The sequence below is a fragment of the Pseudoalteromonas sp. CF6-2 genome (assembly GCF_021729425.1).
Taxonomy (GTDB): domain Bacteria; phylum Pseudomonadota; class Gammaproteobacteria; order Enterobacterales; family Alteromonadaceae; genus Pseudoalteromonas; species Pseudoalteromonas arabiensis.
In genome coordinates this window covers 1,109,215-1,339,900 of record NZ_CP091442.1, presented here as the reverse complement: position 1 = coordinate 1,339,900, position 230,686 = coordinate 1,109,215, and the positions used below count along the sequence as shown (strand labels likewise).

General features: G+C 40.9%; 211 protein-coding genes, 1 tRNA gene and 1 other RNA gene (2 of these 213 running past the window's edge). 106 read left to right on the top strand and 107 right to left on the bottom strand.

The genetic code is table 11. From position 1 onward, the window contains the following. From L3Q70_RS06155 to L3Q70_RS06145, 3 genes are all read right to left on the bottom strand, one after another. Positions 1-356 carry the 5' portion of an FKBP-type peptidyl-prolyl cis-trans isomerase gene (locus L3Q70_RS06155; RefSeq protein WP_237115086.1) on the bottom strand. Its footprint begins 121 nt before the window's first position, so 356 of the gene's 477 nt are visible here — the first part of the coding sequence; the start codon lies at positions 354-356; the stop codon falls past the left edge of the window. Further along, positions 353-2,755, bottom strand: a complete 2,403-nt coding sequence (locus L3Q70_RS06150; protein ID WP_062570653.1) for an ATP-binding protein — start codon at positions 2,753-2,755, stop codon at positions 353-355. The genes L3Q70_RS06155 and L3Q70_RS06150 overlap by 4 nt, the downstream gene beginning before the upstream one ends. 69 nt (positions 2,756-2,824) lie before the next feature. Continuing rightward, the gene (locus tag L3Q70_RS06145) at positions 2,825-3,283 is read right to left on the bottom strand and encodes a zinc ribbon-containing protein (RefSeq protein WP_062570652.1); all 459 of its coding nucleotides are present in this window, start codon (positions 3,281-3,283) and stop codon (positions 2,825-2,827) included. Between the two features lie 176 nt (positions 3,284-3,459). On the opposite strand from L3Q70_RS06145, the gene leuS reads away from it, so the two are divergent. The 13 genes from leuS to lipA all read left to right on the top strand — a co-directional run bounded on the left by leuS (position 3,460) and on the right by lipA (position 16,171). Beyond that, a complete protein-coding gene (gene leuS, locus L3Q70_RS06140) occupies positions 3,460-6,048 on the top strand; it encodes a leucine--tRNA ligase (protein ID WP_237115085.1) in 2,589 nt (862 codons plus the stop codon). 1 nt (position 6,049) lies between these two features. Then, positions 6,050-6,541, top strand: a complete 492-nt coding sequence (gene lptE / locus L3Q70_RS06135; protein WP_237115084.1) for an LPS assembly lipoprotein LptE — start codon at positions 6,050-6,052, stop codon at positions 6,539-6,541. After that, complete coding sequence (gene holA / locus L3Q70_RS06130; RefSeq protein ID WP_237115083.1) at positions 6,541-7,581, top strand: DNA polymerase III subunit delta; 1,041 nt, start codon at positions 6,541-6,543, stop codon at positions 7,579-7,581. Before lptE ends, holA begins: the two co-directional genes overlap by 1 nt. Before the next feature lie 12 nt (positions 7,582-7,593). Continuing rightward, positions 7,594-8,229 (top strand): nicotinate-nucleotide adenylyltransferase, encoded by a 636-nt coding sequence (gene nadD, locus L3Q70_RS06125; protein ID WP_237115082.1) that lies wholly within the window; start codon positions 7,594-7,596, stop codon positions 8,227-8,229. Positions 8,230-8,285: 56 nt separating this feature from the next. Beyond that, positions 8,286-8,603, top strand: coding sequence for a ribosome silencing factor (gene rsfS / locus L3Q70_RS06120; RefSeq protein ID WP_062570647.1), 318 nt, complete (start codon positions 8,286-8,288; stop codon positions 8,601-8,603). 27 nt (positions 8,604-8,630) lie between these two features. Continuing rightward, positions 8,631-9,101, top strand: coding sequence for a 23S rRNA (pseudouridine(1915)-N(3))-methyltransferase RlmH (gene rlmH / locus L3Q70_RS06115; RefSeq protein WP_062570646.1), 471 nt, complete (start codon positions 8,631-8,633; stop codon positions 9,099-9,101). Positions 9,102-9,109: 8 nt separating this feature from the next. Further along, positions 9,110-10,990: a penicillin-binding protein 2 gene (gene mrdA, locus L3Q70_RS06110; protein ID WP_062570645.1), complete on the top strand. Its 1,881-nt coding sequence runs from the start codon at positions 9,110-9,112 to the stop codon at positions 10,988-10,990. Further along, positions 10,987-12,093: a rod shape-determining protein RodA gene (gene rodA, locus L3Q70_RS06105; protein ID WP_062570644.1), complete on the top strand. Its 1,107-nt coding sequence runs from the start codon at positions 10,987-10,989 to the stop codon at positions 12,091-12,093. Before mrdA ends, rodA begins: the two co-directional genes overlap by 4 nt. After that, positions 12,093-12,860, top strand: coding sequence for a septal ring lytic transglycosylase RlpA family protein (locus L3Q70_RS06100; protein WP_237115081.1), 768 nt, complete (start codon positions 12,093-12,095; stop codon positions 12,858-12,860). The genes rodA and L3Q70_RS06100 overlap by 1 nt, the downstream gene beginning before the upstream one ends. 54 nt (positions 12,861-12,914) lie before the next feature. Beyond that, complete coding sequence (locus tag L3Q70_RS06095; RefSeq protein WP_062570808.1) at positions 12,915-14,075, top strand: serine hydrolase; 1,161 nt, start codon at positions 12,915-12,917, stop codon at positions 14,073-14,075. Positions 14,076-14,257: 182 nt separating this feature from the next. Continuing rightward, entirely contained in the window at positions 14,258-14,536 is a 279-nt protein-coding gene (gene ybeD / locus L3Q70_RS06090; RefSeq protein WP_062570642.1) for a DUF493 family protein YbeD, read from the top strand. Between the two features lie 19 nt (positions 14,537-14,555). Then, positions 14,556-15,209, top strand: a complete 654-nt coding sequence (lipB, locus tag L3Q70_RS06085; RefSeq protein ID WP_083515365.1) for a lipoyl(octanoyl) transferase LipB — start codon at positions 14,556-14,558, stop codon at positions 15,207-15,209. After that, the gene (gene lipA / locus L3Q70_RS06080) at positions 15,206-16,171 is read left to right on the top strand and encodes a lipoyl synthase (RefSeq protein WP_193988618.1); all 966 of its coding nucleotides are present in this window, start codon (positions 15,206-15,208) and stop codon (positions 16,169-16,171) included. Before lipB ends, lipA begins: the two co-directional genes overlap by 4 nt. A gap of 36 nt (positions 16,172-16,207) precedes the next feature. On the opposite strand, the gene L3Q70_RS06075 is transcribed toward lipA, so the two are convergent. Next, positions 16,208-16,714, bottom strand: coding sequence for a YdcF family protein (locus L3Q70_RS06075; protein ID WP_062570640.1), 507 nt, complete (start codon positions 16,712-16,714; stop codon positions 16,208-16,210). Positions 16,715-16,723: 9 nt separating this feature from the next. Then, positions 16,724-17,317 (bottom strand): TetR/AcrR family transcriptional regulator, encoded by a 594-nt coding sequence (locus L3Q70_RS06070; protein ID WP_237115080.1) that lies wholly within the window; start codon positions 17,315-17,317, stop codon positions 16,724-16,726. Between the two features lie 398 nt (positions 17,318-17,715). On the opposite strand from L3Q70_RS06070, the gene L3Q70_RS06065 reads away from it, so the two are divergent. Beyond that, a complete protein-coding gene (locus L3Q70_RS06065; RefSeq protein WP_237115244.1) occupies positions 17,716-19,338 on the top strand; it encodes a M28 family metallopeptidase in 1,623 nt (540 codons plus the stop codon). A gap of 89 nt (positions 19,339-19,427) precedes the next feature. On the opposite strand, the gene L3Q70_RS06060 is transcribed toward L3Q70_RS06065, so the two are convergent. The 6 genes from L3Q70_RS06060 to fabB form a co-directional block, all read right to left on the bottom strand. Next, positions 19,428-19,850: a hypothetical protein gene (locus tag L3Q70_RS06060; RefSeq protein ID WP_237115079.1), complete on the bottom strand. Its 423-nt coding sequence runs from the start codon at positions 19,848-19,850 to the stop codon at positions 19,428-19,430. A gap of 129 nt (positions 19,851-19,979) precedes the next feature. Next, a complete protein-coding gene (locus L3Q70_RS06055; protein WP_237115078.1) occupies positions 19,980-20,945 on the bottom strand; it encodes an alpha/beta hydrolase in 966 nt (321 codons plus the stop codon). 344 nt (positions 20,946-21,289) lie between these two features. Further along, a complete protein-coding gene (locus tag L3Q70_RS06050) occupies positions 21,290-25,558 on the bottom strand; it encodes a FimV/HubP family polar landmark protein (RefSeq protein ID WP_237115077.1) in 4,269 nt (1,422 codons plus the stop codon). A 322-nt stretch (positions 25,559-25,880) separates the two neighbouring features. Beyond that, positions 25,881-26,897 carry an aspartate-semialdehyde dehydrogenase gene (locus L3Q70_RS06045; protein ID WP_062570635.1) on the bottom strand — a complete coding sequence of 339 codons (1,017 nt, stop codon included), beginning with the start codon at positions 26,895-26,897 and terminating at the stop codon, positions 25,881-25,883. Positions 26,898-26,928: 31 nt separating this feature from the next. Then, positions 26,929-28,050 carry a 4-phosphoerythronate dehydrogenase gene (locus L3Q70_RS06040; protein WP_237115076.1) on the bottom strand — a complete coding sequence of 374 codons (1,122 nt, stop codon included), beginning with the start codon at positions 28,048-28,050 and terminating at the stop codon, positions 26,929-26,931. 161 nt (positions 28,051-28,211) lie between these two features. Further along, a complete protein-coding gene (gene fabB, locus L3Q70_RS06035) occupies positions 28,212-29,426 on the bottom strand; it encodes a beta-ketoacyl-ACP synthase I (protein WP_062570633.1) in 1,215 nt (404 codons plus the stop codon). Positions 29,427-29,606: 180 nt separating this feature from the next. Between fabB and mnmC the strand changes: the two genes are divergently transcribed. Beyond that, positions 29,607-31,613, top strand: coding sequence for a bifunctional tRNA (5-methylaminomethyl-2-thiouridine)(34)-methyltransferase MnmD/FAD-dependent 5-carboxymethylaminomethyl-2-thiouridine(34) oxidoreductase MnmC (gene mnmC, locus L3Q70_RS06030; RefSeq protein ID WP_237115075.1), 2,007 nt, complete (start codon positions 29,607-29,609; stop codon positions 31,611-31,613). 27 nt (positions 31,614-31,640) lie between these two features. Here the strand turns inward: mnmC and L3Q70_RS06025 are convergent, their stop codons facing one another. Next, positions 31,641-33,098 (bottom strand): OmpA family protein, encoded by a 1,458-nt coding sequence (locus L3Q70_RS06025; protein ID WP_237115074.1) that lies wholly within the window; start codon positions 33,096-33,098, stop codon positions 31,641-31,643. 156 nt (positions 33,099-33,254) lie between these two features. Between L3Q70_RS06025 and L3Q70_RS06020 the strand changes: the two genes are divergently transcribed. Beyond that, entirely contained in the window at positions 33,255-33,893 is a 639-nt protein-coding gene (locus L3Q70_RS06020) for an SDR family oxidoreductase (protein ID WP_237115073.1), read from the top strand. On the opposite strand, the gene L3Q70_RS06015 is transcribed toward L3Q70_RS06020, so the two are convergent. After that, complete coding sequence (locus L3Q70_RS06015) at positions 33,886-34,659, bottom strand: sulfite exporter TauE/SafE family protein (RefSeq protein WP_228074444.1); 774 nt, start codon at positions 34,657-34,659, stop codon at positions 33,886-33,888. The genes L3Q70_RS06020 and L3Q70_RS06015 overlap by 8 nt on opposite strands. A 199-nt stretch (positions 34,660-34,858) precedes the next feature. Here L3Q70_RS06015 and L3Q70_RS06010 point away from each other — a divergent pair, with 199 nt between their 5' ends. Next, a complete protein-coding gene (locus tag L3Q70_RS06010; protein ID WP_237115072.1) occupies positions 34,859-35,566 on the top strand; it encodes an enoyl-CoA hydratase/isomerase family protein in 708 nt (235 codons plus the stop codon). A gap of 209 nt (positions 35,567-35,775) precedes the next feature. On the opposite strand, the gene L3Q70_RS06005 is transcribed toward L3Q70_RS06010, so the two are convergent. The 3 genes from L3Q70_RS06005 to L3Q70_RS05995 form a co-directional block, all read right to left on the bottom strand. Then, on the bottom strand, positions 35,776-36,345 hold the full coding sequence (locus L3Q70_RS06005) for a hypothetical protein (protein ID WP_237115071.1): 570 nt from the start codon (positions 36,343-36,345) through the stop codon (positions 35,776-35,778). Between the two features lie 5 nt (positions 36,346-36,350). After that, positions 36,351-37,010, bottom strand: coding sequence for an AHH domain-containing protein (locus L3Q70_RS06000; RefSeq protein ID WP_237115070.1), 660 nt, complete (start codon positions 37,008-37,010; stop codon positions 36,351-36,353). Positions 37,011-37,464: 454 nt separating this feature from the next. Continuing rightward, positions 37,465-38,169 (bottom strand): hypothetical protein, encoded by a 705-nt coding sequence (locus L3Q70_RS05995; RefSeq protein WP_237115069.1) that lies wholly within the window; start codon positions 38,167-38,169, stop codon positions 37,465-37,467. A gap of 468 nt (positions 38,170-38,637) precedes the next feature. Here L3Q70_RS05995 and L3Q70_RS05990 point away from each other — a divergent pair, with 468 nt between their 5' ends. Together L3Q70_RS05990 and L3Q70_RS05985 are read left to right on the top strand one after the other, a co-directional pair. Further along, entirely contained in the window at positions 38,638-39,546 is a 909-nt protein-coding gene (locus tag L3Q70_RS05990; RefSeq protein WP_237115068.1) for a DUF2971 domain-containing protein, read from the top strand. Positions 39,547-39,583: 37 nt separating this feature from the next. Beyond that, on the top strand, positions 39,584-39,793 hold the full coding sequence (locus tag L3Q70_RS05985; RefSeq protein ID WP_237115067.1) for a hypothetical protein: 210 nt from the start codon (positions 39,584-39,586) through the stop codon (positions 39,791-39,793). Here L3Q70_RS05985 and L3Q70_RS05980 read toward each other — a convergent pair whose 3' ends face one another. Both L3Q70_RS05980 and L3Q70_RS05975 read right to left on the bottom strand, forming a co-directional pair. Continuing rightward, positions 39,794-40,783, bottom strand: a complete 990-nt coding sequence (locus tag L3Q70_RS05980; RefSeq protein ID WP_237115066.1) for a tyrosine-type recombinase/integrase — start codon at positions 40,781-40,783, stop codon at positions 39,794-39,796. A gap of 73 nt (positions 40,784-40,856) precedes the next feature. Beyond that, complete coding sequence (locus L3Q70_RS05975; protein ID WP_237115065.1) at positions 40,857-41,219, bottom strand: hypothetical protein; 363 nt, start codon at positions 41,217-41,219, stop codon at positions 40,857-40,859. Between the two features lie 279 nt (positions 41,220-41,498). Between L3Q70_RS05975 and L3Q70_RS05970 the strand changes: the two genes are divergently transcribed. From L3Q70_RS05970 to L3Q70_RS05935, 8 genes are all read left to right on the top strand, one after another. Next, the gene (locus tag L3Q70_RS05970; protein ID WP_237115064.1) at positions 41,499-41,753 is read left to right on the top strand and encodes a DNA-binding protein; all 255 of its coding nucleotides are present in this window, start codon (positions 41,499-41,501) and stop codon (positions 41,751-41,753) included. A gap of 2 nt (positions 41,754-41,755) precedes the next feature. After that, a complete protein-coding gene (locus L3Q70_RS05965) occupies positions 41,756-43,753 on the top strand; it encodes a replication endonuclease (RefSeq protein ID WP_237115063.1) in 1,998 nt (665 codons plus the stop codon). A 39-nt stretch (positions 43,754-43,792) separates the two neighbouring features. Then, a complete protein-coding gene (locus tag L3Q70_RS05960) occupies positions 43,793-44,119 on the top strand; it encodes a hypothetical protein (RefSeq protein WP_237115062.1) in 327 nt (108 codons plus the stop codon). 265 nt (positions 44,120-44,384) lie between these two features. After that, entirely contained in the window at positions 44,385-44,609 is a 225-nt protein-coding gene (locus L3Q70_RS05955; protein ID WP_237115061.1) for a hypothetical protein, read from the top strand. Between the two features lie 225 nt (positions 44,610-44,834). Then, positions 44,835-45,041: a hypothetical protein gene (locus L3Q70_RS05950; protein ID WP_237115060.1), complete on the top strand. Its 207-nt coding sequence runs from the start codon at positions 44,835-44,837 to the stop codon at positions 45,039-45,041. Positions 45,042-45,077: 36 nt separating this feature from the next. Then, complete coding sequence (locus tag L3Q70_RS05945) at positions 45,078-46,421, top strand: hypothetical protein (RefSeq protein ID WP_237115059.1); 1,344 nt, start codon at positions 45,078-45,080, stop codon at positions 46,419-46,421. Then, entirely contained in the window at positions 46,421-46,822 is a 402-nt protein-coding gene (locus L3Q70_RS05940) for a DUF2523 family protein (protein ID WP_237115058.1), read from the top strand. Before L3Q70_RS05945 ends, L3Q70_RS05940 begins: the two co-directional genes overlap by 1 nt. Continuing rightward, a complete protein-coding gene (locus tag L3Q70_RS05935; protein ID WP_237115057.1) occupies positions 46,822-48,123 on the top strand; it encodes a zonular occludens toxin domain-containing protein in 1,302 nt (433 codons plus the stop codon). The genes L3Q70_RS05940 and L3Q70_RS05935 overlap by 1 nt, the downstream gene beginning before the upstream one ends. Positions 48,124-48,603: 480 nt before the next feature. Here L3Q70_RS05935 and ssrA read toward each other — a convergent pair. Next, positions 48,604-48,961: a transfer-messenger RNA gene (gene ssrA, locus L3Q70_RS05930) on the bottom strand. 277 nt (positions 48,962-49,238) lie between these two features. Here ssrA and L3Q70_RS05925 point away from each other — a divergent pair. Beyond that, the gene (locus tag L3Q70_RS05925; protein WP_062570588.1) at positions 49,239-50,864 is read left to right on the top strand and encodes a FapA family protein; all 1,626 of its coding nucleotides are present in this window, start codon (positions 49,239-49,241) and stop codon (positions 50,862-50,864) included. Here L3Q70_RS05925 and rnt read toward each other — a convergent pair. Further along, complete coding sequence (gene rnt, locus L3Q70_RS05920; protein WP_237115056.1) at positions 50,848-51,519, bottom strand: ribonuclease T; 672 nt, start codon at positions 51,517-51,519, stop codon at positions 50,848-50,850. The genes L3Q70_RS05925 and rnt overlap by 17 nt on opposite strands. Positions 51,520-51,735: 216 nt before the next feature. Here rnt and L3Q70_RS05915 point away from each other — a divergent pair, with 216 nt between their 5' ends. Then, positions 51,736-52,614, top strand: coding sequence for an OmpA family protein (locus L3Q70_RS05915; protein WP_237115243.1), 879 nt, complete (start codon positions 51,736-51,738; stop codon positions 52,612-52,614). A gap of 25 nt (positions 52,615-52,639) precedes the next feature. Here the strand turns inward: L3Q70_RS05915 and L3Q70_RS05910 are convergent, their stop codons facing one another. Further along, on the bottom strand, positions 52,640-53,545 hold the full coding sequence (locus L3Q70_RS05910; protein ID WP_237115055.1) for a DMT family transporter: 906 nt from the start codon (positions 53,543-53,545) through the stop codon (positions 52,640-52,642). Positions 53,546-53,944: 399 nt separating this feature from the next. Here L3Q70_RS05910 and L3Q70_RS05905 point away from each other — a divergent pair, with 399 nt between their 5' ends. Further along, positions 53,945-55,147 (top strand): aromatic amino acid transport family protein, encoded by a 1,203-nt coding sequence (locus L3Q70_RS05905; protein WP_237115054.1) that lies wholly within the window; start codon positions 53,945-53,947, stop codon positions 55,145-55,147. Between the two features lie 70 nt (positions 55,148-55,217). Here L3Q70_RS05905 and ggt read toward each other — a convergent pair whose 3' ends face one another. Both ggt and L3Q70_RS05895 read right to left on the bottom strand, forming a co-directional pair. Beyond that, positions 55,218-56,876 (bottom strand): gamma-glutamyltransferase, encoded by a 1,659-nt coding sequence (ggt, locus tag L3Q70_RS05900; RefSeq protein WP_237115053.1) that lies wholly within the window; start codon positions 56,874-56,876, stop codon positions 55,218-55,220. Positions 56,877-56,930: 54 nt separating this feature from the next. Continuing rightward, the gene (locus L3Q70_RS05895; protein ID WP_237115052.1) at positions 56,931-57,494 is read right to left on the bottom strand and encodes a GNAT family N-acetyltransferase; all 564 of its coding nucleotides are present in this window, start codon (positions 57,492-57,494) and stop codon (positions 56,931-56,933) included. Positions 57,495-57,544: 50 nt separating this feature from the next. On the opposite strand from L3Q70_RS05895, the gene L3Q70_RS05890 reads away from it, so the two are divergent. After that, positions 57,545-57,913, top strand: a complete 369-nt coding sequence (locus L3Q70_RS05890) for a hypothetical protein (RefSeq protein ID WP_062570582.1) — start codon at positions 57,545-57,547, stop codon at positions 57,911-57,913. 46 nt (positions 57,914-57,959) lie between these two features. Here the strand turns inward: L3Q70_RS05890 and L3Q70_RS05885 are convergent, their stop codons facing one another. Further along, on the bottom strand, positions 57,960-60,182 hold the full coding sequence (locus L3Q70_RS05885) for a TonB-dependent receptor (RefSeq protein WP_237115051.1): 2,223 nt from the start codon (positions 60,180-60,182) through the stop codon (positions 57,960-57,962). A gap of 509 nt (positions 60,183-60,691) precedes the next feature. Here L3Q70_RS05885 and L3Q70_RS05880 point away from each other — a divergent pair. Continuing rightward, entirely contained in the window at positions 60,692-61,282 is a 591-nt protein-coding gene (locus L3Q70_RS05880) for a LuxR C-terminal-related transcriptional regulator (RefSeq protein WP_083515360.1), read from the top strand. Here L3Q70_RS05880 and L3Q70_RS05875 read toward each other — a convergent pair. The 14 genes from L3Q70_RS05875 to rlmE form a co-directional block, all read right to left on the bottom strand. Then, complete coding sequence (locus L3Q70_RS05875; RefSeq protein WP_237115050.1) at positions 61,263-62,111, bottom strand: hypothetical protein; 849 nt, start codon at positions 62,109-62,111, stop codon at positions 61,263-61,265. The two genes, L3Q70_RS05880 and L3Q70_RS05875, sit on opposite strands and share 20 nt — an antisense overlap. Beyond that, complete coding sequence (locus tag L3Q70_RS05870; RefSeq protein WP_193988595.1) at positions 62,101-64,500, bottom strand: fimbria/pilus outer membrane usher protein; 2,400 nt, start codon at positions 64,498-64,500, stop codon at positions 62,101-62,103. The genes L3Q70_RS05875 and L3Q70_RS05870 overlap by 11 nt, the downstream gene beginning before the upstream one ends. 1 nt (position 64,501) lies before the next feature. After that, entirely contained in the window at positions 64,502-65,200 is a 699-nt protein-coding gene (locus tag L3Q70_RS05865; protein WP_062570577.1) for a hypothetical protein, read from the bottom strand. Next, positions 65,200-65,898, bottom strand: a complete 699-nt coding sequence (locus L3Q70_RS05860; RefSeq protein WP_062570803.1) for a fimbria/pilus periplasmic chaperone — start codon at positions 65,896-65,898, stop codon at positions 65,200-65,202. Before L3Q70_RS05860 ends, L3Q70_RS05865 begins: the two co-directional genes overlap by 1 nt. Before the next feature lie 50 nt (positions 65,899-65,948). After that, entirely contained in the window at positions 65,949-66,425 is a 477-nt protein-coding gene (locus tag L3Q70_RS05855) for a hypothetical protein (RefSeq protein ID WP_062570576.1), read from the bottom strand. Between the two features lie 46 nt (positions 66,426-66,471). After that, positions 66,472-66,945 carry a hypothetical protein gene (locus L3Q70_RS05850; protein ID WP_237115049.1) on the bottom strand — a complete coding sequence of 158 codons (474 nt, stop codon included), beginning with the start codon at positions 66,943-66,945 and terminating at the stop codon, positions 66,472-66,474. A 328-nt stretch (positions 66,946-67,273) separates the two neighbouring features. Further along, the gene (locus L3Q70_RS05845) at positions 67,274-67,789 is read right to left on the bottom strand and encodes a hypothetical protein (RefSeq protein ID WP_062570575.1); all 516 of its coding nucleotides are present in this window, start codon (positions 67,787-67,789) and stop codon (positions 67,274-67,276) included. A 595-nt stretch (positions 67,790-68,384) separates the two neighbouring features. Further along, a tRNA-Leu gene (locus L3Q70_RS05840) sits at positions 68,385-68,469 on the bottom strand. A gap of 76 nt (positions 68,470-68,545) precedes the next feature. Further along, positions 68,546-68,893, bottom strand: coding sequence for a preprotein translocase subunit SecG (gene secG, locus L3Q70_RS05835; protein ID WP_062570574.1), 348 nt, complete (start codon positions 68,891-68,893; stop codon positions 68,546-68,548). A 1-nt stretch (position 68,894) separates the two neighbouring features. Continuing rightward, complete coding sequence (tpiA, locus tag L3Q70_RS05830; RefSeq protein ID WP_237115048.1) at positions 68,895-69,644, bottom strand: triose-phosphate isomerase; 750 nt, start codon at positions 69,642-69,644, stop codon at positions 68,895-68,897. A gap of 69 nt (positions 69,645-69,713) precedes the next feature. Next, a complete protein-coding gene (gene glmM, locus L3Q70_RS05825) occupies positions 69,714-71,069 on the bottom strand; it encodes a phosphoglucosamine mutase (RefSeq protein WP_062570572.1) in 1,356 nt (451 codons plus the stop codon). Further along, positions 71,062-71,910 carry a dihydropteroate synthase gene (gene folP, locus L3Q70_RS05820; protein WP_193988592.1) on the bottom strand — a complete coding sequence of 283 codons (849 nt, stop codon included), beginning with the start codon at positions 71,908-71,910 and terminating at the stop codon, positions 71,062-71,064. The genes glmM and folP overlap by 8 nt, the downstream gene beginning before the upstream one ends. 156 nt (positions 71,911-72,066) lie before the next feature. Then, positions 72,067-74,016 carry an ATP-dependent zinc metalloprotease FtsH gene (gene ftsH / locus L3Q70_RS05815; RefSeq protein WP_193988591.1) on the bottom strand — a complete coding sequence of 650 codons (1,950 nt, stop codon included), beginning with the start codon at positions 74,014-74,016 and terminating at the stop codon, positions 72,067-72,069. Positions 74,017-74,073: 57 nt separating this feature from the next. Further along, positions 74,074-74,703 (bottom strand): 23S rRNA (uridine(2552)-2'-O)-methyltransferase RlmE, encoded by a 630-nt coding sequence (gene rlmE / locus L3Q70_RS05810; protein ID WP_062570569.1) that lies wholly within the window; start codon positions 74,701-74,703, stop codon positions 74,074-74,076. A gap of 89 nt (positions 74,704-74,792) precedes the next feature. Between rlmE and yhbY the strand changes: the two genes are divergently transcribed. Next, on the top strand, positions 74,793-75,089 hold the full coding sequence (gene yhbY / locus L3Q70_RS05805; protein ID WP_062570568.1) for a ribosome assembly RNA-binding protein YhbY: 297 nt from the start codon (positions 74,793-74,795) through the stop codon (positions 75,087-75,089). 67 nt (positions 75,090-75,156) lie between these two features. Here yhbY and L3Q70_RS05800 read toward each other — a convergent pair whose 3' ends face one another. Continuing rightward, a complete protein-coding gene (locus L3Q70_RS05800; RefSeq protein WP_062570567.1) occupies positions 75,157-76,314 on the bottom strand; it encodes a serine hydrolase domain-containing protein in 1,158 nt (385 codons plus the stop codon). 115 nt (positions 76,315-76,429) lie between these two features. Between L3Q70_RS05800 and L3Q70_RS05795 the strand changes: the two genes are divergently transcribed. From L3Q70_RS05795 to L3Q70_RS05770, 6 genes are all read left to right on the top strand, one after another. Next, positions 76,430-77,236: a hypothetical protein gene (locus L3Q70_RS05795; protein ID WP_062570566.1), complete on the top strand. Its 807-nt coding sequence runs from the start codon at positions 76,430-76,432 to the stop codon at positions 77,234-77,236. 177 nt (positions 77,237-77,413) lie between these two features. Next, on the top strand, positions 77,414-78,253 hold the full coding sequence (locus L3Q70_RS05790; RefSeq protein WP_237115047.1) for a MipA/OmpV family protein: 840 nt from the start codon (positions 77,414-77,416) through the stop codon (positions 78,251-78,253). Beyond that, complete coding sequence (locus tag L3Q70_RS05785) at positions 78,243-78,626, top strand: DUF3019 domain-containing protein (RefSeq protein WP_193988588.1); 384 nt, start codon at positions 78,243-78,245, stop codon at positions 78,624-78,626. Before L3Q70_RS05790 ends, L3Q70_RS05785 begins: the two co-directional genes overlap by 11 nt. A gap of 16 nt (positions 78,627-78,642) precedes the next feature. Further along, entirely contained in the window at positions 78,643-79,350 is a 708-nt protein-coding gene (locus tag L3Q70_RS05780; protein ID WP_193988587.1) for a response regulator transcription factor, read from the top strand. A 12-nt stretch (positions 79,351-79,362) separates the two neighbouring features. Beyond that, complete coding sequence (locus tag L3Q70_RS05775; RefSeq protein ID WP_193988586.1) at positions 79,363-80,652, top strand: ATP-binding protein; 1,290 nt, start codon at positions 79,363-79,365, stop codon at positions 80,650-80,652. A gap of 173 nt (positions 80,653-80,825) precedes the next feature. Next, positions 80,826-82,178 (top strand): sodium-dependent transporter, encoded by a 1,353-nt coding sequence (locus tag L3Q70_RS05770; RefSeq protein ID WP_062570561.1) that lies wholly within the window; start codon positions 80,826-80,828, stop codon positions 82,176-82,178. Positions 82,179-82,209: 31 nt separating this feature from the next. Here L3Q70_RS05770 and L3Q70_RS05765 read toward each other — a convergent pair whose 3' ends face one another. After that, the gene (locus L3Q70_RS05765; protein WP_062570560.1) at positions 82,210-82,647 is read right to left on the bottom strand and encodes a GNAT family N-acetyltransferase; all 438 of its coding nucleotides are present in this window, start codon (positions 82,645-82,647) and stop codon (positions 82,210-82,212) included. A 68-nt stretch (positions 82,648-82,715) separates the two neighbouring features. Further along, the gene (locus L3Q70_RS05760) at positions 82,716-83,459 is read right to left on the bottom strand and encodes a sporulation protein (protein ID WP_062570559.1); all 744 of its coding nucleotides are present in this window, start codon (positions 83,457-83,459) and stop codon (positions 82,716-82,718) included. Positions 83,460-83,681: 222 nt separating this feature from the next. On the opposite strand from L3Q70_RS05760, the gene L3Q70_RS05755 reads away from it, so the two are divergent. The 3 genes from L3Q70_RS05755 to L3Q70_RS05745 all read left to right on the top strand — a co-directional run bounded on the left by L3Q70_RS05755 (position 83,682) and on the right by L3Q70_RS05745 (position 86,182). Then, positions 83,682-85,253: a cation:proton antiporter family protein gene (locus tag L3Q70_RS05755; RefSeq protein ID WP_237115046.1), complete on the top strand. Its 1,572-nt coding sequence runs from the start codon at positions 83,682-83,684 to the stop codon at positions 85,251-85,253. 285 nt (positions 85,254-85,538) lie between these two features. Next, positions 85,539-85,820, top strand: coding sequence for a hypothetical protein (locus tag L3Q70_RS05750; RefSeq protein ID WP_062570557.1), 282 nt, complete (start codon positions 85,539-85,541; stop codon positions 85,818-85,820). A 146-nt stretch (positions 85,821-85,966) separates the two neighbouring features. Next, positions 85,967-86,182 carry a DUF3820 family protein gene (locus L3Q70_RS05745; protein WP_062570556.1) on the top strand — a complete coding sequence of 72 codons (216 nt, stop codon included), beginning with the start codon at positions 85,967-85,969 and terminating at the stop codon, positions 86,180-86,182. Between the two features lie 203 nt (positions 86,183-86,385). On the opposite strand, the gene L3Q70_RS05740 is transcribed toward L3Q70_RS05745, so the two are convergent. From L3Q70_RS05740 to ilvY, 7 genes are all read right to left on the bottom strand, one after another. Continuing rightward, a complete protein-coding gene (locus tag L3Q70_RS05740; RefSeq protein ID WP_237115045.1) occupies positions 86,386-87,633 on the bottom strand; it encodes an ATP-binding protein in 1,248 nt (415 codons plus the stop codon). 6 nt (positions 87,634-87,639) lie between these two features. Continuing rightward, positions 87,640-88,332 carry a response regulator gene (locus L3Q70_RS05735; RefSeq protein ID WP_237115044.1) on the bottom strand — a complete coding sequence of 231 codons (693 nt, stop codon included), beginning with the start codon at positions 88,330-88,332 and terminating at the stop codon, positions 87,640-87,642. Between the two features lie 14 nt (positions 88,333-88,346). Then, complete coding sequence (locus L3Q70_RS05730; RefSeq protein WP_062570553.1) at positions 88,347-88,733, bottom strand: DUF3019 domain-containing protein; 387 nt, start codon at positions 88,731-88,733, stop codon at positions 88,347-88,349. A gap of 1 nt (position 88,734) precedes the next feature. Next, complete coding sequence (locus tag L3Q70_RS05725) at positions 88,735-89,616, bottom strand: MipA/OmpV family protein (RefSeq protein ID WP_228074438.1); 882 nt, start codon at positions 89,614-89,616, stop codon at positions 88,735-88,737. Between the two features lie 114 nt (positions 89,617-89,730). Further along, complete coding sequence (locus tag L3Q70_RS05720; protein ID WP_062570551.1) at positions 89,731-90,780, bottom strand: GGDEF domain-containing protein; 1,050 nt, start codon at positions 90,778-90,780, stop codon at positions 89,731-89,733. Between the two features lie 329 nt (positions 90,781-91,109). After that, positions 91,110-92,546, bottom strand: coding sequence for a chitinase (locus tag L3Q70_RS05715; protein ID WP_157066237.1), 1,437 nt, complete (start codon positions 92,544-92,546; stop codon positions 91,110-91,112). Between the two features lie 143 nt (positions 92,547-92,689). Then, complete coding sequence (gene ilvY / locus L3Q70_RS05710; RefSeq protein ID WP_062570550.1) at positions 92,690-93,586, bottom strand: HTH-type transcriptional activator IlvY; 897 nt, start codon at positions 93,584-93,586, stop codon at positions 92,690-92,692. 147 nt (positions 93,587-93,733) lie between these two features. Between ilvY and ilvC the strand changes: the two genes are divergently transcribed. The 4 genes from ilvC to L3Q70_RS05690 all read left to right on the top strand — a co-directional run bounded on the left by ilvC (position 93,734) and on the right by L3Q70_RS05690 (position 99,390). Beyond that, on the top strand, positions 93,734-95,206 hold the full coding sequence (ilvC, locus tag L3Q70_RS05705; RefSeq protein WP_062570549.1) for a ketol-acid reductoisomerase: 1,473 nt from the start codon (positions 93,734-93,736) through the stop codon (positions 95,204-95,206). Between the two features lie 138 nt (positions 95,207-95,344). Beyond that, a complete protein-coding gene (locus L3Q70_RS05700; protein ID WP_237115043.1) occupies positions 95,345-97,258 on the top strand; it encodes a methyl-accepting chemotaxis protein in 1,914 nt (637 codons plus the stop codon). Between the two features lie 85 nt (positions 97,259-97,343). Then, complete coding sequence (locus L3Q70_RS05695) at positions 97,344-98,525, top strand: tetratricopeptide repeat protein (protein WP_062570547.1); 1,182 nt, start codon at positions 97,344-97,346, stop codon at positions 98,523-98,525. After that, entirely contained in the window at positions 98,470-99,390 is a 921-nt protein-coding gene (locus tag L3Q70_RS05690) for a M20/M25/M40 family metallo-hydrolase (RefSeq protein WP_062570546.1), read from the top strand. Before L3Q70_RS05695 ends, L3Q70_RS05690 begins: the two co-directional genes overlap by 56 nt. On the opposite strand, the gene L3Q70_RS05685 is transcribed toward L3Q70_RS05690, so the two are convergent. Beyond that, positions 99,372-99,638, bottom strand: a complete 267-nt coding sequence (locus tag L3Q70_RS05685) for a GIY-YIG nuclease family protein (protein ID WP_157066250.1) — start codon at positions 99,636-99,638, stop codon at positions 99,372-99,374. The genes L3Q70_RS05690 and L3Q70_RS05685 overlap by 19 nt on opposite strands. A 166-nt stretch (positions 99,639-99,804) precedes the next feature. On the opposite strand from L3Q70_RS05685, the gene bamE reads away from it, so the two are divergent. Then, a complete protein-coding gene (gene bamE, locus L3Q70_RS05680; RefSeq protein WP_062570544.1) occupies positions 99,805-100,167 on the top strand; it encodes an outer membrane protein assembly factor BamE in 363 nt (120 codons plus the stop codon). Positions 100,168-100,205: 38 nt separating this feature from the next. Here the strand turns inward: bamE and L3Q70_RS05675 are convergent, their stop codons facing one another. Further along, positions 100,206-100,523, bottom strand: coding sequence for an RnfH family protein (locus tag L3Q70_RS05675; protein WP_062570543.1), 318 nt, complete (start codon positions 100,521-100,523; stop codon positions 100,206-100,208). Beyond that, the gene (locus L3Q70_RS05670; RefSeq protein WP_062570542.1) at positions 100,520-100,960 is read right to left on the bottom strand and encodes a type II toxin-antitoxin system RatA family toxin; all 441 of its coding nucleotides are present in this window, start codon (positions 100,958-100,960) and stop codon (positions 100,520-100,522) included. Before L3Q70_RS05670 ends, L3Q70_RS05675 begins: the two co-directional genes overlap by 4 nt. Positions 100,961-101,093: 133 nt before the next feature. Between L3Q70_RS05670 and smpB the strand changes: the two genes are divergently transcribed. Both smpB and L3Q70_RS05660 read left to right on the top strand, forming a co-directional pair. Continuing rightward, on the top strand, positions 101,094-101,573 hold the full coding sequence (gene smpB / locus L3Q70_RS05665) for an SsrA-binding protein SmpB (RefSeq protein ID WP_062570541.1): 480 nt from the start codon (positions 101,094-101,096) through the stop codon (positions 101,571-101,573). Between the two features lie 214 nt (positions 101,574-101,787). Then, positions 101,788-104,367 carry a TonB-dependent receptor gene (locus L3Q70_RS05660; protein WP_237115242.1) on the top strand — a complete coding sequence of 860 codons (2,580 nt, stop codon included), beginning with the start codon at positions 101,788-101,790 and terminating at the stop codon, positions 104,365-104,367. A 69-nt stretch (positions 104,368-104,436) separates the two neighbouring features. On the opposite strand, the gene L3Q70_RS05655 is transcribed toward L3Q70_RS05660, so the two are convergent. The 8 genes from L3Q70_RS05655 to ffh all read right to left on the bottom strand — a co-directional run bounded on the left by L3Q70_RS05655 (position 104,437) and on the right by ffh (position 111,353). Next, positions 104,437-105,042, bottom strand: coding sequence for a peroxiredoxin C (locus L3Q70_RS05655; protein ID WP_054551729.1), 606 nt, complete (start codon positions 105,040-105,042; stop codon positions 104,437-104,439). A 333-nt stretch (positions 105,043-105,375) separates the two neighbouring features. Further along, positions 105,376-106,089: a fatty acid metabolism transcriptional regulator FadR gene (gene fadR, locus L3Q70_RS05650; protein WP_062570539.1), complete on the bottom strand. Its 714-nt coding sequence runs from the start codon at positions 106,087-106,089 to the stop codon at positions 105,376-105,378. Between the two features lie 280 nt (positions 106,090-106,369). Beyond that, positions 106,370-107,503: a bifunctional chorismate mutase/prephenate dehydrogenase gene (gene tyrA, locus L3Q70_RS05645; RefSeq protein WP_062570538.1), complete on the bottom strand. Its 1,134-nt coding sequence runs from the start codon at positions 107,501-107,503 to the stop codon at positions 106,370-106,372. Positions 107,504-107,774: 271 nt separating this feature from the next. Further along, a complete protein-coding gene (rplS, locus tag L3Q70_RS05640) occupies positions 107,775-108,134 on the bottom strand; it encodes a 50S ribosomal protein L19 (RefSeq protein WP_004587324.1) in 360 nt (119 codons plus the stop codon). 33 nt (positions 108,135-108,167) lie between these two features. Further along, positions 108,168-108,935 carry a tRNA (guanosine(37)-N1)-methyltransferase TrmD gene (trmD, locus tag L3Q70_RS05635; protein ID WP_062570537.1) on the bottom strand — a complete coding sequence of 256 codons (768 nt, stop codon included), beginning with the start codon at positions 108,933-108,935 and terminating at the stop codon, positions 108,168-108,170. Continuing rightward, positions 108,935-109,468, bottom strand: coding sequence for a ribosome maturation factor RimM (gene rimM, locus L3Q70_RS05630; protein ID WP_062570536.1), 534 nt, complete (start codon positions 109,466-109,468; stop codon positions 108,935-108,937). The genes trmD and rimM overlap by 1 nt, the downstream gene beginning before the upstream one ends. 17 nt (positions 109,469-109,485) lie before the next feature. After that, positions 109,486-109,734, bottom strand: coding sequence for a 30S ribosomal protein S16 (gene rpsP, locus L3Q70_RS05625; RefSeq protein WP_036967110.1), 249 nt, complete (start codon positions 109,732-109,734; stop codon positions 109,486-109,488). 242 nt (positions 109,735-109,976) lie between these two features. After that, positions 109,977-111,353 carry a signal recognition particle protein gene (ffh, locus tag L3Q70_RS05620; RefSeq protein ID WP_062570535.1) on the bottom strand — a complete coding sequence of 459 codons (1,377 nt, stop codon included), beginning with the start codon at positions 111,351-111,353 and terminating at the stop codon, positions 109,977-109,979. Positions 111,354-111,589: 236 nt separating this feature from the next. Here ffh and ccsA point away from each other — a divergent pair, with 236 nt between their 5' ends. The 3 genes from ccsA (at position 111,590) to L3Q70_RS05605 (ending at position 114,705) form a co-directional block, all read left to right on the top strand. Continuing rightward, positions 111,590-112,393 (top strand): cytochrome c biogenesis protein CcsA, encoded by an 804-nt coding sequence (gene ccsA / locus L3Q70_RS05615; RefSeq protein ID WP_062570534.1) that lies wholly within the window; start codon positions 111,590-111,592, stop codon positions 112,391-112,393. Positions 112,394-112,454: 61 nt separating this feature from the next. Then, on the top strand, positions 112,455-113,726 hold the full coding sequence (locus tag L3Q70_RS05610) for a CNNM domain-containing protein (RefSeq protein WP_083515358.1): 1,272 nt from the start codon (positions 112,455-112,457) through the stop codon (positions 113,724-113,726). A gap of 139 nt (positions 113,727-113,865) precedes the next feature. Further along, positions 113,866-114,705: a mechanosensitive ion channel domain-containing protein gene (locus L3Q70_RS05605; RefSeq protein ID WP_237115042.1), complete on the top strand. Its 840-nt coding sequence runs from the start codon at positions 113,866-113,868 to the stop codon at positions 114,703-114,705. 49 nt (positions 114,706-114,754) lie between these two features. Here L3Q70_RS05605 and L3Q70_RS05600 read toward each other — a convergent pair whose 3' ends face one another. Together L3Q70_RS05600 and gshA are read right to left on the bottom strand one after the other, a co-directional pair. After that, a complete protein-coding gene (locus L3Q70_RS05600; protein WP_237115041.1) occupies positions 114,755-115,363 on the bottom strand; it encodes a transglycosylase SLT domain-containing protein in 609 nt (202 codons plus the stop codon). A 135-nt stretch (positions 115,364-115,498) separates the two neighbouring features. Further along, the gene (gene gshA / locus L3Q70_RS05595; RefSeq protein WP_237115040.1) at positions 115,499-117,076 is read right to left on the bottom strand and encodes a glutamate--cysteine ligase; all 1,578 of its coding nucleotides are present in this window, start codon (positions 117,074-117,076) and stop codon (positions 115,499-115,501) included. 420 nt (positions 117,077-117,496) lie between these two features. On the opposite strand from gshA, the gene L3Q70_RS05590 reads away from it, so the two are divergent. Beyond that, a complete protein-coding gene (locus L3Q70_RS05590) occupies positions 117,497-119,044 on the top strand; it encodes a PAS domain-containing methyl-accepting chemotaxis protein (RefSeq protein ID WP_237115039.1) in 1,548 nt (515 codons plus the stop codon). Positions 119,045-119,104: 60 nt separating this feature from the next. Here L3Q70_RS05590 and clpB read toward each other — a convergent pair whose 3' ends face one another. The 3 genes from clpB to rluD all read right to left on the bottom strand — a co-directional run bounded on the left by clpB (position 119,105) and on the right by rluD (position 123,485). Beyond that, positions 119,105-121,681 (bottom strand): ATP-dependent chaperone ClpB, encoded by a 2,577-nt coding sequence (clpB, locus tag L3Q70_RS05585; protein ID WP_130151258.1) that lies wholly within the window; start codon positions 121,679-121,681, stop codon positions 119,105-119,107. Positions 121,682-121,779: 98 nt separating this feature from the next. Next, positions 121,780-122,502 (bottom strand): peptidoglycan editing factor PgeF, encoded by a 723-nt coding sequence (gene pgeF / locus L3Q70_RS05580; protein WP_062570527.1) that lies wholly within the window; start codon positions 122,500-122,502, stop codon positions 121,780-121,782. Between the two features lie 5 nt (positions 122,503-122,507). Further along, complete coding sequence (rluD, locus tag L3Q70_RS05575) at positions 122,508-123,485, bottom strand: 23S rRNA pseudouridine(1911/1915/1917) synthase RluD (RefSeq protein WP_062570526.1); 978 nt, start codon at positions 123,483-123,485, stop codon at positions 122,508-122,510. Positions 123,486-123,609: 124 nt separating this feature from the next. Between rluD and L3Q70_RS05570 the strand changes: the two genes are divergently transcribed. Beyond that, positions 123,610-124,374: an outer membrane protein assembly factor BamD gene (locus tag L3Q70_RS05570; RefSeq protein ID WP_062570525.1), complete on the top strand. Its 765-nt coding sequence runs from the start codon at positions 123,610-123,612 to the stop codon at positions 124,372-124,374. Between the two features lie 55 nt (positions 124,375-124,429). On the opposite strand, the gene glnB is transcribed toward L3Q70_RS05570, so the two are convergent. After that, positions 124,430-124,768 carry a nitrogen regulatory protein P-II gene (gene glnB / locus L3Q70_RS05565; protein WP_062570524.1) on the bottom strand — a complete coding sequence of 113 codons (339 nt, stop codon included), beginning with the start codon at positions 124,766-124,768 and terminating at the stop codon, positions 124,430-124,432. A 139-nt stretch (positions 124,769-124,907) separates the two neighbouring features. On the opposite strand from glnB, the gene L3Q70_RS05560 reads away from it, so the two are divergent. Continuing rightward, positions 124,908-125,456 (top strand): GspH/FimT family pseudopilin, encoded by a 549-nt coding sequence (locus L3Q70_RS05560; protein WP_062570523.1) that lies wholly within the window; start codon positions 124,908-124,910, stop codon positions 125,454-125,456. A 71-nt stretch (positions 125,457-125,527) separates the two neighbouring features. Then, a complete protein-coding gene (locus L3Q70_RS05555) occupies positions 125,528-126,061 on the top strand; it encodes a GspH/FimT family pseudopilin (protein WP_062570522.1) in 534 nt (177 codons plus the stop codon). Positions 126,062-126,068: 7 nt separating this feature from the next. Here L3Q70_RS05555 and L3Q70_RS05550 read toward each other — a convergent pair whose 3' ends face one another. From L3Q70_RS05550 to murJ, 13 genes are all read right to left on the bottom strand, one after another. Next, the gene (locus L3Q70_RS05550; protein ID WP_062570521.1) at positions 126,069-126,491 is read right to left on the bottom strand and encodes a type IV pilin protein; all 423 of its coding nucleotides are present in this window, start codon (positions 126,489-126,491) and stop codon (positions 126,069-126,071) included. Further along, entirely contained in the window at positions 126,475-129,660 is a 3,186-nt protein-coding gene (locus tag L3Q70_RS05545; RefSeq protein WP_237115241.1) for a PilC/PilY family type IV pilus protein, read from the bottom strand. The genes L3Q70_RS05550 and L3Q70_RS05545 overlap by 17 nt, the downstream gene beginning before the upstream one ends. Positions 129,661-129,673: 13 nt before the next feature. Next, on the bottom strand, positions 129,674-130,156 hold the full coding sequence (locus L3Q70_RS05540) for a pilus assembly protein PilX (protein ID WP_237115038.1): 483 nt from the start codon (positions 130,154-130,156) through the stop codon (positions 129,674-129,676). Next, the gene (locus L3Q70_RS05535) at positions 130,144-131,133 is read right to left on the bottom strand and encodes a PilW family protein (RefSeq protein WP_237115037.1); all 990 of its coding nucleotides are present in this window, start codon (positions 131,131-131,133) and stop codon (positions 130,144-130,146) included. Before L3Q70_RS05535 ends, L3Q70_RS05540 begins: the two co-directional genes overlap by 13 nt. Before the next feature lies 1 nt (position 131,134). Further along, on the bottom strand, positions 131,135-131,683 hold the full coding sequence (gene pilV, locus L3Q70_RS05530) for a type IV pilus modification protein PilV (protein ID WP_062570517.1): 549 nt from the start codon (positions 131,681-131,683) through the stop codon (positions 131,135-131,137). Between the two features lie 113 nt (positions 131,684-131,796). Continuing rightward, positions 131,797-132,504, bottom strand: coding sequence for a LytTR family DNA-binding domain-containing protein (locus L3Q70_RS05525; protein WP_267135596.1), 708 nt, complete (start codon positions 132,502-132,504; stop codon positions 131,797-131,799). Then, positions 132,501-133,529 (bottom strand): histidine kinase, encoded by a 1,029-nt coding sequence (locus L3Q70_RS05520; RefSeq protein WP_237115036.1) that lies wholly within the window; start codon positions 133,527-133,529, stop codon positions 132,501-132,503. Before L3Q70_RS05520 ends, L3Q70_RS05525 begins: the two co-directional genes overlap by 4 nt. A gap of 38 nt (positions 133,530-133,567) precedes the next feature. Further along, positions 133,568-134,497, bottom strand: coding sequence for a 4-hydroxy-3-methylbut-2-enyl diphosphate reductase (ispH, locus tag L3Q70_RS05515; protein WP_062570515.1), 930 nt, complete (start codon positions 134,495-134,497; stop codon positions 133,568-133,570). After that, positions 134,497-134,937 carry an FKBP-type peptidyl-prolyl cis-trans isomerase gene (gene fkpB, locus L3Q70_RS05510; protein WP_062570514.1) on the bottom strand — a complete coding sequence of 147 codons (441 nt, stop codon included), beginning with the start codon at positions 134,935-134,937 and terminating at the stop codon, positions 134,497-134,499. Before fkpB ends, ispH begins: the two co-directional genes overlap by 1 nt. Further along, entirely contained in the window at positions 134,934-135,434 is a 501-nt protein-coding gene (lspA, locus tag L3Q70_RS05505; RefSeq protein ID WP_062570513.1) for a signal peptidase II, read from the bottom strand. The genes fkpB and lspA overlap by 4 nt, the downstream gene beginning before the upstream one ends. Positions 135,435-135,443: 9 nt before the next feature. Further along, positions 135,444-138,269, bottom strand: a complete 2,826-nt coding sequence (gene ileS, locus L3Q70_RS05500) for an isoleucine--tRNA ligase (RefSeq protein ID WP_237115035.1) — start codon at positions 138,267-138,269, stop codon at positions 135,444-135,446. Positions 138,270-138,294: 25 nt separating this feature from the next. Further along, the gene (ribF, locus tag L3Q70_RS05495; RefSeq protein ID WP_062570511.1) at positions 138,295-139,221 is read right to left on the bottom strand and encodes a bifunctional riboflavin kinase/FAD synthetase; all 927 of its coding nucleotides are present in this window, start codon (positions 139,219-139,221) and stop codon (positions 138,295-138,297) included. A 72-nt stretch (positions 139,222-139,293) separates the two neighbouring features. Further along, positions 139,294-140,874 (bottom strand): murein biosynthesis integral membrane protein MurJ, encoded by a 1,581-nt coding sequence (gene murJ, locus L3Q70_RS05490; RefSeq protein WP_267145286.1) that lies wholly within the window; start codon positions 140,872-140,874, stop codon positions 139,294-139,296. Positions 140,875-141,116: 242 nt separating this feature from the next. Between murJ and rpsT the strand changes: the two genes are divergently transcribed. Further along, positions 141,117-141,377 carry a 30S ribosomal protein S20 gene (gene rpsT, locus L3Q70_RS05485; RefSeq protein ID WP_036967030.1) on the top strand — a complete coding sequence of 87 codons (261 nt, stop codon included), beginning with the start codon at positions 141,117-141,119 and terminating at the stop codon, positions 141,375-141,377. An 84-nt stretch (positions 141,378-141,461) separates the two neighbouring features. On the opposite strand, the gene L3Q70_RS05480 is transcribed toward rpsT, so the two are convergent. Then, positions 141,462-141,845, bottom strand: coding sequence for a response regulator (locus L3Q70_RS05480; RefSeq protein ID WP_062570510.1), 384 nt, complete (start codon positions 141,843-141,845; stop codon positions 141,462-141,464). Between the two features lie 166 nt (positions 141,846-142,011). Here L3Q70_RS05480 and L3Q70_RS05475 point away from each other — a divergent pair, with 166 nt between their 5' ends. The 3 genes from L3Q70_RS05475 to smrA all read left to right on the top strand — a co-directional run bounded on the left by L3Q70_RS05475 (position 142,012) and on the right by smrA (position 143,795). After that, positions 142,012-142,455 carry a hypothetical protein gene (locus tag L3Q70_RS05475; protein ID WP_062570509.1) on the top strand — a complete coding sequence of 148 codons (444 nt, stop codon included), beginning with the start codon at positions 142,012-142,014 and terminating at the stop codon, positions 142,453-142,455. 101 nt (positions 142,456-142,556) lie between these two features. After that, on the top strand, positions 142,557-142,802 hold the full coding sequence (locus L3Q70_RS05470; protein WP_062570799.1) for a hypothetical protein: 246 nt from the start codon (positions 142,557-142,559) through the stop codon (positions 142,800-142,802). A gap of 411 nt (positions 142,803-143,213) precedes the next feature. Further along, positions 143,214-143,795 carry a DNA endonuclease SmrA gene (gene smrA, locus L3Q70_RS05465; protein ID WP_130151240.1) on the top strand — a complete coding sequence of 194 codons (582 nt, stop codon included), beginning with the start codon at positions 143,214-143,216 and terminating at the stop codon, positions 143,793-143,795. A 39-nt stretch (positions 143,796-143,834) separates the two neighbouring features. On the opposite strand, the gene L3Q70_RS20325 is transcribed toward smrA, so the two are convergent. Continuing rightward, entirely contained in the window at positions 143,835-143,969 is a 135-nt protein-coding gene (locus L3Q70_RS20325; protein ID WP_265589664.1) for a hypothetical protein, read from the bottom strand. A gap of 92 nt (positions 143,970-144,061) precedes the next feature. Next, positions 144,062-144,982, bottom strand: coding sequence for a glyoxylate/hydroxypyruvate reductase A (locus tag L3Q70_RS05460; protein WP_237115034.1), 921 nt, complete (start codon positions 144,980-144,982; stop codon positions 144,062-144,064). Positions 144,983-145,106: 124 nt separating this feature from the next. Between L3Q70_RS05460 and L3Q70_RS05455 the strand changes: the two genes are divergently transcribed. After that, positions 145,107-146,822: a lysophospholipid acyltransferase family protein gene (locus L3Q70_RS05455; protein ID WP_193988572.1), complete on the top strand. Its 1,716-nt coding sequence runs from the start codon at positions 145,107-145,109 to the stop codon at positions 146,820-146,822. 75 nt (positions 146,823-146,897) lie between these two features. Here L3Q70_RS05455 and dapE read toward each other — a convergent pair whose 3' ends face one another. Then, positions 146,898-148,064, bottom strand: coding sequence for a succinyl-diaminopimelate desuccinylase (gene dapE, locus L3Q70_RS05450; protein WP_237115033.1), 1,167 nt, complete (start codon positions 148,062-148,064; stop codon positions 146,898-146,900). Between the two features lie 70 nt (positions 148,065-148,134). Then, the gene (locus L3Q70_RS05445; RefSeq protein WP_237115032.1) at positions 148,135-149,553 is read right to left on the bottom strand and encodes an MATE family efflux transporter; all 1,419 of its coding nucleotides are present in this window, start codon (positions 149,551-149,553) and stop codon (positions 148,135-148,137) included. A 232-nt stretch (positions 149,554-149,785) separates the two neighbouring features. Between L3Q70_RS05445 and L3Q70_RS05440 the strand changes: the two genes are divergently transcribed. After that, the gene (locus L3Q70_RS05440) at positions 149,786-150,439 is read left to right on the top strand and encodes an OmpW family outer membrane protein (protein WP_062570503.1); all 654 of its coding nucleotides are present in this window, start codon (positions 149,786-149,788) and stop codon (positions 150,437-150,439) included. Between the two features lie 55 nt (positions 150,440-150,494). Here L3Q70_RS05440 and L3Q70_RS05435 read toward each other — a convergent pair whose 3' ends face one another. Then, a complete protein-coding gene (locus L3Q70_RS05435; RefSeq protein WP_062570502.1) occupies positions 150,495-151,025 on the bottom strand; it encodes an acyl-CoA thioesterase in 531 nt (176 codons plus the stop codon). Between the two features lie 109 nt (positions 151,026-151,134). Here L3Q70_RS05435 and L3Q70_RS05430 point away from each other — a divergent pair, with 109 nt between their 5' ends. Then, the gene (locus tag L3Q70_RS05430; RefSeq protein ID WP_237115031.1) at positions 151,135-151,623 is read left to right on the top strand and encodes a hypothetical protein; all 489 of its coding nucleotides are present in this window, start codon (positions 151,135-151,137) and stop codon (positions 151,621-151,623) included. An 80-nt stretch (positions 151,624-151,703) separates the two neighbouring features. Here L3Q70_RS05430 and tyrR read toward each other — a convergent pair whose 3' ends face one another. From tyrR to bcsE, 3 genes are all read right to left on the bottom strand, one after another. Beyond that, positions 151,704-153,260, bottom strand: a complete 1,557-nt coding sequence (tyrR, locus tag L3Q70_RS05425; protein WP_062570500.1) for a transcriptional regulator TyrR — start codon at positions 153,258-153,260, stop codon at positions 151,704-151,706. A gap of 103 nt (positions 153,261-153,363) precedes the next feature. Next, complete coding sequence (gene bcsG / locus L3Q70_RS05420) at positions 153,364-154,947, bottom strand: cellulose biosynthesis protein BcsG (protein ID WP_062570499.1); 1,584 nt, start codon at positions 154,945-154,947, stop codon at positions 153,364-153,366. Between the two features lie 169 nt (positions 154,948-155,116). Further along, positions 155,117-156,742 (bottom strand): cellulose biosynthesis protein BcsE, encoded by a 1,626-nt coding sequence (bcsE, locus tag L3Q70_RS05415; protein WP_237115030.1) that lies wholly within the window; start codon positions 156,740-156,742, stop codon positions 155,117-155,119. 121 nt (positions 156,743-156,863) lie between these two features. Between bcsE and bcsR the strand changes: the two genes are divergently transcribed. The 12 genes from bcsR to L3Q70_RS05355 all read left to right on the top strand — a co-directional run bounded on the left by bcsR (position 156,864) and on the right by L3Q70_RS05355 (position 176,720). Beyond that, positions 156,864-157,079 carry a BcsR/BcsP family cellulose biosynthesis protein gene (gene bcsR / locus L3Q70_RS05410; RefSeq protein WP_130151233.1) on the top strand — a complete coding sequence of 72 codons (216 nt, stop codon included), beginning with the start codon at positions 156,864-156,866 and terminating at the stop codon, positions 157,077-157,079. A gap of 3 nt (positions 157,080-157,082) precedes the next feature. Beyond that, the gene (gene bcsQ, locus L3Q70_RS05405; protein ID WP_237115029.1) at positions 157,083-157,802 is read left to right on the top strand and encodes a cellulose biosynthesis protein BcsQ; all 720 of its coding nucleotides are present in this window, start codon (positions 157,083-157,085) and stop codon (positions 157,800-157,802) included. Then, positions 157,795-160,458 (top strand): UDP-forming cellulose synthase catalytic subunit, encoded by a 2,664-nt coding sequence (bcsA, locus tag L3Q70_RS05400; RefSeq protein ID WP_237115028.1) that lies wholly within the window; start codon positions 157,795-157,797, stop codon positions 160,456-160,458. The genes bcsQ and bcsA overlap by 8 nt, the downstream gene beginning before the upstream one ends. Further along, on the top strand, positions 160,455-162,704 hold the full coding sequence (gene bcsB, locus L3Q70_RS05395; RefSeq protein WP_237115027.1) for a cellulose biosynthesis cyclic di-GMP-binding regulatory protein BcsB: 2,250 nt from the start codon (positions 160,455-160,457) through the stop codon (positions 162,702-162,704). Before bcsA ends, bcsB begins: the two co-directional genes overlap by 4 nt. After that, positions 162,704-163,819, top strand: coding sequence for a cellulose synthase complex periplasmic endoglucanase BcsZ (gene bcsZ, locus L3Q70_RS05390; RefSeq protein WP_237115026.1), 1,116 nt, complete (start codon positions 162,704-162,706; stop codon positions 163,817-163,819). Before bcsB ends, bcsZ begins: the two co-directional genes overlap by 1 nt. Continuing rightward, complete coding sequence (locus tag L3Q70_RS05385; protein WP_237115025.1) at positions 163,810-167,622, top strand: cellulose synthase subunit BcsC-related outer membrane protein; 3,813 nt, start codon at positions 163,810-163,812, stop codon at positions 167,620-167,622. Before bcsZ ends, L3Q70_RS05385 begins: the two co-directional genes overlap by 10 nt. Positions 167,623-167,864: 242 nt before the next feature. Beyond that, a complete protein-coding gene (locus tag L3Q70_RS05380) occupies positions 167,865-169,295 on the top strand; it encodes a peptide MFS transporter (protein ID WP_062570492.1) in 1,431 nt (476 codons plus the stop codon). A 115-nt stretch (positions 169,296-169,410) separates the two neighbouring features. Continuing rightward, positions 169,411-172,122 carry a metallophosphoesterase gene (locus L3Q70_RS05375; protein WP_193988560.1) on the top strand — a complete coding sequence of 904 codons (2,712 nt, stop codon included), beginning with the start codon at positions 169,411-169,413 and terminating at the stop codon, positions 172,120-172,122. Positions 172,123-172,449: 327 nt separating this feature from the next. Next, complete coding sequence (gene hppD / locus L3Q70_RS05370; RefSeq protein ID WP_055021474.1) at positions 172,450-173,496, top strand: 4-hydroxyphenylpyruvate dioxygenase; 1,047 nt, start codon at positions 172,450-172,452, stop codon at positions 173,494-173,496. 155 nt (positions 173,497-173,651) lie between these two features. Next, complete coding sequence (fahA, locus tag L3Q70_RS05365) at positions 173,652-174,965, top strand: fumarylacetoacetase (RefSeq protein WP_237115024.1); 1,314 nt, start codon at positions 173,652-173,654, stop codon at positions 174,963-174,965. A 131-nt stretch (positions 174,966-175,096) separates the two neighbouring features. Continuing rightward, a complete protein-coding gene (locus tag L3Q70_RS05360) occupies positions 175,097-176,242 on the top strand; it encodes a M23 family metallopeptidase (RefSeq protein ID WP_062570797.1) in 1,146 nt (381 codons plus the stop codon). Continuing rightward, a complete protein-coding gene (locus tag L3Q70_RS05355) occupies positions 176,232-176,720 on the top strand; it encodes a polymer-forming cytoskeletal protein (RefSeq protein WP_062570489.1) in 489 nt (162 codons plus the stop codon). Before L3Q70_RS05360 ends, L3Q70_RS05355 begins: the two co-directional genes overlap by 11 nt. On the opposite strand, the gene L3Q70_RS05350 is transcribed toward L3Q70_RS05355, so the two are convergent. Then, entirely contained in the window at positions 176,717-177,193 is a 477-nt protein-coding gene (locus tag L3Q70_RS05350; RefSeq protein WP_062570488.1) for a hotdog fold domain-containing protein, read from the bottom strand. The two genes, L3Q70_RS05355 and L3Q70_RS05350, sit on opposite strands and share 4 nt — an antisense overlap. Before the next feature lie 188 nt (positions 177,194-177,381). Here L3Q70_RS05350 and L3Q70_RS05345 point away from each other — a divergent pair, with 188 nt between their 5' ends. The 4 genes from L3Q70_RS05345 to L3Q70_RS05330 all read left to right on the top strand — a co-directional run bounded on the left by L3Q70_RS05345 (position 177,382) and on the right by L3Q70_RS05330 (position 181,792). Then, positions 177,382-178,551 (top strand): multidrug effflux MFS transporter, encoded by a 1,170-nt coding sequence (locus L3Q70_RS05345; protein ID WP_062570487.1) that lies wholly within the window; start codon positions 177,382-177,384, stop codon positions 178,549-178,551. A 200-nt stretch (positions 178,552-178,751) separates the two neighbouring features. Further along, positions 178,752-180,590, top strand: coding sequence for a S8 family serine peptidase (locus L3Q70_RS05340; protein WP_193988557.1), 1,839 nt, complete (start codon positions 178,752-178,754; stop codon positions 180,588-180,590). Positions 180,591-180,686: 96 nt separating this feature from the next. After that, on the top strand, positions 180,687-181,319 hold the full coding sequence (locus L3Q70_RS05335) for a LysE family translocator (RefSeq protein ID WP_062570796.1): 633 nt from the start codon (positions 180,687-180,689) through the stop codon (positions 181,317-181,319). A gap of 8 nt (positions 181,320-181,327) precedes the next feature. After that, entirely contained in the window at positions 181,328-181,792 is a 465-nt protein-coding gene (locus L3Q70_RS05330; protein ID WP_237115023.1) for a methylglyoxal synthase, read from the top strand. A gap of 19 nt (positions 181,793-181,811) precedes the next feature. Here the strand turns inward: L3Q70_RS05330 and yegD are convergent, their stop codons facing one another. The 6 genes from yegD to L3Q70_RS05300 form a co-directional block, all read right to left on the bottom strand. Then, a complete protein-coding gene (yegD, locus tag L3Q70_RS05325) occupies positions 181,812-183,179 on the bottom strand; it encodes a molecular chaperone (protein ID WP_237115022.1) in 1,368 nt (455 codons plus the stop codon). 71 nt (positions 183,180-183,250) lie between these two features. Next, a complete protein-coding gene (locus tag L3Q70_RS05320; protein WP_228074435.1) occupies positions 183,251-184,093 on the bottom strand; it encodes a DNA ligase in 843 nt (280 codons plus the stop codon). 32 nt (positions 184,094-184,125) lie between these two features. Further along, positions 184,126-184,782, bottom strand: coding sequence for an HAD family phosphatase (locus tag L3Q70_RS05315; protein ID WP_062570482.1), 657 nt, complete (start codon positions 184,780-184,782; stop codon positions 184,126-184,128). A gap of 62 nt (positions 184,783-184,844) precedes the next feature. After that, complete coding sequence (locus tag L3Q70_RS05310; RefSeq protein ID WP_062570481.1) at positions 184,845-185,144, bottom strand: hypothetical protein; 300 nt, start codon at positions 185,142-185,144, stop codon at positions 184,845-184,847. 110 nt (positions 185,145-185,254) lie between these two features. After that, the gene (locus tag L3Q70_RS05305) at positions 185,255-187,549 is read right to left on the bottom strand and encodes a TonB-dependent receptor (RefSeq protein ID WP_237115021.1); all 2,295 of its coding nucleotides are present in this window, start codon (positions 187,547-187,549) and stop codon (positions 185,255-185,257) included. A 365-nt stretch (positions 187,550-187,914) separates the two neighbouring features. Then, on the bottom strand, positions 187,915-189,510 hold the full coding sequence (locus L3Q70_RS05300) for a mechanosensitive ion channel domain-containing protein (RefSeq protein WP_237115020.1): 1,596 nt from the start codon (positions 189,508-189,510) through the stop codon (positions 187,915-187,917). Positions 189,511-189,766: 256 nt separating this feature from the next. Here L3Q70_RS05300 and L3Q70_RS05295 point away from each other — a divergent pair, with 256 nt between their 5' ends. Beyond that, the gene (locus L3Q70_RS05295; RefSeq protein WP_062570479.1) at positions 189,767-190,315 is read left to right on the top strand and encodes an HdeD family acid-resistance protein; all 549 of its coding nucleotides are present in this window, start codon (positions 189,767-189,769) and stop codon (positions 190,313-190,315) included. A gap of 23 nt (positions 190,316-190,338) precedes the next feature. Here L3Q70_RS05295 and L3Q70_RS05290 read toward each other — a convergent pair whose 3' ends face one another. Further along, complete coding sequence (locus tag L3Q70_RS05290; protein ID WP_062570478.1) at positions 190,339-191,211, bottom strand: mechanosensitive ion channel domain-containing protein; 873 nt, start codon at positions 191,209-191,211, stop codon at positions 190,339-190,341. Positions 191,212-191,392: 181 nt separating this feature from the next. Here L3Q70_RS05290 and L3Q70_RS05285 point away from each other — a divergent pair, with 181 nt between their 5' ends. From L3Q70_RS05285 to L3Q70_RS05265, 5 genes are all read left to right on the top strand, one after another. Beyond that, the gene (locus L3Q70_RS05285; protein ID WP_062570477.1) at positions 191,393-191,602 is read left to right on the top strand and encodes a hypothetical protein; all 210 of its coding nucleotides are present in this window, start codon (positions 191,393-191,395) and stop codon (positions 191,600-191,602) included. Positions 191,603-191,866: 264 nt separating this feature from the next. Then, positions 191,867-194,005 carry a M3 family metallopeptidase gene (locus L3Q70_RS05280; RefSeq protein WP_237115019.1) on the top strand — a complete coding sequence of 713 codons (2,139 nt, stop codon included), beginning with the start codon at positions 191,867-191,869 and terminating at the stop codon, positions 194,003-194,005. A gap of 88 nt (positions 194,006-194,093) precedes the next feature. After that, positions 194,094-194,939 carry a carboxylate/amino acid/amine transporter gene (locus tag L3Q70_RS05275; protein WP_062570475.1) on the top strand — a complete coding sequence of 282 codons (846 nt, stop codon included), beginning with the start codon at positions 194,094-194,096 and terminating at the stop codon, positions 194,937-194,939. 78 nt (positions 194,940-195,017) lie between these two features. After that, positions 195,018-196,343, top strand: a complete 1,326-nt coding sequence (locus L3Q70_RS05270) for a glycerophosphodiester phosphodiesterase family protein (RefSeq protein ID WP_237115018.1) — start codon at positions 195,018-195,020, stop codon at positions 196,341-196,343. A 71-nt stretch (positions 196,344-196,414) separates the two neighbouring features. Further along, on the top strand, positions 196,415-197,152 hold the full coding sequence (locus L3Q70_RS05265; RefSeq protein ID WP_237115017.1) for a dienelactone hydrolase family protein: 738 nt from the start codon (positions 196,415-196,417) through the stop codon (positions 197,150-197,152). Here L3Q70_RS05265 and L3Q70_RS05260 read toward each other — a convergent pair. Continuing rightward, positions 197,149-198,060: a LysR family transcriptional regulator gene (locus L3Q70_RS05260; protein WP_062570473.1), complete on the bottom strand. Its 912-nt coding sequence runs from the start codon at positions 198,058-198,060 to the stop codon at positions 197,149-197,151. The genes L3Q70_RS05265 and L3Q70_RS05260 overlap by 4 nt on opposite strands. A gap of 134 nt (positions 198,061-198,194) precedes the next feature. On the opposite strand from L3Q70_RS05260, the gene L3Q70_RS05255 reads away from it, so the two are divergent. The 3 genes from L3Q70_RS05255 to L3Q70_RS05245 all read left to right on the top strand — a co-directional run bounded on the left by L3Q70_RS05255 (position 198,195) and on the right by L3Q70_RS05245 (position 199,906). Next, a complete protein-coding gene (locus L3Q70_RS05255; protein WP_193988546.1) occupies positions 198,195-198,881 on the top strand; it encodes a type 1 glutamine amidotransferase domain-containing protein in 687 nt (228 codons plus the stop codon). 105 nt (positions 198,882-198,986) lie between these two features. Then, entirely contained in the window at positions 198,987-199,574 is a 588-nt protein-coding gene (locus L3Q70_RS05250) for a rhomboid family intramembrane serine protease (RefSeq protein ID WP_062570471.1), read from the top strand. A gap of 53 nt (positions 199,575-199,627) precedes the next feature. After that, a complete protein-coding gene (locus L3Q70_RS05245) occupies positions 199,628-199,906 on the top strand; it encodes a 2OG-Fe(II) oxygenase (RefSeq protein ID WP_237115016.1) in 279 nt (92 codons plus the stop codon). On the opposite strand, the gene L3Q70_RS05240 is transcribed toward L3Q70_RS05245, so the two are convergent. Beyond that, positions 199,903-200,919, bottom strand: coding sequence for an endonuclease/exonuclease/phosphatase family protein (locus L3Q70_RS05240; protein WP_237115015.1), 1,017 nt, complete (start codon positions 200,917-200,919; stop codon positions 199,903-199,905). The two genes, L3Q70_RS05245 and L3Q70_RS05240, sit on opposite strands and share 4 nt — an antisense overlap. A gap of 8 nt (positions 200,920-200,927) precedes the next feature. Further along, positions 200,928-201,302 (bottom strand): STAS/SEC14 domain-containing protein, encoded by a 375-nt coding sequence (locus L3Q70_RS05235; protein ID WP_237115014.1) that lies wholly within the window; start codon positions 201,300-201,302, stop codon positions 200,928-200,930. A gap of 113 nt (positions 201,303-201,415) precedes the next feature. Here L3Q70_RS05235 and yghU point away from each other — a divergent pair, with 113 nt between their 5' ends. From yghU to L3Q70_RS05195, 8 genes are all read left to right on the top strand, one after another. After that, a complete protein-coding gene (gene yghU, locus L3Q70_RS05230) occupies positions 201,416-202,255 on the top strand; it encodes a glutathione-dependent disulfide-bond oxidoreductase (protein ID WP_062570467.1) in 840 nt (279 codons plus the stop codon). Between the two features lie 57 nt (positions 202,256-202,312). Beyond that, entirely contained in the window at positions 202,313-203,611 is a 1,299-nt protein-coding gene (locus L3Q70_RS05225) for an MFS transporter (RefSeq protein ID WP_237115013.1), read from the top strand. A gap of 57 nt (positions 203,612-203,668) precedes the next feature. Beyond that, the gene (locus tag L3Q70_RS05220; RefSeq protein WP_237115012.1) at positions 203,669-204,055 is read left to right on the top strand and encodes a hypothetical protein; all 387 of its coding nucleotides are present in this window, start codon (positions 203,669-203,671) and stop codon (positions 204,053-204,055) included. A 179-nt stretch (positions 204,056-204,234) separates the two neighbouring features. Continuing rightward, positions 204,235-204,837 carry an NAD(P)H-dependent oxidoreductase gene (locus tag L3Q70_RS05215; protein ID WP_346657788.1) on the top strand — a complete coding sequence of 201 codons (603 nt, stop codon included), beginning with the start codon at positions 204,235-204,237 and terminating at the stop codon, positions 204,835-204,837. Positions 204,838-204,961: 124 nt separating this feature from the next. Next, positions 204,962-206,458, top strand: a complete 1,497-nt coding sequence (locus L3Q70_RS05210) for a deoxyribodipyrimidine photo-lyase (RefSeq protein WP_237115011.1) — start codon at positions 204,962-204,964, stop codon at positions 206,456-206,458. Continuing rightward, complete coding sequence (locus L3Q70_RS05205) at positions 206,448-206,600, top strand: DUF2256 domain-containing protein (RefSeq protein WP_083515355.1); 153 nt, start codon at positions 206,448-206,450, stop codon at positions 206,598-206,600. Before L3Q70_RS05210 ends, L3Q70_RS05205 begins: the two co-directional genes overlap by 11 nt. Before the next feature lie 89 nt (positions 206,601-206,689). Then, the gene (locus L3Q70_RS05200) at positions 206,690-207,118 is read left to right on the top strand and encodes an OsmC family protein (RefSeq protein ID WP_062570462.1); all 429 of its coding nucleotides are present in this window, start codon (positions 206,690-206,692) and stop codon (positions 207,116-207,118) included. Positions 207,119-207,346: 228 nt separating this feature from the next. After that, a complete protein-coding gene (locus tag L3Q70_RS05195; RefSeq protein ID WP_062570461.1) occupies positions 207,347-208,138 on the top strand; it encodes a putative porin in 792 nt (263 codons plus the stop codon). A gap of 61 nt (positions 208,139-208,199) precedes the next feature. On the opposite strand, the gene L3Q70_RS05190 is transcribed toward L3Q70_RS05195, so the two are convergent. After that, positions 208,200-209,690 carry a dipeptidase gene (locus tag L3Q70_RS05190; RefSeq protein ID WP_237115010.1) on the bottom strand — a complete coding sequence of 497 codons (1,491 nt, stop codon included), beginning with the start codon at positions 209,688-209,690 and terminating at the stop codon, positions 208,200-208,202. 157 nt (positions 209,691-209,847) lie between these two features. Here L3Q70_RS05190 and L3Q70_RS05185 point away from each other — a divergent pair, with 157 nt between their 5' ends. Both L3Q70_RS05185 and L3Q70_RS05180 read left to right on the top strand, forming a co-directional pair. Then, the gene (locus L3Q70_RS05185; RefSeq protein ID WP_083515370.1) at positions 209,848-209,994 is read left to right on the top strand and encodes a DUF2986 domain-containing protein; all 147 of its coding nucleotides are present in this window, start codon (positions 209,848-209,850) and stop codon (positions 209,992-209,994) included. Between the two features lie 236 nt (positions 209,995-210,230). Beyond that, positions 210,231-211,088 carry an AraC family transcriptional regulator gene (locus L3Q70_RS05180; protein WP_062570458.1) on the top strand — a complete coding sequence of 286 codons (858 nt, stop codon included), beginning with the start codon at positions 210,231-210,233 and terminating at the stop codon, positions 211,086-211,088. 89 nt (positions 211,089-211,177) lie between these two features. Here L3Q70_RS05180 and L3Q70_RS05175 read toward each other — a convergent pair whose 3' ends face one another. Both L3Q70_RS05175 and L3Q70_RS05170 read right to left on the bottom strand, forming a co-directional pair. Continuing rightward, a complete protein-coding gene (locus L3Q70_RS05175; RefSeq protein ID WP_237115009.1) occupies positions 211,178-213,301 on the bottom strand; it encodes a TonB-dependent receptor in 2,124 nt (707 codons plus the stop codon). 105 nt (positions 213,302-213,406) lie between these two features. Then, positions 213,407-214,258 carry a universal stress protein gene (locus L3Q70_RS05170; protein ID WP_062570456.1) on the bottom strand — a complete coding sequence of 284 codons (852 nt, stop codon included), beginning with the start codon at positions 214,256-214,258 and terminating at the stop codon, positions 213,407-213,409. A 243-nt stretch (positions 214,259-214,501) separates the two neighbouring features. Here L3Q70_RS05170 and L3Q70_RS05165 point away from each other — a divergent pair, with 243 nt between their 5' ends. Next, positions 214,502-215,692 carry an MFS transporter gene (locus L3Q70_RS05165; protein WP_193988534.1) on the top strand — a complete coding sequence of 397 codons (1,191 nt, stop codon included), beginning with the start codon at positions 214,502-214,504 and terminating at the stop codon, positions 215,690-215,692. Between the two features lie 100 nt (positions 215,693-215,792). On the opposite strand, the gene L3Q70_RS05160 is transcribed toward L3Q70_RS05165, so the two are convergent. Both L3Q70_RS05160 and L3Q70_RS05155 read right to left on the bottom strand, forming a co-directional pair. Next, positions 215,793-215,984: a helix-turn-helix transcriptional regulator gene (locus L3Q70_RS05160; protein ID WP_062570454.1), complete on the bottom strand. Its 192-nt coding sequence runs from the start codon at positions 215,982-215,984 to the stop codon at positions 215,793-215,795. Further along, complete coding sequence (locus tag L3Q70_RS05155; RefSeq protein WP_237115008.1) at positions 215,981-216,409, bottom strand: hypothetical protein; 429 nt, start codon at positions 216,407-216,409, stop codon at positions 215,981-215,983. The genes L3Q70_RS05160 and L3Q70_RS05155 overlap by 4 nt, the downstream gene beginning before the upstream one ends. Before the next feature lie 225 nt (positions 216,410-216,634). Between L3Q70_RS05155 and L3Q70_RS05150 the strand changes: the two genes are divergently transcribed. The 7 genes from L3Q70_RS05150 to L3Q70_RS05120 all read left to right on the top strand — a co-directional run bounded on the left by L3Q70_RS05150 (position 216,635) and on the right by L3Q70_RS05120 (position 227,098). Beyond that, a complete protein-coding gene (locus L3Q70_RS05150) occupies positions 216,635-219,889 on the top strand; it encodes a transcriptional regulator (protein ID WP_193988532.1) in 3,255 nt (1,084 codons plus the stop codon). 22 nt (positions 219,890-219,911) lie between these two features. Continuing rightward, entirely contained in the window at positions 219,912-220,289 is a 378-nt protein-coding gene (locus L3Q70_RS05145; protein WP_193988531.1) for a DP-EP family protein, read from the top strand. 171 nt (positions 220,290-220,460) lie between these two features. Beyond that, positions 220,461-222,194, top strand: a complete 1,734-nt coding sequence (locus tag L3Q70_RS05140) for a S8 family serine peptidase (RefSeq protein WP_237115007.1) — start codon at positions 220,461-220,463, stop codon at positions 222,192-222,194. 10 nt (positions 222,195-222,204) lie between these two features. Then, the gene (locus L3Q70_RS05135; RefSeq protein ID WP_237115006.1) at positions 222,205-222,633 is read left to right on the top strand and encodes a hypothetical protein; all 429 of its coding nucleotides are present in this window, start codon (positions 222,205-222,207) and stop codon (positions 222,631-222,633) included. 154 nt (positions 222,634-222,787) lie between these two features. After that, entirely contained in the window at positions 222,788-223,774 is a 987-nt protein-coding gene (locus L3Q70_RS05130; RefSeq protein WP_237115005.1) for a sensor domain-containing diguanylate cyclase, read from the top strand. A 136-nt stretch (positions 223,775-223,910) separates the two neighbouring features. Further along, positions 223,911-226,430 carry a TonB-dependent receptor gene (locus tag L3Q70_RS05125; protein WP_237115004.1) on the top strand — a complete coding sequence of 840 codons (2,520 nt, stop codon included), beginning with the start codon at positions 223,911-223,913 and terminating at the stop codon, positions 226,428-226,430. Between the two features lie 119 nt (positions 226,431-226,549). Further along, a complete protein-coding gene (locus tag L3Q70_RS05120) occupies positions 226,550-227,098 on the top strand; it encodes a hypothetical protein (protein ID WP_237115003.1) in 549 nt (182 codons plus the stop codon). Here the strand turns inward: L3Q70_RS05120 and L3Q70_RS05115 are convergent. The 4 genes from L3Q70_RS05115 to L3Q70_RS05100 all read right to left on the bottom strand — a co-directional run. After that, entirely contained in the window at positions 227,095-228,000 is a 906-nt protein-coding gene (locus tag L3Q70_RS05115; protein WP_237115002.1) for a tetratricopeptide repeat protein, read from the bottom strand. The genes L3Q70_RS05120 and L3Q70_RS05115 overlap by 4 nt on opposite strands. Positions 228,001-228,134: 134 nt before the next feature. Continuing rightward, positions 228,135-229,487 (bottom strand): magnesium transporter, encoded by a 1,353-nt coding sequence (locus L3Q70_RS05110; RefSeq protein ID WP_237115001.1) that lies wholly within the window; start codon positions 229,485-229,487, stop codon positions 228,135-228,137. A gap of 85 nt (positions 229,488-229,572) precedes the next feature. After that, on the bottom strand, positions 229,573-230,571 hold the full coding sequence (locus L3Q70_RS05105) for an AraC family transcriptional regulator ligand-binding domain-containing protein (protein ID WP_237115000.1): 999 nt from the start codon (positions 230,569-230,571) through the stop codon (positions 229,573-229,575). After that, a protein-coding gene (locus tag L3Q70_RS05100; RefSeq protein ID WP_062570445.1) for a GGDEF domain-containing protein crosses the window boundary here: on the bottom strand, positions 230,555-230,686 show its 3' end. 786 nt of this gene lie beyond the right edge of the window; only the last 132 of its 918 coding nucleotides appear in the window; the start codon falls outside the window, past its right edge; the stop codon is at positions 230,555-230,557. The genes L3Q70_RS05105 and L3Q70_RS05100 overlap by 17 nt, the downstream gene beginning before the upstream one ends.

Below are 230,686 nucleotides of genomic sequence, written 5' to 3'. Positions count from 1 at the left end.
TCGCTCATTAACTGTAACCCCTCAGTCCAACCGGCAATCACTTGGTTTAAACCAAAGCTAATTGGCGAGTTACGTACTACTGAACTATCAAATACGCTGCCATCCATAAGCGTGCCATGGTAATGCACTTTAACTTTGCTAGTCGCATTGGGTTTTTCGTCATTCCCTGCACTTTGCTCTATTTTGTATTGCAAACCTGAAGCTGTTTCGTGTACATCATCAGCTTGACTATTGGTTGCTAAAAAATCAGCAGCGAGTTTTTCATTTTCAAGGGCTTGCAGCTTAGCCTTTTTGCTATTTTTAAAAATTAAGAAACAAAAAATACCAATAATCAGTAAAAGTATTAAATTAATCATTCTGCGTCCTTCTCATCATCATTATCGCCATTAACGATATCTGCAATATTTGCCAGTCTTGCAAGTGCTAATGCATTGATAGAGCCATCAGGATAGCCTTGCTCGGTCATTTCGCCAGCTTCTTTTTCCATTAATAGACTCAACGCTTGATCTACTGTTTCAACGGCATAAATATTAAAACGACCTTTTTCGACAGCGTCGAGCACTTCATTATCAAGCACTAAATTCACTTGGTTTGATTTAGGGATGATCACCCCTTGCTCGCCAGTTAAGCCTCGCATTTTACATAACTTAAAGAAGCCCTCTATTTTCTCGTTTACACCACCAATTGATTGCACGTCCCCGTGTTGGTTGATAGAGCCAGTTAATGCAATTGATTGGCTAATAGGTAGATTCGTTATTGCTGATATAAGCGCACACAACTCCGCCAGTGACGCGCTATCACCGTCGATATAGCCATAACTTTGTTCGATTGCGATATTAGCACTGAGCGTCAAACTAAATTGCTGAGCGTATTTATTACCTAAGTAACCGGTTAATAGCATCACCCCTTTGGAGTGAATTGCTTTACCCAGTTCTGCTTCGCGTTCAACGTCAATCACGCCATCAGCACCTGCATAAACAGTGGCTGTAATGCGTGCTGGTGTACCAAATGAAGTATCACCAATGTGCAGCACAGTTAAACCATTCACTTTACCCACAGCATGACCTTCAGTGGCAATTAAAATTTGCCCCTCTTTGATGTCACTTAGCATGGTCTCAGAGATTTGCCCTGTGCGGTATTGCTTGCCAACAATCGCCTCATCAATATGATGAGCATCTATTACAGTTTGGCCATCCTGCTTTGCATAGAAGCTTGCTTCTGCCACTAATTCTAGTACATCAGCAAAACGCGCAGAGAGCTTGTTATGATGCTCTGCTTGGCGGTAGCTAAACTTAAGCAAACGCGCCATAGCGGCTTCGTTTGTCGTGCAATGTAATGTTTGCTGACAGTATTCAGTCACCTTGGTAATGAACTGATATTGCAGTTTATCGCTACTTGGCAAGTAATAATCAAAGTCAGCCAGTACACGAAACAGCTCAGCAAACTCTTCGTCATACTCACCAATGGTGTAATAAAGGTCTCGTGAGCCTAAAAGCACTATTTTTACATCAAGAGGAATAAGCTGCGGGCGTAACGTAAAGCTACTTCCTACTGAGCTGTCTTGATAGGGTAAGTCGTTTTTGATTTGATGCGTTTTTAAAGACAGTTTAAGTCCATCCCATACTTGTGGGTTAGCCATGACTTTCTCGGCATCCATAATCAAATAGCCACCATTCGCACGGTGCAGTGCTCCTGGTTGGATTGAACGGTAACTGGTGATAAGCGAACCTTGTGAGGTTGCATATTCAATTTTGCCGAAAATATTGCCAAAGGTTGGATTCGGTTCATACACCACAGGGGCAGCATCACCTTCTTTGTACTCCACCAGAATGTTTGGCGCAAAGAAGTCAGTTAGCATGCCTTTACGGTCAAAGTCTTCTTTGTTTTCATCGTTGTCATCATCGTCAAGCCACTCAAGTACAGCATCGATGATTTCTTCGCGAATGTCTTTTAAGTAACGCAGAACACCAATATGTGTAGCATATTTATGTTCAAGTGCTTTAATCAAGGGTTTAGTAGCAAGCTCTGCGGTTGATTTTTTTAAGTTACGTAATTTTTCTGAGGATTCACGTTTCCAGCGTGGTAGCTCAATTAGCGCTTCTATTAACGCATCTTCAAGCTTTTCAATGACCTCATAAAACTCGTCTCGAAGTGGTTCATCAAGGGATGAAAATTCTGTATCACTGAGCTGTTTGCCATTAACTAAAGGCGCAAAACCAACAACGCCGTTTTCTTCAATCAACGCCACACTTTGCTCAAGGGCTGCAATTTCCACGGCAGTGATTGCGGCATCGTAAGTATCGGTAAATTCACGGTCGATTGATTTCTTCTTGCGCTGATAACCTGGATTGTCAAATGCAGCAGGAAAAGTATCAAGTACTTCATCAATAAATGAATCTATATCATCAGCTAATTGCTTGCTCTGCCCTGCTTGCATAAACATTGCTATTGGTTCGCGATGATCATCATAATTATTAACATACAGCCACTCATTAGGCGTTGGGCGCTCTTTAGAATGAGTTGTTAATTTGTCTTTAACGAGAGTAAAGCGGCCAAGTGCGGCTTCCCCCATCACATACACGTTGTAACCAGGTAACTCCATACCTAATGAGAAATCAAGCGCACTTTGAGCTCGTTGTTGACCAATAAACGTGAGTGTTTCTGGATAAGGGTTTTTCATGCAAGTGGCTACATGATTGTCGGCAATTTCAGGTGCCAATGCGCTAACAGGTAGAGGGATCAGTTTTTTTGTCATTCTAACTTCTTATTTCCCAGCGTTAGCTGGGCATTATAGGTAACGCCCAGCCCAAGCCTGCGTCACTGATTAAGGTTGTAATGCCTTACGGCTAAAGTAAATACCACCACACTCAATACATGGGGTAATTTGCGTAGCATGGTAAACATCGTAACTATGCTGGCAATTTTTACATACTAATGTGCCCATGGCTATCCATTCTCCCTGCTGATAGACGCCATTGTGTTTAAAATCTTGATTTAGTGCATGCCATTCAAGTTGTGTTTTGTCTTCGATATGCGATAACTCGTACCAAAGGGACTCTTTTAATTCCATCCAAGCTAAAGAATCATAGTGTTGATCATTTTCTTTGATGTGATCGATATCGCGCTTTAGATAGTCACGATATTGATGAAGCTTTTCTTGTCCTAAGTCTTTGAGTGCTTGCTCTGATTCAACAAACTTATCCATCGCATCTTTTAGCTCGTTGTCTTTAACATCCTTCAGCCATTCGCTTAAGTCTTTAAGCCATGATTTATAATCTGCCATCGTTTACTCCTTCAAAAATGATGAAAAATCAGTACTTACTATAGTCAAGTATAGGTTAACCTGCCCTGAAAGTGAGAATTTCATAAAAGCCCTTATTTGCCGCTGTGATTAGCGTGTATTTTGAGTTATCCTTATCGACAATTTTTTATTAATCTGCAAGAAGTCTGGAATCGTAGATGCAAGAGCAATATAACCCGCAAGACATAGAGTCAAAAGTACAAGCCTACTGGGAAGAAAACCAAGTATTCAAAGTCACTGAAGATGAGAGCAAAGAAAAGTATTACTGCCTATCTATGTTCCCATACCCAAGCGGCCGACTCCACATGGGTCACGTTCGTAACTACACCATTGGTGACGTAGTATCTCGCTTCCAACGCTTGCAAGGTAAAAACGTAATGCAACCTATGGGTTGGGATGCGTTTGGCCTACCCGCTGAAAATGCAGCAATCAAAAACAACACCGCACCTGCAAAGTGGACGTATGAAAACATCGATTACATGCGTGACCAATTAAAGCAATTGGGCTTTGGTTATGATTGGGATCGTGAAATCGCTACATGCCACCCAGAATACTACAAGTGGGAACAATGGTTCTTCACTAAGCTTTACGAAAAAGGCTTAGTATACAAAAAGATGTCAACAGTAAACTGGGATCCAGTTGACCAAACAGTACTTGCGAACGAACAAGTAATTGATGGTCGAGGTTGGCGTTCTGGTGCCATTGTTGAGCAAAAAGAAATTCCACAATGGTTCATCAAAATCACTGATTATGCACAAGAGCTATTAGACGATTTAGACAAACTTGATCACTGGCCTGAGCAAGTTAAAACCATGCAGCGTAACTGGATTGGTCGTTCTGAAGGTTTAGAAATCGAATTCAAGCGTGCTGATAACGACGATACATTCAGTGTTTATACAACGCGCCCTGATACCTTTATGGGTGTGACATATGTTGCTGTTGCAGCCGGTCACCCAATTGCACAAGAAGCTGCTAAGAACAGTGACGCTGTAGCAATGTTTGTTGATGAGTGTAAAAACACGAAAATCGCTGAAGCAGACATGGCTACCATGGACAAAAAAGGCATTGCAACGGGCTTTTATGCGATTCACCCATTAACGGGTAAGCAAGTACCTATTTGGGTTGCTAACTTTGTATTAATGGATTACGGCTCAGGCGCTGTAATGGCTGTTCCTGCACACGACCAACGTGACTTTGAATTCGCATCAGCGTATGGCCTTGAGATCAACCAAGTTATCGCACCAGCAGCTGGCTCTGAAGAAACAGTTGATTTAGACAACCAAGCATTTACTGAAAAAGGCGTGTTAGTTAACTCTGGTGAGTTTGATGGTCTTGAGTTTGAAGCGGCGTTTAATGCCGTTGCAGATAAACTAGAAGCGCTAGGTGTAGGTGAGCGTAAAGTTAACTTCCGTCTACGTGACTGGGGTGTTAGCCGTCAACGTTACTGGGGTTCTCCAATCCCAATGCTTAGCGACGAAAATGGTGATGAGCTTGCTGCAACTGAAGACATGCTACCAGTTCGCTTACCTGAAGACGTGGTAATGAATGGTGTGACTTCACCAATCAAAGCTGACCCTGAGTGGGCAAAAACAACTGTAAATGGCGCGCCTGCATTCCACGAAACAGATACCTTCGATACCTTTATGGAATCATCATGGTACTACGCGCGTTACTGTAGCCCACGTTTTGACGAAGGCATGATTGAGCCTGGTGCTGCAAATTACTGGTTACCAGTAAACCAATACATCGGAGGTATTGAGCATGCGATCTTGCACTTACTTTACTCACGTTTCTTCCACAAGTTATTACGTGACTTTGGCTTAGTAAACTCAGATGAGCCATTTGAGCGCTTACTATGTCAAGGCATGGTATTAGCTGATACGTTCTATCGTAAAGATGAGAAAGGCGGTGATATCTGGATTTCACCAACAGACGTACAAACTGAAACAGACGACAAAGGTCGTGTTGTTAAAGCGTGGCACAAAGAAGATGGCGAGCCGGTATTCTCTGCAGGCATGAGCAAAATGTCGAAATCGAAAAATAACGGTATCGACCCGCAACAAGTTATTGCCCAGTACGGTGCAGATACAGTGCGTTTATTCATGATGTTCACTGCGCCACCAGAGCAAACCCTAGAATGGTCTGACTCAGGTGTTGAAGGTGCAATGCGTTTCTTAAAACGTATTTGGAAATACGCCGTTGATGTAGAAACGGTGGGCTATCAAGCACTTGATAAATCTGCATTAAATAGCGACCAAAAAGTACTTCGTCGTGAACTACATAAAGCCATTGCGAAAGTCACTGATGACGTTGAACGTCGTCAAACATTCAACACAGCTATCGCCGCAATCATGGAAATCTCGAACAAGTTGCTTAAAGCACCACTTGCTGATAAGCAAGATGTGGCAATTGCTAACGAAGCGCTTGAGGCATTGCTTATCATGCTTGCGCCTATCACGCCGCATATGTGTCACCAATTATGGCAAGACCTTGGCAAAGAAGGCGACATTTTAGACGCGGCATGGCCTACCGTTGATGAATCTGCACTTGTTGAAGATGAGAAACTCATCATTGTACAAGTGAACGGCAAACTACGTGCTAAGTTAACAGTGCCTGCCGATGCAACCAAAGAGCAAGTTGAAGCCCTAGCATTTGCTGAAGAGAACGTAACTAAGTTCACAGATGGCGTAACAGTTCGTAAGGTTATTTACGTACCTGGTAAGCTGCTTAACGTGGTTGCCAACTAAGATGGCAACGCTTCACGCACTTAAAAACAGACTAGCCCTTGTGCTAGTCTGTGTATTACTAACAAGTTGCGGCTTTCATTTAAAGAAAGCCTCAAACTTACCTGACGATTTAAACGTCATTTCACTGGTGGGTGATGATGAGAAATCGGCCTTATTCGAGCTAGTCGAAAAAGAGTTGATTGCTAGTAAGGTTGAACTTCAGCATGGCGATCGACTATTGCCGGAGCTAACAATTCATAGAGATCGCTTAGAGCGTCAGATCTTATCGTTATTCGACAATGGTCAAGTTGCAGAATATGAATTAGCCTACAGTGTTAGTTACACACTTAAACGACCTGGTCAGCCAGCTATTAACCAAAACTTCGAGCTGTATCGTAATTACCAAGACGACCCTGATAATGCGCTTGCAAAGGCCAAAGAGCTTGACTTGTTATTAAGCGAAATTCGTAAGCAAGCAAGTCGTCGAATTGTACGAGAGTTGTCACAACTGTAATGCGTTGCTATGCAAACCAGCTACCTAGCCAGTTAAAAAAAGGCCTTGCGCCTTTTTACATGGTGTTTGGTGAAGAGCCCTATCAAATTACACAGTGCGTCATGCAAATTCGTCAAGCAGCTAAACAGCAAGGCTTTGATGAAGTTATTAAATTTACACTAATGCCAGGCTTTGATTGGCAAGAAATCATTGCCCAATATCAAAGTATGTCGTTATTTAGTGCGCGTACTTTAATCGAGTTTGACTTAAACGAGCAAAAACCTGGTACGCAAGGTAGCCAAATATTTAAACAGCTCGTAGAGCTTGTCAATCCAGACACTATTTTAGTGTTAAAAGGTGCTAAAGCCAGTCAAGACATTCAACGTAGCGCGTGGTTTAAAGCACTTGATAAACAAGGTGTATTTGTACCTTGCTACCCACTAACAGGGAATCACTTGAGTCGCTGGCTTGATGACCAATGCGACAGTTTAAACCTAAATCTGCACAACAATGCAAAACAAAGCTTAATTGATGCCACTGAAGGTAACCTGCTTGCTTGTCATCAAGAACTTGAAAAACTATCGCTACTGTATGGTAGTGATTTAGTTGATCAACAAGCGGTGATGCAAGGACTACTTAATCAATCTAAGTTTGATATTTTCGATTTAAGCAATGCTCTTTTACAAGGTCAGTCTGAACAAGTCGTTAAAATTATGAGTAAACTTGCTGATGACAACACGGAAGCCATGAGTATCTTTTGGGCTATTAATAAAGAAGCAGGAAGTTTGTTGGCAATGCAACACGGGCGCTTAAATGGTGCCAATATGGCTGATTTATACAAACAGTTTAATATTTGGAAAAACCAACAAGCAACGACTCAACAAGCCCTAAACCGCCTTAATATTAAAGCCCTTGAACAAATCACTAAACACCTAGCGCAGTTTGATGCCGCTTATAAGCAAGGGAATCTAGTTGCACCTTATCAAGCATTAACACATATATGTTTAGTGTTTTGTCAGCCTGTCGAAATGGCACTACCTTGCCATCCAGCATTCGACTAAGCGTGGTGATTGATGATTGCTATTTTTGGTGGCACATTTGACCCAATCCATTTAGGTCATATTAATATGGCTGAGCAATGTGTTCAGCAATGCAGCTTAGACACGCTTTATTTTATGCCCTGCGCAATACCTGCTCACAAAGCTAAGCCAGGTATAAGCGATGAGCACCGCATTAATATGCTCAAACTCGCGATTGAAAACAATCCACATTTTGCCATTGATTACCGAGAACTTAATCGAGAAGGTGCGTCCTATTCACTGTTGAGCTTGCAAGAGCTGCGTGCAGAAAACCCCTCTACACCGATTATGTTTTTAATTGGCATGGATTCATTCAATAACTTAGATAAATGGTTTAAATGGCAAGAAATTGTCAAGCTATGTCATATTGTGGTGTATCAACGCCCAGGGCAATCCTGCCAAGTAATGGGTGAACTGGCTGATTATAAAACACATGCTGAAACGGGTGACCTTCACCAACTAGCGCATAATCCTGCTGGTAAGCTGTTCTTTTTAAATGGCTTACAAGTTGATGCCGCATCCAGTAAAATCAGAAAAAAAATACTTTTAGATGATGACATCACGGAACTTTTACCACACAGCGTCGGTCAATATATCGCGCTGCATCATCTTTACCAAACAGATGAATAAATAGCGGTTGCGTGATAAAATAACAAATTACGATAATTTAATTTTGAGAAAACACTTTGGATTCTAAACAACTACTCGCCTTTGCCCTTGATAAAATCGACGATATGAAAGCTCGTGATGTGGTACAACTCGATGTTCGTGGTAAATCTGATATTACTGACTATATGTTAGTGTGCTCTGGTAACTCTAAGCGTCACGTACAATCAATTGCCGATCACGTTGCCAAAGAGGCGCGTCACGCGGGTGAAGAGCCGCTTGGTTATGAAGGCCAAAACGAAGGCGAATGGGTACTTGTTGACCTAGGTGATGTTGTTGTACACGTAATGCAAGATCAAACACGTGACTTCTATGATCTAGAGAAACTTTGGGGTTAACCCTTAGCAAGAACATAGGTACGCATTTTGAAGATACAATTGATTGCTGTTGGCACAAAAATGCCAGCATGGGTTGAAACCGGATTTACAGAGTATCAACGCCGTTTTCCGCGTGATATGCCACTTGAACTTGTTGAGATACCAGCAGGAAAGCGTGGTAAAAATGCGGATATCAAACGTATTTTACAACTCGAAGGTGAAAAAACCTTGGCGGCTATTCCAAAGGGTAACCGTATTGTTACTTTGGAAGTAACCGGTAAACCAATGGATACGCATCAACTCGCTAAGAGTATGGAGAAGTGGCAACTTGATGGACGTGATGTTAGCTTGTTAATTGGCGGCCCTGAAGGCTTAGCACCTGAATGTATCGCAGCCTCTGAACAAAAGTGGTCACTATCAAACCTAACACTACCGCACCCTTTAGTGCGTATTATTGTTGCCGAAAGCCTTTACCGTGGCTGGAGCTTGAATAACAACCACCCTTATCATCGCGAGTAGTAAAACCAATGCGAAAACACAGACCCACGATTCGAGACCACTCGGCTGAAGCAAACTTATTTGCTCGCCGAGCATTTGTGGGTTTTGTGTTTGTTACCCTGCTAATTGGTGTCTTATTATCAAATTTATATAACATACAGGTCATTGATCACCAAGATTACCAAACTCGTTCGAACGATAATCGTATTAAAGTCATTCCGATTGCGCCCAACCGTGGCCTTATCTATGACCGAAATGGAGTATTACTGGCAGAAAACAAACCAGTTTACAATCTTGAGGTGATCCCTGAAGATGTCGACGACCTCGATAAAGCGCTCACAGCTGTTCAACAGATTATCGATATCAGTGAACAACAAAAAGCTGACTTTTTAGATGATATAAAGCATAACCGTCGCTTTAAAAGCCAAGTACTCAAATCACGATTAAATGAAACCGAAGTAGCAAAGTTTTCGGTAAATCAGCATAAATTCCCGGGGTTTAGTATTGAAGCTCGCCTAGCTCGCTACTACCCATATGGTGACACATTAACTCATGCCCTAGGTTATGTTGCTAAGCTTAATAAAAAAGAGCTTACAAAACTCGAAGCGGAGGATCAGGCGACTAACTACCGTGCCACCCATGATATCGGTAAGCTGGGTATCGAAAAGTATTATGAAGAACTTCTGCATGGCATGGTTGGCTCACAACGTGTTGAAGTAAATAACCGTGGTCGAGTAATTCGTACTTTAAGCCTTACCCCTCCAGAGCCTGGCCATGATTTAGTGCTTACCCTCGATATAGGTTTACAACAAATTGCCCAGCATGCCTTAAAAGATATGCGTGGTGCGGTTGTTGTGCTTGATGCCAAAGATGGCGGAGTATTGGCGCTATACTCAAATCCAAGCTACGACCCTAACTTGTTTGTTCATGGTATCAGTAGTAAAGATTACAAAGAATTACTAAACCCTGATCGACCACTTATAAATCGTACAACACAAGGCCGATATGCCCCTGCATCAACAGTGAAGCCGCACATGGCTATTTTAGCATTGGAAGAAGGGCTGGTTACCGAGCAAACACAAATTTGGGATCCCGGCTTTTTTCAAATACCTAATGTTGAGCACAAATGGCGTGACTGGAGGCGTTGGGGCCATGGTCATGTCGATGTTTACAAAGCCATTGAAGAGTCATGTGATACCTACTTTTACGATGTAGCTTATCGACTAGGCATCACTAAAATCAGTGACTTTATGACTCAGTTTGGCTTTGGCGAGCTCTCTGGTATTGATATTCATGAAGAAACAACGGCAATTATGCCATCCAAAGAATGGAAAGAAGCCCGTTTCAGAGAATCGTGGTGGCGAGGCGATACAATCTCAGTGGGTATCGGACAAGGATATTGGACCGCCACTCCGATGCAAATAGCCAATGCAACTAACATTTTGGTGAACCGTGGTTTGGACCACCCTCCTCACCTTGTGCAAGTAGCCAAAAAAGAAAACGAAGTAACGCAAATCAATAATGAAGAAAAGCCTCCCGTAGTACTTAAAAATCCACATCACTGGCAAATTGCACTTGATGCGATGCACAACACGGTGCATAAAGTCACAGGGACAGCCCATAAAGCATTTAAAGGGGCGACCTATGACCCTGCTGGTAAAACGGGAACTGCACAAGTTGTTAGTATTGCACAAGGTGAACGTTATGATGCTAAATCATTAAAAGAGCGACAACGCGACAACGCGATTTATATTGGCTTTGCACCTTATAATGACCCGCAGATTGTTGTTTCTGTGGTCGTAGAAAATACTGGTGGTGGTAGTACAGTTGGTGCACCAATCGCCCGTCAATTAATGGATTACTACTTCTCAGCTAACCCTATTCAAACAGCTCAAAGTGATGCGCCATGATCCCATTAAATAAAAAGCGCTCTATTTGGCAGCGCCTTCACCTCGATTTACCACTGCTCATTGCCCTAATGGCTATGATGGTAGCGAGTCTTGCTATTGTGTACAGCGCCAGTGGCCAAGATTCAGCAATGATGGTTCGCCATGCAACTCGCATGTTTGGCGCTGTGCTAGGTATGTTTATTCTTGCTCAATTTTCACCTAACACATTAAAAAGCATGGTTATACCCCTTTACTGTGTGGGGCTTTTAATGCTGGTTGGTGTTTTGCTATTCGGCGTTAGCTCAAAAGGAGCTCAACGTTGGCTTGATTTGGGCGTAACTCGATTTCAACCGTCTGAATTAATGAAAATAGCCGTTCCTATGATGGTTGCATGGTATATCGGGCGTAACCACTTACCACCGAGAGTCATCCACCTGATTATTGGCTTTGCAATCGTGATGGTACCAACCGTCTTAATAAAAGAGCAACCTGACTTAGGTACCTCGATTTTAATCGCCAGTTCTGGCATCTTTGTGTTGTTTTTGTCTGGTTTAAGTTGGCGCTTGATTGGTTTTTTTAGTGCAACCATCGCGCTCGCAGCATGGCCATTTTGGCATTATGGAATGCACGACTACCAACGCCAGCGGGTACTCACATTTTTAGATCCTGAGAGCGACCCTCTTGGTTCTGGCTACCACATAATTCAGTCAAAAATAGCCATTGGTTCTGGTGGTATAGAAGGAAAAGGTTGGTTGCAAGGTACACAATCACAACTCGAATTTTTACCAGAAAGGCACACTGACTTTATTTTTTCAGTACTCAGTGAAGAGTTTGGTCTTTTTGGCGTGTGCTTACTGCTTTGCATGTACCTATTTATCATAGGTCGCGGACTCTATATTGCTGTTAATGCTCAAGATGCATTTGGTAAACTTCTAGCTGGAGCCCTCACGTTAACCTTTTTTGTTTATGTATTTGTAAATATTGGCATGGTATCGGGCTTACTTCCTGTTGTGGGTGTTCCCTTACCATTAATTAGTTACGGTGGCACATCGATGGTAACCCTGATGGCCGGATTTGGCATTATTATGTCCATCGCTACCGATAAAAGGATGCTTTTAAAATAATGATAAACCGAGTAAATCTTCTATTTATTGTTTTAATGTGTGTGTTACTTACAGCATGTAGCTCCTCTTCACAACGAGGCAGGTATGCAATGGAACATGATGCTGCTCCGCTGCGTAAACCTACAGAGCTTGAAATGCAAGATGCCGTCGTCACACCAGTTGTAAAAAGTGCAAGTGCGGGTCGTCCTTATGAAGTGCTTGGTAAACGCTACACACCGATGCTTGATGAAACCGGTTATTCTGAGGAAGGCATTGCCTCTTGGTACGGTCGAAAATTTCATAATTATCACACCTCTAACGGCGAAATATACGATATGTTTGCTATGTCTGCCGCTCATAAAACACTGCCTTTACCCAGTTTTGCCCGTGTGACTAATCTAGATAATGGTAAATCTGTCATCGTTCGAGTAAATGACCGCGGCCCTTTTCATGATGACAGGCTAATTGACCTGTCTTATGCAGCCGCTTACAAGCTAGGCTATTACACAAAAGGTACAGCGCGTGTTAAGGTTGAAGCAATTACACTTGCCGATTCTGCCCCACGTTTAAGTTACATACAGGTTGCTGCAGGCAGTACACTTGCTAACGTCGAAGCTCTCGCGTTTCAATTGCGTCAGCAATACCATGTACCAACAAATATTGTTGAAAAAGACGGAATTTATCGTTTGCGACTCGGTCCAATCAAAGATGCTGCTGAAGCACAAACTGTCTTGAACAAATTAAAACAAAACCAATTTCAGAACGCGTTCTTGCTTTACAGTGAGTAAGACCTTTAGAATAGGTTAACGCGACATGTTTAACTTTAACCATTAATGAGTATGATGAAATCTATAAAATATAAAATCTTAAGTGGCGTTTGTGGCCTTGTTTGCACTGCTAGCGTTTTCTCTGCAACAGCCCAAATCATCCCTGCCCCACCTCAAGTTAATGCGAAAGGTTACTTCTTGGTTGATTTCACCACCGGTAAAGTGATCGCAGAAGGCGAAGCCGATACCAAATTGGCGCCTGCAAGTTTAACCAAAATGATGACCAGTTATGTAATTGGTACTGAAATTAAAGCAGGTAACATATCACCTACCGATATGGTTACAGTGAGTGAAAAAGCGTGGGCAAAGAACTTCCCTGAATCATCAAAAATGTTTATCGAAGTAGGTAAACAGATCAGTGTTGATGACCTTAACCATGGCATCATCATTCAATCTGGTAACGATGCCTGTGTGGCAATGGCCGAGCATATTGCTGGCAGTGAAAGTGCATTTGCTGATTTAATGAATGCTCATGCTGAAAAATTAGGTATGACTAATAGCCACTTTATCAACAGCCACGGTTTAGATACAACTGAGCATTTCACAACTCCACGCGATATGGCGACACTGGGCGCTGCACTTATTCGTGACGTGCCTGATGAATACGAAGTGTATGCTAAAAAATCATTCACTTATAATGGCATTAAACAATATAACCGTAACTCATTGTTATGGGATGAGAGCATGAATGTTGATGGCATCAAAACAGGCCACACATCAGAAGCGGGTTATAGTTTAGTCAGCTCTGCGACTAAAGACGATATGCGCTTAATTGCAGTAATTATGGGCGCAGAAAGTGAGCGCGCACGTAAAGTTGAAAGTAAAAAACTACTTAACTACGGCTTTCGCTTTTTCGAAACAATTACACCGTACAAAGCTGGCGATAGCTTCGCTGAGCAACGTATTTGGATGGGTAACAAAGAAAATGTATCTTTGGGCATTTTAGAAGATACACCGATTACGATCCCTCGTGGTCAACGTAAAAATTTAAAAGCAAACTTTGAGCTTGATAAAACCTTAGAAGCACCGCTTGAAAAAGGGACAAAAGTAGGTACTTTATTTTTACAGCTTGAAGGTGAAGAAATCGCGCAATATCCACTAGTTACACTAGAGGAAGTAGCAGAAGGTAGCTTCTTTAGCAAAATTTATGATTACCTACGTTTACAAATAATGTAATAACGAATAAAAGATTATAAACGCCTTGCATCGCAAGGCGTTTTTTTTTGCCTGAAAAATGATAGAATGCGCCCCATATCAGTCGCGCTGGGTCGAGTGCGTCATAACCTAGTTTGCTTAACGCCAAGAAATGGCCGAGAAAATCTCTATTAAGCACACTCACTGTTTGAGGAGTCACCGTCGTGGTTCAACCTGTTAAAAATACTAAGTTTGATGAGTATTTAGACTTCCCTTGCCCATTTACATTTAAAATCATGGGCTTAGCAAATGTAAACTTGACAGATCAAGTCTTAGAAAAGCTGCAACCTATTGCACCGGGTGATTACGCACCTAAAGTAAAGCCAAGCAGCAAAGGTAATTACGAATCAGTAACGCTTGTTGCAACGGTCACAAGCAAAGAGCACATTGAAGAAATCTATAACGTGATCAGCAACATCGATGACGTACGTCATATGCTATAGGCTGATTACGGAGTAAGTCGTGAGCGAAAGAGAATTAATCGTTCGTCAGTTAGGTCGTCAGCGTTACATGCCTATTTGGCAAAAAATGCAATCTTTTACTGATACTCGTGATGAACATACCGCGGATGAAATCTGGTTAGTAGAACACGAACCAGTATTTACACAAGGCCAAGCTGGTAAAGCAGAACACTTGCTAAACACGGGTGATATTGAAGTTATTCAAGTGGATCGTGGTGGCCAAGTTACCTATCACGGACCAGGCCAACAAATGATGTACGTGCTGTTTAATTTACGTCGTTTAAATATTGGTGTGCGTGAACTCGTCACTTGGTTAGAAGAGTGTATTATAGATACGCTTAAAGATTATGATATTGATGCTTACGCCAAAGCCGATGCACCGGGTGTCTACGTAAACGATAGTAAAGTAGCCTCACTTGGTCTTCGTGTCCGTCGCGGCTGCTCTTTTCACGGTTTAGCACTGAATGTAAACATGGATTTAGCGCCTTTTTTACGGATCAATCCATGCGGCTATGCAGGTATGAACATGGTGCAAACAACTGACCTAAATGGCCCACAAAACCTCGAGCAAGCAGGTGCAGGGCTTGTAAAACACATGATTAAAAAGCTTAATGCTACTGTGGTTAAGCACACTGAAGGGTTTGAAAACGAATGAATAAACCAGTCAAAATGGAACCAGGCGTAAAACTGCGTGATGCAGAGAAAATGGCACTGATCCCAGTTAAAGTTTTACCAACTGAAAAAAACGAGATGTTGCGTAAGCCAGAATGGCTAAAAATTCGCTTACCAAAATCAACCGAACGTATTGATGGCATTAAACAAGCTATGCGTAAGCATGGTTTACACTCAGTATGTGAAGAAGCATCGTGCCCTAACCTATCTGAATGTTTCAACCACGGTACTGCGACCTTTATGATTCTAGGTGCAATTTGTACACGTCGCTGTCCATTCTGTGATGTTGCCCACGGCCGTCCATTAAAGCCAGATGCTGCAGAGCCAGAGAAACTGGCACTGACTATCAAAGATATGAAGCTAAGCTACGTTGTAATCACATCAGTTGATCGTGATGATTTACGCGATGGTGGTGCACAACACTTTGCTGATTGTATCCGCGAGATTCGCAAGCATAACCCTGCGATCACAATTGAAATCCTTGTGCCTGATTTCCGTGGCCGTATGGACCGTGCGCTTGATATCTTAATTGAAACACCCCCTGATGTATTTAATCATAACCTAGAGACTGCACCGCGTTTATACAAGCTTGCTCGTCCAGGGGCTGACTATAAATGGTCACTAGAGCTATTACGCCGTTTTAAAGAAGCACACCCTAATGTGAAAACGAAATCTGGCTTGATGGTAGGTTTAGGTGAAGAAATTAGCGAAATTGAAGAAGTGCTACGCGACCTTCGCGAAAATAACGTTGATATGCTAACTGTAGGTCAATACCTACAACCATCTAAACACCACCTAGCAGTAAAGCGTTACGTGCCGCCAGCAGAGTTTGATGCCTTAAAAGACTATGCAGATGAGATTGGCTTTACGCATGCTGCCTGCGGCCCGTTTGTTCGCTCAAGCTATCATGCTGACCAACAAGCAGCTGGTAAAGAAGTAAAATAATACGCCAATATATAAAACTAAAAAAGCCGCGATATTTTATAATTCGCGGTTTTTTAGTTGCTTAATATTCTCTTCTTCTCTGAGCATTGCAGACTGCTCATGAGCGTATAGTTTAACAAGTTCAGCTTCAGAGATGGGCGTTATAGCCGACACAGTCTGCAAAATCATAGAAGGAAACACGTGCTTAAAAACATACCCAACACGCTCAATGTGAAACTCTGAACTGACTAAAATTAACTTTTGAATGCCCGCTGCTTCTAAAATAGGTTTTGCAAGTGTCGCATCTTCTAACGTAAACCGGCTGGGTGCATTATCTAAAAAAACTTTTTCAGCAACCCCTAAGCTCATTAAATATCGCTGCGTTAAATAACCATGTGGGTGAGCACTGAGATTAAAACTACCGTACCCCCCAGTACATAAAATATAGCTATCTGGGTTATTTAAATACACCTCGAATGCTTTATCACAACGACTTTTTGCAATTACCGATAAGCTGCCATCCGCGTCATTAGGTGCACCGAGTACGACAATCCCTGTTTTCATTTGCAGTCCTTAAACTTGGTATCGGGCTAAAAACATTTTAACCGTTTGCCTAATGATCTCTGTGTTAGCTTTACTGTCTTGTTGCTCAAACCCATAAAGTAACGGATAAAAAATTAATGACTTTAATTGGTAGACAAACTGTTTAGCTGCAAACTCTGCATCTTCAACTTGTAGTTTTTGAGCAAGCGTGGCTTGTTCTAAAAACGTCACTAAATCTTGCATACACCCCATACTATTGTTAGCAAGTGATTTGGCCAAGTTAGGTTGCTGTAACATCTGCATAAAGGCAACTTTTGCTACTTTTAAAAACGCCTTAGAAGTTAATAAAGCAACTTCTTGTTCGGCTATTTGTGTAAGCTGCTCATTGACGGGTTTATCGCTATTAAAGAGCACAGCATTGTCTTTACGTACTTTTTCAAACATAAAGACTAAAATAGCCTGAAACAACACATCCTTATTCTCAAAGTGGTTGTAAACCGTTCGCTTCGAAACCCCAGCTACACTCGCTACCTGATCCATACTGGTATGCTCAAACCCTTGTTGAAAAAAAAGAGTTTCTGCAGCATTTAAAATATCTAATCGCTTTCTTTGTGATAATTTCATCGACCCCTCCGATTACCTAGCCAGTGTAACGCAAAAACAAAAATTGCACTATATGGTTTACTTTTGATGTAAACCATGAAAACGACACTAAACAGTGTAACTTTAGTGGCAATATAAAATTTCTAACATAGCTAGCAATCGCCACTCAGCACAATTAACAGGCGGCAAGTTTCACAATAGCGCTCAAGTTGAGACCTCGCTTTCAGAAAACACAAGGTATCTTAAAACGATTCATTTCTGGAAAGAAGATTGATGCAGAGCCCAATAGTAGTAAAATTGAAAGGATGAAAAGTGCATGACTACCCCTTTATCCTGAATAATTAGTTATTGAAAGCGTCTTTGTGGACAGCCTCACTCCCTGCTAATATAGTGAGGATATGTTCAATAAACCAGACAAAATGATGATAACCCACTTAAAATACGCAAGCCTAGCCTTTGCAATTGGTTTAGCGGGCTGCTCAGAGCCTGCATCAAATACCAGTGAAAGCGTAATAAACAATGAAACTGTGAGCATTGATAATGTACGTTCACATATTAAAACACTTGCTTCTGATGAATTTTTAGGTCGTGGACCACTCACTGAAGGCGAAACACTAACAATTAACTACCTAGCAAATGAATACAAAAAGCTTGGCCTTACAGGTAGCTACAAAGGCGAGTTTTTGCAACCTGTTACTATGGCCAAACTCACGCCTGATCAAAACATGACATTGAAAGTGGGTGATTTAAGCTTTAATGCGGGTAGTGATTTTACCGCCCGTACGCAGCAAATTAACCCTGAGATAAACATCGATGGTTCTGATGTTGTGTTTGTTGGCTACGGTATTAAAGCGCCAGAATACAACTGGAATGACTTTGCTGATATTGATGTCAAAGGCAAAACAATCATAGTACTTGTTAATGATCCAGGTTTTGCTACTCAAGATGAGACACTATTCACTGGTAATGCGATGACCTATTATGGTCGTTGGACTTACAAATACGAAGAAGGCGCGCGTCAAGGTGCAAAAGCTGTTTTCATCGTCCACGAAACAGCCCCTGCTGCTTACCCTTGGGGCGTTGTAGAAAGCTCTAACACGGGCAGTAAATATACCTTAATCGACCAAGATAAAAATGCCTCAGACGTTCCTGTTATGGGTTGGATTGATGAACAAGCTGCCAATGAAATATTCGCGCAAGCAGGTTTTGATTATCAAACTGAAAAAGCCAACGCATTAAAAGCAGACTTTCGACCCGTTGATTTAAAAGCTAAGGCCGAACTGACGCTTAAAAGTGATATTTCACAAGCAAAATCTCATAATGTGGTTGCTACACTTACTGGTAGTGAAACCCCTGAAGAGTACATTGTTATTGGTGCACATTGGGATCATTTTGGTACCAAGCAAACTGATGATGGTCTGAAGATTTACAATGGTGCTGTTGATAATGCATCTGGGAGCGCAGCGACAATTGAAATTGCTCGCATTCTTAGTGAAATGCACAAGAAAAAGCCATTTAAACGCTCTATTATCTTCGCCAACTTCACCGCAGAAGAAACTGGTTTAATTGGCTCTGAGCAGTTTGCTACCGGTGAGATTGTGCCTACAAAACACATGGTGGCACTACTAAACATTGATGGCATGAATGTGCTTGATGGCGTTGATTACATTTTACAATACGGCAAAGGCATGTCTGAAATGGAAGACTACCTAGCTGATGCAGCCAAAGCACAAGGCCGCCACGTCAAAATGGACCCAAGACCACAAAACGGTCTGTTTTTCCGCTCAGACCACTTCTCTTTAGCTAAACAAGGTGTGCCTAGCTTGTTGTTTATGAGCCTAGGTGATACCGATCCAGACTACATTGCTCATAAATACCATAAAGAAGCAGATGACTATTCGCCACAATGGTCAATGGGTGGCGTTGAGCAAGATATTGAACTCATTGTTGATATTGCTGTCAAGCTTGCCAATAACGGTGATTGGCCAAAGTGGAAAGCTGATTCTGACTTCAAAGCTCGCCGTTTAGAAGATAGGAAATAATTAAGCATTCGCTGAATGACGCTAACTCGAACAATCAGACTCGATGAATGAAATTGAATTTGATTGTTCGAATTTTTTGTCTTATTCATTTAATTTTTCACCTGCAGGGGGCGCTTAAAATCTTCTATCGATAAATAACCGATTTCCTTATGGGTATTTAGCCTCTCTTCGCTCATCTCATTGGGAAATACCAACGATGGATCCTTACTAATATCCGAAGTAAAAAACATTTTGTAATAATAAAGCTTGCCCTTTTTATATTCCTTTATCACAGTGAAATGGCTTTTTTCCAGCTCTGTTCCAATTGAAGTTGCCGCAGCAATTATAGAGAACGCACCTTGAGCATCCGTATCAATAATATCAACCTCTAAAATAGAAAAATTTGAGCCTCTTTCTATTTCTTCAATCGTCATCTTAAACCCCTTTTGATCGTAGGCTTTATAGTAGAGCTCGTCTACTTTCGCGCTTAGGTTCATCGACAAAAATAATACGAGAGTTATTAGATATTTCATTACATCTTCCTTAATACAACTTCCTTTATTCAGGGCGTCTCCGCCTCTAGCTAAACTCTGAAGCGGCGCTTAACACCTGCCGGAATTGGTTTGTTAAATATCACTCAGCAAACGATATGCTAAAAATGCTTAACTATGCTTTTTTATAAACTCGAGCACGGCATTATTAAATAATTCAGATTGTTCCCACTGAACAGCATGCCCAGCCTCTGGGACGATAAGCGTTTCACTATGAGGAACTTCTCGAGCAGCTGCTCGCATCATAGAAGGTGGTTGATATAAATCAGCTCCCCCTGTAATAAAAAAGGTAGGCACATTAGCGTTTCTAATTTTTTCCCATGTGATTTTACTCTTAGCTTCTTGCCCATGCCAAACTCCATCTCCTCTCGATTTTTTGGCCATTTCAACCCATTCTCTAACGCCATCAGGATGTGCCCAGCGGTAAGAAGCTCCTAACTCTTTAAATTCGGGCGGCAAGTCAGAAAAAGCTTTAGGCAGAATAAAGTCTAACCGTTCATCTATATTTTTATCCCATAAGCCGAATAAGCTGCAAACGATTGTCATACTGAGTAGTTTTTCAGGGTAAGAAACAACATAATCCGAAACGGCGAAGCCTCCTGCGGCCAAACCCAGAATATGAAATTTCTCTATGCTTAAAAACTCAACTAATGCATTAAGATCATCAGCATAATTGCCTGTATCATCTTTTGAGCCAGCGGGTGAGCCAAAATAACCTCTCCTAGAGTAGGCAACTGTTCTAAAGCCAGCTTTTGCAAAAACAGGTTGTTGATAAGGCCAAGTTAATGCACTCCCCCTACCAGGGTGTGAGAGAATAATAACAGGACCCTCGCCCCCTGTGTCCCAATAATAAAGTCCAGCTCCTCCTGAAAGAGGTAAGACACCTTCGGTTGCAGGAACCTGTTTTGGTATAGGTAAATATTTAGGCTCTATTTTACTTGCATTAACAGGTGTGCCATTTGTTTGCGCCTGAGCATTTCCAACAACAGTACCAGCGACTGCAATGGTTGCCATTGCGGTCGCTTTTTTTAGTAAGTCTCTTCGACTGTTACTGATTTTTCCTACTTGTTTTTTCATTCTGCTTCCCTGAACACACATTAAATCACAGTAATTATTAATGCTTGCCTGTCAGTATGTGTCATTAAATAAATACCAAGCTTATGCCATAACACTAAGCCAAATTTCCAATTACTTAAGGCCGAAAAATAGCACTAACTTTTTAATTTTAACAAGTTAGCAGCATTATTTATGAATGACAATTAGATTCTGTACTGTAAGAAGCAAGTGATGAACTAGGCAAAAGTCAATTTTTTCAGCATATGAAGCACGATGAGTTTGGATATAAAAAGACCCCCAGTAATTGGATTATCCAACGAGTGGGGGTCACTTCAAATAGCTCGTTTTTCTAGTCAAAAATGACTTTACCCGTTAAGCTTCGCCTTTAGCGACTGTGCCTCTGCTTGCACTTCATCTGGGCCGTTGTTGATGACATCTTCAATAGCCTGTAAAGCTGAATCAAAATCGTCAATTTCAATATATGCTCTTGCTAAATCAAGCTTGGCAGAATAACCACCGCTCTCTGCATCAACGTCTGTTGGGTTATCACCTGCTAGTAAATCATTAAAGTCACTTAAGCCGACATCCATATCCACATCGTCATAAGGCTCGTAATCAAGCGCTTCATCATCACTTTGCTCTAGCAGTGAATCAATATCCACAAACTCATCACTGACCGAAGTCTCTGTTGAAGTGCTCTCAGATTCTGTAGCTTCTAGCTCATCATTATTTAAGTCGTCAATTTGTAGGTCTTCATTTAGAAGCGCATTAAAATCAACATCAAATTCACTGGCATCGGCAACATGGCTATCATCAGGTTCGGCAAGTTCATTCAATAACGCATCAAAGTCTGTTTGCGTAAGGTCAGCCATGAAATCATCATCGATATCATCATCTGAAATATCACTAAAGTCATCCGTTGAAGCTGGCTCTTTATCAGCTAATGTCTGCTCCTGTTCGTGCTCAGTACCTAAATCAAGTAGGTTATCATCTTCTTGTGTGTTCTCGTCATCAGAGTCAAGTAAGTCATCTTCTGTAAACTCATTGTCGATGAGAATCTCATCGTCAAAGTCATCGTCTAGCTGATCGACACTCGCCGTGGCAAGAGAGTCTGCTAAGTCTTGCTCTGCTTGACTCGGGGTTAACTCTGTTTCATTGGTTGTTTCGTCGACAATCTCGTCTGCTTCTAATTCATCAAATTCAAGCTCTGGATACTCTTCCAACTCTTGGCTTGGGGTAACCATATCTTGTGACAATGGCTCATCGTCAGCGTCTAAATCAACGTCATCGACAGGCTCTTCTTCAGCGAGCGGATCATCGCCAAGATCGATTTCTACTTCTTCAAAATCTTCATTTGGTTCATCTATTGACCAGTCAGGTGCAGCGACATACTCTTCCTCTTCACCAATTTCGCTAAGAAGCTCATCCACACTCTTTAATGATGGATCATCATATTCATCTAAGCTGTCGTCATCATCTAGCAAGTCATCACTGTTTTCACTAAAGTCAGTATTGATAGCTTCATCAATATCAACTTCGTCAATGTCTGCATCATCGTTTAACTCCGATGCAAGCTCCTCTACGCGGGCATCATCAATTGCTTGTTCTGCATCAGCAAGATCTTCGAGAGAATCAGTGAGATTTTCATCATGCTCAGATAAGGGCTCTGAATCAGAGAGTTCTGAAATTTGTGCTTGCGTATCTTGCTTTAATTCATTTGCCTCTTGTATTAGCTCATCAATATCATCAAGCGCTAATTCGTCATCACCATTGAGTGAATCATCTAATTCATCCTCATCGGTAAGCGAGTCAATATCATCGACATCGAGTACATCATCAAGCTCGTCTTCATCAACAAGTGCATCTGCATCTGGCTCAACGTGTGCTGGCTCATCCGCTTGCTCTTCAGCTTCATCGGTAAGTGAGTCAATATCTTTAACATCGAGTGCATCATCAATGTCGTCTTCATCAACAAATGTATCCGCATCTGGCTCATCTGCTTGCTCTTCTGCGGCTTCATCGGTGAGTGAGTCAATATCATCGACATCAAGTGCGTCATCAATCTCGTCTTCATCAACAAGTGCATCAGCATCTAGCTCATCCGCTTGCTCTTGTGCGGCTTCATCGATAAGTGAGTCAATGTCATCGACATCAAGTGCATCATCAATCTCATTTTCATCAACAAGTGCATCCGCGTCTGGCTCAACGTATGCAGGCTCATCGCTTTGTTCTTCTGCGGCTTCATCGATAAGTGAGTCAATATCATCGACATCGAGTGCATCATCAATCTCGTCTTCATCAACAAGTGCATCCGCATCTAGCTCAACGTGTGCTGGCTCATCCGCTTGCTCTTGTGCGGTTTCATCGATGAGTGAGTCAATATCATCGACATCGAGTGCATCATCAATCTCGTCTTCATCAACAAGTGCATCCGCATCTGGCTCTACCTGTGTTGGCTCATCGTTTTGATCTTCTGCGGCTTCGTTAATGAGTGAGTCAATATCATCTAAATCAATGTCATCTTCATCAACGAGTGAATCAGCGTCTGGTTCAACTGGAGCTTGTTCATCGTTTTGCTCTTCTGAGGCTTCGTCGATAAGTGAGTCAATATCATCTAAATCAAAGCCTTCCTCAATATCATCTTCATCAACGAGTGCATCCGCGTCTGGTTCAACTGGAGCTTGTTTATCGTTTTGCTCTTCTGCAGCTTCGTCGATAAGAGAGTCGATATCATCTAGGTCAAAGTCGTCCTCTATTTCATCTTCATCAACGAGTGCAGCAGCGTCTGGCTCAACTGGAGCTTGTTCATCGTTTTGATCTTGTGCGGCTTCGTCGATAAGTGAGTCAATGTCATCTAGGTCAAAGTCGTCCTCTATTTCATCTTCATCAACGAGTGCATCAGCGTCTGGTTCAACTGGAGCTTGTTCATCGTTTTGCTCTTCTGCGGCTTCGTCGATAAGTGAGTCAATATCATCTAGGTCAAAGGCATCCTCTGCTTCATCTACATCAACAAGATCACCTTCTTCAACAGGTGCTGGTTCAGAGTCGTCTGTTTGTGCTTCATCGATTAAACTATCTATATCGAAATCGTCTTCATCGATCAGTTCCGCATCAGGCTCAGTTGAAGGTTCGTCGAGTAGATCATCAATATCATCGTTATCAATACTTGCTTGTGTATCATCTGCTGCGTCTTGTTGCTCATCAATCAAGCTATCGATATCAAAGTCTTCTTCGGCAAGTTCTTCACTTAAGGCGGCCATTTCATCATTTGAAGAGCTTGATTCAAGCGAATCATCAAGGCTGTCATCGTTTTCAAATAAATTATCAATATCATCGGCGCTTAAAATATCACCAGAAGTGTCTGCACCTGATGCTTCGCTATCGAGATCAATTTCATCGCCTAAGCCGTCATCATCAGATTGGTCAAAGTCTTGCTGTAAGAATGAATCAAGTTCATCATCTTCAATCGCTTGTTCTGGCGTATCATCATTAAAGACAATATCGTCACTCAAGAGTCCTTCAAGCTCGTCTTGATTTAAAACATTGTCATCGTCTTCATCAAAGGCATCATCTATGCTGTCATCAAAAATAATGTCATCATCAGGCAGCATATCTTGCTCTAAATCGTCATCATCTAGACGAACACTGAGATCATCGCTATCTTGCTCAGGCTCAGGTACAAGCGGATCAGAGTCAATTATAGGATCTAGCTCTTCTTCGGAAGAGAAGCTTGGGCTCTGCGGCAAAAACTCATCGTCATCTGTCGACTCTGGTTCACTGCGGTTGCGTTTTTTCAAAAACATAATCACGCCGCCAATAACCAGTAATGCAGGAATAAACATTAATGCGCCCAGAACAAATGGGTTGCTCAAAAGAGACGAAAAGTTAATCCCACTGTCCTGTTCAATCTTTTTTGCTCTTTGCTGCTCAATTATTTCGTTTTGCTTATCAATCAGCTCTTTAAGTTGCTTTTGAATTTCGCTATCTTGGCCAAGCTGATTACGAACAGTTTCAAGCTCTTTAGAAATACCCGTAAGTTGGTTTTTTAACTTATTGTTCTCTTCTAAAATCTCTTCAACATTTTCTACAGAGGACTTAAATTGCTTTTGCAACTCAACCAGTTGTGTACCCTGCTCAGCTTTAATGGTGTTAATTTCTTGCTTTAACTCTTGTTTAGCTTCATCAACATCAACTTTACGGGCTTGCGTTACTTTCTTTTGAGATTCATTAATTTGTGCTGTCGTTAACGTGCCATTTTTCTTTCTCTCCCATAATTCATCGTCTTGCTCAGAACGTGCTTTTGCAAGCGTTGCGTTAACAGCTCGCATTTCCGCAATTGTAGGGATTTTAAGATAGGCGCCATCACGCATGTGATTAAGGTTTTGATCAAGAAACGATGATGGATTTTTCTCATACAGAGCCTGCATGACTTGATAGATACTCACTGAGTTATCAGGGCGAACTTTAGCCGCAATACGCCATAAAGTATCGGTCGGCTTAATTGGACCAATTGAGCGCCCCTGCGCACCATAATCGACACCTTTGGGGCCTTTAAGAGTGGTGCCTTCATTAGAGTAAGTTGGTGTTATCACCAATGCAGACGCTAATAAAAAGAGTGTAGCTAAACCGCGCATGCTGATCCTTTCGTGTTTTAAATGTTAACGCAGCAACTGTCGTTGCTTAAACATTGAGTAATTCTTGCAGAATTGAATTCTTAATTATGTTTTCTTGCAAACTCTATTCCAGCTGCAAACTATAAACCAGTTGGGCTACAATATCTATTGCAACACATTGATAGTAAATAGCTTAAATAATCGCGGCTGAGATATATTTTTATTGTTATGGTTAAGTTTATACGCTTTTACGGCGTATGCGGCAATAATTTGGCAGTGAATTCACAAAAAAAGCGGCAACTCGCCGCTTTCTCCGTTTTTAATTCAGCCTAAATCATCAGATTTAAAGATAGTTTGCAATTAGCTCTTCTGCAATTTGCACACTATTTGTGGCTGCGCCTTTACGAGTGTTATCACTCACAACCCACATATTTAGTCCGTGCGGATGAGAAATATCTGCACGCAGACGACCTACGTAAACAGTATCGTTGCCGCTTGCATCAGAGACCGCTGTTGGGTAATCGGCTAAATCATCAATAAGCTCAACCCCCTCGGCATCATGTAGTAACTGTTTTACATGTTCTAAATCAACCGGCATACGCGTTTCAATGTTAATTGCTTCACTGTGGCCAAAAAATACTGGCACACGCACACACGTAGGGTTAACAACAACACTGCTATCACCAAGGATTTTCTGTGTTTCGTTTACCATTTTCATTTCTTCACGCGTGTAGCCATTGTCTTCAAAACTATCGATTTGAGGAATAACGTTAAACGCAATCTGTTTAGGAAAAACAGCATTATCCATAGGGCGTGCATTCATTAAGTTTGCTGTTTGTTTTGCCAGCTCATCAACCGCTTCTTTACCTGCACCTGACACGGCTTGGTAGGTAGACACATTGATACGATCAATACCGTAGGCATCATAAATTGGTTTCAATGCCACTAGCATTTGAATGGTCGAGCAATTTGGGTTGGCAATAATATTACGGTTTCTAAAATCAGCTAAGCTTGATGCATTCACTTCAGGAATAACAAGGGGTACATCAAAATCGTTTCTAAAGTGCGATGTGTTATCGATAACAACACACCCTGCTTCTGCAGCTATTGGTGCATACTTTTCAGAGACACTGCCACCAGCTGAGAATAAACCAATGTGTGCTTGGCTAAAGTCAAACCCCTCTACATCAAGTACTTCAATCGCTTCACCGCGAAATTGAATTTCTTCACCTGCGCTACGGCTGCTTGCAAGTAAAAATAATTGGTCAACTGGGAACTTACGATCTTCTAACGTATCGATAATTTGGCGACCTACTAAACCTGTGGCACCTAAAACTGCAACATTAAATTTTTGCGACATGTGTTTTCCTCATGAGAATAAAGCAGATGCTCTATTCATTAATTCTAAATCCCAGTGCAGCTAATGTAGCTTCACACGCACTGTTTGCGGCCACCGACAAAGTATTAAACTCACGTCGTGGCGGATAATTTTTACGTAAACTATCAAAGCCCTCACTACTAAGCTTGCTGCGCAAGATACCATCATCACGACGCACATCATAAATTAAATGCACCAGTCGGCCGATATCATCCAAGCAAAATGTTTCGCCTAGTGTGACGGCATGGCAAATAGGTTCTGGTAGAAAATCTTCTAACGATTTAAGTGCAGCAACCCCTTCTAGTTCACAGACTTTTTGGTAAAGCATTTGCGTACCGCGCGCTTTTCCTTCCTGTGTATGCCCTGCAATGTGTACGCTGGCAAAGCGCACGTGATCAAGCAGAGGGGTCAATATAGTGGGTTCGTTTTCCCATACATCAAGTACACAGTCTAATTTTGCACCTTGTTCAAACACGTCAAGTAACGCTTGATTATCAATCACATCGCCACGGCTTGCATTAATAATGGTCATACCTGGCTTAAGTGCGCTCAGGCGTGCTTTATCTAGCATATGCAATGTTTTATGTGGGCCGTGTTTCACTAAAGGAACATGAAAACTAACAATATCGGCATTAGCTAATAGAGTGTCTAAATCAGTATGGTTGGGGAGTTCACCTGCTTCGTGCTTTGGCGGATCACATAATAGAAGTGTCATTCCTAACTGACTTAGCTTATCGCGTAAACAACTACCAATGCTGCCAACACCTACAATTCCAAGAGTTTTACCTTGCAAAGAGCTGGCATTTTCTTGGCTTAAAGCATATAGGCTACTAATTACGTACTCTGCAACCGCCACGGCATTACAACCAGGTGCACTGCTAAAGGCAATATTTCGCTCAGCAAGTAATTCAGTATCAATATGATCAACACCTATGGTTGCTGTACCCACAAATTTTAATTTATCTGCTTGAGTTAATAAGGCTTTATCTACGTTTGTAACAGAACGCGTTAAAAGTATATCAACCCCTTTAAGTTGCTCAGGCTTTAGGTTACGGCCATCAAATCGCTCAACATCACCAAAATCAGCAAAGTACTGCTCAACCAATGGCATATTTTGATCTGCAAGAATTTTCATCTGTGTGTCCGAGAAGCAGAAAAGTGGCGCTATTGTAACTAAATAATCAGCTTTCGGATAGTTAACAGCTCTGAGGATTTTGCCGTTATCTATAAAAAACTGACGTGCTTAAAAACAAAAAAGCCGAGCAAAAGCTCGGCTGTCATTCAAACAAGATAAAATTAACCTTTGTATTTGCTCATAACAAGCGTGGCGTTCGTTCCACCAAAACCAAAACTGTTAGACATAACAGTATTTAATTCTACATCTTGACGCTCTGTCACGATGTTTAAGCCTTGTGCTTGTTCATCTAACTCATCAATATTAATTGAAGGTGCTACAAAGTTATTTTCAAGCATAAGTAGTGAGAAAATCGCTTCATGAACACCGGCCGCACCTAATGCGTGACCAGTCATTGCTTTGGTTGCACTGATCATTGGAGAGTTACCACCAAATACTTCTTGGATTGCGCCTAACTCTTTTACATCACCTACAGGTGTTGAAGTACCGTGTGTATTTAAATAATCAATACCGCCTTCGATACCTTGCATCGCTTGCTTCATACAACGTACAGCACCTTCACCTGATGGTGCTACCATGTCGTAACCATCAGACGTTGCACCATAACCTGTGATCTCTGCATAGATGTGCGCACCACGAGCAAGCGCATGTTCAAGTTCTTCAACAACAACGATACCGCCACCGCCAGAGATAACAAAGCCATCACGGTTTGCATCGTACGTACGCGATGCTTTTTCTGGTGTTTCGTTGTATTTCGTTGACAATGCACCCATTGCATCGAATTCCATTGCCAGTGTCCAGTGCAGTTCTTCACCGCCACCTGCAAAAATAACGTCTTGCTTACCTAGTTGAATTTGCTCAACCGCATGACCAATACAGTGTGCAGATGTCGCACATGCAGAGCTAATTGAATAGTTAACACCTTTAATTTTAAATGGTGTTGCCAGACACGCCGAGGTGGTGCTCGCCATTGTACGTGGAACCATGTACGGGCCTACACGTTTTACACCTTTTTCACGTAGGATGTCTGCCGCTTCTACTTGCCATTTAGATGAACCACCACCTGAACCCACCAATAAACCTGTGCGCTCGTTCGAAACTTGCTCTTCGTTAAGGCCAGCATCTGCAATTGCTTGTGCCATTGAGATATAGGCATATGCAGCCGCATCGCCCATAAAACGCATTGCTTTACGATCAACAAATTCTTTAACATCAATATCGATTTTGCCAGATACGTTACTACGTAGGTTGTAATCAGCAAATTCTTGGTTGAACGCAATACCACTGCGACCCTGTTTTAATGATTCTAATACTTCTTCTTTGTTGTTACCGATGCTTGATACAACACCGATGCCCGTAATAACGGCTCTTCTCATGGGTAATTACCTTAGCTATATACTAAATTATGTTCTATTTTACGCTGAAATTACTCTCGAAGTGGTCAGCTTTCTAGCGTACACATGTACTCTGAATGTGTAGCTTATAAATAACGCCAGACTATTTCAAAGAAAACACGTAAAATAATGAAAAAAAATTCGTTGTTATTTAGTTAAGTCATGATCAAAAACGCAAATATTCATTTTAATCACCTTGGTACACCCGTCGCCGATGAATTTGGCGATGTTTATTTCTCCAATGACGATGGCTTAGCTGAATCGCATTATGTGTTTTATCAACAAAACAATATCTCGCAACGATTACAAAATCATGACCGCAACCACTTTGTGATTGCCGAAACGGGCTTTGGTACAGGGCTTAACTTTTTAAACACATGGCAGCATGCAGAGCAAGAAGTTCAAAATCAACACGACCTTAATCTAAATAACTCCGTTAAACGCTTACATTTTATCTCGTTTGAAAAATATCCAATTAAACGTGATGATCTTGCTGATGCACTCAAGGCATGGCCTACACTAGCCCTTTATAGTGAACAACTTATTGCAAACTACCCTATCAATTTAGCGGGATGTCACAGGCTCGAGTTTGCTAATGGCCGTGTTGTACTTGATCTCTACTTTGGCGATGTACAAGACAGCATTGATGCTATGAGCTATACAAGTGAAGGCATCATTGATGCTTGGTACCTCGATGGCTTTGCCCCCAGTAAAAACCCCGATATGTGGCAACAGAGCCTATTTAATAAAATGCGCACTATTTCGCGCAGCAAAGCCACCCTTGCCACCTTCACCGCAGCAGGATTTGTAAGACGAGGTTTAATAGAGGCTGGCTTTACTATAGGCAAAGCGAAGGGCTATGGTAAAAAACGTGAAATGCTCATTGGCGAATTAGCAAAGCCAAATGGGCAACAATCTGCTCCTGCTTATTTTTCTCACCAGACGAGCAAGTTAAACAATGTGGCTGTGATTGGCGGCGGTATAGCCAGTAGCAGCGTACTATATTCACTGGCTAAAAGAGGGATTAGTACCTCATTATTTTGCCAAGATGAAGCACTTGCCATGGGCGCTTCACATAATGTTCAGGGCGCTGTTTACCCGCACCTACAAGCCAAGAACTCACCGCATAGCGAAATGTTTGCCCATAGCTTTTTATATGCTATGCGCCTTTATCAGCAATTACTTGATGCTGGCTTTGACTACCCTCACCAATGGTGTGGTGTGTTACAACATGCAGTAAAACAAGGCCTTGCCGATAAGCATCAAAACCTTGCCAATAAAGAGCTCTGGCCAATTGAACTAATGCGTAATGTTAGCGCCTGCGAAGGTGATGAAATTGCTGGTGTTGACACAGGCTATTCAGGTGTATTTTTTGAAAAAGGCGGCTGGGTCAACCCACCTGCACTGGTAACAGCACTATTTAATGCGGCCAACTCACTAAGCACGATTAACAGTCATTTTAATTGCCATATTAAACAGCTCGAAAAAACCGCCGCAGGTTGGCTTTTACATACACAAGAGCAAACATTTGGCCCATTTAGCGATGTGATTAATTGTGCTGGTGAGCACAGCGACCAATTTAGCCAAACTCAAGCATTACCCGTTGTAGGCGTTCGAGGGCAAGTTTCCCATGTTCAAGCTAGTACGTCATCAAAGCACTTAAAGACCGTGCTCTGTCACAAAGGTTATTTTACACCTGAGTATCAAGGCCATCACTGCATGGGAGCGACATTTGAAAAAAACTCGAAAAGCCGCGAAGTAAAACAGCAAGACAACCAAACAAACCGCGAGCAATTACTTAGCTTTTACCCAAACAGCGAGTTTGCCAACTCCTTAGGTGAGATAACCGCAGCAAAAGCCGCGGTAAGATGTACCTTTATCGATCATCTGCCCATGGCTGGTGAATGGGCAGAGCAAAGTGACTATACCAGCGCATTTGCTAATTTAAGGCTAGGTAAACGCTATCAATACCTAACCTTAGAAAAACCTCAGCAAGGGCTGCATATACTCACAGGATTTGGGGCGAGAGGACTCTGTAGCGCTCCTTTATGTGCCGAGCATTTAATTGCCTGCTTGAATGATGAACCAAGACCATTTAGCGAGCGAGTGAGCCAAGCGATTCACCCTGCTCGCTTTATAGTGCGTGATCTTATTCGCAATAAAATTTAACAAGGGGCTTACAAGCCCCTGCCATGTTTAATTCGTTAATCGTTCAACAAGCTCTACTCGCCTATTAATCTGACGACCTAAGTCGTTTTTGTTCGTTGCGGCAGGTGCATAGGGCCCTACACCGTAGCCTGTTAAACGCGATTCTTTAATACCGTATTGAGCCACAAGTGCTTTAACAACGGCTTTGGCACGTTTGGATGACAGCCTTAAGTTATACTCAGGGCTGCCTTTATCATCGGTGTGACCAACCACGTACAGGTTTAAACGTTTATTTTTATTTAAAACATCAGCAATCACTTTTAATGATTCCGCTGACTCAGGCTTGATATCTGCTTTGTCGTAATCAAAGAAAATACCATAAATAGCCGCTTTCCCTTTTTGCTCTAGTTGTTTTAATACCTGATCGGGGTTGGTTTTAACTAGACCCTCTTGTAATGGCTCTGTTCGAATGACAACAAGTTGAACACGCGTGTTACCTTGGTAGTTACCAACAAAAAAACCGACATACGTTGTTTGGTTCTCTACTGTACTTTTCATTAGCTGATAACGGGGCTGACGGTGATAGTTGTACACCTGTTTTATTGCTATATGATCGCCGAGCGCTTGTATTGCTTTTCTGTCCTTGCCACAGGTTTGGTGCTCACAACTAAACACCGTTTCAAACCCTTCTTTTATCAATGCAGATACATAATTGTGGTAAATTTTAAGTGTTGATACTTGCCTAATTACATAGGTAATGCGGGTAATATCCCCTGTCACTTTTTCAACAGGTAATTGTTTAGTGTTTGTATCGAATGCACCAACTGGCAACGAAAACTCTTCATAGTCAATCTGTTCATATGATTCGATATAACTACCAGGGTAACGGCTTAATAATGGGTGGTCTTTAGAGCCTCTTTCATCATCTTTTGCTGCTTTAGCTACGTTGTTATTTTGCTGTTTTGCAAAGCCAGCTGCATCCGCTTTAATTAACCCTGTTTCAATCTCTTTTACTGCCACGGAAGAAACCATAACACGGGTTTTATTCTGATATTGACCAGTAAAAACCGTCACTGCAAAGTCAGGGGCTTCACCTTTCGTTGCATAAATATAATAAGGTTTACGGTGGTAATTATACGGGTTGAAATAGCTCACTGTGTCAGCAAAATCGCTGCTTGTACCACATGATTCAAGTTCACATGAGTAAGCTATTTTAAAGCCATCTGCTATGAGCGCTGCTTTATAGTTTTCAATCACTTTAAGGGTAGCCACATTCTTAATTTCATATAAATTATGACTAACATCACCAATATGCTCAGTATAACTAAAGCGATTTGCTGTTTTTTGGGTCATATCAAATTGGCTCACCAATTTAGTTTGCTCGCCTGCTAAATTAATTGAGCTTTCAAGTTCACTGTTTGGGTAAGGTGAAATAAGGGGCTTTGCCGAGATTGAATAGCTAAAAATGGCCGTTAGTAATACTAAGGCTTTTGAAAATGTTTTCACTTAGAGTCCTTTTTAAAATATCCATGTACCTAGTTTAGACTATGCCAAAATTCACTTTTTAATTCAAAGTTTGATTTACCCCCTTTAAAAATAAATAGATACCCCAAGGTCTTTAGTTAACGACGAAAATTACCCAATAGATAGAAGGAGTTTGAAATGAAAACCTTAATCATAGGTGCAAGTGGGCAAATCGGTAAAATGACCACTCAAAAAATGCTGAGCGAAGGCAATGATGTGGTGGCACTGGTTCGTGATAAAAACAAGCTAGCCGGTATTGAGCACAATAATTTAACCATTGTTGAACAAGACCTTGAAAACGACTTTAGTCGTGCTTTTGAGGGAATAGAGCAAGTGATTTTTAGTGCGGGTTCAGGTGGCGCAACGGGTGCAGACAAAACACTACTCATTGATTTATGGGCCGCAGTTAAAGCTATAAATTATGCAGTAGATGCCAAAGTGAACCATTTTATTATGGTGAGCTCAATTGGCGCAGATGCACCAGACAACATCGAAAGCAGCATTAAGCCCTATTTAGTAGCTAAGCATATGGCTGATCAACACCTCATACAAAGTGGGCTAAATCACACCATTATAAGACCAGGTACGTTACTGGATGATAAGGCCACAGGAGTGTTCACAACAACCCGACCAGCGACACGTCAAGATGCTGTTATCAATCGCGAAGACGTTGCCGACGCGTTAGTCTATATTGCGACGAAAGAGTCTAAAAACTCACAGGTTTTTGAGCTATTTAATGGCGATAAACCATTAAACGAATTACCTGCTTTTAATTAAGTGCGTAGCTTATTCCTTGCCAAGCAAGTTGCAGGGAAAGCACAGTTAACACTAAACGAAAAATCTTTTTAAATTTGTCGGATGAAATGCGGTGCAATAATTTTAGGCCAAGCCATGTGCCTATTGCACCGCTTAAAATCATTAATATCACCAAAGGTAGCCATTGCCAAAATGCAAAGCCCACTGCACCGTATAAAATCGCTTTTAGCGTGTGCTGAACCGTCATACAGCTTGAAAAAGTGGCTGTAAACTTAAGCTTGTCGTAATTATTCACGTATAAGCAGCTACCAACCAATGGGCCACTTGCCCCCACGAACATCGAAGTAAAGCTTGTCCAAAGCCCTGCAAACACTCGCCATAGTTTTGATGTTTCTCTCAGTTTTGGGGTTACGCCCCAAAGTAAATACAACACAAACACAGCCACAACAATCTTCATTAGCTCTAGCGGGATCGATGTCACAATAGACGATGCCACTAATGCGCCCAGTACACCGCCTAATGAAAAGTATATAAACATCGCCGCATCAATATGCTTAAAGGTAAACAAAAAGCGATTGGCGTTAGAACCAAGCTGCACTAACCCATGTACAGGGATCACCACCCCCATAGGTAGCATTGACGCCATAATCACTAGCAACATTAACCCACCACCCGCACCAAACGCAGCGGAGATCATCGATGTAAAGCCGGCTACAACAATCAATACAATTGTGCTGATCGGACTTAATAACTCACCACCTAATAATTCCCAACTCATTAATTCCATTACGTCGCTTTATCATGTTATTTGATTCAAAACTAACATGCTCGGCAAAGTTAAACGACTGTTTAAACACCTCTTTAGACTAAAAGGTAATCAGTTTAAAAGCATGCAACTGGTCGGACTAGAGGTTTATTTTCATCTGCTGATGGTATATAACTAAGCACACTCAAAGATAAAATAGAAAGCATCCTGCATGGAATTAATGAACGTCAAAACACAAGGCTCTGTAGCCATACTCACCATGGCCGCAGGTGAAAATCGTCACAACCCTGCTTTTGCAAAGGCATTTTTAAACTGCTTAAATGACATTGAAGCCAACCCTGCACACAAAGCACTGGTTATTACTTCAAATGATGAAAAATCATGGAGCCTAGGCATAGACACAGACTGGCTAATGCCCGCTTTAAAAGCGCAAAAGCTAGACGAAGTGAGTGATTTTATGCATGCAATGGACGCAGTATTTAAGCGTTTATTACTATTTCCGATGCCAGTAATTGCCGCCATCAATGGGCATGCGTTTGGCAACGGCGCTATTTTAGCCTGCGCGTGTGATTTTAGATTTATGCAAAGCAACCGTGGTTTTTTCTGCTTTCCAGAAGTAGATTTATCAATTCCGTTTTTACCAGGCATGCTAGCCTTTATTAAAAAAGCCATTCCACACTATCGCTTTAACGAAATGATGCTCACAGGCCGCCGAGTAACCGCCGACGAACTTGCAAAAGATCATATAATCGAACAAGCCTGCGCAGACAGCGACAGCTTATTTAATACCGCCCTTGAATTTGCCAGCCAATTCGATAAAAAACGCGCTATTTTTGCCGAGCACAAAAAGCGCCTACACAAACAAATAATCGACACCATTGATATTGAAAATAAACCCATCATCGATGCTGTGCAGTTAGTTGTGTGATGCTTATAAGAGAGCCTCTAAACTATCAAGTTTAGAGGTTTTTATGTTCGAAAGGCTAAAATAGGGTCTAAATGAGACACCTAAAAGCCAGCTGTTACGCCTTAATTGTTATGCTATGAAAGAGTTTGTCAGTGTTAGTGGTGCTGGATTATAAGTTGCCAATTATAACTATTATAATCCAAGTAGAACTCGTAGAATGACAGAGAAATTTAGCTAAGTTCATTAAATTCAACACCACTGAAACTTTTTAGTTCAATTAATTGCTTAAATTCTTCACCGCAAAACAAACCTATTCCATCTAATAATTTAGATTTAAATATCAATTTATTTTCTATGTCTGCATTAATAAATGCAAATTTTTTAAAACCACTCCTCAAGCCTTTAGAGTAATCCTCAATACATTTGTCAGGATCTTCTTTCCCAAAAACACGGAGGTTAAAAAGCATCATTTCCAAGCCATTTACTTCTATCTTAAGGAACTCACCATACTCATTTAAAAATTGGTGTAAGTAATCATAAGCTTCCTTTGATAGTATTAAGAATCCACCTTGGATATATATATCAACTTTTTCATAATCACCAGACAATGGCTTTATAGACATTACATCTGGCCAGATATTAAAAATACTGTCATTGTTAGCATGTAAATCAAAAATTTTAATCATAAACTCAGCTTCGGCAATGTCTGTATAGCCTTTTAATGATTGATACATTGAGTAAGGGTCAAAATCTAATATATCACCTTGGTCATTCTTACTATTAATTCTGTATACTTTCATGACTGTTATCCTAGCGTAGGGAAGTTACCGTCTTTTATTAGAATTTTGGCAATTCTTAATTCATTTATAAATTGGGTTCTATCATCTCTGAGCTCTTTACGCCCTAGGTTATCACCGAGCCAAGTTTCATATTTTTTAGTATGTATAGTCTTATGAGAAGGAGAATCTGGCGTAGCCCAATCATACTCTTTGCGACTAGGGTTGCTAAAAAGCCAAACTCCATTTTTAGCGTCGTTAATCCCAATACCATTGAAATGTAAGTTTAACCTTGCCCTCATCACTGCTGCCTGATCCCAACGACCTTTACAACATATTATGTGATGTGCTTCATGGCTGGCTGAAGGCTTCATTTCTCCTGCAGCTCTCAAATTATTTTGAAGAACTGCTGTAGGACGATATTTCTCCTCCATTTTCTCTTCAATACTTGTACTTTCATTCTTAGCTCTGTAAGAGGCTAATATTGCCCTCGCTTCTGCAGGTCTTAATATTTTTTCCCTTTCTTTTTTTAAATGAGCTATATCATTCGCCATAGCTTTCTTTGTATCCACACAATTTGGATTATTTTTTAGTAATGTCTGATAATGCTTCCTAGCTAGTAGTTCAAAATTGTAAAGCTGTAATTCTTGAGCGGAGGGATTCTGGGGGCGAGTTGGCATTGCATACATAAAACATTCCTTGTAATGTAAATATTCATATTGATTCTTATAATCCCACTTTTTATTTTTTTGTGCAAATCACAAGCGTGTTTGTTTAAAATTTCTTCAAAATCCGAGACATCAAATTATCTATACATAAAGGTGTTCAATCTACGAGTAATTCACTCAGACAATCGAAAAAATGTTAGGTTTTCCGAGTTCAATCACTAGGATAACTTAATCTTAAGGTTATTATCACGTTCTGTGCGCGAAGCTAGATAAATACAATATTTTTTAAAGACTAATTTTTAGACTTGTAAAGCTCTTATAAAATCAACTTTCTACAAGTATTTAAGAATCGAGAACCATCTGATTGTAAGGTTTTACAGGGTTATTTAAGGAAGAAGTAGTAATTAATGAATAGAAAGCTAGCTACTTAACTAATCCACTATAAGAATAAATAAAGTAGCTTTAAAATTATGAGCTACTGACTATTAAAGTTTTTGATAACTTCATATTTTATCTTTGTATTGGTGTACTCAAGGATTTTCAATTCCGCTCCTTTGTAAGCGATGATATTAGATTCAGACATGTCGTATTCGACGTTATTGCTAAAAGCGGGTCTAGCTAGGCTGTTGCTGAACTCTCGATAAGCAATGTTGATTTTGCTTCCAGACTTTCCATTATAAATTAGTGATCTTTGGAATGAATTAATACTGGTTATTGTATAACTATCATGCATAGTATACTTGGCTTCTTTGTAACAATTGTAACCTGCCGAATAACCTCCACCAGTAATTTGGAAGGGACATAGGTAACCACTACCCTTTTGTTTCTTGATCGTTATTCCGTTTGTAGCTAAACCACCTTTATCTGTAAATACTGAACTGTTACTATCAATGTACCAATCATACTCATCACTTTCTGCTGATTTAACATATAGATTTGAAGTACCATTATGAGGGCGATATGCACTACTTTGTAGTTCAATAGCTTCAGCTACACGTTTCTCCCCTTGGGTAAGCAAAATTTCTCCTACACTAACTTCGGTAACTGTTCCAAGTTGAGGTATACTAAAATCAGCAACAGTAAGTGATTGCTCCCTATAGTTTTTTGCGGCTGGCACAGAAACACAAGCCCCCAAGCTTGAAACCATCAAAGTTAAAAATAAACTATTTCTTATATACACGCCTATTTCCCTATATTAAAATTATTAATTTAAAGTGGCACACAAGTTTTCTATTATCAAGTTTAATACTCAAGGCGAGGAATTAACCCCTATAAAGCTGTTGACTTTTAGCCACCCCTAAGACCTTTGGCAAGATAGGATAAACGCCATATTACATCTTATTTAATATCGCGCTCACATTTTTGAATCTGTAAAAATGACAACCGCTTCTATTACTGTGAGAACAAAAAAGCCAGCTAAAGCTCAATGCTCTAACTGGCTGTTTTGTATCACTTTAAAGTGGTGGAGCTGGGGGGATTTGAACCCCGTCCGAAAAGCCTCGATTGTTACTTGCAACCAATAAAAACAATGAGTTACTTTATAATCAAAGTGTTAAATACTTATGTGGTCTACTTATATCTTGTATTATCTATCGCACTTGGGCAATATGTGGACATAAGGAACAGCTTAAGAAAAGGATTTACTTTAATGTCAAAACTGTACAAGTACATTGCCTCAGGTGATTTGAATAAGGTTTTCTCAGATATCACCAAATGTGGTTTCAAATGCTCATATCCAAAAGACTATAATGACCCTTTTGAGTTATTTCTAACAATAGACTATCGAAGTTCCCCTGAGAGATTAGCGTTTTATCAAGAATTAATAAATAAGGTACCTCAAAAACCTACTACTTGCTTTTCTCGGTCTCCAATAGTACCTCCTATGTGGGCTCATTATGGTGAAACATCATCTGGGTTCGTTATAGAAATTGATGAAGAAAGACTCAAAGAATCAAATGATCGCATTAACCTCAATGACGTTGATTATAGAAATGAGCCAAACCCTAAGCTTAACTTGTCATTTGATTTTGCTTACGGCCGAAGAAAACCAAGAGATATATACTTTTTTTTGCAGTCAATAATGCACTCCGCATATTTTACAAAAGCTACACTTTGGTCTTATGAAAGCGAAAGAAGATTAGTATTAGAAGATGAAGAAGTTGATGATAATTTAATTTTCACTTTTCCCTCAAGTTGCGTTACAGCTATTATTTCTGGTCCAATGGCCAAGGATAATTTAGTTGAATATGCAAAAATGTTATGTATAGATTTAGGTTGTAATTTTTATTCAGCATCCATAGGTAAAACCAATCCTACTTTTCACTTTTTCAACCCACAAGGTTTAACTTATAAGTTTGATGGTTCATCGATAAATTTATCGCCAAATAACTGCAATAATTGCAAAGAACCTATAGAGTCTGATAAAGAAAATTTATGTTCTTGGTGCGCTATCACTGATGAACATAGGTATGAAGCTTCTATAAACCCATTTAGAATGATGCATGATGTGGGTATTTTAGATGGATATTTAGATGGTGTAGGAAAAATACGAAAATAGGAAATCACTTACTAACAATTTGTAAATAAGGACTATTATGACTCAAGAATATAAAAATAAAATAGGTATACCTGAGACACATACCCTGAAGCTAATATCAACTGATAGAAAAGTAAAAAAAGGTGTGGATACTGATATATATGTCTATGATGAATTAGATCAGAATGGAGAAAAAGTAAACTCTTACACAATAAGTGATTCCACATCTATGTATCCTCCATTCAATAGAACTATAAGGTGGGAATAGTTAAACTCTAGGTCCAAACTTGATAGCATCTTCTAAATGACTTGGTGCAAAGTGCGCGTAAACCATGGTTTGCTCAATCTTTGCATGACCAAGTATCTGCTGTAGTACCAAAATATTACCTCCGTTCATCATAAAATGACTTGCGAAAGTATGCCTTAAAACATGGCTACACTGCCCTTTGGGTAAATTAATATCGGTTTTATTTACCGCCCTTTCAAAAGCTTTCCGACAATCAGCAAACAGTGGCCCTGACTTTTTAGGGATCTCATTAAACAGCTTTTCACTAATTGGCACAGTTCGGTTCTTTTTACCCTTGGTATTAATAAAGGTGATGCGGTAGCTATCGCCTGATTTTATAACCTGAGAACCTTTTAAATTACACGCTTCACTTATCCTACAACCTGTAGCTAAACAGATTTTAGACACGATTAAAATATGAGAATTAGTAGAGCGTTTTAATTCATTTAGCAAAGTAATTATTTCGTCTTCCATCAAAAATGAAAGTTCGGTTTGCTGTAATTTGAACGGTTTAATTTCAGCTAAAGGATTTGGATATTTTAACTCCCCTACTTCAATTAACTTATTAAACATACTCTTAATTAATACAAGGTCGTTGTTCGCAGTTTTCGGGCTTATTGGCGTTTCACCCGACATACGTTCACCACGCCATTTAACAAAATCTTTAGCCTGTAAGTTCATAGCAATTGGATTTTTCAGCGCTTCACAAATCATTTCTAATTTAGCTAAAGCCCGCTGCGGTGAAGCATAAGTTTGACCATGCACTTTGTACCAAAGCTGGACTAAATCAGATAAGTGACGGCTATCAATTTTTTCTTGTTTCCAAGGCTTATCCTCAGCCTCAGCAATAGTATAATTTACAAATCGTTGCGCCTCGCCGCGAGTAGGAAAAACCTTTCTAATTCTACGGCCAACAGCACCCCACGGACGAATATCAATTTTGTAACCACCATCAACTTTTTTGATTGTCATTTAATTTCTCAGGTATAAACATGCGTTTAATATGCAATTTCTTACGCAAGCTTAAACTATTACATACCTAAAACTAAACTGATTTCTCAATTCCCTTCATCACAATAACTGCTGTGCTTGTTAATTTATCTTTATTCAAATTAGGTAATATTCCAAGCTCAACACTCTCAGACAACCCCTCTACTATTTGTTCAAGTATGATTTTTTTATCAAAAACAGGAGCCTCAACTCCATACAAAATAAAGTCCATAGAAGCGCCTTTTTCATTACATGCTTGAACACATTGAGGGTATGGAATGGACTCTTTTTGAATCATCTGTGTAGCCCAATTTCTTTGTTTACCAAAGTAAATAGAAACATCACTCAATGTTTTAAACCCATAAATAAGCTTAATAGTTTCAACAACTTCCTTTGTACTTTTCAGTTCTTTTTTCATCAAAATTCACTTTTTCATTTTAGAAATCATATAAACATAAAAGGCATTACACGTACTTAAATGAAAGCCGTATAGAAAATCTGATTGTTTAATAAAGTATATCTCAAATAGGATATAAATTACATATCTTAGTATATCCCAAACAAGACATACGTTATTTATTGCAATATATTCTGCTTGAGATATATATAATATATCCCAAATAGGACATATTGTATATTTTATATATCCGTGTATTATATTTCATGTCTTCGAGAGCAAAGGATAGAGATATTAATCATGAATGAGAAACTTATTTTATCAATTCCAGCACCTATCCTGACATACCAAGAGTATGCACGATTACAAGGAATAACAGTAAAAGACGTTGTTAATGCCGTATTTGCAGGAAGATTGCCAACTTATACACCTCCATGCTCGCCAAGTGAAAACCCTGCAAGAGTAAAAAAGTATATCAACATGATTGCGCTTTATGCCGAAGCAGCCAAAGCCGCAAATATTGATATGGCCTTAACTTCAGATAAGCAGGTTTAGAAATGACTATCTTATCAGCTCAGCAATATTCAGAAATTTTCCCTCTAAATGCTGCAATAGGTTTAACTGCTAGCTTACGCTTTTCGAGCACTGAAAAAGATAGATTTGAACATATTTCAAAACCATTGAAAGAGCGTTTTTTTGATTTTGAATCATGGCGTAATCGTATTTTTGAGCGTCATTCAAACCTTGCACACATGATGACTACTGGATATTTTCTTGCTAAGAAATTTAATAATCTAGCAGAAGCAAAAAAGCGTTTAAAAGCAGCTGATAGAGTTCTAACGATTGGTAAATCTAAATATGGTCATATTAATTTATCTTGCTCTGATGATGAATTAATAGAAATTGCTGAGCAAAAAGCGCGTTACTGTGAACTAAAAATTATCAAACACGGTTATCAATTATCTATTTATCAATTACTTTCTGAATACTTAACCTCTTTTAATATACAGCCTACTGAATTAATTTCGCCCTATTGCACTAATTTATCCGCAGACTCACTTAAAGGTGCTTTAAATAGATTTGCTGACCCAATATTTTGGCGCCGCAAATTACGAAAGATTCAGGCATTCACAATTGAACAATTAGCTCGCGACTTACGACTTGTACATAAGAAAGCAAGTGCCTATGTCTCACAACACACTATCCAGAATCGTAGAGAAAGAAAGCGTAATTCAGCTGAAATAATGTCAAATTTATTTGTTGTACCAGATGGTGCTAACCCTTTTGATGAATTTGATACATTACAATCAATTATTGAACGTTCACATACATCAGGTAAACAACAAGCGGCCGAGCTTATGGTTCGTATCCGAGGCTTTGAAGAACTAGCTGATATGCACGGTCATCGTGGTGAGTTTTACACATTATCAGCACCTAGTCGCTATCACGCAGTCCATCACACTGGTATACCCAACAATAAATATAACGGCTCAACACCACAACAGGCTCAAGAGTACTTTAACGGTATTTGGAAACGTGCCCGCGCCTTATTCTCAAAACAAAATTTACGCCCTTATGGATTCCGTGTAGTTGAACCACATCATGACGGTTGTCCACACTGGCACATGCTTTTATTCATGGAAAAAGGGGATGCAATACAAGTTCGCGCAATTTTGAGAAAACTATGCACGGAAGATACCCCGACAGAATTTAGAACCAGTAAAACTCGCTTTAAGCCTATTAGAATTATCAAAAGTAAAGGTTCTGCCGCTGGTTACATAGCTAAATACATAACTAAAGCTGTGACTGGTGACAGTATTGATAAAGTGATTTGCCCTCAAGGTGGTGAAATGAAAATACTCCCAGCAGATGCCGCAGAACGAGCATCTACTTGGGCTAGCACTTTCGACATTAGACGTTTTCAGCAGATTGGTGGCCCCTCTGTCACCCTTTGGCGTGAACTTAGACGATTAGGCCAAGGTGATACTGGCAAATGTGAGGTTGCAAACGCAATGAATACAACTCTAGATACAGTTTCAAAGTATGCACTTGAAAAGGTTCGTCACGCTGCTGACTCATCAGATTGGAAAGCCTTTTGTTTAGCGATGGGTGGCGTACAGGTTAAGCGTAAAGAACAAACACTACGCATTCATTACCAAATTCCCGACATCGTTGACCGTATTACAGGTGAAATAAGCCGCTCAGAATCTAAATCTCCTTATTTTGCTACGAAATACGGAGACCAACCAGCTAATCGAATTTTAGGTGTTGCTTGGGATTCTATTGTTGTAATCACTCGCCGTGGTACAACTCAAATACTGACCGAAACTGACCTTAAAGCACAACGCAAAATCATGTGCGGTGTATCAGAACAAATACAAGGTTGGCACGATGACGGCCGCTTATTTTCACCTAGTGAAGAGGATATGCAGTTCCTAGAGTCTTGTGCAATCGAAGACTACCAAAACATGTGCTTATTCATGGACTACGAAGCTTTGGCTTCTAATGTTTCAAGCGACGAAGTCGCGCCCTTGGACTTGGACTTGTGTCATTAAGTGTAACTATTAATAAAATTAAACCCAAATGGAGAAATTATGAATATTGAAGGCGCTATTACAGACCTAGTAAAAGTTAACCGTACAGACGATAAAGGCGCTCCCCTGCCTACGACTGGTGAGTTTAAGCTACATACAAAAAACCCCGCTCAAATTTTATCTGTAAAGGTATCTGCTGATCAATTTAAAGATGGCACTTACGAATTACTTGGTAAATTTCAATCAGATCCTAACGGCTGGGGTTTGAAGCCTGTGATATTGAATATTGAGTATTACGAGGGAGCTAATGTTGCGCGTCAGATGGATTGGAAAGGTTTCCGTCTACATAGCTTACCAACTGAATCTAAACAGACTGTAAAGCAATAATGACTCAATGCGTAATCGTTAACGCCAAAAACACCCTTGAGGCTGCAACTGGTAGTGATTGCGATTTTGTTCTTGTTACACAAGCTGAGTTTTTAGAGCTCCAGCAACACGGATTAGTAAACGTTCTGAATGAATTGTTTGCTTTTGACTTGGCCACCTTTGGCCTAATAAACACAGCGGCTTTAGTCGCTTTTATAACTGCTCATTGTATCGGTCGTGTAGTCCGAGTAATGGGCAAAACTTAACTCCTATAAGGAATATCAACATGAAAAAATTTAAAAATATCTTAGCTACAAAACGTGCTAAAGCAGGACTTTTAGTTACCTCAGCTCTTGGTTCAGCATCTGCTTTTGCAGTTGATCACACTGCCGCGATTGATGCCGCTGTTGCCGATGGAACAACTAACTACACGGCAATTATTACAGGTGTAATTACCGTTGCAGCCGTTGGCTTTGCTATTGGCATGATTATTCGCCAGTTCAACCGTTAATAATGGTTACTTCAATTGGCCTTGCTTGCTTCCTTGTTTGGTGCTTTGTAGAGGGCTTTTCAAGCGGCGTAAGAGCTAGTTAACAATGGCGGGTAAAACCGCCATATCCTAACGTCATTTCACACTGTTTTGACTAACAATTAAATACCAACTTATTTGCAGCATGGTTGCTTTTATATGAATTGTATCTGCTTTTATGTTTGTTAAAAAATACATGGATTATATATGACTGATTCAAATGAAGATTTCATTCAAAAAGAGCTTGAAGATTACGCTATACGTCATAAGAAACGATTGATTCTCCGTGAAAATTCGCAATCTCATGAGCAATTTAATAAACCTTATATGGGTTTCATTATTTACTTTATGGTTTTGATATCACTTAGTATTTTTTCTTTTGTTTTTTATGACATTTTTACTAATGGAATTTAGCTTTATTAACGTCATTTCACACTGTTGGTAATATTAATGAAACTATTAATTAAAATACTAGCGCTTAATTGCGCTTTTTTTTGCTTCAAATCTTACTCAGCTGATAAAATTCCAGCAATTAATGAAGGTATATATACCTATGAGTGTGATTATGAAGATAGCACTTTCAGGGTAACTGAAAATAATTTTTCAGAATGTGAAGCTGTAATAAAGAATGGGATCTTAGTCTATGGTTATTTTCCATCAGTGCGCGAAGGTTTTTCGCAATATCAGCCAACCTCAGCACCAACCTGTAGTTACAGAGATTTACTTAATGATGGTAGTAATTATTTTGTTACTTGCTCAGGTTCTTTTGAGTCAGCCCCTCTAGACCCCGAATCCACCGAAAGCCCAAAACGATGGACTAGTGAAGTTATAGGTAAGCTATCTGATAGGCAGCAAGACTCAGAATCTTTTTTATGCCCTGACCCAAACTACCCTAACGGCCCTACTGAATACAACCATGAAATGTGGTGTTATGAACTAGAGCAAGAATTAGATCCTGATTGCCCAGCCCCTACAGATTCAGACCCTTTTGTATTTGGTACAGGCTCTGGACAAACTAGCATATGTTTTCCTGTTTCAGATGGTCGTCAATGTGAGATTAAAACCGATGTTAATGGAGGTTATTATGTTCCTGTTTCTTTTGGCTCTATTGAACCAGTTCCGTGCACACCAGACCCTGAACCAGAACCAGACCCTGAACCAACAGAACCTCCAGATACAAGGCCTCCGCCAGAAGATACCGACCCAACTGTAAGCCCCGATACAATGGGTGCTTTAAACAAAGTAAATAAAAACTTAGATTCTATAAACAAAAATATGATTAGTGGATATGAATCAAATGATGAACGCCTAGATCGTTTAGCTAAAGAGACTCAAAACTCAAATGAACTACTTTCATCAATTAAAAAAAACACATTAGAAGATAATGACACTTTAACTGATATCAAAACAGGTCAAGCCAACACCAACAACTTACTTGAAAAAATAGAAAAAAATACTGCACCTGAGAGCTTTAGTTTTTCAGCTAATCGCAAGCAAGGCGGCTTAAACGATATTTTTACTAATGAAGATATACAGCAAATAAAAACTGAGATTGAAGAAAAACAGACTGAATTTAATGAATATATTGAAACCATAAAATCAGAGTCTTCTAGTCTTTTTACGTTAGATACTTCTATTGCTGGCGGTTACCAAGAGCACAAAATAGTTGTTAAAGGTGTAGAAATCGAAACGGGTATTTCTCGTTTTTCTGACTTCTTTAAACTTATTTCAGGTGCAATTTTACTTGTTGCAACACTAACCGCTCTTTATATATTGCTAGGGAAAAATGGCTAATGAAAAACCTTATTTTATTAATTTTCTTTTTATTACCTCTATTTACTTTTGCTGATACCTACGAGAGTGCAGCTGGTGCAGCAAAATCATTTGGTGATTACATTACTGATTTTTGGGATTTCTTTGATAATGATGTACCAAGTTTTTTTGATAGGGCATTAGCTTTTATCGTTGAAAAAGTAACGTTAATTAGAATAACCATGGAAATACAAACAATGAAATTAGCATGGACTACAGCTAAGGCCATCATGGAAAATTTTCAAATCGCATCAAAACTAGCAAGCGCTATAAGTGTTTTGCCTCAAGATGTAAAAGGCGCTTTAGTAGATTTAAGGATTTTAGACGGTGTAAATATTGTTCTTCAAGCATATGTAGCTAGATACGTATTAAGGTTTTTATAATGGCTTCCTCAATTTTTCATGGTGCACCAGGTTCTTTTAAATCTGCTAGCGCTACTTGGTTTGAAGTTCTTCCAGCTTTAAGAAAAGGCCGCTTAGTTGTTACGAATATAGAGGGTATTTTACCGCTCGATGAAATTGAAACTGAGTTACAAGAAACCTTTCCTGAAACTGCCCAACTTTGGCGTTTATCGTCACAAAATGAAGAAGGTCAGCACCTTTGGCGTAATTGGTATCATTGGATGCCTACGGGTGCACTTGTTTTAATCGATGAAGTGCAAGACGTTTACCCAACTGAATCAACCTTTAAACCAGAATCTTGTAACTATAAACACATTGATAATTACAAAAATTTGATACCCGAGCATTGGTATTCATATCATTATGAGCAGCTAGAAAGCTTTAAACCTGAAAGTTTAACTAGTGGCGACACAGACGATTTAGGGAAGGAGTTATTCAATGAACATGGCCACATTATTTACCCCAAAACACTCAAAGAATGTTACATGCGACACCGCAAATACAACTGGGACATTATCGTCTGTACTCCCGACATTACCAGCGTCCACAAATACATTCGGAACGTCAGCCAGTATGCCTATGCGCACAAATATTTTGACGGACTCGCAAAACTCCCTTACTACTACAGACGGCCAAGAATCTTTGAGCACAACCCAAAACTTGACGGTAAAACACCAACCAAAGGAACAATCCTCACTTGGAAAAAAATCCCAGTCGAAGTGCACAAATGCTACAAGTCGACCGCTACCGGCGGTATTACAAAAGGACAAGGTAAGAATTTCTTATTCAGTCCTATTTTTGCCTTTCCAGTTACTATTGTCTTTTTGTGCCTATTGTATTGGGTATGGTATTTTTCCAGTGCTGAAACAAGTGTGGAAACTAACCAAGTCACCACTAATCAAAGCTTTGAAAGTGTTAAAAAAGATACTGGTTCTAATAGTCGTAATGTTAATAATCAGATTCCTCTTAGTGAGCCTGTTTTTGTAAATTTACCGTACGGTGCAACTGATATTTTTGTTACTGGTATACAAGAAGTGAAGCGGCCAGACCGAACACATCGAGAATATATTTTTGAATTTATAACTGAAAAATATGGTGTATTTAGTATCGACTCATACGAGCTAGCTAGTATGGGTTTTAGTATTCAGTATTTTAGTTCGTGTAATGTTCTTATCAAAAATAGTGCTATTGCTTATCGTGCACTATGCAGCCCAAACCCTTATGAACAACCAAAGCAAGAAAATGAAGATTTAGAAACACCTTCTTTATTTTCATCTCTATAAACAGATGAAATTATGCCGCCAAGCGAAGCCTGAGCGTAGCGGCATAATTTTATCTGTTTTATATTACTAATCATTACCTAATGCTCAACTAACAAGAATAACCGAAGTTTACTTTTTGATTGCAAAACCTTTTCCTAGTTACCAGCCGGCTATTTAGAAATGATTGCATAAATGGCCTTTTGTCCAGGATTAATACCCTAGTTTAGATTGCAATTTATGCGTTTACGCATGTAGGCCACAGGCAAAAATCAAATTGAGCACCGTACTTTATTGGCCGCAGCCGCGAAGCGTTCTATTACCAATCATAAGCACAAAACCCGAGCGCAGCGCGCTCCCTTCTGATAAGCCTTTCTTTTGGGGAAATACAATTTAAATCTGTTTAATATTATCGATGTGGGCACTAAGTGGACAAGTGCAATAGAAATAAAAAAGCCAGTTAAAGCATAATGCTCTAACTGGCTGTTTTGTATCACTTTAAAGTGGTGGAGCTGGGGGGATTTGAACCCCCGTCCGAAAAGCCTCGACCTTTGGTACTACATGCTTAGTATCGTCTTTTAGTTAACCTTTACAGCTCGGACGAACACGATCTGCAGAGGCGAGGCCGCTTAGTTTTAGCGCTTCAACCCCGGCCAGGGTTTCCATCGCGATCTTGTGTAGGGTGACACTTCAGAACCGGGCCCACAAGAATGCGCCGGAGAAGTGCTAGCGGGCTATTATGCCGCTAGAGCGTAGTTATCGTCGTTTGCGATTACTTTAGATTGCGGCTTTTTTACGAGGCCAACCGCACCTCGACATGCACCTCGGGCGTCTTGAATTCCGTCGAATCCTAATCAGCCCCTGAATTTGATATCTCATTCAGAGTGTAGGTGCAGTATAACTGAGTAATCTGTTTATACTCAAGGCATTAATCAGGATATTTTTGCTAGGTAGCTTTGAATGATGAAAAATCCAACAGGAAAAGTCAGTTTTTATACAAAATTTCACATTTGACGCATACAAGTTCTTAACATAATACTAAAGTTGTGCTCAAATAGGCCTGTTGTTACCTCATATAAAAAAATAATTCCGTAGCAACGAACAATAATAATAACAGGCCTTTTTTCAGGACTCCCCAAATGTCGATGTTTACGTTCGATGAGCAAAGTGGATATGTCTCTTTGCTTGAGCACCCGCGTGATGCTGGTTTTCCGGTGACCAGTTCGCAGCTTTTAGAGCTGTTCGAACAATCTTCTTATGCTGAGTTTGAGCTAATAGACGCAAATATAGGCAAATTATTCACACCAAGTAGCCAACATAACACTCAATCACTTGTCATTGCCAAAGCGGTAGACGCGTCAATATCAATTAGTGTTGATGAAAAGAATATGGTTGCAGAAGCCAGTTTAACAACGGCTAAAGGTGGAAAAATAATCAGCATGGACGATGCCCAAGCCGCTTTGGCCGATGCAGGTGTAGAAAAGGGGGTAAGCCTACGTGCTCTTGATACCTTTTTAGGGCAGCAATTTAAGCAACCTGCAGGTGCACATTACAGTGCAATTGTTGCCCATGGTCGTATGCCTAAAGATGGCAACGATGCAAAATTCGTTCGGCTATGCCCTACCGCACAAGATAGAGTATTGAGCCCACAAGCTAAGTCTGGTGGAAAGGTCGATATGCGTGATTTAGGCGCCATTATTACAGTAAACCCTGGTACGCCGCTTATGCAGCGTATCCCAGCGACCGCTGGTGAGAATGGTTTCACTGTTTGTGGTGATGTGTTACCAGCCTCTGCGGGTAAAGACTTCCCGCTTGAGCCCTTTGAAGGCACCCGTATTGACCCTATCAACAGTAATATGTTGATTGCTGACTCTAAAGGTGTGCCTGTTGCGCTTCCTCGTGGTATGCGCGTCGATGATGTTTTATGTTTTCATCATGTTGATGTTAGCACAGGTCACGTTGATTTTGATGGCAGCGTCATCATAAGTGGTGACGTTAAAGATGGTATGCGTGTTAAAGCGACGGGCGATATCACCGTATTGGGCTTTGTGGAGTCAGCCACCATTGAGAGTAAAAGCGAAATCACTATTATGTTAGGGGCAATAGGTCGCAAGCGCGAAAATAACGAAGCCTTTACGTGCAATATTGAGGCTACACGCACAATTTCAATTGGTTACGCGCAATACTGTCATATAAAAAGTTCTCAAGATCTGTTTATCGAACGTCAAGCATTGCATTGCGATTTAAGTGCTCGCAGGCTTATTCGTGTTGGTAAGGCAAATAACCCCCGCGGTAAAATTATTGGTGGTAACATTTTAGATGCTATGCGTATTGAAACAGGTGAACTGGGCGCGCCCTCGGGTACAAAAACCCGTGTTTTCATCGCTCAGTATTGGCATGACTTAAAGCAAAAACAGCAACAAATCAGTGATTTTGAAAAGTTATTGGCAACTAAGGCTAGTGCCCTTCAACAAGCTCGTAAAAAAGCCAACAAAATACCTGATGCCGCTCAACGCGAACACTACATCAATAAAATAACGGCAAGTGAGCAACAAATTAAAATAAAAACGGCCAATACAAAGAAAAAGAAACAATTGGTAAAGCTTAAAATTGCTCGCTTACTGGCCACAAGTCGTTTAAAGGTCAATGAGCTTATGCACCCAGGTGTCGAGTTAAAAATAGCCCAGGAGAGTAAACAGTTTTCACGTATTTACCCACCTAGTTTGATGCGCTATTTAGAAGGTAAAATTACTCAGACGTTTTAGTCTCTTGTTCGGCCGTATCGGCTTGTTCTGATAACGGCCAACCACCTAGTTGTTGCCAGCGGTTGACGATTAAACAAAATAACTCTGCGGTACGCTCTGTATCGTAAAGAGCTGAGTGAGCTTGTTTATTGTCAAACTCAATACCCGCTGCACGGCATGCTTTCGCTAACACAGTTTGACCCAGTGCTAACCCCGCCAATGAGGTCGTATCAAAGCTCACAAATGGATGAAATGGGGTGCGCTTAATTTTACATCGCTCAGTAGCAGCATTTAAAAAGCCATGGTCAAATGCCGCATTATGCGCAACAACAACTGAACGCTGGCAACCCGCGGCCTTCTGCGCCTTACGAACAGCTTTACAAATTTCTTTTATTGCTTCTTCTTCAGGCACAGCACCACGTAATGCAGAAAATGGCTCAATACCATTAAATTCGATAGCAGCTTGTTCAATGTTTGCTCCTTCAAAAGGCGCAACATGAAAGTGTAAGGTATGGTCAATACTTAATACGCCATCGTCATCCATCTTTAAAATCGAAGCGGCGATTTCTAATAGCGCATCGGTGTCTTTATTAAAACCTGCCGTTTCAACATCGATAACAACGGGAAAAAAGCCACGAAAGCGTTTTGCGAAAAGAGTTTGTTCAGTATTTTCCATAGTCTTCTTGGTTTGCCTGTGTAAGCTGGTTATTATGTCAAAAACCAAGGGGGCTCTGCTAGAGCAAATATGATGAAATAGCAGATTCTCACCGCGTTTTTAGGCACAGTACTTGCTTTATACTTACCGATTCCCCTCATTAAGTCAGCTTTTGGGGTGTTAAAGCAACAAAATGCCAAATAGTTGGCATTGATGATCAGTTGGAGAATACCTGTGATGAAGCCTTCATTACTTTCTTTAAATTTAGGCCTTTTAACCTTGCTCGCCAGTGTGCATGCTACTGGTGCTATGCGTGAGTATGCAGCAACTGCCGATACCTCAAACTGGCAAATGGTTAAAACGTCGCGCCTTGAATGCCAACTAAATCATGAAGTTCCCTATTATGGCGAAGCCATTTTCAGTACAGCTGCCAGTAAAAATAAAGATGTAAATTTTAATCTTGATATGGTGGTACGCCCAGATAATTACAGTATTGCAGGTTTAAAAGCAGTTCCGCCTCGTTGGCGAGCAGGATTGCCTGCCCGCGATATTGCAAATATGAAGCTGTTGCGTAAATTTGATGGCGAGCTGGGAAATAAAACAGCATGGGAAATGCTAACAGAGCTTGAAAAAGGCTACCAACCTACCTTTTACTACCAAGATTGGCAAAATACTGCCGACAAAATTGCCGTTGGCCTATCAAGTGTTAACTTTAAGCAAGCTTATTGGGCGTTTTTACAATGCCGCGATTCTATGTTGCCATACAGCTTTGAAGATATTTCGTTCACGGTTATGAACTACGAACCAAATACCAGTAAGCTAACTAAAGCCTCACAAAAACGATTAGAGAAAATTGCCGAGTACCTAAAACACGATACCGGCATTGCTTCTATTTCAATTTCATCATACACAGACAGTTATGGCGGTCGTTGGAACAACCTTGAGCTGTCTAAAAAGCGTGCCAAAGCGATTAAAGAGTACATTGTTGCTTTGGGTATCGATGAAAGCAAAGTCGATACCGAAGGCTATGGCGAAAAACGTCATGTTGCCAGTAATGACAACATTTTAGACCGTAATAAAAACCGTCGTTTAGTTATTCAAATCGCAAAAATGTGATAGCCGTTATTCGGCTATCACTCTCCTAACCCAAGTCTACTGGCTTTGCACGCTTAATGCGTTTTAGCCACTTATCTCCAAATTGAAAACAAGCAAGGCTCAACATAATAATGGTTGCACCGACAATAAGTGCGTGATCTATTGTTTCATTATTAAGTATTCCACCAATGGCAATTGCAAAGCTAGGCGTTATAAGGGTGGTTAGTGCCACCGTACTAGCGTTTAACTTTTGCAATACATGAAAATAAGCTAATGCGCCAATGAGCGACCCAAAGACACCCAAATAAATAATTGAATACAACGATTTTGCGCTCCACATATGGCTATTAAACTGCCCATCAACAACTAACCATGTAATAAAAAACAAAGGGGTTACAAAAACTAAAGCACCAAACGTTGTCGCCATCGGATGAATCGCTATTTTAACCCGCTTGATCATTACACCACTCAAGCTAAAAAAGCATACCGCCATGAAAACATATAACAGACCACTTAACTGCTCTACGCCACCCTGAATATGACGCTGACTGACTAAAAACAGCCCTATTAATGCACACCCTAAGGAGGCGAGTTTTATGCCACTGAATTTAGGTTCGTTAAGGATTTTTTGGGCTAGTAGCCCAGATAAAATAGGCGCTAAACCAAACATCAAAGAAATTAACCCAGATGGAACAGTTTTAGCTGCCATGTAGCTAAGTAGCATACCGCCAAAAATACCGATACTCGAATAGCCATACAAAAATAACGCACGACGGTGCCAAGGCACACGAATATTAGCCACGGCAACCACGAAAGCTGCCAACACCAACCCCACCAGCATACGTAATAGTACCGCTAAGGTAGGAGCAACGGTTTCACTACTCCAAACAATACCCAATGGAGTTGTAGACCAAATAACCACCATGAAAAAATAAGAGGCTCTTACTGGCACACGCTTATTCCTTTAAGAGGCGAAAAAAGCGGAAGAAAATTAGAGAGAATAACCAACCGCTTTGAACGCGGTTAGTAATATTTACTTTATTAACCGCAGAGCATAACTGACCACACGACTGACATTAGCAGGTGCATATTAGAGTTATTTGGTCGGTTATTTAGCTGCATTATAATAATTAAAAGTAAATTGAAGAACATTAAGAATCCGACTAAATAATGGTTTTGTCAATACGTGTTGATAAACTTTATCGAATAAAATTCAGCCACTAACTCACACTAGGTTTGCACTTGTAAATCATAAGTTACATTTAATTTCTTTGATTTATAACAAAACTATTTAAGTTTTATGAAACAAGTTATATCTTGCTTGCCTCTCACGAAGTTTAAGGGGCAAGAAGTGCTTAAAAATAAAACAATCGGCAGCATGTTAATTGTTGCTGGCACCACCATAGGTGCAGGGATGCTGGCATTGCCCATCGCCTCCGCAGGGCTTGGTTTTACAACAGCGTTATCACTCATACTCATTACATGGGCTTTAATGACCTACACCGCACTACTTATGCTTGAGTTGCATCAGTATGCCGACAGAGACGCCACACTCAATACACTCGCAAAGTCTTGGCTGGGCAAGCGAGGACAGTGGGTGGCTAATTTTTCAGTGATGTTCTTATTTTATGCGTTATGTGCCGCGTATATCGCAGGCGGCGGTGCGCAACTACAAGAGAAACTCAACAATGGTCTATCAATGTCTTTAGCACCACAAATTGGCTCGGTCGTATTAGCGATTGTGATTGGCACGGTTGTCACGCTTGGCACCAGTAAGGTCGATAAGCTTAATCGCGTGCTTTTTACCATCAAAGTATGTGTGTTAGCGAGCTTATTTTATATGCTTACCCCTTATGTTCATGGTCAACATTTACTCGAAATGCCGCTTGAGCAAGGACTGATTCTATCGGCCATTCCTGTGGTGTTTACCTCATTCGGTTTTCATGGCTCTATTCCGTCCATTGTGAAATACGTAGGCTTAGATATTAAAACACTGCGTAAAGTAATGATTGCGGGTGCTGCTCTGCCTCTTGTTATTTATATTTTCTGGCAACTTTTAAGCCAAGGAATGATGAGTCAAAGCGATTTATTGCAAAGTCAGGGATTGCCTGGGTTTGTAAGTAGTGTTGCAAGCATCGCACACAGCCCTCATGTAGCAACGGCTGTTAACATTTTTGCAGACTTAGCACTGGCGACCTCTTTTCTTGGGGTAAGCTTAGGTCTATTTGATTTTTTTGCAGACACCTTCAAAAAAGGTGACGGCAGTAAAGATAGAATTAAAACCGCATTAATTACCTTTTTACCGCCTTTGGGGTTTGCCTTATTTTATCCTCAAGGTTTTATTATGGCGCTAGGCTATGCCGCCATTGCATTAGTGATCTTAGCCGTATTTTTACCTGTTGCTATGGTTTACAAACAACGTTGCAGTCACTCTAATACGGGTTATCAAGTTAAGGGCGGAAATATAGGTTTAGTGTTAGCTGCATTATTTGGTGTATTGATTATCAGTGCTCAAGGCGCACAAATGGCGGGACTTATTCCAGCTATTGGTTAAGCAAGTCAAGCTCAAGTAAAAAAGCACCCGAGGGTGCTTTTTTACTGTTTGCTGCAAACCATGAAACAAGCTAAAACACCATGGCTTTACCGCGACCAGATGCTTCAGAGGCAGCATCTAGCTTACCTTCTTTGTTAATAATGACATGCATATCACCAAAACGGCGTTCATTGAGTGTATAGCCCATTTTCTCAAGCGCTTTTACTACACTTGGCTCAAAACCGCTATGATGCCTAATGACATTTTTTGGCCATAATTGATGATGGAATCGCGGGCTATTTACGACTTGCTCTGCGGGCATATTAAACTCAACAGCATTTAAAATAGACTCGTAAACTGAACTAATAATAGTTGTACCACCAGGTGAGCCTGTGACCATTTTAACTTTGTTATCTTTTAATAGCATGGTTGGTGTCATTGAGCTTAGCATACGTTTATGAGGCTGGATCTCGTTTGCTTCTCCGCCTAGAGCACCAAACACATTCATCACCCCAGGTTTGGCGCTAAAGTCGTCCATTTCGTCATTCAAAATAAACCCGGCCCCTGAGACAACAACACCGCTACCAAAACTTAAATTTATTGTCGTAGTATTCGCAACCGCATTTCCCCACTTGTCCATAATAGAAAAATGCGTGGTTTGCTCACTTTCATGAAGCCCTGGTTTGATATTCTCGGTCGTGGAAATTGCATCAGGGCGAATGGTACTTGCACGTTTTGCAAGGTAACTATCGGCTAATAAAGCTGTTTTTGGTACATCATAAAAGTCTGGATCACCTAAGTACTCTGCGCGGTCAGCAAACACACGTTTACCTACCTCAGAAAGTATGTGTACATAAGTGGTTGAGTTATGTACAAGCGGCTCTTTAGGTTTAGCAAGATCATACATTTTCAACCATTGCAAAATAGCAATACCACCAGAACTTGGTGGCGGCGACGTTAATACTTCAAAGTCACGCCATTTGCCTTTTATAGGTGTGCGAGACTTTGCTTGATACGCTTTTAAATCTTGCTCGGTAATGATCCCGCCATGTTGCTTCATAAAGCTTGCAATGATTTTAGCTGTTTCTCCCTCATAAAAGCCGGCTTTACCTTGATCACGAATGCGCTTTAAGGTTGCCGCTAATTCTGGTTGTTTAAAAAGCTTATCGGCTTTTACATCGGCAAAATAATCAGCAAAATTAACCTTAACCGATTTTTTCGCCATGCGTGCAATATAGCGCTCGATACTCCCTGCCAGCTTTGGATGAACAATAAACCCGCCTTCAGCGAGCTTTAGTGCAGGCTCAACTAAAGCCTTCCATTCTAGCGTGCCATGCTTCTGGTGTGCTAACCACATACCCGCCACACTACCGGGAACGCCACTTGCGTGAATACCATACACAGACATGTTATCAATCACATTACCTTTTTCATCAAGATACATATCACGATGAGCCCCAGCAGGGGCTGTTTCACGGTAGTCGATAAAGTCCCCTTTGCCCTCTTTTTGGATCAGCATAAAACCGCCCCCACCGATATTTCCAGCCTCTGGTAGAGTAACAGCTAGTACAAACTGAGCAGCAATGGCGGCATCTACGGCATTTCCCCCTTGCTCTAAAATGGCGCGTGCAGTATCGCTGCTGTAGCTGTCAGGCATGGCAACCGCTGCTTGCTTGGCAAACAATGATGTGTGAAAAAACAACACGGTAGCTACACATAACCCAGCCGCATACTTAGTTAAATTTGGCATGACACTTCCTTTTTGATTTTATTTTAAGCATTTATACATGCCTGAGCATGCAAATCAATGAGTTGCGTTCAAAGGCGTTAATTGCTCTTTTGAGCATGAATAAAGCACCGCGGGTAACTCGCCGTGTTCATCACTATGCTGATATTCTTTTACAAAACTAAGGCCCAATTTTTTCATTACGTTTATTGAACCTAGGTTATCCTTTAATGCTGTTGCAGACAGGGATTTGACCTCTTTAAACTGGCTTACTGAGTGTGCAACAGCAAGTGCTGCTTCTGATGCGTAACCTTTACCCCAGCTTATTTGTTTAAATCGCCAACCAATCTCTAGATCACTATAGTCAGGCTGTTCAAAAAAGCCCATAGGTCTCACTAGCACCCACCCTATAAACGTATTACTTTGAGTGATATTCACTTGCCACAACCCCCATCCTTTTTGTTCATTACGATAGGCATTCAAACGCGGAATAAATACGTCTTTGATCGATTGCAGCGAGGAGGTCTTGCCTCGTGTTAAGTACTTCATAACATCAGGGTCGTTATCAAGCTCATAAAGTAGCTGGGCATCATTTTCATCCATTAACCTAAAACTCAGACGCTTTGTTCTAGCTATGTTCATTTTTAATTGCTTATACTTATTTGAATGTTCATGAACCATTAGAGGAAAATATGAATAAATTAGCAAGCTTAGTTTTATTAGGTTGTGTAGCCTTGACAGGTTGCGAAGATGCCAACGAAGCTAAAAAGGACGCTGCCGAAGCTAAAGAAGAAGTAAAACAAGCACTAAACGATGCGTGGGATGAAGTAAAAGATACCACCAATGAGTTTAATGATGAATCTTTACAAGAGCTTCTGGAAGAAAGTAAAAAGATGGGCTTAAACATGTATGATGACGGTAAAGAAATTGCCATCGATGCATGGATTGAGAGCAAAGAAGCTGCTGGCGAGCTGTCAGAAAAAACTAAGCAAAAAGCAAGAGAACTTGCTGAAGAGCTTAGAGAAGCACGTGAAAAACGTGAACAAGAAAGTAATAATTAATAGAAAAGGGTAAGCAACTGCTTACCCTTTTACTTTACTGGTTAGACTATAGTTCAAAGTCTTTTTTGAATTTAAGACCAAACTCACTACGGTCATTGCTACGCATCACACCGACAAAGCCCGATTGCTGCAATCGACCTACATCATAAACTTCATTCAATACGTTTTCGCCATACAAGGTTACTTCAAAGTCACCGTATGGGTTTAAGTAAGAAATATTGAAACCTACAAGTTCACGTGACTCAATGTGTTCGCTTTGATTAAACACAGATTGACCCTGCATATCGCTGCGATATGAGTAATTCGCGTTAATAGCCAATGTACCGCCATTGCTTAAATCCATGAAGTAAGAAGGCGCAAGCATCACGGTCCATCGAGGAGTCAAAGCTGGAGAGTCACCTTTACCGATCCCCATTACGCCATCATCCACTTCTGTGATCTCTGAATCAAGATAACCAATGGCACTGCGCAGAGTAAAATCATCAGTGATGGCTATGGTTGTTTCTAGTTCAATACCCTGTGCTTTAGACTCACCGGCATTTTCAACAATCGTGACAAATCCGCCACCGGCTGTTGGATCTGAAAATGGTAGCGCTAAATCTGTGTAATCAGTTACAAATACAGCTAGCATCATTGAGATATTTTCGTGTACTTGTCCTTTTAAACCCACTTCATAATTAATTGCTTTGGTTTCATCAAATGATACAAATTGATCTGGGCCGCCAAATGGGCGAGGAGGAAAACCGCCTGTTTGATAGCCTTTTTGAATTTGACCATACAAGTTCATGTCATTTGACAGCTGATACGAGGCGTTGATATCCCATGTTACAGCATCAAAATCTGCGCTCACGAACTTACGTGATGGGAATGAAGGGAAAAGTGCATCAGCCTCTTTTTTATCTTTTGAATAACGAAGACCCCCCCCTATTGTCAGCTCATTAGTCAGATCATAGCTTGCATTGATGTACGCTGCATACGAGTTTGTTTCTTGGTTAATATCAAAAAAGCCATAGTCGCCAAATGATGGGGTAACACCGTCATTCAATAGCCCGTTGGGCGTGTTAAATGGGCTAAATACAAATGGACCAGAGCTGGTGAAGCCGTCTTCATTAAAGAAATATAACCCTGAAACGAAGTCCATATTGTCGAAGCTACCATTCAACTGGATTTCAAATGAATACTGATCTGCACCCCCCTCTTCAGGGAACTCTGATAAGTTGAGCGCGACTGCGTCATCATCAAGACCCCCTTCGTACTCTGATGTACGATAACTTGTAATAAACTTAGCAGTATAGGTATTGTTGATATCCCAGTCAGCAATCAGTGACGTACCCCAACCAGAATAAGCGGTTGACTCGATACCTGCTACAGTCGTTGCCAAATCATCCGGATCGCTTGGTAGCATGTCTGCTGTCAATAACGGGAAATCGCCGTTAAATGGATTGCTTGCATCCAGCGGGCTTGTAAGCTCAATAGTGTAAGGTGATTGGCCTGACTCGTTATCAACGCCATCTAAAGAGAAAGTTAACGATAAGTCATTGCTAGCCTGCCACTTAAGTGCCATACGGCCACTTAACTCTTGCTCTTCCCCGATCTCTTTTTCTGGATTGGCAAGATTAATAGCTTCACCAACACCATCACGCTGTTTATATGACACACTTGCCGACATACTAAGTGTATCAGTTAAGCTGTTGTTGAAATAAACATCACCTGCCAAACGACCACGGCTACCTACTTTAGCTGTTGTTGTAATGATACCTTCATCACCTGGTTGCTTAGTAATAATGTTTACCGCGCCACCAAGCGTGTTGCGCCCATATAACGTACCTTGTGGGCCACGTAACACTTCAACACGATCAACATTAGGTAGTGACAGGTTTGAGCCCATTTGACGACCTAAATAAACACCGTCGAGGTAAACACCGACACCAGGATCTGTGGTGATCACATGATCTTGCAAACCTATGCCACGGATAAATACAGAAGCATGTGCTGCATTACCGACACCATAACGCGTAATATTCAAATTTGGCACATACTTACCAATGTCTTCCAAATTACTCATATTCGCTTTATCAATAAGGTTTTCACCTATTGACGTAACCGCTGTGGGTGATTCAAAAATACTTTCGGTACGCTTACGCGCTGTTACTTCTATTTTTTCGAAAGCATCTTGTTTAGCGGTGGTTTTTTCTTGTTCAGCTAATGCTGATGTAGATAAGGCGGCGAATATCGCGACACTTATTTGTGAGAGATGACGTAATTTCATTTAAACTCCAAAGGATACCGTGTGTGTTTTTTGCCTGTGAATTTTAGGCATAAAAAAAGATGCTTAGCGTTAAGCATCTTTCCCTTGGAGGGATATTATATGTCAGTTTTGTGAAAACATGTATAATTTTTTTAAAATTAATGAAAAAGTGTATAAAAAAACCTCTTTTTGTTTCATGTTCAGATGAAGCAACTAAACATAACGCATTAGAAAACTAAACTAAAATAAACGCTTATATGAATAGATTTAATGAATAGTGTAGAGAAAAAATATCACCAACATTAATAATAGAGTAATTGCTTAACAGTTCAAGGTTTTAAGGCAGTCTTTGAAGAAATAAAGGAATATTTTACCTCTCGATTTAGAAAAAAATTTATATTTTTATTACTAAAAATGTCTAAAACAGCTAAACACCAGTACTTTTTAACTATCGCAATGTCTCAATCTAATAGTTGAAAACCATTCATTAAAACTATATTTTTACGGTAATTAATAATACTGGTGTGGATATGGATAATCTCGTTAATAGAAAAAACAACAAGTCTTACTCTGTGTGTTCTCTATCTTATTGTGTTGCTGATGAAAGTGAAACATTACTTATAAATTTTGACTCCCTCAATATACTTACAACACAAGAAATGATAGCTCAATTTATGAACGCACGTGGTTACACTAATCTAGTGATTTTTAATATTCCTTACGATGCTGATGTAACCTCCCTCAAAGAGTGGCCAAAATTAAAAGGTTTATTTTATCAAGGTACTGAGGAACATATTTTCAAACAAGGCCTAGAAGCGATTGGAAAAGGGGATTTATGGTTTCCACGAACAGTGTCTGACACGTGGATGAGGGAATTACTTGCATCTGAAGAAAAAACGACTTTGCAATCTAATAACCTCACTTTTAAAGAGATTAAAGTTCTTAATTTACTTTGGGGTGGTGCAAGCTCCCCACAAATTGCAGATTCGTTGTTCATCAGTGAAGCAACTGTGCGTGTTCATTTACATAAAATCTACCAAAAGATAAATGTTAAAAATAAGCAAAAAGCCCTGCAATGGTGCGAAAAGAACTTAAGTAAATTTAGTAGTTCAGCGGACTAATTTGGAACCTAACTGTATCGGAATAATGACCTGCAGCTTGATTTTGAAATTGGGCCAACTTTATTTTTAGAGGTAATAAAAAAACAGTTTGATCCGAAAACGAAAATGTTTTTACTGAGCGCTGTTTAAGATCGATATTTCTTCCATTCATTATCAAGGAATAGTCAATAGCAAAGCGACTTTGGTAGAGAGTGTGTATTAACTTCCCTTTATTCTCGGAATCAACTTTTATAGCGACATCTGCGTTTGTAACCACTTTCAGTGTGGGTAACATCGTGTATTCTTTATTCGCAACTAACTCTCCAAGATTAACAACGTTATGTGAACTACTGAAACCTAACAATGATAAGGACACATTGGCAGGTATGTTCACGTCAACGTTGAGTTCGTAATCATCCAACACCTCATTATTTTCATTCATTAATTGTAATGTTAGCCGATCACGATACTGACCTGCTTTGACGGGTGTACCAGCCGCTATAGTAAGCGCAAAGCTAGCTTGACCGTCTTCAACGGCTAATCTGCTTACTTGACCACTCAATAGCGAACTTGAAGAGGCAATATGATAAGGAATATGTTGATGTTGCCCGATAAATTGGAAGTTATTTTCACTACTTAGAGCCACATAATGTGTGCAATCATCAGTGGCTGTCGTATAAAGTGTGAGCTGTTTTTCTGCGTCCGTTCGTTGTAAGGAATGATACCCAGAGAGATTATCAACACCTTGCTGAATACTTTCTATTGTCGCATCACATGTTGCCCAACTGGATAAAGGCATGAGAAAGAAAATTAGTATCGATTTTTTAGCTAAACGCATTTTACTGAACATAAATAACCCCTTTTCTTTGTAATTGTTGACCCTTTATCACGTCGATTAAAAGCGTTTTGTGAGTGACGCTTTTCAAAGAAATCTGGTACTGACAAGGTTTAAGACCTGTTAAAGCAAAACGTCCGCTTTTACTGGTAAAGAATGTAAGAGGCTTTGCTGCTTCTTCATCAATACATTTTGCAGTACCCACTTGTAATGCCAAAGGCTCGTTTTCAGTTGTTTTCAGCGTTGCAATGATAGAAATATTTGCATCGGTGCCAACGGTCACAACATGGCCGCTCTTGTATGAAGGATAAAATGTGATTGCACCCGCCCCAATATCATAGCCAGGTGCTAAATCATCAACATCTAGGGTTACTGTGGAATTATCGTAAGCGTTGATATCACTCAGTAATATTGTATTAAAGTCAGCATTACTTGCTCTGTACTGCGATTCTGTTCTACCTAAACTGATCTTTTTGCCGGATAAACTACTATGGGCAGATACTAAGGCAAAACTATCTTCAATTGGCTTTCCAACAGTCCAACTTGTATTTGCAAATGCAAGACTTGCTGCACCACTTAAGCGGCTTTGATGATAGGCTGTACGCGAGTTTAACTGTTTGTAATACGTTCCGTGATCAAAGCTTGCTAGAAAACGGTTAGCATTGTATTGGGTATTTAGATCAAAAATAGCTTCGTTTAGCTCATTCCTTTCAAGTCCAGAGCGAACGCTCAATGCGCCTACATATCGTTGATTACCATCTTGATTAAACTCAAAGCGAGTCTTATCACGTTTAGATTGATGGCTAAGCTTCACTCGTCGCGTATTTGAAAACTTATAAGTAATAGAGGCACTAAACCCCCATTGCGACTGTGCATTTATATCTTCCCACTGCCCGCCAAGTGAATAACGCCATTGATGGTTAAATAGCTCTGAAGAGAGCACAAGACCTGCTGATTTATCAAACTGTGCTTGATCATGACGTCGTGAAAACGTGGAGTACAAGGATGTTTGCATTCTCATTTCGGACACAATATTAAGGTTAGCTTGAATAAAATGCTCTCTTTGGCTTAACCCGTCACTTTGTAATCCAGAAAAACTTTGCCTACGATAATCTCGATTTGTGTATTCATAGCCCAATGTAAAGTCTACGCCATTATATGATGGGTCATTAAACGTGCTATAAACTAGGCGATAGGCATAGCCATCATTTAAACTTAAGGTATTTTCAAAAGCTAATTGACCTAGTGGTGTGGCATAGATTTGTTTTAAACCAATTTGCTGAGCATCTTCATTACCTTGTGCCGACATACCTATAGTCCAACTTGGCGTCACGCCATAATCTAAATACGAAGACAGTAGTGGTTTTTCCCAAGCATAAGTTAATTTATCTCGTAGTGAGCTTGGAAAACCTAAATGGACCTCATATTCCAGTTGCCCTTGTGCAAACAAATCTAGACCTGTGGTCACTGTAAAATTAACCAGCCGAACCACACCTGCGCTATCCGTTATTCGCAGCACAATATTGTTATTACCTTCGTCAAGAGGGATATCGTTCAATGAGTAAATACCTGCTGCTAAATTCAAACGTTGTACTAAACGATCATCCACAAGCACGTCAACTGATGAGGGAGACTCAAGCGTAAAGCTTTGTGATGCACTTGGCCGAATCGGCCTGTCAGATACAAGAGAGAAATCATGAGCAAGCGATAGCCCTAGCATTCTAGTAGTGGATTGAAAATAACTTCCAGAACTATAGTTATCACCAATAGAAACACGCATCCCTTGCTCAGGTAAGTCATGAATTAAACGTGTTCCAAGACGTTTAAAGTTACTTTTTTTATCATTTGACTCATATTCGGCTTCGTTCTCTAATACCCAACTGTGGAAGTTTATAACTCCTTCGGGTCTTACAGTCAGTTGCCTTTGCGTTAAATCTCGTTCTTTATCTAGTTGATACAAATAGCTTGAGCGTAGATTTAAATAGCCGCTCACGGAGGCTGGTTTTGTGGGTTTTAAGCCTTGACGATAGGACATCACACTTAGACTTTTAGGCTTTGTCATTAAAAGTGGCACAGTTATATCTAAACTAAAATCGAGCATAGAGAACGCCACTTCAATACCTATCTTTTCTAACTTATCAACATCAATAAGCTGCTGTGAGTTAGCTTGGTTGGCAATATTTTCTAGACTTTGCGCGAATAACATTGGCGCAAAATGCGGCTCAATCTCAGGCCACTTCAAAACTAACTTATCCTTTGGTGTAACAATCAATGTAATGCTGCCAATCGCGTTTTTATTAATCCGTGTATCAACCGTTAATTCAATAGGCTCTGATGTGGGGTTGATCTGCCCATATATAGGTGCAGCCAAAACGAAGAAAACAAAGCAAATATAGGCACGCATATTACTTTTTCAAAGTGACTGTAGGAGAAGTTAAATCGACATGTCCTTCTTTTAATATTGGAATAGAAACATGAGAGATGGCAGAAGGCGCAAAGAAAACATCGTAGCCCAATGCTTTTAGTTGCTGTTTATCAAAAGTTAGTTGCGGCTTATCCTTGGAACTAATAATGATTTCATACTCACTTAAACGTGAGGCCCCATCGCCAACATTACGAACATCAAAACTACATTGTTTTTCAAGACAGTCGATATTCTCAACGACTAAATTAGCCTCAAACGCTTGTTGATGCACGTGCACAATCATATTCACGTTTAATAACATTGTTAACTGCGACACCTCGCTTGTTTGCCCAGACACAACTTGTTCAACCAAAGTAACTTGATATGTTTTATCTGTTTTAGGGGTATCACCGTTCCAGCGAAACTGAATGCGTTGCTGTTCATTTTTCTTAAGGTAAATCGTGGGTGGAAACACCCAGATCGGTGGCTCGTCAAGATAATGGAATTGAGGCTGCTGCTTTGAAAAGTCAACCTCGTACACTTCTATTTCAAACGCTAAATCACGGTTTAACGTATTCCTTACCCTGCTATATGCTGGTTGCGAGGTCATCGTTGGATCTAAAGTAAGCACCATGGGGGTGACTTCTATAGCAAAACAAGATAGCGACATAAATAAATAAGCAACCAAACACCAGCGCATTAAAATAGCACCTCTAACTGACTATTTTGCGGTGAAAACTTAGCCGGCACTTTTATAGTTACCTCACGCTCAGAGTGCGGTAATAATAGCTTGCCACTCAAGGCTTTACTGAGCTCTTCACCTTCTAATAAAAGCTGCTCTTCTTGATTTTTAAAAAGCCACTTTGCTTGGGAAAGGCGTATAAATTTGTCACCTTCATTTTCAAGTAATATTTTCCAAACACCCGCTTGTTGCAACTGCTTTTCTTTAACTAATAACTTAGCCGTTGCTTGTTCTGGTACGACATTAAACAGCGTTCTAAAACTTACCGACATACCAACACCAGATTGTTTAATTTCATTAATATCGACAGGAACTTGATCAACAGCTATACGATACGACTTTGATACTGATATAGCGGGATCACCAATATAGCGGACCAATACAGATTGAGTTTTTCCAGGCTGAACGATTGTCGTCATAGGAATAATCAAAAAATCTTCCTCGTTAAGCTTCAGCTCTTCATCGCCCGCCTTGTTGATTTCTAAATCAAACGCTGTGAGCTCAATAGTTAATGGTTCATTTGAATTATTCATAACTCGAATTCTTTGCTGTGAATTTGAACCTGAAGGCTTTAACTCAGCAACCATGGGCTGAACTTGGAATGCATAACTATGTAATGACCAAAAACAAGTCAAAAATATGATTAAAAAGCGCATATGATCTCCCATAAAAAAGAGCAGCATTAGCTGCTCTTTTTTCATCAAGTTTAGTTAGCTGTAATAGCTAACATTAACGTATCAGCATAAGTACCAGAGAAAACTGGGTTTTGCGTAATAGTTAACTCGATTGTGCCTGCAACACCACCGGCAGCTAGAGCAAAAGAGCCTGGCTGGCTTTGCTCAACGCTTTGGTCGTTATGACCATTTTCAGCAACAAGTGTAAAAGCGAATGGGTTCGCATTTAATTCAGCAGTGTAGCCTACCCCTTGGTCTTCGCGGTCTGCGTTTTGTAAGTGACCTTCGGCTGTCGTTAAAGACATTGTTGCGCCGTCAGCATCGTTACACTGCAAATCAAAGCCAATTGTTTTTGTTTGATCTTTTGCTAATGCAGGAAAATAGGTTGTTGTGTTTACATTGCTAACTTCACAAATTGACTCAACTGCACCACCAACGTTTAGGTTTTCCGCTAAAGCAGTACCAGAAGTAAGAACAGCGATTGCTGAAAGTGTGATTAATTTTTTCATTAGTTTATTCCTTATCCATGTTATTTAAGCATTATTTCTTAATGACTTACCAAATTCCGCCAGAACTGGCAGCTGGGGTCATTTCTATACGCAAGATATCCTTATACTCACCTGCATATATAAGTGGCTCTGTTAACTCTAACTGTAAATTCATCGTCTTCTTAAACAAGATTTGGTCAATATTCAGAGTGTGTGAATCGACAAGATTTCGCGCTAAAAATGATTCACTTAGCGATAGCCCTGCAACTGACAAGCTTACCCTGTACCCGTTGACTTTCCTGCCCTGTAAATGAAGTAATCCGCCATGCTCAGAGTGCAATGACATCCTCATTGGTGAGTTACAGTTAATAACTAACTCAGTGCTAACCAAACCATTATGTGGAAACTGCAAATCATTTTCTTGCATTGTAAAACCGCACTTTGCTTTTATGTATCCTTCCAATGTTAAACTCACATCATCGGAGGCTACACTGTAAAAAGTGCTGAAAATGAAAAGAACTAACATGCATTTTTTCATCATTCACCCATATCCTTTGAGCAGGTTTGTTAACACGGAAGAAGTCTAAAGGAGTTTTTCTAGAAAGGTTGTTGCTATTTGCTTAGCTTATTTATGAGCTCCAAAAAAATAGACAGAGGCTGTTTATCAATAGAGGCTAAACAAACGCTAATTTCATACCCACAGAGGCTAAGCCCAACACCTCATTCATCTAACATTCAGCTTAAAATTCAGGTAATATTCAGCTTCTTCTACTAGAAATAATGCTATAAATGGGCTTTAAACAAATACCACGACAAATCAGTTAGTTTGTATAAACAAAAATAAACTTCATAACAATTAATGACTGTATCTAAAGCCCGTTTACAACCAAAAATTCCACTCTTATTGCTTTGTATTGAGGCGTTGAACCTTGCATTAATACATCTTCTGGCTTTGCGCCTAAGTAGACATAGACCGCCAATGTTAATAATAAACCGACAACTGCGAACATCATTAGAACCGCAGGTATTACGTACTCAACTTGTCCTAGAACAGCCTTAAACATAGTAAGTAATGCCTCTATTGAGACTGCAATCAAAATCGTTGAGATAAACCGTGTGATTGTTCGTCTGGTTGAGCTGTAGCGAAAAATAGCTTTATGCATGAGGATCTCTTCCTCCAAAATAGTTTTCCCAAAATCAAAAATAGCTAAAAAAGCTAAGGTGACAAAGATAATGATAGTGAAAGGCTGAATTGGATCTGATTGACTGTGTTTTCCTAGCAAAAGAGAAAACATGTCAGCAAACAGCTTAAAGAGTAAGTAAATCACTAGGCTGGATAGACAACTAACAATCAAGCTATAACCGACCTTAAAATAAGGTGTCATATTTGCGCTTTGTATCTCCTATGATGAACTCAACCAATTCAGTTAGGCTCACATCTACAACTAGAAGTAATTATCTTGCTAATCAGCGTGTATTGTCTTCACGATTGATATGCATAAATGCTTTGTAGCAGTTGAAATATATGGGAGGTAAAATGTGTATCTACGTTGGTAATTGCAACCAAAAGTAAGGGCATGCGATCAGGTCTTGTTCTGCGTATCCCTCTATCGCACTTAAATAAATCACTATCGTCATGTTATACCAATTCGCTTAATTAAGTGGTCTATTTTGAGGCAATAAAACCTCGTTGATAGCAAGGCAAAATTTCGTTATTTAGTTGTTCTAAATCAGAAATTTTTAACGCCGGTAGCGACAGGTTTAATCCCTCAAAATGATTAAGTATTATTGCGGATTGGTATTATTCACCTATCAGTAAAATACTAACCGAGAGTACAAAAAAGGAAAGTTCAAATAGAATTTTTCTTTTTCAATGAATATAAACACAGGAAAAGCTTTTGCCACATAAATGCACAAGACGAGTAGAAAGAGTGAAAAAACGAAAAAAGCCGTTACTGTTAAGTAACGGCTTTTCAAATTTGGTGCGGATGGGGGGACTTGAACCCCCACGGCCTAAGCCACCACCCCCTCAAGATGGCGTGTCTACCAATTCCACCACATCCGCATACAATTTTTGTATGTTGTTAAGCGTTATTATTACTTGAGGAAAGTAACTGCTTAACCTAATTTAGCAACGCTAATTAGTTTGGTACGTCAGAGCTTTTCTCTTCAGTAACAGGCACATCATCTTGTGCTGGTGTTACTGTTTCAACAGCTGGCGCAGCTTCTAGGTTTTCCCATTCGTCAGTCTTTTTAATTTGACCGGCTGTAAGGTTACCTAGAACAATACTTAACACAAAGAATACTGTGGCAAGAATTGTCGTTGTTTTAGTCATAAAGTTACCAGCACCAGATGAACCAAACACAGTAGCAGAAGCGCCTGCACCGAATGATGAGCCCATGTCTGCGCCTTTACCTTGTTGGATTAAAACCATACCTACAAGCGCTAAAGCAACGATTAAATAAACTACTAATAAAATTTCGTACATCTTATACGGTCCCTTTTGCACTCTCACAGATTGCAGTGAATGAGTCTGCTTTTAGACTTGCGCCGCCAATAAGGCCGCCATCTATATCTGGTTGTGCAAATAATAATTCGCTATTTTTTTCATTCACGCTACCACCATATAAGATGGTTAGCTGCGCGGCTAAATCGCTATCTAGTGAAGCGACTTTTTCGCGGATAAATTTATGCACAGCTTGAGCTTGCTCAGGTGAAGCAGTTTTACCTGTACCAATGGCCCAAACGGGCTCGTATGCTACCACAGAATTCTTCAGTGCTGCTACACCTAATTTATCAATTACAGCATCAATTTGTGCTGCAACCACTAATTCGGTTTCATTTGCTTCGCGTTGTTGCTCACTTTCACCAACACATAATATAGGTGTTAAGCCTACTTCTTGCGCACGAGCGAATTTTTCTGCAACAATTTGGTCTGACTCACCGTAAATGCTTCGACGTTCTGAGTGACCAACCAATGCGTATGTGGCGCCTAAATCTTTTATAAGCTGCGCATCGACTTCACCTGTAAATGCACCTGCTTGATTCTCAGATACAGTCTGTGAGCCAACAAGCACATCACGTTGTAGCAAACTACTCATCAATGGGAATGGTGGAAAAACCACAATATCCAGTTCATCCGATTGAACGTTTTTAATTGCCTGAGATAACTGTTCAACGAGCTCTAATGAGCCGTTCATTTTCCAGTTACCTGCAACCATTGGCTTACGTGTTGCCATAATTCCACTCCACATTAGAAAGCGGGCAAGATACTAACTCGACTTGCCCAAAGTTACAAGAGGTTATTGTTATACCTCGGTTTGTTTGCTCACAGATTCGACAACTTGAGCGATTTTCTGTGCATTATCGAGTACAATTTTCTCTTGGTCAGCTTCGACCATAACACGCACAACGGGTTCAGTGCCTGACTTACGAAGTAATACACGTCCAGTGTTACCAAGTTTTTCTTCAACCTCAGCCACACAGTCAATCACCGCCTGAGCTTGAGTAGGATCGGTTCCTTGAGGGTAACGAACATTAATCATTTTCATTGGGTATTTTGTGAAACCCGCACCTAGGTCTTGTAATGTTTTATTTTGCGCGACCATTGCTGCAAGCACTTGTAAGCTCGAAATAATGCCATCGCCTGTACTAATTAAATCAAGGTTCAATACATGGCCTGAACTTTCGCCACCTATTTTCCACCCTTTCTCTTGTAACAGCTCCATTACATAACGATCACCAACTTTGCTTCTGGCAAAATCAATACCGCGTGACTTAAGTGCATTTTCAAGCCCCATATTAGACATGACAGTACCAACAACACCACCACCTAGCATGTCATCATTTGCAGCTTGGCAAGCAATAATATAAACAATATCATCACCGTCAAATACACGGCCGTTATGGTCCACCATCATGACACGGTCGCCATCACCATCATAGGCAATCCCTACATCAGCATTGTGTTCAAGCACTTTGCGTTTAAGTGTCTCAACATGAGTGGCACCACATTCAAGGTTAATATTTACTCCATTCGGCTCGCATGCATGACAAATCACTTCTGCACCTAGTTCTCTCATCACCGATGGTGCAATGTGGTAGGTAGCACCGTTGGCACAATCGAGGACTATTTTTAACCCTTCAAGTGATAATCCTTGCGGGAATTGGCTCTTACAGAACTCAATATAACGACCATCGGCCGTTTCTAAGCGGCGTGCTTTTCCGAGTTTATCGGATGCAACACACGTCATCGGCTCATCCATCATGGCTTCAATTTCTAGCTCCACATCATCAGGGAGTTTTAAACCCCGACTTGAAAAGAATTTAATACCATTATCATGATAAGGGTTATGAGAAGCACTAATAACAATACCCGCTTCAGCACGGAACGTTTGTGTAAGGTATGCAACCGCAGGAGTCGGCATCGGCCCGAGTAGAACCACATCAATACCTGCGGCAATTAAGCCTGCCTCAAGAGACGTTTCTAACATATAACCTGAGATGCGCGTATCTTTACCAATGATCACTTTTTTGGTGCCAATCTTTGATAAAACTCGTCCTGCAGCCCAACCTAGCTTTAGGGCAAACTCAGGTGTGATTGGATATTCCCCAACCATACCGCGTACACCATCCGTGCCAAAATATTTTCTTGTTTTACTCATTTAAAAATCCTTTATTACACGCCTGCCAAACGGTTAAGGCATCTACAGTTTCTAATACATCATGAACACGGATGATCTTTGCGCCATTTTGCGCGGCAATAAGTGCGCCAGCAAGGCTACCTGCTAGGCGTTCATCTGTGTCTCTATTTAGTAAATTACCTATCATAGACTTTCGAGATAAGCCCGCTAAAACAGGTAGTTTGAATTGATTAAAATCATCGAATTTGTCGAGGATTTGATAGTTATGTGCCAATGATTTTCCAAACCCAAAACCTGGATCTAGTATAATTCGCTCTCGCTGAATACCCGCTTGCTCACACGCTTCAATACGCGCAGCAAAAAAGCTGTTTATATCAGCAAACAAGTCATCGTATTGCGGGGCCACTTGCATTGTGCGAGGCTGCCCTTGCATGTGCATTAAGCACACTGCCACATCTGGATACTGAGCGAGCACCTCAATGGCACCAGGCTCTTGAAGAGCACGTACATCATTTATAATATCTGCACCTGCTTCAATAGCTTGGCGCATAACTTCACTTTTGCTGGTATCAATTGAAATAACACAATCACTGTGTTCACGAAGCGCTTTTACAAGCGGAATAACTCTCGCTAATTCATCTTCTAACGAAACATCTGGTGCGCCAGGACGGGTTGACTCACCACCAATATCAATAATTAAGGCACCGTGCTCTAGTAGTCTGCTAGCTTGGTTGACAGCGCTGTCTAATTGACAATAGCTGCCGCCGTCTGAAAATGAATCGGGTGTGACATTTAAAATTCCCATCACAACTGGGGAATCGAGGTGTAAAGTGCGACCTCGGGGTAAATTAAGAACGGTCATTTATCACCTTTACGACATGTATAGCAATGGCTAAAAATGTTTTCAGTAAACAGTTATACCTCTTCGCTGATGAAGTCTGATTGCGGGTCGGTATTTTAAAATTTGTCTACAAAAAAGCCCCGGCATTCGGGGCTTTTGCTTGTACTATTTTAACGATTATTCCGCTTTATCATCAAGGCTTGTTTCATCCTTTTTAGCTGAATCATCATTTTTCGGCTCTTCTGAGGCTGGCTCAGCCGGCTTTTCTGTACTTTTCTTCTCTTCTGGTCTGCGATCATGCATATCACGCGGTTCGCGGACTGGCTTACGCGCCATGAGATCGTCTATTTGACCTGCATCAATGGTTTCATATTTCATCAATGCATCTTTCATCGCATGTAAGATATCAATATTATCTTTTAAGATTTGTTCAGCGCGTTCATAGTTACGATCAGAGAACAAGCGCACTTCACTATCAATAACCTTTGCTGTTTCATCCGACATGCTCATCGAGCGGCTTCCGCCACCACCCATGTACATTTCGTTTTGGTCTTCAGCGTAAAGTAATGGACCAAGCTTTTCACTCAAGCCCCACTGCGTCACCATTTTACGAGCGATGTCCGTGGCACGTTCGATGTCGTTACTTGCACCTGTCGTCACTTTATCTTCACCGTATATAAGTGCCTCAGCAATACGACCACCATACAAGCTCGAAATCATTGACTCTAAAAGCTCTTTAGAGTGGCTAACACGGTCTTGCTCAGGTAGGTACATTGTTACACCCAATGCACGACCACGAGGGATAATAGACACTTTATAGACTGGATCGTGTTCAGGCACCATACGACCAACAATCGCGTGACCCGCTTCATGGTAAGCAGTCATTTCTTTCTCTTGCTCACTCATTACCATGGTCTTGCGTTCTGCGCCCATCATGATTTTGTCTTTAGCAGCATCAAATTCAGCCATGCTGACAACACGCTTGTTACCACGCGCTGCATATAATGCAGCTTCGTTTACTAAGTTAGCAAGGTCAGCACCCGAAAAGCCCGGTGTACCGCGTGCAATAACTGCTGCTTCTACGTTGTCACCCAATGGTACTTTGCGCATATGCACTTTAAGAATTTGCTCACGACCACGAATATCAGGTAAACCAACCACAACTTGACGGTCAAAACGACCAGGACGTAATAATGCAGGGTCAAGAACATCAGGACGGTTAGTCGCGGCAATAACGATAATACCTTCATTACCTTCAAAGCCGTCCATTTCTACGAGCATTTGGTTGAGTGTTTGCTCACGCTCATCGTGACCACCACCCATGCCAGCGCCACGTTTACGACCTACTGCATCGATTTCATCAATAAAGATGATACAAGGCGCTGCTTTTTTAGCTTGCTCGAACATGTCACGTACACGTGATGCACCCACACCAACGAACATTTCTACGAAATCAGAACCTGAGATTGTGAAAAACGGCACTTTGGCTTCACCTGCAACGGCTTTGGCAAGTAACGTTTTACCCGTACCAGGTGGACCTACCATGAGCACACCTTTAGGAATGCTACCACCTAATTTTTGGAATTTAGATGGATCACGTAAGAAATCAACAAGCTCAGTAACGTCCTCTTTTGCTTCATCACAGCCAGCAACATCAGCAAAGGTTGTTTTAACTTGGTCTTCGCTCATTAGGCGCGCTTTACTCTTACCGAAAGACATCGCACCTTTACCGCCACCACCTTGCATTTGACGCATGAAGAATATCCATACACCAATTAGCAGCAGCATTGGGAACCAAGAGATTAAAATGCTGGCGAGGAAAGATTGCTCTTCAGGTTTTACACCCTTTACATTCACATTGCTTTTCAAAAGATCATTTAAAATATCTTTATCGTACATCGGCATGATAGTTTGAAAGCGCTCACCATTGGTTTTGGTGCCGGTAATCGTACCTGAGCTACTTTCAATAGAAACCTCTTGAATAGCGCCGCTACGTGCATCGCTAACAAACTGGGTATAACTTGTTTGGCGATCAGCTTGATCGCCACCATTAAAGCTCTGAAAGACTGACATTAGCACAACAGCAATGACCAGCCAGAGTATTAGATTTTTCGCCATATCGCTCAAGGGGTTAACCTCTTGTATCCAATTAATATAAATTCAACTTAACGCAGCACAACTGTACTACAGTTTGTATCCCGTCGCCACTATATAAACTTCCCGAGAACGGGCACGCGATGCATCAGGCTTTCTGATCTTGACCGCTTTAAAGCTATTACGTACGTCCTGTAAGTATTGATCAAACCCTTCACCTTGGAAAACTTTCACACAAAAAGCACCATTTTTCTTCAAAACTTGGTGACACATATCTAATGCAAGCTCAACTAGATACATGCTTCCGGCCTGATCAACCGATGTATTACCACTCATATTGGGGGCCATGTCAGAAAATACAACATCCACATTTTTCCCATCAATGCGCGTTAATAGCGCATCTAATACCGCTTCTTCTCGAAAGTCACCTTGCAAAAAGTCTACGCCTGCTAACGAATCCATTGGCAAGATGTCACAGGCAACAACTTGGCCTTTATCACCCACCTTTTCAGCAAGATACTGTGACCAACTTCCTGGAGCAGCACCTAAATCAACCACAGTCATGGCTGGTTTAATTAATTTATCTTTATTTTGAATTTCATCTAATTTGAATACCGCACGAGAGCGCCAACCTTTCTTCTGCGCTTCGTGAACATAAGGATCGTCAAAATGTTCCTTCAGCCATCGCTTAGAACTAGCTGAATGTTTTTTATTTGCCATAAAATTAATACGTAACTAATTAGTAATATTCTCTAGATGGCGTTAGAATACCCTTAATTCAAGCCATATTCAGCAAAATTTGTAACATCATGAAATTATCGAACAAACAAAAGCAGTTTTTAAAAGGTCAAGCACACAGTTTAAAGCCTGTGGTATTACTTGGCGCAAACGGTTTAACCGAAGGCGTTTTAGTTGAAATTGAAAGCGCCCTAGATATCCACGAGCTTATTAAAGTAAAAGTACCAACGGATGAACGTGAAACAAAAGTATTAATTTTCGATGCAATTGTTCGCGAGACCGGTGCTGTAAAACTTCAAACAATTGGCCATACCATTGTTCTTTACCGTCAAAGTGAAGAGAAAAAGATTCAATTACCTCGCGGTTAAGATTGAAAGCCAATTCTATAAAAAAGCCAGCTTGCTGGCTTTTTTAATGCCTAGACTAAATATATAACTAGCTCGACTCACTTTCTCGCGCATATTTCAGTGTGCGATTTATAAATTCGGTTGTTAGCTCATTAATTAACCCTGTTTCCGCATTAAGTACTAGACTAAAACCAATATTTAAATGTGGAAAAACGACTAAGTCACTGCGGTAGCCTTGTACCCAACCACTATGGTAATAAAGTACTTCTCCATCGTAATCATATACTCGCCAACCAAGGCCGTAATAGGCATCTTTTACATGCCCTCGCCATACCCGACGCCGTGTTTCTTTTTTTGTATGGGTGTATGGTCGCGTTTGTTTTATAAGCGCATCCAGCGGCAAAACATCAGGGTACTGGCCTAGCTGCGCATTTAACCAAATAGCCATATCACTAGCGCTGGCATTAACCCCCGCAGCGGCTGCTACCTTGTAGTAATTCTTTTTTAAGCGAGAGGTGTACCAACGCTTTCTTCCTCTTACATGAGGATGAGCATAATTATTGTCACGCACCATACCTTCGTAGCCTACGCTCGCATCCGTCATTTTTAATGGTGCAAAAATATATTCAGCTATCCAATGGGCATAATCCATTTGAGTTGTTTTATAAATAATTGAATCAATGAGACTGAACATCACATTTTGATAGCCATAACACTCACCCGGTTTGCAAATAGGTTCAACAGTTAGAAGCTGTTTAACAATGTCTGGGTAACTCATTCTTGATTCTATTAAATTGTCGTAAGCATTTGGCACTAAACCGCTTGAATGGCTCAGAATATGATAAATTTTTAAATCATCTTTATAGACAGTATTATTAAATTCAGGAATGAACTTACTGATCGGATCGTCAATATTGAACTCTCCCTGAGTCGCAAGCTTTGATGTCAATGACCCTGCAAATGTTTTAGAAACTGAAGCCAAGCGAAATCGTGTGTGTTTATCTACTTTTCGCCCTTTTGATATTTTAGTTCGGCCAATGCCTTGGACAAAGTCTTCCTCACCCACTTTAACAATTGCCAAAGAGCCACCGGGAATTCCTTTGGCTCTTAACTTTCCTCTTAGGTATTTATTGTACTCGCTAACGAAGGGCTGCCAATTTGAGTCACTGCCTGAAGCATACCCACTGAAAAGAAGGAGAAAAAAAGAAGAAAATAGAAAGATTATAAAAGTGAGCGTGTACTTCATTCGTTATTGTTTTAGTCTGTTTCGGAAGTTTCTCATTACATAATATCATGAACTTTTGCTTCGACTAACGTACAATACGCACAATATTAACTTTTTTATGGGTAGACTTTTCTTTATGCGCTTACTTGTAGTACTGCTTTTTACAATTATTTCAGCTGGTTGCGCCCTTAAACCAGAGCCAGCGCCTTTACTAGCGATGCCAGAAAAACCGTCGCTTAAAAGCCAACGTTTTCAAATTGAATATAAAACTGAACATGCAGCCCCAAAAGTTAAATCGGTACAACTCCCTGCGCATACAGTAAATGCAAACCAAACCGTTGCAATCGTTGCTGATAAAACAAGCGTAACTGACACTTTATATGCGCAATTAACAGAAGCATTAAATGAAAAACAATTAAAAGTTGTCCAAAATGGCCAAGCAGATTACACATTGTCTATCCACCAGCTTGATTTAGAGCTTGTTGACGATACCGAATACCAATTAGTGATACCTGAAAAACCATTGCCACTTTTTGACCAAGTAGCAGAGCAATTCCCAACTCAACAATGTGCCACCATTCAAGCACAGGTAAGTATGCGCCTAACCCATAAAAAAACAGGCGATGTTGTCTGGTTCGCGAAGTCATCTATAGACAGTGCTAGCTTTCACCGTGAGCCGCTCATCTATAGCTTTGAGCAACAGCAATTGATCAAGAACGAACTAGAAGTTGCCAGCTTTGTTAATGAACATAATACGGAACAAGCGCGTATGTCGCGTATAAATAATACCGATATTGTGATACCTCAGTATCAAACAATTTCTCGCATGAGCGCTTTAACAAAAGAGCAAGGCCCATGTAACCGTACTGAAATCAGTGCTCTTACGCCTATGATGCAGTATTATCTCACCAGTATCTTAATCGATAAAATTAAAGTTCAATAAAAAGGTTGGTGTTTGCACTTAACAAAAGTGCAAACACCTACTTCTCTCTTCAAGCTACACTTCCCTAACACCTTTACGACTCGACTACACTTTTTTACAGATTTTGGGAACTCCTTAACAATATACTAATTGCGTATATAATGATGACTTCACTTATTTGTAACAAGGACAACACACTTGCAAACCAGCCGCGCCATATTATTTTTTTGCTTATCTTTATTGGCAACATCTTCTTATGCAAGTAATCGTTACTACGCTGATAATACGTTAGAACCCAGCCAAGGTTTTGCATGGGATTGGGGAGTTGGGGCTGGCTATTATATCGAAGACTCTTATTTAGTCGGTATGGACTCTTACAATGATGGCTTTGAACCAGACATTCACCTTGCTCTTTCCTACGAACACTTTTACCTTGATTATGATCAAAGCCAATTAAGTGGTGGGCTGACCATTGGCTACAGCGTGATTGATAAGTTCGAATGGGGACTTGACCTAGTTGGTACAAATATTCAATCTGGCTTCGATGAAACCGGCTTAGCTTTTTACGAAGAAGACGTAATTGAAGAGCTTGCCGGTATTAAAAGCAGAAATTATGACTTTGATGTTGGACTGCGCTTATCAAGACGCTTTGATAATTCGCAGATCTCCTTTGAGTATTTACATGATATGTCAGGCGCCCATAATGGCTGGGTAATGAACAGCTTCTTTAGTCAGATAATTCCTTGGCGTAATTGGGAGTTTCGCTCAGGTATCGGGCTAAGTGCTTATTCTGAAGATTTTACTAACTATTACTTCGGTATTACTCCTTCTGAAGCTAATTTAAACAGACCTGTTTACACCCCGAGCACATCCTACAGTCTTATCTTTGAGTTTCATGCTGAATACCCAATAAACCAAAACTGGGTATTTTTAACCGGCTGGCTATCAACATGGTTTTCTGATGATATTCATCACAGTCCTATTGTCTCCCAAGAATATCAGCACAAAGCCAAGGTAGGCCTGCGCTATGTTTTTTAAATACTATTTCTTATTAGCGCTCCCTATAATCAGCGTCAAAGCGCAAGAGCAGCCCAATGAAGAGACAAGCCTAGTATCACTACCTGATACCTGTGTTGCCCTTCGTGAAGGACGAAATTGCTATGCTGATGTGGAAATATCTTGGCACCAGCCAAAGGGTAATTACTGCTTACGTGATGGTCAAAGTAAACATATTATGCAGTGTTGGCTTATGCAAAAAACGGGCTTTTTTCGCTATCAGTTTGACTCTGCAATAACGGTCAACTTTGAATTGGTCAATAGTAACAATGGCAAGGTCGTTGACACCACTGAAATACAAGTGCAGTGGGTCTACCAAAATCGCCAAAAGAAACGCCGTTGGCGACTGTTTTAACTGTTTGGAGTAAAAAATGGAACATTATGGCACGATTCTGCTAGTAGAAGATGATATTTCACTGGCTAAGTGGGTCGCAGAATACTTAACTGAGCAAGGCTATAAAACAACAATTTGTCAACGTGGTGACCAAGTCATTGAGCAAGTCAGAGCGACACCACCGGACTTAGTTTTATTAGATATCATGCTGCCTGGTCAAGATGGTATTAGTGTGTGTCGAGAGTTAAGACAGTTTTACCAAGCGCCTATTATTATGCTCACAGCCAGAGACGATGAAATGGACGAAGTAATTGGCCTTGAAGTCGGTGCAAGTGATTACATGATGAAACCTGTACGACCACGAGCACTCTTAGCCCGCATAAAAACGGCCTTACGTGCAAATACAGATAACAAAGAGTCGCGCTTAGAAAATCCCAACATAACTGTTGGCAAACTTACTATAGACACCGAATCACGCACTGTTTTTTTTGCCGATCAAGAAGTGCATATTTCAAGTGCGGAATACCTATTGCTGCATTACTTGGCCAGTAATGCAGGTCAGGTTGTGTCGCGCGATGCCGTGTTCAAAGCAACAAAAGGCAGAGAATATGATGGGTTAGACAGAAGTGTCGATGTGCTTATTTCGTCACTACGCAAAAAATTTAATGATGATCCCCAACACCCTGAAAAAATTAAAACAATCTGGGGACGTGGCTACTTGCTCGTCGCGACAGCGTGGCAATAGATGATATAACGCGTGAAAAAGTTTTATATTTCATTACTGGGCAGTGCACTGCTATCAATAATCATATTGGGCTGGTTAATTGACGCATTTAGTCAGCAAACCCATCAGCCGCAAGATACTTTTCATAGCCAAACCCAAATGATTAAAGGGTTTACTAAACAGTTGTCGGTACTGCCTGCGGATAAACGCGAGAATGCAATCAAGCAGCTAGAGCAAGATTTCAACGTGCAACTAGAGTATCGCTCAACTCAAGCATTAGCACTTCCTCACTCTCTGCTTTCGCAAATTACAATGCCTACAGGCTTAATACTCGAAGATCAACAAGGATACTACTTACTCTACAGCGAGCAGGCACTTGGCTCACACCATCTTAAAATGCGTCTAGAGAAAGCGCATTTACATGAGCAAGGGAATGATGTTCTCCTTACCCTACTCTTCTATGCTGGGTTATGTGTTTTTATGGGCTTTATTATTGCTCCACTTGCAAAACGTCTCAGCATCCTTAATGATGCCGCGCAACGCTTCGCTAAAGGTGATTTAGCTACCCGCATTAAACCATCTCATTTTACCTATATTAAAGATGTCGAGCTCACCTTTAATCGCATGGCGAATCAAATTGAGAAACTACTTGATGAAAACAAGCTAATGGCGTCGAGTTTATCGCATGATATAAGAACCCCTGTTGCGTGCTTACGCTTCGGTTTAGAAGCCGCGCAAGATTGTACTAATGAGGAAAAACGTCTTGAGTACTTATCTCGAATGGAGCAAGATTTAGATCAAATGGAGTCAATGCTAAAAAGTTATCTTGCTTTTGCTACCTTAGAGCAAAAAGCAAATAAACTAACCTTTAGCGAATCTGACTTAGAAAGCTACTTACTCAGCTTGATTCAACAAGTTCACCCTAAGCTTGAGCAACGTTCATTACGCATCATTCACGACATAAAACAAGGACATATATGTGCCGACTTAGATTGGTTAGCACGTGCGATTGTAAACCTATTAAGTAATGCATGTGACTTTGCACGCTGCGAAATAGTTTTATCAGCCTCCTACAACCAAGGCTTCGTTACTATTAAAGTAGAAGATGATGGCCCAGGAGTGCATAAAAAAAACTGGGGGAAAATATTCAGTCCGTTCTTTCAAGAACAAAGTCACCGAAATCGTGACGGTGAAAGCTATGGCTTAGGCCTCGCGATTGTTGCAAAAGTGGCTGATTGGCATCATGGCACTGTCAGCGTATCAAAAAGCCAGTCTCTTGGTGGCGCATGCTTTACCCTCAGTATTCAAAATAAAAGCCTTTGAATATGTTTCAATTGTGTTAATTGTTACGTATTGTATTAGCTAATTGAACGAAATATATGCTGGCAGCAGATTCGAGGCGATTACAAGTAAAAATGCCCACTATTAACCCTTTTTATTTAGTGTTAATTGAAGTAGATTGTCAGCGCCGTCACAAATAGAGAAGTAACAATAATATGAGCGCATCACGTGGGGAGTTCAGCTCCCGCTTTGGATTTATTATGGCCGCAGCAGGCTCCGCTGTTGGCTTAGGAAATATTTGGGGTTTCCCTACACAAACAGCAAGTAATGGCGGCGCAGCATTTTTAGTTGCTTACTTAGTACTTGCATTTTGCCTAGCTTACCCAGCATTAATGGCAGAGCTTGTTATAGGCCGTCATGGCCAAGCCAATGCTGTCAGTTCCCTTAGAAAAGTTACAAACCAGCCATGGCAGAAAAAATTTGCTTTTGTAGTCGGCTTTGGCGGTATTATTTGTGCTGGTTTAATTTTAAGCTTTTATGCCATCGTAGCGGGCTGGATGCTCAGTGCAACATTAGAGCCCGTAGCACAATTAACTGCTCAAGAGCCTGCAATTACTTGGTTAGGTGAGCAGTCACTATCAAGAAACCTAATTTTTACTGCTGCGTTTATTATTTTGACCGTTGCTATTATTTCTAAAGGTGTTGAAAACGGCATTGAGAAATGGTCAAAGCGCCTGATGCCTGCTCTATTAGGCATTTTGTTTATGCTTATCATTTATGTGATGACCCAAGATGGCGCAGTTGAAGGTTTAAAAGCCTACTTAGTGCCTGACTTTTCATCTATTTTAAACCCAGAGCTGCTAGTTAATGCCCTTGGACAAGCATTTTTCTCGCTATCTTTGGGCACCAGTGTGATGATCATCTATGGTTCATACATTAGCAAAAAAGAGAATCTCGTGTCCTTGGGTGCTTATGTTACTTTGATCGATGTGTTTATTGCCTTTGTAGCCGGTTTATTGATTATTCCTGCGATGTATGTTGCACAGGCACAAGGCGTACAGATTTTCTCTGCTGAAGGCGTACTACTGTCTGAAGATACGTTAGTGTTTCAAGTGCTGCCCGCACTTTTCACCAGCATGGGTGATGTGGGTATTTTCGTTGGCTTTGCCTTTTTTGCTTTAATGAGTATTGCAGCGTTAACTTCATCTATTTCAATGCTGGAGGCACCCGTCTCTTATGCGGTTGAGCGCTTTGCTCTAAAACGCGTGCAGGCGACATGGTTAATTGGCGGTATTATTGCCCTTGTCAGCTTTACGATCGTTTTTAACTTAGGCACATTGTTTGGCTTTGTGATCACACTAACCACTAAGATTGGCCAACCAATTTTAGGATTAATGTGTTGTATATTTGTCGGTTGGATTTGGCACCGTGCATCTTTATTAAAAGAAATTCAACAAGGCTGCCCAGAAGCTGCAAACAGCTTCTTCTGGAAAGTGTGGCCATGGTATATCAAATTCATTTGTCCATTGGCTATTGCACTGGTATTCGCCAACTCGCTGTTAAGCTAAGCGCTTACTTGAAGTGGCCCTTTGCTTTGGGCTACTTCAAACACATATCCTGATGTGGAATGCCGTCTTCTAAGTAATCATCACCGACATTTTTAAAGCCAAACTGTTGATAAAAGCCCGTTAAATAACATTGAGCGCCTATCAAAATAGCTTTCTCTGGCCAGCGTTGCTGACATGTCTCTATAGCCATTTGCACAAGTTTGCTTGCCAACCCTTGTCCCCTAAATTGCTTAGCAACAAGTACACGACCAAATGCACTGAACTGCTCATTTTTGTCATAACACCGAGCGTAGGCAGCTAGCTGTTGTTCTTTGAACACAAAGAGATGCTGAGTCAGGTCATGGTTATCAACCTCGTCAATCTCTGGATAAGCACAGGTTTGCTCTACAACAAACACCTCAACCCGTGCTCGTAAAATCGCGAATAACTCATCTTTACTGAGTTCAGCGTAACTCTTAACAGAAAACATAAGATTCCTTTTGCAAGACAAAAAACCCAGCCGTAGCTGGGTTTAAAGTGTACCTATTCGATTAAGCCCTAAGCGAATAACCGCTCTAATTGGTCACATAATTGCGACAGGTTTACGTGATCATGTTCTATCGTTAAATCAACATAACCATCCCCTCTAAAAGCACGGTCTAATTCAATTAACACATGCGTTTTATGAGCTTCAGGCACAAACGACAGCTCAACTTCTTGTAAACCAAAAAGGCTTCGGCTATCTGGACGATACTCAAGTTCCTGATAACAACCTGAGTGAGATTGAAACGTAGGTGCGCGTAGATAACCCTTTTCAACATCTGCCTTGACTAGGTTAAAACCTAATTTATCCATTGCGTGCATAAACGTGCTAACAGCATCATTCGGATAAATATGTAATGAGTCACGATCCGTTGGATCAAGCGCCATATCAATATCAAGACCCGTTTCTAACCAAACATGTGATTGATTATAGCCAGCGTTAATTTCCGTGATTGGGGTCTCTGAATGTAGGCGTGCTTCAAACGGAATATGCCTCTCTTCGCCCGCTGCAATCGTGCCGACATCCGTGATACGCCATTTTTCGATCACATGATTTGTAAAATACTCACCATCTTCACCTTCAACTTTAACACGCGTCATTAATGCTAAGTCTAAGCCAGTAATATCTTGCTCTACATCGCCGCCTTTAATAACGATAACTGCATTAAATTTTTGGCCTGGTTGTAAGTGCTCTGTTTCCAGTACAGTGTCCACCTTTGCTGCACCAATACCTACTGATGCAAGGATTTTCTTAAACATCTTTTCTCCTTAAGCCGTCTCTTTTCTAGTTGGCTTAAATTCCTTTGTTGTTGCATCTTAACCACAATTAAAAGCTAATGTCAGCGAAAAAATGATGCTTTTAGCGCATTAATCAATAAATAGTGCGTAAGTGTTCATTTTTTAGACTCTTTATATTCGATATTGTTTTCCATTAGTGAATATTTCGCTACACTCCTAACAAATGAAGTCAAAAGAAGAATTATGGAACTTATATACTTTGCTACGGCGTTCGTGTGCGGCTTTGCTGTCTATCAGCTAAAGCTTCCTCCTTTAATTGGTTTTTTATTAGCAGGGTTTGCCCTCAACTTATATGGCTATAAAACCACTGAATTACTCAACACACTAGCGAGCTTAGGCGTAACCTTACTGCTGTTTAGTATTGGTTTAAAATTAAAAGTTTCTAACCTTATAAAACCACAAGTATGGGCACCAGCGTCAATGCATATTGTACTGAGCAGCACCCTCTTTAGCGGTTTTATGCTGATGCTTGGCGCATTCGCACTTCCTCTTTTCAGCGAACTGACTTGGCAAAGTGCACTCTTGGTTGGTTTTGCATTTAGCTTTTCGAGTACTGTGTTTGCCGTTAAAGTCCTTGAAGAACGCGGAGAAATGTCTAGTCTACATGGCAAAATTGCAATAGGTATCTTGGTAATGCAGGATATATTCGCAGTTATTTTCTTAGCGATTAGTACAGGTAAAGCACCTAATATTTGGGCATTAGCATTATTAATAGGGCTTCCGGTTCTGCGCCCTATTATGTTTTGGATTTTAAATCGCTCTAAGCATGGTGAATTACTGCCTTTATTTGGCTTTTTCTTTGCGCTGGTTTTAGGTTATCAAGCCTTTGAATTTGCTGGACTCAAAGGCGATTTAGGCGCGCTTATCATAGGGATGATGTTTGCTCCCCATAAAAAAGCGGGTGAGCTATCAAAATCATTACTAAATCTGAAAGATATCTTGCTTGTTGGCTTCTTCCTAAACATAGGTTTAAACGCGGAGCTTACCGCGCATGCTGTATTGGTTGCGATGGTGATTATTTTAGTGTTACCAATTAAAGTTGCGCTCTATTATGTTTTAACTAACGCCTTTAAATTACGTGCACGTACTTCACTGCTTAGCGCATTTAGCCTTGCTAACTATAGTGAGTTTGGTTTAATCGTTTGTGCCGTTGCTGCTAGTAGTAATATGATCACCTCCGAATGGCTCGCGGTTATGGCGATTGCCGTATCAATTACTTTTATTTTGGCATCTCCTTTAAATAAACGCTCTAACGAAATTTATGTCAAAATTGAGCACTGGCTACTTAAATTTGAAAGTAATAGCCGCTTAACCGAAGAGTTACCAGTGAACTTAAACGATACCAAAATCGTTATTTTTGGTATGGGCCGTATTGGTACAGGGGCGTACGAAACAATTAGTCAAACACATCCAAACCTCGTTGCTGGCATTGATATTAAACCTGATGTGGTGGATAAGCACATTAAACGAGGACGCCGCGTTCTTTTAGCTGACGCCACAGACCCTGACTTTTGGCAACGGGTAAATCACTCTCATGTTGGCATGGTTATGCTTGCGATGCCAAAGCACATGCAGAATATTTTTGCCCTAGAGCAGCTAAAAGCGTCTGGATACCAAGGCCAAGTAACGGCTATTGCAAATTACCCTGACCAGCAAAAAGAGTTAGAAGATATGGGTGTAGATTCTACCTATAACTTTTATCTAGAAGCGGGGAGCGGCTTTGCCGAGCACGTAAAACAAAAACTTTTCTCATAATGTAAAAAAAATAATTCTCAGGGCCCATATTTGGTACTGAGAATTATTTTCATTATATTCAGCGACTTGCTATTGCTATTTTTAGTACACTTCAATAGGCGTACCTAAAGCAGGTCAAGCTTATTTACAAAGCTTTACATCCAGATTAGCCATCCAATCAAAAAAAAGAGTAAACTCGCCATATGATACTTTGCTAAGTATCTATTTTTAGCACAAAAAAGTTTATTAATCCTGTTTACGATTTCGTTTGTGCGATTACTGTTAAGCTAATTGAGGTTGTTTAAGATGAAAGATAAGTTTACCAGTGCGTTAAAAGTAAACGCAGATGATGCTTGTTCGGGGAAACTTATTGACATACAACGTCGACTGGATGAGTTACAGCAAAATGGCATGAGCGCAACAGACATTAGAACTGTATTGTTTAATAAAATGCTCGATGTTTATCAAGTGCCACATGATCACTTTCTTCGAGAGGGTAAAACCCCCGCTCGAATTGATGACCCAAGTATTGTTAGTAGATTAAAAGAACTTGGTTTTTCGAAAAAAAGTCGTCACCAATTACATTAACTTTATTTCGTCATTAACGAAATAAACGCTACGCTATTGTGGGGGCCTACCTCCCTCACTAAATAGGCTGTTTCTTGCCCGTCACAGCCTATTTTCTCTCTCCTTTTTACCGTATCATTTAGCTTTAACAATTGTTTGAGATAAAGATGGATACAGCTCAACTTAAACAAGCCATTAATACGAAAATGCCATTCGGCAAGTACGCTGGACGCCCTCTTTTACTATTGCCTGAACCTTATTTAGTGTGGTTTAAGCAACAGGGCTTTCCAGCAGGTCAGCTTGGCGCTCAGCTGGCAATGATGTATGAAGTAAAACTAAACGGGTTAGAGCAAATGTTGATGCCCCTTTTAGACAATAAATAATTTTATTTTTGAGAACTTTTTTGCTGACTGGCGGTCTATTAATTTGCTACTTGTTTATTTTTGGTTTTAACCTCAAAAAAAGCGCCTCAAGGCGCTTTTTTTATGTCTAAATAGGTCATAAAATAGTTAATTACTTTAAACGATTTAACCTATCACTATCAGCGTTACAGCTTTACTATTAAACAGTATGCTTTATCAGAAACTCAATAATCTTCTGTATTAAATAAGCGGATGGTAAACTTTGCACCGCCCAATTCAGAGTCACTCACTTCATACGTACCACGATGCCAGCTTATAATTTTAGCAACAATCGCCAGCCCTAAGCCAAAGCCACCTGTTTTCTTATCTCTACTTTTATCTAAACGCTTGAATGGCTTAAACACACTCTCCCACTCACTTTTAGCAATGCCAGGTCCATCGTCTTCAACGGTTATGACAAGCTCTTTATTATGCTCTTCTAGGGAAACAATGATTGTATGTGCAGCATACTTTTGCGCATTACCTAATAAGTTTTGAATACAGCGAGCCATAAAGTGCTCATCACACTTATAAATTAAGCTAAGCGGTGCCTTTATTTGCACGTCTATATCTGTCGCAAACTCAAGTTTATTAACCACACTGGTAACGAGGGCAGTTAAATCACATGAGCGGTTGATAAGGTTAGGCTTGTGGGATTCTAAACGTGCATACTCAAGCATTTCTGACACTAACGCTTCAAGTTCAACAATATCTGCATGCATATTGTCTAAATAGGTAAAAGACTGCTCATTCTCTACTTGTTCTTCAAGCATTGCTATTGCGAATTTCAAACGCGCTAGCGGCGTTCTAAATTCATGAGAAACTGATGAGGTTAGCTCCTGCTGTGCTGCTAATAAGTATTGAATACGCTCTTGCATGGCAGATAAAGTATCGGTGATCGGTAAGAAAAAAGACTTTGAAGCATCATGTAATTCAAAATCTTGCGCACCACCTACAGCCTCACAAGCAAGGGTCAGTTTATTAAAATCTCTCCACAGTAAAAAACTCCATAAGCCTACAGGAACACCGACAACCATCAACAGTAAAAAATAAGGCCAGACAGAGCTAAAGCTTGGGTTCGATACAGTCAATGGGCCAATATGAAGTAACTGCTGATCGTTGAGTGTTATGTACCAAATAACCTCTTGTTGTTGGTTAAATAAGTACAAATAATGGTGAGAAGCTAAATCGGCTTTTAAATCATCAGGAAGTGCCAAGTCATTCCTGTCGATGATTTCACTATCAAATTCATCTTGTAGCTTCGATAAGCCGTCTTTAGTTTGGCTTAATAACCAGAGCGATTTACCAAATTCTTTATCGAGTGCAATTTGCTGTTGGGAGTCTTCATAGGGCCACAGTTGTTCGATGACCCCACTGACAAGAAACAGAGAAACGATTATATAAAGATATAAACTCGCAAACAGCTTCCCCATTAACAGCTAGATTTCCCAAGCATCTGATACGAATAAGTATCCCTGTCCCCAAACTGTTTTAATACGGTATGGTTTATCACTGTTATCACCTAACTTCTTACGGATTCTTGATACCCGAACATCAACAGTGCGATCTAAACCATCATATTGACGTCCAATCATATGTTGATGGACATGCTCACGGCTTAGCACTTCACCTGCATTTGAAGCTAAAAGCCACAATAATTCAAATTCATGTGATGTAAGTGTAATCTCATTGCCTTTAAGTGTAACAATGCGACTCGTTTTATCAATTGATAAATCACCAAATGTGATTTCTTCAGGGGCTTTAGTCGTTGCATGCCCACGGCGCAGTAACGCATTGATTCTTGCAAGTAGTACACGCGGTTCTGCCGGTTTAATTACATAATCATCAGCACCAAGCTCCAGACCGATGACCTGATCAAAATCTTCACCTTTCGCGGTTAACATAAGAATTGGCAAGTTAAACTTATCGCGTACTTGACGGCACACACTAAAGCCATCTTTACCTGGTAACATGACATCAAGAATCATTAAATCAACAGTGTTATTTTCTAGGTATTCGAAAACTTCATCGCCGCGTTCAAGGACCGCAACATCCAACCCATTGTGCTGAAGGTAGTCTCGTGTTAACTGTTGTAAACCGAGATCATCTTCAACAAGTAAAATCTTTGTCATTGGTTGCTCCTGAATTAAAAAAAGCTCCACGGAGAGCGTAATCTTCGTCTTGTCGTTTTTGCTTCTGTGCTCTGCACTTCAACTTTTGCTGTCGCAACTTTGCTCCCCGTGTGCGGATTGACTAAGGAGTATATTGTTTCAACCTGAACCCGCGCTTTATAGCTAAAACGGCCTTTTTGCATGTTCTGCCAGCACTGAACTTGTTGATCATTCTGATACAAACATACATCTTGAGGGTGTGTTAACTGCCAACTTATTTTTAGTTCAAGATCGCAAAATTCGTGCTGTTGAAAAACAACACACACTTTAGGTGATACATCGAAGAGAGATGCTTGTGCATGGCTCGGGAATCCCCAAAAAACAGCAACAAACACACCCAGACTAAAAACAAAAAACTTCATATTAAAAAATATGATTGAATCCTATAAAAGCAGTCATCGAATACGTGTGTTCAAAAAGCGGACTGTCATCTACGCCCGAGTAATCGTAATATGCTAAATGAAAACGAAGTGAGTTGCCCTCACTCAAGGGCCAACGGGCGTCGATTTTAGCATAAGGTTGCCAACTACTGCCAACACCAATTTTCCCATGTAAGGTTTCTTTCGCCGATAAGCCATAAAAGTAATCGTTTAACTTCGCGGATTTATACCAAACGCCTAAACTTGGAGTCAGTTCTAACTGACCTATTTGCTGGAGTGTCTGCCACTGAACTGCACTTCTTGTGCCTTTATATACATTGGATACATCTGCTAATGCTTGTAGCGAGAATATATGGTTATTATGAATGTAATGGTAACTTAAGCCTGCATCTAATGCCCAACGACGCTTACTGATATCGTTCACAGAGATACGCTCAGCATTCAATTCATTCTTTTCTGTGGAATTGACAAAACTACTCGAAGTTTGCAGCGCAAAAACATTACTAGGGTGAAAATCAATAAAAAAGCGCGTTTCAGGGTTAAACTCCGCCACTACATTAAAAACATGAGATGACGTTTCATGAAAAGCATAACCAAGTCGACCATTATCAAAAAACCACTTTTCACCGTAATAAGCAATTTCAGGTAAGAGTATAAGCGGTAGATTATCACCTCCATACAGCGGGTTTGTGATCACCCCAGCTCCTGTATTGACACCCAAATACCACTTATTGGCTTCAACTTCTTGAGATGCTGAACGACTTTCTCGTTCTGTGCGGGTTGAGTCTTCAGCACAGACTTGATTCATCGATATAAAAATCAAGATGCACATCATTACCCAATTATTGATCGTTATCGTTTTCATGTTTGTTACGACCACAGGCAGTTTCCAGTTAGTCTATGGTATCAAGGTGTGAATAGGCTGTCTTTTATAGGTTACAAGTATTCACAATTTTGATACATATATCAGCTAAGTTTGTTACTCTTCAACAATCTCAAGACGGTTTCTTCCATGCTCTTTGGCAAGATAAAGAGCTTGGTCAGCTTTAGCAATCAGTTGTTCTGGTTGACTATTCTTAGACTTAATAGCAATACCAAAACTTGCCGTTATCTTACTTAACACATTAGTCGATTTAGGTTTCTTGACTTGTAACTTCGATATCGCGATGCGCAGCTGTTGAGTAAAGTTAGTCATATCACTGACACTTGCAAAATGTGCAGTAAAGCAAAACTCTTCCCCACCAAAGCGATAAACCTGCCCTACACTTGACACGTGTTTGAGTAATTTACTCGCTACAGCTCTCAGAACTTGGTCTCCCTTTTGGTGTCCGAATGTATCATTAAATTGCTTAAAATGATCAATATCAACCATCACCAACACCGCAAGACCAGCCAAATGAGCCGCTTGGCAGAATCGAGAAATGTCTTCATCAAACTTGCCTCGATTATAAAGGCCTGTCAGCGTATCTTTTTCTGCTTTATTTTTCGAAAGACTAAGCTCCTGCTTTAATTCGGATATTTCTGCATAGGCTTGTGCTAACTGGTTTTGAAAATCCTGTGCACGGTTTTGTAAAGCGGCTGACTCACCACTTAGTCGCTCTACACAGTCCAACACATTATCAAAGCTATCTCCATCACTTAAATTTACATCATTGAGTTGCTCTCGGCACTCTTGGAGTGTTTGATTAAACTGAATAGAGTGAACAAGCGTGTCGTTTATGCCTTGCTGAACATTACTTACAACACCATTAAAATCATTCGATAGTTGATAGAACAAAGACAGATCATCTTGAGATAAATATTTATTAAAAAGATACTTGGCTCGCTCTTGGTCGCATGTACTGAATGTGCGAATAATATTATCAAGTTCTTCATTAAGCGCTTTATTTCTGCCACTTACATAGCAATACCACAACGCATAATTAAGCGGTGTAATAGGCATTTTGTATTTAACCATTAAGGGAATAGCGCGCTTCAAACAGCTACTTGAATAGCTCAGCGAATGCTCAACGTGAGCTGACAGAATCATGTGTCCATGCCATCAGTATTTTTATTATTTTGATTTACGTTAGCAACACATTGAAAAAAATCAATAAAAAATCTGCAATAATCGCTAAATCCCAGCAAAAAACACGGAAACCATTAACAAAAAACAATACAAAAGGATTGTTTTTATGGCTATTTTTGCGGAACAAAATAACCCAAAAACTCTAAGTAAAAAAGATGAGATCTGCTAATTTAAGAAAATGACGTGAAAAATCACCGCGTCAGTTTAGCCAAAAGTTAAATAACTGGGGATTTATAGGCGGCTGATAACAATTATATCAACCGCCTTAGGTTTTATTGAATGGTTTGAAATTAGTTTACAGCTGACCAAGGTCCATTAGCTGTTTCTGGCGAGTCACCTTGAGTCCACCACTTAGCGACATATATGACATTGTTAAAACTTACTTTGTCGTCTTTAACATATACCTTTGTACTATCCCATGCTGCAACACCACCTACCGGAGGATTGCCCTCTGGTGGTGTTAGCGTGTCGACGACTGTTACTTGAGGCCAGTTTACATGAGATTGATAAAAGTTTGTTACGCACTTTTCATAATCACCAGGGACCAATGCTGAATAGGCAGTTTGATAACCAACTAACTTACACTCAAATGATTGGCCTCCTGGTCTGTCGCTGTAATATGCCCAGTCTGCTTCCCAGTTTGTGTAGAGAACATCGGTCGAATCATTAAGGTTTAAACTACCAAAAGGAGTTTGCTGCCAGCAGGTGTTCTCTTCATCTGTTTCAATCGGGATATAATAGTAATTCGATAGACCTTCCCAATAGCGAATGCGATTTACTGGCTGTCCTTTGGTGCGGTTTTGCTCGCCACATTCAATTCCCCCATTTATTACATTAATTGTTGTGCCAAAACCGTATCCGATCCCCGCACTGAGCTCTTTTTGTGATGGCACCCAAGTTCTATCAATAACGTGTAGCATCGCCGGTTTAGGTGCTTGAGGTGTCAAGAAAAACCAAATTGCTGAAGCAAGATTAAGCCAAGAATCTGCCACTAAGCTTGGGTTGTTAAGTAGCACAGTTGCATCACCATTAAACATCACTTCCGAAAATGCACCATAATTAAAATGATACGAAAGCTGCTTCGCACCGCGGCCGAAATAACCTTGTCCTTCTGCGCATGGCCAACGGCGATTTTGCCAATCATTTTGACCACACCCTGTTGTATAACCGGCCTGCCCTTCTGACCACCCCATTTCGCGGACATGTACTAAAGCCTGTTGCCATTCTTCAAGTTGTAATGGGTTATCAGAGATATTATCTTTGGCGATATGACCACCGGTTTCTTGTGCAAAGTGTGCAAATGCCGTGATGATAGACTTTTTACAAATGGCATCAGAATCTCGACCATCGGTGTATTCACCACAAAAAGCAGGGAACTTACCAATTGCCCGCAAAAAACGTGTATAAGTATACTCTGGCGCAGCCATTCCCGTCAGAAAATCCCACTCTTGCTGACCAAAGACTCGTTCAACACGTTTCACGTTTTCAGGGTTGCTTGCATTGTTAGGTGTAATAGCTTCAACAATACTATTATCCCTCGTTTCAAGCGCTTTTGCCCAAGTCTGATACATGGGATCGGATGCTTTAGCATCACGAGCCGCATTTAGTTCTGCACGAGATAGCAAATAGCCGTTTGGGTTATTCGGGTCATCAACAATCGTTAATGCATTAGCAGAGGCGATAAGAGCAACTTGCAGAGCAAGCAGTTTAATAGAGTGGGTTTTCATCGTCTTTCCTTTGAATTGTGTGTTTCTAAAATGGGTTTTAACCTTTTATTAACACTAGATGCAAAATGACATCGCTGTCAAGTTTCCATATCAATTCTATAAAAACGGCTTATTCCTGCTATTAAAACGATGACCAATCATGCTTAATAAGTTAGTAACGACTGCGCAATTTCCCAAATAGCATTTAATGCGGGATCATGCCGCTCCTTCTTAAGCACTGCTAAGCCAATTTCAAAGCCTGGAATATCTTTTTCAGCGTCACTAATAACCTGAACCTTTTCTTTTAACGGGCTATTATCAAGTACAATTTTAGGCACCATAGCAACACCTAAACCCAAACTTACCATCGACACCATGGCTTCATGACCTGCTACATGGGCGTAAATACGACCATGAATATTTTTCTTTCGCCACCACTGCTCTAATCGCTGCCTAGATAATCCTTGTTCAGCAACAATGAATTCTAAATTAGACCAATGAATTGTTTCTAAATCTTTAAGTTGTTCACTGATAGGACAGGCTATTTTAGGTCCAATAAGTACCAAAGGAGAATACCCGATACTGGTAAAGGCTATTTGCCCTGGTAATTTAACTGGTTTTGCTGCAATCGCCATGGCTTCATGGCCATCCAATACACGATTTATGGCGAGCGCGGGGTCACCTGTATTGAGTGTAATTTCGATATAAGGATGCTGCATCCGAAGCTTTTCAAGAATTTGATGCAAAAAGCTATATGAGGCAGTAACAGAACAATAAATACTGACATTACCGTATATATGTTGCTGTGGCTCTTGGATATCAGCTTTGAATCGATGCCAACTGGCAAGCGTAGCATTGGCATAATCACAAAATGCTTTTCCCTCTTGAGTTAGCTTAACCGTGCGGTTATCACGATTAAATAATACTGCACCTACTTCATCTTCAAGTTGCTTGATATTACGGCTTAAAGTAGGAGCACTAATATGGCAAAGCTCACTGGCTCTAGCAAAGTGGAGCGTTTTAGCTAAGGCTAAGAAGTAATTAAGATGTTTGTGATCCATTGTGACTACCATTTCATTTTATGAAACACTTTAATTCAAATATATCATTTTACGCAAGAGATAAAATTGCATACTGTTAAGCCATACAAAGAGCACACACTTTTATTCTTTGTTTTTTGAAAAACTTGTATTTATAGGACACTAACAATGGCGAATTATTTTAATACTCTTCCTTTGAGAGAGCAGTTAGCGCAATTAGCGCAATGTGAATTTATGGACCCATCAGAATTTGCTGATGGCGTAGACGCTTTAAAAGGGAAAAAACTCGTTATTGTCGGCTGTGGTGCACAAGGCCTTAACCAAGGTTTAAATTTACGTGATTCTGGTTTAGATGTTTCTTACACACTGCGTGAGTCAGCGATTGCTGAGCGTCGTCAATCTTTCTTAAACGCATCTGAAAACGGCTTCACTGTAGGCACATATGAAGAGCTTATTCCAACGGCTGATGTAGTATTAAACCTAACTCCTGATAAACAACATACATCTGTTGTTAATGCCATCATGCCGCTGATGAAACAAGGTGCAACGCTTGCCTATTCACATGGCTTTAATATCGTTGAAGAAGGCATGCAAATTCGCGAAGACTTAACTGTTATCATGGTTGCGCCTAAATGCCCTGGTTCAGAAGTGCGTGAAGAATATAAACGTGGCTTTGGCGTACCAACACTCATTGCCGTTCACCCAGAAAACGACCCTCAAGGTCATGGCCTAGCGCAAGCGAAAGCGTATGCAGCTGGTACCGGTGGTCATCGTGCTGGTGTACTAAAATCATCATTCATTGCAGAAGTTAAGTCTGACTTAATGGGCGAGCAAACGATTCTATGTGGCATGTTACAAACTGGCTCACTACTTTGCTTTGATAAAATGGTCGAAAAAGGTATTGATGCAAGTTACGCGTCAAAGTTAATCCAATACGGTTGGGAAGTGATCACTGAAGCACTTAAGTATGGCGGTGTGACTAACATGCTTGACCGCTTATCAAACCCAGCAAAAGTTAAAGCATTTGAATTAAGCGAACAACTTAAAACAATTATGCGTCCACTTTATAATAAGCATATGGACGATATCATCAGCGGCGAATTCTCTCGCGGTATGATGGCTGATTGGGCTGAAGATGATGCAAAGCTTCTTGCATGGCGTGCTGAAACTGCTGAAACCGCATTCGAAAAACAGCAAAATACCGATGAAGAAATTAACGAGCAAACTTTCTTCGACCAAGGTATCTTGATGGTTGCTATGGTTAAAGCAGGCGTTGAACTTGCGTTTGAAACCATGACTGCTGCTGGCATTATCGACGAATCAGCTTACTATGAGTCATTACACGAAACGCCACTGATCGCTAACACGATTGCGCGTAAAAAGCTTTTCGAAATGAACAGAACAATTTCAGATACAGCTGAATATGGTTGCTACCTATACAACCACGCATGTTTGCCTTTACTACAAGATTTTATGAAAGATATCGACACTGATGTGATTGGTAAAGGTTTAGGTGATTCATCAAATCAGGTGGACAACCAAACTTTAATCGCGGTGAACAAGGCCCTGCGTGAGCACCCTGTTGAAATTGTTGGCAGTAAATTACGTGGTTACATGTCGGCAATGAAGAAAATAGTTTAACCCTAGAAAGTAAGTTTCGCTTGTTAGAAACCAAGCCCAATTGCATATGCTTTGGGCTTTTTTGTTCCTAGTTTAATTCGTCATCTGAAAAGTCTATGCTAAAATAACTACCTTAATGTTGTAACCTAAGACACTTTCATGGCGTTAAATCACCTTACCATTACTAAAAAAATCACTCTACTAGGTAGCTCTATTGCACTCATTGTTGCTGCGTTAATTGGCGTAACCGCAATTTATAGTGCTAAACAAATCATTGAACAACGAATGATCGAGTCTGAGCTACCAAGCAAGTTACAAGCAATTGATAATTATATTAGCCACGATATAAACCAAATGATCAGTGCCGCTGAGCAGCTTTCAAGTAACGCGTTTGTTATCGACTGGGCACGCTCTAGTGATACTGATGATACGATTTTACTTAAAGAGTTGAATCGCTTAGTTGCACAATACGATCTTGCGACAGCTTCATGGGCAAACCGTGAAACAGCGAAATACTGGAATCAAGATGGTTTTTTAAGAGTACTTACTAAAGAGCAAGATGGTTGGTTTTTTGCGTTTAAACAGTCAAAAAACCCTTTTTCTATCAGTATTTACCAAGAATCACCTACAGACGTAAAAATGTTTGTAAACCACCAACAAACTAATGGCTTAGGTTTGGCAGGTCTTGCTAAAAGTATTGATGACATGCAAGCAATGCTGCAAAAGTTTCAAATAGAGAAAACCGGTTTTGTCTTTGTTGTTGACAAACATGGCTTGATAAAGCTGCACAAAGACGCCAGTAAAGTAGCCAAAGCAAAACTTGATACGCTTTATGAATCAGGTATTACAAGCACACTATTAACTGATGAAGAGTTTACTCTTAAGGAAGTCAGCATCAAGGGAGAAGAAACGCTGGTTGCTGCAAGCCCAATAAAAAACACAGACCTGTTTGTTGTTGCACAAGTGCCTAAGCGTGAAGTCTTTGCAAGTATTGATACATTGACATGGCAAATTATCAGCTTTGCAATTGTCATCGCATTCGTTGCCAGTTTTGCAGGTTTACTACTAGCTAGAACATTGTCATCTCCTTTATCAAAAATGGCAGAGTTATTTACTCGGTTAGGCTCTGGTGATGCAAATTTAGCCTATCGATTACCTAGCTCAGAGCAACCAGAGCTTGCAAATTTGAGTGCTGGCTTTAATCAATTTATGACCAAAATCGAAACAGCGATTGGCCAAGTAGCGCAAGAAAGTCGAGAGATCAGACAAAGCGCAAGTCATGTATTTAAACAAACCCAGAAAAATTCAGACGCATTGGATAATCAGAAAGAGCAAACTATTTCCGTTGCGGCTGCAATTAACGAAATGGGTGCAACAGTGCAAGAAATTGCATCAAGCGCAGCAAATACAGCAAAGCTCACTGAAAGCAGTAAACAAAATACTGAACAAAGCCATGTTCAGGTCACACAAAGCCAGCAAGCGATCACTGAGCTTGCGACTGATATAGATAATATAACGGTGCAAGTGAACGAATTGGCAGGTAAAACGCAAGCTATTGCAAACATTGTTGATGCCATCAGAGGAATTTCTGAGCAAACGAACTTACTGGCGCTTAATGCGGCAATTGAATCAGCCCGGGCAGGTGAACATGGTCGCGGATTCGCTGTTGTAGCCGATGAAGTGAGAGCACTAGCAAGCAGAACATCACAATCGACTAATGAAATTCAAACAATGATCAGCGATCTGACGAATACGTCTGATTTAGTGGTTGAGCATATCAATCACTCGAAATCACAAGCTCAATTAAGTGTGGATGCGATGCAGAGCTCTGTTGAGTTACTCAATGCAATTAATGATGCTGCAAACGAAATAAATGATATGGCCACCTTGATTGCGACCGCCACCGAGGAGCAAAGCAACGTCGTCGCTGATGTTGGTCGTAATATTGAACAGATTAGCGATATTAGTGACAATGTTATGCGTGAACAAATAGATACTGAACAAGCGATAAAAGATTTAGCAACCAGCGCACAAACTCTGGATGATTTAGTGGCTACTTTTGACAAACGCTGACACGTTTTGTAACAGTTAACACTGACCCTTGTTGATTCACCGCCTATACTTAAAGTGATTTAGGCCGTGAATTTAAGAGGGTCAGATGAAAACAACAACGTTTATTCTTGTATTAAACCTTTGCTTTTTAAGTGCGTGCAATAGTACTGCTGATAAACCTCTTTCACCCCCCAACGCCCTTACCCAGATTGAAGATTTCAACATTTTGGAGATCGAAAGCCAAAAAGATATCTTTACATTAACGCCCACTATAAAAGAACGCCTCGACATGAGCTTTCCTGAGGGTCAACGCTCTATCCGCAGTGCAAAGCGACTGATGCAGTTTTTACTCGATAATGGCGATGAATCCCTCTCTTATCAGTCAGGCGCGACCCTTACCGCAGCGCAAGCCTATAACGACTTAAATGCGAACTGTTTATCGCTTTCTATACTCGCATATAGTCTCGCTGAGCATTTGGGTTTATATGGACAATTTCAAAAAGTACACATCCCTGAGTATTGGGCTTTGAATAATGGGTTTAATTTACTCACTGGACACATTAACCTAAGAGTGAAAGAAAGAGGCAAACAGCTCACGAATCTAAGGGTCATTTACCCGCAAGAGCGCGCTTTAGTCATTGATTTTGACCCTAATAGCCGTCAAGAATCATTTAAAACCAGTTACATTGATAAAGCGCGCATTACTGCAATGTTTTATAATAACAAAGGCGCTGCCGCTATGCTCAATGAGAGCTACGATTTAGCTTACAGTTATTTTACTGGAGCGATTAAAGTCGACCCAAAATATTCAGGTGCTTGGGGTAACTTAGGGGTACTGTTGCGTTTAACTAATCACTTTAAACAGGCTGAAGCTGCTTACCTGCATGCGATTGATCTTGATGTGAACAATCATACCGCACTTGGCAACTTAGCACTTATCTACAAACTCACTAACCGTGAAAAAGAGGGAGAAGACATTCTCACTAGGCTAGATAAAAAGCGCCAATCCAATCCTTACTATCATATTTCATTAGGTAACGATGCATATGCCGCAGCGCGCTATCAAGATGCACTCAAACACTATAAAAAAGCACGCAGCTTAAACATTAAACTTCATGATTCTGACTTTGGTCTTGCCAAAACCTACTACCAATTAGGGGATTTAAAACTTGCCAGAAAGTACTTAATATCCGCTAATAACAAAGCTGATTTCGATCATGATAAAAAACGCTATGAAAGCAAATTACAAGCTATTCGCTCTCACACAGCTAAGCTTACTCACTACTAGTAGTCTGTTACTTATTCTGACTGGTCATGCATATGCGAATGCACAAACCGCACTCGAAAAGGACATTACAGCACTTACATCCAGTCAATTTTATGGCAGGAAAACAAATACGCTTGGTGCAAAACATGCGGGTGAGTTTATTAGTGAGCGCTTCTTAGAACTAAACTACAACGTACGTAAACAACCCTTTGAGTATGATGTTCCTTTTAACCAAAAACGCTCAGGCGTTAATATAATCGCCACGCAGAAAACAGCATGCACTGATTGCAAAATGATCATTTTCACCGCTCACTATGATCACCTAGGGCCAACAGGAAGCCGCTATTACCCAGGAGCGAACGATAATGCCAGCGGCGTAGCTGCGCTGTTGTACTTAGCACATCATTTAGCGCATCAAACTCGACAGTACAACTTAGTTTTTGTCGCTACGGATGCTGAAGAAAACGGTTTACACGGCAGTAAATATCTTGTCTCCACACTTAATTTAAGTGATATCAAACTAAGTATAAACCTTGATATGTTAGTGGTTAATAAACACAAACCACGCATTTATGTGTATTTAGATAGGCAGTCTGGTAGTCAGTATAAAAAAGCGTTAACTTTGCTCTCTGATAAGGAATTAACATTTATAGTCAGCAGTTCATCAGCACGACTCAATAGATTACTTGGCACTAACATTAACTGGCGTAAAGCAAGTGATCACTACGCATTTGCCAAAGCTGATATTCCTTTTATTTATTTCGGCATGGGTGATGATAAACATCATCATCAAGTAACAGACACGCTAGAACATATCGACTTTCACCTTTATGAGCAAACCATTTTAAAAATAGCGGAGTTTGTGACTTACTTAACAGGGAGTTGAGTACACAATACAAACTGCTTTTTTTGTATTTTGGTTAACTTTTTCACACGTGCCTCTAACTTACTTGCCTCACTGCGGGTGCCAACCTTTTGTTGGTATACTAGCGTTAAAGGCCCTTTGCCTTTTAAATTCTTAGCTCCTTTACCAGCCTCGTGTGCGGCAAAACGTTTTTCAACATCAGTACTTATTCCTGTGTACCAATGCCCTAAACGCGTCTGAACGATATACAAATGCCACACAGCATCCATACTCTCGCGCTTTTTTATTGATTCAGGTAAACTTTTTGTCGTGTCTGTGGTCAAATTTGTGCCTCGTAAACGTCAATCTCAGCAAAAACAATTGTTGAAAAGGGTTTTACCTTCTGTGACTAATCGGTATCATGCAAAGTATAAAAAATAAGGATTCAAACAAATAATGCAGTCGTTTAAAACTTTTTCTTTTTGGCTCGTACTTTCCCTTGCTTTAACTGTTACAGCAGGATGTTCTAGCTGGGTTTATCGTATCAACATTCCCCAAGGTAACTTTTTAGAGCAGTCTGATGTTGATAAGCTACGCGTAAACATGACTCGTGAGCAAGTGGTTTATGTCCTAGGTAAACCCGTGGCAGAAGACTCTTTTGATAAAAGCACTTGGCATTACCTTTATGTATTTAACATCGGTCGTGATAATGAGCAGCGAAAATCGCTCACTGTAAACTTTGAGAACGACAAGCTGGTTTCAATTTCAGGTGATTACGATCAACCAAGCGAGTTCAATACCCCTCTAGAACAAGAATAAGTTCTAAGACAAGAAAAGGTAGCTAGGTGCTACCTTTTTTATTTAGGCCGTCCACCCGTTATTTTATTCGCACGCCCCTCTTCCTTCGCTTTTTCTGCTCGGCGTCTGCGGGCATCCTTAGGGTCAGCAATCAAGGGACGATAGATTTCAATTCGGTCGCCTTGTTTAACTTCTTGCGTCAATTTACACGTTCGATTCCAAATACCTAGGGTCAGATTACTTGCATCTATTTCTGGGCACTTGTCGATAATTCCAGACTTAATAACTGCCTGCTCAGCCGTTGTGCCTGTTGGCACTTCCACGAGTAAACTGGTTGCTGTTGTCGGTAATGCAAATACAACTTCTACACTGATCATAAACGAGCTCCATAAACCGCTTTAGCACGCTGAGTGAAGGCATTCACCATATTCTTCGCAACTTCATTAAATACCTTGCCAAATGCAAGCTCAATAAGTTTACTTGCAAACTCAAACTCTAGATGTAGTTGCACTTTACAGGCTTTGTCATCTAAAGGTAAAAAGTGCCACTTCCCTTTTAGGGATTTAAATGGGCCATCAACTAGTTGTAATGACACAGTATGATCATCTATAAAGGTGTTTTCAGTCGTGAACCACTTTTTTAAACCCGCTTTAGAAATCTCTAAGCTGGCTGTCATACCAGAGGGCTGTTTTGAAACAATTTTTGCATCTGAGCAATGTGGCAAAAACTCTGGGTAAGCATCTACATCGTTGACTAAATCAAACATTTCTTTGCTGCTGTACATTACCAGCGCACTTTTTTCTATTTGTGGCATATTCACTCCCAACTGTGTCGACGAATTTTAGCAAGCTTTAGCTATTTCCCCAAATTTTCGTACTAGTATAATTTACGCAAAGCCTTAAAAAAGCGATGTAAAAACGCTGTATTTACGTATAATATGGGACACTATGGCTAAGAAAAAATCATCTAAATCGACAAGTAATACCATCGCGCTGAACAAAAAAGCGCGCCATGAGTATTTTTTACACGATAAGTTTGAAGCAGGGGTTGAACTACAAGGCTGGGAAGTAAAAAGTATCCGAGCAGGTAAAGTAAACATCTCTGAGACTTATATTCATATTAAAAACGGCGAAGCATTTTTACTTGGCAGTCAAATTCAGCCTCTCAATAGTGCTTCAACACACGTGATTTGCGATCCACTTCGGTATCGTAAGTTACTTTTAAATAAGCGTGAGATCGATCGTCTTATCGGTGCAACAGAGCGTGAAGGTTACTCACTGATCGCAACGGCTATGTACTGGAAAAAATGCTGGGTGAAGTTGGAGTTCCACCTTGCTAAAGGTAAAAAGATGCACGACAAACGTGAAGACGGAAAAAATAAAGATTGGGCTCGTGAAAAAGAGCGCCTAATGAAGCACAAAGCTTAAAAATAATATTAAAGCCTAACTTTTTTGTTAGGCTTGTACCCCTTGAAAACACACACTTCACTCTCCAAAAAACCATTATCAGCTTAAAAACCCATACCTTTTTGCTATTTGAAAACACGCCATTTACATGGTATCAATCTTTTTCGTGATATTTATTCACAATATTCTCACATTGAAACAAGGATTGAATTTTATGAAGAACTCCCATCACTTTATGCAACGACCACTTTATGCATTTACCATTGCAGCGTTAGCAGGCACAAGCTTTATGTCTGTTGCAGCTCAAACAGATGGAGCTGAAAAGGTCGAACGTATTGAAGTAACAGGTTCTCGCATTAAACGCTCTGATATTGAAGGCCCTTCGCCGGTGCAATCTATCAGTCGTGCAGACATTGATAATATGGGCTACGACAACTTACAACAACTTTTAGAACGTATGCCCGTAGCCGGTAATGGTACATTTTCTACCCGTGGTAATAACCAAGACTCTACAGCGAACGGGGCTGCTGCAGTGAGTTTACGTGGATTAGGCTCTGATGCCACGCTTGTGTTAATAAATGGCCGCCGAGTGTCTATTAGTGCATTTGCTGAAAGCATCACTAATTCATTTGTTGATATTAACTCAATCCCTGTATCAGCTATTGAGCGAATCGATATTTTAAAAGATGGGGCATCGGCTATTTATGGCTCCGATGCTGTAGCTGGTGTCGTTAATATCATCTTAAAGAAAGATATAAATGGGCTAGAAGTTAACCTAGGTTATGGCGGTACAGACGGGCCTAATTATGAAGAAAAAACAGCCAGTCTAGTGTGGGGTACGAGCACTGAAAAAAGTAGTGCATCTATCATTATTGATTACTTCAATAACACAGCTTTATCATCAGATGAAATGGGGCGATTAGGTACTGCAAACCAAGAACCCTATGGTGGTATGGACTTTCGCTCATCACGCGGTTTTCCAGGTTACTTTTATGTAGATGGCGAAAAAACGATTGACCCATCGTGTCCTCCTGAAAATGCTACATCAACTGGAAGTTGTTTATTCGACTATGGCCCATATGGTTATATTACGCCGGCATCTGAGCGAGTGGGCGCGATTTCACAATTTGAATATAACTTCGATAATGGAATTTCAGCTTTCTTAGAAGTGGCGGTTCAACACAATTCATCACAAGCAGCTGGGGCGCCTACTCCACTTGATGAAGACGCAGGACTGACAGTTCCAGCAAGTCATCCGAATAATCCTTTTGGTCAAGATATTGATATTGGTCGTTACCGTACAGTGGATGCTGGAGCGCGTCAGTGGGACATTGAATCAGATACACTACGCTTTGTTGCCGGACTCAAAGGTGAAATTAGTGACTGGAGCTGGGAAGCGGCGGTACAAAAAGGCCGTAGCAAATCAATGCAAACTGGCGACAGAAGCCAAGGCTGGGTGCGTACTGACTTTTTACAACAAGAAATCGACGCGGGTAACTACAACCCATTCGGCGGCACCTATAATAGTCAAGATGTTATTGATCGTATCACAACAAGCCTAGTGCGCCGTGGTGAATCACATATGACATCATTTGATGCAAACATCACTGGTGAAGCATTCAGCTTTGGCGACGATGTTGTGATGATGGCTGCCGGTATTGAGTACCGCGAAGAAGATGTTAGCGACATTCCAGATGATCAATTCCAACGCGGGTTAATTTTTGGTACTGAATCTGTTTCAGCGGCTGCTGAGCGTGATCAATATGCTGCCTATATTGAGTTTTCAATTCCACTTGCCGACAACCTAGAGCTACAACTGGCTGGTCGTTACGATGATTACAGTGACTTTGGTTCAACAACAAATCCTAAAGTAGCAGTTCGTTGGGCTCCAACTGACTCGATTACCGTTCGAGGTTCTTGGGCACAAGGATTTAGAGCGCCATCGCTTGCACAAATAGGCTTGGGACCTTCAGAAGAAAGCCAATTCTTTGTAGATACTTACCGATGCCAAGCAACTGGACAAGATTGCGATGCGCTTGATTACAACATTCAATTTGCAGGTAATCCAAACCTTGAAGCTGAGGAATCTGAGTCGTGGAACGTCGGCTTTATTTGGGCGCCAACAGCTGAGTTTGGTTTTGGTGTCGATATCTGGAGTATCACTCAAGATAATAAGATTGACGAGCAAGAGTTCGGCCCTATTTACAATGAAAATTGTAATGACCAAAACAGTACTGTATGCGTTCGACTTGCGCCTCAGGATGGTTTGAGCCTAGGTGTCATTCAAAAAGTACACAGCACATTTGAAAATGTCTCTTCGCAAGAAGTCTCAGGTGTAGATGTATCAGCAAACTATACGCATGCAATGAATGACTATGGATTCTTGAAATTCAATCTAGAGTGGGCCTACCAAGATGAGTTCAAAAAAGATGGTCGTGATTACACTGGCGAGTACCGTTACCCTGAACATCGCTGGATTTTCAGCACAAACTGGGAGATGGGCGACTTTAATACGAATGTAAACGTTAGTTACATTGGCGAGTTTGAGGACACTCCAGATATTAACTTCGATGGTGACCTTGATTTTGACAGCAATACTTCGCGTATGGTTGACTCACAAACATTAGTCGATTTACAGACCGCTTATAACTTCTCAGATAAATTAAAGGTCTCTGTGGGCGTTAATAATGTATTTGATGAAGATCCACCATTCGCAATTGGTGATGGTGATGGCGACTTATATGGCTATGTATCAAGTGTACATAATCCACGTGGCCGTTACTTCTACACTAAGTTAACGATGCGTTTTAATTAAACTAATCAAGACTTAAAAACAAAAACCCGCCAACTGGCGGGTTTTTTAACTCTTTAACTCAGGCCTAAATTATAGGTCGCCTTCGTTTTCAGAAAGGAACTTAGCAACGCCTTCAGGGCTTGCGTCCATACCTTTTTTGCCTTCAGTCCAACCAGCAGGACATACTTCACCGTGCTCGCTGTGGAATGCGAGTGCGTCAACCATACGGATCATTTCGTCGATGTTACGGCCTAGTGGAAGGTCGTTAACTACTTGGTGACGTACGTTACCTTCTTCGTCGATTAGGAAAGAACCACGGAAAGCAACACCGGCTTCTGGGTGCTCAACGTCATATGCTTGACAGATTTCGTGTTTAACGTCTGCAACAAGTGCATATTTCACTTGACCAATACCACCGTCAGCAACGGCAGTGTTACGCCATGCGTTGTGTGAGAATTGTGAATCGATAGAAACACCGATTACTTCAACGCCACGCTTTTGGAATTCTTCAAAACGTTTGTCGAAAGCGATTAGCTCTGAAGGACATACGAAAGTGAAGTCTAACGGGTAAAAGAAGATAACTGCTTTTTTACCTTTGATAGTTTCTTTTAGGTTAAAGTTTTCAACGATTTCACCGTTACCAAGAACAGCTGCTGCAGTAAAGTCTGGTGCCTGACGGCCAACTAATACACCCATTTTTATCTCCAAATATTTGAGTTTATTTCCAATTGCCTACGCAATACTTACTAGTATATGGTTACGAAAAATCAAAAACCAAGGGTAAGCACTGATAATTAGCAAGATAGTTTAAAGAGGTTACAGACAAATGAACAATCGAAAAAAGCGATATATGCAATCGAAAAAATTGATTCGGTTAAATTGATGGCTGAGCAACTTGAAGTCAACTTCTATCTACTCAATAAAGTGCAGAAATAAACCAAACTTTCAATACCTTAGTAGATTTTGGGTAAAAATAAGAAACCCAGCATAAAGCTGGGTTTTCAGGTGACAGTTAATACTTTACAAATATTAATCCATTATATCTTCTGGCATATCGCCACGGATCTGCTGCCAGATTTCACCTGTTTGATGACCGTATTTACGCATCATAGAAATCGCACCGTCATGTTCACGACGCTCTGCCAGTAAAGTTAAGTCTTTATAAAACTGACGCGCTAATTCACGGGTACGTGAATCAGAAAAATAATGGCAACCAATTTTTGAATAGAAGCCTTTAAAGCCATTTAAAATCAGTACATAAATGCGATTATTTCCCGCAATAGCTAACTCATGGTGTACTTTGTAGTCGTAATCAGCAAACGCTTGCGCACTGTCTTCAAGCTGCTCACTTTGCGATAAAATTTCGATTACGCGTTCAGGTGCAAGCTTGATCGCTGCACGAGTATAAATGGCGCTAATATTGGTACGCGCAGACAGTAATTGGTCGGTTAACTCAGGCATTTTGTCTTCATCAAGCCGTGCTAACGTTTCAAGAATATTCAGCCCAGATGTTTCCCAGAAATTATTTACACGAGTCGGTTTACCATGCTGGATTGTTAACCAACCATCTCGTGCTAAACGTTGTAGCACTTCACGAAGCGTTGTGCGGGTAACACCAATTAGTTCTGAAAGTTCGCGTTCAGCAGGAAGAATTGAGCCAGGCGGAAAGTCACCATTCCAAATAGATTCAACAATGTATTCTTCAGCAAAACCTGCTGGACTTTTCGCTTTAAAAATTCTCATTCAATTTCCACTTGAGTTAGCACCTACTTCTATCGCAAAAAGCGATCAACTCACTGATTGTACCAGATGATCAGCAACTAACAAGCAAAGTAAGTACCCTGCGGATAAAAATCTCTTCGCAATGAAAAAATAAATTAACTTTAAGCTAAGATTGTAATTAATCACCTAAGACTTTGGAGCACTAAACGCTTAGTCTTGCTCGTCTATAAAGAGTAGCCACATAAAATTAATTAAAAAAAGCGAGTATAGACTCGCTTCTTTAATACTCTTAAAGCAATGATCAATCAAGTACCTTGGCATCATTGGCTTTATTTAGCAGACTGCGACTTTGCGTTAAGAAGTGTGCGGTAGCATCACTAAAATACTCTTTGGCATCCGCAAAGCCCTCTATCAAAGCAGCTTTATTACCCGTTTTTAGTTTTTCTAGCGTGTCGGCAAAGGTCGCTTGATAATTAGCAAGTAAATTTTCCACATCATCAAATTGCGCTAACATAATATCCGAGTAAAGCTCTGGTGACTGAGCAAAAAGTCGCCCTACCATCATCAGCTCTAATTGATAAATAGGAGAAGAACAGCTACGAAGCTCTGCAAGTGTATGACTTTGCTTCGCTAAGAATTGACCATAGACAAAAGTTGTTAAGTGGCGCATGACTTGAATGATTTGCATCGCTTCATCGTGTTTTTTTGCTTCCATTTCGACAACTTGACAACCCCACACTTGCAACTGGGCTAACAAGCCCTGTGCAACCTCATGATTACGTCCCTCACAAACAACAACTGTCTGCTTAACCCAGTGAGAAATGTCGGGGCCAAACATCGGATGTAAGCCTACAACAGGGCCATTATGTGCCGCCATAAGTGCGTTTAATGGTTTTTGCTTCACTGAAGTAATATCCACAAGCAAACAGTCCTCATCAAGCTTAGGCAAAGCTGCAACAACCTGTTCTAATGCATTGATTGGCACACTGACAAGTACAAGCTTAGCCCCTGCCAAGATAGCTTCACTCTCTGCTTGCTGCTCTTTATCTAAAATACGCACTTCATAACCTGAGCGAATAAATTGCTGTGCGAATAATTGCCCCATCGCTCCTTTTCCGCCAACAATGACTATAGGTGATAATTGAGGAGCCGAGCAGGCTAAATTTCCTTGTTGATTTTGGTACGCTTCACGCATCATACGACGCAAAATATCTTCAACTAACTCTGGGTTAACACCTTGGTTAACCGCTTCTTGGCGACGTGCTGCCAATAAATCAGCTTCACGATCTGGGGCATGTAACGGAGCGCCGATTTGTTGCTTAATTGCCCCTATTTTTTCTGTAATGCTATTACGCTTTGCTAGCAATGCCACTAATTGTGCATCACACTCATCTATTCCTGCTCTTAAATCAGCTAATTCATTCACTGTTGCCACGTTACTACACCTCAAACCCCAAACGTAAATATATATATACAAAAAAGTAAAGCTTACAATACAGATTATAGTAACAGCATAAGCTGCAAAGTACAAAGCCCTAAGGAGCTAACAAAGAGAGGAAACTTGAGTCATCAATGTATGACAGGATAAAGTGCAAAGAAGGGTGAAACAAAGGATAAGCTTATAGAGAGTTGCTTTTTTAAAAACCAAAACGGGTTGCAACCCGAAGGCTGCAACCCGTTTTTTTTGCGTTGATAAACAGCGCGTATTAGTTAAGTTTTTCTCTAATACGTGCAGATTTACCAGAACGCTCACGTAGATAGTAAAGCTTAGCACGGCGAACTGCACCGCGACGCTTAACTGTTACGCTGTCGATAAGAGGGCTGTGCGTTTGGAATACACGCTCAACACCTTCACCGCTCGAAATTTTACGAACTGTGAATGCTGAGTGAAGACCACGATTACGCTTAGCGATTACAACACCTTCAAAGGCCTGTAGACGCTCTTTGTTACCTTCTTTTACACGTACCTGTACAACTACTGTATCACCAGCGCCGAATGCTGGTACGTCTGTTTTAAGCTGCTCTTCTTCAAGCGCTTTAATAATATTTTGGTTTACTTTTGCCATTATATTTCTCACTTTCCTAGGTGTAACTGTCTTCTAGCCACAAGCTTGTTGGTACTCTTGCTTGAATTCTGCAAGAAGTGCCGCTTGCTCCTCAGTCAGAGCTAGGTTATGCAACAAGTCAGGACGACGTAACCAAGTTCTACCTAATGACTGCTTTAAGCGCCATTTTGCTATCTCTTGGTGGTTTCCGCTGAGTAATACAGCAGGCACCTGTTTATCATCCAATGTTTCTGGCCGTGTATAATGAGGGCAATCAAGCAATCCATCCGAAAATGAATCTTGCTCTGCTGATTGGTTGTGACCTAGCACCCCTGGCACTAATCGTGCGACTGCATCAATTAATGTCATGGCGGGTAGCTCACCACCACTCAGAATAAAATCACCTATTGACCATTCTTCGTCAACATATGATTCTATGATTCGCTCATCTATACCTTCATAGCGACCGGCAATCAAAATCAGTTTTTTAGAGCTTGCGAGTTCGCTCGCCCCTTGCTGATCTAATTTGCGCCCTTGCGGGGACATATAAATTACTTTAGCACCATCACCTGCCGCTTTTTTTGCGTCAAGAATGGCTTGTTTCAATGGTTCAACCATCATTAACATACCAGGACCGCCCCCATAAGGACGATCGTCCACAGTTCTATGCTTATCAGTAGCATAGTCACGTGGATTCCAGCAGTTAAAGTCGATTAGACCATTTTTAACTGCGCGACCAGTTACCCCTTCATTGGTAATAGCGTCAAACATGTTCGGGAAAAGGCTTATCACCCCTACCCACAATGAACTCGTTTGTGACATTAAAACCCAGGATCCCAGTCTACGGTAATTTCTCTCGCCTCGTGTTTAACTTCTTTAATAACAGAGTCTGTTAAAAATGGAATTAAACGTTCAGCTTGGCCAAATGCATCTTTTTTGTTTGCTTTCACAACCAAAACATCATTTGACCCTGTCTCCATTAGGTCATCAACCGTGCCTAAATTATAACCTTTATCAGTTACAACAGACATGCCGATGAGATCTCGCCAATAGAATTCACCTTGCGGTAATTCTGGTAGCTGCGCTGCATCTACAGAGATTTCAACATTGGTCAACGCCATTGCTTCATCTCGGTCGTTTACTTGCGCAACTTTAGCGATAAAGCCTTTGTTGTGGCGACGCCAGTCGACCACTTCTAAGGTCTGCCATTTACCTTGTTGCCCTATCAACCATGGGCTGAAATCGAAGATCCCTTCGGGATCATCAGTAAATGAATGCACCTTAAGCCAGCCCTTTATACCATAGGGGGCACCGAGCTTTCCTACAACGATTATCGAGGTGTTCTCTTGACTCATGGTTACACTTACGCCTATTAAGCCGCTTTACGAGCGTCTTTAACTAATTTAGCTACGCGATCTGAAAGAGATGCGCCTTGACCTACCCAGTGTTCAACACGAGATAAATCTAAACGTACTTTTTCTTCCTGACCAGAAGCGATTGGGTTAAAGAAACCTACTTTCTCGATGAAGCGACCGTCACGCGAGAAACGGCTATCCGCAACCACAATTTGATAGAAAGGGCGTTTTTTAGCGCCACCACGTTGCAAACGAATAGTTACCATACCGTCCTCTAAATAGATTGACTGTTTTCATTAATAAGATTTACTCCCCAATACGGGAAGCTGGGGAATTGTACGAGTTTTTTGCAACATTGCAAGTAAGAAGTGATGCAAAATGTAAGTTTAGTTGATTAAACACTGATCTGCGCTAGCGATCTTAACTTTGCATAGTGATTACGCATAATTTATCCATTAAAAAAGGAGCTATTTGCTCCTTCTTTAAGATAAACACTATAAAGGTGGTATTAAAACTTAGGGCCTCCGCCCATCATACCTGGCGGTAACATGCCTTTCATGCCACGCATCATTTTCTTCATGCCGCCTTTACCTTTCATTTTCTTCATCATTTTTTGCATCTGCGTAAATTGCTTAAGCAATTTATTGATTTCTTGCACCTGTGTACCAGAGCCTGCTGCAATACGTTTTTTACGAGAGCCTTTGATGATTTCAGGGCGCGCACGCTCTTTTGCAGTCATTGAGTTAATAATCGCTTCCATTTGTACAAACGTTTTATCACCCATTTGCCCCTTAACTGCATCAGGTAAGTTTTGCATACCCGGCAATTTATCGAGCATTGACATCATACCGCCCATGTTTTTCATCTGACGAAGCTGCTCTGCAAAGTCATCAAGTGTAAATCCATCACCTTTAAAGACTTTCTCTGCAACTTTAGCCGCTTTCTCTTTATCAACTTTCATTTCGACTTCTTCGATTAATGAAAGTACATCACCCATACCTAGGATACGAGAAGCAATACGGTCAGGGTGGAATGGTTCAAGTGCATCGGTACGCTCACCCACACCCATGAACTTAATTGGCTTACCCGTGATATGACGAATTGATAGTGCAGCACCACCACGAGCATCACCATCCGTTTTCGTTAAGATCACACCACTTAAAGGAAGCGCTTCGTCAAATGCTTTTGCTGTATTTGCAGCATCTTGACCTGTCATTGCATCAACAACAAATAAAGTTTCGATTGGGTTAATCGCGCTATGAAGTGCTTTGATTTCATCCATCATGTCGTTATCAACATGCAAACGACCCGCGGTATCGACTAACACGACATCGATAAATTTCTTCTTCGCATGAGAGATAGCATTATTTGCGATATCAACCGGCTTTTGCGAAATATCACTCGGGAAGAACTCAACGCCCACTTCATCTGCAAGTGTTTCAAGCTGTTTAATTGCCGCTGGACGATAAACGTCAGCACTCACAACAAGTACCGATTTCTTTTTACGCTCTTTTAAAAATTTAGCTAGTTTACCGACACTCGTCGTTTTACCCGCACCTTGCAGGCCTGCCATCATTACAACAGCTGGCGGCTGCGCATTAAGGCTAAGCTCTTCATTCGCTTCGCCCATGGCTTTTTCAAGCTCTTCGCGGACAATTTTGATAAAAACTTGGCCAGGGCTTAAGCTTTTAGTGACTTCAACACCCACTGCACGTTCTTTAACTTGCTTAACAAACTCACGAACAACAGGCAGTGCAACATCCGCTTCCAAAAATGCCATGCGGACTTCACGTAATGTATCTTTAATATTGTCTTCAGTTAGGCGTCCACGACCACTGATATTTTTTAAGGTTTTACCTAAGCGTTCTTGGAGATTCTCAAACATGTAAAGGTTCCGATAAAACGTGTTTCGCCTGTTTCTTAGATTAATATAAAGCCCAAAACAGGAGAAATTAAAATTTCAATTCTTAACAGTATACCGTAAATGGTGGTCGACAATACAGTGTTCAAGTGTGCTGTTTGAGTTTCTTTTTACAAACTCTATGCTTTTTCCTTACTATAAAATACAATGGCATCAAAGAGACAAGGATTTAACGATATAAATTAAATGGCCAAAACACGATGATTATTAGTTTAACTATTATTGCTAGTTTGTTTTATGTGTTAGCAACGTCGCACGTGCTATCACGCCTTTTTCACAAACAAGGTCCGAGCCAGAAACTCACGGTCATTTTAAGCACGGTTGCTATCCTTGCCCATATGCTGCTATTGGTTAACTCTGTGTTTCGTGCAGATGGCCAAGATTTAAGTATTGTGAATGTTGCCCTACTGACATGTTGGGTTATTGTTGTCTCTGTCACAGCAGTTTCTTTAAAGTTTCCAGCGACACTGTTACTCCCCGTTGTATATGGGTTTGCGGCAATACTTACCTTAGCCAGCTTGTTTATTCCTCACCACGTTATTTTGCATACAATTGATGTCGAGCTAGGGCTGGTTACACATATTTCCCTGTCTTTATTAGCTTACTGCGTGCTCATTATATCGACTCTTTATGCCATTCAGTTTTACTTTATTGATAAACGCCTAAAGCGTAAAGATTTAGCGATAGTGCACAGCCACTTACCCCCTTTAATGGTGGTTGAGCGTCAGCTGTATCAATTACTTACTTTAGGGACGATTTTACTCACCTTTGCCCTGCTATCTGGCTTTATTTTCCTTGATGGTATGTTTGCTAGTGAGTTTATTCATAAAACAATTCTCTCTTTACTTGCTTGGGTTATTTTTACCGTTGTGACTATCGGTCACCTGCGTAAAGGTTGGCGAGGGAAGCCTGTGGTATTTTCGATCATGATAGCCGCATTTATCTTATCACTTGCTTATTTTGGCAGCCGTTTCATACAAGAAGTGATACTAAATAAGTTTTAACTTGACTCAGCAAGCTGTCTCTAGCTTAATATGCATTGGTTTATAAAAAAAGGATCCATCGTTGGACGACATATCGACTAGTACCCTGTTTATTGTATTGGGATTATTGATACTTATTTCTGCTTATTTTTCTGGTTCTGAAACTGGAATTATGTCAATTAACCGTATTCGCTTGCGCCATTTAGCAAAAGAAGATCACCGTGCAGCGAAACGCGTCAGTAAACTGTTAAGCCGTCCTGATAGACTAATTGGTCTGATCTTAATCGGAAATAACCTCGTTAATATCGCAGCGGCTCAAGTCGCTACGATTATAGGAATTCGCCTGTATGGTGACTTGGGTATTGCTATTGCCACCGGCGTATTAACGCTTGTTGTGCTTATTTTTGCTGAAGTGACCCCTAAAACACTCGCAGCGCTCTATCCTGAGAAGGTTGCTTTTCCAAGCTCTATCATCCTTAAAGGGCTATTAAAAATACTATTTCCGTTTGTCGTTATCGTTAACTGGATGACCAATGGTATGTTGCGCCTATTTGGCATTACCACGGCACAAATTGAAGAGCACAGCCTAAGCAAAGAAGAGCTAAAAACGGTGGTAAATGAATCAGGGGCCCTGCTTCCTGCTCGCCATCAAAGCATGCTGACATCTATTTTAGATTTAGAGCAAGTCACCGTAGAAGATATCATGATCCCACGAAATGAGATTGTTGCAATTGATATCAATGATGATTGGAAGCTTATCAGTCGCCAATTAACACATGCACAACACACGCGTGTACTGCTTTATAGAGACCAAATTGACGATGCAGTAGGCTTCATTCATTCGCGTGATGCCCTACGCCTGTTAACAAAAGAGCAATTTGATAAGCCTTCACTATTACGTGCCGTTCGTGAGATTTACTTTATTCCTGAAGGGACATCACTCAATACACAACTTTTAAAATTCCAACAATCAAAAGAGCGAATTGGTCTAGTTGTAGATGAATATGGTGATATTCAAGGTCTCGTGACACTTGAAGATATCTTAGAAGAAGTGGTTGGAGATTTCACAACAACGCAAACCCGCACTCCAAGTGAAGAAGTAACAGAGCAAGACGATGGTTCTGTACTTGTCGATGGTGGCGCTAATATTCGTGACTTAAATAAAGAAATGAACTGGGAGCTCCCTATAGATGGGCCAAAAACTTTAAGTGGTTTAATTGTAGAATACCTTGAAGATATTCCAGATGCTAACTTAAGTTTGCGTATTGCTGGCTACCCTATCGAAGTATTAGAAGTTAAAGAAAATATGGTAAAACTGGTTAAAGTAATCCCCAGTAAACGTATTCAAGAATAAGAAAAGGAGTAGCTTGCTACTCCTTTTTTCTTACGCATATTAGCGCCTCTGAAGTTTCACATTTTTCTGCTAAAGAACACACTTTCATGTTAATTCGTCTAGTATTGTGTCCGGTTAAGTTTATTTACATGGAGCAACAATGGACAATATTTCAATCGAAAAAGTATATAACCAAGCTATCGAATTACTCATGTTATATGGGCCAAAATTTATTTTAGCTATTTTAGTCTTGGTTATAGGGTGGTGGTTGATTGGCCGCATCGCCAACATGGCCGAAAAATCAATGAACAGAGTAAAATTTGAAGCTGGGCTCACACACTTTTTAGTGTCATTTATTTCAGTCATTTTAAAAATACTCTTGCTGATTTCTGTTGCCTCTATGATCGGCATCGAAACCACCTCATTCATCGCTATGTTAGGTGCTGCAGGCTTAGCCGTTGGTATGGCACTGCAAGGTAGTTTAGCTAATTTTGCAGGTGGTGTTCTGATTTTATTCTTTAAACCGTTTAAAGTCGGTGATGTTATTGAAGCACAAGGTTATATGGGGAAAGTTGTTGAGATTCAAATTTTTGTCACTGTGCTACTTACTTATGATAATGAAAAAATAATCATTCCAAATGGCGCTTTATCTAATGGCTGTGTCAAAAACAAATTTGCAGAGCCTACACGCCGTGTTGATATAGAGTTTGGTATTAGTTATGGCGATGATGTTCATAAGGCGCGAGAAGTGCTTATGGGTGTGTTGAATGACTATGAATTAGTACTAAAAGATCAAGATGCGAAAAAGCCGGTGGTACATGTTAGTCAACATGGCGATAGTCATATTGGTATGCTGGTATGGGCGTGGGTTAACTCAGAGAATTACTGGCTAGTGTATTTTGGCTTGTATGAAAAAGTAAAAATTGCTTTTGATGCAGCGGATATCACTATTCCGTTTCCGCAACGGGATGTACACATTCACCAATTTCCTGGCAAATAATTTATCATTAAAAAACCCACATTTTTGTGGGTTTTTAACTAAATAACTGCTAACTAAACAAGCGCTCAAACCAGTTTTTATCCAACTCATCTTCGCATTTTCTAAGTTGTGCACCATAACGACTTGCTCGATGCTTAACTTTATTTGCCACACTCATCAACCATTTTTTCTTTTTATACGTACCACGTTTATAACCGCCCCACCCTTCATGATAATTAAGGTACTGCGCGTAAGCGTCCCACTTTGAAACACCATTTACTTTATGTGTTTTATAAACAAACCACGCCATAAAATCGATGGCATCATCGAAATCATCTCTATCTGCACCACTGTTATTGGTTTCACGAATATAGTCTGACCATGTTGGTGTTTTTGCTTGTGAGTAACCATAGGCTGAGCTTACACGACCAATTGGGATGATCCACAGAAAGTATTCCATAGGTGGTGTTGCATCATGACGAAACGAGCTTTCCTGATACATCATGCTCATTAATACATGTTTTGGCGATCCCCACTTTTCTTGAGCATCGCGAGCATCATAATACCAATCAGGCTTTTCTTCGAAAATCTTACAAATATCATGGGGTTGCTCAGGTGGAGCAGTAGCACAACCAGCCAAAGATACGGCCAGCGATAAAATAATTAAACTTTTTTTCATTTTTTTATGTATCTCGCTGAACTTTTTTTTAGTGGGTCAGTCTGAACTTATGAATGCAGCAGTATAGCATTGTTTCATCCCTGAAGAATCTTTGACGCAGCCTCTCCCTAGGCTGCGTTTTTTTATGTCTAAAATTTACTTCACCTTTGCAAAGTAATCATCTAAAAATGCAGTGAAAGACACATTATCTTCTGCTTTTACTTCGCGCTCTTTTGTTATCGACTTAGATGCTTGCTCAGTTAAAAAAGCCTCATCGTAAAATTGATAATCAGCGCCTAGGTGACTTTGCTTATATTGCTGTGCAAGTGTTAATGCAAACTCACCATTATCTTGGTTAGTGTTTGCTAATATATCAATGTATCGTCCTGAAAATGTTTTATTTGGCTCACTAACCCAGGCCGCAAGCGTTGCCACTGTTTCACTGTAATAACTTACGCCATAGGCAGCATCCATATAGTGCGCCACCGACTTTAGTTTATCGAATATTGACGTTGCCCACGTCGTCAAGCTTACTGACTCACCTTGCTTTAACAGTTGCAAATCAGGACTACGTCCCTCGTTTACTACGGCATCAAGGTTTTTAGTACTGAGACTTTGCTCCTGCCAGTCCATCGCAGGGGAATCACTTAATAAGCAATAAGTTAAAAATACATCTAAAAAGTGGATCTGTTGTAAGTCGATACCCGTTTCACTAAATGGATTGACATCTAAGGCACGTACTTCAATGTATTCAATTCCACCTCGTAGCAAAGCATCCGTAGGGGTTTCTCCACTGGCAGCATTTCGTTTAGGCCTAATCGGTGAATAGAATTCATTTTCGATTTGGAGAATGTTTTTATTCAACTGTTTTGGTGTTTCGCTGGTGTAATCATCAATATGATTATAAATATTTGATGGTGTATTAATGGCTTCTTTTAAACCAGCAACGTACTCATCTAACGAGTTGTACATCACACGTAAAGAAGATTGTGCGCTGTTTGTATAGCCCAAATCACCAAGACGTAAAGCGGTGCCAACCTCTAAGTAAAGTGTACCTTTACCTAACTTTTTAAATGGCAGCTCAGTTTGACGCCCTTGAAGAAAAGAGTGACATAACGCAGGGGAGGCACCAAATAAATAGCTAATTAACCAAAGTTCGCGTTTAAAATTACGAATTAAACCTAAGTAACCATCAGATATAAAATCTGCTAAGTCCTTTGTGCTATCACTTAGCTCATGTAGTCCCTGCCATAACGTGTCAGGGAAGGAAATATTAAAATGCACACCTGCAATGGCTTGCATCATACTACCGTAACGATTTTTAAGCCCTTCACGGTAGAGTGTTTTCATGCGACCGATATTTGAGTCACCAAATTGCGCCAGCACAATGTCATCTTGGTTATCAATAAAGCATGGCATACTAATAGGCCATAACAATTCGTCACCCATTTGAGACAAGGTAAACTTCTGTAAATCTTTAAGCTGCGCTAATGTTTGCTCAGGTGAGGTACTGACTGGCGTAATAAACTCTAATAAAGATTCTGAAAAATCTGTAGTTATATGATCATTGGTCAGTGCGCACCCTACTCCTTGCGGATGCCCCTTCTTTGAAATAACACCGTTAGGTTTGATCCTTAATGCTTCTCGCTCGATGCCACGTTTAATCCCATTAATTGCGGTTGGATAGTGTGCCGATAACGCTTGTAGCGTTTTGTTTAAATCATGTTTTATCAAAAATGCTTCCTCGAGCCACGTGGCTTTAATCCCAAGTGTATGGGGGCAGAATATAAATTCTCAAGAGAAAAATTAGAATCTCTATCCATGCAACTGTAATTAATGTCGATACCCTGACAACTCCATCACTTAGTCATCATCTTGCCATTCAGATAACTATAATACAATTGCTTTGATAGCACTTCATTGATGCGAAATTGTTTCGCTAATCAATAATGAGACCTCATGCCAATAAAATTTATTTCAATTACGACCTTTTGGTTAAGCCATAAACACATGTTTTCAGACAAGACATTGTTCTAGATCAATATTTATATGAAATAATTCAAAGTTTCACTTAATTAACATAGTTACTCTTCCCTTACATTTTTCTGAGACTATAATCCGCACATAGTAAAAAAGTACATTTCAAGGACTAAAATGCGTCGTGGTCAAGAAACAATCAATCAGGAAGTAACCTACTCTGAACATCAAGAGCTTGTCTCAACAACCGATTTACGTGGGGTAATCACCTACGTAAACAAAGAGTTTTGCACCATAGCAGGCTATAGCGAGGAAGAGCTGCTGGGTAAGAATCACAACATGGTTAGACACCCAGATATGCCAAAAGCTGCATTTAAGGAGATGTGGGAAAAACTCAAACAAGGTCACTCATGGCGAGGCATGGTGAAAAACCGCTGTAAAGATGGTCGATATTATTGGGTTGATGCATTCGTAACCCCTATTTATGAACACGGGCAATTAGTTGGCTATCAATCAGTACGTACAAAACCATCAGAAGAGCTCAAAACACGAGCCATGGCACTATACGAAAAAATAAATAATGGTAAATCTATTTCATCTTTTCGTGAAAATATTTCATTGCGACAACTCACTTCTGTTGTTATTGCGGCTGCGGCTATTGTTGCGCTTGGCTTGATGACATCAACAGTCATTGCGGCGATCTCTTTTATGGTTACAGTATTTCTTGTTGCTCTTAATTATGACGAGCTAATCGTGACCCCAACAGAGCTTAAAAAACAGCGTGCTGAGTTTGACTCTGTATCTCGTTATGTGTATTCAGGTGCTCATCCATTTAGCGTTGCAGCCTATAATCAGCAAATGTTATCAGCAAAACTGCGTACGGTTCTTGGCCGTATTAAAGATTCGACCTATTCATTTAAAGATATTGCTACAAACTTAGATAGGCAGTCTTCGTTGACTGAGCAAGGGATTGCAGCCCAAGGTCAACGCTTGGGCGATATTGCAACAGCAATGACGCAGATGAGTGCAACTATTGGTGAAATATCTGCAAATACACACCACACAGCAGAGAAAGTTAATACGACTTATCAAAGTTGTAATGACATTAAGCTGCACATAGAAGATAACAGCAGTATGGTGTCTGCACTTGCAAATCAAGTTGAACAAGCTGCTACAACAGCTAACTCCCTAGCTAGTGAGGCGGATAAAATTGGCCAAGTTATGAGTGAGATTGAAGGTATTGCAGAGCAAACCAACTTATTAGCACTTAATGCAGCGATAGAAGCGGCCCGTGCTGGCGAGCATGGCCGAGGTTTTGCTGTGGTAGCCGATGAGGTACGAGCTCTTTCATCTCGAACTCAAAATGCTACGTCACAAATTCACAGCTCAATCAAAGAAATTCAAGATACTTTATTCAGTTGGTCAAAAGTAATGCAATCAACTAAAGAGCAAGCTGATAGCTGTGTAAGCACGACTACACATACACAAACCGAGCTTGCGAGCATTTTTGCACAAATTGATGAGATCTCTAGCCTTGCAACAGAGATTTCAACTGCTGCGGAAGAGCAACAAGTGGTCAGTGTTGATATTCGTACCAATGTAGACAGCATCAAAGGACACAGCGAAGAAAACTTAAAGCTAAGCTACAACGTAGCAAAAGATGCTGCGGGCCTTGTTGAGGGCTCACGTAAAGTGAACGATATGCTGTTAACTTTTAAAGTATAAAATATATTGATAAAAACAAAGCCGCATCAAATTGATGCGGCTTTTTTACGTGCGGTTAATTTAGCGATTAGAAAAAACCAATCCATTTTCATCGGCATCAATATGAATGATGGCACCTGGCTGATAATCTCCAGCTAATAAGCGCTGCGCCAACGGGTTTTCAATAGTATGTTGAATAGCGCGTTTTAAAGGCCTTGCCCCATAAACCGGATCAAAGCCACTTGCAGCAATGCCCTCTAGGGCCGCATCGGTCACTTCAAGCAGATAGCCTTTTTCAGTTAAACGCTCACGAAGCTTACTTAATTGAATATCAGCGATTTCTTTAATGTGCTCATTGGCAAGTGGATGGAATACTACCGTTTCATCAATACGGTTAATAAACTCTGGACGGAACTGACTCACTAAAACGCCCATCACTTTTTCTTTTAAGGTCGCATAGTCATTTGAACCTGCTTGCTCTTGGATAATGTCCGAGCCTAAGTTAGAGGTCATAATGATAACTGTATTTTTAAAGTCAACGGTACGACCCTGACCATCCGTTAAGCGGCCATCATCAAGAACTTGTAGTAAGATGTTAAATACATCAGGGTGCGCTTTTTCAACCTCATCCAGTAAAATAACTGAATACGGACGACGACGCACGGCTTCGGTTAAATAGCCCCCCTCTTCATAACCTACATAGCCTGGAGGCGCCCCCACTAAACGTGCAACAGAGTGTTTTTCCATAAACTCTGACATATCGATGCGCACCATGGCATCTTCAGTATCAAACATAAAACTAGCCAACGCTTTAGTCAGCTCAGTTTTACCCACCCCTGTTGGGCCTAAAAATAAGAATGAACCAATTGGACGATTTGGATCAGCAAGCCCTGCGCGAGAACGGCGAATGGCATTCGCCACAGCTACAACCGCTTCATCTTGACCAATTACTTTATGATGCAATTGATCTTCCATTTGCAGTAGCTTTTCGCGCTCACCTTGCAGCATTTTCGATACAGGAATACCTGTCCAACGCGATAAAATCTCCGCGATTTCATCTTCACCAACTTGGTTTTTGAGTAAGCTCATTTCTTGCATTTCCGCTTGCGATGCAAGGTCCAGTTTACGCTCAAGTTCAGGAATACGGCCATATTGAAGTTCTGACATGCGCTGTAAATCGCTGGCACGACGTGCCACATCTAAATCAAGGCGTGCCTGTTCAAGCTCAGCTTTAATCACTTGCGTGCCTTGTAACGACGCTTTCTCGGCATTCCACACTTCGTCTAGTTCGCGGTATTGTGCTTCAAGCTCAGTGATCAGCTCTTGCATTTCTGTGCGGCGTTTTTGGCTCGCTTCATCTTTTTCTTTCGCAAGGGCATTATCTTCCAACTTTAACTGAATAATACGACGCTCTAGCTTATCTAAAGATTCTGGCTTTGAGTCAATTTGCAAACGAATCGACGAGCCTGCTTCATCAATGAGGTCAATCGCTTTATCAGGCAATTGACGATCGCTAATGTAACGATGTGATAACTGCGCTGCAGCAACGATGGCCGGATCGGTAATATCAACTGAGTGATGTAACTCATAACGCTCTTTTAAGCCACGTAAAATCGCGATGGTATCTTCAACTGATGGCTCATCAACAAACACTTTTTGAAAACGACGCTCAAGTGCTGCATCTTTTTCGATGTATTGACGATACTCATCGAGGGTCGTCGCACCCACACAGTGAAGCTCACCACGTGCAAGAGCAGGTTTTAACATGTTACCTGCATCCATGGCACCATCTGTTTTACCTGCGCCCACCATGGTATGAATTTCATCAATAAAGAGGATCACTTGGCCTTCTTCTTTGGCAAGTTCATTCAGTACTGATTTTAAACGCTCTTCAAATTCACCACGGTATTTAGCGCCTGCGACCAAGGCACCTAAATCAAGCGATAAAACGCGTTTGCTCTTTAGCCCCTCAGGCACTTCACCATTAATGATGCGTTGCGCTAAGCCTTCGGCAATCGCAGTTTTACCCACACCTGGCTCACCAATGAGTACAGGATTATTTTTGGTACGACGTTGTAATACCTGAATCGTGCGGCGTATCTCATCATCGCGGCCAATAACAGGGTCTAGCTTGCCTTGCTCTGCGCGCTCAGTGAGATCGATTGTGAATTTTTTTAATGCCTGACGAGTTTCTTCAGCATTAGGGTCATCCACTTTTTGGCCACCACGAATAGCCTCGATTGCTGCTTCAATCTTACTCGAAGTAATATTAAGTGCTTTAAAAATATCACCTAGAGGACCTTTGTCTTCGCATGCTGCAAGAACAAATAGCTCACTTGAGATAAATTTATCTTTACGTTTTTGCGCGTATTTATCACACAGGTTTATCAACGAAACCATGTTATTTGATAGTTGAACATCGCCGCCAATGCCTTCAACTTTAAATAGTTTTTCGATTTCTTGCGATAACTTGGTGTTTAATTCATCAGCACTCACGCCTGCTTGGGCTAACAGCGCACGCACACTCGAGCCATTTTGCTGAAGCAAAGAATACATCAAGTGTACTGGCTCAATAAATTGATGATCGCGCCCAAGTGCTAATGACTGCGCATCTGAAAGCGCAGATTGAAATTTACTTGTAAATCTATCTAAACGCATAAGGGTTTACCTATTAAAAAATCTAATTGCTTAATTAATGGGTATGCTTAATGATTTGTTCAAGTAAGAGACGATAATTTAATCGCAAAAAAGTGGTATTAATTGCGCCAGATCAAACTTGCCATACGCCCTGTTTCGCCATCGCGGCGATATGAGAAAAACTGTGACTTATCACTAACAGTACAGTGCTCGCCACCAAAAATATTTACCACGCCTAATTGCGCTAATTGCTGGCGAGCAAGTAAATAAATATCAGCTAAATATTTATCACCTCTAGGCGTAAATGCATGTTGATGGTTAGCATTTAGCTCACAAAAGCATGCTTTTACTTCTTGCCCTACTTCAAATTCTGAAGGGCCAATGGCAGGACCAAACCAAGCAATAATATCGCTTGGTTTAGCTTTAAAATGTGCAATAGTGTTTGCCAATATACCTTGGGCTAAACCACGCCAACCACCATGCACTGCTGCTATTTCATCACCGGTGGTTGAGCAAAGTAATACGGGTAAGCAATCCGCGGTCATTATCGCAAGCGGCTGTTTTGCTACACGAGTATAAAGCGCGTCAGCAGAGCGGACTTGGTTTAAGTCACTGTCTTCATCAATCACCACGACGTCACTGCTATGAATTTGATTTAACCACACAGCAGGATTTGGCAACTGATTTGTTAGCAGCTCTCGATTTGCAAGCACGGCCTGCTCATCATCACCAACATGTAACCCCACATTAAAACTATCAAAAGGTGCAACAGAAACACCGCCCTTGCGAGTAGTACTCAGTGCGCTAATTGTTATTGGGGCAGTCCATGCTGGTGTGATCATAACGATTAAAACTCGATATTTGGGTTTGCTTTGGTGTCTGCGCGTAAAGCTTCTGTCATCGCAGCCATATCATCAGGAATCGGTGCCTGCCATGTCATCATCTCGCCAGTGATCGGGTGAGCAATTGACAGCTTAACTGCATGCAAGGCTTGGCGCTTAAACTCACGAAGCATTTGAAATAGCTCAGGTGTTGCCCCTTTAGGTGGACGTGGACGGCCTCCGTATAGTTGATCGCCCACTAGCGGGTGATTCAAATAAGCCATGTGTACACGGATTTGGTGAGTACGACCGGTTTCTAAGCGTAAACGTAAGCGTGTATGTGCTCTAAATTTTTCTGCAACCCGATAGTGAGTAACCGCGGGTTTACCCATTTCATGCACGGCCATATGAGTTCGTTTAGTTGCATGACGGCCAATTGGTTTTTCAACCATGCCACCTGCTGTCATTGAACCATTACAAATTGCTTCATATTCACGGGTGAAGTTTTCACGCTTTTGTAAAGCAGATACCAAATGTGTTTGTGCAGGAATTGTCTTTGCTACCACCATTAAACCTGTGGTGTCTTTATCTAAACGGTGCACAATACCAGCACGAGGCACATTAATGATATCAGGGTAATGGTGTAACAATGCATTCAATACGGTGCCATCAGGATTACCTGCACCAGGGTGAACAACTAAACCCATTGGTTTATTAATCACTAAAATATCATCGTCTTCATAAACGATGTTTAATTTGATATTTTGTGCTTCGTACTCGCGCGGAGCTTCGATGGTTGTTTCAACACTGACCATTTCGCCACCGAGTAGTTTCTCACGCGGTGTGTTTAATATTTCACCGTTAACGGTTATTTTATCATCTAAAATCCACGTTTTTATACGTGAACGAGAATAATCAGGGAACAATTGTGCCAATACTTGGTCTAGACGTTTACCGCCAAGGTCTATTGGAACCTCGGCTTGGAGAGAAATTTGCTCTGACATTAGTAACTTTACCCAATTTACCAGTGCAAGCTTTGCTCGACTGGGTTAGAATCGCTTTAATACGTATAGTTTACTCGGTTTTCCTCACTTGGCCTAGCCGAAGACATCAAAGGTAATAAATAAAATGATAAATAAAATAGGGAAACGTGCGTTCGCCATAGTTTTTTCAGTTTCATTACTTGGTTTAGGTGCCTGTTCATCAGCACCTGATCAAGAAGATATACAACGGGTTCCTAATAAATCTGCGCAAGCTTTATACGAAGATGCAAAAGAAACATTAGACTCGGGTCTTTATGCCCGTGCAATTGAACTTTTAAGTGCAATTGATTCACGCTATCCATTTGGCCCTTTGTCAAAACAAGTGCAAATGGACTTAGTGTATGCACATTATCAATCAGGTAATACCGAGCAGGCACTGGCAACTATTGACCGCTTTATTCGCCTTAATCCAAATCACAAAGACTTAGATTACATGTATTACATGCGTGGCTTAGTTAATATTAAAGCGGATGAAAATGCATTTCAGGAATATTTTGGTGTAGACCGCGCTGACAGAGACGCAAATCGTACGCGTGTTGCATTTACTGACTTATCAACATTACTAAAGCGTTTCCCTGATAGCGCATATGCCCCTGAAGCTAAAAAACGTTTGGTATGGTTGTTAAATAAAATGGCACGCTATGAATTAAAAGTAGCGCAATACTATTATGAACGTGAGGCGTACCTTGCGGCTGCAAACCGTGGTAAATATGTGGTCGAGCATTACTCACAAAGTAGCTACTTAGATCAAGCGCTTGAGATCATGGTAAAAAGCTACGACAAACTTGGCTTACCTGAGCTAAGTGAACACGCTAAAGCAACGCGAGAAGCGAATAATCGTTCAAATTGATTGAAAACTAAAAAGGCGCCCTTTGGCGCCTTTTTTAATATTTGCGAGTTTTATATTAAATCGCGTCTTCATCTTCTTCAGCAGTACGAATACGAACTACACGCTCAACGTCAGTAACAAAAATTTTACCATCGCCAATTTTACCTGTTTGTGACGTTTTAACGATAACATCAATTGCTCTATCAACATCTTCATCGGCGAGCACGATATCTAGTTTTACTTTCGGTAAAAAATCAACCATGTACTCAGCACCACGATAAAGCTCTGTATGCCCCTTCTGACGACCAAAGCCTTTAACTTCGCTTACTGTCATCCCTGTGATACCCACTTCTGATAATGCTTCACGAACATCATCAAGCTTAAATGGTTTTATGATTGCTTCAATTTTTTTCATTTTTTGGGTTACTTTTTATTTCTTAATTGCCTCGATTTTAGACAATACCGACTCTGATGGCAAACAAAGCTATGAATTTCGGTGATTAAACCAGCAATCATGATATTATTAAATGAGGCGTTTTATAATAGAGACAACAATGAAATCATCACAACAAGGTTTTACGCTTTTAGAGCTCATGGTCACTATCACAATAGTGGGTATTATCGCTGTCATCGCATTGTGGGATAGTTCTGACCTACTCGAAAAAGATCGTGCTGAAAGCTATCTTCAAGAATTAAAACGTAATATTAGTTTCGCACGAGCCAAAGCCACCAGCTCTGACTCTTTAGTTGTTGTGTGCGCAGGAAGTACCACTAACATTGAAAATAATAGTCGCGTTACTTGTTCAAATAACTGGCAGGAAGGCACTGTATTTGTATTTTATGATGCTAATCAAAACGGTGTCTACAACCCTGCTCAAAACGATAAAATTCTCAGAGTAATGAAAGAGCTTCCAACTAGCAGTAGGCTCCAATTTTCAGGTGGCAGTTCATTAATCTTTGATACAAGCGGGATGATCACAACAACTGCTGGCGCTTTTATCTATTGCCCTTCAAAAGCAGACGGAGATAACAATAAAGAGCTTACAGTATTCAAATCTGGGACTGCTTTATATAATGGGAATACGACTAAAAGCTGTAATTAAGCAACTTATTTGACACCAATAAAGGGACATGAATATAGTTGAAGAAACTATAATAAATGAGATCTTCACGGATGGAGACAAAAACGTATTGGTGGAAATTAAAAGGCACAACACTTATAGAAAGCTTAGTTGTGTTGTCTGTTTTAGCTATTCTTCTTAATATAGCGTTGTTTGAATATACCCCTTTGCTTGCCAAAAATCGCCTAGAAAACAAAATGCAAGAGATTAGGCGTGCGCTGGGGATAAGCCGTCATAATGCACAAACCAACGATGCATTCATAACATTTTGTGCTCTAAAAGATAACCACTGTAACAAGGACTACTGGCACAAATCACTCACCGTATTTGTAGACAATAATGAAATTGGTGTGCTTGATAGTAGTGATACAGTCATCCTTGAGCTAGAGGCAATTAACAGGCTAGATCAACTCACCTACCCTCGACATGCTATTACTTTTAGGCCTAATGGCACCCCTATGGGCTTTAATAACGGCACTTTTATCTATTGCCCTGAGTACAAAAAAGCAAGCCTAAAAGGGCTTGCTATTTCGCTAAGTTTTACCGGCCGTACTCGTTTAAAAGATACTGATAAGTGCCAGTTATAGGCTCTTTTTATCGGCCCCAGCATTCTTTTGCATTAGCTGAGCCTTTCGATGTCTTTAATCCGGTATCTGAGATTGATAAAGAGGTGCATTCGGTATCTTGTAATACAGGTCCCGATGCAGGTGTGGCGGTAAACTCAAATGTCCCCGCATCATTATCAACAGTCACAGATATCGTATAGAAGTTATTCTCTGTTTTACTTGCGACACCTAAATCAGCCAGCACAGTTGTATACTCTCTATTATCAACAAAGAATTGTTCCTGCTTATTGGCAGCATCTAATAATGCCGTTATTGCTTCTGTTCTGGCAGTACGTTTGACATGCTGAAAATAACTAGGCAAGGCAATACTGGCAATAATTCCCAAAATAGCCACTGTTATCATGAGCTCTATCAGTGTAAAGCCAGCGTTCGCTTTATTGACTTTTATCATTTACTTCTCGCTTATAAATATAGGTTTGTTGTGTCTCAAAGCCAAAGCCAACAGGATCAGTATCGCTTACGAGCTTAATTTTACCATCTTCTTGAGTGAGATTTGGCCCAACTATTTTTTTAACTTTAAACGGATTCTGCTGCCCTTTGAGACCCGGCCCTATGGTCATAAATTGGCTTTTTTCTTCCACTTTTATGTTTGTATCTTTAATTACGTCAGGGTTTTCAGTATCAGATAAATCATCACAAAAACCATTGTTGTTTTTGTCAACACAACTATCACCAACACCAAAGTATAACTGTGGCGTATCTGGTACATCATTTGATGTAGTAAATTTTAATTCGTCATAAACCTTGGTGCCATAATGCAAATGAAATGCATACAGGCCACCTGCCCCACCAGTTAAAGAACACTGGTTTACCGTTTCAGTGGCAGAAGATGGGGTATAACTTGTAAAATAAGCCACACCACCAATCACCGTACTAGCAGCCAGTGATTTCTCACCAGCAGCAGGTAAGTTGTAGTACCAACCGTAATACTCAGATAACTCAACTTCAAGCTCTGTAAACTCCTCAACATCGTCTAATGCATTACCAAATGGGTCTGAATCCATATTCATTAAGTCTGATTGCGTAATGGCGACGGGGACGTCACTACCTTGGAATGATTGTGTAGTTGTATTGATATCACGAATCATATAAAGCTGATCGTTAGTCGTGGTGGCTGTAGGCTTTGAGCGATTGCCGCTACCAATTAATACCGCATCATACGGTGTGTCTAGTCGGGCAATTGTCGATTGGCCATTCACCGTTGTTTTTGTCACTTTGCTGAACACAGTTCTGGCCACCGACGGTTTATAAAAGAAACGTCGGTCTTGCGTCGATAGAGTATTGCCTAAACTCGCTAGTTTAAAATGTGTCCATGGCTGCTTCGCGTCGTTAGGAGTGTTTGAAGGCATATCTACGCGCCAAACATTGCCGCCGGTATCTGTGGCGTATAAACGGTCAACGTAGCCATCATAGTCAGAATCCAGTGTTGTTATGTCTGAGGCTATGCTGTGATTGCCTTGAAAACCATTTTCAGTTGGCGTGAGTGCCCATACCTTTTTACCCGTTTGTGCATCGACAATATAAATGCCTCGCCCTTTACTATCAGCAGTACGAATAACATTATCTTTATTGGTATCATAACCTGCTCCAAAAACCAGCAGTGGACGGTCTTCATACCCTTCTAGATTTATATAGGTCACCGTCGGTTTAGACCAAGATTGACCAAGCTCTTTAAAGTCAGCAGACCCCCCCACAATAGGCCCATTCCACATCAGGCTTGGTGAATCAGGGTTAGTAATATCAAGACCATAATAGTAACTACCGCCACGTCTAAAGCCAAAGAAAGCCCACACGCGGTCACTACCGTTAACAATCCCGTCACCGTTCTTATCATCAAAGAACACTGAAATAGGACCATCGACGCCGTACACTTTTGTGTTGGACTGATTGTCTCTTAACGGTTTCACTATTTTATATAAGCTACTTGGCATAAATGCCCAGCTTTCTTTTAGCACGTCATTTTTATCTTGAAAAAGATGCAAAAAACCCGCATTGGTGCCAATTAGAATACGTATATCGTCATTACCATAATCTATTGTCACAGGCTTTGAGTGCAACGGATCACCGAAAATATCTTGGCGTTGATCAATTGAAGATGCATCTTCATCCTCATTATCAACATCGATTCCCCTTGCCCAATCAATCGTTTTTTGTAATTGAGACTTGTCCACTCCAAACGCAGCTGCCGCTTTATCATCTCCGCCAAGCGCATTAGATACATTACTTTTCGTAAAGCTGATTAAAGCTGACGAGCCTGCATCAGTATAAAGTTTTCGACTTGCAAGGCTACTCAACAGCAAGTTAACACCGCCGCGTTGCACTGTATTACCATCAGCTTCCTCGTTATCTGGTAACCAATATGTACGCGCTTTGTTTGATATAAGCCCATCTTCATTTAAAGCTGGTTTACCTGTCGAATCAACAATTTGTTCACCAGACACTTTTAGTTTTTTTAGATTACCTCGCCAACGAGCACCTGTTTCTGGATAAAACATTGCATAGTAAATATCTTCACGACTACGGGTTTGATCAACGTTATTACTCGCGATGGACGGTGAGGTAAAACTATCGTTTACTTCACGGATTTGAGTAATGGTATTTTTAAGTGCCTGCGATAATTGCTCAGAGGTATTCGCGTGGAGGTATTGGCCGCCACCTAGCTTAGCCGTTTCCGATAGTAAGCGTTTACCATTATTACTCATACCGCTACCAAAGCCGATTGTGTATACTCGCCCTGTTTCATGAATATCCGGTGTTGAAGGAAATAAATCCACGTCAACATCCTCAGTACCGTGAATTATCTGAGCAAGCTTGTGTAGGTATACACCGGCTATTTTGTCTGTACTAGATAGATATTGATTAAAATAAGTGTAATACAAAGAGCTAATATTGCTATTTTGCTCGCCATCTTGGTCAGCAGAAGGATCCCCATCGGTCATATAAATAACGTTAACTGAATTATCACAACGTTTGGCTTCTTCTGTAGTATCAAAAGGTGAATTATAAGTATAACTATAACTAGGTCGCCACCACGGTCCTGATCGAACCCTCGTTTCTATAGTTGTGTCACGCTGGGCTTCACTGACGTTTTGTCCATAAAATACGCTTTGCCCTGTAATATAGAGATATGCCTCCCATAATGTCTCCGTTAAGGGCGTACCACCATCAGCAGGGAGAGCTGAAAGAGTTTGCTTTAAAAGTGATGTCGATGAGCCAATACCTGCGAGTACATAGCCCCCTTCTGTACCATTAAATCTCATCAGGCCAAAATCAATATCGTCATTGTCATCAACCAAGCTGGTAATTGCACCCTGTGCAACCCCCAAGCGACTATCAGGACATACTACGTAGCCAGTATAATAGTTATAGCCACAACTGTTACCTGTTGCTGTTGAAAACGCCATACTTCCTGAGGTATCAAACACAATCAGAACGCGTGGTCTCTCATCTAAATCTACATTATGGTTAACATAGAGCTCAATATCTTCTGCTTGCACCGACATACCAGATAGCGTTATGAAACCGAGCAGTATACTGCGAGTTAAACGTTTAATTTTCATCATAAATCTCCAGTTAACCACCCGAATTCACGTTCGCCATCTCTTGGGCAACACCTGTGACAACGGTTAATGTGTGCTTGCTCTTGGAACCATAAGTAAGGCTTGTGTCAATTTGCACCATATTACAAACAATACCTGGGGTCGGATCAAACTTGCGTGGGCAAAGTAATGCTGATGGCCCTTTGTTCATATTTTTAAGTGTGCTTGTCTCATTATCAACTTTGTTCATTTTAAAACCCTCAGCAGGTATTTTTGCGGGTTTCAATAAAAATGCACTTTTACCGTCTTCGAGTGCTTCTTTTGCAATGACCTCTTGAACAATACCGATTAGTTTGTTCTCGGCGGCATCCCGCTCTTGAGCCGCATTCGTAATTTTTATATCAATGCTACTGCTACTCATTAAGGTAACCGCTATTCCAGTTACAGCCACAACCATAATCAAGGCGACTATCAGCACAACACCTTGTTGTTTTTTTACCGAAACTAAATGCGCCATAGGTTTGCTCCTACGTTATTTAAGCGGATAGTCGTAGTGAACAACGCACGCCTGAAGTTATCATTAAATGTGAGCTCTCGCTTATTAGCATCTTCGCCCAACGTATAGGTTTGATTTTTCAACTTCAGATTTGCATCAGGCATTAACGACCTTGTGAGTAAAAAGACCTGAACAGTTAAAATACTTTGACGGCTTTCCCAATCAGAATTAGTCATATTTTCAATACTTTTATAGGTATCAACACGGCTGTTATTTGTTGTATCTAGGCCAAATACAAAGCGTATGTCTTCAACCCCTTCCATAATGGTTTCGGTCACCATGCCTGAGCCAGGTCTTAATCGTTTGCGCATCAGTACAGGTACAGAGACTTGCTGTTCATTGATGGTGAATGTTTGCTCAGAAATATAGTAAACATGATGACGATAACGCCATACAGTCGCATTACCGCTTATGCTTGCAGCATCAACAGGGCCCCGACGAAACTCACCTCTATCTTGTTCAGCAATAAAATAGTAAAAATTATTGTTTGTATCAGCAGGTGCTATCTCTAAGCCTTCTAAAAACTTTACTTGCAGAACATCGGTATCTTTTTTTACATTATTAATGCAGCTTAATGCAGTATTATCGCTTGTATTTACCGCATAAACAGAGCGAAAGTTAGTAACGGATGCCGCGTCAGGGAAACTGCCGTTATTGAGACCCCCAAAACAATCGTTACCAGGATTGGTTAAAGTATCCGTATTTTCAGATGTCATTGATTTTTCGTAATATGTTCCCCAAAAACCTATTTGCTCAATGTCACGCTGCATTATATTCATTGCAAGTCGGCCCGTTTCTTGAAGTTCACCTATTGTCATCGTGTCTCGGGTAGTGACTTTCATACTCAAATAAGTGAACATGACTCCGCCCAACACCAGGCCACCTATAAACAGTGCAACCATCATTTCGACTAATGTAAAGCCAATATGCTTTTTCATATCAAGACCTTAGATATATATAACTTTCGAGTACAATTAAGCGTCGTTTATCATTTGATGCGCCACAATCAACTGCTGCTGTATCACTGTTTGCTTTAATCTTTTGACGGCCTTGCCAACTGATAACCACTTCAATATTAAATTCATTTGCTGTGCCCAGCGACGCTGCATTTATACACACGGTTGCATCATCTAAAGCCCCCGTATTCTCACGCGCTTGAATAGCTCTCACCCACTGCTGTTTATCAAGTGCCGCCACTTGCTCTGCAGAGCAAGCGTTATTAAAGCACTGTAAATTTGTATTTAATGGTGTGTCACTGGTTAATGTTCCGTTATAACGACCTGCAAACCCTGCCGTGTCATTCGCACGCATTCGCTGGATAATATCGTTACCCAAAGCAATAGCCGCTGCACGCTGCATTGAGTCAAAACTCGCTTGCTTTGCCTTTGCTTGAAGTGCCACAGCACCGAGCAAGCCAAAGCTTAAGATCACAAAAGCTATAAGCACTTCGATTAGCGTAAAGCCTTGGACTTGTGATTTGTTTAACATAATGAATTCAATTGATACTTTTCCATAGATTAAGCATAAGGTGGGGTCAATAAATAGCAATATAAGAATGGATGAGCGGTCATTTTTATTGATAAACGGTACATTAAGCCACGCTATTTACCCATAATAGCCTTAACAGACTTTACTTCTCGTCGACTTATAACAAATTTTGTCGACACACCATCTAACATCAACGAGTGCACACCATCGTCATGGGTCATACTATAAATTCGGTTTTTATTAACCAATGTATTACGGTGAATGCGCATTAATTGCGCTGGGTACTGATGTTCAAGCTGTTTTAAACTTTGCTCGACTAAAGCTTCGCCACCGTCAAAGATTAAACGCGTATATTTTTGCTCAGCTGTACAACAAATTATATCTTCAATATGCACTCGCTTAATGACCCCTGCAAGTTGATAGCTAATATAAAGATCATCACTTTTACTCACTTGAGCACGATTTAATCTTCTCAGTTGAGACAGCGTTTTCGATAATGCATCCGCTGTAACGGGTTTAACTAAATAACCGTCAACAGCAAGCTCAAAAGCTTCGAGCGCGTGCTCTGGGTGTGCTGTTAAAAACACTACGGCAGGTGGAATAGTCAGCTGTTTCAATACGGCTGCAACGTCCATCCCTGAGCACTTTGGCATGTTAATATCTAAAAGGACTAAATCAGGTTGTAACTGTTGGCATAACTTAACTGCCAACTCGCCATCCTCAGCATCGGCTATCACCTCATATTGAGGGTGCGCTGCGAGTAAGCGTTTTATACGGGCCCGTGCTAGCGGTTCATCATCAACAATTAATGTACTTATCATTGTATTTTTAGCCTTGGTAGCACAAGTTTCACTCTAAACTCCCCCTCTCTTTGAGTGGTCAGTAACTGGGCTTTATAGTTATAAAAAAGCTCTAAACGCTGGCGAATATTTTCAAGCGCCATGCCGTTACCACTTGGCGAAGCACCCTTATTTTTGTAAAGCGGATTAGTAATTATAAACGTGTAACTTTTATCTGAAACATGCATAGAAATATTAATCCTCGCTCCCTTATCTGCCGGCTCGACACCATAACAAACAGCATTTTCAATCAGTGGCTGAATTGTTAAACAGGGAATATCTAATTCTGGTATGTCATCAGGTAATTGCCAACACACCACTAAGCGCTCACCATAACGCCATTTTTCTAAGCTAATATATTGCTGACATAAGCTTATTTCATCACTTAAACTAATTGCCTTACCGCTTCTCATTGCTGCCTGCGACAAAGCGGCTAAAGCTAAAATAGCCTGCTCAGCCGCATTAGCATCATGGTGAGTCAGTTCTGCTGCGGTATTTAAACTGTTAAATAAAAAATGCGGTCTAATACGTGCTTGTAAAGCATCCAGTTCTGCTTGGATTAACGCTTTTGTCTGCTGCTCTTTTTGATTATGAATAGAAATAAACTGTACAAAAAGCACTGTCACTAAAAAGATAATCAGCATATTGCTTGCTAAAAAATGAGTTAGGGAGTCAACCTGATAAAGTTCATCAAAAAGACTGAGCACAAAAAAGCTGTACAAGCATGTTAATAAAAGAAGTAAGGAACTTAAGGCAATGACTTGCCATGTATTTGATAATCTAGCAAGCGGCCCTCTAGAAACATAAAGCACGGCAACGCTAGTCAGAAAAACAAGGTGTAAAAAGAAACTAAAGACAGCTAGGCGAAGCCACACATCACCATAGCTGGCAGGCGAAAAAGCCAATAAAACAGCAATGGTTTGGCTGACGACGAGGGTTGCGAGTACCCCTCTGGATTGAAAAAGAGCCTCAATCAGCAAACCGTTTTTAGTTGGCTGTTTGCTCATGGGCTCTCCTATTTTTTGTTCACAGTTATCCGCTTAGATTAGCGTAGCTCAACAGGAACGGCAAATACTATATTTTCTTCTTCACCAGGGTTTTCAACAACTTGATTACCGCCTAGCTCTTTCAGGCGCGCAATAACTTGCTGAACCAAAACCTCGGGTGCAGATGCGCCGGCAGTAACACCCACCGCATTTACATTGTTGAACCAATCCGCTTCAACGTTACTTGCATCATCAATCAAATGCGCCTTAGTGCCCATTTTATCAGCAAGCTCGCGTAGACGGTTTGAGTTAGAGCTATTTTTTGCTCCCACAACAAGTAATACATCCACTTTATCCGCTAGATCACGGACTGCGTCTTGACGGTTTTGCGTTGCGTAACAAATATCATCTTTGCGTGGGCCATCAATGGCTGGAAACTTAGCACGTAGTGCATCAATCACATCTGCCGTATCATCCACTGATAATGTCGTTTGGCTACAGTAAAATAGGTTTTCAGGGTTTTTAACGCTCAGCTTTTCGACATCTTCAGGGGTTTCTACTAAGTAAATACCACCCGCTTCGTTGTCGTACTGACCCATGGTGCCTTCAACTTCAGGATGCCCGTGGTGGCCAATCAACACACACTCTATGCCTTTTTTACTCGCACGCGTTACTTCCATATGAACTTTAGTGACCAGCGGACAGGTTGCATCAAACACTTTTAATTCACGGCGTTTTGCTTCGTTACGAACAGCTTGCGATACACCATGGGCACTAAAAATAACAATGCTATCGTCAGGCACTTGGTCAAGTTCTTCAACAAAAACAGCACCACGATTTTTTAAACCATCAACCACATAACGATTATGCACAACTTCATGGCGTACATAGATAGGCTTTTCGAAGATATCGAGTGCACGCTCAACAATACTAATTGCACGATCCACTCCGGCACAAAAACCGCGCGGATTGGCTAATAAAATATCCATCAGCCCGCTACCTCTAAAATCTCAACTTCAAAAGTCAAACGTTGACCTGCCAAAGGGTGGTTAAAATCAATCGTTACAGACTCACCTTGTACTTCACGAACAAGACCAGGTAATTCAGTACCGTCTGGTTGAGTAAACGCGATTATATTGCCAACTTCAGCTGGGGTATCGGCACCAAACTTGCTGCGGTCAACATAATAAATGTTATCAGGATTAGGTTGACCAAATGCATCCTCTGGCTCAAGTTCAAAAGATTTATTGTCACCTGCCGCTAAACCTAACAAACATTTTTCAAAGTTCTCTGTTAGGCTTCCGTCACCCATTCGCAATTTAGCTGGTTTATTATGAACTTTAGTAGAATCGGCTGCTGAGCCATCTTCTAACTTAATCGAGAAATGAAAGATCACTTCAGAGTTATTACCAATTACTGCTTGGCTCATGCTTTTTGCTCCTTAGGACTTTCGCCTGTGAAGGCATCAAATAAAAGTAATGCGGCACCAATACAAATGGCACAATCGGCAATATTAAAAACAGGGAAGTGCCAGTTTTCATAATAGACGTGCAAGAAGTCAATGACATAACCATAAGCAATACGGTCGTATAAATTGCCAATAGCCCCTGCTAACACTAATGCATATGCTGAGCACAGTACCTTGTTTGTTGCTGGTAAGCGTTTAAGCCACCATACTAAAAGTACACTGATCGACACAGCAATCAGACTAAAAAACCAGCGTTGCCAACCTCCAGAGTCACTTAAAAAGCTAAAAGCGGCACCATAGTTATGTACATAAGTGAAATTAAAAAAAGGCAGAATATCGATTGACTCTTTGTAGGCCATGGTATTAACGACAAGTGTTTTTGTCGCATGGTCTACTACTAAAAGTAGTAGACTCAGCCATAACCAAACCAAGCCACTTTTTCCGGCTAGTTTGCTCACAAACAACTCCTATGCGAACTGACGCTGTTCACCATCGCCGTCAACATTGCTTACACAACGGCCACAGATTTCAGGATGAGCAGGGTTAGCACCTACATCATCACAGTAATGCCAACAACGCTCACATTTTTCAGCGGTTGTTGCAGCGACTTTAATGAATAGGCCATCAATCTCAGTCGCCTGAGTACCTTCAGGCTGCGCTGTTACAGTTTCAACGGTGACGCCTGACGTTAATAATACAAAGCGTAGTTCATCACCTAACGCAGCTAATTTCGCGCTTAACTCTTCACTTGCGTAGATGCTTACGTTTGCTTGTAAAGTTGCACCAATAACGTCTTCTTTACGAGCCGCTTCTAGTACACGGTTTACTTCATCACGCACATTTAAAATTGTTAACCAATCGTCGTTGCTGAACTTACCTTCCGAAGAGGCTTTTAAGCCATCGTACCACACCGAAGTGAACACAAAGTTATCACGCTCGCCTGGTAGTGCTTCCCAAATCTCTTGTGCTGTGAAGCTTAAGATTGGTGCCATCCAACGCGTCATTGCTTCAGCAATATGGTAAAGCGCTGTTTGACATGAACGACGTGCATGGCTATCGCTTTTCGCTGTGTACTGACGGTCTTTGATTACATCTAGGTAGAACGAACCAAGCTCACCAGTACAGAAGTTCATAAGCTTTTGCGTTACCAGCAGCATTTGGTACTTGTCGTAAGCTGCTAAGATTTCATCTTGAAGCTCGGCTGCACGGCCAACAATCCAACGGTCAAGCTCAACCATGTCTTCAATGGCAACTTGATCGGTTTTTGGATCAAAGCCATTTAGATTGGCAAGTAAGTAACGGCTGGTGTTACGGATACGACGGTAACGGTCAGCTGAACGTTTAAAAATTTCGTCAGATACAGTCATTTCTGCTGTAAAGTCAGTTGAGGCAACCCATAAACGTAAGATGTCAGCGCCTAGTTTGTTCATCACGTTTTGTGGTGAAATAACGTTCCCTAATGACTTGGACATCTTACGGCCGTTTTCATCAACCGTGAAACCATGTGTTAAGACTTGCTTATACGGCGCATGGCCATTGATAGCAACCGATGTCATCATAGACGACATAAACCAACCACGGTGTTGATCAGAACCTTCTAAGTAAAGATCAGCAGGACCTGTTAAATCATCACGCGCATCAACCACACAGGCATGAGTCACGCCTGAATCAAACCATACATCTAGCGTATCTTGTACTTTCATGTACTGCTCAGCGTCATCGCCAAGTAATGTTGCAGGGTCTAAATCATACCAAGCTTGAATACCTGATTTTTCAACCAGTTTTGCCGCTTCTTCGATTAACTCTTGGGTATTTGGGTGAAGCGCACCGGTGTCTTTATCAACGAATAGTGCAATTGGCACACCCCATGTACGTTGACGTGAAATACACCAATCAGGACGGCCTTCAACCATGTTGGCAATGCGGCTTTCGCCCCACTCCGGTAACCACTCAGTCTTTTTGATTTCGTTTAATGAATCTTGACGAAGGTTAGCTTGATCCATACTGACGAACCACTGCGGCGTAGCACGGAAGATGATTGGCGTTTTATGACGCCAGCAATGTGGGTAGCTATGTGTTAATGCATGGTGGTGTAATAGCGCATTGTTTTCAGTTAATACGTCAATGACGCTCGCATTTGCTTTAAATACGTGCTGACCAGCAAACATTGGTGTGTCAGGTAAGTAAACACCGTTAGCACCAACCGGGTTAGCTACTTCTAAACCATAAGCAAGACCCGCTGCGAAATCTTCTTGACCGTGGCCAGGCGCAGTATGAACAACACCGGTACCAGAATCAGTCGTTACGTGATCAGCAACAATAACTGGCACTGTGAAGTCATAGAATGGGTGAGCAACCTGTAAATTCTCAAGTGCAGCACCTTTTACATAACCTAGTACGTGATAATGCTTAAAGCCATAACGATCCATAGCATCTTTAACTAGCTCAGAACCTAAAATTAGACGCTGCTGTGCACCTTCATCGTCAATTTGAACAAGGGCATACTCAAGTTTTTCATGAACAGCTACTGCACGGTTAGCAGGTAATGTCCATGGTGTTGTAGTCCAGATTGCGGTGCTAACAGTACCCGTGCCTTTATGGCCATCTGCTAGTTCAAATGCGTTAATAACAGCATCTTGGTCAGCAAATTCAAAACGTACATCAATTGCTGGCGACTGTTTATCTTGGTATTCAACCTCTGCTTCAGCAAGCGCTGAACCACAATCTGTACACCAGTGAACAGGCTTAGCACCTTTGTGTAAGTGACCATTTTTAATAATGCGACCAAGTACACGAATTGCATTCGCTTCAAAGTCGAAATTCATTGTTAAGTAAGGCTTATCCCAATCACCAAATACACCTAAGCGTTTAAAGTCTGTTTTTTGACCTTCAACTTGCTTTTTAGCATATTCGCGACATTTTTCACGGAACTCAGCAGCCGACACTTTCACGCCTGGCTTGCCTACTTTCTTTTCAACCATTAATTCAATTGGTAAACCGTGACAATCCCAACCTGGCACATAAGGCGCATCAAAGTCAGACAAGGTTTTTGACTTAACAATAATATCTTTAAGAATTTTGTTTACCGAGTGGCCTAAATGGATATCACCGTTTGCATACGGAGGGCCGTCATGCAAAATGAAGGTTTTTTTACCTTTTTTAGCGCTGCGAATTTGACCATAAAGATCGTCTTCATACCATGTCTTAAGCATTTTTGGTTCACGTTGTGCCAAATTGCCGCGCATTGGAAACGCTGTTTCCGGTAAATTCAAAGTATGTTTGTAGTCGCTCATTAATCCTACTTTCCGTATCGGCTACCTAATTTAAACCAAAACACTGCTTCGCGGCGGTTACATCATCTGCAATCTGCGCCGTCAGTTGTGTTAATGTCTCGAATTTTTTCTCATCGCGAAGCTTCTTAATCAGCTCCACGTGCATAAATTGTCCGTAAATATCTTGCGCAAAGTCAAAAAGGTGTACTTCTAACAATGCGCGTGTTCCATTAAATGTGGGTTTGTTGCCAATATTTGCAACCCCAAATAGTTCTTTATTGCCAACAGTTGTTCGTACCGCAAACACGCCATTTACAGGACATACTTGGCGTTTTAAAGCAATGTTTGCTGTTCTAAACCCTAGTTCACGGCCTTTTGCCCAGCCATGAATAACACGTCCAGATATCGCATAGCCATGACCTAACATGGTTTTTGCATCTTCTAATTGCCCTGCAGCAAGTGCTTGGCGAATAAGGGTACTGCTTACTCTATCATTGAGTCGGCGAAAACTGGCGGTACTTTTCACATCCATATTTAACTCAGTGCCCATGCTTTTTAGTAGTGAAAAGTCACCGCGGCGACGCTTACCAAAACAAAAATCATCGCCCACGGTCAGTGCTTTGACACCCAACTTTTCAACCAAAACTTGGCTTACAAACTGTTCCGCTTCCATATTTGCAAACTGCTGATTAAAACTAATGCAAATCACTCGCTCAACACCTAACTTTGCAAGTAAACTTAGCTTATCACGAAGTCGGGTTAAACGCGCTGGCGCATTATCCTTGGCAAAAAACTCTTGCGGCTGAGGCTCAAATAACATCACAGTACTTGGTAGTTGATGTTTCTGTGCGTCTTGTAGCAAGCCTTTTATCACTTCTGCATGACCTAAATGCACACCATCAAAGTTACCAATGGTCAACACACAGCCGTAATGCTGCGCGCGTATATTGTGAATACCTCTAATTAACTCCATGCCACCTTTTTGCCTTTATCAGCGAGCCCAAACACAGGTATCGGGCGTGAAACGCCGATTATAATCTTTTTTTTAGTTTGATTCAGTAGTTGCAACACTTTTTATCGTATTTAGTCGAATTCCCATTACAAACAGAGAAGAAAAGTACACCAATGCGGCTAACACGAGTAACCCTGCAAGTAACGAAACTTGCTCCATAAAGTGCCAAGTCTGCCAAGCAAAGCGCTGCCCGACATACCATACTACAGCCGCCATAAATACACTAGAAAACAAACACTTAAAACTAAATCTAAGGCTCATACCTGAAAACTGATAAACCCCTTCTTTGTGCAACTGGCGATACAGCAAATACGCGTTACAGCTTGCCGACATAGACGTGGCCAGCGCCAACCCTAAATAACCAATAAACGGGGCTAGCATAATATTAAAAAGCATATTAAGCACTAACGTTTTAATGCCAATTTTAACAGGCGTTTTCGTGTCCTGACGTGAATAGAAACCAGGTGCTAACACCTTAATCAGCATGAAACTAACTAAGCCAACCGAATAAGCCATTACGCCATAACTTACCGCTTGAACATGATCTATCTCTCCATTTTGAAATGCCCCATGATCGAAAAGTACGGTGATGATTAAAGGGCTTATCACCATCAAGCCAAACATGGCAGGTAAGCCTAAAAAGATTACAAAGCGCACTCCCCAATCTAGCGTGTGCTGAAAATCACGTGTGCTTTTCGTGCTATGAAGTTTAGATAGTGCGGGTAAAATCACCGTCGCAATACCAATGCCGAATAGACCAAGAGGAAACTCAATCAACCTGTCAGAATAGTAGAGCCACGCAATAGAACCCGTCATTAACATTGAAGCTATCATGGTATCGAGCAACAAGTTTATTTGACTAATAGAGACGCCAAATAACGCTGGCAGCATTAGTTTTCGTACTTTTTTAACGTTTTCATCTTGCCAAGCCCATTGAGGACGGCTCAGCATACGGGCACGATACAAAAACGGTAACTGAAACAGTAGCTGCACTAAACCACCAACAAACACGCCTATCGCAAGTGCATATGCACCCACTGAAAACTGATCATGCAGAAAAATAGCGCAAGTGATAATGGATATATTTAAAAGTACTGGGGTAAACGCCGCCACTGCAAAACGATTGTATACATTCATCACAGCACCGCTTAAAGCAACTAAACTAACAAAAAATAAATACGGAAAAGTGAGTTTTAAAAGCGCGCTTGCCAGCTCGAACTTTCCAGCATCTTCTCCTCCTTGCCACCAATCTATAAACCAACCGGTGCCAAACAGTGCGGCAATCACTGGCGAGGCAATCACACCAAATAAAGTTACAACGAGCAAAATTGTCCCTAGGGTGCCAGCAGCTTGAGCGACAAATAATCTTACTTTATCGTCACCTTGCTGCTCTTTAATATCAGACAAAACAGGTACAAACGCTTGTGCAAACGCCCCTTCAGCAAATAAACGGCGCAAAAAGTTAGGAATTCGGTTAGCAAATAAAAACACATCAGCAGCTGCACTTGCCCCCAATAAATTGGCTACAACTGCATCACGTACTAGTCCTAAAATACGCGAGATCATCGTCATTGCACTGACAATCATCCCAGAACGAAATAATCCTTTTGCCACCCTAAACCTACGAATAAAAACTTCTAAGATGGGCGATTATGCCTAAAATATCTTTAAAGCACTAGGCTCGAACTCGACCCTTTGTTACAATGGCGATATTAACTGCTAAAGCGGCAAATTGATGTTCGTTATAAGGAGCAGTTTTTCTTGAGATGTCAAAATTTCGTTGACATTCATGATAAAAACAGGCATATTCCACGGCCTTTAAATTAAGCTTATTTTAAGATTGTTAGGAGCAAACCTTGGCTAACATCAAGTCTGCAAAAAAACGCGCTATTACGAGCGAAAAAAATCGTCAACATAACGCAAGCCGTCGTTCAATGATGCGCACTTACTTCAAAAAAGTAGTTGCTGCAATTGAAGCGGGCGACAAAGAAGCTGCACAAGCGGCATTCGCTGTTGCAACACCTATCCTAGACCGTTACGCAACTAAAGGTCTAATCCACAAGAACAAAGCAGCTCGTCATAAGAGCCGTTTAGCAGCTAAAATCAAAGCGCTATAATTTGTTTTTGATGAATATAAAAACCGGCCTATGCCGGTTTTTTTTTACCTTACTTTTAATAGCCTAAGTAGAAGTGTTCCTCGGCTAAACGATCTCTAGATCTGGGTAGAATTTTTTCAACATAGCCGCAATCTTTTTAGGTGTAAATGGCTTAACAACAAAACCCTTAGCGCCTTTTTCAATTGCTTCTTTTACATTTTCAACCGTAGAGTGAGCTGACACCATCACCACATTCGCCTCTGGCGATATTTCATTAATTTGTGAAATAATCTCCTTACCATCACCATCGGGTAGCTCTATATCTAAGAAAATAATATTGAACTCTTTTTCTCTACATACACTTAAGCACTGTGCAGCCGTTGAAGCCTCTCGCACATTATCAATACCTAAGTGCATTAGCGTTTGACTTAAAAAACTGCGGACAGTCCCCACATCGTCCACAATTAAAATTGAAAGCTGCGTATCCATACTATTCCTCTTAATATTTAAAGATAAACACTAATTGCATGTTGAAATGCACCTTTTACGCAAATTAGGACAATCAATGTTATATGATCTGAATTTAACTATTATATCAAAAACTTCGTTATAATCTCATTATAGAGACCTATAAATAAAAGGCCAGATAAGCTTTATGTCTAAAAATGTAAAAAAACAATCTTTACTTGGGCAGCAACCCGCTCGCAAGAAACCAGTCCCTAGCAAACGACCAAAAACAATAAGCAAGCCTCAGACACCCACGCAGCCAATACAACAAACCGTAGCAGAGCCTACTGTAAAGAAAAGTCCGGCCCGTTGGTACATTTTAGCAGTCGTATTATTAATTTTGCTTATCACTCCTAAACCAATTCTTATCACCTACGAGAAACTAGGCATGGTATCGCAAAGTGTCTTCTGGCCTGGCATATTTGGCTACGGAGCCAACGTGTTTGACTCTACACTAATCCCACGTGCAGACCTTAGCCGTAATACTATTTATTTGTGCCAAGACAAACGCGACCCTAACAGCTGTCAGAAATACCGCATTACCGATCAAAGTGGCTTTTTTGCTGTAATAAAAAAGCTAGCCATGGATTAAAAAATCTAATCCGAAAACAATAAAATTACTTGGTTGAAAACTGTGCAAAAGATCACCATAATGGCGCTCCTTTTTCAACACAGACACTATTAGATACGACCATGCTAAACGAGCTAGATTGGCTTTTAAACTTAACGTTACTTGCACTAGGATTAGGTGCTTTCTTTATTAATCAGTTAAATTTACTGCGTTTTGCAGCGATTAGCGCGTGTAGTTTATTATTTTTATCGTTTAGTCTAGATCTGATGTCATCGAGTGTGATCTCAAATATGAGCTTAGTGTTGATCAACACATTTTATTTATTCAAGGTTTACACATTTGGCCAATTGAATATCAACCAAGGTTAAACTTCTCCTAAGATAAATTGATAGAACAGGTTATCCTACCTATCATTGTTTATGCCCAAACAGCCATCTGTTTGGGCTTTTTTTTACTTACAAAATAACTGAACTGATATACCATATACAGCGTATATATACCCAAGCCACCTCAAGATGCAGAATTCAGCGTTTCACAGGTGCTTAATATCAAGGCGTTACTTTGCAAGAATGGTGGTCCCTTTTAAGAAGTAACAACGATGAGAGTAAGTGCCTGTGAAACGCCCAGAGGGTTGGTTTAAAAGCGATTTATACTGCGTTATTGATTTTAACAATAGAACCACTATTATTTGCAATCAATGCCTTGCCTAAATCGCTTTTAATTCCAACTGAAACTCGCACCTTGAGGTGGTTTGGGTATAGATAATTTTGGGGTGCCTTATGTCATTAGACGACTTCGACTTATTTCTTATGTCAATGGAAGATGTTAAACCTCTTAAACACGACACAGTAAAACTCAAAAGCACTAAGCAAGGCCCGTCACTTGCTCAGCAAGAAAAACGCAAAGCTGCTGAGTGCGATTTATCTGTAGATGAGAATTATCTACAGAGCGAGTATGTGGAGCTATTAGACCCCCATGCCGTTTTAAGCTTTAAAAATGAAGGTGTGCAAGCACAAGTTTTTAAAAACCTGCGATTAGCTAAATACCAGCTAGATGCGACTCTAGATTTACATGGCCAACCTCTTCAACGTGCAAGAACGACGCTTCTTACATTTATTGATGACTGTCATAAACGCAACATACGGGTAGTGTTAGTTCGCCATGGTATTGGCATTAAAAACAAATCTAAACCAGGAATATTAAAAAGTTACACAAATAAATGGCTACAAGAAATTCCATCTGTACTCGCCTTTCATAGCGCACTCAAACACCATGGAGGGAATGGCGCAACTTATGTGTTGCTGAAAAAGTCGGATGAAAAAAAGCACGAAAACAGAGAGATCCACTCTAAAAGAAGCTAGGCAGTTGGTGCACATCCACTTTGTGCACCAATAACACGATTATTTTTGGTTACTTACTACTGGTTGAACATGCGCTTCACTTGCATTCGCTTGATTAAACCATGCAGAGACACCTAAAACGATGACTGACACAATGACTAGACTAAATTTCGCCCCATTTTGGTTAGATTTCATAACGCCTCTTCTTATTATTGTTTATTGTACTTACCCAGCATAACAAAGTTACAGATGTTAACAAGACGTTTGATAAATTAATTCACACTTTGTCAATAACCTTTTGCTCTATCAACCTTATTAATTAGCTCTTCCCCGCAAATTAATCTTTTAACATTAGTCGCGATTTGTTTAACTACACTGTTAATATCAGATAAAGCAGCGCAATGGGGCGTTAACGTAATCTTGTCATGAGACCAGTATGGATGCTTTTTATCTAGAGGCTCCTGAGTGAATACATCCAATGTGGCTGCACGTATTTTATTACTATCTAGCGCCGAAATTAAATCTGTATCAATAACATGCTTACCTCTTGCCACATTAATGACAACCGCATGAGGAGGCAACATCGCTAATAGATCTTCATTAATAATACCCGCTGTATGCTGATTCAATGGTAATAAACATACTAGATAGTCAACCAAAGGAAGCATCTCATTAAGCCCTTGCTGTGTGTGATAGCAGCTAACCTCTGGATGCTGCTTTTCACTGTTTGACCATGCACTCACTTTAAAGCCATTTGCTACTAACTTCATCGCTGCCGCCTTGCCTAGCTCGCCGAAGCCTAAAATACCCACATGTTGATGTGCATACGCGCGCTTTGGCTTCCAAGTGCTGGCTGATTGTTTTAAATAATATTCTTTGAGCCTAAGCTTGTGTGCCAATACGTGGGTCAACACATACTCTGCCATATCATTTGCAAGATTATCATCAACAATTCTAACAACGGGAACATGCGCTGCTATCGCTGACAAATCGATGCTATCGACACCAGCCCCAAATGAAGACACGGCTTTTAAATTTACCAGCTTAGGCCATAAATCAGAAGGTGCATTCCAGGCAAGCACAAACTCTACTGCTTCATAGTTGGAACACTCAGACCAAAGCTGCACGTCAACCTCAGGTAATAACGCTTGTAATCGAGCAATTAATTGGCTGCAATCTCGACCTGTTACAGCTACAAGTAAAATCATTGTATTCTCCATATTTTGAACCGCTCTCAAAGCGCTCTTTAAAAAGTCACACAACTGCAACCTAACTGTCACAGCAAACTCTTACTCTAACCTCATCGCTGAATGCGTTTATGTTGAGGTTTGTATGATCAGTGTCGATAAAGTAATAGAAGCAAATTTACCACAGTTAGAAAATTCACCAAAAGTAAAAGGCTTAGTTAAAAAAGGCCTCGGTTACTTGCTACACGAGCAGGAATTTGTTGCCTTTGGTGATGCATACCCACATTTACAAGGGCTTGAATTTGTTGAGCAGGTTCTTGATGAGCTAGACTTTGACACACGCTACAAGCCAAAGCAAATAGAACACATTCCCAGTGAGGGTAACGTCGTTATTGTGGCAAATCACCCTATCGGCTCACTCGATGCATTAGCATTAGTTAAGGTTTTATCAAGCGTGCGACCAGATTTAAAAGTGGTTGCCAACCGCATGCTGATGTCTATCACCCCTATGCACTCTTTACTACTCCCTGTTGATAACCTTTCTGGCACCAGTAAAAAGAAAGAACTGGCTAATATCCAACAGCATTTAAAGTCGGATGGTGCGCTATTAATTTTCCCAGCAGGCGAAGTATCTCGCTTAAGCCCCACAGGAATTAAGGACTGTAAGTGGAACAGTGGCTTTTTACGCATGGCCAAAAAAGCCAACGCCCCTATTTTGCCGATTTACATTAAAGCGAAAAATAGTCCTTTGTTTTACGGCACTTCCATGATTTATAAACCGTTAGCGAGTTTGTTGTTAGTAAAAGAAATGTTCAAACAACGTCAAAAATCATTAGAGTTTGAAATTGGTGCTTCAATTCCACCTGAATCATATTTAATTGAAAATTTAAAAGATAAAGAAATCGCGCAGCTAATAAGAAAGCAATTATATCGACTTGTCACTAAAAAACCGCTGCCTTTGAAAACTCAAACACCTATAGCAAGCCCAGAAGCAACTAAAGATCTAAAAAAGGCCATTGAAGAGTGTGAACTATTGGGTGAAACATCAGATGGTATGAAAATCTACTTATATCAATACTGCGGTAGCTCGCCGATTTTCCGTGAGCTAGGACGACTGCGCGAAATTGCGTTTCGGGCAGTCGGGGAAGGCAGTGGTAAACGTCGAGATATAGATAAATACGACATGGATTATCAGCATCTTGTTTTATGGGATGCAAAGCAGCTTGAATTAGTGGGTGCATATAGACTCGCCTGTGCACAAGACATCATTGAGAAACATGGCCGCAAAGGTCTATACACTGACAGCCTATTTAACTACAGCGATGACATGGCACCTTATTTTGAAAAAGGCATTGAACTTGGCCGTAGCTTCGTGCAACCAAAGTACTGGGGTAGAAAGAGCCTTGATTATTTATGGTTCGGCATTGGTGCATTTGTGAATCGCTACCCACAATACCGTTATTTATTTGGTGCAGTGAGTGTGTCAAACGCACTCCCCGAGCAAGCAAAGTCGCTACTGGTTCATTATTACCAACATTATTATGGGGCAGAGCAACTATTGGCGATTCCTAATAATGAATTTCGTCATACCGAACAACAAAAAGAGCAATGTGCTCAGCTATTTATGGGTAATGATATTAAAGAGGACTTTGTTGAGTTAAAACATGTACTCGCCAATATTGGCGCACAAGTCCCGACCTTGTTCAAACAATATACCGAGCTTTGTGAGCCAGGTGGTGTGCAGTTTTTAAGCTTTAGTATCGACCCTGAATTTAACAATTGTATTGATGGTTTAGTGCTTGTTGATTTAGATAAAGTTAAACCGAGTAAGGCCAAGCGATACTTAGGTCAGTCACGCTAAAAATAATTCCTACCATATTATAAAAACAAAGAAGTCGGCATTTATTGGCGGCTTCTTTGTTTTAAAAATGAGTCTTCAGCTAAAAATATTGCGAAGTGCTGCGTAATAAATTTTTTCAATACACAGTAAATCAGTGATGGGAACATGTTCATTGACTTGGTGGATCGTGTTGTTACAAACCCCACACTCTATAACTTGGGTGTGCTCATTGGCAAAAAATCGCCCATCCGAAGTCCCCCCACTGGTACTGAGTAATGGAAAGTTACCTGTCACTTCAAGTACAGCTTGTTCCAGTTTATTCAACAAGCAATCTCGTGATTGATAAGCAGTGTAATAAGACTCACAAGGACGTTCCCATTGAATTTTTATCGTATCGGCAAGATCTGTAAGTGCAAATTGAATTTCTTTTTTCACATCAGTGCTTTTATAGCCATGACTATAGCGTACATTAAAAGTCAACTCGCATCTGGCGGGAACTAAATTATCGACTACGTTCGCAATATTAATACCGGTGACTTGGAGAGTAGTCGCTGAGCTAGCTTCATCTTTGTGCCAGCATATTGCAGTTAATCGTTTGACGACTTCGGCGCTTAAGTGTGCAGCATTGACTGTATTATCTGGGTAAGCGACATGCCCTGCTTTACCTTGGATTGATAAACGTGCCGATAAAGCACCACGACGACCATTCTTAATCGTATCCCCCACATGAAGGTGGCTTGTTGGCTCACCCACTAAGCAACCATCGAGCACAATGCCTTGTTTTGCTAATCGCTCAGCGATAAGCAACGATCCATATTCAGCTTCCCCTTCTTCATCCGAAGTAATTAGCCAATAGAAAGTTCCTTGCTTATCCTCGCTTTGAGTAACAAGCTTTTCTGTAGCGCATAGCATAGCCGCCACACCGCCTTTCATATCAGCAGCGCCACGACCATACACAGCACCATCAACAACGTGACCAGAAAAAGGATCAACTCGCCAATCCCCTTCGGCTGCGGGCACCACATCAATATGCCCAGAAAACGCCACCACAGGGCCGCTACCAAATGAAACTTTAGCAATTAAGTTAGTGACTTGGTTGAAAGTAAACACCTCACACTCGAACCCAAGTTGAGTCAGCTTTGTCGCAAGCCAATCAATCGCCCCCGCCTGTTGGGGAGTGACTGACTTAAATTGGATTAATGTTTGTAATGCTTTAACCACATCGCTGTGTGGCTGTAACTTTGGCGCGAGCTCTATACTCATAATAACCCCAGTTTTTTCACTATGTAGGGTTATTACAACTCGAAATTATGACTGCTGTGTGAAGATTAAATTAATGATTTCCTTCTTCTATTAAGGTCTCTTGCGTCACTTTAGCAATATCTTTGTCTTCTTCCGTTAATTTTGTACGTTGCCAACGTCCTGTTGAGAACCATGCATAGGTTATGAGTGCCACAAGTACATTCGTTAGAGCAAACGAGTACCAGATCCCTTGCGGACCAAGCGCCGTATGTTTTGATAAAATATACGCAGCTGGGAACTGAATAACACACTGCGCTAACAAAGAAACTATCATTGCATTGAGCATATTTCCTGATGCTCTAAAGGTTGCAACAACACAAAGTTGCACACCGATCCCGCCCCAAGTTAAACACATTTTACGAATGAACTCAGCACCACCTTTAATGACAGACGGATCATCAGGAATGAAAAAGGCAACTAAATATTCAGCAAATAAATAAGCAATTCCTCCCACCAGCGACAACCCAGTTAAGCCCCATATACAAGCAAGTCGCGTTATTTGTGCTGCTCGCTTTGGATTTCCAGCTCCCATGTTTTGACCTACCAAAGTAGACACCGCCATCGACAACCCCATTGCAGGGATCATCACCATTTGCAAAATATTCGAACCTACCCCATAAGAGGCCAATGTGTAGGTGCCAAAGCTGGCAACCAAAAATGACATGATTATCAGCCCAAATGCCCGTGCTGATAACTCAACGGAGCCTGGTGCTCCTAACAAGAAGGCTTGTTTCATATATTGCCAGTCAGGCTTAAAGCTCGACAGTTTTAATTGAATACCATGACGGCCCCGCAAAAAGACCCATACGCCAATTAGTGCCGCAAGACTCTGAGTAATAAGTGTTGCTAATGCAGCCCCCATCACCCCAAATCCTGAAAAACGGCCCCAGCCAAAAATCAACAATGGGTCAAGGGCAAAATTAAGTAATACAGTGCCACTAACAATAATAAGCGGAATTTTAGTTTGGCCAATTCCGCGCATTAACGCTTGAAACATTGCGTAAATGAATACAAAAACAACCCCTATAAAAGAGACATGCATAAACTTCAAAGCGTCGCCATAAACAGCCTGTTCAACACCAAGTAAAACTAAAAAATATGGGGACAGAAAATAACCAATCAAACCTAACACTGTTGCAGTGACTGTGACCATCAACATTGTTTGTGCAGCAACGTGGTTCACCTTATCCTGTAAGCCTGCTCCCATATACTGAGCGGATAAAATAGCCCCTGCCATTGCAAGACCTGAACCGATGGCTATCACTAAAAATGTGACAGGCATGCTCACAGACACAGCAGCGACTTGATCGGCGCCAAGTCGGCCAACCCAAAAGGCATCAGTAAGCTGATAAGCAGATTGCAAAATATTGATTAAGATGATCGGGATACCCAATTTCAACAGTGCTTTTGCTATCGAACCATGAAGAAATAAATGTTGAGTATCTGTCATTAAACACACCTAAAATTTTAAAAGCAGCTTATTGTATCAGACCTGCCTGAGTTTAAAGTGAACTCGAGTCAACCTTTTTTCTATGTACCTAATTAAAAACTTAATCTAAATCAAAAAATAGCTTCACTTTATTCAAACATTTTTGAAACTTTGATCTAGAACAGGTTTTGTCTTAGCAAGCTCGGTAATAATAGCCTCAACCAAACAAGACAAGTAGTTCGTGGAGAACAGCATGAAAACTAAATTAAGCATTGCATTACTGACTTCATTATTAGCACTCTCTCCTGTTGCAAACGCAAATTTAAGCGTTAACGTGGGTGCGATTAATGTAAACCCAGATAACGACAGCTCAAAAATAAACGAAGCACCGACATTAGGTTTACGTGGCGATGATAATACACAATTAGGTCTTACCATCGACTATGCATTTGATGATAATTGGGTACTTGAATTAGTTGCTGCGACACCATTTAGTCACGACATCCAAGGTACTGGCGGTCTTGCTGGTAACAAAATTGCAGACATCAAGCAGCTACCACCTTCTTTAATTGCGCAGTACCACTTTTTAGACTCAACTTATAAGTTCCGCCCATTTATTGGCGTAGGTATTAACTATACGACTTTCTTTGATGAGCAACCATCAGCAGCTTTAAAAGCAACGCTAGGTACTGATGATGTTGAAGTGAAACTAGACGACTCATTTGGTTTTGCAGCGCAAGCGGGCTTCAACTACATGATGAACGAGAACTGGGGTCTACACGGCATGGTTGCATTAATTGATATTGATACAGATGCAACTGTTTACGCTAATGGCACAAAAGCACTTACATCAACTGTCGAAATCGACCCTGTTGTAGCTATGTTTGGCGTTAAATATAAATTCTAACTTCTTTCACTTAGTGAAAGCCCATACGCACAAAAAAGGCCTTTACGGCCTTTTTTTATTTATTGGTTAATTTTTTCTGTTCTAGCATTTCTTTCCAGTGCATAACCTCGGCAGGCAAAATAGGTGCAACCCCTTTAAAGCCAGCAACTTCAAGCATTTCTTCAACACTGACAACACCTTTTTTTCGTTTAAAAACGCCGCGTACATAAGCAATTGCGTGCAAACCTCTATCCGAATGAAACTTTTGTTCAATATAAAAGTATTTGTGATCCCAGCCAACTAAGCGAGTACTTACAGTGTATTTTTGCATTGGCTTGATATCACGAATGTATGTGATAGCTGTGGCATTAACGATCGGGAACCAACGGCGTTTCATTATGTGTTTTAATAAACCCACACGCTCGGTCATCCAAGTGCGAGCTATATCCATCATTGCCAAATAACGTGAATTAGTTAGGTGAAAATTGATATCACAATCGCTCGGTAAGGCTTTGAAATCAATATCAATTGTATCGAGTAACTGTTGATAATCACGATTACGTTTAATTTTAAAAAATAATAAGATAAGTCGAAAGTAGAGATTCACGGTAAAGGTCTAACCAGTTGATAATAACCAAAGTGTATCACAGCATATTGCTAAGGCGAATATTCTGCTCTAATCTATGCATAAATCAGTATAAAAAAAGAATAATCTAATGAAATTGTTAAATTTACTGTTCCTAATGGCGGTAAGCTTATTCTCTCACTCAGCTTTTGCAGATTTTAGCTACCAAGGGCAAGGCGCATTAAGCTATCCAACCGGCGTAGAAAAAGCGTTTGAATTTGGCTTTGCATGGCAACAAGATGCTGAAAAGTTCACTATTGGCAACAAAACTTATGATATGCCACTCCCTAAATCTTACTCGGTAGCGATTACATTAAGTAAAGATGAAAAACAGATATGGGTTCAAGAGTTTAATAACGGCTTTTTTGAAGGGTTTAATTGGCAAATTGGTGAACACATATTGACACTTAAAAAACGTGACTTTACTGATTCAGTGAAAGGAAACTATGTTATTAGTTTAGACAACCGCGATTATTTCTTCGCCCGTAATAACATCAGCATTGTCATTAAATTTGACGATAATGGCATCAGTAACCTTGTTCTTGATGGTGTAACCAAGGATATGGGCACAAAACAATAAGGCTTAAAAGCAAGCCGCAATAAATGCAGCTTGCTGATTTTCTCCATATACCAATTTATTAGATAATATTGAAATTGGTATTAGACCTTTACGGTTTTACGATTTATACCGTAATCTCTTAGCTTATTAGCAACCGCAGTATGACTTAGACCTAAACGCTTAGCCAACTGTCGGGAGCTTGGATAAGCAGGGTACAATTTTCGCAATAATGTGGCCTCAAAGCGTTTAACCGCTTGATCTAACGTTCCTTCAAAGTCTGACTCCAAATAACCTAGATCATGAGTGAATGTAGGCAGTTGCAAATGCTCAATTCTAAGTTCGTTGTCATCTAACAACGAGACGGCACGGTAAATCGCATTTTCTAACTGACGCACATTGCCAGGCCATGGATAGTCTTGCAAAAAGCTTAAACAATCATCCGATAAAACAGGCACTGAGTGGCCATTCTGCTGTGCATATTTTTGGATAAAGTGCTCAGCCAATGGGCCTACATCCGCCTTTCTATCACGAAGTGGTGCTATCTCAAGGGTTAGCACATTGATTCGATAATAAAGATCTTCTCTAAATGTGCCCTCTTGCACCATGGCTGGTAAATCTTTTTGTGTCGCTGCAATAATACGCACGTTCACTTTTACTTCGTTTTCATCTCCAACCTTGCGAAAAGTACCGTCTTGTAAAAAGCGCAGTAATTTTGTTTGTAGTTGCGTCGACATCTCGCCAACTTCATCTAAGAATACCGTACCGCCATCAGCCTGCTCTAAAACACCACGTTTAGGGGCGGCATTTTCTTCATAGCCAGCGTAACCAAACAGCTCAGATTCAGCGACGTCATCCGGTAAAGATGCACACGATAAAGCAATAAAAGGTTTAACCGAGCGATTAGATGCATAGTGACAAGCACGTGCCAGCAACTCTTTACCAGTGCCTGTTTCACCGGTAATTAATATCGGCGCTTCAAGTTGTGCCATCTTGCGCGCTTCTCTAACCACACGACGCATAGCAGTACTAAAGTTATGAATAGTCGCGAAACTTTCTTGACCATAACGTCGAAACGCGCTCACTTGCTGGCCTAAGCGACTTTGTGATTTGATATTTATAACCGCACCGGCGAGTACATCTCCCTCAGCTCCTTGTGGAACAGAAATAGGTAGTATGTCAGCAATGAAATCTTCACCTGCCACTTCTACACGGGTTGTTTGGCCAAGTACTTCTTTGCCCTCAAGCCAACGCGTAAAGTTAAATCCTTTCAATAAATTATTGATGTTTGCGCCAATCACTTCATTTTCAGACAACTGTAAGTCGCGACACGCAGCATCATTACATAAACGCACCCACCCTTTCGCATCAATCGAAATGACGCCATCTGGCAGGGCTCTTAATAATGTATTTAGCTCATTATGCTCACGCTCAGAAGGTAAAAATGCGGTTGTTCGGACATCCTTCACACCATCAATTAATCGAATTGATGGCATAATCTTTTGAAATTGCTCAAACTCTATTGGCGGGAAACTGACATACATTCGGCAATTAACCGAATCTACTTCGATACCTTTTAAATCAACCTGATAACTAACCAAAATATTGAGAATCTCTTGGGCGATACCAATTCGGTCGGCACAGTGAATATCTAAACGCATACATCCTCAAAGAACGGGAACCTATAGTAAGCGAATAATACGCTAACTCCCCATGCGAGGGTAGTCTATTGTAAAGATTTTTGGACAAATATACCCAAACGCATTAGTTGTTTGGGTATTTAGTCCACTCAGCACCATCTAATTGTATGTAAGGTTGCCCTTTGATATACATCATTACTGTGTCTTGATTCTCTGCAACTTTGGCTGCGCTCGGTAGGCTGGCAATTAAACGTTGAACACTCACCACACCTGAAAAAACATCCCATTTCATCGCATTACTAATTAATTCAGACAACGCAAAGTAACTCACTGTTTTATCTACTTCATGTAATTCACTGTGCTTTATATCAGGGCCAATAAACTTAACAGCAGCCGGTACAGATACAATCGCTGGGCTGGGTATTTCTCGAAGCCCTGCAAACTGTAACTTATCTCCTTTTAGTGCCGCACCATGCTCTGGTACAACAACTAACATTACATTTCGACCTTCACGTTCAAGCCGTGAAATAAACTGTGCAATATCTGAGAACAACCTTTGCTGCCTAGCAGGATAACTTTCAAGACTATTCATGCGTGAACGTCCAGCTAACTGATTACCATCATGTAAACTAATCGAATTATAATAGAGTGCTCTTGGCTGCGACTGTTCTGCTGCTTGTTCATTTAACCAAGCAGACAAAACCTCACCATCAGAGTAAATAGGCTTACCATCAAACCCATACTGAGCGGGACTAAACTGACTAAAATCGAGTTTAGGAACTGAGACCCCCCCATACTGTCTAATTAAGCCAATAAAATCATCAAAATGACCATCGTGGTTTAAAGCGACAGAGGTCTTAAACCCTAACTCAGCGAGATTACTGAACAACTTACATTGTTTATCAACAGGTTCAAATAGCTTATCTTGGCTGGTTTGGCCACAACTGGCTCGTAAAAGCCGAATAGCAGCAGGGCCACTGTATGACGTAGCTGAATTGAAATCGTTGAACAATATATCAAAATCATTAAAGAGATTACGCGGCTCAACACCAATAGCATTTAAATCAGCCGTAGCGAGGGAGCATATATTAAGCACCACGACATCAAAAGGACGGCCATTGAAAGATGCTGGAAACTGAGTTTTTAACTGTGCTTGCTGCTGATAAAAAGCCTGTAATTGTTGATCTGGCGTTTCAACTATTGATGCATCTGATGCGGCTGTCTTTTCTCCAAGTAAAGGGGACTGGTTTTGTACAACTATCGGTGTACTTAAGCCTTCACTAGGCACTGACATACTCAGCCAATAAGCGTACGCAAACCCAAGCACAGACAAGCTCGTGTACCTGAGCCACTTAGCGCTATACCAGTACACTATACACAGCACAAATAATGCCAAAACTAGCTCAATATTGACCACCCGTGAGACTATTTCAAAAAAGTAACCTAAACTAAAATCTTGAACATTCCCAGCTTGCTTGGTTAATCGTGATATCGGGGGCAGCCATGAATCATGATAAAACAGTGCGATGCCCACGATAACACCTACAATGTGCTTAATACGCGTCAACCATTGCTGCTGAAAAGATACAGCCAAAAAAGCAAAGAAAGCTAAGTTAGCTAAAAAGTCAAATGAGATATCTGAACGACTATATAGAAAAAACTTTATAAGGAAATATAAGTTCCAAACACCTAAACCTGAGAGCCTCACTGGGTATCCTTTTTCTGCTTTTTGGGAGTATACGGGGTCAGTAGTACATGCCTGAATGTTAGTTTTCGATAAACATGCACTATTTTTTTTAGTAATACCTTGCCTACATTACTGAGTAAAACACCGAGTATTAGCGCGATTACAAAGGTAATTAAAAACTGGTTTAAGCTCATGTTTTATCACTTTTAAATTCAACTGAAACAGGTGTTGATAGCGGTCTAATGACTTTTTTAAATTCAGGGGTTTCAGTATTTAAATTAGTAATATCAGCTACTTTGGCATCAAAAATATAGCTAACATTTTCTTTCAATTGCTCTGTGTAGTCTGGTACTTCCTGTTGATTGTAGTCACGTTGAATTCGTCGACACTCTTGCTGTATGTAAAAATGATCAGCAATAATATTTTTCGATGTAAAGAAATCACTCACTTGTAATTTAAACAAGTGTTTAATTGCACTTTCGACATCATGCTCACGGCACGCATGCAAATATAAATAGATATAGCCATCGGCATAACTAAATAGATCCCCCTCTCGTTTTACGTGGAATAAATGCAAGGGGTGAATCGCTTCAATGCGCGGTAAAAGCTGCAACATGACCAACACCCCACTAACACCTAAGTTAGCTGCTGAGTCACTGTGTTTTGACACTTGCTCTGCAAAACGCAGAATAGGTAAATACCCTTTGCTTAATGCACTTTCACTATATTTTAATACATCATCAATTGAATCGGGTAAGGGCCTTGAGAATTGAAACCCCTGTATAGACTGAATTTGTGATAACAGTCTAGATGGCTCCGAAAAGCTATACAAAATCAGGTTTACACCCAAGGCTAAAAACAAACACTCATCTTGATGGCGAATAATGCCATCCACATTCTGAATAACTAATTTTAATTTACGCCCGCATTGTTTACGAAGCAAAAAACACTCTTGTGCTAAAGCAGATAAATCAGTGTAGCGTGTTACTGAAAAAACCAGCGTGGCAGCTTTTCGAGTCAGCGCTGTTTTATATAGTGCGTCGTTATCTTCAACAACTTTGTAAAGAGCAGGAAGCTTAGTGCCTTGTGGTACCGCACTTCGTACTACCCATACTTCATCTTCATCGAGCTCCTGGTGCATTGAACGATTATCAGCGTGTGCATCTACACCACTCTCAAACACCGATAATTGCTTATTAAGCAACTGTAAATTAATACTTTTAGCTGCAATAACCCCTTCGCTGTGACTCCAAAAATCATATTCTAAGGTACGAATTGAGGCTTCTTGACTCATAAAAATCATGCCATCAAAAAGTGTATTCATACCCAAAAACTGTCGTCGCACACTACTTACATCAGCACCCGAAATTAAAAAGATGACAGTTGCACTTTGAGATATGGCTAGTTCGCGATAACAACTTACCTTTTTTATTAACTGCGCTTCGTTGAGCATTGAAATTCGTTCACTATGTAAATGCACAATAACTGTACTACCTTTAAGTTCGTCATAGTGTTTTAGCTCATTAATCACCCGACGTGAAAAATGTAATTTTTTTGCTAAAATTGGATCATAGTGTAAACAAAATGGATATAAGCGACCCTGCTCAAATAACTGATAAAAAACATCACCTTGCTCACTATTAAAGAACATATCAACCTGTTCTGAAAGTAAGAATACAGAGCCTTTGTTATTAGCAAAAACATGCCTAGCTAGCTCTAATAACTGATTGTCTAAAGGTGCCAGTAATGCATAATTTGCACTGCGTTTTAACACCGAATAGGCCGTCATTAACCCTGTTATATTTAAATAAGGCACCAATAAACCCTTGAAAAAGATACTTTAGTACTAGTTTTAGGCGCTATTCTATATATAATGCAGCCCATGTCCACGTTTTATAAACACTTCAAATCTAGTTTTGTTGTAGCGGATACTTTAGATGAATGATTATGTAGTAAAAAAATCAACTATTTTAACTCAATATGACATTGATAATTTGCTCCATCAGTTTGGTGGAAAAAACCAAACATATATAGAAATAGTTGATGTAGAAAAAAATCGTCAAACAATCGAAAAATATCCTTTAATTAAAGATATCGCTTTATCCGTTAAAGATACACAACAAGTTAAAAATATTAACAAAAGTACATACTAAATAATGAACAGAGTTTTTGTAAAAGGTATTAAAGGTGGAACAGGCACAACATCCGTTGTCGCTAATCTTGCTTGCGCCTTAAGAAAATCTAACGAAAACGTATACGTTATTGACCTTGATCCCAAAGGCGATATTGGCTTGCATCTAGGTCTATCGTGGGAACACCAATTAGGGTGGAGTGATTATTCAAGCTTTCGTGCTGCCAGCTGCCAATTCCATCAAGATGATGATGGTATTAAATTTTTACCTTATGGCAGTGCTAGCCTCAGTAATTTAAACTTTACCTCAATCATAGAAAGCTGCGAGCAATTAAAAGAATCTGAAAACGCCTGGTTTTTATTTGACTGCCCTGCTCATATTGATGTGGTTGATTACCCCACAACAAAAGAAGATATTTTCCTAGAAATTGTAAACTGCGATGCTATTTGTCACAGTTTTATCTATAAGCGCTTAAATGCACTTAAACACGCTACTTCCCGTTGGCAACATTACTTTTTAATAAATCGATTTAACTCTGCCTCTGAGCTTGAATCTGATCTGCTGCAATTATGGCAGTCAGAACTTCCTTTACTCGCGCCATTGTATATCAACCAAGATGAAGTGATAAAAGAAGCAACAGCATTTCGTAATGTCGCCATTAATTGTGCTCCTTACAGTGTTGCCAATGACGACTTTGAAACATTAGCGGGCTGGTTGGTAAGTCGAGCGAGTAATAATGACTAATAAGGTTCGGGTAAGTAACACTGAGCGTATTATGAAATTATGCTTAGGGCTTATTTTTACAAAGAGAATTGTTCGCTTTGTATTTTTTAAATTTCATGGTTATTTCAATCAACATAAGATGAGTTTGCTTGGGGCATTCATGATGCCCTTTATAGTGTTATTTTTATCCCTATTTTTTAGGCTTGATAAAAACCGTAAAAACAACATAAAAAAGACGATAAAATATTTCTATCCCCATGTTACACAGCCAATTTTAACGCCATCAAATTGCGTTAGAATCGTGCTACAAAGCTGTTACTTGGTTTTATTTAACACAACCACCACTTCTCAGGCCCACATTGCCCAAGAGCAGCGTAAAACATGGCGTAAGATAATACGCTCAGCACGTATCGTTCGCGTGATAGACAGTAAGCTAGTGCGCTTTTTTAGGCGAGCTTGGCTTATAACGAAGAAGCAGCAGAAATCAAAAGTGTATCAACAAATAAGCACTTCAAGTCTGTGGAAAAATAGCACCTTAAAAGTGACATTTTTCACACTCTTAATATTCGCTGTCGCCATTTTTGTCACTGTGCCTTTTAGTGTAGAAGCACAAGCCGTGTTTATTAGTCTTATTTTGTTGGTTGCCTACTCTTTGCGTCGTGTTGAAGGACAAATGGCAACAATTGCAATGATCACCCTGTCTGTCACCACCTCTACTCGCTATTTATGGTGGCGTTACACAGAAACACTCAACTGGGGAGATCCACTTGCATTAGCATTAGGGTTTGGACTTTTATTAGCAGAAACTTACGCTTGGCTGGTACTAATTTTAGGCTTCTTTCAAACAATTAACCCATTAAGTAGAAAACCAATTCCACTTAGTGAAGATACATCAACATGGCCAACTGTTGATATCTATATTCCAACCTACAATGAACCGTTGAATGTGGTTAAACCAACAACCATTGCTGCACAAAGTATTGACTGGCCGGCTGACAAACTTAACATCTATATTCTAGATGACGGTAAACGCCCCGAGTTTGCTGAGTTTGCAGAAAAAATTGGCGTTGGCTATTTAACTCGGCCAGATAATAATCACGCCAAAGCTGGCAATATGAACCATGCTATGCAAGTGACAAATGGCCAATATATCGCGATTTTTGATTGTGACCATATTCCTGCGCGGTCGTTTTTACAAATGACCATGGGGCAATTTATTAATGACAGCAAAGTGTGCTTAGTACAAACACCACACCACTTTTTTTCTGCGGATCCCTTTGAACGTAATTTAAAAAACCATCGTAAAATTCCTAACGAAAACATGCTATTTTATGGTCTGATCCAAGACGGTAATGACATGTGGGATGCCACCTTTTTCTGTGGCTCTTGTGCAGTATTAAAGCGTAGTGCCCTTGAAGAAATTGGCGGGTTTGCGGTAGAAACTGTCACCGAAGATGCGCACACAGCACTGAGAATGCAGCGTGCCGGATATAAAACCACCTATATTAATATTCCACAAGCTGCCGGCCTTGCCACTGACAGTTTATCGGCTCATGTTGGTCAACGGATCCGTTGGGCTCGAGGGATGGCACAAATTTTTCGTTTAGATAACCCATTACTCGGCAAAGGCTTAAATATTGCCCAACGATTATGCTATCTCAATGCCATGCTGCACTTTTTATCGGGAATACCACGTATTGTATTTTTAACCGCACCTTTGGCGCTGATCTACCTGAACGCACAAATTATTTACGCTCCTTTTATCGCTATTTTCTTATATATTGTACCCACCTTGCTGCAAGTGAAAATAACCAATTCACGAGTTCAAGGGAAATACCGTTACTCATTCTGGGGGGAAGTATATGAATCAGTTTTAGCTTGGTACATTTTAAAGCCAACCACAGTTGCACTTATAAACCCCAATAAAGGTAAGTTTAATGTTACTGAAAAAGGTGGATTAAATAGTACTGACCACTATGACTGGATGATTTCAAAGCCCTATATAATACTATTATTAGTAAATGTGGTCGGTATGACGTATGGCATCATCAGATTATTATTCGGTGATACGTCTCATATAGGCGTATTGCTAATTAGTATGCTGTGGGCCAGCTATAATATAGTGATCTTAGGCGCAGCAGTCGCGGTAGCAGCCGAAGCAAAGCAAGTACGTAGCTCGCATAGAATAAAAGCTAACTTCCCTGCCGCAATTCGCCTTGCGAACGGACGCACCATCAAAGTTAAAATAACGGATTACTCAGACAATGGAGTCGGTTTAGAAACCGAACACAGTCACTTATGTCGAGTCAACGATAAAGTTGAACTCCTTATGAGTCGTGGCTTTAAGCAGTTTTCATTTGCGACCTACATCTGTAACACCCGTGATAAGCAAATCGGCTTAACTCTTAGAGATTTAAATTTAGAAAAACAAAAGGCATTTATTCAATGCACATTCTCACGCGCAGATGCTTGGCTTGATTGGCAAGAAAACTTTAAACACGATAAACCTTCATACAGTTTTTCGAAAGTGTTTTATACTAGCCTCAGAGGCTTTAAGAATTTGATTTTCCACGCACCAAGTGAGTTGAGACCCTTAATTAATTTTATAACGAAGGTACTACACTTTGTCGTGTCTTTATTACCTAAAAAACCAACAAAAGTATTTACACCATCATGATAAAACCACTACTAACACTATTACTCGCTGCAATATCACTGAGCCTGCCACACTGGGCTATGGGTGCTGAGCCGCTGTCTAATAAAGCTATTTTTGATGATGGTTACCCTGAACAAGCACCTGTAGAGAGCCTAACCTTAAGTTTTGAACGTTTAGGCTTAAAAAAGTTTAAGCTAGACGGTGTTAGCCAAAGCACTCGCATCGACTTTACAAACCGACTAGACAAACTGGGTAAACAGTTGATGCTTAACTTTTCATACACGCCCTCCCCTTCATTGATTAGCCGCGTGTCACATTTAAAAGTTTTCTTCAATGAAAACCTTGTAACCGTATTACCCATTGATGATAAAACTAATCCAATTAAGGTAAAAACCGAACATAGCGTGCCGCTCAACCCAAAACTGATTAAAGATTTTAATCAAATTCGTTTTGAGCTAGTTGGTTACTATGACTTGGCATGTCAAGATGATTTCAGTAAAGCTATTTGGGCTGAATTAGATAAAAGCAGTTCCATCACACTGGGCCGCCAATCACTTGCACTCGAAAGCTTACTTGAATATTTTCCCGCACCTTTTTTTGATAAACGAGATTACACTCAGCTTAATTTACCCTTTATTTTTGCCTCCCAGCCAAATGAAGAGACGCTTGAGGCAGCCGTTGCACTTTCAAGCTTTTTTGGTGCCCAAGCCAAGTGGCGTTATGCTGGATTTCCAGTGCAAATAAATGCAACGCCTGTTGAGCACAGTGTAGTGTTTGCAACCAATACAAACAAACCAGACTTCTTATTAAATTACCCTAATGTTGAAAAACCAACGGTTGAGATTATCAGTAGTCCAACACATAGATACGCCAAAGTGTTACTAATTCTAGGCAAAGACGCTGCGCAACTAAAAGAAGCTGTGGTCGGTTTAATGTTTGGCCACAAAGTGATGACAGGACGTAGTGCAACCATTGATGCCATTGATAGTTTACCGCTTCGAAAAGCATACGATGCGCCATTGTGGGTCCGTTCTGACCGTGCTGTTACATTTGATGAATTTATTGAATACCCGACACAGCTTCAATCAGCAGGTTATCGAGGTCAACCTGTTAATTTAGATCTTCGCTTTGCACCCGATTTATTCACGTGGCGTGAAAATGGCATCCCATTAACGTTAAATTACCGCAATACTCCTGTAGAACAGGGCATGCTGTCGCGTCTAAACATGCTTATCAATGGCAAATTTGTTGACGGTTTCACGCTTAATAATAAACACAATGAGAGTGTAACCACACAGACTCTATTACCACTAATTTCAACAAGTACACCAAGTCAAACGCACCAAGACTTCGAATTAACGGGGCTTGATTTAACAACTAACAACCAACTGACTTATGACTTTAACTTTGCATTAGTTAAAACAGGAGAGTGTAGTGCGATTCCAGCAGGCGGTGAGTTCGGTGTTATTGATGGCAGCTCTAGCATTGATGTGAGTGGTTTTCATCATTACATTTCATTGCCTAATTTACGTGCTTTTGCCAATAGCGGTTTCCCTTATACCAAATACGCAGATCTTCATCAAAGCGTGTTAATAATGCAAAGCAACGCCCCTGTTGAGGCAATTAGCTTATTACTCAACTTTGCAGGCCGTTTGGGTGCAATGACAGGCTATCCAGCCCATCGTTTAGATATTCAATTTCCTAATTCAAAAAACGAACTTACCGATAAAGACATTATCATCATTGGCAAGCCTGATTCACTTTTAGCTGAGCTTTCACAGAACAGCTCTTTAAGTGCTGTGATCAATAACAATCAGCGTATTGTTAATCAAGCCATCTATAACGGTGCATATGACACTCAAAACTCTGAAAAAATTAAACTAAATATCAGTAGTCTAGGCCGCTTAGCAATAATTTCTGGTTTCCAATCTCCATTGGACTCAGAACGCTCAGTCGTCTCTATGATCGTCTCAGACAATAGTGCATATAGTTTATTGAGCGACGTACTTATGAACGCAGAGAAAACAGCTCAAATAATGGGTAGCTCAGCCATAATAAACCGTCAGGGAATCAAAACCATAAAAACTGATGAGCAATACTTTGTTGGCCATATCCCTATTCATACGCTGATTTGGTTTCACTTTTCTGATCAACCCATTTTACTCGCCATATTATCGATTATTACATTACTGCTGATTTCGTACATGTTGTGGCGACTACTTCTGTTACTGACACAAAAGCGTTTGTCTGAAGGAGATAAAGCATAATGAAATTTATGGCTTATTTAGCGATTAGTATCTTACTAATAAGTAAAGCTTTTGCAGCGCAAACGTGTGCAGCGTGGCCGCAATGGAATACGTTTAAAACACACTTTATTTCACCACAGGGGCGCGTTATTGATTTAGGCAGCCAGTTCGATATCACCACCTCTGAAGGTCAGTCATATGCGTTATTTTTTTCCTTAGTCGCCAATGATAAAAGCACCTTTGACTCACTGTTAGATTGGACAGAAATTCACCTCTCTGAAGGCGATCTAAGCACTCGTCTACCTGCATGGCAATGGGGGGTTGAAAAAGGGGAAGGCAAAATATTAGACTCTAACCCTGCCGCTGACTCCGATTTATGGATAGCTTACACCTTGTCGCAAGCCGCAAAACTATGGCAAGAAAGACGCTATGCAGTTTTAAGCTCAGTACTTGCGGAGCGAATTATTCGCGAAGAAACTGCCCGCATACCTAACTTAGGCTTAACACTTCTGCCAGGACCTAGTGGCTTTAAGAAGCAAGGTTCATGGAAATTAAACCCAAGCTATGCGCCGTTATTTATTTTAAAGCAGTTTGCTGAGCTTTATCCGCATTCACCTTGGCAACAGCTACATGATAACTCAGCTAAAATGCTGATTAATACAGCACCAAAAGGCTTTAGCCCCGACTGGGTCAATTACAGTGTTGAAAAAGGCTTTTACCATGACAAACGAAGCCCAGCTGTAGGCAGTTTCAATGCTATTCGTGTGTACCTTTGGGTAAGTATGATGGCCGATGATGCCACTTACAAAAAAGAACTTATCCAGCAATTCGCGCCTATGGCCGAATATGTTATCGAATCGGGGAAAGTACCGTTAGAAGCAGATGCTCTTTCAGGGAAAACATCAGGCACAGGTCCGAGTGGTTTTACTGGGGCTTTACTCCCTATGCTCAAAACCATGCAAGCATCACAATTAATAACCACACTGCAACAACAATTAATGATGGATACCCGTTTCACAACAACTCGCTACTATGACAGTGTACTGTACTTGTTTGGCACCAGCAGTCTAAACGAACGCTTTAAGATTGATAAAGAAGGAAACTTGATAACGAATTGGAGCGCTGAATGCCAATAAAGTGGCTCTTTGCTGTCATTATCGCAAGCCCTAGTGTCTTTGCGCTTTCAAGTAACGATATTGATACTCAGTCGATTGATTGGTTAATTAGCCAAGTACAATTAGGCGAAATTGAGCAAGATACACAGCTGATGACTGACAGCTTAGAAAAACTGTTAAGTATCGCCCCCCAAAACACCCAAGTTCAGTGTGCACAGGTGCGTGTTTTGTATGCACGAAAAGAAACTGAACAAGCACGTAACTTATTGGCAAAGCTAACTCAAAAAGCACACCCTTGTGTGGAGAGCTTAACAATGCTGGAAAAAGTCAGTAATGAAGAAAAAGCAACGATTGCACAGGCCCGTTTACGCGCACGCGCAGGGCAATACAATGATGCTGTAAAAATTTACAATCGCTTGTTCAAATCAAACTACCCTAATATTGAGTTTGAACTTGAACATATAAACTGGCTTGCCCAAGACGAAAACCAATACCAACAGGCCTTACGAGGATACCACTCATTAATGAAACGCTACCCAAACAGCGGTCGTTTTGAGCTTGCTTATGCTCGTCATCTGTTAAAACAAAATCCTGCAAATAAAGAAGCACTGACACTTTTGAGCCATTATGCTCATAGTAATCAATACAGTGTTGAGGCTGAATTTACATGGTTAAATGCACTTCAAGATATGCCTCTGAACAAAAGTACCGAACATGCTTATGAACGATATTTTGCTGCTTACCCTAAAAGCAGCAAAGGGCACGTGCAATTTAGCGACTTTAAAAAAGCATATAAAGCTGAACGTGAAAAGCTGGCTGATCCTGCTTACCAGACATGGCTAAAAGGCAATGTAGAGCTTGAAAAACGCCGTTTTGTAAAAGCTGAAGCATTGTTCAATAAAGCCCTAAAAGGCCGACCCACTGATCCTGAAATATACAACAGCCTAGGACTACTTAATCTTAGACAAGGCAATAATGCTCAAGCCTATCATTTTTTTAAAAAAGCTGAAAAATACAGTATTGATACAAATCGCATCACAGTACTCAAAGGCCTAGCAAACACAGCGCGTTTTTGGCAATACATAGACGAAGCAAAATCAGCGATGTCTATGAAAGAGTTTAAACGTACAACATTAAAGCTCGATTTGGCTGATACCCTCAATGAGGATCCGAACACGGTCATGTTTTACCGTGCGCAACTTGCCGAAGCTACCGGCGATTACCAAACGGCCATGAAGCTGTACAAACATGTGCTAAAAAGTGATCCATTACAGCAATCAACCCTCAGAGCCATGCTTATTTTAAGCGCTGCAGATGGTAACTATGCACGTAGCCATCAATTTTATAATGGCTTAAGTAAACAGCAACAAGCGCTGATTGCCGCTGACTATACGCTTTTAGAAACCCAGCAACTACGGGCAAGTGCCGATGATTTAACAGCGAAAGGCAAGCTGGATGAAGCTGTAGATATGCTACTTATGGCAATAAAACAAAGCCCTCGCCAAAGCTGGTTATATTATGATCTCGCTAATTTATACCAACAACAGGGGTTGGTTGAGCACGCAAAAGCGCTCTATAAAAAAACCTTGTGGCAATTTCCACTGGATGCAGAACTCAGATACAGTCATGCGTTATTTTTACGTTCGCTCAATGATTATCAAGGCGCGCTGGCGACACTGGATTACATTCCAACTAACGCACGCACAGATGAAATTAACGTTCTTGCTGAGCAACTGAGTATTAACACCAAGCTCGAGAAGCTTGCAGAAAATAATACTGCCACCAATAAAGCAACTATTATTTATAAACTCACAGAGTTAGAAGCCCAACCGCTAACACCATTAATGCAAGCAGAGCTTGCCACTCAATGGCTCCAAATTAATGAGCAACAGTACGCAATGAGGCAACTTAAAAAAGCGCTTAAACGCGACTCTAGCCTCAGCCCATATTGGCATATGACGTATGCTGATCTGCTTATTAATAACGATGATCAAGCAGGTGTAGATACGTGGTTTAGTCATTACCAACTGCCCAGCAATGCAACAAACTCAGAACAATCGCAATGGCTTGCGCTACAAATAAACTACATTAATCGTTTTTACCAAGGCCAAACGCGAATAACAAAATTAACAGCGCTTGATAATCAGTACAGTGAAAACCCACAACTTAATGAAGCACTGATTAATGCCTATATAGAGCAAGGTGAGACTCGTTTCGCTATTTCTCGCTACCAGCAACACACCGCAATGGGACACACAGTCACCACCGATACTGCACTGACGATTGCAGCACTTAGCCGTGAGATGCAAAATAACACCTTGGCTGATCGTATTGTTGCAGAGCAAATCAACCAAGTAACGTATCAAGAAAGCTATCGACAACAGCAGCTAATGGCGGCACTTAGCCAATTTGAAGATCAAACAACGGCTCTTAACCTAGCCAAACAGTTGTTAGCAAAATCTAATAATAATCAAGAGCTTTACTATCAGGCAGCAGCTGTAGCAGAGACTAAGCAACAAACACAGCTTGCAAAAAACTGGTATCAAGCGGCAATCGCAGCAAACACCATCAATAGTCGCTTAGCTAATGAGCAGTATTACAGCCTGTATACACTTGATGATGACGCTCCATGGTATGTCAATAATGCGAAACGCCAATTACAGCGTATTGAACAACAAGAACAAGCGTATATTACAGCGGCAATAAACCTTAGCAGCCAAACTAGCACACAAAATGAGTCAACCTTAGGCGCAGGTGCAACGCCTATCGAGGCTGGCTTTCCTCTTTGGGGCGGTACAGGAATTATAAAATTGGACCCGATGACAATATCGAGTCAAGAAACCCGTTTTGATGAAACCTTTGCGGGTAGCCGCTATGGTCAAGGGGCACTCTGTATCTTTGACTGTCCACTGTTAAGCATTGAACCCGAACAGCAAGGCGTGGATATTGGCTTTGCTTGGCAGAACGAGCAATGGCGCTTTGATGTCGGCACGACTCCACTTGGCTTTCTAGTCGAAGATATCGTATGGGGTGTGAGTTACAAAGGAAGCTTTGGCGATTTCGGTTATGGAGTCACCCTCAATAAACGCCCTATTACTAGCTCTGTTTTATCTTATGCAGGACTTGAAGATGTCTTTACTAATCAAGTGTGGGGCGGCGTTCGAGCAACACAATTGCAACTGAGCTTATCTCATGATCTAGGGCTAGATTGGGGCTTTTGGGGAAGCACCAACTACCAGCTTTTAACCGGTAAAAACGTCAAAGATAATCAAAGCTACAGTTTAATGGGTGGCAGTTACTATCGGTATATTCGACAAAGAAATAAAGAGCTGAGCATGGGTTTAAACCTATTACATTGGTCATATAAACACAATTTAAGTGAAGAAACCTGGGGACATGGTGGCTATTACAGCCCGCAAAGCTATTTAGGCGCTTCACTGCCAGTCATTTATGATCAACGCATTGGCCATAATTTTGTTTATCGTTTACGTGGCGGCGTATCTTGGTCAACTACAACCACCGATGAAATTGAATTTTTCCCTAATGATCCTGTTTTGCAAGCACAAGCTGAAGCACAAACAGCGATAACGGGGGTTGTACCTTATTTTGAAGAAGACACTAGTCGTGGTATTTCTTACAATCTAGGAGCCAGTTTTGAGTATCGTTTTACGCCACATTGGTTTTTTGGTGGCTATTTAAATCTTGATAGAGCTGATTTCTACGAACCAAATTATGCACAACTTTATTTTAGATACTACTTTAAGCCTGTTTATAGTGAGCTAATCTTCCCTGGAAAACCTGTCATACCTTATGCAAGCTACTAAATACAAGACCTCCGGTCTGTACCTACCGCAAGCACTTCCCCTGACTAGAAGGTCTATGTATACTGTAGCGCACTTGTAGCTAGGATAAGGGTGTGTCCCTTACCTTCAAGTTCAAAACTTGAGCAACAAACCATTATCTTAGCTGCATCTAAAACATGGCCACCCGTTCATTTAATAAAAACTAGAACGACCAAAGCAAAAATAATAAGGCCTCAATAAAAACTTAGAGTTAGGAAGTAAATATGAGTTCATTACCTAAAGCAGGTGACTTTTTAGGGCATCCTAAAGGGCTGTTCCTGTTGTTCGGCACAGAAATGTGGGAACGATTCGGTTATTATGGCATGCGCGCTATTCTAGTATTGTACTTAGTTGCACTTGTTCAAGAAGGTGGTTTCGGCTGGTCAAATGCTGATGCTTTGAGTCTTTACGGTACTTTTACAATGGCTGTTTATATCACACCACTATTGGGTGGTTGGTTAGCAGATAACGTTTTAGGACAACGTAAAGCTATTATCCTTGGTGGTTTACTAATGGCTGCCGGCCATTTCACAATGGGTATTCCACACGGTTACCTTGCAGGCCAAGAAGAGAACGTTTTTTATATTGGCTTAACCTTACTTTGTTTAGGTAATGGTTTATTTAAGCCAAATATCTCTACTATGGTGGGTGACTTATATAAAGAGGGTGATCAACGTCGTGATGGCGCATTCACTATCTTCTACATGGGTATCAACCTAGGTGGTGCATTAGGCCCACTTATTGCGGGCTATGCTGCCGCAGCAATGGGTTGGCAATGGGGCTTCATCGTAGCCGGTATCGGTATGGTGATCTCTGTACTTATGCAACTTGCATTAAGTAACAAATACTTAGGCGATATTGGTGTTGTTCCATCAGCTAAGCTTTCACAAGCTCAGTCTGAATCAAACACTAAAGAGCCACTTACTAAAGTTGAAACTGACCGCATTAAAGTTATTTTCACCATGAGTGTATTCAGTATCATTTTCTGGATGGGCTTTGAGCAAGCAGGTGGTTTAATGAACCTGTTCGCTAACGATTACACTGACCGTATGCTATTAGGCTTTGAAGTACCTGCTTCATGGTTCCAATCATTAAACTCAATTTTCATCATCGTTTTTGCACCGTTAGTTGCTATCGTTTGGTTGAAGCTAGATAAGCGTGAGCCTAACTCACCTGTTAAGTTCGCTATTGCACTTATTTTCTTAGCACTTGGTTTCATCACAATGATTTTTGCTCTAATGACACAAGGTCAAGGTGACAACCTGCAAATTAGCATGATGTGGCTGGTTCTTTTCTACCTTTTCCATACCTTAGGTGAGTTATGTTTATCACCCATTGGTTTATCAATGGTGAGTAAACTTGCGCCATTACGTTTAGCATCAATGCTTATGGGTATTTGGTTCTTATGTACAGCTGTTGCTAACAAGATTGCAGGTTTCGTAGGTTCATTCTTAGGTGAAGGCGAAGAAGCTGTTGATAATGCAATGGGTATTTTCATCGGCTTAGGTGCTACAGCAATCCTATCTGCTGTCATTATGTACTTACTGAGCGACAAGCTAGTTAAGTGGATGCATGGTGCCGAAGGCCATCATGAGCCGCAAACAACTGAACACATTCTAGCTGAAGAGCTAGAAGTAACTGCCGAAAAGCAGTAAAAAATATTCCCCCACAGCGCCCGCTGTGGGGTTTTTCTTTATTAATGCTATATCGCTGTCCGCAATACTGATACTATAATTTGATAATAGTTTGTATAGGTTTGGAAGTGATACAGTGCGCTTTTTCAATCAACTTTTAATCATTTTTTTTACCACATTACTGCTTGTAGCCTGCGGCGGCGATAAAACAACGAAAGAGGTTGCCACCACCCCAAGCCAGTCTGGTTTAATTATTTCAGTCAGTTCAGGTTTTTCCGAGCAATTTGCTAATGGTAGTGTACGCCTGAATGCAGATAGTAACACCGTCTCTACCGATACGACTTTTACCTATACTGAAACAGCAGCAACCACAGCAGATATTGAGCAAAACATTGTCTCTGCAAGACATACTTTCAGACCGAATAATTTAGTATTCTCTAAATCATTAACCCTTTCTATAAAACTCCCCCAGCAACAAACCAACCTCGCATTTAGTATTGTTATGCTACAAGATGAGCAGTGGCAACCTCTGACAACCAATTTCAACGAAGAGGGCTTTGCGGAAAGTGAAATTACCAGCTTTGGTACCTACGCATTAATGTCGCGCAGCATTCCTGCAATCAGTAAAACAATTGGCGAACAATGTGTTGATACAGCAAGTTCACAAACAGTGCGCTTTATTCATGTTGCTGATTTACACGCGCGCTTTGGCTTTAAAGAGCACTTATTCAGCCGTATTCGTAGTTACTACGATAATGCCAAACTGGAAAACCCAAACACTTTGTTCACCAATGGTGGCGATGATTATGAAAAAGGCACCGTAGCCGAGCAAACTTCACAAGGCTTAGCCACGGTCGAGGCAATAAAAGCCATGGCCTTTGACGTACGCGTGATTGGTAACCACGACTATGCATGGGGACCAGAGCAATTACTTGATTTTGCTGATGACGATAATGCCATCGTGCTTTCAAGCAATACTGACTATGAGGGTAACAGTGATACGCCGTTTGCCGGTGTCGATTTTTCAGTTGTGCAAGTAGGTTGCCTTCGCATCGGTTTTTTTGGCATGACTTCCGTGCCTTGGAATGAACTTGATGAACCTATTGAAGACGAGCCAATTCCTGATTTTATCGCTAATTTCAAAATGAATTGGCAATGGCAAGAAGTGGCTGAGCAAATTGTTAACCAGTACCGCCAAGATGTTGATTACATGGTCATGGTGAGTCATTTAGGTGAAGGCACAGACACTCGCATTGCGCAAAACGTGGCGGGAATTGATTTAGTACTGGGTGGCCACACCCATGGTGGTGAAAGCTATCAAACCTTAGATAATGGCAGTATTGTTATTCAGCCAAACTTTTTTGCACAAGGCCTAACTGATCTCACGTTAACCTTTAACCTTGAAGACAATACGCTCGCTGATGTTGATTACAATACCGTACCAACAACCAGCATTACCAATTTAGATGAGCGCACGAAAGCCGCCATCGATGAAATCATGGGCCGCTACGCTCCTGATGCAAATACCGAAATTGCCGTTTCAGAAAATTACCCAAGTGCAGAAGAACTCATTACTATTACAGCCAAAGCCACGATGCAGCAATTCCCTGCTATTGATGCCGCACTGCTAGATGCAAGCCAAGTGCAAGATCGCTGGCTTCCAGGCACCTTAACTCAAGAAGACTTTCATGCGGCGTTTAAGGTTGAACGCCAGCCATCGAATACCCCAGGCTTTAATTCAATGTATCAAGTCGCGGTGACTGGCAGCCAATTAAAAACCATGCTTGAAAGCCAGCCTGAATGGGTCGCTTTAACGCCTGATAACATCAGTGATGCAACCACATACCAAGTTGCTCTATTTAAAGGCCCTGCGCTCAATAGCGAATTATTCTTCCCTGCTCTGCCAAACTTAGACGCGCAATTAGTCGCTGAAAGTTGGTGGCTGCTTGATAACTACGCACGAGCACGCACTAGCCAATGTTTATACATCGACACTGATAACACACTTAACGCCTGCAAAACTGACGATGCAGTGACAGTATGGAATTTTAATAATCCTGAGCAAGGTTTTAGCAGTGACTTTGGCCCTGCAACACTTAGCTTTTATGACCCTGAAGAAAAAAATTGGGGGCCAGAGAATAGCCAATTTGCAACCACTACTGAGCTTGCAGTTGCTGATTTACCAAGTGGTGCCTCAGGTGTATTGGCGTTTTCTCGCCACAGCCCAAGCCAAGGCTTAACACTTACAGCCAATAGCCCTGCAAATGGTGACTACCAAACTGACGGGTTTATTTCAGATTACACGCTGGTGATGGATGTGCTTTGGCCAGAGCAAAGCACCAATGAATGGCGTGCATTACTACAAACAGATCTCACTAATAACAATGATGCAGACCTTTACGTTAACCGAGATAATGCCATCGGTATCGCCACGCGTGACAGCGGTTATTTTGGCGAGCTTTTGGCAAACAGCTGGCACCGTATTGCCTTTGTGTTTTATGCTGCCCCAAACAATGGCGCACTAAAAATTTACCTTGATGGCGAGCTCATTGGTATTAAAGATGAAGGCGAAGTCAATGAGCGCTGGGCAATCAACAGTGCAGCGTTACTTTTAACCGATAATGACTACGAAACTAAACCAGGGTATTTAAATGCACTCCTCTTTGCAGGTCGCGCTATGACAGACGCCGAAATTGCAAACATGGGTAGTGCGCAGCAGCAACTCAACTTCACGCAGTCTACTCGCACCTTAAACCAAGTAGTTGAGCGACATTATCAAGCTGCACCTCAAATTATGAATAACCCTTGGTTACAACAGCGCAGTAAGTTTTTTAACAAAGCACGCTAAACTGTAAACTAATCTATACATTCAACTTAATAAAAAAGGCCGTCCAAGGCCTTTTTTTACACCTGAAAAATCTATTACTTTACCTTTAAATACATATAGATAAATTAAAAACAACATACCAAACACTTGCCTAAATGGTGACCCATTCACCGCCTCAGATAGTGCAATAGCTAAAATTAAAATCATTGTCCCATTTAATTTACAAAGGGGGCGTTAGCTAAATAACGCCGAGATCTTCCCCTTATCGGTTTTCTGGTTAATCATCCGCTCATTACAGAACAATAATTCTTTTTTAGCGCAGTGCTTATAATTGCGGGAGTAATGACAATGAGCGAAGTAAATAATCCGTTAGGCCTAATGGGCATTGAATTCACTGAATATGCAACACCTGATGCAGATTACATGGACAAAGTGTTTACTGATTTTGGCTTTTCTAAGCTAAAAAAATTCAAGGGTAAAGACATTGTTTACTACAACCAGCATGACATTCATTTCTTACTAAATAATGAGCGTGAAGGTTTTTCTGCTGAATTTGCTAAAAGCCACGGCCCAGCAATCTGTTCTATGGGTTGGCGTGTAGAGAATGCACAAAAAGCATTCGAGGTTGCTGTTGAGCGCGGTGCAAAACCTGCAACAGACTCAACACATAAAAATTTACCATACCCTGCTATCTACGGTATCGGCGACAGCTTAATCTACTTCATCGAACAGTTTGGTGATAAAGGCTCTATCTATGAGTCAGATTTCGAAGACTTAAGCGAGCAAAACATTGTTGAAGACAAAGGCTTCATCCGTATCGACCATTTAACCAATAACGTATATAAAGGCACGATGGAAACATGGGCTAACTTCTATAAAGACGTATTTGGTTTTACAGAAGTTCGTTACTTCGACATTAAAGGTCAAAAAACAGCGTTATTATCTTACGCACTTAAATCTCCGTGCGGTACTTTCTCGATTCCAATCAATGAAGGTAAAGATAACAACAACAACCAAATCGATGAGTACTTAAATGAGTACAATGGTCCGGGTGTACAGCATTTAGCATTCCTTACTAACGACTTAGTAAGCTCACTTGATAAGCTTGACCAATCAACGATTGCAACGCTTGATATCATCCCTGAGTACTATGACACCATTTTTGACCGTGTTCCTTGGGTTAAAGAAGACAAAGAGAAGATCCGTAAGCACCAAATCTTGGTAGATAGCCAAAGCGAAAACTGTTACTTACTGCAAATCTTCTCGAAGAACCTATTTGGTCCTATCTTTATCGAGATGATTCAACGTGTAGATGACGGCGGTTTCGGTGAAGGTAACTTCCAAGCACTTTTCGAATCAATCGAACGTGATCAAGAGCGTCGTGGTGTAATCTAAATCATCATAATGAATAAAAAGCAGCGTGTGATTTGGGTATATTCACACGCTGCTTTTTGTCGTTTTAAATTCTGTTTTAAACTAACTGTTTAAATTGCGTTGATTGCCTCCATATAGATAACTAATAAATCAGCGCGAACAAATAAGGAAAGAGTATGAGCCTAATTAACGAAACCCACGATATTAATCTAAAAAGCTGGGTTGCATCTGCTAACGAAGCGAACTGTGACTTCCCAATTCAAAACCTTCCTTTTGCAGAAGTACGTCGTAAAAATTCAGACGAAGCGTTCCGTGGCGCTGTAGCAATTGGTGACCAAGTTATCGATTTAGCAAAAGTAAACGAACTTGGTTTATTCTCTGGTGATGCACAAGTTGCCGTTAAAGCAGCAAGCCAAGCTACATTAAATGAATTTATGGGTCTTGGTCAGCAGTTTTGGTCTGCACTTCGTCTTGCGCTATCAAAAGCACTTCGTGAAGGTGCTAGTGAGCAAGCACAATTAAGCGAAGCACTTATCGCTCAAGCAGACATCGAATTTGCGCTGCCGTGCCGTATTGGTGATTACACTGATTTCTATACCTCTATTTACCACGCAACAGCGGTAGGTAGTTTATTCCGTCCTGATAACCCACTTCTACCTAACTACAAATGGGTACCAATTGGTTATCACGGTCGTTCATCATCAATTGATGTTTCAGGTCAAACGTTCCACCGCCCTAACGGTCAAACCAAAGCGCCAGATGCAGAAGTACCATCATTCGGCCCTTGTAAACGCCTAGACTACGAACTTGAGTTAGGTATTTACCTTGGTAAAGGTAATGAATTAGGCGATGCAATTGCTATTGAAAATGCAGAAAACCATGTATTTGGTTTCTGTGTATTTAATGACTGGTCTGCACGTGACTTACAAGCGTGGGAATACCAGCCCCTTGGCCCATTCCTTGCGAAAAACTTCGCATCGACTGTATCACCTTGGATTGTTACGACAGAAGCGCTGGCACCATTTAGAACAAACTGGACACGTGACGAAAATGATCCACAACCAATGGATTATTTAGAGTCAGCGCATAACCGTGAGTTTGGTGCATTCGATATCAAAATGGATGTGCAACTAGAAACTGAAAAGATGCGTGCAGCTGGCGAAGCACCAACACAGGTATCTAAATCAAGCTTCAAACATTCATACTGGACAGTGGCGCAAATGGTCACTCACCACACAGTAAACGGCTGTAACTTCCAACCAGGCGACATGTTAGGTTCGGGTACGCAATCAGGCCCTGAGCATGAAGAAGCTGGTTCATTACTAGAGCTATCGCGCGGCGGCAAAGAAAAAATCACTCTTGCTAATGGCGAGCAACGTGCTTTCTTAGAAGACGGCGACAACGTAATTATGCGTGGCTGGTGTGAGAAAGAAGGCTTTGCACGCATCGGTTTTGGTTCTGTTGAAGGAACAGTACTGCCTGCAAAATAACGGTATAACAGCATAGTTAAGGGCCATTTGTGCCCTTTTTTGCTGCTTTTTTTCTTGAGTTACAATTTTTTTCTGGCTTTTTTAGTTCAGATTGTTATCTTAGCTCGGTATTTATCCAATTTTTGCACGCCATGTTTGTTAATATTAAGTCCTTTTATCGTACGTTTTTTCCAGCTAGACAGCTGCTGATCCGTCAAAATGGCGAAGTAAAACACCTAGTATTAGCACCTTGGGTTCAACTAACTGCATTACTTGCTTTATTAACAGCTGTGACGTGGTTAAGTGTTTCTACTCTGCAAATTATCTCCCAAGCCGATAAAATTACAGATATAAAACAAAGCCAGCTTAGCGAACAGCAAGCATGGCAAAAACAGCATCAACAACAACAAAACGAATACACTAAGCAGCTTGAGCAGCTAGCGGTACTTGAACAAAAACAAGCTTTACTGCAAAGTATGCTTGAATCTTTGCCTGAATCGATGAGCACAGATACAACAACGGATGACTCAGCATCGCCTATATTGCCAACCAAGCAGCATACTGAAGAATTTCATGCACCATTGGAAGATGAGCCAAATCAAGCCAATCGTTTTAACGCTGTTGCAGAGCGCTTTGCGCGTCTTGATGCTAACTACAACCGCAGCTTTGCCTTACTCGATGAACAGATAACACAACGCCATGCGGCAATTATTGCCATGTTAGAAGGAGCTGGTTTAAACGAAACGTTTGCTTCAGAAGCGCTACATGAGCAAGCAGATACAGCACAAGGTGGACCACTCGATTTATTTGATGAATCAAAAATTCCCGCTGAGTTTTTAGCCGTTGCAGATAAACTCCTCACTCTAAATAACCTAGAAAACCTGTTAAGTGAGTTACCACAAACGCTTCCGGCAGCAGATTACTATATTTCAAGTAGTTTCGGGCTTCGTAAAGACCCGATGAACGGTCGTCGTGCATTCCATAAAGGTGTCGACTTAGCAGGCTGGCATAAAACGGAGATTTTCGCCCCTGCAGATGGTACTGTACTTCGTGCAGGCCGCAATGGTGGTTACGGTAACTTTATTGAATTACAACATAAAAATGGTTTCGTAACCCGCTTTGGTCATTTAAATAAAATTAAAGTAAAAAAGGGCCAAGCCGTTACTAAAGATGATGTGATTGGTTTGATGGGAAGTACTGGTCGCAGCACAAGTACGCATCTACATTACGAAGTTCTAGTTAATGGCAAACATGTCAACCCTGTAAAAATAACAAAGGCGCTTACTCGTGTTCGGTAAAAAAAAACAAACAACAACTAGCTCAACAAACTCATCGTTAAAAAGAACAAACCTTACCCCTTCAATTATCGCAGAAGACATGCGTCTAACTGGCTCTATCACCAGCCAAGGTGAAGTACAACTTGATGGTCGCATTGATGGTGATCTGCGCGTTAAGCATCTTGTAATAGGCAGCTCAGGTATGGTTGAAGGTGTTGTTGAAGCTGATAGTGTCGTTGTTAAAGGTAAAATTATCGGCTCATTAATCGCAAATAAGGTCGTTATAGAAAGTACTGCTGAGGTCCATGGTGATGTGTTTCACGACACATTGAGCATCGAAGCAGGTGCAATTATTGAAGGTAGCCTTAAGCACCGTCACGAAGAAGATAACATTGCGCCTATCAAGCCAGAAAGCGAAGAGGGCTCTCCCTCTTCAATCCTTGCAGATGATGACAATGATCTCTCATTTGTGAATAAACAGGCCGCCGATAAATCCTAGCCCTTCTTAGCTGTTACATACATTGTGATATCCGCGGTGAATACTAATTCATCGTGGTTATTGTAGACCTTCACCGGTACAATCAAATCTTGCTTTTCTAGCCATTCTCTTGGCACATCTATCTTTGCGATAGCACGCATATCGGTGTCAATTTTTGCTAAATAATTAACCGTCATCCCTTTTGGTATCCAGCGATGCGTTTTTGCAGGTACGGTTGCATCAACCATCAAGCCAGCGCATAGCTCAGCCACATTACACTGTGCGATTGCATGGATAGTTCCTATGTGATTATGGATTGCCCGGCGATTTTTGACGGTTGCACTGCAATACCCTGCTGTTAAATCTGTGATTAATGGCTTTATTGAGCCAAAATAAGGAGCTTTAAAACACACAGCCTTACTAAACAGCCAGTTACCTTTTGGCAATGACTGACATCTAGACCAAATTTTTAATAATGATGATTGTGAACTCACGACAGTGTATCCATTATTTTTATTATGTAAGTGAAAAAACTAACACATCAGACCAGATAGCGAAATGGAAATTTTATGTTAGCAAACCTTCTTTTCCTAAATGACTACGTATGTACCTCAGATAAATAGATATCAACGCTTTTCTTTTCTTTAACGGGCACATAAAATATTGCTTTAAAGGAGAGCTAATGCAGTCACAGCACAGAAATCTGAGTTTATTATTCATCCTTGGCCTATTGGTCATTTTTTGCCCTCTAGGTATTGATATTTATCTTCCAGCATTCCCTACCATTGCTGAACAACTCAATGCATCAGAAAAGCAACTTCAGCAAACAGTGGCTATTTTTATGCTAACAGTGGGTCTTGGTCAGCTAATTGCGGGACCACTTGCCGATAAGTTTGGCCGTAAGCCTGTGGCTATTACCGGTGTTACGATTTATGGTCTAGCGGCATTCGGGGCCTATTTGGCTCCAGACTTTACCACGTTGATGATCGCAAGGGCATTACAGGGCTTGGGAGCATGCGCAACTTTTGTCGTCGCTTTTGCAATAGTCAGAGATAAATTTGGTAGCGAACGTAGCGGTCAGATCATTACTTACTTAAATGGTATCGTTTGCTTTATTCCTGCCCTCGCCCCTATTCTAGGCGCTTGGTTAACCGTGCAATTTGGTTGGCGAATGAACTTTTTATTTATGGCTGGATTTGCGCTTGTCAGCTTGTGTATTGTTTTATTACTCTTCAAAGAAACACGCCCAACAGATAGTGTTTACAGAGGCCATATTCTCGACCTAAGACGCTTTATACCGATTATTTCTACACCGCTGTTTTTATTTCATAGCTTAATTTGTTTAGTCACGATGTCGGCTATTTTAGTCTTTGTGACCCTCGCGCCAGGCTGGCTAATCACTGAACTTGATGGCAGTGTGGCTGACTTCACTTTTTGGTTTACCTGTAATGCTGCTTTGAGCATTCTTGCCAGCTTTATTATGCCCATTTATATTAAAAGACAGCCCAAACGTGCTTTAAAAGCTGGACTTTTATTATTAGTGTTATCTGGGTGTATTATGCTTGCTCTTAGCCAACAACGCTCAGCCTTAGCTTTAATGTTTCCTATGTTTATTGCCGCCTTTGGCTATGCGCTAACACTCGGCTCATCTGCAGGGCGAGCGCTAAGTTTATTCCCAAAACAAGCTGGAACAGCCTCTGCACTAGTGGGTCTTATGCAAATGAGTGGAGCAAGCTTTTTAGTATTTTTAACCCAGTTACTGGAGCTAACAACGCCAGTATTGATTAGCGTGCACTTTCTAATGCTCATTCCATTTGCCTACTTACTTTTTAAATACAAACAATTATCATAACAAGATGGGTAAATAAGAATTATTATACTCTATTTACCCGTTTAGCCTTCCCGTTATAACTAAATGCTATTAAGGAACTGTTTCTAGAACATTTTATTCCGATTATTAGTATAATTAAACTTGTACCTGCGTAGTTATTAAATTATTGTTTACCTAAGTTAACAAAAGGTTAACTTTAATACACGTTTGGGATACAAAATATGAAAAAGAATAAACTAGCTTTAGCGTTAATCATCAGCGGATTGTGTGCAGCAGGAACAGCCAACGCAGCAGATGATCGTTACATCATCCAAGTAGACAATAACAAAAAAGGCGTTGTGAAAGCACTCGCAAAAAAACTGGGCGGTGATATCAAAGTTGATGGTAATGGTTTTATTGCAGCACAATTCTCCGGTCACGACCTAGCAAGTATAAAAGGCTTGCTTAACAACCCTCACATTAAACTAATTGAAGAAGATCAAAAGCGTATACCTATGGCAGTATACAATGACGATGCTGGTAATCCTATGCAGCAGCAGTTAACACCTTACGCGGTTTATCAATCACAGGCTGATCAGGTGACGTTTGATGCGAATGCGGGCATGAAAGTGTGTGTAATTGACTCTGGCCTAGATGCAACCAATCCAGACTTCATTTGGGGCAACATTACAGGTGATAACGACAGTGGTACTGGTAACTGGTTCGATAATGGCGGCCCTCATGGTACTCACGTAGCGGGTACTATTGGTGCTGCAGATAACAATATTGGTGTTGTCGGTATGGCACCGGGTGTAGCAATGCATATCATTAAAGTATTCAATGCTGAAGGTTGGGGTTACTCATCAGATTTAGCGCACGCAGCGGATTTATGCTCTCAAGCAGGTGCGAATATCATCAGCATGAGCTTAGGTGGTGGTGGTTCAAATAGCACCGAATCTAACGCGTTTGCTAATTTCACAAATGCTGGCGGCTTAGTTGTTGCTGCTGCTGGTAACGATGGCAATAGTGTCCGTTCATACCCTGCTGGTTACCCTTCAGTGATGATGGTGGGTGCCAATGATGCAAACAATCAAATTGCCGACTTTTCACAGTTCCCTAGCTGTACTTCAGGCCGTGGAAAACGTGCAACAACAGACGAAACAATCTGTGTCGAAGTAACCGCAGGTGGGGTTGATACACTTTCTACTTACCCTGCAGGTATGGCAACGTCAGCTAGCTTAGCAGCTGATGGCGCAGGCTTTGCTACTTCATCAATGGAAAACTCAGGAAATGCATCAGGCACGGCTTATTACATGGGTACTGCTGAAAGTATTGATGCGGGCGCAGCGGGCAAAATTTGTATGATTGACCGCGGTAATATCTCGTTCTATGACAAGGTAAATAACTGCGAGAACTCAGGTGGTATCGGTGCTGTTATCATCAATAACGAAGCGGGTATGTTATACGCTACATTAGGCGATACAAATGATACCAGCATTCCAGCTGTAGGTGCTGCACTTGAAGACCGTTCAGCGCTTCTTTCAAGCACAACGATTGATATCGCAATTGGTACCAGTGATTATGGTTTCATGAGCGGTACATCAATGGCAACACCTGCTGTTTCAGGTATTGCAGCACTCGTTTGGTCTAATCACACGGAGTGTACTGGTACAGAAATCCGTGATGCCCTTAAAGCAACAGCAGAGGATCAAGGTGCTGCAGGTCACGATGTGTACTTTGGTCACGGTATCGTTAAAGCGGCTGCAGCAGATGCATATCTCACAGCAAATGGTTGTGCTGGCGGCAATGATGGTGGCGGCACAACACCTGGCAGCGATGCTATCAATCTTTCAACATCAGGTTATAAATCAAAAGGTACTGCCTATGTTGATTTAAGCTGGCATGGTGCAGCAACAAGTACTGTTGATATCTATCGTAATGGCAGCAAACTGGGCTCTATGGCAAACACCAATAGCTACACAGATACCATTACAACTAAAGGCGGTGGCTCTTACACTTACCAAGTATGTGAAGCGCAAAGTACAACTATTTGTTCAAATAACAGCACTGCTAATTTCTAATCTCCTACCCTACGAGATAAGCGGGCCATGATGCCCGCTTTTTCTTTTTCTGTAAGCTTGTTAGAATCAGCTATCCATCTTTTTTATCTTATGCCAATGATTAATCCCGAATTTTTGCTCTCGTTTCTCGGCGCCAGTTTTTTGATTGCCGTAGCTCCTGGGCCTTCTAACGCATTTTTAATGGCACAAACCTTTGCCAATGGTAGAGCAGCGGGCCTGCAAAGCGCATTCGGATTTGCACTTGGCGGCGTTGTGCACACCTTTTTTGCCGTCATTGGGTTAACAGCCATATTAAAGGCATCTGCAGTCGCTTATACCACAGTACAATACTTAGGTGCTGCATACCTATGCTATTTAGGGTTAATGACCTTAAAAAGTACTTTTAATCAGCCTGAGCCACATTGCGACGAAAAACCTCATGTCAGTACCAGTAAAAAGCAAAATGTGATGTTTCAAGCCATGATGACCGAAGTACTCAACCCTAAAGTAGCTTTGTTTTTCATTGCCTTTATTCCACAATTCGTCGATCCGAGTTTATCATCAACGACATTTCAACTCGCATTTTTTGGCCTACTCTACCCACTTTTTGCTTTTCCAATCGACTGCACGTATATTTATTTCGGCGATAAAATTGCCAGTTACTTTCGTGAGCATCCACAAACCCAAATTTGGATTGATAGGATCACCGGGCTGGTCTTTATAGCCTTAGCAATTAACCTACTAATTTAAGAGCACTTATGGAACAAAAACAACAAGCCTTACCTGCCAAGAAAAATATCGCCCTTGTTGCCCACGATGGTAAAAAAGCGGCACTGCAAGCGTGGTGTGAAAAGCATCAAGATATTTTAAGCAAGCACACACTGTATGGTACAGGTACAACAGGCCATTTAATCGAGCGCACAACAGGGCTTGAAGTCATTAAATTATTAAGTGGTCCAATGGGTGGCGATCAGCAGTTAGGTGCTAAAATTGCTGAGCATGAAGTGCATATGTTGGTCTTTTTCTGGGATCCACTCGCATCACAGCCGCATGATCCAGATGTAAAAGCACTCCTACGTTTAGCCGCTGTGTGGAATATTCCTGTCGCCTGTAATGAGGTCAGTGCCGATATGCTTTTAAGCTCACCCATGATGGAGAGCGAGCTTAATCGCACGCTACCTGATTACGAGAAATACTTAGCAACACGCCAAGTTACGTTGTAGTCTTTATAAATGAGCACATTTAGCGATATAGCTTATGTGCCCATTTAGTCAAGCCAGCAGTGACACTGCCAAAGTGATCCCCATTGAGCATCTTAATTCCACCTAAGTGAGCTTTTAACGCCGCTTTAATTAATGGCGACTGAGCACTGCCTCCAGTTAAATAAATAACGTCAGGTGTTGTACCAGCATCCGCTATAGCTTGTTTAGCTAGCGTTACTATCTGGCTTATAGAGTCATCTACCGCTAAAGATAGATCATTTAACGTCAAGCACTGACTTAACTCTGGGTCTAAAAACCCTAAATCAGTGGTAAATTCGTTGCTTGACGAGAGTGCAATTTTTGCCGCCTCACCCTGCTGTACTAATTGGTGGCCTTGCTTATTTTGTTGCAAATGAATTAAGCGCTTAAATAACTCAGGCTGTTGCACTTCACGTAGTTGTGTAACAAGGTCTCGATGGTGTGCATCACTGTAAAACAAGCTTTGTAGATTAACATCATTGATTTTACAGGCTTGCCAAAACGGCTGATTAGGCAGTGGAAGACCCGATTTAAACTCAGTGCCTAAACCAAGCAACGGCATTAACCCGTGAAAGCTCAGCGCGATATCTAAGTCATTACCGCCAACACGTTTCCCGCTGTGAGCTAAAAAGTCGCTATCACGACACTCACTTTGTCGAAAGCTCGGCCCCATTTGTACAAATGAACAATCGCTGGTACCCCCGCCAATATCTACAACCAATACTTTTTGGTCTTCCTGCAATGAAGTTTCATAATCAATCCCTGCCGCTAGCGGCTCATATAAAAACGACACCTCTTTGAATCCAGCACGCTTTGCTGCTCGCTCCAAAATTCCTAGTGCTTGTTGATTAGATTCTTCACCACCGACTGATTGAAAGTTTACCGGTCGTCCAATGACCGTTTCTGTTAATGACTCTTGCAGTGATTGCTCGGCGCGCTGTTTAATTTTTAAAATCATCGCCGTTGCAATGTCTTCAAAAAAGTTAATTTGTCCTTGTTTCAAGCCAACCGCGCCAAAAAATGACTTAGGTGATTTAACAAAATAACCTTCCTCAGGAAACTGCACATATTCACTAATGGCTTCACGACCAATAAATAAGGTCTCATCGCCTGCTTGGATATCTAAGTCGGATTTAACGCGAGGTAAAGTATTAAGGAGCGCTTGACGCTGAGTTCTAAAGCCGTGCTCAAATTGGCTCCCAGCTAAGTGCTTTGCTACAAAATCAACAACCAACGCGCTGTGATGAGTATAAAGTGTTGAAGGTAAATAGTGTTTGCCTTGCTCAAGTGGCACTAAAGAGACTTGTTGCTCATTATTCATTACACCGATTGCGCAATTAGAGCTACCATAATCAAAGCCTGCAAACATCGTCTTACCTATACATCAATAAAAAGGCCGCGAAATTTACCATAATTACAGCTGTTTTTGAATGTTTAAACTTATAAGGCACTTCGCTCACGTAAAAAGCTGGCGAAACGTGGTAGTCCATGTTTGGTAAAACCATGGTATTTGTAGGTAACGGTACTGCCTATTGCCGGAGGAAATTGCCGCTGATGGTCTGAAAACCCCGAGCCAATTTTAAACTCTACTCCTTCAGCGCTACGTACCTTAAGTGCACCTAACATATTCTTATACTTACCTTTTCCTGGCAAATGCGCAATAACAATTGCCTCGGCATCAAGATAGGGTTTAAGCTTTAATAAAGCGTCACTGCGCCCAGAGCGATGCACCGCAGACGCTAAATGTAGCATCACTCCTTCAGCACCCTTTGCTATTAAATCATCCATGTACATACTAAGTTGATGATTATTTTCAAAGTGTTTTTGTTCTACTGCGATTATGTGCTTAACGTTTAACTGCGCTACCAACCCTAGATAATTTTTATAACGCTCGCTAAAAGGGAGGCTAGAGTCTGGCATATCAAAGACCATATAACTTACATTCTGCCAGTCATTATCAACGGGAAGCTGTGTTCGAATAATGCCACTCAGGTTAGCGAAGTCTTGCCGTTTGCTCCAAAGTTCGCCATCTAGCCAAACCTTAGGTAAAGGAGCTGTAAACCAAGCAGGCGCATTAATCGTATTTCCTGCGCGGGTTAGGAATTGAGTGCCAGTCCAGATTGCACGTACACCATCGTACTTTTCACTCACGAGGTAATCACTGACAACAACACTATCAGCGTCATATACTTTAGCGAGTTGAACTTTTGGTGTTGCCACAGCGATTGCTGTAAATAGGCTACAGCACAGTAAAGTAACGAGTCTGCGAAATAGAAAGCTCATAAATGCATCCCTGCAAAGAATCATTTTCTAAACTATAGCTTATTTTGTACCCATTTTAGAAGATCTTTTAGATTCTCGAACTTTCCTGCCGCTTTACTAAAATCATGCTCTAATGTGAAGTGGTTTGGTACAGCAAACACAGGCACGTTTGCGTTACTTGCAGCGCTTACACCTGTGAATGTATCTTCAACTGCAATTGCTTCATCTGCCTTAATCTGTAAGGTATCAAGAGCGAGTTGATATGGATCGCCTGCAGGCTTGGGATTTATCACATCATCTTTCGTGACTACACAATCAAACCAATCAAAAATGCCATAGCCTTTTAAAATAGGATAGGCTTCATCTTTAGCACTGCCTGTTACTAACGCCATTTTTAAACCGCTCGCTTTAATTTCTTCTAATACTTCTTTTGCGTAAGGCATAAACGCTGGCAAATTCGAGCTTACGAAGCGACCAAATGCAGCATACTTATCATTTGTTAATTGTTCAGGGCTAATCGTAAGCTGATATTTTTCAACCACTTCTTTTGCGGCTTCAAGGGTCGGTCTGCCTGAAAAGCGTTGGCAAAATGTAGCCTCATCATATTGCACGCCAAAAGGCGCGAGTAAATCATTCCAAATATTAAAATGCACACTTTCAGAATCAACCAGCGTGCCATCCATATCAAATAATACTGCTTTTAAAGTCATCCTCATTCCTTCAAAGTTAAAGTAAAAAGGTGCCATTGGCACCTTTAATTAATTCAGCGTGATTATTCAGTTAAGCCCGCAGGTGGCTCCGCAAAGGCGTCTTCGCCTGTTTCGACATCAACTAGCTCGTAGCCACGTTGCTTTCTAACCACTTTTAAAACTGGCTTAGAAAACGCCGTTTTTAAACGATCAGCGTCAGCTTCTAGCTCTTCAACTGTATTGCCAAAAGGCGCTGCTCCAGTTTCTGACCAGTTAGTCACTTTACCATTTAAGTTATATTCAACTTCATGAATTTGATATTGTGCCGCTTCATCTTTTGTTGCTTCACAAAAAATCACACGGTAGTTCCAAAATCCAGCCATAGCTATTCTCTTTCTCTTAAATTAATCCTGCCACTTTAGCAGTTACCAACGCGATTATAAACGAAAAAACCCGCTATACAGCGGGTTTTAATAGGACTTATTATTTCAGCTTAGAAGAAGCTTACTTTGAACTCAGCACCGATGTAACGCTCTTCGTTCACCATTGCTGTGTTGTTATTGAAGTCGATAGCACCGATTGATTGTTGCTCGTCGAACATGTTACGAACGAATGCTGATACTTCATATTCGTTGTCGCCTTCAGCCCAAGCATAACCTGCACGTAAACCCACTTCTGTTAATGGCTTGCCTTCAAACTCAACTGACTCGTATAAGAAGTAGTTGATTTCGCTACGGTAAGACACGTCAGCGTAAGTGAAGAATTCACCGTCAGCAACTTCACGGCTATAACGTAATGTGACGTTAGAGATCCACTCAGGTGCGTGCGGTAGGCTGTTACCATCTAAGATAGCACGGTCTTCAGGACCAAATGCACCCGGTACTTGGAATGTTGGATCTGTCACTGTACATTGTGCACAAACAGCAACGGCTAAATCTTTATCTTTAAGCTCAGTGTTGTTGTAGCTTAAGTTAAACGTCGCATTTAGGTTATCAGTTAATACCCACTCAGTGTCTAACTCAAAACCATAACCAGTTGTCTTATCAGCATTAACTAGACGGTTGAAGTTTGCACCACCACCCACAGCTGTTAATTGTTGGTCATCCATTGTGTAGTAGAACACAGTCGCATTTACACGACCACGGCCATCGAGTACGTCTGATTTAATACCTGTTTCAAAAGATGTTACAGTTTCAGACTCAGCAACAGTTACTTCATCACCGAATAAGATACGACCCTGAATACTTGGGGCACGGAAGCTATTAGCAACACGCGCGTACCAGTTTACCTCGTCGTTGATCTTGTAGTTAGCAGATAAATCCCAGCTAACGTGATCGTCACTTGGGTTTTCTGTTAAGAATAACGCACCGCCACCAGCAGGGCTTAAAGTACGGTTTGCTGAGAACTCTTTCTCGTCATCAGAGTAACGAAGACCCGCTGTTACTTTTAAGTCATCAGTGATTGTGTAGTCTAATGAACCGAATACCGCCCATGCCTTGGTATCTTGCTGCTGGATAACATAACCGTTTAACTCACCCGGTGTTGCACCATATGTGTCGTAGCTGAAGTTTTCGATTGTTAGCGCTTCGTCAAAGTAGAATACACCGACTTGGAAATTTACGTCACCAGCATAGTTACTTGATAAACGAAGTTCTTGCGTGTATTGGTCTTGATCAGGAATACCGTCAGCACTTTCAGAAGTGAACGGAATAAAACCTGGGCCCATAGGCGCTGTTGGGTCGTCTGCATTAAAGAAACCGTAACCACCGTCGATGTCAGCGCGAGAATAGATTTCAGCACTTTCCCATGCAGAGATTGACGTAAGTGTTAAATCGTTGATGTCCCACTCAAGCTTTAAGCTTGCGCCTTGTGATTCAACTTGCTGTGTCGCACGTGAAGCTGCATCATGGAAAACCACATCGTGTTCAAAGCCATCAACTAAATCGTTTGTACCCGCTTTGATTGCGTTACCACGGAATGCAATTGGCTTACCGTCCATATCACGCGTGTGGTAGTTGAATAAACCTGTGAAATCATCACCTTCATATAAGAATTGAACACGAGCCGCTTTTTCAGTGTAACCACCTAATACGTCATCTTGCTCAAACCCTGGTGTGCGATTATCAATGTAATCGTCTTTTTCTTGCCAAAGTACAGAAACACGTGTTGATAAACGGTCTGTTAGGCCACCGCCAACAGCACCTTCAAAATCAACTGCGCCACGGCTACCGTAAGATACTGAACCATAGCCTTCAAATTCTTGTGATGGTTTAACTGTATCAAATTTAACAAGGCCAGCCGGCGTGTTACGACCGAATAATGTACCTTGTGGGCCGCGTAATACTTCTACGCGAGCAACGTCAAATACAGGGAAACCTTTTAAGATTGCGTTTTCTTGAACGACTTCATCAACCACTAAAGAAACAGGTTGAGAAGCATTCAAATCAAAGTCTGTGTTACCTAGACCACGAACATAAAAGCGTGGGAATGAACGACCAAACGAAGATTCGATTGATAAACTTGGGATTTTCGCATTCATAAAGCGAATATCCATACCAGCTGAGCTGTAAGCATCTAAGTTATCACCTTGCAGCGCAGATACTGCAACAGGTACTTCCTGAGCATTTTCCACACGCTTACGAGCAGTGATTTGGATAACTTCTAATTGGTTGTTTTTTGCTGCTGGTGCTTCGTCTGCAGCAAGAGTTGAAAATGAAGTACCTGCTACAGCAGAGAACAACGTTGCATTGATTAGGGTTGCTAACGTAGATCTTTTCATTGCTTTCATGTCGGGTTTTAACCTTTTTTATGCACTCTTATTCAACGGTGATGATGTTGCGTCAAATCATTTGACGGGCTCGGCCAATTTTTCGCGCCTTATAATAAGCTGCGCGGACCTCTAAATCGAGAGTGCAAAACGAGGTAAAGAGGCTGAACGAACGCTGACGATTATAACACTTTATGACACTTTTACTGCATTAAAAATTATAAATATACAATTTTTTTACAACAATTAGCGGCAACATCAAAGCATTTAGAAGAAATTATGCAACTATTTTACACTTTGGCGGACATATGTCCTGTTCATTATGCAGCAACAATGTGTAGAGAATGTATACAACTGAGAACTACTTTCATTTGCGACAATTTTCATTACGAACCTACTACACGAGCAAATTCTGGGTTGGCTAATTCACAATTATGCTCGTTCAGCAAACCTAACATCGCCATATTTAACTCTTCAATTATTTCCATGTAAAACGCAAAATCGACTGTCTCTACGTAGCTTAGTACATCGATTTGTAAAGCCCAAGGCGTAAAACCTTTAAATCGTACTCGACAAGGCTCACCGGCAATATGTTCATGCTCTTTAAGTAGTGCACGAACAGACGCCATAAAAGCATGTAAGTTTTGCTGCTCTGTTTTTGCGCTGAGCATTAACTTAGGTCGATATGAAATGCGTTCTCGCTCAGAAATATTTTCAAGCTGCATATCCACAAACTTAGCATTCGCTATATAAATTACCGAGCGATCAAGTGTGCGTATACGTGTTGCCCTCAGGCCTATCTCTTCAATTGTTCCGAGGTGATTGTCAAACTTACACAAATTACCAATTCGTACAGGTGCTGATGTATAAAGCGTGATTGCTGCAATGATATTTTCAACCGTTTTTTGTGCAGCAAGTGCGATAGCAAGCCCACCGATACCCAGACCAGCAAGTAAGGTCGTCGCGTTAAAGCCCAAATTCTCGAACCAGACAAATAACATAATAATCACGATACTGGTTTTTATGACGTTACTCACAGGCCTAAGCATGAAAACAGCATGAGGTTTATCTTGGCGAATAAAACGCTGGCTCAAGCGATGTTTCGTAATATCAACAATACGTAAAAACACCCAAGTCCATGCTAAAAGCAAAACCGTGGCGCCATGAATTACGGCCAAAAAAGCAATGGTTACATTAGATTCATCACTTAACGAACGCGACATTATTACTGCTATTAATAAACAGATTGGTCCATTGATAAAATCAACAATGTCTTGCTGTATGGGAAACTTTAAGTGCACTAAAACAAAAGAAACGAGTCGTGTTAACACAATTGCGACGAGTACAAAGAAAATAAAAGAACATGCAAAGTAGACCCATTGCCACAGCATTACATCTAAAAATTCAAAACTTGGTAAAGACTGATATAGCCACTCTCCTATGCGGTTATACCCATACTCTTTGATTAATAGGGGGATTTTGCTCACTGTCGCATTGGAAATTTTCCAAATCGTTTGCGTCCCTTGTTTATTTGGAACACGCTGTAATAAGATTTGCACTTTCCCTTGTGAAGTGGAAATTTCACCGACAAGATCGCGATAACTTGGTACCGCTTCATTTTTTTTGCCGTCAGGCTTATTACTCAGGTTATCAATATCAACCCATAAAGTTCTATCTAATATTAAAGATAGATTTTCAGCCAGCTTCATCTGACCAATGGCAGCAGCATCTTGCGGTAAGTTACGATAATCGAGGTAGTGACTAGCTAATTCAAAGTCGCGTGCCCGTGCAGCGGTTAAAAAACCATACATTGTATTTCGCGGAGTAATTCGATTGAATTCATCGAAAAATAAAGCCTCATCAGCTTGCTGACTAGTAAGTGAGCTCCCTGCCTCTGCACTTGTCACTTCTTTTTCTTCATCAGTTTTTTCTTTATCATCTTTATCAATAAGTGACTTTACAGTGACCTCTGGCGTACTCATAGCGTATGCCTTACTCCCTACTGCGGCCATACAGATAACCAATAGGTAACACATGACGCACAAAAAAGTAGTGGCTAAATTTTTCACTCTCTCATCCTTGTAGCAAGATAATGAATAGACTCAAATTCATAATATTAGATTAGAGCATGCTTTTTTAACTGTACAAATATTAATTAAATTCCTTTGCTTTAAGTAGCTTAAATGTTAGATCTATTAAAACCTGTTAGCCCCTCTAACCTAGGCAAAGGAACTTTTTATGCATATTTCAAATTCGTTGATTCCACATTGGTCATCACTATTTATTCATGGCGTGATTGCGATAATCTTCGGGCTTTGTGGCTGGCTTGCACCCGAGGCATCACTTGCTGTGTTGATGTTTATTTTTGCTGCTTATTTCTTCGTAGATGGCGCAATTCGCGCATGGCTGGCTTTTGCTTCTAAAAAAGACAACCCATTGTGGTGGATGCTACTTATTGGCGGCCTTATCTCAATTGCTGCGGCATTAGTCACTTTGTTTGCGCCCAATGTTACCGCTATTTTAATGTTATATTTTATTGCGGCATGGGCTATCGCAATGGGGGTAATTGAAATCATTATCGCCAGTAAGCTTCGCAAAGAAATCAATAATGAGTGGATTTTAATTGCCAGTGGTGTCATATCCATCATTTTTGGTGCTTACTTAATGTTTAACCCTGGCGCAGGTGTCCTAACCTTACTTTGGTTAGTAGCCACTTACGCCATTGTGTTTGGTACCATGATGGTACTGCTCGCATTTAAGCTTAAAAAGCTCAATGAACAAGCGTAAAAAAAGCGGCTAAGCCGCTTTTTTTATTTTTGTGTACTTCGACGTTTTAAGGCAATTTCGCCATCAATATGAATGTCGCGCTGCGGGAATGCGATGGTAACATCGTGCTCAGCAAACACTTTATATATACTGAAACGTAGCTCACTTCGTACCTGTCGAAGCGGCGCTTCTGATTCCGCACATACCCAAAAGATAGCACTAAACGTTAATGAACTATCTGCAAAGTCATCAAATAAGACTGATGAGGCGGGTGTTTTTAAAATAGCCGGATGCTCATCTAAAATTTGCTTAATCAACTTTTCAACCAACACCACATCTGAACCATAAGCAACACCGACATTAACGGATGAGCGCGCATTACGATCAATCAGAGTCCAGTTAGTTACGGTATTTTCAAGCAGTTGGCTATTAGGCACTAACATATGCACACCATCGTTACGACGAATGCGTGTAGAGCGTGTGTTAATTGTTTCAACAACCCCTTTCGCCGTCCCTACTTCTAGAAAGTCACCAATACGTATTGGTCGCTCCCACATGAGTATCCAACCGCTAATAAAGTTATTAATAATGTTTTGTGCACCAAAACCGACACCAATAGCAATTGCACCAGAGACAAAAGCAAACGCTGTTAATGGAATATTGAGTACCTCCAGTGAGGTAAACACAAGCACCGCTATCGTAACGACAAGATATATACGGGTGAATAAATGAACAGCATCAGGGCCTAGGTTTTTTGCAAGTAATGCTTTTTTAATTAATCGACCTATCCACGTGACCACAAACCACATTAAAAAAAGCACCAAAGGCACTTGAATAATTTTTAGCACAGTAATTTGCACATCGTTGTAAGTAAACAATACAAACGATAATGCAGATTGCAGATCAGCAAGGGTCATAAATTAACATTCCTAGAAAAAATGAATTTGGTTCAGTTGTGACTAAGTTTAGCACGGCATAATAAGTGAAAACTTGGTAAATACTAAGTTCTTTATGCACGAAATGCGCTAATTATTAACTATTTTTGAACACAGATGCTATATAAACAGTGAGAGCTATAAGTAGCATGAGGAGAGCACAATGTCACAAATGACACTTACACAGAAACTAGCAACACTCCAGCCAATGGTTGATTTAAACTTGTTTGAGTCGAGCTTAGATTACAGAAACCGCATTTTAAACTTGCTTGCAGAACAAGAAAACACGTTAGCACTGATCAACAAAGAGTTCGGAAATGCGATGCCTGAAAACTTCGGCTCGGAGAAAAAGTTTGTACTCGGTTATAATTGATTCATGCATAACCGTCGATGTATAAATCACATTAATTTTTCTTATTATTACATTACTAGATAATAAAGCCGTCCGATTTATAGTAAGACGGCTTTTTTGTGCATTTTTGAAACACTTTATTCCCGTTTTGCGCTCAACCATCCTAATAAACCGATAGATTTAATTGTTTCTAGTCTAAAATTTGGTAATTTAAAAAAGCTCTCATCATTGGTGTATTCTCTCGAATAATGAATGTACCAAGCACATTTTTAAATTGGAGTTCTCATGCATAAGACCCTGATAGCAACAACGATTGCTAGTGCACTTTTACTTTCAGCTTGTAGTTCACAGCAAGCTGACACGCAAACTCAAGTTGAAACTGCTGCTGAAACACAAACAGCTAATGTTACCAACGTTCTTTTCAAGCCAAGCCCTTTACAATACATGGCTCCTGAGTTTGATAAAATTTCAACCAAAGACTACGAGCCAGCATTTGAAGCGGGTATTGCACAGCAAAAAGCTGAAATTGCAAAGATTGCAAACAACCCTGAGCCTGCAACATTTGAAAATACCCTTGTTGCAATGGAACTATCTGGTGAGCTATTAGACCGCACTTCTGCGGCATTTTTTAATTTATCAGGTTTGATCTCTGACAGTGAGTATCAACGTATCGCCGCTAAAATGGCGCCTATTATGTCTGCTCATACTGATGATATTTACCTAAACAAAGCCTTATTCGCTCGCGTGCAAAGTATCTACGATGACAAATCATCTTTAAATGCTGAAGATCAACGCCTTGTCGATTTTTACTATAAAAAGTTTGTTAACGCGGGTGCAAAGCTTAACGAAACTGAAAAAGCAAAAATGCGTGAAATCAACGCGGAACTTGCCAAACTTTCAACAGAGTTTTCACAAAATATCTTAAAATCATTCAAAGAAGATGTGATTTTAGTAACAGATAAAAGCGAGCTGGCTGGATTGTCTGAGGCTGAAATTGCAAGCCTTGCGGCTGCGGCACAAAAGGCAGGTAAAGAAGGTTACATGATCACGCTTGTCAACACGACTCGCCAGCCTATCTTACAAAGCCTTGAAAATCGTAAGCTACGTGAAAAAGTGTGGACCACTTCTGCAACTCGCGCACAAGCAACTAATGGCCCAATCATTCTTAAAGAGACTAAGCTACGCGCAGAAAAAGCAGCATTACTGGGTTACCAAGACTGGGCTTCGTATGTGATGACAACACGTATGGCGCAAACAACAGAAAACGTTTACGGCATTCTTGATGACTTAGCACCGAAAGCGGTTGCCAAAGCAGAAGCTGAAGCAGAACAAATCCAGCAAGTAATTAAAAAGTCTGGCAAAAACTTTGCCTTACAACCGTGGGATTGGGCATTCTATGCTGAAAAAGTACGCCAAGAAAAGTACGACTTAGACCCTGCGTTAGTTAAGCCTTACTTTGAAATGCAATCAGTGATCCACGACGGCCTATTCTTTGCGATGAATAAACTGTACGGCATTACCTTTAAAGAACGTACAGACTTACCTGTTTATCATGAAGACGTAATGGTATTTGAAGTATTTAACGAAGATGGCAGCGCTATCGGCCTATTCTACATGGATCCATATGCACGTGAAGGCAAACGCGGCGGTGCATGGATGAGCTCTTATGTCAGCCAAAGCGGTCTAAAAGACACCATGCCGGTAATCTACAACGCACAGAACATTCCTAAGCCAGCTGACGGCCAACCTACACTCATGACCTTCTCTGAAGTAACAACCATGTTCCATGAGTTTGGTCACGCTGTTCATGGTTTATTCTCTGACGTTAAATACCCTAGCCTCGCCGGTACTGCCACAGCACGTGATTTTGTTGAATTCCCTTCACAAGCAAATGAAGACTGGAACATCGAACCGACTGTACTGGCAAACTATGCCAAGCATTACAAAACAGGTGAGCCAATTCCAAAAGCATTACTTGCAAAAGTACTCGAATCACAAAAGTTCAATCAAGGTTTTGATACAACTGAGTACTTAGCCGCGGCACTGCTTGATATGGAATGGCATTCATTTGGTGTTGATGCTGATATTACAGATGTGCAAAAGTTTGAACATGATGCATTAGACAAGCACGGTATTGCCTACTACCCAGTACCGCCTCGTTATAAGTCTTGCTACTTCAGCCACACATTCGCTGGTGGTTACTCAGCAGGTTATTATGCGTACCTTTGGACTGAAGTATTCGCAGCAGATGCGTTTGCACACATGACAGAAGAAGGTGGCTTAACCCGTGAAAATGGTGATAACTTCCGTAAAGAAGTGTTATCAAAAGGTAACAGCCGCGACTTAATGCAAAGCTACATTGAATTCCGTGGTCAAAAACCAACAACAGACGCACTATTAAAGCGTCGTGGTTTAGTTGAGTAATAGTTAAATTATTCGCTAAGTGATGAAAGCCCGCAATTATTGCGGGCTTTTTGTTATAGTGCAATTTTAGAATCAATTACCATAAAACATGACCTACTTATTTGCTGTTACCCTGCTTTGGGCCTTTTCGTTTAGTCTTATTGGTGTTTATTTAGCAGGACAAGTCGATGCATGGTTCAGTGTGTTGATGCGTATTGGCTTAGCCACCTGCGTATTTTTACCTTTCCTGCACTGGCGTAAAACCCCTAAAGCTTTAGCACTTAAACTGATGGCAATAGGGGCGGTGCAGCTGGGTGTGATGTACAGCTTTTATTACCATTCGTTTTTGTACCTCAGTGTGCCTGAAGTGCTGTTATTCACGGTTATGACACCGCTTTATATCACCTTATTAAACGATATTCTTGAAAAACGCTTCAATGCTAAATTCTTGCTTGCCGCCATGCTGGCCATTGTCGGAGCAGTCGCTATTCGTTACGAAGGCATTGATGAAAACTACCTGCTTGGAATGCTACTTGTGCAGGCTGCCAATATTTGCTTTGCAACAGGACAAGTGACCTATAAACGATTAATGCAACACGAACACATTGCGCATTCTCGTGTGTTCGCATGGTTTTTCATTGGTGCACTCATCGTCGCATTAGTTTGCTATGGTTTATTTGGTGATACCAGTAAGCTCCCTACCACAACCACACAATGGGGTGTCCTGATTTACCTCGGAACAATTGCCTCTGGACTTGGTTATTTTGCATGGAATAAAGGCGCGACTATTGTCAATGTGGGTGCGCTCGCAGTAATGAATAACCTACTGATCCCTGCGGGGATTATTGTCAATATTGTTATTTGGAACCGTGATGCCGACATTCTCAGATTAAGTATTGGCGCAGCCGTTATACTGTTAGCTTTAATTGTGAACCAAGCCATTGTGAAAAAATAAATTAAGCTTACTGTCGTTTTATTGTCATTAATGATGATTAAGGTGATGCACTCATTTATTTTAAAGGATGCGAAAATAGTGAAACACATACCCTTACTGACTAGTTGCTTATTAATAGGCGTTCTTGCTGGTTGTGATGATGAAGTAGAAGTTGTCGAAAAAGAAGTTGTTGTCACAAATACTGATGTTCAAGTTGTTGAAGTTCCAACCCCCATTGTCGTAGAAGTGGCGCAGGGCACCAATATTCAGCTTGGCACTCGCCCAGACTACCTCATTGATGACATGGCAGACAGTACACTAAAAACAAAACTAGAATCGTGTAAAGAAGGCCCCTTTTACCGTACTGATTTTTCAATCGGTCATCGAGGTGCGCCTATGCAATACCCTGAACACACTAAAGAGTCTTACATAGCTGCGGCTCGCATGGGGGCTGGCATTGTCGAGTGTGATGTCACCTTTACAAACGATAAAGAATTAGTATGTCGCCATTCGCAGTGTGACTTGCATACCACCACAAATATTTTAGCTATCCCAGAGTTAGCTGCAAAATGCAGTGAACCTTTTACTCCAGCAGATCCTAACAGCGGTACGCCTGCTTCTGCTAAATGTTGTACTAGCGATATTAGCCTCGCAGAGTTTTTAACCCTTGAAGGCAAAATGGATGGTGCAAACACCAACGCAACTAATGTGGCTGACTATATGAAAGGAACGCCTAGTTGGCGCACTGATTTATATGCAAATACAGGCACCCTAATGACACATAAACAAAGTATTGCATTGTTTAAAGAGTTAGGTGTAAAAATGACTCCTGAACTTAAATCGCCAGCAGTTAGCATGCCTTTTGATGGTATGAGCCAAGAGCAGTACGCACAAAAAATGCTCGATGAGTACATACAAATGGACGTGCCCGCTAATCATGTTTTTCCACAGTCATTTAACTTAGATGATGTAAAATATTGGATAAATAACAATCCAGACTTTGCTGCTCAAAGTGTTTACTTGGATGGCCGTGATAGTGATGCAGGCTTTGATCCTAATAATCCTGACACTTGGCAACCCAGTATGGCTGCACTTTACAGTGACGGTGTTAAGATTATTGCACCACCAATCTGGATGCTATTAACCATTGATAACGACAATAACATAGTGCCTTCACAATATGCAGTTGATGCCAAAGCGGCGGGCCTTAAAATCATAGCATGGAGTTTCGAACGCTCAGGCCCGTTAAATAATGGTGGCGGCTATTATTATCAATCAGTTGCCGATGTTATTGATAACGATGGCGATATGATGACCGTGCTTGATGTATTAGCCAAAGATGTTGGTGTCATAGGTATCTTCTCTGATTGGCCTGCAACGGTTAGTTATTACGCGAGTTGTAATAACATGCCTGCCAGTATTTAAAAGTTTTACGGCTACAGTCGTTTATTTTATCGTGCTCGGTTAACATAGAGTTTTATTTAGCCGAGCATTTTATGATCATTCAACACCATAGCCACGATATAGCCACCCCAACAGGGCCAATGCGCACCAGCGTTTATCGCCCAGTAGATGAAGGGAAGTTCCCTTGTATTATTTTCTATTCAGAGATTTTTCAAGAAACTGCGCCAATCGCACGCTCTGCTGCAATACTGGCAGGTCATGGTTTTGTGATATTAGTGCCCGAAGTGTTTCATGAGTTAAACCCTATAGGTACTGTACTTGCCTACGATGATGCGGGTAAGGATAAAGGCAATGCCGACAAGTGGGCTAAACCAATTGAGAGCCACGACAGTGATACTGAAGCCTTAATTGCATTTGCACGCACTCAAGATTACTGCACAGGCCACATCGGTGCGATGGGTGTCTGTATTGGTGGTCACCTTGCATATCGCGCAGCGTTAAACTCTAATATTAAAGCCGCATTTTGTTTATATGCAACAGATATACACAGCGATACCTTAGTGGCGCAAGCAGGTAATAACTCGTTCGAACGCATGGCTGATATCAAAGGTGAAATTCACTTTGTCTGGGGTAAGCAAGACCCACATGTACCAAAAGAAGGCCGCCTTAAAATTTACCAACAAGCGGTGGCAACAGGAATTAATTACCAGTGGCAAGAAGTTAATGCCCAACACGCCTTCATGCGCGATGAAGGCGAGCGTTACGACCCTGCCCTTGCCATCAGCATGTATCAACAAGCCGTTGCTTTATTTAATCGAACGCTTGTTTAAATCGCCAGCGTTGCCACTTGATTAGCGAAATAGTCCTTTAGGTAATCAAGTAAAACACGCAATTTTTTGCTTCCCGCTGCCCCTGGCGGGAACACACCATAAAGCTCAATATCTGCGGTTTTGTAATCCTCTAATACTGTTCGCAATAAGCCAGCCTTAATCCTAGGAAGTGCATCATAAACAGGGATTTTAGCTAAGCCATGTCCCGCTTCAACAAAAGCAGTGCGTGCTGCGGCATTGTTAGTACTTATGCCACCACTGACTGCTATATCAAAACGACGCTTGTCTTTTTCAAGAGTCACAATAGCGCTGCTTGGCTGGTACACGACCCAAGTATGCACTGCTAAATCAGCAATACTCTTTGGTATAGGGTGTTTTGTAAAGTAATCAACTGAACCACATAAGCATGTTGCCATACTTGCCAGCTTAGTCGCTTGTAAGTTTGAACTCTCAAGCGCAACCCCTCGAATAGCCAAATCATAGCCTTCTTTGATAACGTCAACCACATCATCACTCAGTTGTAAGTCTATGTCGATTTTAGGATACAAACGTTTAAACTGAGCCAGCGCAGGCACTACAAGTTGTAAGCCGACATTCACCGGACAACTCAGTTTAATTACCCCAACGGGCTCACTTTTTAAGCTCTCAAGATGCAGATTAGCTGCCTCTGCGTGCTCTGTAATGGCCTGACAACGTTCGTAATAAGCCATACCCGCCTCTGTTAGTGTCATAGTGCGGGTTGAACGATTTAATAAGGTGAGTTGCAATTGCTGCTCTAGCTTTTTTAAGTGATAACTCACCACAGCTCGCGACAAGCCTAGTTGCTGAGCCGCTTTGGTTAAGCTACCTTGCTGCACAATATGGGCAAACACCACCATACTTTTTAGTTGCTCGAACGATACTTTCATATGGATTCCTAATATGACCTGAATAATTGTATCAATTATTAAACCAATGAAGTCAAGTTTATCTGCGTTGTTTAACTTAGTTTTCATCCCTATAGTGTTATCAACGATGTTTAAAACTCACAAAAGGATTCACTATGTCAGCTAAGAAAATTTTAATGGTACTTACTTCACACGATGAATTGGGTGATACAGGTCATAAAACAGGTTTTTGGGTAGAAGAGTTTGCAGCCCCCTACTACGCCTTTGTTGATGCTGGTGCAGATGTAACCCTTGCATCAGTAAAAGGCGGCCAACCTCCAGTCGATCCAAATAGCGCGGCACCTGACGCTGCCACAGATGCAACCAAACGTTTTGAAGAAGACAGCGCAGCAAAAACCTTGATGGCAAACACTAAACCATTGAGCGAGATAAATGCAGAGGAATTTGACGCTGTATTTTACCCAGGCGGCCATGGTCCATTGTGGGACTTAGTTGATAATCAGGACTCTATTAGTTTGATTGAACAATTTTTAAATTCAAACAAGCCTGTTGGCGCGGTATGTCATGCAAGTGCTGTATTACTCAATGCGAAAAATGCAGCAGGTAAATCAGTCGTGTTTGATAAAAAAGTTACTGGCTTTAGTAACTCTGAAGAAGATGCTGTACAGCTTACCAATGTGGTACCGTTGCTCGTAGAAGATGAGCTAATCAAACAAGGCGGTCACTATCAAAAAACCGATGACTGGGGCGTACTTGCCATTGAAGACGGTTTATTAATCACAGGACAAAACCCTGCAAGTTCAGAGCTTGCAGCGAAAAAACTGCTAACAAAACTAGGTTAAAAATCACAATTCATTATTCAGTAAACACCTTGTACGTCAAGGTGTTTACCTTCACTATTAATAAGTTATACTGATTCGGTCGAATTGATTTAAGAGCCTTCAACCATGACTGAAAAATCAGCAGCCAAACTTCCCCCTATCAGTAGCAAACGGTTTGCTATTTTGGGCATCATGTTACTTTGTGTGGTGCTGCAAATTGCCAACTCACTCCCTGGTGTAAACCTTAACGGTTTTGGCATATTACCTCGTCAAATATCTGGTGTGTCTGGCGTGTTCTTTGCCCCCTTTTTACATGGCGGCTGGGCGCATCTAGTCAGTAATTTAGTGCCTTTTGCTATTCTTGCGTGGCTGGTATGCCAATACAGCGTAAAACGTTTTTGGCTAGTCTTTACTGGCACTGCACTGCTTGGTGGGCTACTCGTTTGGTTATTCGGCCGTAGTAATATTCATGTAGGTTTGAGTGGCGTAATTTATGGTTTATGGGGTTATCTAATCTGCTATGGCATCATGCACCGCTCATTCAAAGCAATTTTAATCAGCATTGCCGTCGTTGTACTTTACAGCGGCTTGATTTGGGGGGTATTCCCGCAGCGTATTCATATCTCTTTTGAGAGCCATTTATTTGGTGCCATAAGTGGCGCGTTTATAGGTTATCTGATGGCAAAGCGTGATAAAAAATACAATAACCTATGATTAAAAAGCGCTTTCGCTTTGAAAAAGGTCGGCAACTTTAGGGCTACGACAAAATGCTATTGTGGCCAATTAAATTTGATGTTTATATATTGCGCTTTCCTGAAGGTAGCGAAGTGCCTGCGCACACTGATAAGGTAGCGGCGGGTAAACACTTTCGGCTTAACATTGTGCTCAAAAAAGCGCGAACTGGTGGCGAGTTTATTTGTGCACAACCAATTTACGAAAGTGCTCGCATCAAATTATTTCGGCCCGATGTCTGTGAACATCAAGTCACTAAAGTCATTTCTGGTAACAGATATCTACTTAGTATTGGCTGGATCAAAAACAATTAACTACGCAGTGCCATTGTGATCATCACAATACCATGGTCGGTGCTTTGGTCATCATAAGCAAACTGTGGGTTGATCAAGTGCTGATCATAGGTGTGATAATCAACGACTTCAAAAAAACTGCTGTGAAACCCTGCATCAAATTCCCTTGAAAGCAAAATATAGTCAAACACTGAACTACTACTGCCAAAGTAATGGGTTGCCTCTCTGTCGCTTTCGGTCACTACATGACGCTGATAAAGCTGCCAACTATCCTGTAAGGTAAAATGTGAGCGATACGCACTATTTTGACGATTTTCAGTAAGCCGTGAATTATCGGCAATTAAATGATTGAGTACACCGTCATGCAACTCATTATTAAAATCCCCCATCACAATAACAGGGTTATTTGTTTGCGCTCTGCGATTGATGACTTCTATCAAAAATAGTGCAGCTTCACTGCCACGCTGTATGCTTGATGCCCAGCGCCCTGCTACCTGATCTTTTAACTGCTTAAGTAAGTTTTGTTGCTCAGTGCTGGTGTCATCGTATTCGTTATCAATCATGCTACGCTTTGATTTAAAGTGCAGTACATAGCAATCAACAATGCCAATATGTGGCACATCTATCGTAGCGCGAACAATATCACGACTAAAACGAAACCCTTTGAGCCCCATTTGCGCTGCGTAATCTGTGTCATACTCCACCTTGGCAACAGCCACTATTTTAAAGCGTGAAGCAATCGCAACAACAGGATCACGATATATAAACTCATCAATAATAGTGGGTTCATCAACGACAGCAAAATAAGGATAACCTTGTTCGCTTACTTGCTGTTTTAGAGCATCAATACTAAACACTTCTTGGAAACCAATGATATCAGGCTGTTGGTTTTCAAGATAATCGGCTAACCAGCGCTGTTTTTTTGCCCATTGCTGTGCACTATAAATACGCTGGAAATCATAAAATGCATTCGGTGGCGCTAAATAATTATAAAGGTTAAATGTCGCCACCTTTATTTGATTATGCTTTATCACAGGCCACCTTATTCATGTAACCATTCACGTGCAATGCTCGCATCCTCAAAATACTTCACTTCACCACTGGTAAACCAATTACCCACCTTGCTAGCCACTTGTTGCCATTTCGCATTTCCTAATAAAGTAATGCGGCAAAACGCCTTGTTATGCTTAAGCCCCAGCTTTAAATCATCCCATGCTGCTTGAAGCTCCCATCCCTCTAACTCTGTAATATCAACATAAGCTCTGATTTTTGCGTGAGGAACTGACGCTAGTGCATTTTCAATTAAGGGAGTGAGTTTTGTATAGTCATCATGAGTGAGTTTTCCAACGACTTTAAAAGTTAAATAAAACGTACTGCCAACGCGCTCTAAACCAATTGCTAAACCGTGTTTTTTCATACCATCCTCCTTAATATTTATAATTTGATTACTCTACTTCCCTTGCTCACGTTGATCAACTAGGATGGTAGTCTCGTAGTGACATTCACAAAAGCACAAATAAAGGAGTTTCAATGAGTAATAACGACAGTTATACGCCGCCTAAAGTGTGGCAGTGGGATGCCGAAAATGGTGGCGAATGGGCTAAGACAAATCGCCCAATTTCAGGTGCTACCCACCAGCAGGATCTACCTGTGGGTGAGCATGCATTACAACTCTATTCACTTGCTACACCAAACGGTCAAAAAGTCACTATTATGCTTGAAGAGCTACTTGAGCTTGGCATCAATGACGCTGACTATGATGCGTTTTTGATCAAAATTGCTGATGGTGACCAGTTCTCGTCGGGTTTTGTTAGCGTAAACCCTAACTCAAAGATCCCCGCATTGATGGATCACAGCACCAAGCCTGTTACCCGTGTTTTTGAATCGGGTGCGATTTTACAGTACTTGGCCGAAAAATTTGATGCACTCATTCCAAGCGACCACACAAGTAAAACCGAGTGTCGCAACTGGCTATTTTGGCAAATGGGGTCTGCGCCCTATTTAGGTGGTGGTTTTGGCCACTTTTATAGTTATGCACCGTTTAAAATGCAGTATCCAATAGACCGCTTTACTATGGAAGTTAAACGCCAACTCGACGTACTCAACCGCCATTTAAGCGATCATGACTACATGGCAGGCAGTGAGTATTCAATTGCTGATATTGCAATTTGGCCTTGGTACGGAAGCCTTGTACTTGGCTATTTATATGACGCAGCAGAGTTTTTAGATGTTGAGTCTTATACCCATGTTGTGCGCTGGGCAAAACAAGTTGAACGCCGCCCTGCAGTGCAACGTGGTCGCCGTGTTAATCGTATTTGGGGTGATGAAGCAGAGCAACTTGCCGAGCGACACAGCAAAAACGACTTTTAACCATCGGGCTGCCATGCAGCCCATTGCAATAACGGATCCTCTCCTGAACTATAAAACATGAAAAAGCTCAGTAAAGAAGACATCTACCAACGCCTTAGTAACACCGAAGATGCGCGCGCATGTAAAGCCATAGATGAAGCGGCCTGCAAGGTCGTGCCAGGTAACTTTATCACCCTTTTAGTGAGTCAGTTATTTAGCAAGTTTGCTGATGCCCTTTTAAATCCTAAAGTGACGCTTCCTTGGTTATTACAAAGTATTAATGTGCCTAGTAGCTTTATAGCGTGGCTTGTGCCAATACGTGAGTCGGGTTCTATGCTACCGCAGCTTGCTATTGCTCACTTAATTCGCCAGCTTGCGGTTAGAAAATGGGTGTGGGTGGTTGGGGCTATCATTCAAGCAGTATGTATTATCGCTATGCTTATTTGTGCCCTCACCTTACAAGGTACGAGTGCAGGCTTTGCGATTATAGGTATTTTGATTATCTTTAGCCTTGCCCGCGGTTTTAATTCAATTGCAGCAAAAGATGTGTTGGGTAAGGTTATTCCGAAACAGCAACGTGGAAGCATTAGTGGTTTTGCAGCCAGTTTTGCAGGCTTTGCAACGCTCACCTTTGGCCTTGGATTATGGTATTTACAGCATTTGGGTTATGACAATGGCGTTTATGTTGCTCTCATATTAGCTGCGCTCATGTGGCTTTTTGCAGCACTGAGTTACAGCCGAATAAAAGAATATAAAGGGGCAACTGAAGGCGCTGAAAACGGCTTATTGCATGCTCTAAAAAAGTTAAAACTTCTCTATCAAGATAAACAATTTACCCACTTTATTATCACCCGTGCATTGTTACTTTGCTCAGCTTTAAGCGCCCCCTTTTATATTGTACTTGCCAGTGAACAAGCCTTTGATTTTTCACTACTAGCCACGTTTATGGCTCTTTCTGGCCTTGCTAGTCTCGTTTCAGCGCCAATTTGGGGGAGATTAAGCGACTTATCGAGTCGCCGAGTGCTCGTTTTCGCAGCGATACTTGTCACACTTAACGGTTTAGCCGTGTATTTAGTTGCGTATTTTAGTCCCGCAACACTTAATGAGTTTTGGTTACTACCGCTGTGTTATTTTTTACTCACAGTTGCCCATCAGGGCGTTCGGCTCGGCCGAAAAACCTACTTAGTTGATATGGCTGAAGGGAATAAACGTACTGATTATGTGTCAGTTAGTAATACTGTGATAGGGCTAATACTGTTGCTATTGGGCAGTGTAGGCTTGCTAAATAGCTATTTAAGCACCGCTGAGCTGATCTTATTTTATAGTGTGCTTGGATTTGCTGGTGCAGTAAGTGCTTGGTTTTTAAAAGATACCTAGACCAAATTATTAAAAAAGCGCATAATCACACTGATTTAATTCCAAAAAGGACTTACCATGAAAAAGAGAGTATTTGCACTTTTTACACTACTGACTTTGTCCGCATGTAGCACGAGTGTACCTATTCGTAACTTTGACTCTAACCCCGTACCTACAGTTGCCAATAAAAGCCATAACCTTAAAAGTATCGAGAACGATATACTCAAGGCATGTATGAAGCTTGGATGGACATGTCGTGCAAATCAAGAAGGTAAGGTTTTAGGCACATTAGATATTCGAAAGCACCAATTACGAGTTGAAATTAGCTTTAATGAAAAAGAATATTCTATTGATTACAAAGACTCTATCAACCTAGATTACGATGGTAAGAAGATTCACCGTCAATACATCAACTGGGTAACAAACTTGATGCGTAATATTGATGCTGAATTAGCATATCAATAAAAAAGGCGACTTAGGTCGCCCTTTCTTTATGCATTTACTTGTTCAACATAACATTCATAATCATCCCTTCGCTCACAGAAAAACATTCGCTAAAAACGAACAAACGGCTCGATTAATAGCATTATTATTTTTTTTTATACTTTTTTATACTGAGAACAACTTCCTAATTTGCAGGTGTAATGATGAAAAAAGTACTTGTTTTAAATTCTTCACTCAATGGTGAAAACGGTAACTCAACTAAATTAACAAACACATTTGTAAGTCAACTGACTGAACAAGACCAAGTAGCGATCACCGTGCGCGACTTAAGCAGCGACGCTATTGATCACCTTACGCAAACAGAAATGGCTGCATGGATGACTGATGTAAACGAGCGCAGCGATGAGCAAAAAGCACTTGCAGCAATCTCTGACGAGTTAATTGGCGAACTTAACGACAACGATCTTATCGTTATCGGTATGCCAATGTATAACTTTGGTATTCCATCAACGTTTAAAACATGGATTGACCGTATTGCACGTGCTGGTATTACGTTTAAATACACTGAACAAGGCGCAGTAGGTTTGCTTGAAAACAAAAAAGTTGTGGTACTGGCTGCCCGCGGTGGTGTGTACCAAGGTAGTGATATCGACACTCAAACTAAATACTTAAAAGATGTGCTTGGTTTTGTTGGTATGACTGATGTTGACTTTATTTATGCAGAAGGCTTAGCAATGCCAGGCGCAGAACAAAGCTTAGAAGCTGCACAAGAGAATATTAAAAAATTCGTTGCGGCGTTATAAAACGCAACGATTAGAGCGGTCATTCTGGCCGCTTCTTTTTACATAAAACACCTCAGATATAAAGTAATCTAAACCTCTACTCTCTTCGTATTGCTGCATACATAATTAACACAGACAGATAGCAATGCTTAACGCAGTAAAACAAGCAATCAATATTGTTTGGTTCAAACGAGATTTGCGACTTTCAGATCATCAGCCTCTGGCAGAAGCTGCTGCTTCATCTAATCCGTGTCTGTTATTATTTAATTTCGAACCTTTATTACTAAATGACCCTCATTACAGTCATCGTCATTGGCGATTTGTTTATCAATCGCTTTGTGACCTAAATGCACAGTTAAAAAAACAAGATGCTGAAATTGCGATTTATAATCAAGATATGCTCTCTGTGTTTGAATCGCTAGAAAAAGAGTTTGATATTAGAGCCGTTTTTAGCCACCAAGAAATCGGCCTTAAAAATACCTTCGAGCGTGATAAAGCAATAAAAAATTGGCTTTTCACTAAATCTATTCCATGGCATGAAACCCCGCTTGGTGCTGTTATAAGAGCGCGGCCAAAGCAATTTGATTGGCAAGCTCATTGGCACAGCGTGATGAATCAACCGCTTGTAACGCCAGATTGGCATAACTTTAAAGCCGTTCTACCTGAAAATTATCAAGTTGCTAAATACACTGAGTGCTTATCAGAGCAGGATGAACAGTTTCAATATGGCGGCCCTCATGCTGCCAGAGCCTGTTTACAAAGCTTTATTGAACAGCGTGCTAAGGGCTATCAAAGCGGTATCTCAAGCCCATCAAAAAGTAGAGAGACTTGCTCTCGGCTTTCACCCTATTTAGCTTGGGGAAACCTAAGCCTTCGGCAAGTTTATCAAACCCTAAAGTACTATTTCACAAGGCAGCCCCTAAGCTGGCGTCGCTCATTACATGCGTTTGAATCAAGATTGCATTGGCATTGCCACTTTATGCAAAAGTTTGAAAGCCAGTGCAGTATGGAGTTTCTACCTCAAAACCCTGCTTACCTGCATTATCCTTATCGAGATGATGAACTTATTACAGAGCACTTAAAACGCTTTGAACAAGGTCAAACTGGTATCCCTATTATCGATGCATGTATGCGCTGCTTGGCAGCAACTGGCTATATAAACTTTCGAATGCGTGCCATGTTAGTGAGTTTTATGACCCATCATATGAACATTCATTGGCACCCTGTCAGTTTAATTCTATCGCGTTATTTTTTAGACTTTGAACCTGGAATTCATTACCCACAAATCCAAATGCAGGCGTCAGTTACAGGGACCAACACCATTCGCTTATATAATCCAATAAAGCAATCTGAAGACAAAGACGCAGAGGGGATGTTTATTAAAACCTGGTGTCCTGAACTTAAAGACTTACCCATAGAAGATCTTCATCAGCCATGGCTACAACCACCGATGGAAGCCCTCTTTAATGACTTTAAACTCGGCGAAGACTACCCAGAGCCCATGGTCGATTTAGAGCAAGCAGCAAAACAAGCTCGGGACCGATTATGGTCTTTTAGAGAACGCGATGATGTGAAACAGGGTACAAAAGTTGTGCTTCAAAAACATGTTAAAAGTCTTAAAAGGCAACGCCATGGCTCATAAAAAGCTTAATTTACCGAGCAAAATTTGCCCTGTCTGTAAGCGGCCTTTTATATGGCGTAAAAAATGGCAGCGAGATTGGGAAAATGTAAAATATTGTTCAGAGCGCTGCAAGCGTGAAGCTAAGCGAAAAATTGGCGTTTAAGTTGCAACTTCTTTAGCAAATCATACTTTTCGGCCTAATACTCTGAAATCATTTCACACTAGCCGAAATTATTTACAAAGGAGATGACGATGACGATTAAAAAAACGGCTCACACAAGTTGGTCTGGCGATATCAAATCAGGCAAGGGTAAAATCAGTACACAAAGTGGCGCGTTAGATAACCAACCTTTTGGTTTCAACACTCGCTTTGAAGACAAGCCTGGCACCAACCCCGAAGAACTCATTGCTGCGGCACATAGCAGTTGCTTTAGCATGGCATTATCACTGGCGTTAACCGACGCTGATTTTGTAGCTGATGATATTACAACCAAAGCAACTGTTAGCCTTGACGAAGTAGATGATGGCTTTGAAGTAAGCCACATTGCACTTGATGTTAGTGCCAAAATTAAAGGTATCTCAGAGGAAAAATTTAACCAGTTGTGCCAGCAAACCAAACAAGGTTGCCCTATTTCTAAACTAATGAATGCAGAAATATCGCTAACAACTCAGCTTAACTAAAATAAAGCTTAACTAAAATGAAATAGCCACCTTCTAAGCAAGGTGGCTTTTGTTAATAAAACACTTCATAAAACCTCGACTACGATTTGTTGTGTTTTTTTTATATCTCTTTCGAAATTAACTCTATTCGTATACTTCTAACACTTTATTACAATGCATTAACCAACTTGTTGTACTATGTACCTGAAAGTCAAAGTACCTGAAAATCAAAATACAACAAGGATATGTATGTTTAAACAACTAGCCCCCATTGCACTTGCAACACTCGCCTATTCAAACTGCTCAATAGCAACAGAGCAACAAGTGGGTAAGCAGTGGTTCAACAGTATTGATTACACTTACCTCGAGCATGACGATTATAACTCTGACGGCTACCAATTAGTAAGCCATTACTACTTTGAGGAGCAGCAAAACTCTGGAGTACTCGATGATTATGGCTACCTCGATACAGACTCAAACATCCGAGTAAATTACTTTAATACTGATAGCACTGATTATCTTGGCATGTTTGGTGAGGGGTATTACAAAAACTGGTTTGTTACAGGTGAAATTTACGATATTGATGATGCGGATAACTATACAGTAGGTGTAGGCTACTTATTTGCCGATGCATTAAAAGTCTCTGTAAATAAAAATGAGCGTGAGTATGGTGATGATTATTGGCGTCTGAAAGCCCAGTATAACCACCAAATCAATGAGAAAGATTACCTAGGCTTTACAGCTGAAACAGATGATGAACTCGACTATTGGAACATCTCTGCCAGATACTTTAATCATTTAAGCGGCAGTCAATACATTACTGTTGATGTCGGTCACCAAGACAGTGTTTATGACTCTGCAAGCAATGCCATGTTAAGCTACTATTTTGGTAATCACTATGCCATAGGTGCAGGTATAGATGATTCTGAGTTAGTTTTACAAGGTAAGTACTTTTTTAACGACCAATACTATGTAACTGCTAATTACACTGAAAGAGGCTCTGGAGAGCTTTATAATCTTAGGTTTGTTGCTCAGTTCTAGTCAAAACTCTAAATGAAAACGCCACTTAAAAAAGTGGCGTTTTACGTTTTAAACATTGCGATTACATATTACCAAGCTGCATCATCATCGCTGTATACATTTTTAAGTTAAGCGCAAGCTGCTCTTCGGTGATAAACTCATGCTCTGAGTGGCCAGTGTATTTTTTACCAGGCATTGATGGGCCAAACGAAACCGCATTATCAAATAGCTTTGCATTTGTGCCGCCACCGATTGACACAAACCCTGCGTCTTGGTCACCGCTAAAGTGCTTGAAGATATCTAGGAGTGCTTGTGCATGCGGAGCGCCATCTAACAACATTGGTGTGCCAATCACGATATCCGTGTCTTTTAAAGTCACCTCATTACGTGACTGCCATTTACTCAATGCTTCATTAATTTGCTGCTTGAGCACAGCTTCTTCTTTACCAACGGGGCGACGCATATTAACAGACAATTTAATATCATTACCTTGGCGAGTAAGCACTGTTGGCGACACTGTCATTGGCCCCATAAAATCATGCTCGTAACCAATATCACCAAATTGTGCGCCATATAAATCAAGGCCAATCAACTGGTTAATAAACTCAATTGCTTGACCATCACTGTTATTCTCAAGATCAATCCCTTTAAATACCTCAGCTAAGTGTGCAATGGCATTTTCACCTGACTCAGGCTCAGAGGAATGTGCAGAGGTACCCTTAACTTGCACTAATAAACCGTCAGTTTGCTCTTTAATCGCTACTTTGACGTTTTTAAGTTTCGCTACATTGTCGTGTAATTTAGCCACTGTTGCCGCATCTGCATTATGTACGAGTACACTCGCATCTTCAGGGATTTGACTAACAAAGGCACCCCCTTTTAAATCACTCACATATAAACCTGTTTGCGCTGAGGTCGCTGAGAAAGTCGGCGCAATTAAGCTCCAGCCTTTTTCAGCTACAACCACTGGGTATGACGCATCAATGGTTACAGCATATTTTGGCTGCTGGTAAGTTTTCATAAACTCTTGTAATGGTGCCCAGTCAGACTCTTCTGCAAGGTAAACCATAAGCTCAATACGGTTATTTAAAGTAATGCCATTATCTTTAATTGCCTTCATCGCGTGAAGCGCAGTCGCAATCGCTCCTTTATCGTCCTCGGTACCGCGGGCGATGAGCTTGCCAGGCTCAGAGGTTTTGTCCATTTTAAATGGACTTTGCTGCCATTTACTGGCATCTGCAGGTTGTACATCTCCATGAGTGACAATCGTTACTTTGTCGTTTTGATCACCCATACCAATCAGGACGGTGTAACCTAAATCTTGATAGTCAAAACCAAACTGCGCCGCTTTCATTTTTAAAAACGACTTAAAACCAATAAAGTCTGGGTTATCTGGTGTTGCAAGGCCTTCTTTGTTTACGGTAGGGTAAGAGACTAAATTTCCAAGGGTATGTATTTGCGCTTGTTGATACTGTTCTACCGCATAATTTGCCAGCTTTTCACTTTGCTCAGACACAGCTGCCTGACTAGAAAATGCACTTAATAAAAGTACAGCAAGTAATGAATGTTTCAAGATAAGCTCCAGAGTTTTAAAGGTTTTTAGAGAGTACGTTTTAATTGTAACGGTTATAGCCCTGACATGAAATCTCTTATTTAAGCAAAAAGTGTCGGCTTAAAATTAATTACAAGGTACAATGTCGACTCACCCCATTTTATTGTTTGTTGACCCCATGAATCGTAGAAAAAAGATCTTCACTAAACTTAAACAAAAAGATAAACGCGCCAATGAGAAACTGCATAAAAGCAACAAACCTGCTTATGTGTCAAAAGCAGAGCGCGAAAAGCGAGCACAGCAAGAAGCTGAACAAGAAAGTTAAAAAGTTATCGTCGGCGCGATTTTACATCGCGCAAAATACGAAATTCCCCATATCATCCTTAGGCGTCACGCTTACTTGGCGCGTTTTAAAGACCACGCAAAACATAAACCTTCGCGCGAAATAAATTTCACGCTTACAATTGGTGAATGTTAAACAAAATGCGCAATTTCAATCAGGTAGGTACTTTTAAGTGATGGCACACTGGCCTCACTTCTGAAAAGCATTAACGAGTAACCATGAAAACGAAGCAACAACAACGTATTGAGCTGGCCTGTGATTATATAAGCCAACATCTCGATGAGCCCCTATCACTGGAAAAATTAAGTGAGGTGGCGTGTTGCTCAAAATATCATTTTCATCGTTTATTTGTTGCTGGTGTTGGCATAAGCATCACAAAGTATACGCAACTTGCTCGCTTAAAACGCGCCTCATTTCGGCTCGCGTTTGAGCAGCAAATAAAAATTATCGACATCGCTCTAGAGGCACAATTCGATAGCCCTGAAGCATTTAGCCGTGCTTTCAAGCGTACTTTTACGCAGTCGCCCAGCGAGTTCAGAAGCAAACCAAACTGGCCTAATTGGCACACACAGTTTGAATTTTCATTACCTGACAAAAAGGTTTGCCCTATGAATGTAAACATTGTTGATTTTAAAGCACAGCCGGTGGCGTTACTTACTCACCAAGGTTCTGCAAATACTCTTATGAATACCGCCGCAAAATTTATTGAGTGGCGTAAAGAATCTGGTTTTTCACCCGTTAAAACCAGTCGCACTTATGGGATCCCGTATAGCGACCCTGCCACGACTGAAGATCATGCATTTCGTTTTGACTTTGCAGGCAGTATCACACGTCCTATAACAGAAAATTCGCAAGGTGTGCGAAATGGTGAAATTCCAGCAGGTCGCTGCGCAGTAGTGCGCCACAATGGTTCTCACGATACTATTAGCGATACGGTTTACTACTTGTATCGTGAATGGCTAGTGCAAAGTGGTGAAGAAGTTCGTGATTTCCCGTGTTTCTTTCATTACCTCAACCTCATCCATGAAGTTGATGAATGCGACTTGCAAACAGATATTTATTTGCCGATTAAGTAACACGAGGCGTGTAAGCAGGTTGTAGGCGCGATTTTACATCGCGCAACACGCGCAATAAATTTCACGCCTACAAATATAAAACCCCCTCCCTAAAACCGATAACTAATGCTGGCATTATACGAGCGGCCTTGCCCTGCAAGCTGCTCAAAACCCTTACTCATATCTTGCTTGTAATTAGCAATACTCACCCCACCGAGTGGCTGTTGGTAGTATTCATCAAGTAAGTTAGTAATTGCCAACTTAAAGGTTAAATTTTGCCATGTTTTCTGACTTGAGATAGCCAATAACTGATAGCTGTCGGTTTTATTTTCTAAACGACGCTCATCAACATTGGTTTTACTATCAACCCACTGCCAGTTCAATGCGTTTTGCCAACCTTTGTATTCGTGCTCCACACTCAGCTTAGTGTTTAGTGGCATGATTTGATATAAGTCTTCATTACTATCATCACGTTCGCCATGACTACTGGTTAATGAGCCTTTTAATTGCCACTTTCCTGCTTGCTTTGAATTATGAAGCTCAACTAATCCAGCAAGTTTAGCGCCATAAAGTGTGGCATCTAGATTCGTAAACGTCAGAATATTGCGTTCTGTATGCGCCATGTCGGTGCGGTTAAAGCTTTTAGTTACCTCAGCATCAATGTAATCACTTACTTGCGTGTACCAGATGTTTGCTGTTATTTGCCAACTATCGTCTTTAGCAAGCTTAGTGTAGCTAGCGCTCAAAGTATGAGCCGTTTCGGCCTCTAAATCTGGGTTACCAATATAGCCGTTACCATCACCAAACCAACCGATCATGGTGGTTGCCATCGTACCAACACCCCAGCTATAACGCTCATATAAATTGGGCGCACGGTTTTTGCGTGCAAGGCCAAATTGCAGCTCATCGTTGTTAGTTAATTGGTAGCGCGCAAGGAGGCTCATATCAACCAAGGTGTCGTCACGTTTACGGTCTAATTGGTTAAATTCCATCGCCGCTTGCGCATCGGTTTTCGACATATGCATCATCGAGCCCATATGACCCATGCCGCCTTCGTTATAAGCCTGTACATCACCTGTATTGGTTGTTACTTGCTCAACACGCACACCTGCCGATAACCACCAAGCTTGGTTGACTTGATTTTGGTACTCAGCAAATGCCCCAAGACGATCGCGTTTTCCTTCATTGATATTAATGTATTCGTTCGGGCCCATCATCATTGACCCTGCAACCGCAGGCCACCAATCATCAATACGATAATTATAATACTCTTGTCCTAGCATCAATGATGATTGCTTTGTTAAGTCAGTGCGCCAATGTATTTGATAACTGTAGTCTTTAGCATCTGTATTCATTGGCATCATGCCTGTTTTTTCTGCACTAAAAAAACCCATTTCGTGCTTCACATCATGATAGTTCACTTGCACATGTAAATTACTGTCTGCAAGTTCGCGCTGATACTGAGCAACTAATCCGTAACTGGTGTTATCGGTCATATCCATGTATTGATTGGGAAAGCCTTGGTAGGGAATTCTTTGATGGCTTAATTTAACGACAAGTTGCTGTTTATTGTCACGAACAGCACCCGTTAAGGCATGATTTTGCACACGATATAAAGTATCGAGTACGCGGTCACCATGACCATCATCATAGCTATTGGCATCTTCAAAGCTGCCTTGATAAGACAGGCTAAACTGTTTACTTGTAAGGCTTGCACCTAGGCCATACGCTTGGCTGTCGTTAACACTTTTGTACTGAGCGGTAACATAACCTGCACGCCAATTAAGTGAGTCTGTATCGCTAAACTCGGGGGCAATCGTGTTTACCCTAATAACACCAGCAATATTATCGCCACCACTGCTCACCGGCGATACACCTGCAACCACGCTGTAAGACGAAATTTGATTCGCCGACACGTAAGATAATGGCGGGTTCATTTGATTAGCACACGCCGCAGTGACATCAGCACCATCAACGAGTACTTTAACTCTATCGCCCATCATGCCATTCATAACAGGTAAGTTAGACACCCCACCTGCCGCTGAAAAATCAACGCCTAAATCAGATAACAATGAATCGGCAGAGCCAACGAGTTGATGATTATTTTGGGCATAACCTTGTACTTCGATTACTTCAATCGAATCATCAGCAAAAACCGAAATACTTAAAACACAGCTAAGTGCAGCTGCAATTTTAGAAAATGAAAAACTAGGACGAAAGAGTTGCGTGTTCATAAATCTTTAAAAATAAGATAGTTAATTAATAAGTGGATTATAAAACCCATTAATTAGTCTGAACACGCGACATATTGTCGCACCCAGTGCGCAGGGGTCAAAATATTAGCGCAGCACCACCAAAGGGATACGGCTATCTTCAAGCATTTTTAGCGTCGTGCTGCCTAAAAAGAATTGTCGCCATTTAGAGTGACCAAATGCCCCCATCACCATTAAATCAACGGCGTGATCACTTTTATAACGCCATAACGCCTCGTATACATCACCATCAAGCATTCGGGTTCTAACATTAAAACCATGCTCAACCAGCCTTGCCGAGGCTGTATCTAGCTTGTCTTGGCATTGACCGTCTTGTTTATCAACCATCACTAAATGGCAATCTAACCCTGTTAAAATCCCCCCGTTAATAATCTGTGTTATTGCTTTGTCTGTATGTTCGCTACCATCATAGGCAAGCATAAAATTAGTTGGCTCATGGAAGTGTGGCGGCACTATCGCAACGGGTGTATGCACTTGGCGAATTAAAGTTTCGATATGTGAGCCTAATACTTTAAAGTCATCATAGTGGCCCTTGCCAGAACGGCCAATAATCATCACCCTTGCATCGTCTTCATTATCAAGTAAAGCGTCCACTAAACTCATAGAAAACTGCTGATGCTCAACCGCAGTCATTCCTGCATGTTGTGCTTTTTTTACCGCTTCTTCAAGCAGCAGCTTGCCATGCTCAGAAGCCATTTTGTTGCGTTCAACTTCCAGTTTTGTCAATTGCTTAAGTAAGGACGTTTGCGACCCTAAGCCAATAATCGCGGTTAGATCATCACGGCCTTGTGGCAAAGGGGGCTCTAAAGCATGTAAGAAGTTAACTGGGTAATCAGTACGCTTGGCTATCCAAATAGCAGCTTCTGTCACTGCATTGGTCATACATGAACCATCGATACAAGCAAATATCTTTTTCATTATGCTCTCCTTCAAAACCAAGCCAGTAAAACCAAGTATAGTCGGCTTTTTATATGTATTTATTTTGAACAGCAAAGACTTAAGAAGTTCAGCTTAATTTCTTATAACAAACAAATGTAGAACGTTCCAAAAAATACTATATCAGTACCGTTAATTTGTATTACAATAGCAACGGGCACACATCTCATACCAGAACAGCCTACTGTTGCTGGCGTTTTCAAAATCAATTTTTAAAGGATCTCCATGACTACCGTAGCCAATAATCAAGGCAACGTAAGCACGTTTACCATTTTGATAGTACTGGCTTTGGGCACGTTTATTTTAGGCTTGTCTGAATTTTCTATGATGCCAATGCTGCCCCTGATCAGCGAAACATTTTCATCAACGCCCGCACAAAGCGGTTATGCCATTAGTGCCTATGCAATTGGTGTCGTTGTGGGTGCACCACTTTTTATGATCACCACAGCAAATATGCGTAAACGTAATGCGCTCTTGATGTTTGTCAGTATGATGTTTTTATTCAATGGCTTAAGCGCTTTTGCAAACTCACTCGAACAGCTGATTTTATTTCGTTTTTTGAGCGGTTTACCACATGGTGCATACTTTGCCGCGGCTATTTTACTCGCCGCCGACATTGCCCCTGCCGACAAACGCGCAAGCTTTATGTCAAAAGTATTTATGGGCTTAACCGTTGCAACAATTGTCGGTGTGCCTATGGTTACCCTCGTTGGGCAAAACTTTAGTTGGCGTTATTGCCTAGCAGGTACTGCCTTACTCGCTTTAGTGGCTTTGGCACTCATTGTTAAGTACGTACCCAACGTAAAAAATACGACACCCACGTCGATTTTAGATGAACTCAGTGTGCTTAAAAACAAGCTGGTGTGGACGATTCTAGGTATCATTATTATTGGTTTTGGTGGCGTATTTTGTGTTTACACCTACATAGCCGACACTATTTTAGTGGTGACTCACACACCTGCTTACACGATTTCAATTGCCATGATTATGTTTGGAATTGGCTGTACTTTAGGGAACTATATACTGGGTAAAGCCGCTGACCGCTCGCCATTAAAAACCACTGGGGCAGCGCTAATTGGTGCTGTTGTATTTGCAGCCAGTTATGTGAGCGCCAGCCACAATATTTGGCTGTTATATGCGGTTATTTTCTTTATTGGCTTTAGCGTTGGTTTAGGTACTGTGATCCAATCGCTGTTAATGGATGTATCACCACAAGGCCATGCAATGATAGGCGCACTCGTGCAATGTGCGTTTAATACAGCCAATGCCATTGGTCCTTGGCTTGGCGGTATGGCCATTGCCGAAGGCGCACTGCCAAGCCAAACAGGCTATGTATCTGCGGCGCTCTTTTTGGGTGGCTTTTTAATGTGGTCATTAAGCGCGATACAAATGAAAAAGCTACGAGTCGAAAGTTAGCAAAAAATGTAGCTGCGATTTTATATCGTCCAGAGAAATGGCGTTTAACAAGAATGCTTTAACATTCGCTGTTAAACGCCACCTACTGCTTGCAACACCTTTATTCATCCTGAAATATCTCTTCGATACTTAAGTTAAACAAACGTGCGGCTTTAAATGCCAGTGGCAAACTTGGGTCAAATTTACCTTTTTCGATGGCATTCACTGTTTGCCTTGATACATCGAGTAATTCGGCTAATTTTGCTTGGGTGTAGTTATGCTCAGCACGCAGCACTTTCAAGCGGTTTTTCATGCTTCATCCTCGTCATTTAACTGCTTATTCATAACTAAAATGCACACTAAATAGGTCACGCCCATAAACAAAACTAAATGTGAGATATCTTCGTTAAAATGCACTAATCCGCTCGATTGTAACAACGAATAGGCTAACCCAAATACCAAGCTTGCACCTAGTGTGATCCCCATGGCATTGAGTTGTACCCGTTGCTGTAATTCATCCATGCCCTGAAGCTGTCGCTTGTTTGCTAAAATCATCATCACGCCAACAAGTATATTTATAACGATTGCGGCAACAGTTATCACCGTTTGATCTTGCCATAAAAAGTGCGGCCCAAACGAGGCAATAGCAAGCGTTAGCAACCACGCTACCGTCCACTTAGCAAGGTTTAAAGTATTTTGTTTATTGCGCTGTTTAAATGTTAATCCTGTTTGATTCATTATTCTCACCTTAAAAGTAAAGTTAACTTGACTAAAGATTAACCTACAAAAACAAAAAGTCAAACAAACTTTACAAAAAGTTTTATAAACACGACATGTAAAGATTTTTTTAGTTTCAAAAAAGACAACAGACTTGCTGTTAAACTCATAATATTGTATTAATCTAGAATTACCTGAACAGAATCTGAATCTGTCCATCCGATAATAATAAAAAGAAGATACACTATGAGTACGGCGCTGTTTTTTGTTGGCGAATGGCAAGTTACCCCAAGCACAAATTCAATACGACGTGGCGAGCAAGTCAAACATCTTGAACCAAAAGCGATGGATGTATTATTGCTGTTGTGCGAAAAACAGGGAGAACTGTTAACCAGTGAAGAAATTATCAGCCACTGCTGGCCACATGTAGCGCTTGGCGATAACCCGCTACACAAAGTGATTACGCAGCTTCGTAAAGCATTCGACGACAAAGCCAGTAACCCGCAGTACATCGAAACTATTCGTAAGCGTGGTTACCGCGTAATTGCCAATATAAACTTCCCCCTTGATGAAGAGCAAAAAGCCAGCCAAACAGCTTGGCAAGGTGACTCGCCTTTTGTCGGGTTAAGTGCTTTTTCGCCTGATCAAGCAGGAGTATTTTTTGGTCGCAACAAGCAAATAGAAACCTTATTACAGCGAGTATCTGCACAGATTCAATTTGGCCGTGCCTTTTGTTTAATTTTAGGTTCGAGTGGTTCAGGAAAGTCATCCCTTGTAAACGCGGGTGTATTACCTGCCTTAATGAATACCAGTGGCTATGATGGCATACGTGTTCATAGTTACTGCCAATTAGACTTTGCCGATGTAAATAAAGACCGCTTATTGCTAGATTTAGCCTCTACCCTGCTCGATTTAGAAATAAACGATGCCCCAGTGCTCAGTGATATGAGTGCTGAAACACTGTGCGAGTTATTAACCTCACAGCCAGAACATATTATTAGTCGCTGCAAAGCTGCACTGGCTGAGCTTAATAATGAACACACCAAACCCTACTTATTTTTATTTATTGACCGCTTAGAAGTCTTATTATCGTCACCTTTATTCACAAATGACGAACGCAGTCAGTTTTTAAAACTCATAGAATGCTTAGCAACCAGTGACTGTATAATCATTTTTAGCGCTTGTCGTAATGATTTTTACCCGCAAGTGGTGAGTCAACCAAGTTTAATGGCAGGTAAAGCCAATGGCGCACATTTTGACTTATTAGCGCCCACACGCTCAGAGCTAAAGCAAATGATCCGCTTGCCTGCACTTGCAGCGGGTTTAAGTTGGCAAACACACCCAGAACATCACACCCCCCTTGATGAGCAGCTGTGTAATGACACCGCCAATAACCCTGATGCACTGCCTATGCTGCAATACACCTTGCAGCAGCTGTATTTGCAGCGCAGCCCAGACAGCGAACTGCTATTTTCAGAATACCAAGCCCTAGGCACCATTGAAGGAGCGATTGGCCAAAAAGCCGAGCAGGTATTCTGCCAATTACCCAATGAGCAACAAGCAGAACTTGCCGTTGTGCTTTCAAGGCTGATCACGCTAAACCCAGACGGCGAAACACTCACCAGCCGCGCTGCACGTTGGAGCGAGCTTACAAACCCCGCACAGACTAAGCTTGTGCAAGCCATGGTCGACAGCCGTTTGTTTGTATCGCACCTTAAAAATGAACAAGCCTGTTTTAGCCTTGCCCACGAAGCGCTGTTGCGTCATTGGCAGCGCGCTATCGACTGGGTAGCTGTGCATCAACAAAGCTTAGCGATAAAAAGCCGTGTGCAACTTGCCACCGAGCGATGGCTGCTTGAACACAAACACACCGACTTTCTACTAGCGCAAGGTAAACCCTTACAAGAAGCACACAGCCTTGTGAGTAACCCTATGTTTAGCTTGTCGAACGATGAACTTGCTTTAATAAAAGCCTCGAATAAAAAAGCAAAACGTAAAAAGCGCGTATTACAAATAACGGCAGCTGCACTTGTGTGCTTAACCTTTATTGCCACATTTATGAGCGTGCGCAGCTACCATGCAGAACAAGTAGCAAAACAAAAACGCCAAGAAGCTGAGAGTTTACTGGGTTTTATGGTCGGTGAATTTGCCGACAAACTCAGAAGCGTTAAGCGCATGGATTTATTGGATGGTATTAGTAATAAGGCTCTTGAGTATTTTTCCAATCAAGATGAAGAAGCAGCGTCATTGTTTGACTTTAGCGATAAACAAGCTCAGTTTAATAACCGCTTTCAGTACGCTCAAACCTTAGAGGCCATGGGCGAAGTGGCCTACTCGCGTGGCAAAACTGACGAAGCCTTCACCGCCTTTGAAAATGCCCGTGTTCGACTAGAGTCTTTACTAAAAATTCAACCTAATAACCTTAATTTACTAATGCTCGCAGGTGCCAATGCTTTTTGGCTTGGGCAATTGCACTATGACAACAGCGACTATAAAGCCGCTGAACCTTGGCTAAAACGATACCAAGAGTACAGCGAGCAAATGTACAAATTAGCACCCAACGATTTTAACTCAATTATGGAGCTATCTTATTCTTATAACTCGTTAGGTTCATTGTATTTGAAACAATTTGACTACACACAAGCAAAGCAGAGCTTTAGCCAATCCCTTGAACTTAAGAACAGAGCACTAGAGCTTAAGCCTAATAATAAAAATTTATTAAGAGACAAGGCTGATACTATTAGTTGGATTGCAAGCACAGAAGAAAGACTTGGTAACTTTAAGGAAGCACTCACTCTGCTTAATCAGGCTGTTGTACAGCACCAAAGTATGCTCAAAGAAACACCTGATGACGCGAGCTTGCAAAGTAACTTATCATATCTCTATATGCAGCAGAGTTATCTATTGAGTTATTTCCCAGTCAAAACCGACGCTTATTTAAAAGCTAAAAAAGCTGCTGAGATAATGGATCAATCTAGAAGTCAAGATCCTAAAAACAAAGCATTTCAGAAACAATATTATCGTTCATACGCATATCAATTAATGCTGTCAAATAAAGAAGCAGCTAACAACGACTTAAAAGAAGTAATAGATTTCGTCAATCAGCAAGACCTCACTGATGCGACCATCATAAAAATAAAAATAACTCTAATACAATATTTAATAAATTTTAAAAAGTTGAAAGGTGCTGAAGAACTATTAAAAAAGCTTGAAGACGACACAAATTTAAAGGAAAAACTTTCTGAAACTGATAAAGTTGAAAATAACTCGATCTTTATTAAGTTACATTTAATAAAAGCAAAACTAGCTAAAAATGAGATGATTAGGATAGAAGCTTGCCAAATGGTAATCAATAGCATAGAGAGAAATAATATAGGCAGCAAAAGTATTAAAATCACCTACCCACTTGTACAAGCTTATACCTGCTTAAATAAATCAAGAGATGTCAGCACAATAAAAAATGAACTAATGAAGTTAGGTATCACTAACTTTGAACTATAAAAAACAACTAGAAGGTAATAACATGAGCGAAAAAAAAACCTACAACTTTACTGTCAATATTGCACTCAATAGTAATAATGAGGCGATATTTACATATTTCCAAAACGGTCAAGAAGTTTCTGGAGGTGGTACTGTTAAAGAAAGAAACAGCCTTGGAATTTACACACTAAATGAAGCAACTGCTGCGAAAGGCTTTAAATTTACTGGCGCTAAATTTACAAACCTTGAGGGCAATTGCGCGCAAGATTTTACTCCTACAGTTATTGACAACGGTCTGGCCATTCATATAACAGACTCGGATGAGAATAAAGGTATAGTTTGTATGGTTTTCACCGTACATTACAATGGTAATAACTATGAAAGTGCTGATCCACAAATAATTAATAAAGAAGAAGACTAAAGCACTTTTTGAAGGCTCCATCAAGGAGCCTTTCACCAAGCCCCACAGCCTATAAAATCATCAGCCAAATACATACCAAAGGTTGTCACCAGAACAGAAAAGTGACACTATTGTATTATTAAAATAACTTTAATAATCATAACACTACATATTAAAAGGATTGTGTAATAAATGTATGTAAAACACGCGCTATTAAGTTTTTGCCTCCTCGGTACTTTTAGTACGATTGCAGTTGAAAATCTTAACAACAATGACCCACTGACTTCTCACCAATGGCATTTAAATGCCAACGATTCTGCTAGTACAGGTCTTAACCTCGTAGGCTCTGATTTAGTGGGTATAAAAGGTCAAGGTGTAACCGTTACAATTATCGACGGTGGTGTAGAGTTAACCCACCCTGATTTGTGGTCAAATGTGACCTCTGGATCAATAAACTTACGTGATAGCAATCAGCCCCTTGTTGATAGCGAAGGCCATGGCACAGCTGTTGCCGGTATTATTGCAGCGACTGAAAGCAACAACCTAGGTGGCCGTGGCGTTGCTCCTTCAGCAAAAATTATTGGTTTTAACTATTTAGAATCGCAATCAATCAGTAACTGGCTGCTTTCTCATGGCTTTTCAGGTGATGAGCTTGCCAGCTCGCGCGTGTTTAATCAAAGCTATAGCAGTAAACCAACATTGTTCACTAATGTCGACGCATCACTAACCATGGGCTTAAAAGAACACGCAATGAAGCAAGTTGTTTTAGACAGCAATGATGGTTTAGGTGCATTGTTTATAAAATCCGCTGGTAATGCTTATCAACAATACAATACATTTATTGGCGATACTGAATTCCAGATCATGCCTTATGAGAAGCAAGAGCGTTTTAACAATTTTGGCCTTCCATTTCACAATGCCAATGTTAGCGCTGACAATGCGAGCTTTTGGAACTTAGTGGTTTCTGCATACAATGCAGAAGGAAAATTAGCATCTTATTCTTCTGTTGGTGCGAATGTCTTTTTAACTGCACCAGGCGGAGAATATAGCCAAGATGGTGTGGGTATCACAACCACAGATTTAACAGGTTGTGACTTGGGGTATAACAGAGGCCATGACAATACACTAAATAACTTAGGTATTGATCCTTCTTGTGATGCGACCACAACAATGTATGGTACATCGGCCGCAGCGGCTAACACCTCGGGTGCTGTTGCACTGGTAATGTCTGCAAATCCACAACTGGATGCGCGCACCGTCAAACATGTGTTAGCAAAGACAGCTCGTAAAATTGATCAATCAAACCAAGGAGTCGCCCTTACTTTTACCAATAACAGCGATAATATTGTGAGCTATTCAGCTATTGATGGCTGGCAACAAAACAATGCAGGCTACCACTATCATTATTTTTACGGTTTAGGTGCGATTGATGTAGATGCAGCGGTTGCCTTAGCGAAAGAAACAACCAGCAACTTACCCCCTTTAAAAACAACTGCATGGCAAACGCATAATAATCACACCATCATTCCTGATGCGAGCTTAAATGGCGCGCAAGATAGTATGTCTAGCAATGAGGCGTTAACGATTGAAGCTGTACAGTTAAAGGTGTCGATTGATCACGCTCGTTTTAGAGATCTCGCTATTGAATTAATTTCTCCAGCAGGTACACGTAGCGTTTTATTAAGTCCTCGTACTGGCCTTATTAACATTAATAACGATAGCATCGAGAATGCTGTTTTATTAAGTCAGCATTTTTATGGCGAGTCATCTTTTGGTGATTGGAAAATTCGTTTAATCGACACTGACAAAGGTAATAGCCAAACGCTTTTATATAATGAAAAAACAGGTTTATTAAGTATGAATGACGAAAATAATAGCCTTGATGGCGTATTAAAATCATGGTCGCTGCGTTTCTATGGTCATTAATAAAGGAGTTATGATGAAAACTAACAACTATTTTGTTTCTGCTATATTAATTTTTTCTGTTCTTTTTTCTGTCAATGTAAGTGCGGCAGATATTACTTCAAGCAAAGCTCTGTTGACTCAATTAGCAAGTTCTAATAACGCTAATTTAGCGGTGGGTGACATTATCACTGACCAACAAAATGGTGCTGGTTTACAGCTAACGGGCGATTTAGTGCTACAGCTTACAGAGTCAGTTTATTTTGCTGACATTGCGACTCGCTATCAGTTAACATTCAAACATCAGGTCAGTGATTTTTTTGTTGTGAGCGCCGATTCAGCTAACCTCAGCCAATTATTAGCCCAATTAGCGAATGAACAAGCGATAACTCAAGTACAAATGGATACACGAAAACTGGATCAAAGTGAGGATCCTCAAGTAGAAAACGAAAAAGAACTATAACTCTCAATGATATTAGTTACGGCTCCTTTACAGGAGCCTTTAACCATTAAAAAACAACAACTTAAAACCAGAAGGTTACCAGAAGGTTTATTTGCACTTTTTTAAGTAACTTTATAGACACCAAAAACGTTTGCATTGGCAAAAAGGAACGAGTGTGTCTATTTCCAACAACAAAAATAAACAAACAAGCAAAATCACAAACCACGCAGAGGGTGCGTTACCTAACTCTATAAACTCAGATCAGCTCGCTTTAATTGCACAGATGTTTCAACACATGGCTGAGGGTGTTTTTATCATCAATGGTCAAGGCACGTTTGAATTTGCCAACCCGATGGCTGCACAACTTTTTGGTGATAACCAAGAGGCCTTAATTGGTCAAAACCTATTACATTATCTGCACGATACCGACCGCGATAAATACATGTATACACTACTAAGCTGGTTAGATCATAAAGACTCACCAATTAGTTTAGGGCCGAATGAAGTTAAAATTAACCGTGCCGACAATAAAACCCTTGATGCTGATTTATGTATATCAAGCTTACCTAAAAATATCGCTATTGCAGATAATTTATTTATTTGCGTTTTACATGATTTATCATCACATAAAGAGCAGTATAATCGCTTAATAAAACAAGCCACAACCGATCACTTAACAGGCCTTGCAAACCGCCTTACTTTGGAAGAATCATTAAAAAAACATTGGCAAGAAAGTGTGCAAACAAATCAGGCTATTAGTACTATATTAATTGATATTGATTATTTTAAACTATTTAACGATCGATTCGGTCATGTTAAAGGTGATAAGTGCTTACAAAAAGTAGCGAGTATAATTGCCGAGTCACTGCCCTCTCATGACTGTTTAGCAGCGCGTTACGGTGGTGAAGAATTTGCCGTTATATTACCAAGGTGTCAAAAAGACACAGCCGCAGCAATTGCAAAACATATTCAAATTAAAATCAATACAATGTCATTTACAGATATAGGTTTACCCAGTGATTTTAGAATAAGTGTAAGCCAAGGCATTGCGTGTGAATTTAATAACCAATACCGTACATCAGAGGCGTTAATTTGCGCAGCCGATACCGCGTTGTACCGTGCCAAAACAGAGGGACGCAACAAGATCAGTATTAGCGCGTAAACACATAATTAACAACGTAAAAAACTAATTAACAAGTCGCGTTAGTTACACATATACTATACTTTTATGTTATTTGTTTGTTCCCATTATGCGTTTTACACTGCGCTAAAATAGATAAGTCAGATGGGAATCAAAAATGGCATTATTCAACAAATTACCTTTGCAACTTGCAATCGCAAGTACGCTTGCTGCATCAGTGACTGCAATCGCTGCTGAGCAACCTGCTGAAAATACAGCAAAAGATATTGAAGTTATTTCAGTGACGGGCACACGCCGTAGTTTACGTAGCCTGTCAGAAAGTACTGTTCCGGTTGATTTATTAACAAGCCGCGACTTAGCAAGCACAGGTCAGCTTGAAATTAGCCAAGTACTTGCCTCACAGTTACCGAGTTTTAACTACCCAAGTGCAACCCTTGCCGATGGTACTGACCACGCAAAACCTGCGGTATTACGTGGCCTTGCACCGGATCACACACTGGTATTAGTCAACGGTAAACGCCGCCACGCGGGTGCACTATTAAACTTAGGTGGTACCGTAGGTCGTGGTTCAACGGCGGTTGATTTAAATAATATTCCTACCTCAGCAATTAAACGCGTAGAAGTACTGCGTGATGGCGCTGCCGCGCAATATGGTTCTGACGCCATTGCTGGTGTAATTAACATTGTACTAAAAGATGCCGACGAAGGCGGTAGTGTAAGCTACACCTATGGTGAGTACGACACACAAATGGCAGGCTCGCCACAATTATTAGGCACAAGCGCAGATAGCGAAGGCAACTTAAGCTTTGCAAAAGGCGCTGACCGCAATTTAAACGATGGTATTTCGCGCACCGCAAGCGCTAATGCGGGTTTCTCATTTGCAGATAATGGCTTTATTAATATTTCAATTGAATCGCGTAATAACGAGCCAACTAACCGCTCAGGTATTGACCAGCGTGAACAATATAGCCGCGATGCAAACGGTAACCTAGATCCACGTGAATTCGACTTTGACCGCTACAACCACCGTTTTGGTAAAGCCGATATTGAAGATATCGCCCTATTCTATAACCTAGGTTATGAGTTTAACGACACGTTATCGCTTTATTCTTTTGCTAGTTACTCAAACCGTAAAGGTAACTCGGCTGGTTTTTACCGCCGTGCGAAAGACTCGCGTAATTTACCTGAAGTATATCCTGACGGTTTCTTGCCACAAATTGATACCGACGTAGATGACTACTCATTTGCTATTGGCCTGAACGGCGAAACCAATGAGTGGACATGGGATCTAAGCAGCAACTATGGTCGTAATGACTTTGGTTTAGGTGTTAGCAACAGTTTAAACACGTCAATGGGCGTAAATAGCCCAACAGAGTTTGATAACGGTGCGCTTGTGTACGAGCAATACCTAGTTAACATGGATGCCAGCAACACGCTTGATTTAGGCTTACCTGACGATGTGTTTGTCACCATTGGTGCAGAGTATCGCCACGAAAACTACCAAATTAAAGCAGGTGAAACAGCTTCTTATATCACGGTACTTGATGATGCAGGCAACCCTGTTGCTGCCGGTGGTGCACAAGTTTTAGCAGGCTTTTCACCTGACAGTGCAACTGATGAAAGCCGCCATAATGTCGCTGTATTTGCTGAGTTTGATACCTACCTTACAAGCGACTGGAATGTAGTTCTTGCTGGCCGCTTTGAAGATTACAGTGACTTTGGTAGTACTTTTACATCAAAACTGGCTTCTCGTTACAGCGTGAATGAATCATTGTCTCTACGTGGTGCAATTAGTACTGGATTTAGAGCGCCGTCACTTGCACAAACGTCTTACAAATCGGTAAGCACGGTATTTGAAAATGGTATTCCAAGTGAAGTTGGTTTGTTCCCTGTTGATGAACCTGCGGCGCGCGCATTGGGGGCTCGTGACCTTGATGCAGAAGAATCAGTCAACATGACTGCGGGCTTTATCTTTACGCAAGGTAACTTTAGTTTAACGCTTGATGCATATCGCATCGACATTGATGACCGTATTGTGTTGTCTGAGAACTTAAGTGGCCCTGCCGTAGAGGCTATTTTAGCCGGGGCCGGTGAGCAAAATACTCAAAGCGTTCGCTACTTTACCAATGCCATTGATTCACGTACGCAAGGTGTTGATATTGTTGCAACCTATTCATTAGGGCTTGAGAACTACGGTGACTTACGCTTAAGTGCAGCCGTTAACTTTAATGACACCGAAGTCACTCATGTTAAAGAAAACCCTGCTGAACTTGAAGCCCTTGGTGATAGCTACGAATACTTTGCGCGTCGTGAAATTACCCGCTTCGAAGAAGGCACGCCAGCAAATAAGTGGAACTTGTCTGCAACATGGGACGTTGAAAACTTCCAAACAACACTTCGCGCCACGCGTTACGGCGAAGTGGTGGATACATCAAGCACACCAGAGGGTGATGAAGTCATTGATGCAAAATGGATCACTGATTTAGAGGTGGCATACCGCCCATCTGCACAATGGAAATTTGCTGTTGGCGCAAACAACTTATTTGATCAGTACCCACAAGATACTGTAAGCAACATAGGTTACAGCGACTTTAATCAAATTTTCACTTATAGTGCGTTTACACCTTATAGTTTAGATGGCCGTTTCATCTACGGTAACATCACTTATAACTTCTAAAAATAATCGGTGCTGGCTTAGGCTAGCACCGCTTCCTTATAAAAATATAACTCGTTTAACCAACTTTTTTCACACTTGCTGCGACTAACTTAATAACGTAACCCATTAAGGACAGCATTATGAATTTAGTACGCATCACAACATCAGCTCTATTAGCCGCAGCCACCACTGCCTGTATTGGTCTTTCTAACGCAAGCACAACAATTGACGATAACAACTACCGTGTTATCACCTTTAAGGACTGTAAAAAAGTGCATGAAGGCACGTTAAACAATGAGCAAATCGCCGCCTATCAACAATTAAAGCGTGAGCAAGAAAAACTTGAATCACTGGAGCTTCCCCTCACTGAGATGGAGCAGCAAGTCACAGAATACTCACAGCAGATAGAAGCAATTACAGAAAAGGCCGTGGTAGAAGACGAAGACCACCTAAGAATCAACAAAGATTTATTAAAAGAGCAAGATGAATTAACTCATAAACTTGATTCGCTCATTGCTTCTCATGATGCCGACTTTAAAGCGTTAAATGAGCAAGCTAAACAAATGGAAAAAGCGGCTAAGTTATTTGATGAGGCTATGAAACCTATGATGCAGCAGGGTGAATCGACTCATTTGCAAATTTTAGCGCCAGGCGAAGCTGAAAAATCAGGCTGTTTTTACTCTATCTAAAGTGCACTTTTAAGCTGTGTATAAAGAGCGGTATGCGTTTGGCGAATATCGTCTTTATGCACTTGCTTAAACCACTTAACAGTTTGCTCATGATTACCTGCTTGCCAGTTTAGCTCAGCTAAACGTAATTTATAGATAGCGAGAATCAGTTGATCAGTCGATTCACTCATATACTCAAGCGCTTGTTGATAATAGTGTTCTGCTTTTGAGTAGTGCCCCAATAATTGATGGGTACGTGCTAAGTTCCCTAGTGCAATGGTTATTTTACGGGCATGAGTGGTTTTTAAAATCCAGTCAACTGCGGCCTCTCTACTGATCAAAGCACTCTCTAAATCACCCAAAGAATGAAATACATGGGCTTTGTTTGATGACAACTCAAAATGAAAAATAGGGTCTTTGCTCTTACCAAATCGACGCTCGGCTTTATCAAGAATTTGTAAAGCCGTTTCTTTATTACCAAATACATGCTGTAAATTTGCCAATTCAACCATGCGCATTGGGTTACCAAACGAGTCAAAAATAGCCTGTAGCTTTTCAAACGCTTTCGTTGCATATTTTTGAGCTACTTCGTGCTCCCCGAGGTAATGCATTGATTTAGCGTAATAAAAGTACACCTGAACTTGAAATACTTCAGGTAGTTCGGGAGTTTGAATGAAAGGTTCGGTATGTTCTTTTAAAGGAAGAAAGTCCATTTGATCATAATAATAATCAAACTGATAAGACTTAATTTCATACCAACGGTCTGAATGAAACTCACTGTTTTTAAGCTGTAGGTTTATATAGTCTAGGCAACTTAATTGCTTTCGCTGCGCACAATAAACCTCATGGTCACTGAAGTTTTCAGAAGCACTGCTCTGAAAAGACAACAAACCGAGTAATAACAGCATTAATCTATTTTTCATTCACTACTTTCTCAGTGAGTACACATATAAAAAGTAACAAAAAAGAATGAATTTTGACAGTATATTTTTAATTTATTGTTACAAATGTAATTAAACAAGAAGCCTTTATAAAGGCTTCTTGTTTATTTTTGACGCTAAAGTAGCAGTAAACTACCCAAACCAAGGAACGTTACAAAGCCGACAATATCAGTGACTGTAGTCAAAATAACGGAGCCCGAAAGTGCAGGATCTATCTTAAGCTTATCCAAAATAGATGGGATCACCACACCTGATAGTGATGCAGCAACTAAGTTTAATAGTATGGCAATCGTAATGGTTAAACTCAGCATTCCGTCGTTAAACCAGAAGTAAGTGAGCACACCAATTACAAACGCCCATACACATCCATTTAATGCACCAACCCTAAGTTCTTTTTTCAATAGTGCTCTGCGGTTAGAGTCTGTCACCTGACCTAGTGCTAAACTGCGCACAATAACCGTTAACGTTTGGCTTCCTGCAATTCCGCCCATCGACGCAACCACAGGCATCAGTACCGCAAGTGCTACAACCTGTTCAATGGTCGCACCAAATAAGCCGATAAACCAAGAAGCTAAAAACGCAGTAGCCAAGTTAATACCCAACCAAATACCGCGGTTTTTTGCAGACTTTGTTACACTTGAGAACAGGTCTTCGTCTTCACGAAGACCACCCGCTTTAGCAGCGGCTTCGTCGGTTACTTCTTGGCGTAATTCATACGCCGATGACACTGATAAGCGGCCTAGCAGTTTGTTGTCGGCATTCACCACCGGCATGGCCATTTTTTCGCTATGTATTACCACTTCAGCAGCTTCATATAGGTCATCATCAGCATGCAAAGCCGACACATCAAGGTTCGCATAATCAAGTAAGCTGTCGTTATCGTTGGCTTTAAATAGAGCATTGATTGCCACTTCACCTATCAATGTGCCTTTGCGACTCACTAAATAAATTACTTCGGTATATTGCGGTAACCCTTTTTGAAAAATCTTACGGGCACCTGCCACGGTAAGCTTTTCCGACACTTTTAAGGCATCAAAATCTAACCAGTGACCTAATTGCTCTGGATTATATTGTTGTGCTAACTCATATTGTTTTGTTTGAACTTCATCAAGTTGGCGACGGGCATAATCAACAAACCGCTCAGGAATGATTTCTTCCAGTTCAAGTAATTCTTCGACACTGACTTCATCAAGTAACTTAAACCCCTCAGCTTCATCTAAGCTTTGTAATAGCCAACGACAACTATCGCCACCTAAATTAATGAAAATTTCGTGTTGTGTATCTTCATCAAGTAGCTGCCATATCTCTAAACGCTGTTCTTTTGGTAAGGCTTCAAATAAAAGCGAAAGATGCTCTGTAGAGAGTTTTTCTTTGGCATCAGCAAGTAACTTGTTTTTACGGGTGGTGGTATCACACTGTAGTAGCTCATCAATGAGCTGCGGAAGTTGGTCAACAGGGTATTCAATCATCTGCAAACTCGGTTAAATACATCAATAACAACAGTCTAACCTAGCTTTATAAAAATAACTGCTACTCAATAAATTTATTTTTAAACTAAATTTTTAATTGGCTTGGGGTGATCCCTGTCCAGCGTTTAAACGCACGCCTAAAGTTTGCTATATCGTAAAACGATAAGCGCATAGCCACTTGCTCATTACATTGCTTACGCATGGCAAGCAGGTAAATCGCTTTACGCTTACTTTGCTCATCATACAATGTTGAAAAACGCACATTATGCGCTTTAAGTTTACGTTTAAAGGTTGCAGAGCTCATGGCAAAAGCACAGGCTACTTGCTCTAAGTTAAGAGCAGGATTTTGATAAATTAATCGCCCTACAGCCTCGACAAACGTTGTATTGGCACAATTGTATGCTGCAAGCTGTGAGTTAATTTGCGAAAAACGAAAACTACTAAAAGCAGGATTTTTCATTCGCAATACTTCTTTATTTAATATCCATTGCGTTATTGGCTTTTCAAACGCAACTTTTAAGCCTAGATGTTGCTCGTATTCTTGGCTATGTCTGGCACGTTTATAAGCAAAGTCAAATTGGCAATGAATACGCTCGCCCGCTACTTTCTTGAGAATTTGATAAAACGCTGCACTGTAAATTTCCATAACATATTGGCTCATTTCATCATCAAGGCCGACGGCGTTTTGCAGCACAATATGATATTGCTCATTGTGTAGATAACTATAACTAAACAACAACGGAGCCAATTGCATACGCAATGTGTGTAATTGCTTAAGTGCCTGACCAATACTTTGGCTTTGCAGTACGCCTTGGGCGGCAACGGAGGTATCGTTAGCAAGCTGGCTGCCAAGCAAAAACCCACTGTCAGCGGATTTCATCAACACCTTAAATTGAGCCAGTAAACGTACTTGCTGTGAAATACTAAACTGATGTTGCACGCTCATTAAGTCTTGCTCAAACACCCCTGTGCCTCTAAGCAATTTATGAAGCTCCACTCCACGGCTCAAAGCAAGCTCTACTAGCGTGGTGATAAGCCCCTGTGCAGTGAGGTATTTGTCATCTTGATTAAGATACGGCTTCACTATGACTCACTCTTTGTTGTTTTTGTTGTTGTAACTGGGTATGTAAGCGAGCGCTCAAACTGTGCGCTGAATCATCTTGTTTTCGGCTCACTAAAGCAGACGAAACATGTTGAAA

Bases quoted from the DNA above. Each gene is read 5' to 3' on its own strand.
- L3Q70_RS06150 (WP_062570653.1), bottom strand. From the start codon at position 2,755: ATGACAAAAAAACTGATCCCTCTACCTGTTAGCGCATTGGCACCTGAA.
- L3Q70_RS06145 (WP_062570652.1), bottom strand. From the start codon at position 3,283: ATGGCAGATTATAAATCATGGCTTAAAGACTTAAGCGAATGGCTGAAG.
- leuS (WP_237115085.1), top strand. From the start codon at position 3,460: ATGCAAGAGCAATATAACCCGCAAGACATAGAGTCAAAAGTACAAGCC.
- lptE (WP_237115084.1), top strand. From the start codon at position 6,050: ATGGCAACGCTTCACGCACTTAAAAACAGACTAGCCCTTGTGCTAGTC.
- holA (WP_237115083.1), top strand. From the start codon at position 6,541: ATGCGTTGCTATGCAAACCAGCTACCTAGCCAGTTAAAAAAAGGCCTT.
- nadD (WP_237115082.1), top strand. From the start codon at position 7,594: ATGATTGCTATTTTTGGTGGCACATTTGACCCAATCCATTTAGGTCAT.
- mrdA (WP_062570645.1), top strand. From the start codon at position 9,110: ATGCGAAAACACAGACCCACGATTCGAGACCACTCGGCTGAAGCAAAC.
- rodA (WP_062570644.1), top strand. From the start codon at position 10,987: ATGATCCCATTAAATAAAAAGCGCTCTATTTGGCAGCGCCTTCACCTC.
- L3Q70_RS06100 (WP_237115081.1), top strand. From the start codon at position 12,093: ATGATAAACCGAGTAAATCTTCTATTTATTGTTTTAATGTGTGTGTTA.
- L3Q70_RS06095 (WP_062570808.1), top strand. From the start codon at position 12,915: ATGAAATCTATAAAATATAAAATCTTAAGTGGCGTTTGTGGCCTTGTT.
- lipA (WP_193988618.1), top strand. From the start codon at position 15,206: ATGAATAAACCAGTCAAAATGGAACCAGGCGTAAAACTGCGTGATGCA.
- L3Q70_RS06075 (WP_062570640.1), bottom strand. From the start codon at position 16,714: ATGAAAACAGGGATTGTCGTACTCGGTGCACCTAATGACGCGGATGGC.
- L3Q70_RS06070 (WP_237115080.1), bottom strand. From the start codon at position 17,317: ATGAAATTATCACAAAGAAAGCGATTAGATATTTTAAATGCTGCAGAA.
- L3Q70_RS06065 (WP_237115244.1), top strand. From the start codon at position 17,716: ATGATGATAACCCACTTAAAATACGCAAGCCTAGCCTTTGCAATTGGT.
- L3Q70_RS06060 (WP_237115079.1), bottom strand. From the start codon at position 19,850: ATGAAATATCTAATAACTCTCGTATTATTTTTGTCGATGAACCTAAGC.
- L3Q70_RS06055 (WP_237115078.1), bottom strand. From the start codon at position 20,945: ATGAAAAAACAAGTAGGAAAAATCAGTAACAGTCGAAGAGACTTACTA.
- L3Q70_RS06050 (WP_237115077.1), bottom strand. From the start codon at position 25,558: ATGCGCGGTTTAGCTACACTCTTTTTATTAGCGTCTGCATTGGTGATA.
- L3Q70_RS06045 (WP_062570635.1), bottom strand. From the start codon at position 26,897: ATGTCGCAAAAATTTAATGTTGCAGTTTTAGGTGCCACAGGTTTAGTA.
- L3Q70_RS06040 (WP_237115076.1), bottom strand. From the start codon at position 28,050: ATGAAAATTCTTGCAGATCAAAATATGCCATTGGTTGAGCAGTACTTT.
- fabB (WP_062570633.1), bottom strand. From the start codon at position 29,426: ATGAGAAGAGCCGTTATTACGGGCATCGGTGTTGTATCAAGCATCGGT.
- mnmC (WP_237115075.1), top strand. From the start codon at position 29,607: ATGATCAAAAACGCAAATATTCATTTTAATCACCTTGGTACACCCGTC.
- L3Q70_RS06020 (WP_237115073.1), top strand. From the start codon at position 33,255: ATGAAAACCTTAATCATAGGTGCAAGTGGGCAAATCGGTAAAATGACC.
- L3Q70_RS06015 (WP_228074444.1), bottom strand. From the start codon at position 34,659: ATGGAATTAATGAGTTGGGAATTATTAGGTGGTGAGTTATTAAGTCCG.
- L3Q70_RS06010 (WP_237115072.1), top strand. From the start codon at position 34,859: ATGAACGTCAAAACACAAGGCTCTGTAGCCATACTCACCATGGCCGCA.
- L3Q70_RS06005 (WP_237115071.1), bottom strand. From the start codon at position 36,345: ATGAAAGTATACAGAATTAATAGTAAGAATGACCAAGGTGATATATTA.
- L3Q70_RS06000 (WP_237115070.1), bottom strand. From the start codon at position 37,010: ATGTATGCAATGCCAACTCGCCCCCAGAATCCCTCCGCTCAAGAATTA.
- L3Q70_RS05990 (WP_237115068.1), top strand. From the start codon at position 38,638: ATGTCAAAACTGTACAAGTACATTGCCTCAGGTGATTTGAATAAGGTT.
- L3Q70_RS05985 (WP_237115067.1), top strand. From the start codon at position 39,584: ATGACTCAAGAATATAAAAATAAAATAGGTATACCTGAGACACATACC.
- L3Q70_RS05980 (WP_237115066.1), bottom strand. From the start codon at position 40,783: ATGACAATCAAAAAAGTTGATGGTGGTTACAAAATTGATATTCGTCCG.
- L3Q70_RS05975 (WP_237115065.1), bottom strand. From the start codon at position 41,219: ATGAAAAAAGAACTGAAAAGTACAAAGGAAGTTGTTGAAACTATTAAG.
- L3Q70_RS05970 (WP_237115064.1), top strand. From the start codon at position 41,499: ATGAATGAGAAACTTATTTTATCAATTCCAGCACCTATCCTGACATAC.
- L3Q70_RS05965 (WP_237115063.1), top strand. From the start codon at position 41,756: ATGACTATCTTATCAGCTCAGCAATATTCAGAAATTTTCCCTCTAAAT.
- L3Q70_RS05960 (WP_237115062.1), top strand. From the start codon at position 43,793: ATGAATATTGAAGGCGCTATTACAGACCTAGTAAAAGTTAACCGTACA.
- L3Q70_RS05955 (WP_237115061.1), top strand. From the start codon at position 44,385: ATGAAAAAATTTAAAAATATCTTAGCTACAAAACGTGCTAAAGCAGGA.
- L3Q70_RS05950 (WP_237115060.1), top strand. From the start codon at position 44,835: ATGACTGATTCAAATGAAGATTTCATTCAAAAAGAGCTTGAAGATTAC.
- L3Q70_RS05945 (WP_237115059.1), top strand. From the start codon at position 45,078: ATGAAACTATTAATTAAAATACTAGCGCTTAATTGCGCTTTTTTTTGC.
- L3Q70_RS05940 (WP_237115058.1), top strand. From the start codon at position 46,421: ATGAAAAACCTTATTTTATTAATTTTCTTTTTATTACCTCTATTTACT.
- L3Q70_RS05935 (WP_237115057.1), top strand. From the start codon at position 46,822: ATGGCTTCCTCAATTTTTCATGGTGCACCAGGTTCTTTTAAATCTGCT.
- L3Q70_RS05925 (WP_062570588.1), top strand. From the start codon at position 49,239: ATGTCGATGTTTACGTTCGATGAGCAAAGTGGATATGTCTCTTTGCTT.
- rnt (WP_237115056.1), bottom strand. From the start codon at position 51,519: ATGGAAAATACTGAACAAACTCTTTTCGCAAAACGCTTTCGTGGCTTT.
- L3Q70_RS05915 (WP_237115243.1), top strand. From the start codon at position 51,736: ATGAAGCCTTCATTACTTTCTTTAAATTTAGGCCTTTTAACCTTGCTC.
- ggt (WP_237115053.1), bottom strand. From the start codon at position 56,876: ATGCCAAATTTAACTAAGTATGCGGCTGGGTTATGTGTAGCTACCGTG.
- L3Q70_RS05895 (WP_237115052.1), bottom strand. From the start codon at position 57,494: ATGAACATAGCTAGAACAAAGCGTCTGAGTTTTAGGTTAATGGATGAA.
- L3Q70_RS05890 (WP_062570582.1), top strand. From the start codon at position 57,545: ATGAATAAATTAGCAAGCTTAGTTTTATTAGGTTGTGTAGCCTTGACA.
- L3Q70_RS05885 (WP_237115051.1), bottom strand. From the start codon at position 60,182: ATGAAATTACGTCATCTCTCACAAATAAGTGTCGCGATATTCGCCGCC.
- L3Q70_RS05880 (WP_083515360.1), top strand. From the start codon at position 60,692: ATGGATAATCTCGTTAATAGAAAAAACAACAAGTCTTACTCTGTGTGT.
- L3Q70_RS05875 (WP_237115050.1), bottom strand. From the start codon at position 62,111: ATGTTCAGTAAAATGCGTTTAGCTAAAAAATCGATACTAATTTTCTTT.
- L3Q70_RS05870 (WP_193988595.1), bottom strand. From the start codon at position 64,500: ATGCGTGCCTATATTTGCTTTGTTTTCTTCGTTTTGGCTGCACCTATA.
- L3Q70_RS05865 (WP_062570577.1), bottom strand. From the start codon at position 65,200: ATGCGCTGGTGTTTGGTTGCTTATTTATTTATGTCGCTATCTTGTTTT.
- L3Q70_RS05860 (WP_062570803.1), bottom strand. From the start codon at position 65,898: ATGCGCTTTTTAATCATATTTTTGACTTGTTTTTGGTCATTACATAGT.
- L3Q70_RS05855 (WP_062570576.1), bottom strand. From the start codon at position 66,425: ATGAAAAAATTAATCACACTTTCAGCAATCGCTGTTCTTACTTCTGGT.
- L3Q70_RS05850 (WP_237115049.1), bottom strand. From the start codon at position 66,945: ATGATGAAAAAATGCATGTTAGTTCTTTTCATTTTCAGCACTTTTTAC.
- L3Q70_RS05845 (WP_062570575.1), bottom strand. From the start codon at position 67,789: ATGACACCTTATTTTAAGGTCGGTTATAGCTTGATTGTTAGTTGTCTA.
- secG (WP_062570574.1), bottom strand. From the start codon at position 68,893: ATGTACGAAATTTTATTAGTAGTTTATTTAATCGTTGCTTTAGCGCTT.
- tpiA (WP_237115048.1), bottom strand. From the start codon at position 69,644: ATGGCAACACGTAAGCCAATGGTTGCAGGTAACTGGAAAATGAACGGC.
- glmM (WP_062570572.1), bottom strand. From the start codon at position 71,069: ATGAGTAAAACAAGAAAATATTTTGGCACGGATGGTGTACGCGGTATG.
- folP (WP_193988592.1), bottom strand. From the start codon at position 71,910: ATGACCGTTCTTAATTTACCCCGAGGTCGCACTTTACACCTCGATTCC.
- rlmE (WP_062570569.1), bottom strand. From the start codon at position 74,703: ATGGCAAATAAAAAACATTCAGCTAGTTCTAAGCGATGGCTGAAGGAA.
- yhbY (WP_062570568.1), top strand. From the start codon at position 74,793: ATGAAATTATCGAACAAACAAAAGCAGTTTTTAAAAGGTCAAGCACAC.
- L3Q70_RS05800 (WP_062570567.1), bottom strand. From the start codon at position 76,314: ATGAAGTACACGCTCACTTTTATAATCTTTCTATTTTCTTCTTTTTTT.
- L3Q70_RS05795 (WP_062570566.1), top strand. From the start codon at position 76,430: ATGCGCTTACTTGTAGTACTGCTTTTTACAATTATTTCAGCTGGTTGC.
- L3Q70_RS05785 (WP_193988588.1), top strand. From the start codon at position 78,243: ATGTTTTTTAAATACTATTTCTTATTAGCGCTCCCTATAATCAGCGTC.
- L3Q70_RS05780 (WP_193988587.1), top strand. From the start codon at position 78,643: ATGGAACATTATGGCACGATTCTGCTAGTAGAAGATGATATTTCACTG.
- L3Q70_RS05770 (WP_062570561.1), top strand. From the start codon at position 80,826: ATGAGCGCATCACGTGGGGAGTTCAGCTCCCGCTTTGGATTTATTATG.
- L3Q70_RS05765 (WP_062570560.1), bottom strand. From the start codon at position 82,647: ATGTTTTCTGTTAAGAGTTACGCTGAACTCAGTAAAGATGAGTTATTC.
- L3Q70_RS05760 (WP_062570559.1), bottom strand. From the start codon at position 83,459: ATGTTTAAGAAAATCCTTGCATCAGTAGGTATTGGTGCAGCAAAGGTG.
- L3Q70_RS05755 (WP_237115046.1), top strand. From the start codon at position 83,682: ATGGAACTTATATACTTTGCTACGGCGTTCGTGTGCGGCTTTGCTGTC.
- L3Q70_RS05750 (WP_062570557.1), top strand. From the start codon at position 85,539: ATGAAAGATAAGTTTACCAGTGCGTTAAAAGTAAACGCAGATGATGCT.
- L3Q70_RS05745 (WP_062570556.1), top strand. From the start codon at position 85,967: ATGGATACAGCTCAACTTAAACAAGCCATTAATACGAAAATGCCATTC.
- L3Q70_RS05740 (WP_237115045.1), bottom strand. From the start codon at position 87,633: ATGGGGAAGCTGTTTGCGAGTTTATATCTTTATATAATCGTTTCTCTG.
- L3Q70_RS05735 (WP_237115044.1), bottom strand. From the start codon at position 88,332: ATGACAAAGATTTTACTTGTTGAAGATGATCTCGGTTTACAACAGTTA.
- L3Q70_RS05730 (WP_062570553.1), bottom strand. From the start codon at position 88,733: ATGAAGTTTTTTGTTTTTAGTCTGGGTGTGTTTGTTGCTGTTTTTTGG.
- L3Q70_RS05725 (WP_228074438.1), bottom strand. From the start codon at position 89,616: ATGAAAACGATAACGATCAATAATTGGGTAATGATGTGCATCTTGATT.
- L3Q70_RS05720 (WP_062570551.1), bottom strand. From the start codon at position 90,780: ATGATTCTGTCAGCTCACGTTGAGCATTCGCTGAGCTATTCAAGTAGC.
- L3Q70_RS05715 (WP_157066237.1), bottom strand. From the start codon at position 92,546: ATGAAAACCCACTCTATTAAACTGCTTGCTCTGCAAGTTGCTCTTATC.
- ilvY (WP_062570550.1), bottom strand. From the start codon at position 93,586: ATGGATCACAAACATCTTAATTACTTCTTAGCCTTAGCTAAAACGCTC.
- ilvC (WP_062570549.1), top strand. From the start codon at position 93,734: ATGGCGAATTATTTTAATACTCTTCCTTTGAGAGAGCAGTTAGCGCAA.
- L3Q70_RS05700 (WP_237115043.1), top strand. From the start codon at position 95,345: ATGGCGTTAAATCACCTTACCATTACTAAAAAAATCACTCTACTAGGT.
- L3Q70_RS05695 (WP_062570547.1), top strand. From the start codon at position 97,344: ATGAAAACAACAACGTTTATTCTTGTATTAAACCTTTGCTTTTTAAGT.
- L3Q70_RS05690 (WP_062570546.1), top strand. From the start codon at position 98,470: ATGAAAGCAAATTACAAGCTATTCGCTCTCACACAGCTAAGCTTACTC.
- L3Q70_RS05685 (WP_157066250.1), bottom strand. From the start codon at position 99,638: ATGGATGCTGTGTGGCATTTGTATATCGTTCAGACGCGTTTAGGGCAT.
- bamE (WP_062570544.1), top strand. From the start codon at position 99,805: ATGCAGTCGTTTAAAACTTTTTCTTTTTGGCTCGTACTTTCCCTTGCT.
- L3Q70_RS05675 (WP_062570543.1), bottom strand. From the start codon at position 100,523: ATGATCAGTGTAGAAGTTGTATTTGCATTACCGACAACAGCAACCAGT.
- L3Q70_RS05670 (WP_062570542.1), bottom strand. From the start codon at position 100,960: ATGCCACAAATAGAAAAAAGTGCGCTGGTAATGTACAGCAGCAAAGAA.
- smpB (WP_062570541.1), top strand. From the start codon at position 101,094: ATGGCTAAGAAAAAATCATCTAAATCGACAAGTAATACCATCGCGCTG.
- L3Q70_RS05660 (WP_237115242.1), top strand. From the start codon at position 101,788: ATGCAACGACCACTTTATGCATTTACCATTGCAGCGTTAGCAGGCACA.
- L3Q70_RS05655 (WP_054551729.1), bottom strand. From the start codon at position 105,042: ATGGGTGTATTAGTTGGCCGTCAGGCACCAGACTTTACTGCAGCAGCT.
- fadR (WP_062570539.1), bottom strand. From the start codon at position 106,089: ATGAGAATTTTTAAAGCGAAAAGTCCAGCAGGTTTTGCTGAAGAATAC.
- rplS (WP_004587324.1), bottom strand. From the start codon at position 108,134: ATGGCAAAAGTAAACCAAAATATTATTAAAGCGCTTGAAGAAGAGCAG.
- trmD (WP_062570537.1), bottom strand. From the start codon at position 108,935: ATGTCACAAACGAGTTCATTGTGGGTAGGGGTGATAAGCCTTTTCCCG.
- rimM (WP_062570536.1), bottom strand. From the start codon at position 109,468: ATGAGTCAAGAGAACACCTCGATAATCGTTGTAGGAAAGCTCGGTGCC.
- rpsP (WP_036967110.1), bottom strand. From the start codon at position 109,734: ATGGTAACTATTCGTTTGCAACGTGGTGGCGCTAAAAAACGCCCTTTC.
- ffh (WP_062570535.1), bottom strand. From the start codon at position 111,353: ATGTTTGAGAATCTCCAAGAACGCTTAGGTAAAACCTTAAAAAATATC.
- ccsA (WP_062570534.1), top strand. From the start codon at position 111,590: ATGATTATTAGTTTAACTATTATTGCTAGTTTGTTTTATGTGTTAGCA.
- L3Q70_RS05605 (WP_237115042.1), top strand. From the start codon at position 113,866: ATGGACAATATTTCAATCGAAAAAGTATATAACCAAGCTATCGAATTA.
- L3Q70_RS05600 (WP_237115041.1), bottom strand. From the start codon at position 115,363: ATGAAAAAAAGTTTAATTATTTTATCGCTGGCCGTATCTTTGGCTGGT.
- L3Q70_RS05590 (WP_237115039.1), top strand. From the start codon at position 117,497: ATGCGTCGTGGTCAAGAAACAATCAATCAGGAAGTAACCTACTCTGAA.
- clpB (WP_130151258.1), bottom strand. From the start codon at position 121,681: ATGCGTTTAGATAGATTTACAAGTAAATTTCAATCTGCGCTTTCAGAT.
- pgeF (WP_062570527.1), bottom strand. From the start codon at position 122,502: ATGATCACACCAGCATGGACTGCCCCAATAACAATTAGCGCACTGAGT.
- rluD (WP_062570526.1), bottom strand. From the start codon at position 123,485: ATGTCAGAGCAAATTTCTCTCCAAGCCGAGGTTCCAATAGACCTTGGC.
- L3Q70_RS05570 (WP_062570525.1), top strand. From the start codon at position 123,610: ATGATAAATAAAATAGGGAAACGTGCGTTCGCCATAGTTTTTTCAGTT.
- glnB (WP_062570524.1), bottom strand. From the start codon at position 124,768: ATGAAAAAAATTGAAGCAATCATAAAACCATTTAAGCTTGATGATGTT.
- L3Q70_RS05560 (WP_062570523.1), top strand. From the start codon at position 124,908: ATGAAATCATCACAACAAGGTTTTACGCTTTTAGAGCTCATGGTCACT.
- L3Q70_RS05555 (WP_062570522.1), top strand. From the start codon at position 125,528: ATGGAGACAAAAACGTATTGGTGGAAATTAAAAGGCACAACACTTATA.
- L3Q70_RS05550 (WP_062570521.1), bottom strand. From the start codon at position 126,491: ATGATAAAAGTCAATAAAGCGAACGCTGGCTTTACACTGATAGAGCTC.
- L3Q70_RS05545 (WP_237115241.1), bottom strand. From the start codon at position 129,660: ATGAAAATTAAACGTTTAACTCGCAGTATACTGCTCGGTTTCATAACG.
- L3Q70_RS05540 (WP_237115038.1), bottom strand. From the start codon at position 130,156: ATGGCGCATTTAGTTTCGGTAAAAAAACAACAAGGTGTTGTGCTGATA.
- L3Q70_RS05535 (WP_237115037.1), bottom strand. From the start codon at position 131,133: ATGAAAAAGCATATTGGCTTTACATTAGTCGAAATGATGGTTGCACTG.
- pilV (WP_062570517.1), bottom strand. From the start codon at position 131,683: ATGTTAAACAAATCACAAGTCCAAGGCTTTACGCTAATCGAAGTGCTT.
- L3Q70_RS05525 (WP_267135596.1), bottom strand. From the start codon at position 132,504: ATGATAAGTACATTAATTGTTGATGATGAACCGCTAGCACGGGCCCGT.
- L3Q70_RS05520 (WP_237115036.1), bottom strand. From the start codon at position 133,529: ATGAGCAAACAGCCAACTAAAAACGGTTTGCTGATTGAGGCTCTTTTT.
- ispH (WP_062570515.1), bottom strand. From the start codon at position 134,497: ATGGATATTTTATTAGCCAATCCGCGCGGTTTTTGTGCCGGAGTGGAT.
- fkpB (WP_062570514.1), bottom strand. From the start codon at position 134,937: ATGAGCCAAGCAGTAATTGGTAATAACTCTGAAGTGATCTTTCATTTC.
- ileS (WP_237115035.1), bottom strand. From the start codon at position 138,269: ATGAGCGACTACAAACATACTTTGAATTTACCGGAAACAGCGTTTCCA.
- ribF (WP_062570511.1), bottom strand. From the start codon at position 139,221: ATGGAGTTAATTAGAGGTATTCACAATATACGCGCGCAGCATTACGGC.
- L3Q70_RS05480 (WP_062570510.1), bottom strand. From the start codon at position 141,845: ATGGATACGCAGCTTTCAATTTTAATTGTGGACGATGTGGGGACTGTC.
- L3Q70_RS05475 (WP_062570509.1), top strand. From the start codon at position 142,012: ATGTCTAAAAATGTAAAAAAACAATCTTTACTTGGGCAGCAACCCGCT.
- L3Q70_RS05470 (WP_062570799.1), top strand. From the start codon at position 142,557: ATGCTAAACGAGCTAGATTGGCTTTTAAACTTAACGTTACTTGCACTA.
- smrA (WP_130151240.1), top strand. From the start codon at position 143,214: ATGTCATTAGACGACTTCGACTTATTTCTTATGTCAATGGAAGATGTT.
- L3Q70_RS20325 (WP_265589664.1), bottom strand. From the start codon at position 143,969: ATGAAATCTAACCAAAATGGGGCGAAATTTAGTCTAGTCATTGTGTCA.
- L3Q70_RS05460 (WP_237115034.1), bottom strand. From the start codon at position 144,982: ATGATTTTACTTGTAGCTGTAACAGGTCGAGATTGCAGCCAATTAATT.
- L3Q70_RS05455 (WP_193988572.1), top strand. From the start codon at position 145,107: ATGATCAGTGTCGATAAAGTAATAGAAGCAAATTTACCACAGTTAGAA.
- dapE (WP_237115033.1), bottom strand. From the start codon at position 148,064: ATGAGTATAGAGCTCGCGCCAAAGTTACAGCCACACAGCGATGTGGTT.
- L3Q70_RS05445 (WP_237115032.1), bottom strand. From the start codon at position 149,553: ATGACAGATACTCAACATTTATTTCTTCATGGTTCGATAGCAAAAGCA.
- L3Q70_RS05440 (WP_062570503.1), top strand. From the start codon at position 149,786: ATGAAAACTAAATTAAGCATTGCATTACTGACTTCATTATTAGCACTC.
- L3Q70_RS05430 (WP_237115031.1), top strand. From the start codon at position 151,135: ATGAAATTGTTAAATTTACTGTTCCTAATGGCGGTAAGCTTATTCTCT.
- tyrR (WP_062570500.1), bottom strand. From the start codon at position 153,260: ATGCGTTTAGATATTCACTGTGCCGACCGAATTGGTATCGCCCAAGAG.
- bcsR (WP_130151233.1), top strand. From the start codon at position 156,864: ATGAATGATTATGTAGTAAAAAAATCAACTATTTTAACTCAATATGAC.
- bcsQ (WP_237115029.1), top strand. From the start codon at position 157,083: ATGAACAGAGTTTTTGTAAAAGGTATTAAAGGTGGAACAGGCACAACA.
- bcsA (WP_237115028.1), top strand. From the start codon at position 157,795: ATGACTAATAAGGTTCGGGTAAGTAACACTGAGCGTATTATGAAATTA.
- bcsB (WP_237115027.1), top strand. From the start codon at position 160,455: ATGATAAAACCACTACTAACACTATTACTCGCTGCAATATCACTGAGC.
- bcsZ (WP_237115026.1), top strand. From the start codon at position 162,704: ATGAAATTTATGGCTTATTTAGCGATTAGTATCTTACTAATAAGTAAA.
- L3Q70_RS05385 (WP_237115025.1), top strand. From the start codon at position 163,810: ATGCCAATAAAGTGGCTCTTTGCTGTCATTATCGCAAGCCCTAGTGTC.
- L3Q70_RS05380 (WP_062570492.1), top strand. From the start codon at position 167,865: ATGAGTTCATTACCTAAAGCAGGTGACTTTTTAGGGCATCCTAAAGGG.
- hppD (WP_055021474.1), top strand. From the start codon at position 172,450: ATGAGCGAAGTAAATAATCCGTTAGGCCTAATGGGCATTGAATTCACT.
- fahA (WP_237115024.1), top strand. From the start codon at position 173,652: ATGAGCCTAATTAACGAAACCCACGATATTAATCTAAAAAGCTGGGTT.
- L3Q70_RS05360 (WP_062570797.1), top strand. From the start codon at position 175,097: ATGTTTGTTAATATTAAGTCCTTTTATCGTACGTTTTTTCCAGCTAGA.
- L3Q70_RS05345 (WP_062570487.1), top strand. From the start codon at position 177,382: ATGCAGTCACAGCACAGAAATCTGAGTTTATTATTCATCCTTGGCCTA.
- L3Q70_RS05340 (WP_193988557.1), top strand. From the start codon at position 178,752: ATGAAAAAGAATAAACTAGCTTTAGCGTTAATCATCAGCGGATTGTGT.
- L3Q70_RS05335 (WP_062570796.1), top strand. From the start codon at position 180,687: ATGATTAATCCCGAATTTTTGCTCTCGTTTCTCGGCGCCAGTTTTTTG.
- L3Q70_RS05330 (WP_237115023.1), top strand. From the start codon at position 181,328: ATGGAACAAAAACAACAAGCCTTACCTGCCAAGAAAAATATCGCCCTT.
- yegD (WP_237115022.1), bottom strand. From the start codon at position 183,179: ATGTTTGCAGGCTTTGATTATGGTAGCTCTAATTGCGCAATCGGTGTA.
- L3Q70_RS05320 (WP_228074435.1), bottom strand. From the start codon at position 184,093: ATGAGCTTTCTATTTCGCAGACTCGTTACTTTACTGTGCTGTAGCCTA.
- L3Q70_RS05315 (WP_062570482.1), bottom strand. From the start codon at position 184,782: ATGACTTTAAAAGCAGTATTATTTGATATGGATGGCACGCTGGTTGAT.
- L3Q70_RS05310 (WP_062570481.1), bottom strand. From the start codon at position 185,144: ATGGCTGGATTTTGGAACTACCGTGTGATTTTTTGTGAAGCAACAAAA.
- L3Q70_RS05305 (WP_237115021.1), bottom strand. From the start codon at position 187,549: ATGAAAGCAATGAAAAGATCTACGTTAGCAACCCTAATCAATGCAACG.
- L3Q70_RS05300 (WP_237115020.1), bottom strand. From the start codon at position 189,510: ATGAGTACGCCAGAGGTCACTGTAAAGTCACTTATTGATAAAGATGAT.
- L3Q70_RS05295 (WP_062570479.1), top strand. From the start codon at position 189,767: ATGCATATTTCAAATTCGTTGATTCCACATTGGTCATCACTATTTATT.
- L3Q70_RS05290 (WP_062570478.1), bottom strand. From the start codon at position 191,211: ATGACCCTTGCTGATCTGCAATCTGCATTATCGTTTGTATTGTTTACT.
- L3Q70_RS05285 (WP_062570477.1), top strand. From the start codon at position 191,393: ATGTCACAAATGACACTTACACAGAAACTAGCAACACTCCAGCCAATG.
- L3Q70_RS05280 (WP_237115019.1), top strand. From the start codon at position 191,867: ATGCATAAGACCCTGATAGCAACAACGATTGCTAGTGCACTTTTACTT.
- L3Q70_RS05275 (WP_062570475.1), top strand. From the start codon at position 194,094: ATGACCTACTTATTTGCTGTTACCCTGCTTTGGGCCTTTTCGTTTAGT.
- L3Q70_RS05265 (WP_237115017.1), top strand. From the start codon at position 196,415: ATGATCATTCAACACCATAGCCACGATATAGCCACCCCAACAGGGCCA.
- L3Q70_RS05260 (WP_062570473.1), bottom strand. From the start codon at position 198,060: ATGAAAGTATCGTTCGAGCAACTAAAAAGTATGGTGGTGTTTGCCCAT.
- L3Q70_RS05255 (WP_193988546.1), top strand. From the start codon at position 198,195: ATGTCAGCTAAGAAAATTTTAATGGTACTTACTTCACACGATGAATTG.
- L3Q70_RS05250 (WP_062570471.1), top strand. From the start codon at position 198,987: ATGACTGAAAAATCAGCAGCCAAACTTCCCCCTATCAGTAGCAAACGG.
- L3Q70_RS05245 (WP_237115016.1), top strand. From the start codon at position 199,628: ATGCTATTGTGGCCAATTAAATTTGATGTTTATATATTGCGCTTTCCT.
- L3Q70_RS05235 (WP_237115014.1), bottom strand. From the start codon at position 201,302: ATGAAAAAACACGGTTTAGCAATTGGTTTAGAGCGCGTTGGCAGTACG.
- yghU (WP_062570467.1), top strand. From the start codon at position 201,416: ATGAGTAATAACGACAGTTATACGCCGCCTAAAGTGTGGCAGTGGGAT.
- L3Q70_RS05225 (WP_237115013.1), top strand. From the start codon at position 202,313: ATGAAAAAGCTCAGTAAAGAAGACATCTACCAACGCCTTAGTAACACC.
- L3Q70_RS05220 (WP_237115012.1), top strand. From the start codon at position 203,669: ATGAAAAAGAGAGTATTTGCACTTTTTACACTACTGACTTTGTCCGCA.
- L3Q70_RS05215 (WP_346657788.1), top strand. From the start codon at position 204,235: ATGATGAAAAAAGTACTTGTTTTAAATTCTTCACTCAATGGTGAAAAC.
- L3Q70_RS05210 (WP_237115011.1), top strand. From the start codon at position 204,962: ATGCTTAACGCAGTAAAACAAGCAATCAATATTGTTTGGTTCAAACGA.
- L3Q70_RS05205 (WP_083515355.1), top strand. From the start codon at position 206,448: ATGGCTCATAAAAAGCTTAATTTACCGAGCAAAATTTGCCCTGTCTGT.
- L3Q70_RS05200 (WP_062570462.1), top strand. From the start codon at position 206,690: ATGACGATTAAAAAAACGGCTCACACAAGTTGGTCTGGCGATATCAAA.
- L3Q70_RS05195 (WP_062570461.1), top strand. From the start codon at position 207,347: ATGTTTAAACAACTAGCCCCCATTGCACTTGCAACACTCGCCTATTCA.
- L3Q70_RS05185 (WP_083515370.1), top strand. From the start codon at position 209,848: ATGAATCGTAGAAAAAAGATCTTCACTAAACTTAAACAAAAAGATAAA.
- L3Q70_RS05180 (WP_062570458.1), top strand. From the start codon at position 210,231: ATGAAAACGAAGCAACAACAACGTATTGAGCTGGCCTGTGATTATATA.
- L3Q70_RS05175 (WP_237115009.1), bottom strand. From the start codon at position 213,301: ATGAACACGCAACTCTTTCGTCCTAGTTTTTCATTTTCTAAAATTGCA.
- L3Q70_RS05170 (WP_062570456.1), bottom strand. From the start codon at position 214,258: ATGAAAAAGATATTTGCTTGTATCGATGGTTCATGTATGACCAATGCA.
- L3Q70_RS05165 (WP_193988534.1), top strand. From the start codon at position 214,502: ATGACTACCGTAGCCAATAATCAAGGCAACGTAAGCACGTTTACCATT.
- L3Q70_RS05160 (WP_062570454.1), bottom strand. From the start codon at position 215,984: ATGAAAAACCGCTTGAAAGTGCTGCGTGCTGAGCATAACTACACCCAA.
- L3Q70_RS05155 (WP_237115008.1), bottom strand. From the start codon at position 216,409: ATGAATCAAACAGGATTAACATTTAAACAGCGCAATAAACAAAATACT.
- L3Q70_RS05150 (WP_193988532.1), top strand. From the start codon at position 216,635: ATGAGTACGGCGCTGTTTTTTGTTGGCGAATGGCAAGTTACCCCAAGC.
- L3Q70_RS05145 (WP_193988531.1), top strand. From the start codon at position 219,912: ATGAGCGAAAAAAAAACCTACAACTTTACTGTCAATATTGCACTCAAT.
- L3Q70_RS05140 (WP_237115007.1), top strand. From the start codon at position 220,461: ATGTATGTAAAACACGCGCTATTAAGTTTTTGCCTCCTCGGTACTTTT.
- L3Q70_RS05135 (WP_237115006.1), top strand. From the start codon at position 222,205: ATGATGAAAACTAACAACTATTTTGTTTCTGCTATATTAATTTTTTCT.
- L3Q70_RS05125 (WP_237115004.1), top strand. From the start codon at position 223,911: ATGGCATTATTCAACAAATTACCTTTGCAACTTGCAATCGCAAGTACG.
- L3Q70_RS05120 (WP_237115003.1), top strand. From the start codon at position 226,550: ATGAATTTAGTACGCATCACAACATCAGCTCTATTAGCCGCAGCCACC.
- L3Q70_RS05115 (WP_237115002.1), bottom strand. From the start codon at position 228,000: ATGAAAAATAGATTAATGCTGTTATTACTCGGTTTGTTGTCTTTTCAG.
- L3Q70_RS05110 (WP_237115001.1), bottom strand. From the start codon at position 229,487: ATGATTGAATACCCTGTTGACCAACTTCCGCAGCTCATTGATGAGCTA.